This window comes from Paenibacillus sp. FSL K6-2862 (genome assembly GCF_038005125.1).
In the GTDB taxonomy this organism is placed as follows: domain Bacteria; phylum Bacillota; class Bacilli; order Paenibacillales; family Paenibacillaceae; genus Paenibacillus; species Paenibacillus illinoisensis_A.
On record NZ_JBBOSN010000002.1, the window covers coordinates 230,685 to 461,370 of the forward strand.

Genomic DNA, 230,686 nt, shown 5'->3' on the forward strand with positions numbered 1-230,686 from the left:
GACAAGAGCAATAAATTTCGAACGCCATACTCTTTACTGCCCCTCACTCAAGGGTTTGCTATTCTTCCACTAGAACTAAAAAAGAAGTGGCGGAATAGCAAACCCTATTTTTATTTTTATATAATTGGAATAGTAATTACAACCCAAGCATCGAGATTTAGAAAGTATATCTTCTGATTAAAATTAGTGATACCTCGGATAAGAACTACGACGAGACAAGCGTTTGAGTAACCTGTTCCGAATTTGAGACGTACAAGTATTCTCTTATGTGAATAGATAGAACAGTAGTATCGGTCACTATATCTTTATTACAAACTAATTATAAATCAAGTTAACTTCGTGAAAAAAGCATAAAAAACGTGATTTAATTATACGTGTTTGCACGTATTCAAGCCCCTCTACCTGCTCCTTTGCCCCGTTCACACCCACCTACCTGCTACTTCCCACTCACAAACCATAACTTTCACTCTCGATCGATACTCCACCCAGTTCATCCATCCCCATGAAGCAAATATATCCTTTATTTAGTTTCTATCCCTTTAATTTATTTCCACATATCTAGTCACGGATAACTCAAACCATATAAATTACACGCACTAAGTTACATTATTTACCAAACTATTCCCTTACCATTGTGACCGGTTTTCGCGAGCCGGTCACGCCCCCATTCAATCAAAACTGCTACTTGATCCGTATATAGAAGTAGAATTGCACGCCTGTTATAAATCCGTACCTAGCCAAAGAATAAACACGGATCTAGTAACTAATGATGCGTCTAAGTCACTAAATGCGGTTTTCTAGATCCAGACAACGTATGGGGTTGAAAAGGTGAGGGGAGGTAAGAAAGAAGAGGGGCATGATGCAGAGCACGGAAGATATAAGCGTGTAAACACGTAAGTTGGGGTCACGTCGTTTGTGGTATAATAAGGGTAGAGATTGGTGGCTGTTTGCGGGGCTGGTGGGCTTGTTTTGGGTTTAACATCCCCTCCCCTATCGAAGTTGCTTATTTTTAGCAGTAATAAATATACCTAATGGCACGAAAAAAATGACTTCAATCACTCTGGAGGTAATTACTTATGCGAGAAGCTGTTCCTAAAGTAGATAAGCTGTCTTCCCTTGGTTATGTTGTTAAGGTTCAACATGTTATCGATTTTTTAGTGCTCGCTGAACTGCAGTCTGGCCGACGGTTTGGCAAAGAACTGGATCAGGTGATCACCAAGACGTTAAAGGGTGTCGGCGTGAATGACTCTTATCTTTCTCAAAGGCTTAAAAAGCTTGCTGAAAAAGGTCACGCTCATAGTTACTGGGATAGTGATAACCGTTATTACCGCTATTATGAGATTACGGAATCCGGGATTGAATACTTTAAACAATTGCAGCGAGACTTACCAGAGCGCGTCGCCCTAGCACAGCGGGTATATAAGGCTTTCGACTCTACGTTGAAAAAATTCGAGTAAAAGGTATCGGCTGTATCTAAACAATAGTAGTTAGTATTACCTGACCAAAAACAACGAAATCAAATAAGTCTGCCTTGTTGAGGCAGACTTATTTGTGTGATTCGTTATTTATAGGGAAAATTAGATTACCAATAAATTAAAAGTTACAATTAAATGCATCAATTTGTTTTGCATCTATTCCAAAATAAGATGGGAGAGGTGATCCTGGTGGCCAAACGTATCCTGCAACGGATGTTGGTCCAATAAAGGTAGGAAAGAACCACATTTGATTCCCATTACTCAGCCAAACATATGTCCACTTGTAGATACAACCAAACATACTCGGTGCATCAATGGCATACGCTTGCGGTGGCTTTTGAGGAATGTATGATGGAGGCTGTGTCGTTGGTGCAGCTCCTTGGCCGGCTGATTGCTGAGGCATTTGTCCTGGATTAGAGCCAGGGTACATTGGGGTCACAGGCGTTGGATAATAACCGGGAAACTGACCAGGAGGAACCATCGGTGGCTGACCAGTAGGGAACAATCCTGGAATAGGAAGCTGTCTGTGCATCGTTTGAAAAGCTAAACTATTCAAATAGCAGTTATAACAATAAGGATAATAATGCATATTAATACCTCTCTTCAGATGTTTTAGTCGAAAATCAACATTGTACTGAATCAATACCTTTATTGGTCGTTCAGCAATTTATCTCCTTATCCAACGATTCCCTTCAACAGTTACTCCCAATTCTTAGTTAGATTATGGTCAGCAGCCCAAATGTGTGAATGCCGAATCATAAATGTGGTCGATTATGTATTCTACACGTTTCATTGCAATTTAATATCAATACTCTACGGATCCATTGTGAGACCTAACATATGATATTATTATCGAAGTAATAACATACGTTCCAGGAAATACTAGACTGGTTCAAGTAAATCATTATTTACCTGGTGAGAATGATCCACTTAATCCTATATTGAAATTGTACGAGGAAAGGAAAGATGCTAATGGAACGGGATTATAAGGATATTGTAGCTGAACTGAAGAAGACCTTTCCTAAAGATACGGTGAAATTCCGAAGTGATAACCATAGACCGTATATTCCTAATCAGGTGTATACGGACCGGGTGGAGTCTGCTACAGAGAGTCGTTGGAACCTGGAGATTAAAGAGCTTGAGATTAATGTTCCTCATCGATACGTGAAATCAATCGTACAAGTGCAGATTGATGCTCATTTCCGAGATGGATATGGATTTGCAGTCATTCCAGGGGATCCTTCCAAAGATCCGAGTAATATCAACACAGCCGTAGATAAAGCGGTGAATGAGGCCTTTCTGACCGCCTTAGATAGTTATCAGATGGGGTGGAGGGACCTTGCACCATATAAGATGAATGACTGGGCGGGAAACCCGGCTCTAAATCATTTATTAGAGCAGGCTAGTCCTGGCGAACAAGCGGTAGTGTCTCAGCCTCATATGAGGACTCACCGGCAGTGTTTGGTCTGCGGAAGAGCCCTAACCGAGGATGAATGGGATCTGCTGGGACAGGTGCCTAACTTGAACCGTGATAAGATGACATATTGCTTTGATCATTTACCCAATCACCTGAAACGTAAGATCGATAAAGCAACACTTCAACAATTTGAAAAGAAAAGTACAGACGAATAAGACTGCAGGCGAATCTATCGTGAACGGAATAACGTGAAGTACGTATAGGAGGGTATGACTTTTGCTGAAGAAGTTCCGCTTCTGGCTTTTCTCTCTCAGTTTGTTGATATGTGTTTATAATGCAACTGGATTTGACGATAAAAACTTACTATTATTTCTCACTAGTCCACATCTCTTGTTGTTAGTAGATTACTCCCGTTATATTCGAGCCATCGGCAACGAGGAGATTCAGATGTTGATTTGGTATGTGATTAATGTCATTGGTTGGTTTTTGCTCGGCTGGCTTATCGATGGTTTCATCGCCAGACTAAAACGAAAATGATCCTACGCCAGTAGGTATATAATTAAATTTATAGGCGTATCCGTACTATAGAGAATTCTCTATATGATCTTGGCTAAAACATTCTTATTTAGCCAGAAAACAATAGCAGATACGATCACCTTTAGATAGGAGGGGGATTATGACAAACCAGATCAACCTTTATGTAGATGATCTCAGAGACTGTCCAGAAGGTTTCGTTGTGGCTCGTAGCTATGATGAAGCCATACATATTCTTCAAACAAGTGAGGTTAACATTCTCACGCTAGATCACGACTTAGGTGAGGATGTAAATGGAAATGAGTTGCGTAACGGGTATGACCTAGTGAAGTACTTTTGTGAACATGGTTTGAAGGCTAAGAAGATCTACATGCATACCGATAACCCGGTTGGACGTAAAAATATGTATGAAACTTTACTAGCTGCTCAACGAAGAGGGTTTATCAACAAAGATATAGAAATTTATCATTATCCGATTACATTGAATAAGTACTCCGGATAACTTCAGGACAAGTGATAATCTATTTCGTACGAATCATACTGGGTGGACAGAAGAAATTAAAACTTCAATTAACTTGACCTTTTATCCACTCCAACAATGAGGAGATAATAAATGATTGATATTGAGAAACTATACAAGAAATACCTGACCCTAGAGATTCCAAATCCTTTCACATTAGAACAAATTCATAACAGGCTAACTGAAGCCTATTATGCTGAACAAGTAGATCTCGATGTCTTTTCAAGTTTAAGGTTTGATCCTGAAGCAGGCTTTGATCAAGCTCTTGCTGCGTATGTTTTCAAAGATGAGAGAGGCATCCAAAAAATTTTAAAGCTTAACAACAACGAGGAGATACATGAACCTTACGAATTTGCTTGGATCATTAATTCAACGCTGCAAGGTTTTTCTCACATGTTGGTTCTTGAAATCGATGTGCTTCGAGGAAAAATAGAGGAAGAGGAAATGTATTTAGGAAATCTTCCGTTCGAAGAGTACTTAATTACACTCTATTTGACGGGACACATTCAATTTGAAGATGACTTGTGCATTGACAAGTTGATGGCTCGTTTCCGGGAGGGTTACCGCCTACGTTACTTCGGTATGCAAAATGGTGATGAAAAGTATTTATATAAATAACTTTAGTTCTTGTTATTAGAAGCTCTTTCTTAAGAAAGGGCTTTTTTATGTTTGTATAAACTTGAACGTTGAGAGTAAAAAGAACAAGACTATTCGCTTCTAATTCTCAACGTGTACATATAGGAATTCACAAGGTTTATTTGTTACGACTTATGACTATTGCGTTAGGACACACGACCAGTTGATATTAGAAGACCTTAATTGGACTAAACACAGTGGACCTGCAGAAAGTAACCCACCGGAAAACTCGATAGATTAATTTATCTCTAGGAATATCTTCGTATGAATTGGGATATAAATAGAATTAACAATATATCAAATTGAGGGAGTGTTCTTAATGGAGACACGTAAAGATAGTTGGGACATTGAAGCAGATCTACTTTTATCTCAAACTGTACTAAAACATATTGAAACGGGAAGCACCCAGTTAAAAGCTTTCGAAGAAGCTAGCGAAAAGTTAAATAGATCGAAGGCAGCGTGTGGATTCCGTTGGAATAGCGCCTTGCGTAAACAGTACGAAAAAGATATTAAGGAAGCAAAAAGAACCCGAAGCCAAAATAAAACTGATGGCAATATCGTATCCATTACTAACACGCATACGGATCCTGCAGTTACATCTCAAAAGAAAGTTGCAAAGGGCAAAGAGAAGGTATCCGTAGAAGAGAATATCGTTCGTTCCATTGAAGCACCAACTCAATTGAATCACGATTTTTTAATTACCTTTAATGAGGTTATGGATCAACTGGGTAACAATATAACCGTGTTAAAGCAGATGACTATCGAATTGGCCGAACGTCTTGAAGAGGCAAATGATCAGAATAAGAAGTTAAAAAGTGACTATGCCAGTCTACAAAACGAAATCATTAATGCTGTTGACATGAATGTTCTAATTAGACTGGCCGATAAGGTATCTAATAAGAATATAGGACAAATCACGGGTTGATGCCTTAAACTTTGGTTGTAATTAGAGAGAAGCCCGATACAAGATAACTTGTATCGGGCTTTTTTCAATATGTTCAATACCTTTGATACAAACCAAAACTGCAAGGTTAACCGTCTGTCTTAATCTTATTAATATGTTCCGCTCGTTTACTTGCATCTGTTATATTTGCAAATCGAAGAGATTCATATATTTGTTGAACCTCCACATTATTCCGAAGGGCTTTTTGAGTTGTCATTTTAACTCGAACAATCTTACGGCTTATGAACTCAGAAAGTTCAGTATCGTAAACGATCAGTTCATTTGATTCTATTTTACGGAGCTCTGGATCAATGCTAAAACGGCAACGCATTGTAAAAGAAACCATTGAAATGTACAAGAGGTCTGAGTATTCAACTAAAACATGTTCTAGAGCTTTGATATGACCATAGTTTTGCTTCAGTGGGTTATACATATTAAATCTATTGTTCACACGCCAATACTTATCTTTGCGTGAACCTTTGATTTCACCGTTGTAGTTCTTGGTTTCAATAACGAATAGACCAAAAGGGGAAATAACAACATGATCTATCTGAGAGTACCCTGTTCTAGATTTGGGGTTATTGATCATAATATCGCTTATGTATTTTATATCCTTGGGCAATTGGTCCAGCTGAATGTTTATTTTATGCTCCCCTAGATCACCAATTCTAGAGGGATCAATTCTAGATTTATTAGCAGCAGTTTGCGCAGTAGAACTGCTCTTAGATATTGAATTCGTTTTAGTGGTCTTATCATTTTGAAGCATAAACCAGCTTTTTATTGTTTTAAACATGGAAGCAACTCCTCCACTTTTTTTATTATATCGGTTGTTTGGTTTCAACATCTTAGAATTGATTTCAATTCTAAGACAAGACCCAGTACTATCCATTAGCGAGCCAGAAAGTTTCTTCTCAAATTTTTTTCGATTAATTCTCGAAACTATTTTAATTAAAATTTTTGAAAGAATACCTTCTCTGCCTAAGAAATGAACAAGGAGATTAAAGCACATAATATTACATAAAGAAGATTTAGATACAAATAAAAAAACCTACAGAGAGCTATGAGCCATATTTAGAGAGGATCACATACGTCTCCCAATTTGTCGAAATTTCAGAAGGATAATGTTGCACATAAGTCGAAATGATTATTAGGTGTGTAATGCTAAAGACCTAATAAAGAAAGATTTTGAGGCACGCGACCTCTAGATCAGTGTCAGGAGAGATAGTCATGGGGATAGCAACAACAAAGACTTTTGAGGAATGGTTAAGTGCAGATGCCAAAGAATTCATTGAGGATATTAAACATCATAAAGCCCTTTACGAGAGTAACGAGGAAAATGAATATATTGCGAGTCTTGGTACACTGATCCAGCGCTTAAAAAACGAACTGTTCGGTGAAACGATCGTATTTGAAGTGGACTCATATGGAACAACCAAAAATAACATGCTCGCTGTAGATGCGTTCGTAATGGAGCCTACCGCCGAGGGAGGATATAAGCGTTGTTCGAATCCGTTGGAGCCAGAAAAAAAGTGGAAGATGTCCTCCGTTATTTCACCAAAACAGTTTCAAGAGCCCCTCGTAAAAGGAGCTTTGTTTGAAGCATGTTATGAAATCCAGTTGCACCAAAAGCATCTTGATGAATTGCTAAAAATTAAACTTTCAACATATAGAAATGTACAAGAATCATTTCTTGATCATTTAAGCCGCTTGGGAAACACGTTGCTAGCACATGCTACAGAAGAGATTTTTGGTACTGATGTGGAAAAAACGATCTCAACAAAATTTTATGATCGTCAAGATATTCTAGAACAGGAGTACATATCTAAATACACCCAACTAGAGGGTCAGATCCAACAACTTCAAGAAAAAGAGGAAACCTACAATCAGAGACTGAAAGAATTAAGCGAAAAGCAGATCCAGTGGATGCGACTATTGGATAGAATCGATCGTCATATGCAGCTTGAAAACGATAATGAAGAGGAACAAGAACACCAGTTGTATCCATGGGAACCGGAAAAAGTGGTCGAGATGCTGCAATCGTTACTGTATCATAATTCTGAAGATGATCTCGTTTACGATGAGGTAACCATCGAGATGTTTTTGCGAGCATTACAGACAAACACCCTGGTCATTTTGAGTGGTCCTTCGGGAACAGGAAAGTCTAGTCTTGTTATGGAAACGGCAAATGCCATCAAAAATGCGAAAGCTAAAATTATTCCGATCCAGTCGGGGTGGACAGATACGCAAGACCTGATTGGGTATTTTAACCCAATCGACAAATCGTTTGTCGCTACCCCTTTTATGGAGGCATTGGCCGATGCCGCGAGGGAGGAGGAGCAGGACCATCTTCACTTAATTTGTCTAGATGAGATGAATCTTGCTCACGTTGAGCATTATTTTTCAGAGTTTCTCAGTATCCGAGAACAAAAGAAGCAATATATCCAGCTCTATAACAAGCGCTTTTATCTGCAGGCTAAAGAAATTATTGAGCATGGGAATGATAGTCTGAACCGTGATCAGTTGTTTGCTGCCCAAGAACTAATCGAACGTTTCCCTTACCGGTTTGAGATTCCTAAAAATGTCCGTTTTGTCGGAACAATCAATATGGATCACACTGTTAAGTCACTCAGCCCAAAGGTAATTGATCGAAGCTTTGTTATTGAGGTTGATCATATTGATGCTAAAGAAAAAGTGAAAATCGAGAAAAAACTGAATGAAAATATAAAGTCTGGATACATCGACGTCAGTTTAGAGCAGTTCGATTCTTTCTATCACATCAAACATGCGTTTGAAAAAGAAGCACAAGTTTTAGTGGATATCTCACACCAGCTAGAGTCAATCACCAATGCGTCGTTAAACAGCCGCGGGAAGAAACAGATTGGGCTGTACTTAGATCACGTACCAAAACAAAAGCTAACCAAGTCACTCCTTGAGAAATATTATGATCAGTTGATCATGACGAAAATTCTGCCGAGAATTGAAGTTTCTAAACGGGACGATCAATCGATGAGTATCTTGTCAAACTTCCACCAGTCACTGTTGAATTATCCGCGTTCTGCGAAAAAGTTGGGTAAAATGCTTGAAAATGAACGAATCGTCCGTTTTTGGTGATTACATATGAAATTGTATAAAGTAGCAATTCAAGAAAATAAGCGATTGTTGCCAACTGGCGAGATTCAGTATGATGAGGCTACCGTCCAAATTTACGAGCAATTGGATCGTGAACAGAAGACGTATGTAATGAAAGAATATAGTCGGGAACAAAAAAGTTTGCTGCGAATCGGAGTTAAGATCGCTGAGGCTGATTATGTCATAGCTAAAGACGCGTGGGGGAATGAATTCAATCTGTTCAAATCTATCCATGAGAAAGATCTATGGTACGACGTGCGCAAAGGATGGATGGAAAACGGCTATGAGACAACAAAAGAAGCAATTTTTGGTTCAAATGCCTGCGGAGAGTGGAAGATACTCGCGTACCGGAAAGATAGAAGTCTTCTCGCTTCGGAAGAGGTCAGAGTTATTCCGAGCCTATTGTCAGCGGAGCAATACCGAATTATGCAACTGGGGATAAAGAAACTATTTGAAGAGCTAGTTTACCAGCCGGGCCAGAATGACGATCGTAATATTATCCGCGAACTCCAGGTCCCTTTGTTTCCAATCGAGAATCTGCAGATCTTAATGAGTGAGTGGGCACGGTGGTTAGAACAAATAGAAGAAAGCCCTTCCGAAATTCTATATTCGACGCGTGACAAGAGGGCTGTTCGTCAGTTGAAAAGGTGGGATGCGAAAGCTATCCTTGAACAAGCGCTGTTTCCGTTTCGGGATAAAATTTCTGCCAGAGTGTCAATGAAGGATGTTCATGTTCCCGAGCACCGCATGATTAAGTGGATGCTTGAACGTGTAAATGACCGAATTGAGCAGGAAAAAACAACAGAAGCCTCCATGTTGCACCAACTGAAGGAGATTAGACACGGGATTGTGGGATTGAAATCTAGCCACGAGAAGGATAACAAAGTTCTTGAAACCCTGGAAAAACGTAAGCAGCAAATTAAGAAGGATATAGATCTGTTGGAAGATAGATATGTAATTTGGACACAGTTCGAAGCAGTCATTAATCATTATTTAACAAACGAGTTATTTAATGTCGGAGAATTGGAGCCTGAATGGACACATCTATTTGCAAGCCATCCACAATACCGTGCTGTATATGAAGTTTATGAAAGGATTGGAATGTTGGCACCAATATTGACTTCAAAAGAACTTGAGTTTGAAAAATCGCTCACCAATTCACCTCATCTGTATGAAGTATGGGTGCTCCTTCAATTGATCCGTGAGTTGAATAGAGTGAAATTCGTCTGCAAGGATGTGGCTGAATCACTCATTTCTCATTTTGAAAAGAAACGTACATTGAGCGGCTGGCGCGATATGTTTACTTACGAGGATAAAGTCGTCTGGCTATATTATGAGTGTGATCTACCGCATGAAAGCGGCAAGCTGGTAAAGCCTGATTATCTTTTGCTTTTCAAGACTCAAGAGTCAGACTTATGGCATGCGCACACATTGGATGCAAAGTATAAGCCTTACGTGGATATGGGTAAAAAAGTACTTGAGCATGATCTAGAGCGTTCTGGTCGGAGATATTTAGGAATTTCTAAAAACAAAATCGTCATGAAAAGCGCATCAGTTGTTCATATGGATAAACGGACTAACAATTGGAATGTGGACACAAGAAAGCTTTATTCGCTATGCCATTTTCATGCCATTCCCGGTAATTTGGAGGGCCTTCAAATCTATATGAAAAGATTTTTCCACTATTTTGAGAACTTGAAACATCTATGCCCCAGCTGTGGGGAAATTGCAACATGTAGGGATCAAAATTTCAAACAAACATATATTTGCGATTTTTGTAATGAAGTATGGGTGAATAATACTTGTCGAGACTTAAACAGGCAACACGTTAAGACAAAAGTTAGACTGTTAAAATACGCTTCTGGCAATTATTACTTACAGGTCGGGGATGATTGGAATGTCTACTGCCCAATATGTTCAAGCGATGTAAACGGCCACATTGTTAAAACAGATCTCTTTGGAGAAAAGATTACTCATTAAGCGTGATCTCCATTTAAACGCTTCTTATCTATTCTAACCCCCTATTAGAGGGTCTGTTTCTAAATTAGAAATCAAAAAAAGAGCGATGAGTTACCGCACTAAAACTTGCCCTTTCTTCAGCTGAAGACGGGGCGTTTTTTTTCATTTTCAAGTCTTCATTTTGAGATGATTGATTGGTTTAATCCAATTAATGGAACGGGAAGGAAGCTGGGTGTTTATAACTGGTAAAAGCGTTGTTTGTTTGAAAATTCTAAGTCGAAATGGGACAATAGCTCAAATAGGCCGTGAATATCTCAACTTTATCAAACAATCGTAACTCTGTCTCAATTATTTGTGGGGCCTAGAAGTATTGAGAGAAGAAACAGATATGTATTTAAGAGATGAGGAATCTAGTCATCCTTATTTACAAATACAAAGCCGGAACGTAGTGCACCAGTTCATATTTACAATGGTCGCCTGTATCCATCTGTACTCATGTCCATATCGTAATCGGAGATTCCTTTGTGGGCAGCATGAAACAGGATCTTCAGAACTCGGTGTCGAAGAAACACACAAGCTTAAAACCTAAGGGAGAATTACACGATTGGACCGCTTGGTCTGGACTCATCGGAAGGACGTACAGAACGTTACAAATGGTTCAGCAACAACATCATCGGAGGATTTGAAGACTACGGTGCACAAAGGAGTGGAATCTTTTTGATAATCGATGGTCCAATCTGACGCAACTAGTGCACATGCTAAATTTCACGACGTTTAGAACATATGCATGCTTCAATGAGTCAAACATGTAAAAAGATAGACGGTATTCCTTGATTTTAATAATCAGGAAACCGTCTATTTTTTAGAAAAGGTAAGTAGCAAGCTTACTTAAAACATGCCTGACTGGGTCGAAGCCCAAGCAACTACCTCAGAGATGAATAAGATGTGGCACCTATATAAAAATGTGCTCATGGTTAGGAGACAAAAATGATAATATATCGCATCTTGTTTCTGGAGACACATCCCATGTGGATTTATGGATTGCCCAAAGGATTCGAGAAATTAGGACATAAGGTGAAAATTTGTGCTACAGATCAACATGCTGCCCGAACCATACGTCGTTTTAAACCTGATCTGATCTTTATAATGGGTTGGACACCTTCCAATAGTACACCTGAGAAACAGCAACTTATTGCCCAATTGGTCCAAAAGTCTAAGGCTCCTCTCATATATTGGTCAACAGAAGATCCGGGTTACACAGACGTATTCTCACTACCTCTCATCCGTAGAACGCGTCCCGCTTTTGTATTTTCCATTCATCGTCCAACCGTCCAACGATTCAAAAAACAAGCCATTCCTGCTGCTCATTTGGATTTTGGATGTGATCCGGATACACATCGTAGATTGAAATGGACGAAAAAATATAGAGGGAACGCGGCTCTAGTAGCGAACGGATACTCAAAATTGTATCGAGAGAAGCCCAAACATTACCGGTTCAAATCTGTACGGCGGCTCGTCAATCCGTTTTTGGCAAAAGGGTTAAAGGTGGATATCTACGGACGGGATTGGAGCAAGATGAAGAAGTTCTTCAAAACGAGTGTTCCCGTTAAACAGATTCATGGATATCTACCGTATAAGGAAGCAGTAAAAGTATACAATTCTGTTGATTTCGTGATTGGTCCGCAGAATGCGGAAGACCGTCTCACCCAAAGAACATATGAAATTCTGGCTTCCGGAGGATTGCTTATAACAGATGACACGCCAGAGGTGCGCAGATGGTTCCGTCCAGGCAAGGACCTGCTCGTTTCTTCATCTGAACGTGAGACGAGGAATCTGATTGCAAAATACTTGCGTTCTCCCCAGAAACGGGAGCAGATCAAGGGCAATGCAGTAAAGGCAGCAGCTCAATATTCCTACAAGAAGAGAGCAGCTTACATTCTCGGGATCTTGACGAGAAAAGGTATTATTTAGTACGCATACGCAGTATTTCAGACACGGTGACGAACACATATCCCTGACGCCGAAGCTTGCGAATGATGGAAGGCAATGCACGAGCAGTCTGACGAGCCGAATCGCTTGCGTGTAGAAGCAGAATATCACCGGGTTTTACTCCGGTAGTTGAATTACGAATAATGGTACGTACTCCCGGATTTGTCCAATCCATAGAATCTTTGCTCCAGTGAATGGTTGAATATCCAAGGGAGCTGAGTAATTGAATTACACGCTCGTTCATATCGCCGTTGGGTGTACGGATGAGCTTACATTTAACCCCCGTGGCTTTTCGGATGGTGTTTTCTGCAGCTTTGACTTCCCGGGTGATCCAACGGTTACTATGTTCAGTGTAATTTTCATGAAGACGTCCATGCGAGCCAATTTCATAGCCTTGATTTTTAATTTTGCGTGCTAACAGCGGGCGTTCCAATACCCAGGTACTGGACAGAAAAAAGGTTGCTTTTTTTACTCGACTGGCTGATAGAGCATCGAGGACAGGGGTCGGCACTTTACCCCCCCAGCCGATATCAAAAGTCAAAGCTATACATTTTTTGTGCGTACTCACGCGGTATACCGCTTCGAATCGTGGATTCATCGTATACCCCCTTCTCAAACATATATATGTCAATCGGCTTGAATTGATTATGCACTTGTCATTGTTATTACAGGACGGTGATATCGAAATGAGATTTTTATTTTTAGAAAGAGGCACGTTGTGGACATATGGACTACCTGACGGGTTACGAGATCTTGGACACCAAGTTCGAGCATCGGGACCGGTCCGAGAGCAATCACTCCGTCAACAATTACGCTCTTATAAGCCCGATATGTTGGTGTCCGTCGGATGGGGACCTGATCACACCCGAAAGCAACAACGGTTAGTGAGAAAGCTGGCAACAGAGTATCGTATACCACTCATTTATTGGTCAACGGAAGATCCGAATTTCACCGATGTGTTCACGCTCCCTCTTCTTAAACGTATGAAGCCTGACTATACATTCACCATTTCCGAGAAAACGGCTAATCGATTTAGACGGTTGGGTTATCCTGCAGCCTATCTCGATTACGCCTATCATCCCCGGGTGCATTATCGAACCCGTGTGAAAAAAAAATATAAGACAGATATTGCGTTAGTAGCCAATGCCTACCCTGATGTTCTCAAGAAATATCCAAAACTTTATCGGAATCAATCCCTACGTATTCTTGTGCGTCCATTGCTGAAGAACGGTTATCGCATTCATTTTTACGGACGCAACTGGTCGCGGATGAAGTCCATACTAGGATTCTCTATTCCTCCAGAGTGGATCAAAGGGCACATTTCCTATAAAAATGCCAATCAGGTATTCAGTTCAGCGAAAATCATGATTGGGTTACAAAACTACACCGACATGCTAACCCAGCGAACGTATGAAACCTTGGGCTCATCCGGCTTTTTCCTGACTTGTGATACACCTGCGGTCAGGGGCACTTTAAAGCCGGGAAGAGATGTCGCTGTAAGTTCAACTCCAGAGGAGACGTTGAGAAAAGTTCGGTATTATTTGAAACATGAGAGTGAAAGAGAAAAAATCAGACGGAATGGACGGTCAGCGATTGCCCGTCATAATTATACTGCTCGTGCCAGGTTCATGTTGTCGACTCTGAGCAAGAAGGGAGTAATAAGGTGAAGATCACCACCTGTCCAACAAATAGAAGACACGGTAAAGTTGCATATCTTACATTTGATGATGGTCCATCCAAGTACACGAATCAAATATTAGACATTTTGAAGAAGCACAACATCAAAGCCACGTTTTTTGTAGTGGGTAACTCAAGCCCTTATGGATTGAGAATGTACAGAAAAATGAAGAGATTAGGTCACGGCATAGGAAATCATACGTACTCACATCATTTTGAACGCATCTACCGCAGCTCATCAGATTTTTTTAATGATTTTTACAGAATGGAACGATTTATTCAACGTGTTATTGGGGTACGGACACGCTTGTTTCGTTTTCCGGGTGGTTCGAATACCCAACGTGGGTACAACATTGGTGGACGCAGAACTATGGAATCCATTAAAAAGAAACTTAGTGCTAGAGGCTACCGATACTGTGATTGGACAATTGATTCTCAAGATTCATTATTTCCTTGGCCTACTCCCAGAGAAATTACTGCCAAAGTGCTGCGTGAGAGTAAATATCAGCAATGTTGCATCATTTTGTGCCACGATTTTTCTGATCGCAGTTTGTTGGCATTACCCGCAATTATTCTCGGACTAAAGAAGCAAGGGTATCGATTCGAAAAGCTATCTACACGTTCTTATAACTATCAAATAAAGGAGGGATAGTTATGAAAGTATTGTTCCTTGAAAACCATCCCATGTGGATTCACGGTCTACCCAATGGATTTCGGGATGCGGGTCATACAGTTAAAATCTCCGGTTCTCTTACCAGAAACAAGCTCTCACAATTGCTTAAGGATTTTAAGCCTGATTTAGTCATAAGCATGGGCTGGACACCTGAGCATGCTGTTTATAAACAGAAATGGATGAGACGTTTTATTGGGGATACCCATATTCCTCACGTGTACTGGGCAACAGAGGACCCCACTCATCATGAATCATTCTCTCTTCCCTATGTTCGTGCAGTCAAACCCGATTTTGTCTTTACCATCTGCCGATCCATGGTAAAAACATATAAACGTATGGGAATACAAGCAGCGCATATGGACTTTGGATATCATCGTAAAGTGCATCGCAGAGGAAGAGTCGTTCCTCATTTGAAAAGTAACATTGCAGTGGTAGCCAATGGTTATTCCAGGATTCTCAAGCTGTATCCAAAGCATTATCGCATTAAATCAATACATCATTTAATTCGTCCTTTGATAAAGGACGGTACTAGAATCGATTTTTGGGGACGTCAGTGGGAAGAGATGAAGCCTGTTTTGGGTGCAAGTATTCCGCGTAGTTGGATACACGGTTATTTGGATTATCCCGATGCACGTAAGGTATACAGTTCGGCCAAGATTGTCATCGGACCACAGAATCAACTTACTCAGGTGACTCAGCGAACTTATGAAATTTTGGGTTCAGGAGGGTTCCTCATCACCAGCGATACACCTGAGGTTCGTCGTCTGTTCACACCTGGCCGTGATCTTGTGGTTTCCACTTCTGCTGAGCAGACACGAAAACTTGTCCGGTACTATCTCAAGCACCCTAAGGCAAGAGAAGCAATACGCAGACAAGGTCAACGTACCGTTCGGAAACATAATTATAAGTCACGTGCCCAATACATGATCCGGCAATTGAAGAAACATAAAATCCTTTAAATTTGTTCACTTGGAAAGAGAGGATGCCTACGTGACGAAGACGATACAGGTTCTAAGCCGGATTCCAACAAATCAAAAGATAGTTGCTTTAACCTTTGATATTGCTAACGGTCACGATGTACCCCAGCGAATGTTGCCCCTTTTGCGGAAGCTTGGGGTGAACAAGGCGACTTTTTTTATAACAGGAATCTGGGCCAAGGAACATCCCCGTATCGCTAAACGTCTTAGGCAAAGGGGATACGAGATCGCATCGCATGGATATCGGCATCAGGACTACAGGAAACATAATAATACATGGATAGAGAATGAAGTGAAATTGGCCCAGAAGGCGATAATGCGATCGACAGGGGTATGGCCCCGTCTGTTCCGTACGCCTGGCGGTGATATGAATCAACGCGTCATCCATAAACTTCATTCGATGAATCAGACCATTGTACACTGGGACGTAGACTCGCTGGATTGGAAGCTAACCCGGATCAATACTATTGTGAATCGGGTTGTTCCCTATACTCGTCCAGGTTCCATCATTTTGTTGCATGCGAATGATCCTTGGGATCAAAGTCTGAAGGCTGTATCCATCATCGTTGGCAAACTAAGACGTAAAGGATACCGATTTGCATCGGTGTCTGAACTGTTGCGTCAATGGCAAACTTTGTGAAATTCAGGAGCAGATTTCAATGAAGATAACCCGAAAGGAAAAGCATGCAAGGCAATTTCAATCGGAACACGTGACTGTTATTGCCTGCACAAACCGTCCGGAGCATTTTGACCGATTGCTTGCGAACTTCAAACGGCAGAAATATCCAGCCAAAGAAATGATCATTATACTGAACAACGACTCAATGGAGTTAAAACAATACATGGAAAAATGCAAAAAAAAAGGTGACATCCGGCTGTATCAAATCCCCGAAAAAAAATCATTGGGTCATTGTCTCAACTATGCGGTGACCCGGGCGAAACATAAAGTGATAGCCAGATTTGATGACGACGATTATTACTCGCCCTATTATCTGAACACCATGATGCATGCGCTGAACCAATCCAAAGCAGACATTGTGGGGAAAAGAGCTTGTCTTGTATACCTTGAATCCAGTTCTAAACTATTATTGCGTCATCCTAAGGATCAGAATTGTCATGTGGATCAAGTAGCCGGAGCAACATTGATGTGCCGAAAAAAGGTGTTTAGTAAAGTTCGGTTCCAACCGGTGTCGCTTGGAGAGAGTGTGGGGTTCCTGATCCGCTGCAGGCGGAAAGGTTACAAGATATACGCCACGGATTGTTTCCATTATGTGATCAGACGTCGTGCCAACAAATCAAGTCATACATGGAAAATCAGTGACCGCAAGTTACTTGCCCAGAGTATTGAGTTTAAGGAAAGTGGTGCGAATTATAGAAACTACGCCTTAGGTCAATATTATGCAAACACATGACGTCCGATTCGCAATTTGAGCCGGAGTCTCTTCACCCAAATCGAGGTGGATTTATCGGGATTAAAGAAAAAAAGAGATCCAGCTGTGGGATCGTTTCCCTTCAGTGCTTCCCTTGCAGCTCGGTAGGCCCGTCGATTGGGTTTTAGCCAGAACTGCCCATTGCTGACTACCGTAAATGCAAGAGGTTCGGTAATGACTTTCACAAGGGTGTTAGGGAATTGAGGGGATTTTAACCGGTTCAACACGACAGCACCTACAGCTACCATACCTCGGTACGGCTCTCCTCTGGTTTCACTGTAAATCGTTCTAGCTAATAGATTTAGCGAAGTATTTCCTGATGTTAGTTCTTTCAAACGAGGTATAGTCAGATGATGCAACTTTATTTCTGCACTTATTTTGAAATCATTCTGAAATGCAATCAAATTTGCATGTAATGATTTCTTCTTGTATCCCAACAACAGCAATCGTTCTTTAAGCGACATCACATTCCCTCCCCAAGATTTCAGACATGTACGTATAGTAATATTGGAATCTCGTATGATTAATCTATGAAATTGAGAAAGAGTGTGAACCTCTATATACCCAGTCTTAGTCAAAAGGAGGGAAGAACATGCGCAAGCCTATTGTTGCGATTACAGGCAGTTCGGGCAAAACCTCGACGAAAGAGATGATCGCTTCCATTTTGCAAACACGCTGGAAAACATTTAAGTCCATAGAAAACGGGAACGATACCTGGTTTACTTCTCAATATAAAAAGCAAATTAAATCTTTCCATAAAGCTGTTGTTCTAGAGTATGGGATGAGAAAGAAGGGCGATATCAAGCGCCATTGCGAGCTGATTCAACCGAAAATTGGAGTAATAACTAATGTGGGTCGCGCTCATATCGGCCATTTTAAAAATGGATTGGTTGGGATTGCCGCGGCTAAATCGGAGCTTATTGCTGGAATGAACAGCAAGGGAGTATTATTTCTCAACAAAGATGACCCTCATTCGAAACGGCTGAACCTCACACCATTCCAAGGCAAAATTAAAACAGTAAGTATACGAAATAAGGCGGATTATAGTGCGCAACACATTCGATATGGCTCTACAGGTATGACCTTTAATGTTCGGTTGGACAATGAAGTGCATACTTTCCATATTCCCTGTTTTGGAAGATGTAATGTATATAATGCTTTGTTTGCCATAGGCGTTTCACATTATCTTGGTTGTACGTTAGCAGATATAAGAAGTGGTTTCCGTAAAATGGAAAAGCCATATGGTCGACTGAGCGTTACAAAGAATCACCGTAAAATGGTCGTAATCAATGATAGTTTTAATACAAAGCCCGAGCTTGATTCTGCGCTTGATGTTTTAAATCATGTTGGCTTAGCCAGAGGAAGAAAGATCGCGGTTCTGGGGGATATACAGGATCTGGGTAAACATGCTAAGACGATTCATTTGGCTCAAGGCCGCAAGTTGGGGAAAAAGAAGTTAGACTTATTATATACGTATGGTTACCACTCCAAATATCTAGGTATCGGAGCACGGCAATCTGGGATGTCTTCCTACCAGGTGAAGCATTTTACCAAAATTGCTGAATTAAAAAAAACGCTGGCCATGCAAAGAAAAACCGGAGATACATTTTTGCTGAAAGGTTCAACTAATGGTCATCCCGTCAAATTGATGCATCTAGCTGAGTGGCTTATCTCTTGTCAGAGAGTCTCGAATCGATCCCCAAAAAAGAGCGACGACCATTAGGTTCGTCGCTTTTGTTTTATTCCGCCTCTACTTATATCAACTTTAAAATTATGTTACACTGACCAGGGAATTCAAGATGATTACATTTTTGTAGACAAGGCTAACGATAAAAACTTTGATCGAACAAAATATGAGTTATTGAAGCGATTCATGCGTGAAGGAGATACGCTCTTTGTAAAATCAATTAATCGTTTTGGTCGTAATAAACAAGAGATATTGAAAGAGTGGCAATGGCTGATCGATGTAAAAATTTATGTTGTGGTTATAGACATCCCAATTCTCGATACGCGGAAGTACCAGGAGTTGGAGGGGATTGGGGAGCTTATTATGGATCTTGTACTTCAGATACTTAGTTGACTTGCTGAAGAGGAACGTAATGAACGATGGGGATGTCGTAATTGCTTGCACGAATTGGGGCCTTTGCTGATAAATGTTGTGTTATGTGCTCACAGCAAGTAGAGACTTTCCGCTATATTAATAAGCGTGCCATACGGATGAGAAGGCTGTCCGTTGCGCTCGCAATCCTTAACTTTCTTTCCCCTACGTGGGAATCTGGAAAAGTAGATAGCGGTGTAAAAGAAGAGGAGGGAAGTTAATTTGAACATTAAAGATTTTCTAGTCATAAAAAAAGCCACTGAGAATTTGGGAGAAGGAGAATTAAAGCCCTATCTTCATTTTATTCTGGCCAAAATCAAGTTGTTGAAGGATAACGAAGGAGCGAGTGCGACGGTAGCCCAAGAACTTATTGAGTCGTATGACGAGTTGATGGGGCTTCAGGAGAAAGCAACCTTTTGGTCTCCTGTACCGACCTGTACTCATGTCCATATAGTAATCGGAGATTCCTTTGCGGGCAGCATGAAACAGGCTCTTAGAGAGCTCGGTGTCGAAGAAACGCACAAGCTTATATCGCTAGGGGAGAATTACGCGATTGGACCGCTTGGTCTGGACTCATCGGAAGGACGTAAGGAACGTAGCAACTGGTTCAGTAACAACATCATTGGAGGATTTGAAGAATACGATGGATTCGAAAATGAGTATAATCAACTTTTAGGCAAAATTGATCTCATTCCGGAAGGTGCTGAAATCATTATCTGGACGAGTAGCAACGCATGCGAGCAGGTAGGGATGCGACATGCGGTTCACTTGCTTCGTGGTAAACCTAATGCTATTTCAGTTTGCGATGCTTGTGCAATCTGTGAAGAACTATATAACCGGCCTGATGCTTTCATTACCTATAGGCACTCAGGAGAGATTACTACTCAAAAACTTCGGGAAGCAGTTACCCGTTTGAATAATAAGAGAACATTGGACTCTGCCGAAATTCAACAGTTGGAACAAGAATGGAAGGATATCACGAAACAGTCAGGAAGCTTACGTATCTGGAGTGACAAGGCTGTGCTTGAAGTTCCAGCAGCATATTACGATCAATACATACTTGAAAAGCTGGACGATCTTAAGCCACCCACCGGTGATGACGGCTTCTTAAAATCAGCCCGCCTAATTGGAGAGGCGCTGGGTTACTGTGAACAATATATCGGAGATTCTTATTTTGAATACCGGCTAAGAGAGCTCATTTATAATGGAGTACTTGAAATAAAAGGTGTACCTGCAGGAATGCGATACTACAGTATAAGACGCAAACGTAACAAATAGGTCCATTGTGCTCGGTATGTACTTTAACTTCGCTGATGGACTTCCGAGTAGATGAGTATTAAAAAGAGGATTGAGATATACTCAACCCTCTTTTTATATTGTATTATTTACACGTTCTGCAAATTAAATCTCCTATTCCACATTGATTTCGATAGATAATTTACAAGACCCTCATCCTTTTTGCTAATAATGTGATAATATATCTAGAAAAGGGTTACAGAAAAAAATTGGGGGTTCTGATGATGGTAGAAACAGACATCAACGTTTTAGACTACAAGTCTGCCTTTAATGCATTAGAGCAATCACTTGCGATGATTTGTTTTAATTCGGATGGTAAGGTTATATGGGTAAATGAAAAATTTGCCACGACAATGGAGTATCAAGCTACTCAAATGGTTGGTATATCACATAGACAACTATGTACTCCTGAATTTGCAAATAGTAGAGATTATGATTCACTTTGGGAACATTTACGTGAAGGCAAGATTTTTCAAGAGAAAATCCAACGGGTTACAAAACATGGCCGAATTCTATGGCTAGAAGCAACCTATACGCCGATCACTAACGAGGTGGGATCGGTCGAGAAAATCATAAAAGTGGCAACGGATATTACTGATCGTGTTGAAAGAAATGGAGCTAAATTAACAAAAGATCTTCAAAGTACAGCGAATAACCTGATGTATCGTGCTAATGAAGGAATTGCTCGTGCTAGTGAAATAACTCAAGCGATGAAAGACAATGTACGAATGTCAGATGAACATGTTCAAATTCTTGCTTCCTTCGAAAACGAAGTGACGAATATTCATGATATTGTGATAAACATACATAGCTTAGCTAAGACGACAAACATGTTAGCACTCAATGCTGCAATTGAAGCAGCGCATGCTGGTGAACATGGTCTTGGGTTTAATGTCGTTGCGCAAGAAGTAGGAAAACTGTCTAAACAAGTCCATCATGCCACTAACCAAGTGAACACGATAGTGGAAGGAATAACTGAACAGGTGGTAAATATCTCTGCCAAAACCAAACGATCTAAACAGGCGATATGTCATACTCAATCACTTGTCGAGGGAGCCTTGCAAGAGTTTACTTCCATTAATGATTCAGCAAATCAACTACATGAACAGACGAAAGAGTTGGTGAATCTAATTTAATAATGAGTTTATGATTGATATTTAGGTTTGTAGCACACTAGCACTACGTACAATCACAATTAACTTCATAATTTTCGAGCTAACGGAAACGTTAGAGCAATAAGCATATCAGCAGCCGGCCAAAAAGAGCGGCTGCTTTTGTTTTGATTAACAGAAAGTTTATCCCATTCATCATCTCAAACGTGAATTAAGTACTTTGTTTTACCCGCTGCAGAGAATTGCAAAAAAATCAAATAATTTACTGAACCTTTTTCAGCATGGGAGCGAATTAAGAGTTGTAACACGTTCAGGAGGGGCCCCTATGAATGATAAAGAGTTAATTCCATGGCTTAAAAAGGCAACGTATGGCGATGAGTCTGCCTTTCAGCTCGTCTATCAGGCGACTCATCAAGAGGTCTATCGGACGGTTGCTTTTCTCGTCGTTAACAAACAAGACATTGAGGATATTGTGAATGAAGTGTACATGCGTATGTGGCGGTCGTTTCACACGTATGATCCGAACCGGCCATTCCGGTTTTGGCTACATGGGATCATTGTTCGACTTGTCCAGGATTGGAAGAGAAAGACTTGGCGGCGAATTCGACTATTTGAACGAAACCGCCAGCTGAACTGTCAACAACAATTCGACTGGACAGACAAAGCTGTCCTGCAATCTGAAACTCAGTATGAACTGCTTAGCCTTATTCGCCAGTTGTCATACAAACTACGTGTGGTCGTCATCTTACGCTATTTTCACGACTACACTCTGGAAGAAATCGCAGACATGCTGCAGATCCCGGTTGGTACAGTGAAATCCAGGCAACATCTAGCATTGAAACAACTTCGGAAGCGATGCGAAAGGACAGGAGGAGATGTATATGTCCTTTGAAAAGGAATTACGCGAAGAGCTTCGCCAGGCGGCAGATTCAATGAATTGCCCACCTCATTTGTATAGACGTGTTAGCGAGTCTTATCAACACTATTTGAATGAAAAGAGAGGTAGATCCCCGATGAAAAAACGTATTCTAGCAGGCATTGTAGCCGTAGCAATTTTAATTCCGACTGCCGCAGTTGCTGCTTCCTATCTGGCTGATGATATTTTCGGCTCATCTGCAGTCATTGAGCAGCATGGCGGTACACAAGAAGATTATCAAGAGATTGAGGAGATGCTTCAAGTAGCAAAAAGTAAACTCACGGAGGAAGAGTTTCCTGAATATATGGAGCTGACCAAACAGGTAGCGCAATTAAAGCTGAAAATTACCGACGAAAACGGAGTCAAACATGAGGAGAATTTGACCAAAGAGGAGCAACAGCAGTTGGAACAGCTTGGGTCTCAACTGGCCCCGTACTTTGAAAAGATTAACGGGAATGCTAAACCATAAGAAAAACAGGGACCCATCCTAAAGGATTGGGTCCCTTTGTCATTATAACAATAGATCTAAACTAATTAGTGATTAGTTGTACACAAATGAAAGTAAGATGATGTGGTTCTGGATTAAATTACGGCAAGTTACTAGCCTTATGTCGTGGATGTAATCCTCCTCTAGAATGATGGGAAATAAAGGATATATCATTATAATATACATTTGAAAACAACAATTACTAAAGAAATGAGGTTACACTATGAAAAAACGAAAAAGTTTAAGAGTTCCAAGGGAACTCAAGGTAATTACGGCAAGTTTTTTAGTCGTTTCCCTACTATTGTCTCCAACAGCGTCTGGACACTCGGCCGTTGAGAGTAAAAACAATTCCAAATTAGAACAATCCAAAAACTTTGAGGGGCTCTTAACTTCGAAAGAAGTTGAGCATTTCGCAGACAAGTTTTTTGCTCGGCCAGAAGTAAAACAGAAACTTGTAGGCGCTGCCTTCGTTGTCGTTTCGGATAACAAGGTGTTGTTAAACAAAGGATACGGATTCTCTGACTTGGAAAAGAGAGATTTGGTAGACCCTGAGAAGACCGTTTTTCGCTTGGCTTCCATCTCAAAAGTAATGACTGCTACCGCAGTAATGCAGCTTGTCGAGCAGGGAAAGATTGATCTGGATAAGAACATAGAAGACTATCTTGATGGATTACCCGTTCCTAATCAAACGGATAACCCGTTGACCTTGAGGCATTTATTGACTCACACCAGTGGATTTGATTTTACAGATTACATTTCTCCTGCCAGTATAAAGGATGAACAGTCATTGGAACAATTCGTTAAAGAAAACATGCCGACTGTTGTTCGTACGCCAGGTGAAAGCTACAGATACGATAATTTTGCTTTTAATCTACAGGGATACATTCTTCAGAACATTGTAGGTATCCCGTTTGAGGAATATATGCAGGAGCATGTGTTTAAACCGCTTCACATGAATAACAGTGATTTCCGTATGACTGAACAAGTCAAAAAGAATCTGGCTACAGGTTACGGAAGAGATGGTCAGCCTAAACTGCAGTACCCGAACGACCCCGTTATTGTTCCAGACGGAGGGATGTTTGGTACAAGTAGCGATATAGCCCAATTTATGCTGGCCCACTTAAATGAAGGTAGGCTAGGCGACTCTGTGATACTCTCCAAATCGACGATTGAAGAAATGCACCGAACGCAGGTGGCCATTCAGGAACAGGTGCCAACAATGGCATTAGGTTTCGAGAAGTTTTACCGCCATGCCTATCATGGCCAAGTGGTTATCGGAAAAGCTGGAGACTTACCAGGGTATCACTCCTGGATGTGGCTAATACCAGACAAGAAGATCGGCGGTTTTGTCATAACTAACAGTGATGCGAGTCAAGAAATAGGAGAGGAATTGTTTACCGCATTTATGGATCAATATTTTCCCCAACAAAAGCAAGACATCGATGAGTGGCCACTCCGTGCAAACGAGCTAGGTGCATATACTGGAACATATCGTTATCTAAGACAACCTTATATGTTTTTTGACATCAAGAATGAGTTGGGCAAACTTTCGATTTCGGGTCCAAATGGAACTCATACCTTAAAGCCGATCGGAGAATTATTATTCGTTGATGAAGCAGGTAACCAAGCAGCCTTTAAGAAGGATAAAGACGGAAACATTACCTACTTAGATTACCTGTTACCTGACTCTTGGTTCGGTAAAATACCTGATTTGCCCCAATATACTGACGTAGCTAATAACGCATACGCAGGGGCTATCTATAACTCCACTAAATTATTTATAAAAAACGATAATGACTCATATGATACCCATTTTTTTCCCGAGAAGGCTGTTACAAGAGGCGAGTTTGCATCTCAATTGATTCAGTTTGCGAATCTAAAGCCTTCTGAAAAGTCGCCGATCTTTAAAGATACGGAAGGACACAGATATCGCCATTCCATTCAGACACTTTCTGAAATCGGAGTATTGGTAGGTACTCCAGATAGAATGTTTTATCCGGATCGAATCATTACCCGCCAAGAAGCAGCGACGATCTTATGGAGACTTTCTATGAGTGTTAACATACCTCTGATTTCAGCGCAAATCGCGGACCATCCAGCCCCATGGGCAGAAGAAGCCGTGAAATTTGTCGTCGGAGCAAGGATTTACGGACCTGATGTAACCACTGACGACAAAGGAGTTATAAACTACCGCTCTCATGATGCCCTACTACATAAAGAAATGGCTGTCATTTGGGATCGATTTATTAAAGTTCTGACTTCAGGAACATAAATGTATATTCAGAAGAATACAACAGGTTCAAATGAAATACGAATACGAAACGGAATAGTGCACAAATAGTTGCGATATGAGTCCATAGCACAATTACACTTCTGATAAGAGGAGGGATCCGATGGATTGGCTGATGAGAATGAATCGAGCTTTAGATTACATCGAAATGAATTTAATCGGAGAAATTGAACTGAAGGAAGTGGCACGATGTGCCTGCTGTTCTTCACATCAATTTCAGAGAATGTTCTCATTCATTACCAATGTACCGCTTGCTGAATATATCAGACGAAGACGACTTACATTAGCGGCAATTGAATTGCAAAACAGCGATATGAAAGTGGTTGATGTTGCCATAAAGTATGGTTATGAATCACCGGTTTCATTCGCAAGGGCTTTTCAAGCGTTACATGGCATTAATCCTGGAATGGCCCGTCAAGAAGGGAGTGCTCTCAAAGCCTATCCTCGGCTTTCCTTCCTTATTTCAATTAAAGGAGAAAAGGCAATGAATTATCGTATCGAAACCAAAGAATCCTTCCACGTATTCGGAATCGAAAGGGTATTTTCAGTAAACGGAGGCGAGACACCCGGCGAATTTTGGAAGCAAAGCCATGCAAATGGCGAGGTCAAAAGGCTTTCAGAACATGCAGGCCATCTACCAACCTCTATAAATCAGGATTATCATAAAGTTCATGCTGTATGTAGCTACAAAAAAACAGAAGAGGATACTTTTCCATACATGTTGTGTGCATTTCAAAGTGACTCGAGTAAAGCCGATGGGTATACAAGAATAACCATACCCGCTCACACATGGGCTATTTTTTCATCTGATCCTTTCAACTGGGATCAATTTGATGAAACCATTGATTCCTTATATAAAAGGTTTTTCTCTGAATGGCTTCCTACCGCAGGTTATGAACAAGTCGATGGTATGGAATTTGAAATCACTGGAGGTAAGGAAGAGCTTTATTTCGTTGAGTTGTGGTTTGCAGTTAGGAAAATCTCCTCATGATCTGAGTTGGAATTGGTCTTCTTTGTTCATTATTCTCTTACTGACAGGACGTTTATAAAAAATCATTGTTTAATGCAAAGTCGCTAAAATAGCGACTTTTTTTGTTAGATCCCATTTATTGAAGACAGGATAAGAAAATTCAACATTCTAGGTGTCCTTTGTTTTGGTAATCACAATCGTTAAATCCAGTCTAGAGCCAATAGAAGCAAGTATGGACTTATGTAGAGGTTCCCAGCCTTGAAGAGTAAGTGTATCTCTGCTCAAGAACAATGGTAAACAAAGGGGTTACCAGTATGATAACTAAGTTAATAATACTTCAAGGAGCTGAGGTTGTTTATGAAAGGTAGATCGGGTCGACCATATTTAATGGTGGCCAGATAAGTGCAAATTGAAAGGGAAACAGACAAAATATCGAACAGTTATGACTTTCATCCCAATACCAATATTTAACATATAATGACGTACGCCAGATATGTTAACATCATTTATAGAATAAACAATCAGAAGGGTAAATTTGATGAAAACTAAAAAGGCTATTTTTAACATCTCACTAGTACTCTGGCTAATATCGACTGTTTACTTTCTATACAAATATTCCATGGGTATGGGGTACTGGAAAAATCCTCTACTCGTTTCAATTTCACTCTACATATTCGCTGTTGTTATTAATAAGGGTTTTAACAAGATAATTACTTCTATTTCCGTGATTTATATTGGTTTTGGAGTATGGTTCATAATAGACTTTTTATTATCAATGGGTAACGTTCTGTCGGTAGATTAGAGAAATGTTATGGAATCACTTTATGTAGATGTAGATAAGAATTAGTCCCTGTACGAGAAAAGAAACTATCGTTAAGGCCCGCGAAACGTAAATTTATACATTATGGAGCACATTGCAATTCGCAGTTAGTCCTTTTTGTTAAGCTAACGGGAATCAACAACTAAAAAGTTACAAGAAGCAGCTGATCAAATTGGTCGGCTGCTTTTTATTCAACTAACGGGCAGGTTAGTTGAATTTACGGTCAGTATAATATGAGATTAGTTTTCTGATTACACGTTTGAAATTCGAACAGAGATCTCAATTAAATACTCCTCATAACCTTTAACTGAAAGTTCATCTAGCAAAACATCTTCATAAAAAAATCCCTTTATTTCTATTTTCCTATCATTAACATATTTAATTATTCGATCATAAGTGTCACTTACGCTCGTGTACCCTTCTGTATGATACGCGGTTAAATATATTCCTTTTTCTCGCTTGAAATTTGAATGATTGGATTGTTCACTGACCCTTGTATAGAGATAATCATAATTGAACGTTTCATTTGCTAAAACTCTTTTTGTATGTCTCATCCAGCCTACCGTGTGAGAGGCATCAATGCTATAAAACTTCAAGTGTTTTTCGTGTCTTATCATAGAATCGTAAATGCTTTTATCATTTGTATAAGTATTGGCCTCAGTTATTACCAAAAACTCCTCGATTTTTTCCTCCATATTAATTTCACTCGGATTAACCTCAGTTGCTGCTTTCGTAATTCGTCTTTTCTCTGATAGTATACTTTTCATTTTTTGAAGACGTTTAATTTTTGCATTCAGCACTGCCTCTTCTTTATCAAGTAGGACAATGAGCTCACGAGGAGATCTTTTATTTAAATATTCTTTTATCTCTTTTAACGGCATTTCTAGTTCTTTAAGTATTGAAATCACTTTATAAACATCCATTTGATTAATTGAATAATATCTATACCCATTTTCAGCTTTAACTTCAGGAGAAAGAATTCCAAGTCGATCATAGTGAAATAAAGTATCCTTGCTTATACCCATCAATTTCGCAAATTGTCCTGAAGTTAATTGAGTTTGAAAATTATGCTCCATAAATTCTCTCCTTGACTATAGTGTTACACCACACTTTATTATAACCAAGTAAACTTCAAATAGCAGTAGAACATGAGTAGTATCTAATCGTATTTTAGTGGATATTACGAAGAAGGTTACTTGGCAATTAAAAAATGCTTAAATAATTTCATTTCGGGAGGATATAAGCAATGAAAGTGCTAGTTACAGGGGCAACAGGAACAGTAGGCGGACATATTGTAGAACAACTTATTTCAAAAGGCGTTGAGGTAAGGGGCTTGTCTCGTAACCTCAAAAACACAAGTTTTCCACCTGAAGCTCAAATTGTTGTAGGAGACTTAAATAATCCCGATACCCTGCAAGTGCATCTCCAAACTGTCGATCGTCTATTTTTAATTACACAGAGCGAACAAACAGAGACTAGATTTTTGGCAAATCAAAGAATTATTCGAATGGCAAAAGAGGCAAACGTTAAAAAGATTGTAGCGTTGATGGATTATGAAGGAAACCCAATCGAGAGCATCATTCAAGAGAGCGGAATGGACTGGACAATCTTAAGGCCGGCAGAATTTATGAAGAACGCACTGTATTTTTGGGCAGAAACCATTCAAAAAGAAGGGATTGTAAGAACGGGATTCCCTGATGCAATGAGCGTAAGAATTCACGAAGCAGACATTGCCGCTGTTGCAGTTGAAGCACTCACCGAAGAAGGTCATCATGAAAAGATATATACTTTAACTGGCCCACAATCGCTAACTAACAAGAGTATGATTACACAGATTTCTGAAATTATTGGCAAGCCGATTGAACTTGTAGAACTGACTGAGGAACAAGTAAGACAAAATTCCAAAAATCAAGGTTATGATGATGAATTCATAGAATACTTTCTGATAGGAATGGCAAAGAATCCACCTGAAAACGCATATACCGTTTTGCCGACAGTAGAACAAGTAACAGGAAAACCTGCAAGAACATTCGTCCAATGGGTTACTGAAAATAAACACTACTTTAATTAAATTTTAAGCTGTAGTTTTGAATGGAAGGTAGTTTAGTTTCTAAGATATCCTTGGCATAAATATGGTATTACACGTTCAACTAACCGAAACGTCAGTTCAAAAAAAGTAAGGAGCAGTTGGCCGATTGGCAGCTGCTCCTTTTTCTTTAAGCTAACGGGAAACGTTAGCTGTATAACAACAAGAAAGCAGCTGATCCATATGATCGTCTGCTTTTATTCAACTAAAAGAGGAGGTTAGTGTAGCAATGGATTATTTATCCAAATAACGTTAGAATGGTTATATGCCACTATTAGAGGAGGAAATCCATGCTTGATGTTAACCATATTAAAGAGCTTATTCCCCATAGATATCCCTTACTCTTGGTCGATCGAATCTTAGAAATTGTTGAGGGGAAGAAAGTGGTTGGAATCAAAAATGTGACTTTTAACGAACCTTATTTCCTTGGTCACTTTTCCGCTCATCCTGTCATGCCGGGAGTCTTAATTGTAGAAGCACTGGCACAGGTGGGTGGCATCGCTATGTCCAATGTAGAAAGCAATAAACATAAGATAGGGTTACTGACTGGTATTGATCACTGTCGGTTCAAAAAGCAAGTAACACCAGGGGATCAACTCCATCTTGAATTCGAAGTGACCCGAATCAAGGGACAGATTGTCAAAGGAGCAGGCATTGCAATGGTAAACAATGAATTGGTTTGTGAAGCAGAAATAATGTTTGCATTTAGTTAGGAAACTGAAAGAGAATGAGGAGACATTTTGTATGGGACAAGGATACGTCTTATTGAATAAAAGCAAAGGAGAAATAATAAGCTTTGCCCATCTCCCAGCAAGTAAAGCAAGGGAATTGACCGGAAATCCCGTAACAGCAGCCATGACGACCTGGTACCTTTTGTGTAATATAGGCGATCAAATTAGTTTTATTGAAGAAGAAAATGTGGTGAACGACTATCTCGATGTAACTGATCAGCTTATTGACGATTTGATTAAAAGACAGCTTATTACAGATGACGGGATAGAGGTATTTGATCCGAATGAACCTGAGGTATTCATTCGGCGGCTGAGAAACACGTGGATGGATTATTAAACTAACGGGAATCGATAGTCCAACAAAGACGCAGCATCAATACAATTGGCTGCTTATGTTCAACTTAGGACAGCTTAGTTGAAGGAGAAGTATTTTTTAACTAGAGTTTACAAAGAAGGAGGTAACGGGAGGGATATGATACAAAATGATGATCAGTTCGAGAGTTTATTAGCATAGAGGAATTCAGGTGAAGTTACATATGGTATAAAATTAAAAAGTAATATTGAGAAAGGAAGTATATTGGAGGCACTCCTGAAGCAAATGGGCCATAATGCAGATAAGATTGAGGGAAACTGGAGAATGGTTGATAAAGAATATGCTAAAAAAGTTTTAATATATATTCTTTCGAAAAACATGACTCATGATATTGATTTGAAGACGAAACCGATGGCAAATGAATTAAGTGAATATTTCCTAAATCAATTTCATAAAGAAGCTTCTTTCTATACAAACGCAAATTTCGATTCAGCTTATGGTTACTTTAAGCTCTACTCTTGGACAACGATAAATAACTCACATTGGCATACGTTTGATACGGGAATAGTTGCAATGGACAATATACATATAGGAATCCTGTGGGCAACAGATCCATTATAACTTGAGTTAATACTGGTTAATGATGAGCCGTATCTAGATCCATGTTCAATAACGGGACACGACGACGCTACTTCTTAACTAATGTAGACGCAATGTCGAAAAAGTAGAGGGCCGAGGATGAGGTGATTGTAACGAAAAAGTTATTTAGAGTTTCAATCATTTTTTTGATGATGACAATAATAGCTTATGGTTCATACCAATATCAAAAACCTATTCTCACAGAACAGCAAGCCATATCCAATGCAAAAATCTATCTTGATACAGTGAACCTTGAGATGCATTTGTCATATGACACAAAAAAAGATACAGAAAATAGTTGGTTAAATAAAGATACGTTTTGGAACAAAATCGCTGGTAATAGAACTTGGTATGTCCATATAGATGGGGTGCTGGTTACTCTTGACGCCAATGATGGTCAATTATTAGAAATGATATTCCCCATGGACGGTGTTATTACCAAAGAAGACCATCCTGCCTGGTTTTAACTATTAAGTCTGCGAACTAACGCGCCAGGAGTGATTAAGATTTTAGCCCAAAATTGGAATAATCATAATGGTAGTTAGTGAGAGACTCAATAAATCAAGAAAATAAGAAGGAGGACTCGGAAACGTCCTCCTACTCATCAGTGTAGCTCCAGTTAGTTTATAGCGTTCCAGGGAATTTTTTTAACTTCTTAAGTTTTACTGTCTTATCATTCGAACAACATGGCATATTTACGATTCCAAAGGAAAGCTCATGTTAATCATTGTACCTTGATTGATACTGGACTCCACCGTAATTGAGCCATTGTGCGCGGCCACCACTGCGTAAGCGATGCTCATGCCGAGCCCAACTCCATCCACTCCCGCGTCGGTATTGGTTCCTCTGTAATAACGATTGAAGAGGCGGGATTGTGTCTCAGTATCCATACCTACACCATTATCACGGACCGTAATGACGGCAAGGTTCCCTTCGCGCATAATGCTCAGTGTGATTTCTGTTCCTGGCGGATTATGCTTCACAGCGTTGGAAATCAGGTTGTCGAGCAATCGTTGAAACCACTTTGGATTCGCAAGAATTCGAAGAGAAGTTGGACTTTCTTCGAAATCAAAAATTACGTTTTGTATCGTCACATCATTAACATAGCGAAGAACGGCACGGCGGACGAATTCATTGAGTTCCAGCGGCTCCAGCTTCTCGCCAGGTGTATGATTTTTCAGTTCGAACGTAAGTGAAAAGTCCTGTAATAGTTCCAACATATATGTACTCTTTTCGCGGATTGTGCCTCCGACCTTTCTCAGTTCATCCTCACTCCAGCTGAACTGTCCACTCTCTAAAAGATGACCGTAACCCTGCACGGTTGTGAGTGGTGTACGCAGATCGTGGGAAATGCCGGTCATCCATTCTTCACGAGATTGTTCGAGGCGCAGGCGCTCATTACGGGCAAGAGCTAATTTATCTGCCATATCGGAGAAACCCGCAATCACCTCATGATACAACTTATATCGGGCACGAAAGCGGCCTTTTTTGTCGTAAATTTTCATACGTTCTTTCTCGATAAAGACCTGTTCATACTCGCCCCGACCCATTCGCTCGAACCCCCTCATGAACAGAAGTAGGGGACCACCGTACCGGTAGCCGTGCCAAATGGCAAGACCAAGAGACAACAGAAAGATGGATAAGCCGATGATAATCATAACAATCAGCATCGTACGTAAAATCGGCTGATTTGTTGATTCGGCATCCTCTCGGGGTCGTTCAATCAGCCATGTATATTGGGAAGAAGGATCGTAATGATAGGAAACCTGAATCTTCGATTTAGCTGGTTGCTGGCTCACTTCAATCAGAGCGAGTGCCCCGTATGCCTCGTGGTCTGAAGGAAGTCCGAAACTCTGTACAATACGGCCGTTCTCGTTCAGAACAACAAGTGAAACACCGATTGATTTCGCTTTATTATCTAATGTGCTAGCGGCAGATCTAGGTACCCGTCCATTTTCAGAATACAGTTTGTACCACTCTTCAAGCCTTGTACCGTCCACATCTTTCCACCCAAGCAGATAGAGATTTCGGTCACCCAGAATCTCTTCGTATAGTGTTGAGACCTGGTATTCATTCAGCTTTCTTGTATCACTAATACGTAGCAGATCAGTAGCAGAATACTGATTCGGCACGTCCTCAGGAACATTTAGACTATACACTTCCCGGCCGCTTTCGTTGATGATCTGGAGCCAATACCCCTTTTGCTCCAGTTGGCCCGGCCAGAAAGAAGGAATCTCCACGCTTTCGTCTTCGATTATGGTCTCAATCGACAACGAATCCAGCACTTCTGATGGTATATCAGTCTTCAGCTGTTCGTTACCAATGTAATACATAATGGTAAATATAGAAATCAATACAATGGCTAGCACCAACAGCCAAATGGTGAAGAACTGAACCGTAAAATGTAATCCCAATCGCCTCGCAATGCGGCTACGTTTCCTTATTGCCTGCTTTTTCATGCGTTTTCGCCCTTTACAAGCTTGTACCCAAGACCCCGAATGGTCAGCAGATAACGTGGCGAGCTCGGATCTGGCTCAATGCGTTCACGTATTTTGCGGACATGGACCATAACCGTATTATCGTCACCGAGTCCGTCAAAACCCCAGACGGATTCGTATAGTTGAGCTTTGGAGAAAACGATGTTTGGATTGCGGCACAGGAACAGCAGCAGTTGGTATGCTTGAGCAGGGCAGGGCATGTTTCGATCGCCAACAAGCAGCTCACCAGCCCGTTCATCAAGAACGAAACCTCCAAAATCATACCGCTGACGAGGATCCACGTTGGGCGTGACTACGGATTGGACGGTTGTTTCGGCAATCCCTCGTCTCAATCGCGCTTTAATTCGGGCAGCGATTTCCAGGGGATTAAACGGCTTGGTAACATAATCGTCCCCGCCTACAGCAAAACCCGTCAATCTATCCAGATCTGACGCTCGAGCCGTCAAATAGATCAGATGTGCGTCGGATTGTGCCCGAATCTCGGTCCAAGCTCAAACCCAGTGCGGTCAGGAAGCATGACGTCGAGCAGGATAATGTCAGCGCCATATTCCAGTAGAAGCCGCATTCCTTCTTCCGCATTGTCTGCTGTATAGATATACTCGAAGCCTTCCTTGCGCAGTACGAACTCAATCATCTGCACAATGGCTTTTTCGTCGTCCACAATTAGAATTTTTGCAGAGTTCATTGGGAATTTCCTCCTTGTCTTCATATTGCATTAGTCATTGTACCAGAGAAACCTTAACGATGCTTAAAGGAAGTAGCTTGTTTTCATTACTGCGTTAAGGAAACGTTAAGAAAGGCTTTAGCGCTCATTTAGGATGGACCGCTATGCTATAAACAGAGGTGATTGAATTGAGTATACATAAAAAGCGCGTTCAATTAATCGATGGACTGCGTGGATTCAGCTTGGTGGGGATTGTACTAGCGAATATATTGATTTTCCAATACGGTCTGTTCGGCGAGAGCGAACCGTACCTATTTGGAATTAAGGGGGCTGACCTGGCTGTTCATTCATTCCTGCATATCACGGTGGTGGGTAGCTTCATGCCAATCTTCGCATTTATGTTCGGATTTGGGATGATTAAGCTAGCGGATAGCTTGAAAACACGGGAACTACGGCCGAAGTGCCATCTGGCCCGCCGGTTTCTGCTCCTATTCATTATCGGGTTGTTGCATTCGACTTTTCTGTGGGAAGGGGACATCTTGACCTTTTATGGCATAACTGGTTTCTTCCTGTTACTGTTCCTAAACCGGAAGCCCAAAACACTATTGATATGGGCAATCATATTACTTACTGGTGCGGGGCTACTTGGTCTCCCGGCAGCAGACCCGTCAGACCTGCTGTCTGCCACGTCTCCAGAGATGATCAACTACATTGTGCAAAGCCAGGACGTATATGGCAATGGCAGCTATACGGAGATCAAGGATTTTCGCAACAATGCCGATCCGTTTGGTGAATTGGATACGAACTTTATCTTGCTTGCCATCGTGTTAGCCCCGCTGATCACGTTGCCGATGTTTCTGCTCGGTATGCGTTCCGCCAGAATCGGAACGTTTGACGATCCTCAAGCAATGAGACGTACATATTATCGCCGCACTGCGTTCCTGATTCCGGTGGGAATGTTACTTAAAGCATACGGCGTATTAGCCCCGGAAATGGGTGCAGAAAGTTGGGCCGGAACCGGTATTGGATCAACACTCGGAGGTATGGTGCTTGCCCTGGGCTACATTTACGCATTTGCACTCCTCTATGCGGGAAGCCGGCGTGCTAATTTACTGGCAAGATTTGAGGCGGTTGGCCGTCTTTCGCTGACGAATTACCTAATGCAAAGTGTAATGTGTACGTCAATTTTCTACGGATACGGCCTCGGTCTGTTTGGCCATGCCGGTGTGTTCATCGGTGCGCTTATTGCAATTGCTGTATATTGCATTCAGTTATGGCTTAGTCCAATTTATTTGAAAAGGTTTCGGTTTGGACCCGTTGAATACATACTGCGTATCTGGACTTACTTGTCCTGGAGAGGACAACAGAAAAAACGAAATTCTCGGACTTCGATGGTAAGTAAGACAAGCTCAGTCTAGCCTAGTTCTTGTTCGCCGGACGATAGAGAAGAGAGGCTATACTGCGCGAATTATCATTATGAGTAAGGGTATCTAGTATGGCTCATACGATCGTTTCATCGTCGATAAGCTCTGTGATTTACAATTTCAAAAAAGTAAAAAGGAGCCTCCCATCTAGGAGAGCTCCTTTTCTTACGTTTACACATCAATTGAAGCATGTGCCTTTTTACATTGATCCACAGATCAATAGTTCTAATTTTGTATTACACTAATACGACGGTCTTACATATTGCATATTGGAGCACGTCCTCCGCGTGGTTATCAACACGTATCCATGTTAATCTGTTTAGAAAGCATTAGGATGTAAAGTATATAAATGAGGTGAAGTAACTTGAATATACTCTTTTGATATATTTGGAATCTTTTTATATATATTGGTTTTTGGTCCGTTGCATTTTGGGAAAGGCGGGCAAAAGGTAAAAAAATGACCTTAATCACGTAAAATAATACCGCTGTTTGTAAGCGCCATCTTGTTATGCTTAGAAGCAGGAAAATACTTAAGAGTCGAAAGGAAGAGACAGATGGGTGCTGATAAGGAGTACGCAAAAATTGCCCAGGATGTAATTAAAGGGCTTGGTGGGAAAGAAAATATCATTTCAATGGCACATTGTGCCACGCGTCTCAGACTGATCGTCAAAGATCGGGACATCATTGATGATGAGTTTATTGAAAACGTAGACAAGGCTAAAGGTGTATTCTTCACTTCAGGGCAATATCAAATCATATTTGGAACCGGTACCGTTAACAGGGTGTACGAAGCCATGATTGGCCAGGATGTTTCATCAACTTCCAAAGCGGATCTGAAAGAAAAAGCCTCTGAACAAGATGATAATTTCTTCAAACGCATGATTCGGATTTTCGGAGATGTTTTTGTACCGATTATCCCAGCGTTGGTAGCAACGGGATTGTTCATGGGTGTCCGTGGCTTAATCACCCAGCCAGCTATCCTCGAATGGTTTGGACTTACGCCAGAGAGCATTTCGGACAATTTCTTAATGTTCACGCAAATTTTGACAGACACTGCTTTTGCTTTCTTGCCTGTACTGGTTTGCTGGTCGACGTTCCGGGTATTCGGGGGATCACCGTTACTCGGAATTTTGCTTGGTTTGATGCTTGTTCACCCTTCTCTACCAACTTCCTGGGATGTCGCCCAAGGGGTTCAGGATCCACTAATGTTCCTTGGATTTATTAAAGTAGCTGGTTATCAGGGATCCGTGCTACCAGCGTTTATCATCGGAATAGTCGGAGCACTATTGGAGAAGAGAATTCGTAAAATCGTTCCTGAAGCGCTGGATTTGATCTTAACTCCGTTCTTAACTTTACTCGTTTCTCTATTGCTGGGCTTGTTCGTAATTGGTCCTGTGTTCCATGAAGTTGAAGTGTTGATTTTGTCAGCAGTTACGTGGATTCTGCAGCTACCGTTTGGAATCGGTGGATTTATCTACGGCGGTATAAATCAATTTATCGTAGTAACCGGTTTGCATCATGCTTTGAACCTAATTGAGATTCAAATGTTGAGTGACAGTGGCTGGAATATGGTCAATGCGATTAGTTCCGGGTCAATTGCCGCACAAGCTGGAGCGGCACTAGCTGTCGGTCTGAAAGCTAAAAGCAACAAGATTAAGTCCGTTGCCTATCCTTCTTCCCTGTCCGCACTACTGGGGATTACGGAACCTGCTATTTTCGGTGTGAATATACGTTACGGCAAGCCATTCTTAATGGGATTAATCGGTGGTGCATTCGCCGGATTCTTTGCACGGATCCTTGATGTTCAGGCAACAGGCATGTCGATCACCGTTATTCCGGGAATGCTGTTGTACTTGAACTCACAGATTATTCCGTACATTGCAACTTGCGTTATTGGATTCGGAGTCGCATTCGCCCTTACTTGGATGTTTGGTTTTAAAGAGGCAGCTAAACTTAAATAAAGAAACAGGTGGAGAGAACCATGCATAACAAACTGCTAGAAAAGTTGAACCGTCTTACCATTGAAGAAAAAATTGGCCAACTTGTTCAACTAACGGGTGATTTCTTTGAAGGAGATCTAGAAACCGTTGTAACAGGACCACTAAAAAAATTGGGACTACATCCTAATTATAATGTGTACAATACAGGTTCCATTCTCAACGTGACAGATGCAGATAAAATTATCCGGCTGCAAACAGATTATTTAGAAAAATCCAATCATAAAATTCCGCTGTTGTTTATGGCAGATATCATCTACGGATTCCGCACCATCTTTCCGATTCCGCTTGCTCAAACATGCAGCTGGAACTTTGAGGCGATTGAGCAAGCAGCTTCAATCTCAGCTCGAGAGTGCTATGACGAAGGTATTCACGTAACCTTTTCTCCTATGGTGGATGTTGTCAGAGATCCCCGCTGGGGACGGGTGATGGAATCACCGGGTGAGGATACGTTACTAGCCAAAAAATATGCTGAAAGCATGGTCTACGGAATTCAGGGACAAGAAGCTGAAAGCATTCCTTCCGATAAAATTGCTGCTTGTGTTAAGCATTTTGCTGCGTACGGTGCACCTATAGCCGGAAGAGAATATAACGCCGTAGACATGTCCGAACATATGCTGCGCGAATATTATCTACCAGGATATCAAGCTGCAATTGATGCAGGAGCCAAGCTTGTCATGACTGCGTTTAATACACTAAATGGTATTCCCGCCACAGGAAACGAATGGCTGAACCGTGATCTACTCAGAGAGGAAATGAAATTTGATGGGGTCTTGATCTCCGATTACGCGGCGGTCGAAGAGTTAATCATGCACGGTTACGCGGAAAACGCAACTGAAGCCGCCAAACTAGCTCTGGCGGCAGGGGTTGATATCGATATGAAGACAGCCGTATATGCCAACCAGCTGGAGAACGTAATCTCAGGTAACGAACATTTAGAGCAGCTTCTAAACGACGCTGTCTACCGTGTGTTGAAGCTGAAAAGTGATCTTGGACTGTTTGAGGACCCGTTCCGTGGATTGAAGACTCGTCAGGAGCAAGCAACCCGTATTCTTTCAGATGCACATAAAAAGGCTGCACAATCGTTGGCAGAAGAATCCATCGTTTTGTTGAAAAACGAAAAGAATCTGCTGCCATTATCAGAACAGACTAAAATCGCTTTAATAGGGCCTTACTCAGAAGAAAACTCTACCTTGGGTATGTGGGCAATCAAGGGAGACGAAGCCGATACCGTTAATTTAAAAACGGGACTGTTAAAACATATGGATGCAGAACAACTGTCTGTATGCCGGGGCTCATACCTCATACCTGACCATGCACGAGAAGCCCTTGGTAAGTATGTAGACAAACTACCTGTTGAAGCAGGTAGTGAGGAAGCTTTACTGCAGGAAGCAATCCAAAACGCTAAGGAAGCAGATGTTGTTATTCTCGCTTTGGGAGAAAGTATTTATCAGAGCGGGGAGGGCGGTTCACGCACGAACCCGACATTACCCGAGCCTCAGCTGAAGCTACTCCGTGAATTAAAGCAGTTGGGTAAACGGCTTGTGGTCATCGTGTACAGCGGACGTCCATTGATTTTGACTGAAGTTACCGAACAATCCGATGCTCTCATTCAAGCTTGGTATCCAGGAACGATGGGCGGGGATGCATTGGCGAATATCCTATACGGGGTAGTCAATCCATCCGGGAAGCTCGCAATGACCTTCCCTCGCAGTGTCGGACAAATTCCGGTTTACTACAATGAGCTCAATACAGGACGTCCAGATTTACCGGAGAACGGCTCTTACCGTTTTGCAACGAGGTATATCGATGAAGTAAACAAACCGCTCTATCCATTTGGGTATGGAAAATCCTATTCTACATTTGACTGTAGCTTGGTTTCCGTCAGCCGAGAAGAAATGGGCACTGAGGAGTCTGTCGATATTGAGGTGTCTGTGTCCAATACAGGAAAGTTCGACGGAAAAGAGACGATACAACTGTACATGCGCGATCGATTTGCTAGTGTAACGAGACCGGTGAAAATGCTGACCGACTTCCGGCAAATTTTCTTACAGAGCGGTGAAACGGGAACGGTCCAGTTCTCCATTCGTGAAGAGATGCTCAGATTTGTTGGAAGCCATATGAAGTATCAAAGTGAGCCAGGAGATTTTGATGTGTACATCGGTACAAGTTCACAAGATACTCCGCTGACCTTCAGCTTTTCTTTCCACCGTGAAGAGCAATTATGATCATGACCAAAAGTGAAACTTATACGCTGAAATATCATATTACGCCGCCACATGGCTTGCTAAATGATCCAAACGGGCTTGTTTATTTCCAAGGGCACTATCATGTTTTTTATCAATGGAATCCTTATGGCACAGAACACAAAAACAAAAGCTGGGGACATGTGGTGTCTACGGACCTAGTAAACTGGAGCAGAAAAAATGTGGCATTAGTACCTTCGGAACCGTATGACAAAGACGGCATTTATTCTGGCGGAAGTATTGTTCATGACGGAAAACTATACTTGTTCTATACAGGTAATGTGATCCGGGACGATGGAAGTAGAGCGAGTTATCAATGTATTGCGGTTTCTGAAGATGGGGAGGAGTTCCGAAAGCTAGGTCCATTGTTTGAGCACCCTGCTGGCTATACGAGACATGTTCGAGATCCAAAAGTTTGGCAAGATAGTCATGGGACATGGTGGCTCATCGTAGGCGCGCAGCGGGAAGATCTTACAGGAGATGCGCTTATCTATACATCCGGAGATCTGATCCACTGGTCGAGTCAGGGATCCTTCTTTGAACAGGAACGAGCTTTCGGATATATGTGGGAATGTCCAGATGTGATGCAGTTTCCGGAACAAGATGTTTTTGTTTTCTCTCCTCAAGGGTTGGAGGCGGAAGGGGACAAGTATAGAAACCCCAATCAATCTGGTTATATTGTCGGCCTTATATCAGAGACAGGGAAGTTTCTCGGTAATCTGTCTGAATTTAAAGAACTTGATCATGGATTTGATTTTTATGCTCCTCAGTCGTTTAAGACGAATAATCGAATCATCATGTTTGGTTGGATGAGCGCGATGACTGGAGAAATAGAGCAAGCTGTTCCAACGATAAAGGAAGGATGGGTTCATACATTAACGATTCCAAGAGAGCTGACTCTGGAGGATGGCGTGCTATACCAGAAGCCCATGCACGAGTTGCAACTGTTGAGACAACATGAAGAACATGGCGAAATTCGCAACAGCGGTCAATGGAACCTACCTTCTCTTGCAGCAGAAGTGCTCATGCAGTTTACCAAGCTACAAGAAAGCTTCCGGATTGTGATCAGAAATGATGTTCAAATCGAATTCGATCACGAACATAATCATCTAACGGTATGGCGAACGAACTGGTTGACGAACGAGAAAGAGCACCGGAGAACTGTGCTCCGTCATCCACTCGCAGAATTGCACATGTTCATCGAAAGCTCCAGTATAGAGATCTTTGTGAATCAAGGGGAAGAAGTATTCTCTTTACGCTACTTCTTGGAGGATATCCAAGAGCGGAGTGTTCGGCTTGAATCGGCGGGTATTGAAGGAGCCTTTAGCATATATTCATTGCAAAAAAGTATAGATTAGGAGGGAATTCACATGTTTCAATGGGGGAAAAACAAAAAGACACTGAATTCGCTGGATATTATAGCTCCAATTCCCGGCGAAGTTATAGCGTTAAGCCAAGTTCCTGATCCCGCTTTTGCGGGAGGCCACATGGGCGAAGGGGTGGCAATTAACCCCGATGAGGGAAGTGTCTACGCTCCCTTTGACGGTAAAATTGCTCATATCATGGACAAGAGCAAGCATGCTGTCATCATCGAGCACAAAAGCGGTATTCAGGTTCTCATCCACGTGGGTATTGAAACTGTTTCGCTCAAAGGAAATGGATTTACACTTCATGTAAAGAATGGCACAAAGGTGAGCAAGGGTCAGCTGCTCCTCGAATTCGATATTGCCTCGATTCAAGCAGCAGGCCTTTCCGTAATCAGTCCAGTCATTGTTCCAGATGGGCTGGATCCTGTGGACCGAGTAGAAATACATGACCTTCAACAGCCAAAAGGCTCTGATGATCCGGTCATGACAGTGCATTTGAAATGATAATGAGACACGCCCTGTACTTTGACGAATTTCTGTAAGGGTACACGTACTCTAGAGAAGGCAGTGATCCCTCCGTGGATGATCTGCCTTCTTTTTTTAGTATCTTAATTCGAAAATCACTTGTTTGCGTGATTTACTGTCGGTATAGTATAGGTAAAAGAAGCGGGTTATCGACTTAATAAAACACGTGAGTTAATGGTTTATGGCCTTGTTAACGGAGTGACATCATGAAAAAAATGTATGAACATATTGAAATAGATCGCAAAAAGTTAATTAACCTTTTTATTTTCCAAGCTAATGATACGGAAAGAGTTATTCCGATGCATTTTCACAGCAATATGGAACTCATTTATTGTATTAGCGGAAGCTTGCGGGTATGGCATGACGGGAAGGTAATCACACTGATGGACCAAGATTTGCTGTTTATCAATACTAATATTCCTCACTCGACTCAAAGCCTGACAGAGAATCGTGTTCTTGTACTACACTTTACGGAATCCTTTTTTGCTAATGAACAGGTCGTCATCCAGTTGAACACATCGGAGGAACGTATGGATGAGGAGATCCTGTCTAATCTCAGAAACTTACTGATGGAAATATACAATCTGCACGTATCTACAGGTACCTACGACTATATTCTTGCACAGAGCAGGGTCATCGAATTGAAATATAGACTGGTGCACCATTTTGGCCAAGTTGCTCAGAGCCCATCTGCGACTAACAGTGCGAGACAGCAAAGAATTCAGACCATTTTGGATTATATAAAAGAGCACTATACGGAAAATATCAGTTTGGCTGAAACAGCCCGAGTATGCGGTTATTCTGAAGCTTATCTGTCCCGGATGTTTCATGAGTACACAGGACAAACATTTACAGAGTACAAGCAGATCCTTTGCCTGGAAATGGCAATCGAATTGCTGGATTCAACGAATAAATCGCTTACGGAGATTTCGTATGAAACTGGGTTCCCTAACGTGAAGTCCTTTAGAAAAGCATTTAAGGAAGTAATGGGGAAAACACCTTATGAGTACAAAAAATCAAGTGAAGTACAAATGTGAGGGACTGCGAGGATGTAAATATCCTTTTCAGTCTTTTTTTGTTCATTATTAAAAATGAACTTAGTTGAGATAGTAGATGCACTCTAATTCTGTAATCAAATTAAAATGAGGAATATCTTTGCGATCCTAATCTGAATTACAATCCCATTCAATGATGGGCATGATGAATCAAGTTAATGCTCCTAATTGAGCAGGATAGTGAAGTAGCATAGGAGAATGTTTATGTAAAGCAGATACAAAATCATCTTTCTGGAGGGACTTAAAGATGAGCCAAGAGTGGGAGTTCATCAGCTAATTAAGTACGTCTACAAGATATGGAGAGGTGGGAAATGTGAAAATTCCAAAGTATGAAAATGACAGAGAGCGATTTGTAAAAGAATTAATTCATTTGATGGTGTCCATAAAGGGAGGAACTATTGAATTACGTGATTATATCAATATGGACAAATGGCTTAGTTCTGATTACACTTTATCGAACCCTGGAAGTGTTAAGAAGGCGATTACATGGACTGAAATGATCGAACCTTTCCATGTAATGAAGTATCCGGTAACACAGCAGTTGTATCATTCAGTCATGCATGAAGAAGTAAAGATGAGTGTAGATCACTTGCCTATGACGGAAGTTTCATGGATAGATTCAATTATTTTTTGTAATAAATTATCTAGAATGCTTGGTAGGACTGAATGCTATACAATCACGAATGAAAGTGAGAAGACAACATATAACAAAACAGCGAATGGCTTTCGATTACTAACTGACGCTGAGTGGCAATATACGTGCAAAGCAGGAACCATGGGATATCGTTATGCAAAAATTGATCAAATTGCATGGTATCAAAAGAACTCTAATGGATCAGTTCATGAAGTAGGACAACTACTACCTAATCCATGGGGGATATTCGATATGATCGGAAACGTTTGGGAATGGTGCTGGGACCTATATGATCCGGAGCGATATGGGAATTATAGAGTTTTCCGAGGAGGGAGCTGGGCAGAAATGAAGAACAACTGTGGTTCTACGAGTAGACGGAAAAGCATGCCCGATTTCAAAATAGATGATCTTGGTTTTAGAATAGCACTTACAAAACTTTGAGAACTTAATTGACTAAAATTGCTGTGAAGTCCATCTATTTATTTTATACGTTCTAAATAGTTTATATGAAATTTATACATTAGAACCATATGCTAATAGACAGGGTAGTGAAATTAAGTCGCTAATATATATTAGACATGACAAACCGAGTACATGTACAAGTGATAGAAAAAAGAGAAGACATATTAGAATCGGTGCAAAAGGTTGGGCAAATAATATAGAATGCTCATGTTGTTGTATTCGTGCTTATTGAAGGAGCGTACGTCACAAGTTCGTCGTCCCCGAGGCAAGAACAAGAACTTCTACCGTCTTGCGGTATGCATCTATCATTATCGTCCGTGAATTTTTCAACATTAGTTCACACCATAATCTTTTCTGAATGTAACAAGTGATTTAAAATATTTTAAACCAATGGTTGTTTAAGTAGGAGGTATACATATGGCTAGTCTTCATCTAATCGAGATCAAAATTGAGCAAAATGGTCAACAACAGGTCTTTACCCCAGTTATTCTTCAAGATGAGATTGATATGATTCTCATCGACTGTGGTTATCCTGATTTTATACATCTCCTTGACAAAGAGGTAAGCCAGCACAACCTTACTCTCAGTTCAATAACTAAACTGATTGTTACGCATCACGATATGGACCACATTGGTTCGCTTGCTGCTCTGAAGCGCACATATCCACACATCAAGATTGTTGCCCACGAGCTCGAAGTGCCGTACATTGAAGGAAATAAAAAGTCATTGCGACTTGAACAGGCAGAATCAACGTTTAGTGCATTACCGGAGGAAGAAAAGCCCTTTGCAGAACAATTTATTGACTTCTTACAGTCATTTGAGCCAATTGCCGTTGATCAGTCAGTATCTCATAAGGAATGGCTACCTTGGTGTGGTGGGATAGAGGTTATCCATACACCTGGTCATATGCCAGGTCATATTTCATTGTATATTTCCGCAAGCAAAACATTAATCGCAGCAGATGCTGTGGTTATTGAGAATAGCGAGCTCGCGATAGCCAATCCCCAATACACACTGGATCTTGAAGAAGCAGTCCGTTCCATACAGCGAGTGTCCGAATATGACATTGAACAGCTGATTTGCTATCATGGTGGGTTGTTTCATGGTGATGCAAAGCAAGCGCTCTGTCAACTAATCCATAAGTATACTTCATAATCTGAACCCCGTTAGGTTACTGAAAAATACTAATTCATTAATAATAAGACTGAAAGTCTACCAGACCTTTAACTTTTCTTTGTTAACTAACAGGCAGGATAGCCCAATAACGTTGAAATTTCATTCATATCGAATCTCAACTAAATAAAAAAGGTAGGTACATTATTTGAATAGTACTAACCCAGGATTACAACAACTAGGACGATTTATCTTGGTATTTACCGCAGCAATAGGAGCTATCTTGTACACCATCCTGATTATCGCTGAACCGTAAACTGAGGGTGGGATTGACAGTATTTTGACAACCGGATTGTTCTATGTATGTATGATTAGCTTACCGTTTTTTGGTCTATCGTGAGCGAGAAGGTCGCGCACGACGCCGAAACGTGTGATTCCGCATACCGGTGAATCGTGCTCGTCACATCGCCGAGCCGATTGCCGGGCTGCGCCTGAACGATCCCGAGGTCAAGACATTCCTTCGTGACTCGCATCAACTTCTCTGCCGTTGGTGAGATCTGACCGACCGCATAGTCCCAGGTAGAATCACCAAGCCAACCATCGAGCTCAGCGACTGTGTCGATCGTTAGGATATCACCCTCCTCAAGTGGCTTGTTGCTAGGTTAAGGTCTATATAGTGATTAAACAAACAGAGATCTGGCCTAAATCAGGCAGATCTCTGTTTTTATTTTAATGGCATTTCTCGATAAGTCTGTGTGTACTTTATGTAATCAGGCTTCACTCGCTCAAAACGGCTGGCTTTCGAAGTGAAAATGATAATTACGAAATCCTTTGGAGTATCCAAGAATGTGTATAGTTCTCCAATTTTCAGCTTGGTAACTTCCGAATAGTTTTCCAGCTGAAACCCTTTAAAACCATTGATCTCTACAGAGGCAGGAGCAGGAAGAGGTTTTAAGCTGTAAGGCTCTATACTGCTCTTAACCATAGAAGAATAAAATTTAGTTAATGTTGTTCCAAAAGATTTGGGATAGCGAGCAATCATTACAGATTCGTTATCGAAGGTATTGAGAAAACCGGAAAATTTGAATTCCTGCTCTTTCGAATATTGTGGATCAACTGTCCAACTGGATGGGAGACTGATTTGGGAAGCAGATTCATTCAGTGAATGATCTATCAGTTCCAATGTAGATTCAACTGTAAGAGTATCTGTTGGTTCATCATGATATATACGAACATGCTTTGCAGTTTCTTCAAAGAGAATCCGATCCTCTTCCGTCAGCCCACCATTCGATTCTAATGAAATAGTGTAAAAGTGGTGTTTGCTTTCGAAGTAAGCAGTGATGTATCCGATTTGACTTGAATCGTAATCCATTTCTGTTTCTTTTACATAAGAAGTGTATCCATCAATGGTTACTTCACTTGTCCGGAGCAATCGTTCCTTTTTCTTAGGTGAATCGGTACTAGTATTTTTAATTTCTTGTTGTATTCCAATATAATCTGTAAGGTTTATTTTTGAAGCTAGATCACTGCGTTTATATCGACTCATATTTAAGGTTTTACTCCCATCTGATGAAACTGCATGAACGAGTGAGATTGAATTAGGTTCATCCCCTGTTTTCCATTCACTAGGAAGCGTGACTTGAACTTCCTTTTGTTTGGAGTAGATGGTTTGACGATTCGGATTGGTTTCTTGCATTGGAATTTCAAGCTCTTTGTTTTCAATAAATGAGTTCTCCACATTGGTGTTGCTGGTGGTACAACCTGCAATTGCCACAATGATGCCAGTGACTAAGGTAACTTGTATGATTTTATTGGTGGATATCAAACTACAACGCTCCTCAGACAACGTATGTATTTTCACAATAATTGTTTGGTATTTTAGCTTATATGCTAGTTCAGGTAAATTAATCAGACATTTAAGGGTTCTCGTGATAACTTTTGATATGATTTCGGTAAGCCTCTTTGGTTTGTTCAAAAGTGCTGGCGGGAGCAATAAATTCAATAATTGTAAAGTTTTCAGGGTAATCGAAAACGGAAACCAGAAAACCTAGATTGCTTTTCCCAACTGTGGCCACAAATTCGTACTGAATCACGTTTCTACCGTCTATTTCTTCCTCATTTGAATTCAATTGCTTAACATCTTTGAAATTTTTCGATATATATTCGATATGGGCATCTGCCATAAAATCAAGAGGGGGAGATGAGTCACCGAAATCTGATTTTCTATATCTGGTTAGTGTTACAAGTTCATTACCTGTCGGATCTGCCGCTTTAATGTTTGTTTCTTTATTTTGTTTGAATTTTGTAATCCAACTGGAGGGAATCTGTAATTCAACTTCTTTATCAATATCTTTTACCACTTGGGTCGATGAATGAGAAGCGATACGATCTGATTTCAATTGATTATCGACGACATGGAGGGAAGAGGCTAATTGTTGGAACAGAACCCGATCCTCTTCGGTTAACTCATGTTGGATGATTAAAAGGGCACGATAATAATGATCTTCTTTTTTGAATGAAGCACTTATGTAATTGGTAGCCATACCATCGTAATTCATTGATCCTTCGCTCATATAGGATTCTTCTGAGTCTATGGTAGTTGTCGTATTTGAATCTTTAGCGTCTAGCATAACCTCATTACCAAAAGAGATGCCGTTTGGGGCAACTAACGCATACTCTTTCAAAGTGATCTCAGAAACCATATCAACTTGGCTGTTGCGTTGTACGACAAAATTATAATCCCCTTGCTTATTTACGACGCTCAAGAGAGCAGGGATTTTGTCACTGGAAAAAGTCGTCCAATCTGCCGGTACAGTGACACTAACTTTACGGTCATCAGAAAACAAATGGATATCATCCGCCTGCTCACTCGTTATATTGTTTGTTTCCGATACATTTGTGGCTGGAGGAGCATCACATCCTCCCAAAAGAGCCAGCAGCATTACGGTCACAGGTGCGATGTAACGAATTCCTTTTTCTAAAGAAGTTTTGTTTGAATTCAATAGTTTCAATTGTTTCTCTCCCAATATGGATAGTATAATACCAACAACACAAAGGATTATTTTACCATTATAGTATTATTATTAATATACAACTTTAGCATTAAATATCAGCAATACATGTGCAAATCTTCGATTCGCAAACATGAATTTACAAATCGGTTATAATAAAACATTTATTCTGATCACAGAATTTTTTAACGTTCAAGGGATGTAAAGAATATTAATGAACAAAACAAACTAGTCCTTGGCCCGAGTCTCCAATAAAATTTTCATAAAGTTGAGAAATGAGAAAATGCTGATGGGAAACATAGTGAATCATTTCAATAAAAACCTTTTAAGAGGAGATTGGATTAAATGAATATTAAAGATATTAAGAAATTACCTGATAGATTAACTACAGAAGTATTATTATCTTTATTTAGAAATGTGCTATTAGATTTTAAAAGTAAGCGTATGGATAAAGAGGAATTTTTGTTGATCCTCACCGAATTGACAGATCGACAATTGATGACTTATGAGTTGATAGAGGACAAAACAAGAAACGATGTAGATTTCACACTGAGCAGGTTATGGAATACGAAGTCTTATGAAGATGTAGACATTATACTCTCTATAGTTGTTAATCTTGGTTTAAAGGATTGTTATATAAGAATTAAGAGTCTGTAAAAGAAGATGATATTGACGACATAGCAATTCTGAATGAAATTCTAGAGACAATTATTGAGGTTGGAGATAATATTTCGAATCCTTACACTAATTTAGAACGATTTAAATTGCCCAAAAGCGAATTGTAATCCATACATAAAGACAGCTTAAGGGTACGACCTTTATCTTAAAGGGAAACGGCATTTTAGTTTCATTCTCGAATAATTCATTAATTTTTCTATAAAATAATCCGATTTTTAATATAGAAAGGAGTTGAATATCATTTTTCGGATTGTTTTACTTATTGGTGCTGCTATATTGGGTATTTGCGGTGGATTAGTGTTTTTTAATTTTTTCATTACTCTTCTGTTAACTACTGGAGAGGGATTCATTGTTTTTGAGGGACCGCCAAAGCTACATACCATCATGTATCTTTTATTAACACTTCTACCGTTTATAGTCGCTTTGTATGTTCTAAATAGGAGGGAACAATACGTAGCAATGTATACAATCTTTTTTTCTTTTATCTCCGCGTTCTTTATAAGGTTTATTTGGGTTACTGTATAACTTTATTCGATATTTTAAAACATATTATAAAAACGATAAAATCAAACCCGAAAACATTCCGAGTTACAAAACTAAGCTGGACTACACGTTTTTGCGGGCTCGCTGGTATGATCCGAGTGTTGGACGCTTTATCAGCGAGATTCGTTCGAGGGAGAATTTACAAATCCACTAAGTCTGAACCATTATACGTATGTGGAGAATAATCCGCTAAAATACGTAAACTTCACAGGTGAATCTAAACGTCCGACCAAAAATACGATGGAAGGGTTAGGACAAGGTAGTGGCAGTGCGAGGCAGGAAGAAGCTCCTCTAGCGGAAACATGGTGGCGGCCGAGGTGAAAACTCGAGAGGAGTCTGGTCAAAGCTTCCTTCTTCAGAATGTCCTTTCATTTAAAGGAGAACATAGATTCTCAGGTGCCGGGATCTTTCACGCGAAGACAAAACGTCTTATTGGACTTTAAGCCAAACAGATCTTGAAGAACTATCCTGGCTTCAGAAAAAGCCAAGAGGGGGTGTATTAAAAACAGATAGAAAGCAATTGGGAAGAACTATTACGTATGAGATTAAACATACCAATACCAAAGGTAAAATTATCCCTACCATCCGAGGAGACGATATCTCGTTTCATGTCAAAGTGGATTCAAAAGGCTGGTTGATGGAAGATTGGACCGTACCCGAAGTAAAAGGTACTGAGGAGTACCTTTCTGAATTAGAGGACGAATTTAAAAAAATCGCAGAACAGCAGGTGAAACAGTTTCTAGATAAAATACAACATAAATACAAAGTTGATGTTGGCGATTTTGGCGAACAACTGCGTATTAAACACCCAAAAGTATGGAGAAAATTCAAACCTGATTGGGATAAGAGATTTAGTGAAGTCCCGATAACTTATGATGTTAAGATCAAACTCGAGATACGTTTGTCGTAGCACAAAATAACTCCGAGAGTTTCTATGGTTCAATCAGCCAACCTATATAATTGAAATCCACCACAACGCATAAAGGTATCTTTGCAATTGGGTAACATGAAATCATTCATCGCGTATAGCTGAAGAGAATTCTATTGCAGCCATTTATTCCTCGTAACGAGATAATTATAATCCACCCTATAGCCCTAGTTAACTTTTGAGAGCTCTAATTACTACAGTATTATAATTGAATTATAATTAGAAAATTAAATGAAATTCTATCCATTCCTTATAGACAGCTTTTAATTGTAACTCAAAAGGCTACTCGAACTACTTCCCTCAACAAAATTGTGAAATAACCAAAGCAGATAAGCCAAATTATCTATGCAGAGATGGGTAGGATAATATAAATATCGGCATAAAAGCTCGAATTAGATTCAAATAAACGTGAAAGAGAAGAATAAGACTAATGGGTCAGCATCTTTCCTTATTGTTATACTGATAGGCCATGTCAGTTGGAATATAAGGCTTTCACCAATTAAAATGGCAACCCTCCTACTGGATAATTTCATAATACAAACATAAACGAAGACAAATTTTTCTAAAATACTATATAGTTTTTTTACTAATTCAGCCATGCTAGCGGGGGATTAATTGAAAAGTATAAAGGAGTTTTTGCGCGAGCTGCCCATTGTGGCTTTTAGATCAATCATAATTTACAATCCAGATGCCACTTTATTGCTTCCAACGGAGGAACGATCGGGGAAGTAAATGAAGGGGTAACGGACTGTTTAGGGTTTCAAAAAGAAGAAATCCACTAAATCATAAACACTGATAGTAGAGTTCGAAATAACTTCTAATAAATGGAACTTTTTGGCGTATAAAAACGTATTAACTTAGGAAAGGAGAGGACAAAATGACCATGATTATATTGGGTGCCTTACTCATTGCTCTCACATTGTACGATTACAAAAAACCAAATTCTCCATTGTCACGTTTATTAAAACGTCTTCCAGGTTTCAAAAGCGATATAGAGAATACACAATCTAACACTGCTATCGCTATAAGTACAGGTGTTGTATTTATGATGATTGGTGTCATTGCAAAGTTGTTGCCTTTTGTGTAATCAAATAATGACGTTGTGAAATTTTACCTTTATAATGATAACAATGGATAACTTATAGACTTAAATTCATCGGAGTGAGTGCATGATTTATATTACGGGAGATATTCATGGAACAACGAGCGTTAATAAACGGCTAAATAGAAGAAACTTTCCAGAACAAAAACACCTGACCAAAGAAGATTACGTCATCATTGCTGGAGACTTTGGATTGATATGGGATGGTAGTAATGAGGATCGATATTGGCTTAAGTGGCTGGACAAAACCAAGTCGTTCACCACTCTATTTGTAGATGGAAATCATGAGAACTTCGATTTGATTGAACAGTACCCCGTTGAGATTTGGAATGGTGGAAAGATACATAGGATAAACAATAGCGTTATCCATTTGATGCGAGGACAAGTATATAACATTGATGGCCAATCGTTTTTTACATTTGGTGGCGCAGCTTCTCATGATAAGGAATACCGAAAAGAAGGGAAGTCCTGGTGGCGTCGTGAAATGCCTTCACCAGAGGAATACATAGAAGGTTTGAGCAATCTAGAGAAGGCTGATTGGAAAGTAGATTACATGATCACCCATACCTGTTCGACCAAAGCATTAGAGTATATTAAAGCTCAACGTAACATCCACATGGAGGCGGATGAAATGCATTCATACTTCGAGGAAATGGAGCAGAAATTAGATTACAAAAAGTGGTACTTTGGGCATTTTCATCATGACTTTGAATTGCCGAATAAACAGCGATTGTTGTATACAGATATGATAAGGATCAACTAAATGAACAAAATTAGATGAAATAGATCGAGAAATCGCTCTATATAGGAAATAGTACAAACAGCGCATGTAATTTAAGGAGGAAACAATGAAATATTCCCCAATGACAGATATCGTGAAAAAGTTCAGTAATAATCAGAGGTTTTCGTATCATGTTGTGGTAAACATATATACTCGCCAGGATAATCACGATGATTATATCAATAGAAATGTTCGTATTGGTTCAAATGAAATATTAAGTAAGGATGAACTCACAGAAAGAGCAGTTCATGTCGTCTCAGGCCTTATTGACTCACAAGCGGAATTTAAGGATTGTGAACAAGTACAAATTGTAGGAGTTACTTTGGCTGGGGCCTATGACCGTGACTTAAATGACAACTAAGATCTAATGAAATTACATAATCCTGTTTTTATTAAAATTTTGTATTCACTATCATAACAATTGTTTGTACAGGGTTTAAAGGAGGAAGCGTTACTATGGATAGGCATTTTATGGTGTCTTTCTCTGTAGGGGTGGGATCACTTGTAATGCTCGTTCTTAATCTTATTTTTTATGGAGACAGTGTTGCCACTTTGCTATTAGGAGCATCTATAGCTTTTAACTTTGCAACGATGATAAAGTACTACCCCAAAGATTTCAAGATAGCCATGAAGAAGGTTTTTTGGAGAGAATAGTCGATAGTAAGACTGCTTTCAAAATCTTTATTCTCCAATAGTACTAGTTGGACGATATAGTGGAAAAAAGTTACGTTTATTACATAGTTGTTATTTAGATTGATTTGTACCCACCAAATTAAACTGAAAGGGGTGTATCTTAATCAAAAAGATTTGGCGAGATCATCCAAAATGGTTTTTAGTTATCTGGTTTTTGGTAATGGTTGCTCTTGTTATCAATCTCTTTAAAATGAATATGGGTGTTTCCATGCTTTCGATTTCAATTTTGAATATCGCCCAAGCGATACGGAGTTGGCGCAATGAGCGTCTCTTAGCAATAGCTTTCTTAATATTGGCTGTACTATGTATTTCACTATCAATCAATTTTTTCTTTTCTTAGTCAATCTTCATGGATCATTATCATTAGTAAGATGAAAAGTGTCCAAGTTGGAAGTATTTACTTCAGAGATAAAGAGCCTGTTCAATGGATTAAGAACTGTTAAGCGGCGTTAGTGTAGTCTTGACACACCAAGCATGGAACCATTGCTGTAGATATTAATAAACATGTAAATATTTCCAAAACAAAAAGGATTAACGGGGTTCGATACATAAGAGAAGCGGTAAGAATTGTTTACTTTATCCAATAATCCATGGCCAACTCTGATTAATTAATTTTAGAATAAAGGTGAATGATGTGCAAAATGACTATGTTTGGGGGATTTTCGTTGTTGATGAAACAATTAAGTTCCCTAATTTCTTTCCCATAGGTATCTACACTGCTCGTGATGTAGCTGTGAATGAAATCAATGCTTTACCAAGAGATCACAATTATCAATTGCTTCAACTGCCACTTAATCATAACTTCGGATATATCCATGAAAAGAGCGGTACATTAGTTGGCATGGATGCGATTTTTCATGAACATTTTCATTTTAAAGATGAAAGTTAATATGCATACACTGCATTCATTTTTTTGTTATACGCATTTAAATGGGGTTGTTAATTTGGATAAGGAGAGAGTGTAACTAGTGAAGATAGGTAACAAAGGATTAGCAATTGTAGCAGTTATTGCGTTTATTATATATTTTTCTTTAATGATTTTTAGAAGAACTCAGATAGGATGATAAAATGCAGTCTGTAAAAAGAATATGGGGAACACGGTGATAAAAGTCCTTCTACATTCTGAAGGATCTCTTCACAGTTGATATAGGTTCAGTAACCTGATTGGTTAACGTCCGCACACTTTAGCCGTTCCTCGCCACATGTCGACGGAATTTTTCCCACTACTTTCCTCGTCTTCTTTCTCTCAGCGAAAATATAATAGGGGGAAATTGCAACACCATTACATATAAAAAGAGGGATATAAGCATGGATTCAAAACGTTTCAAGTTTATCATCGCCGCGCTAACGCTTTGTAACACAGGTGCTTGCTCCAGATCGCTCGGCAGCAGCAAGCAAAACCATCGAACAACTACCAGAGCCGGAATGGAGCTATACGCTACCAGAAGGTTATACTTTTTGGAACACGCTCGATAGCTTGCAAAACAAGGAACGGATGTTTATTCAACTGAGCAAGAAAGTGAAGCTTTCGGCCTCCCAGACCAAAAACAGCGATAAGGTTTACGCGTCGATCGATCGCAACAATGGTTCTACGAGTTGGGTGTACGATTTCTCTGACATTGCCAACGACAAATCTTTTACTCCCTCGAAGTTTTATTCTGCTAGTAATGGCTATAGTTATTTTTACAAAATGAAAGGCGCTATCGCCTATGATTTCTCCGTTGTCGATCCGAAGGGGAAATTGAAATGGACAAAACATATAACCGATTCGTATACGCCGTTGGTGTTCGACAGCGGTAACATTGTCATTCGTTCCTACGTCCCCCACAAACCAACTTCCATTACCTTCACCGAATACAACCAGGGCGGGAAACAGATACGAAAGCTAAACTTAACCAACAAATGGACTTCAGGAATATTAGAGGTACTTCCAAACGGCTATGTGACGCATGAATTGCCTGAGCAAGGCAGCATAAGTGTTTACCGGAGCCTGAGTGCACTGAAAACACCGTTAGTCACCTATACAGCTCCCAAATCGATGAAAAATCCATATTTCGAGGTGAAGTCATTCAAAGGTGGATCCTTTATCGTTTATTTAAGCAGTAAAAATGGTAAGCTGGTCATTAGCTACGATAATAAAGGCAAGAAGAAGTGGGTGCGTACTCTAAATGTGAATGATCAGATTGATATTACGGGCAACAACTATTTGGTTCGGAACGACAACGTATATAGGCTGTATAGCAAGGACAATCAGCTCCTCGGTAAGCAGCAGATTGGCGAGATTGGCGATAAGAACTGGATTTACCATATGACGCCTTCAGGCGAGATTACCGTAGAGAAGCAGTATCAGTGGCAGGAGCGTCCACCTATAATTGATGAGAACCTGTTTGAGGGAGATTGGGCCAGGGAAGATTTCTACGTGCTTGACCCGGGAAATTTGCAGATCAAATACCATCTCTCTACGCTGTGGCTCGATCAAAAGGCCGGGCACATGTATATTTATGCCGGAAACGGTGAGCTTTATCTCACGAACGAGTTCTTCGATAACACCTTGACCAAATATATACTGAAATAGCTCAGCGAGATAAATTCCCTGAATCGTTCTTCCAAACATGCGTAATTCCTCCAGTACATCGCCAAGTGACGTATAGCACTGGCGGTGGCTCTTGAATTATAAAATCAGTTTTTTTTTTCATTCACTTTCAACTCCCAACAATGAAGCCCATACATAAGCAAAGCCGCTGCTCTCATTCGGAGTATGCGGCTTATTATGTATGAACAGAATGAATGAGCCTAAGGACATCCAGAAATTTTATGGTAATACTAGATCGGCCTGATTTGGGAAGGGCTGAACTGGAGTGAATACTTTTGTTTTTAAGATCGTATAAAGCTTATTTTATGATCCCTCTCCAAGGTTTCTAATGGAATTAAGTTTATCGTAGAATAATAAGACTTGATCAAAAGCATGAATCCCACACCCCTTTAAACAACGATAAGTTCTTGTATTTCTTTCCTCCATAAGCAGTGATTCGATTGTTTAGTTTAAAATATAAATAGGGAGTAGAGCATATGGTCGATAATAATACCTGGAGCGCGGAGTATTCTCCTGTTGATATGCGTGTAGTAAGGTTAGTAGTAAAAAAATGGTGTATACAGTTTCCTTCGGAGTACATTAATTTTATTCAAAAATATCACGGTGCAGAGCCTGTACAACGGACGTTGAATGTCAATAAAAAGAAAGTTATGTTTTCTTCCTTCTTAACTTTCATCGCATTTGATGATTTTGATATATTGGATGTATATAATGAGCAAAAGAACTGTCTTCCTCTTAATCATTTTCCTCTTGCCATAGATGAGGAGGGTAACCTGTTTTGCTTTAATTTCAGCAACTTGCCTCATCCTAGTATTATTTATGTAGAAACAATACGTTCTGCCGATCCTCAGGGTATTTATATCGCATCAGACTTTACAGAGTTCATCCAACAATTTAATTAGTTGATCTAACTTCAGTATGGCTAATTCTATACTTGATTCCTGTGCTAAATGAATACAGAAATTATTATAAATGGAGTAGATCAGCGAAACACTACCTTCACATTGAGTTACGTGATTTGCTGGACTCTAAAACTAGTGAGGATACGAGAGACCAAAAGATCGAATTGACTATATGTGAAACTAGAGATGAACTCTCCAAGGCTACTAGGGATACCTACACTAGTGTCTTCCTTGCAGATAAATAAATCATTATAAAATAGAATGTCTTAAACTCGGAATTCTCGGCTGCACATCCTGTGCAGAAACTCGTTATGCCAAGAGTTACTTCAGGGCAAGGGGCTGACAGGAAGCCAACCCAGAATGGAAACAATTCGTACCAATTCATACTAGATATAAATAGAACATTTTAAATGTTATAATGATTAAGTCTTATTCGAAAGGCGATACTGGGAGGGAAAACAAAGTGACTCACGTACCTGAAAAGTGGTCCAGCCTTGAAGAAATTGCCGAACATTTGGGCGTTAGCAAGGACAGCATCCGGAATTGGATTAAGAAAGACGCCATTCCGTACCGACGAATTGGTAAACAGTTCAAGTTCAAGGTTTCAGTAGTTGACGCTTGGGTAGACAGCGGCAAGAGCGCTGAGATTGAGTAAGCTGCCGACGAAAACAAGTCAAAGATTTAAAACCAAAAGATCCCTTCAATGAAGAGATCTTTTTTGTTTAATCGGTAACCAGAATACTGTCCTTATGATGCACTTCCCTTAGTTTATTTGATTATTAACCCTTTGTTATACGAATCGGGCTGCAACTTAGTTCGCAGATTAGATAAGTCTCCATCTAAATTCTTCAGGTTTGGGAGGAATGCTGCAGCTGCAGAACATAGAATTGGCAAAAGTCCCAATGACAAGAATAGAAAAGGCAAACCATACACTTCTGCAATCGCTGCACCTGCAAAAGCACCGATAGGCTGTAAACCACCACCAATGAGGAATCGGATGGAGTTGACTCTGCCTTGTATGGAGCTAGGCACAAGTGTACCGTGCAAGGATGAACTAAGAGAACCAAAGAAAGGTCCGGCTGCTCCAGCAGCACATAAGGCGAAAAGCGCAAAAGGGTAGCTCGGAAATAGACCCAGTAAGGCATTAAACAGACCGGTAGCAGCCAGGCTGCACAACATGAAAGTTCGTCGTTTTTTTATCTCACCTATCCATGAAATGACTGCTAGTCCGGCGAGTGTGCCAAATGCAGAAGCCGTGGTCAGTGTGCCCATCGCCGCGGCATCTCGATGTAATACCTCACGGACAAAAGGAATCATCATGGTCCAGATAGCGACAGAGGACATATTACTAATGGATACCATACCCATAATCAAAAGCATCGCTGGAAACTTCCGATAAAAAGAAAAACCCTGTCGAATATCTTTAATATAAACTTGGAGTGAGAAGGACTCTTCTGGTGATACAGGCTTCTGCATTGCTGGCAGATAGAGCAGTGTAATGATTGCCGCAGTGTAACACACGGCGTTGATTCCAAGCGTCGGTAACGCTCCAGTGGCAGAGGTCAGAGCCCCAGCTAAAGCTGGCCCTAAAAGCGCAGCAGCATTACGGCTGCCATCTATTACAGCAAATGCACGCATCAGTTTTTGTTCATTTGCTACCTCAGGTACAACAGCCATCGCTGTCGGCAAAAACAAAGCAGAACATGCACCGCTGAGTACTGCAGCTATAAATAGATGCCACAGTTGTAGCTGACCTGCGAGCCCCAGACTCAGTGGCAACAAGAGAGCAAGTAATCGCACAGCAGCAAGCATAGCCATAAACCGGCCCCGATGCAGCCGGTCAGATAGTGGGGAACCAAGCAACCTAAGACTAACTTCAGGAATGGTATAACACAGCGCCATCGCCCCCATGGCTAGCTTTGAAGCTGTTATTTCATAGACGAGCCATTCCATAGCTAGGAGGCCGAATACATCACCGAAAGAACTAAGGGAAACCGTAGCTAGTAAACCGTAATAACTTCGCTTAAACATGAGAGTTCCTCCGTATGTATGAGTTAAAGCGATACTCCTCTGTTTCAGTCTTCGATATACGTAGCAATCTCACCTGAAAGTTTATTCAGAGCCTCACGACGCAGGCTGTAAGAAGTACTTTTATGATCCACATGCACGATCACTAAACCAGCTGCCCGTAAGGCAATGAGGTGGTAATGTATCGTGCTTTTGGACAGGTTAACCTCACGGACAATCTCGGTAAAGGTTAAATGTCTATCTGCCAGCAAGCGAAGGATATAGAGCCTAGTTTCATCCGATAATGCTCTTGTTAGGCGCATCAAGCCATGCGCTGGGCGACCCGGGGCAGGCGGAAGAATGTCGCAAGAGTAGTGAGTAAAAATCACTTCGTCAAAAATGACGGAGGTGACAAAGGGCCGAGCGTGATACTGAGGGATGAGTATCACTTTTTTCAGATGTGAATTGGGATATAAACGCATGCCCTCTGTAACCTGCTCATAGATCTCTTGGTTATTGGTTCCGTTTAAATGTGAGCGTCTGGTTTCCGCTTCCTGTGCAAGACCCTTTAATATTGATGGATCAATGTGCTGGAAGTACGCGGAATCCCATTCCCTCAGCGCTTCGGCTGTCCGATTGCGAAGCTCCGGAAGGTTAGAGGGTACAGATAACTTCAAACCTGCAGCAATATCATATAACTGGCCAGTGGACAGATCTTCAAGCCAATTCAAGAATCCGGCCACCGATCGCTCTCCCGGGCAAGTCCAGATATACGGAGCAAGGTTGAAACCGTCAGTAGCCTTCATGGTGTCACGCATCTGCAGAATCTTAGCCGGTGCAAAGCGATCCTGCACTTCACGAACCCATAGCTTTCCAGCTTCTAGTGCGTTGTGATTTTGCTTATTCATGAAAGCAGTCAAGCTACTCACACATTCATAGATTGGAGCAAAATCAACTTCTATGCTGTATTCCATAATAATTCAACTCCATTTTGTTCTATATTTATAGAACTTAATTTTGTTTTATTATATACGAACATTTTTGGTCTTACAACATAAATCTTCCACATGTATTACCGACCTACATGTTTATGAGAAAAATGTTCTCCTTCTAAGTATTAGATCTGGAAAGCCACACGTCCCAGTTATTATTGTGGCTTTTGTTAGATCAATGAAAATATATTCTAAATTATTTAATTATGTTGTTAAGATACGGATAGGGAAACTTTACAGTTAAATGTAACTTATTGGATTTATTTGCGTCTATTGTAATGAAGATTAATTTAGTAGGAGGAGTAAGGGATGTATGTAAAAAAGTTTTTGCTGGCAAGTACGCTTATCTTAAGTGTTGCTTTAATAGCGGGTTGTGGATCTGACGAAGCCAAGGCACCCGATTCAGATCTCTCCACGGATCAAGAGACTAATAAAACAGAAGCAAATGAACAAGTCAAAGAAAACCAACAAGTGTATATTGATGAGAGTGGTCATGAGGGTGACGAATTAGAATTAATTAAGATTGTAAATTTATCAACGAAATATAGAAATGAAGGCAACGAAGAAGAGTACTTGAAACTGTTTAACCCCAATAATATGAAAACATTAACTCCGATGAAAATTGAAAGCATCCAGCTTGAATCGGTAAACTTTAGGTCTGAGAATGTTGGGACAGTTAGAACAACTATAAAATACGATACAAAGGAAGAACCTGGCGAAGCGCTATTCATATTCGAAAAAACGGATAACAAGTGGATTATTTCCGGTACAGATTAAAGTAAACTAAAATGCAGTACCCAATAAGGGTACTGCATTTTGTATAAACAAATCTTAAACCCAATCGGTTGCTTCTACAGCGACCATTGTATACACAGGACGTTGCTTATTACCTGGGTCGTAGGAGACCGGTGAAGGATTACCGTTGCGAACTACGGAATATTTCATTTGAGAAGAGTCGCCACCATCCAGCATAATAGCTAGATTACATCCACGGTTGATCATGAATTGACGTACTTCATAAGCATTTTCTGACTCGAACACTGCCAACCAGATTTTAGAGCCGTCCCATCCAATTGCAGTCCGCGGGCGCTTAATACTAGGACTGAACCGGTAAGCGTTTTGAGTGTTTGCTTTAGCTGGGGTGCAAGAGTCTGCATCGCCAGTTCCATTGATGGCAGTATAAAAGGCAGAAGCACTGGCATAAGACACATTAGGGAACAGACTGTATCCACCGATTGCCCATTTAATATTGCTCAAGCTAGTTTCCGTATAAGCATTAACTACCCCTGTTGAAATAGCATTCCCACCATTGTAACAATACATCGTTCCTCGTTTTGTCGCAGTACCACATGGTCCTTGATTGAGATGTCCATTGGTGTGAACTCTTGAACCGTTTTGCATGGCAATACCGGTTAATTGTCCATTCGAAAGATTGAAGAAGGTACCGTTGACTCCAAATTTGGGTTGGTTGACCACAGCGGTAGCTCCGATATTACGAAGTACAATGGCACCCAAATCTGCTTTGATAGCGTGAACTAATTTTCCGTTGTGTGCATACTGAATATGTTGAGCGACTGTCATAGAAAAACCTCCATAATAGGTATATTGTAAGTTCGAATTTAGCGGCCGCTTATTCGCTCTTCATATATAAAGGTGATTTGGACAGAAATTTACAACCAATCTTTGAATTTAAATAGGCGCGGTTTCTAAAGGTGGGTTTTCAGTTAGAGGGTTGAATTGAGATACATATAATCTGAAGTAGCTTTTAGATCTAATGAATCTTCCAAATATACTGCTAAAACAAAATATCATTCTTTAAGAAAGCATTTGTGAGTCACTTTTGATTGGGAAGAGGGAGTTACTTCTTGATCACAAACCTCAAAGGTATACCTGAACCGAGATTACTTTACAAAATGCTAAGTGATCTCTCTCTAATATTTAGATACCTTTTATGTATAATTTATGTTATTTTGTATTTGTTGGATATATAATACATATTATATAGGAGGTGATTTTATGGCAGGATGTCCAACGGGATGGACCTACAGTAGTCAATGTAACGATCAATATTCATGTAACCTTAATCAAGTATGTAGTACTATACCAGTTGTGGAATATACTTGGTACAGACATGAATATCACAGATGTAGAAACAATAGTACTGGAGCAACTGACTGCTTTTGGGCAGATAGTCACTATTCTCAATGTTGCTAACGTAAAAAAACTAGTAGGGTATTCACATCCTACTAGTTTTTTTTATATGGAAATACGATTAAATCACTGTTGGCTATAATTGTGACTTTTTAGATTCCATTAATTAATCCATATTTTTGGGATGAAGAAGATTTCCATCATTGGAATTGCTACTAAGCCAGCTAGTAATAAGATCTTGAGCATACTCTAGATCTTCAGGATCAATATCATAATACCACGTAGTACCTCTCATTTTGCCATTACCTTGTAACATGTAATTTTCAATTTCAGGTGCTGAATCCTTCAAATAAACCGTTTCTGCTAAATTCAGAATAAATTCAGAATCCATATTCGTAGTGAAATTAGAACCAGCAATATCAATTAATTCTGGAATCTTAGAAATATTTTTCATTTCTAAAGCTTTATCCATCAAGGAACTAATAAAAATTCGTTGGCGTTCGGTACGCTTAAAATCAGAATCTTCACGATATCGGACATAACTTAATGCGTCTGCACCATAATAGATGGGCTTATTGGGCTCTACTCTTAATTTTTCATGAATTGGGTTTTTATTTTCAATCACTTCAGTTATCGGAAGTTTCACTCCACCTATTGCATCAACAATATCTTTCAGTCCGTTAAAATTTACTGCAGCGTAGTAATTCACTTTGTTTTTCAAAAGATTTTCGACCGTATCAATACTCATTTTTGCTCCACCATGAGCATATGCAGAGTTTATCTTTGATGTAACGTCCCTCCCTATGATATCGGTATAGGAATCCCTTGGAATAGAGAGCAATAATATTTTATCATCTTTAGGTCGAATTACAGAATAAATAATGGTATCTGATCTACTAGGTTCTCCTTCACGTTGGTCGATACCAAGAAGTAATAAGGAGAAGGGTTCACTTAACTCTATTTTTGGGCTCTGAGATTCATATCCGACTGGTTTATATGATTTGTTTAATGTCGTCTTAACATCTTTTTTCAACACTGCATTAAATGCAAAAACAGATAGTTCTTTTCTAAACAGATAACCTATACCACAAAGAAGAATAAGTGTTGAAAGTGATATTATAGCCACTTTTTTTTTGTTAAACTTTTTACGTTTGCTTTGTTTTCTTGATACCATGAAAAGTGCCACTCCTTTTAAATGATAAATAAAAATGGAAAACGGGTTCCAAGAGGGCAAAAATGATGTCCTCTTAGAAATCCCCGCTAAGTAAGGTAGAAATGGTTACATATAATCAGCAAATAATGTCTTCATAAATGAATTTAAATCGTCAAACTCCGTCGAACTGATGACTTGATTGTTGTTATCTCTCTTATAACAATATGGTGTACTAGGAACTCTATATTTTTGAACGAGCTCCTTTTTAGAAATCGCATGAATAATAAATCTAGAATCATAGTAAGTATCAAGCTCCTTGACTTCCTCTTCCGAAGCTACGATGTAAAGAGCCAAATTGTGATGCCCATTCAGCTTCTCAATACTAGCCTGTTGGATGGCTGTGATGACCTCTATACAATCTTGGCAAGTTAATGATAGGAAAATCGCAATGCTATTCTCGGTATAGTCCTGGTTAGGGAAAACATCCCCGGGTTGGAATGGTTCAATTGATATTTCGCTACCGTGTTGAGCATCCTTAAATAGTTGTTTGAACAAGCCCATTGTTTTCTTCCTCCATTTTTTGACTCTGATATAAACTAAAATATTTACCTCTTAAATTCATAAGCTGATGATGTGTCCCATGTTCTACTATTCTCCCATTATCCATAACAATTATTCGGTCAAAAAGTTTGCATAAATTTAATCGATGTGTGATAAAAATCAGATTTTTATTTCTTTCTTCCCGAATGAACGTATGAATAAATTTGAATTCTGATTCTGGGTCCAATGCGGATGTAGCTTCATCCAAAATCAAATATTCGCAATCTTTATATAATGCTCGAGCTAATGCTACTTTTTGCCACTGACCACCAGAAAGTTGTTTTGACCCCTCGTATTCATATCCTAGTACAGTATTTAAATCAATATCAGGAATAAGATTAGAATAAGTTTTTTGTATAGCGGTGATCTTTCCGATATTTGGTTTATCAGAGAGAGATATATTCTCTCCTAATGTAAAAGGGTATTTCATAAAATCTTGAGTCACCATAGAAAACTTAGAGAAATATGACGTTGAATTCAAAGATCTTATATCTTTCCCATCCAGAAATACTTTTTGCTCTTCGATATCATGTAATCCAGCAATTATTTTTGATAGTGTTGATTTTCCAGATCCATTACTGCCCACAATTGCGAGTTTCTCTCCAGTTTTAATTTTTAGATTGATTCCTTCCAGAGTATTAACGTTTTGGTTAGGATATTGAAAGTTAAGGTTCCTGATGTGGAGGTCTTTTGAGTTATTAAAGATATTATTCTCCTTCTCTATACTCATATTAGAATAATTTCCAAAAAAATCAACTAATTTCTTAGTTGTTATACTATATTGTCTAATTTGTCTGTAATAACTTGCAATTCCATAAAAGGAAGCTTCAATCATCGTAATTGCTGCTAAAAGGGAAATATAATCACCAAATGATATGGTCTTGTTTATTAATGTGAAGATTAAAATCGACTGATTTAAAAGCAATCCTAAGTTAGACTGTATTCCCAGCAAAAGTTTTTTAATGGACTCATGTTTTTTATATTTTAGAGTTTGAATATTTTCTTCTCGATAGGATTTATCCCAATGACTCAGTATAAAAGGCTTAGCAGCAAATATGAGTATCTCTTTAATAGCCAACGGAGTTAAGAGAAGACCTTGAAGTATTGAACGTTTTCTTGAGACTTCTGTTGTTTGCTCGACAAATTGGTATTCTTTTACCGCCAATTTAGATTCATTAAGCAGTTTAGGTAAATTGAGAAGCAACACAACAAACGGAAGAAACCAAATCTTTTGAAATAAAACGACAAAATAAAACGTTATGGAGAATAACAGACTTATGAACTGTAAAAAGGACAGCGTTAAACCGGAAATAGAGTCAAAACCATATTTAGCAATATTAAGTTCATTTTGATATTTCGGTGTTTCAATTTTAGTGATCGTTTGTGGATTAATTTTGTTTAGAAAAATAGTGTCCAGATTAAAGCTCATTTGGATACGTACTTTGTCCTGCATGTACGTATTTATAACTTTCACTAAATTTGTTCCAATGTATACAGAAAAAAGAAGACCCATCCACAATGTAACTTGATGTGTGCTGATTTGATCACTTACTAATGTGTCAGTTAAGTGTTTTGTAGCTTGTATCTGACTCGTAGATAATATCGCAGTGAACAATCCTAATATGAGAATTGTTAAATATAATCGCCAAGAATTACGATGAATTTCTTTGTTAAGTATATTGAACTTCATAATGTTACCTCGATAATTGTTTTCGCAAAGGTTCTATTAAATCCTGGAATGAATTCATATCCTGAACAGAATGCGTCGTTATGATCTTCATATTGCTATCTACTGCGAAACCCACTGGTAAAAACCTCATTTTCAAATATTTATTCATGATATGAGGGGGTACCAAGTAAAATTGGACCCGGTGTTTAAAATGATTAATCAAAACTTCAATACCTGCTGGATCAGAGTCTAGAAGAACTACAATATTCAGTTCCTGATTACCTTTTGTATATTCTTCAATAATTTCTAATGTTTTTTCACATAAATCACAATGAGTACTGGCCAAAAAAAGGATTAAATGATCTTCCATAAGGTCATGTAAATTTGTGTGTTCCGAAAGTGGCATGTCCGGCAAAGAATCATCAATTTTGAGAATATCTAAATCATATTTTTTTAAAAATTCAGGCTTTTCCATCTTACATCGCTCCTATGTTTTTAATATTAACTATAAAGAGAATGTAATTATATTTACATAAATAAACTCTAAATATTTCAATAAAATGTACAATATTGTCATAAATATAGACTTTTTGAGGAATTATGTGGTAATTATTATATACTGATGGATTTTACATATGAAAGCTATGTCGCGATCTGAAGGGCACTTATTTACTCTCCAACATAGTAGAAGGAAAGCTGATAAATAGGATAAAGATGAGAGATATTTAATCCTGAATTTGGGCTTGGGGTTTGTAACAATTAGTCAACTAATTGATAAGCATTAGCCCTACAGATTTTTATCTATTCTTAAACATGTTCAGCTGGAGTACTTTAATTCCTTCAAGCTACATGAAACAACGAAGTTCCGTGTAAATCTATCCTCTAAGAGGATTTGTCGCTTCAGAACAAATCCGTCTAATACAACCAAAGGAGGAATCTCTTTGTCAACACTGATATGGAAAGACTATTCGGTTATGTATACACCAGAAATCAACACAGCACTTTTGGAATCCGGAGAATTCATTATTGTTTCAGATATTCATTCGTTTCTTAGTGTTGATCAGAGTTACATCAGATGCATCGTTCTAGATTCTCCCAGTTTTACAACAACTGATTTTTTATATGTTAGAACAAAAGTAAAACTCGGGATAAACATAATTGTTGTTGATCATGAGTGGGACAAGGAACTACATAATCTATTCAGAAAACAGTGCTATCAATTGAAAAAAAGGAACGCTGTTTTTAATGAATTTACTTCTACTACGTTCTGCTGTGAGGAGATGATAAAAATAAATACCATAAACAGATCAATTACTATCAAAGGAAACACCGAAATTGAAATGACTAAAAAAGAATTCAACCTTTTTTATCTACTTTTTCAGAATAAAGGGCAGCCTGTTAATACAGAAGAAATTATTAAAAGAGTTTGGGCGGGAATGACTTCCGAGGCGAATGTATATATGACTATTCAAAAAATTAGGAATAAGGTCGAGATCAACCCTAAATCCCCCAAATTACTAATCACTAAAAGAGGAGGAGGGTACATGTTCAAAATACCAAAAACAAATTTAGGATAAATTTATAGATTTATACAATTGAATCTTATACATTTAGGATGTCAACAACAGATTAAATGAGAGGAGGTTATCTCATGGCATGTCCTACTGGTTGGACTCGTGTTGGAACATGTACTGACTACTCTTGTAGTACATCTTCATGTGACAATCCTGCTTATGCTGGATTTGTAATCCAATACAAGCATACTTATGATCGTTGCTCTCAAAGCGGAACAACGAAATGCTACTACGTTACTAGTACTTTTGAAGATTGCGAGTGCAGATAATAAAAAATCAAAAAAGAACGCCTGCAAAATACCGCAGGTGTTCTTTAATTACAATTGGAATGAAAAAAGTAAACGATGGATTACTTACAACCGAGAAATGGAGCTTATATGAAAATTCTATTATGGACGGATAATCTAAGTTTCCTAACATATGTACATTCCCTATTCAATGAAGCTTCTATTATTACTATATGTAATAAACATGAGTTAAAAAAAATAAATTTAGATGAAATTGAGAAAATAATTGTTCATTGGTCGGTCGTCAGGAAAGAACATGAACTACAATATCTGATTAACCTATATTTAAAGACTATGGCGGATATTTATCTATACTATGATTCGACTAATTGTACAGAGAAGTCATTTAGTATTCTAGGAAAACTAGGAGTACTTGTGCAAAAAAATGTGTTATCGACTAACGGAGATAGTTATGACACGAAACTGCACCTAGATTTTGAGCGAAAAGCTGTATTAAAAAATGATGAATGTATTTACTTAAGTTCTAGAGAGTATCAGGTTCTTCAATTTCTCATTAATCAATGTAACAGCGTTGTTTATACAACGGAACTCTTAAAATCGGTATGGAATGGTTTCGGTTCTGAAGCTAATGTTTATATGACCATACAAAAAATAAGAAAAAAAATTGAAGAGAATCCTAAAAAACCAGAATATTTATTAACAAGAAGTGGTGGGGGCTACATCTTAAAGATATGAAAAGAAAATGAGACGTGGGAAGGGAAAGTCATGAATTCACCATATAAAAAAATAGAGTATAGACCTTCAGTACTTCAAGCCGGAGAACGACTCCCGAATATTTTTATTCGTGAGAACGGGACCTATCTATATGACTACATTAAAGATGAATATCTAATGATCATACTATTAAGTGTATCCTGCAGATCTTGTGAGAGCGCATTAGAGTCACTCCTTGAATTTAGTAATGAAAATAAAGACCCTAATGTTCTTATTTTAATTGACGCTCCAGAAAAAGATGTTCACCATTTACGAAGCATTTTTAAAGGTTTTCATGTCTATCCGTTTAACTCAGAAGAAATGAAAACTCATCTTCGGACTGGTACGATCCCTTGGTTATACAGCATTGACAAAGAAGGCAGTATCATAAAAAGCTACGTTTGTGGGTCAGATTATTATAATTTAGCTATTCCTCCATACGCTGATTACTCATAATACGTTAATTCTCTTTGTTAACAACGATTATGTACAATTCCCTAGCAAGTCTTCAATAACTTGAAGGCAGGCTAGCTATATATACTTATTGCCATGCTATAAGTTATGACTGATTTGATGTTCCAGTCGAAATGTATAGATGTGTTCACCTTTAATCTGTTTACGGGAGGTCCCATTATGGGAGTAACATCTACTGTTATAGACTACTTCTTTTCTTTTATTTTTCTCATCTCTTTTTATTTCAAAGCAAGAAATATGTTTAACTTTTCTTACGAAATAAGGAGTTATAATGTTGTTCCGCCTTCTATGGCTAAGTTGAGTGCTGCTGCTGTAGTCACGTTAGAATTTCTATTAGCCATATTTTATGCATTCCATGTTCTACATGTGTATAAAGAGGGTATTACAATTGGTTTATTCTTGTTTTTTACAATCGTAACTTACAGAAAAAAACGCGAAAAAGGAGAAGAATCATGTAACTGTTTTGGAAAAGTGCGTTTTTTAAATAAGAACCCTATTGTACGGAACATATCTTTTATCGTTCTCTCAATAATTCAACTATGGTTATCAAATCCGCAAAGAGACACTAGCCAATCTATATATTTGTTATTGGCATTCAGTATTTGTATTGTAATTTTTGATATTTGGGATAATCTAAACAAATTAAAGAAACTGAGGCCAGTCATATGAATATCCTGATAATCGTTATTGTTCTTATGATATTAATACTGTCTTTAGCCTTGATAAATTCCAAATTAAAAGTCGTTGAAAAAACACTATTGCTAAAATGCCTTTCTCAGCTTGGCTTAAGTAAGAATACTTCCTATAGTTTCATTTTTTTAAATTACAAAGCTCAAGACTTTCAAAGTATCGAAGAAAAGTTGATACAAGGAACTTTTCAAAACACCATCGTTATATTTATTGGACCCCCGTGGCTTTATAAAATGAAACAAAAAAGGTTAAATCACATTACTTTAATTAATGCTTCTGAAGTTATCGCGGATCCTTCAATTTATAAAACGAATGTCGCATACATTCTAAATGGTAAACAATTGAAAGTCATTGAAAATGCAAACACTTACGTCTAAAAGTTTTAGATCTTATTTATTTTCTAAATCTATATTTAAATTACAATAGAAATATCCCGAAAACATTACTTTAAATTACAATAATGTATCGTAATTCAATTAATGATGGGATAGTGATTATCTTATTCTAAAGGAGGAAATTAAATGGCTGGATGTCCAAGTGGTTGGACTTACGTAGGGAAATGTAATCAAAACAGGACTTGTGAGGACGGGTGTGATATTTGGGGAATCGGTTACGTACATAATTATGACCGATGCAAGAATTCATCCGGAACCACTAATTGTTTTTATGTTAGTTCCGATTATGAAGGCTGTGACTGTAAACATCCTTAAGTTAGTTAACAACCTCATTGCGACGATTGTTATCTAAGTTGGGAGGGAATTCTTTCCATCAACTGCTTTAATTAAATTTCGCTTTTTACTAGTCAAGTTCTTTTCCTAAATAAAGAAAAGAACTTGTCTTTCCATCTAGGTTACCGTATATGGAACTCGTCTTGATAAATCATTAGTTTTCAAAATTTAGCTTATATCAGAAAGGATAAAAAAATGAAAAGAAAAAAAATAGCTGTTGCTCTTACTGTTCTAAGTTCTGTCATTGTTTTTTCAAGTTTTGCATCCGCAGATACATTTAAAAAGTCACGTAATGAGGCAAGATATTCTGCATGGTATGATTCTTCTGTGAGTACATATGGATATACCAGTTCTATTGATGCGGGTAGACAGAGTTGGAACGGTATATCATCCAAGGTTAATATAGGTAAAACCACCGATAAAACCGCTAACAGCACTGATGAAGTTTATGTTGGCACCTCTAAAACTGCAGATCTTCTTGGACAGGCAATGCCATATACAGTTTCTTGGCCCAAAAATTTTCTAACTCCACCTGATTTATATGATTGGGATTATTCAGTGGTATCGTTTTATCATAATAATATATCGACTCGCAATATGAATACACCTAATCTTCGTAAACATATTGCTGCACACGAATTTGGCCACGCGTTAGGTTTGGCTCATACAACAGGTAGTAATGCATCTAAATCTATTATGAAAGACTATAGCAATGAGTCGGAGACTATGTTTGAACCACAGACTTATGATAAGAGTGAATTAAAACGAAAGTATGGTAATTAATTCAATTAAAATTGGGAGGTTTTATAGGTGTTAACATTAAATAAAAAAAGATGGATTACAGCTATAGCTATAGTACTAGGATTGCTTACAGCTTATTATTTTTTTGTATTTAATAGCTACAAGGCCGGGATCATTGATGTCAGTGCAAGTTATGTTTCATATGACAATGCAAATAGTCTAGTAGATTCTGCTGAATTGGTTATCGTTGCTAGTCCTATTGCTGATTTTGATGATCGAGAGCATGATATTACCACCTACTTATCAGGTGCCGTTGAAGACTTCTCAACCAAGACAGAGTTAAAAGTGCAAAATGTACTTAAGGGAGACCTTAATGAAGAATTTTTATCTGTCATTGAACCAATATCATATGTTCAAAATTTAGATGGAAAGCAAAAGATCACTCGTGAAGGTTATGTGGAGATGCAAAAGGATCATGAGTACCTTATTGCTTTAAAGAAAAATAGTTTCGGTGAATATAGTGTTATCAATATGACCAATGGTGTATTTGATTTGAATACTCCTGAAACGAACTCCAGTTCTTTCACAAGTCATAATGCAGCATCTGATTCGTTTTCGATTGAAGAGGGACACGAGCATAACTTAAAACATGAGGAAATGAGAAGCGATCTACTTAATATGTTTAACTTGTAATCATAAGCATGTAATTAGTTAAATTTGAAGGATGTCATCTCATTTAATTTTCAAAGTTATTACTGAAATCCGCTATAGAACAAAGTATAACAACTGGCATTCGTGTAGGATAAGTTGTTATATTTTGTTTTTTTCTATAAAAACATCTTCAATTCATTCCCTTCAACTATGTGATATTTCGAGAGGAGAATTCGATAAGTATGGATAATGTCCTTGAATGTATACAAAAATACTTTAACCAAATCAACAACTTTGAATTTCCACCAAGCTGGAATTCTCATCAAAACGAATTAAAAAAGATAATAGGAGTATCAGAATTTTTTGATGAAAATTTTAATAGAAGCTTAATTTTTGGTGCAGGAAACCTGTATGATCTTCCAATTCACGATATTTTAGAAAACTATAAGACAACCGATTTATTGGATATTGATGTCTCGACTATAGAAAAAGCACTAAAGAAAATTAATGAGGACCCTAGTAGGAGAATTAATATTATCACGAAAGATATCGTCAACTATCCAGAGGAAATTTCGCAATTAGAATCGCCAGCATTCGTTGAGAATGTTAAAGAAGTCAAAGAACTACTAGATCGGCTTTTAACTGCAGACTTGTGTTCCGTTAGAGACTTTCAATTCAGCTATTCATTAGTAATCTCCTCGACAGTTTCAAGTCAGTTAATACTTCCTATTTCTAGTATTATAGATCATTCTATAAACGATGAACTGATTGTTCTAACCAAAAAGCTAGGCGATACACTTGCTGAGAAGCATGTTACGCAAGTATGGGACTTACTCGAGAAAGGAGGCATAGGAATAATTACTTCAGAGCAATATGCATGGGGTTCGATAAATAATAGCCCATTGCCACTTACTAAAGCGATAAATGCCCCAACACAAATGCTAGATGCAGGTATTCAAAATCAAATCGAATTAATTCAAGGTGGGTTAGTCATTAATGGACGGGTGACACCTAAAATTATCTCAGATTACATACCTCATAATAATATTCTTAATGAATCCCAATGGATTTGGCAATTTGATAATGAATTATTTTATTTAGTAAAATCATGGGTATTCATAAAAGAATAACGCGTATTAAATGAATTAATAAAGATAAAAACTATTACTATCAACCTCAAACGAGACTTCGAAATCTTAACTTGAGAATACTCCAGTGTACTTAAATAGCATGGGGAGAGGGGAATATCTCCTTAACCATGTTCTTTGGGTTGAGCCACCAATGACTAAAGAATGATTTGGAAAGAATTATAAGATAATACTATGCAAGACGAGGCGCTTGGAGAATTGGAAGATGTCATACTTCCCCTTCTTGAGAAATTAAATTGATGACCTAAATCATTTCTAGGACAAGTATTCTGAAGATATAAAATCGACTTGGGAGGTTTTAATGGCTAAGTATTTAATATTAGATGATGAGAATGAGATGATAGTGGGAACATGCGAAGGTATCATTGGACTCTCAGGAGAATGCCAAATAAGTGATGAACATTTGTCTCTGTACAAATTAAAATTAGAAGGATTCATAATAGATCCATCATTTAAAGCGCAATGTATTAAAACTAGATGTAGTATCACCAACATCCATTTAGGTATTTTAGATGGAGAAAGAGATGTAATGGGTTACTACTATTTCTCCATGAATATCCCCTTATACTTCCATAAAAGCGGGAAAATTAATCAGCAAAGTGAGCTAGAACTCACCGGCACATTTTTGACAAAAGCCTCTAAAGAAGCCTTAGCAATCTGGGAGATGTGGAGAGAGGTGCGTCCGGCAGCCAGGAACCTTTGGTCAACTCTCACAGAAATACAAAAAGAAGGATGGTTAGAAGTCACACGTCTATCATTTAAATTGAATCAAGAAGATAAAAGATATGAGGTCTACTCTTTTGATGCTACTTACGTAGTGGATGTAACTTCGTTCTTTTGTGCTTTAGGAGAAGCGATCAACGGTCCCGGGGGATACTTCGGTTTCGATTTATTGAGTTTGGAGGATTGTCTTTATGGGGGCTTCGGACCAATACCACCATTTACAATCAATTTGAAAAATGTAACTGATTTCTTTAGAAAGGATACGTCTTTTCTTAGACACTTAAATGAAGTAATCGCAAATAGCAAGATAAGATTAGTGATTGACTAATGTAAAGACCTTGAGAGTTTTGCCCCTCAAGGTCTTTCTTTTATCATCAGTTATCGTTCTCTATATGTGAGCAAGATCTCATTATACATGAATATAAAATATTAACCCAGCACATAAAGAACATTCGTTCGGATTACAATATGTACAAACTTACGTTCTTAAAAGTACAGAAGTGATTTCAGTGTGGACTAAGCAGCGAACCATTATGCCTCATTGATAGATGAACTTTCATTCTTAAGTCGAAAAGGAAAAATGCCCCAATACAAACATAGACCTCTCGCCATCGCAGGCGATCCAGCAAGACGTTCTGGATTTATTCTTGCCGCTGGTCCATTAGCCAAAGCGAAGAGTGTATCTACTCAGGACCACTCTGGCAGTCGCTTCAGAAGTGCCCAGAACTAATCCTTGTCACCTTACTTAACGCTTTTCACATTGGATTCAGGATCCGGAACAATTGATTAAACAAATGCAACGGAGATAATAATTTCGGCTGCTTTCAGTTTAAAATGCTAAGGATTTAAGTATTGCATCTAGCTGATCATTTATGTGCGACACACTTAACTTTACTCGGTTTTCAAATTGAGCTTGGGTCAGTATGCCTTTACCATTGTACTGGTCGCGAATCGTCTTTACTATATCTGCTTTCTCTTTGGCAATGTCCTTCAATTGCATGTTAGTGCCTTGCTTGATTTCCTTGATGTTTAAGCTACAAGTCTTCTTAGCGGATGCAAGTTGTTTCTTGAATTCATTAAGTTGAGCTTTGGCTCCCGCTAGGGTTTGTTTAGATGCCTTGTTCTTTACTAACGTGCTGTACTTAGTCGAAGATGATTTAACTACCTGGGTTAGAGTTGCCACATCAGGGCACAAATTAGTGTTAGTGATTTTCACTTTGGTCAGTTCTTTTTTGATAGCGGCTACTTGGGACTTGTAATCCTCAAAGTAAATTTGATCGACATCTGCTGCTGACATACTTGCTGCAAAAGCTTGGGCAGGCAAGGCGATTACAAAAAGAAGAATTAGTACTAAAGACCTTTTCATGATCATTCCCTCGTTTCAAATATAGTGCTTTAATCATAAGGTTAATTATTCCAAATTTCAATGGTTTTGAACATGAATTAATAAAGACATAGTTGATGAATATATGCCTCAATTCCCAAGTAATCATTGGATTTTGATCGTATCTGAGCTGATACTGCAGAGCTTTACAGAATTTTAGCAATGATATTCAGGACGTGCCCGAAAGTTGTGAGACAATCGATCTGGGGGCCGTTTGCACTAGAGAGAGTTACCTGAATCGTCTTACGTGATGGGTGGCATCATCGGAATAAGCAGAACAATCCAATGGAGTTGTGGTTAATGAGGTGGAGACATTGAATGTCCTTGTCAAATGCAAAAAAGAGAGGATTTTTCTGAATGCTATTAATTCTTTAGCTGATAAACCAGAATCTTTTTCAACGTCAGAAATGTAATTGGGTGTGTTTAGGTGGTCTGGAGGTAGATAAACACAAAATATACGCTTCAAACTTTAAGATGAAATCTGTCCTATGTTGACTACTTGGACAGGCACCCAGAAGAAAATTGCATTAGAGATGTACAAATTGAAACAAAGGCTAAAGGAACATCATTTAAAATCATAGATGAAAAAAGGTCTGAGCTGAGTTTAACGGTAGATTAATCGGTAAAGTGAGAGTAGATGTAACCTTAATGCTTACTGAACATATGATCGTTAATATTACTGAATTGCGCATTTGATGAACTGGAGGGCTGCTCTAGTCATTATCTCTCTAAATGAATTGGAAGAGTCAGCCGATTTTTTACAGAATGTTTTACTTTTAGTGGACAGTACAAGCGCTTATATGAGTTCGAAAAGTGTTTAACCCTATAAAGGACAGATTCATGATGAGTTCAGCTTGAAAATCTAGAGATTACTTCAATTGATAAAAAATCAGACATCAAATTGATAATTAATACTTGAAAATGGTATCTATATATTTAATTATCAGATATTGTATGTTATGATTCTTAGGAAAAAAGTACCAATGTTAACGTTTGGATAGTGAACAATAAACATGTTTGTTAGTTCTTTGGTATTGCTTTTCCGTATAATAAGTAATATAAAAAGTGCGGCGTTGAACCAACTGCAATAATAGAGGAGGTTAAAAATTTATTATAAAAACGAATTAGATTTTATGAAAAAACAACTAATGTATTAGAAAGTATTTTGGTCTCACTAGATGTAATTCAAAAGATTCTAAGTGCTTAATGTACATACAATTTTGAGCGTGGAATGCTTGACCAAAGCAAGATTAAGAGGAAGGTAACATTTAATCACAACTGTTAGCAATAATCTATGATAAAGAGGTTTAATATTCGTCTACTGCTAAGAGTCGATAAACAGATTACGTGCATTTCATTAATATCATTTATAGAGTTTGCTGTAGCCTTGAAATTGAAAACACACATTAAGTATAAAGAAATCAAACTCATTTTGTGGGGGAAATCGCTCTTCATTTTCTTTATGTTGTATTAGAAGTGTATGTCAGCGAATGGACAAACTTGGTAGTTAGATACCGAAATTTGAAAACTTATAGTTTGGAAGTAAATAATTAAATCTAATCATGAAACTTAGAAAGGTTGTATTAATAATGATCTATTTGTTTAGGAAACTAGTTAGCAAGACCTTTATGGGATTACTCTGCTTGGGAATTGCAAGTTTATTCCTTTTTTCTTCTAATCCTATATCTGCCACAGAAGGAACATATACTCGATTAACTGCAGGAACTCAAGAAATTACTATTGGACTCAATACCGAATATAGCACTTATCTTTCAGCACTCGGGGATTTTGGAGTCGACAAGTCAATTAATTCTCTTGCCAGTTGTACAATTAAAGACAGTAGTGTAGCTGTTGTAGTCAACGACTGCCAAGTTTATTCCGTTTCACTTGGAAGCACTTCACTACATATAGAATATCAAGGGCTGACTCTAAACATCCCAGTGAATGTCATAGAAAAGTATAGAATTATAACAGATACACCAAATGTAGAGCAGTCCAATCTAGATGTTTATGCAGGCTTAGATCTATCGAGTATCTCAAAACAAAGAGAAGAAGTGCTGAAGGAACTCAATCAATACCGTTCCTTTGCAAAGTTGCAGCCTCTTACTATCAATGAAAATCTGAATAAAGGTGCACAAGCTCATGCAAATTATCTAAAAGCAACAGGAACAACCGGCCATATTGAGAATCCGGCACATCCTTTGTTCTCAGGTACTTTTCCTTCTATGAGAGTACAGTCTTTTGGTTATCCCAACATCAATGTAAGTGAGGTAGTCAGTCCGATGAAATCTGATCCGATTGAATCTCTGAATAGTTTAATTGCAGCTCCGTTACACCGAATTATTTTACTAGGTCCAGGATCTGACGAAACGGGTATAGGATTGAGCACAAATCATTTGGTTATTACACCAGGAACAAAGAGGACAGGTGAGAAACTAATCGATCGTAGTGTCGTTTTGTTTCCAGCTGAAGGTCAGCAAAATGTTCCTTTATCATGGGTAGCCATAGAATCCCCCAATCCTCTGGATTACTATCAAAAAGAAGGCGAGCAAGTTGGTTATCCAATTTCCATTAGTACGAGTTATTCAAATAAAATGAAATACAACTCAGCAACACTTACAGATTCCAAAGGTCAATCAGTTGACTTTTACCTTGTAGATAGTGAGCATGGTGGAGTAGAAGAGGCTATACTGCTTATTCCTAAACAGCCATTGAAACCAAATGAAAAATATACTGTCCAGATTGATTTCGGCCAAACCAAGCAGTCTAGCGAAGTTTATGGTATACCTCCTCACGAGGTCACTAAAACGTGGAGTTTTACTACTCGTAATGAAACAGCGCACAGCTTGACATTAAATAAATCGAACTTATCTCTTAATGAGGGTCAATCGATCAATCTACCTAAGGTCTTCTTAACAACAGAACAAGGAACTATTAGGGACGTAAGTTCAGAATCTCAATATAAGTCTGATTCAAGTCATGTTATCATTCAAAACGGTAATTTGGTAGGTGACTCTGCCGGAACTGCAAAAGTTGTAGTTAGTTATGAGGGTAAAATAGTAAGCTTCACCGTTGATGTATTACCAACAGTTAAAAATACATTTAGCGACATGACGTCACATTGGGCTAATGATGCTGTGAATTGGGGTAAAAAGCTCGAGATTATGGGTGGCTATGCAGACAATACCTTCAAACCCAATAGGCTAGTTAGTGAAGAGGAATTTCTGAAGATGTTATTTAAGCTGTATGAGAAAGAAATTCCCATGGAAATTCGCAATCGTGCTATAACTAAAACAAAATGGTCCATAGGGTCATGGAGTGATCCATACTATAACTATGCTCTTTCATATAATCTTGATTTAGATAAAAGCGCATTAAAGAAAGCAGTTCGTCAAAAGCCATTAACAAGATATGAAGTTGCATCACTTATTGCAGGTCTGAATGGTAAGAATTATAGCAATGCTCAGGATGCCGTACGTTTTCTCTTAGATATGGGGTACTCGACAGGGAAAACAGCTTCAACCATAAATGGGTATCAAGGTAATGACTCTTTGACTCGAGCGGAAGCAGTCCAGTTTCTTCGCAATTTGGTCCAAGAAGGTATGAATAGTATTCAAGGTAGACCAGAAAAAGTTAGCCCATTTATTAAGCAAGACCGTTTTATCAAAGCCAAATACAATGAAGATACAACACTTAACGTTAGCGGCAGATTTCAAGAATACGCTAATCAGACAACAAAAGTTACTATAGGTGCTCTCTTACCAAAATCAAAAGTAATCCAAGAATATTTGGTGACGTTTGATCATGAAGGTTACTTTACAATCCCAACTTCAAAGGTAATTGATCAAGATGGCTTACCAATTGATGAGTTAATTATTGATTTGCCGATTCGAGAGGATTTGAGCTACCAAACCAAAGTAAACTATGTATCTACATTTTATAATGTATATCGATAGTTTTTTCAAAATCAATCTTTTAGTAATGCTAAATATATGTCTATATAGAAGAAGCATGGGCGTCATTAGAGAGTAGGGTGTCCTTTCAGCATGAAGCTGCTGCATGATATTTAGAATGATGATGTTCGTTGGAACTAATAATTAGGGGAATATCCTATCCTTACATGCGTTTTAAATGCTTTTTGGATTAACACTGTTCGGTTTGAGTAGAGGATGGAAATTGTCTATCCTCTTTTTTATTGATTGTAAGAAGAAATATTTATTGTTTTTTGGCTTTGTTCTAAGTTTTGTAGTTATGTTATGGCTTAATAAATGGACACAGAACTCTGGAAATAGGTGTTTTAGGAGGGGAACTTATGCAGGCGTGAAACAGAAGTTAAGTGCGCTCACTTTTGAGATAAAACGAATAAAAATACTGCAATACAAATGCATGCTTAGCAATTTATGCGATTAAATCACATTCTTCTCAGATTAAGGTGTTAGTATCCCGATATATTAATTAATAAGTTTTTCATTAAGAAAGGGCGGAAAATGCTTGAAAGAAATTTGGTTTGTGACAAGCAGTGCAGATAAATTTAATGAACTTAACGAGATTGTTCAGAGCTACCCTAGTAAAGAAAAGCCAGTTTTTAGATTTCATTCAGTTGAAACTAGCGAAATTCAAACAGAGGATATGGAAAAATTAATTAAGTTTAAAGCGTTAGAGGCTTTTAAAAAGATCAAGCGTCCTTTATTGGTAGAACATACAAGCTTACATTTAAGAGACTGGGGAGATTTGCCTGGAGGCTTGACACAAATTATCTGGAGTAAATTAGATGAAGAAAAATTTATCAAACTAGTAGGTACTGATCGAAAAATAACCGCTCGGACTTATCTTGGCTACATCGATGGAAAGAAGATACATACCTATGTGGGAGAGATAAAAGGAAATCTAGCAAAAGAAGCACGTGGAGATAATGGTTTTGGCTGGGATAGGGTGTTCATTCCGAAGAAACGCAGAGAAACTCTTGCCGAACTGTCTTCTGAGGAAAAAAATAATATTTCTATGCGAAAAAAAGCTGTAAAGAGATTCATGAGGGACTTGCAGTCTAAAGGAGAGATTTGAGTATGAGTGACGGTTTTATCTATAAGCTTGCACGAAGTATCCAAAAGGGAGATACGATTTTATTCGCAGGAGCGGGAGTGTCTCGTAATCTTTCACTTCCGTCTTATGGAGAATTAATTGATCAATTAGGTATGGAGCTAGGCTTTGATCCAGAAATTTTTTGGAATCTAGGCAATGATGATTACTTGTCTTTAGCAGAATATTATGTTCTAGAAAAGGGCTCATTGGCTCCGCTTCTAGAAAAATTCCAAAGTAAATGGATAGTCAGTACGGATATGATTAAATCCTCTGAGGTTCATAAACTGTTGGTACAGCTGAATTTCCCAATCATTTATACGACGAATTATGATAACGGATTAGAAATGGCCTTTGAAGAATACGCCCCTAATATTCATTATCACAAAATTGCGGATGTACAGGATATCGCGAATAGCAGCGGATGTGACACACAAATCATTAAGTTTCATGGCGATATGGAAACTAAAGATGAATCGAGCATCGTTCTTACCGAATCAAGTTTCTTTGAGCGGTTAGATTTCGAATCTCCTTTGGATATTAAGTTTCGTTCAGACATACTAGGGAAATCTATACTTTTCCTCGGCTACAGTCTGAGCGACATTAATCTCCGGGTGCTACTTTATAAGCTGAACCAAATTTGGAAAACTTTCAATTCCTCTAGTGTTCGTCCTCCTGTATATATGTTTTTGACATGCCCTAATCCAATTCAGGAGCGTATTTTGCATGCTCGAGGCATCACTCCGATTATATCGAGTGAACCGGACCCGCGAAAGGGTACTGTTGCATTCTTAAAGACTCTTGTTGAACGGACTGGGAAGCTGAATTCGCCGTGCTGAACATAAATAAATTGAATATGGAAGGGGAAATAAAAATGAGTTCACAAGCAAATACATCAGAGAACCAAGACAAAGTAATTATCGGAGCTAGAGCACTCGGTGATCAGATCTATAAGATTATGCCGACTTACGATCTTTTACTAGAGCAATTGAACGAAATTAGCTTATCTGCTGTCAAGCAGTTAGATAGTCAGATATTTTTTTCATCGGAAAAAATTGGGGGAAATTGCAGCAAGCAACAAGAGCAAATGTCTCGGGACAAGAACATTGTTCCATTCAATGTCGCTAATATAGCGGCTTTTTTGTTTTAAGGAACCAAGTTCTTGTCCCAAGCTAAGGACAAGAACTTGGTTCCTTTGCCGAAAAGGACAAGAACATTGTGTCATTTCGGATTAGATTGTTATCTAAATCTTATCATGACAGAACTAATGTGACGAGCTAAACTCAGTTCCATTGCTGAAAAAAATGGGAACATGGTATCAATATCGATTAGAATATTTTATTTGTTTAATTAAGCTAACGGGCAGGATAACGTGGGTGGTGAAAAAGAAGGAGGAACGTTGTAGCCATGTGAATATCTGCCTACGATGCAACAGATAATTATAATATCACGATGATGGCATCAGATCCCTTGTTGAATTAAGGTAATTGCCCCCTGTTGACACAAAGATATCACCGTGATATATTTAGCGGGCTAACTATTGCTGCTTGACTGGCTGAGGAGATGTATTAATGACAGATACAGTGGACTGTGATATTCGTCAGTCGTTAGATAGAGTTTCTTCCCAAATGCGTCGAGATTATAGCGAATCATTGAGGGAACTTAACCTTTATGTAGGTCAAGATAATTTGCTTTCTCGTTTGTGGTTAGGCGATGGGGTAACACAAATGCAACTCTGTGAACATTTAAAATGCGAACCACCTACGGTAACCAATATGGTTAAATCATTGGAGCAAAACGGATTTATTTATCGTAAACGTGATGAACATGATGCAAGGGTTATGCGGATTTTTCTAACAGACAAAGGCAGAGAATTAGAGAAACCGGTTGAATCCAAATGGAGAGAGCAGCAAGAAAAATTACTGCAGTCAATTTCACCGGAAGATCGCTTAATTTTAAGGGAACTTATGAAGCGAATGGAGAGAAACCTGTTCTAAGTTTTCTCTATGTTATATTTAGCATGCTAAATAATTATTTAGTAACCTAAATATTAAGAGATTTATTCAGAAACTGAAAGAAAAAGTAAAAGCAGCAGGACGTTCACCTACTAATTTACTTATAGCACGAACTATACATCCAATTTTAGGGAGAACAGATTTGATGCCATTAGAAAATTCAATGAATTAGAAAGTTTATGCCCCGTTACTATAGATTGCCTAAGTCTCAATTTTTCGGCTCAGCTGGACAAGTAGCAGAGATGATTGAAGAGTGGTATAACCTAGGAGCAATGGATCTAATGTTGTTCAGACAAGAACATCTTGAAGGCCTCCATGACTTTATTGAATATGTTGTTCCTATCCTACAAGAAAAGGGGATTTTCCGTAAAGAATATGAATCAATTACTTTACGTGGCAATTTGGGTTTAACTTATCGAGATAATAGATATTCTATCTGATTAAGGAGAGCCTGGAACTGAAGTGGAATAAATTATACTTTGATTGAACAGAGGAGTGGTGTTACCAATGAAAATTGAGGATATTATCCTTACTTGTATAAAGGAACACCAAGGAATAAGCGCAAAGAAGATTGTTTCATGTTTGGATTCAAAAACAAACAATTTAAAAGTAACAGAAGAAACGAATTCGCAAGCTTCTATTTTTAAACAATTAAGGACTTTGAAGAAAAAAGGGAACCTTCATAATAGAGGTGATCGCTGGTACTTAATGAATGGCAATATAGGATAATTGCCATTTCGAAGGGAGGTAGCAAATTGGTTCAAGTGGAAATTAATAGGAGTATTTCTGAGGGTAAAATCATGTCTTACCGTTCTGAGGGTCATGCGAATTATGACGTACATGGCAAGGACATTGTTTGTGCTGGTGTATCGGCTGTAACAATTGGAACGGTTAACTCAATAGAAGCATTGTTGAAAATTGTGCCAGAACACACAATATATGAAGGCTTTTTGAAAGTAGACATACCTGAACGAATTGAGCCAAAAACTTTTGAGCAGGTACAGCTTTTGTTGGAATCAATGGTCGTAATGTTAAAATCTATCCAAGAATCTTACGGTGAATTTTTAACTATTAAAGAAACTATAAAATAATTTTATTGATTTTACAGGAGGAAGACATGTTGTTTTTCAATTCTCTAACATATCGTTATTTAACGATATGTTAGAGAATTAATATGATTGCGATATTTGAAGGGAGATTATTATGAAAAAAAAACACATGACTATCGGAGTTGCTATGTCAGATTTCTATGGATATCATCCAAATACATGGCGTTCTGAGGAAACAGACCCATTAGCTTACATTAATATTGATGAACAAATTAAATATGCAAAAATTGCTGAAAATGGTGGGCTTGACTATATTTTTATGCCGGACAGAGTTTTTTTACATCTTGGTTTTACCGGTATTGTTAATTTTCCGATCGATCCTATTGTCCAATTATCGGCAATTGCCGCTCACACAAAACATATCGGATTGATTCCAACATTATCTACTTCCTTTAATGAACCTTACACGATAGCTCGACAGCTTCGTGCATTAGATCTAATCAGCAAAGGGAGAGTGGGATGGCAAGTCGTTCCTAGTTTTGAACCTGATGCATTTGCCAATTATGGCCAAAGTGTACCTAATAGTAAAGATAAATATGAACGTCTTCATGAGGTGGTTCAGATTACACAAGCATTATGGGGAAGTTGGAAGAAAGAAGCAGGTGAGCCTAATCAGGAGACTGGCGTGTTCTTAAAATATGAGTATATCCAGCCAATTAATTTACAAGGGAAATATGTAGGGGCTCGTGGTCCTTTGCAGGCACCTCCTTCACCACAAGGGCAACCGATTTTGGTAATGCCAGCAGCTAGTAATTCAGGAATTCAGCCAGCTGGTATGTATGCCGATGCAATCATTGGAATGCCAAATACGATTGAAGAGTCTGTTCGTTTACGAGAAATTTTTCGTTCAGCAGCGCAAGATGCGGGGAGAAATGCGGATGAAATTAAATTTATGTCCTTTTTCACATTTGGACTAGGAAAGACGCGCCGGGAGGCACTAGACCGGAGACGCGCAATGGAAAATCCAGAAGATTTGCCAGAACGATTGAGACATCTCTCAATGCTCTTAGGTGTCCCACTTTCTGAATCAGCTGTAGACGAACCATTAAAGTCTATTCAACTCCGCGCGCTACAACAGAATCCCCACGTTAATAAATCAACTCAAGCGATTCGACTCGCTAAAGAGGGTTATTCACCGCTAGATATTATTGCTCACGGTGTTCTAGATAATACGCCTGGTGTGGTGGGGACTGCTGAAGATGTAGCAGATTATTTACAAGAATGGTTTGAAGCAGGCGCAGCCGATAGTTTTGTTATAGTTGCCGATCGACTTAGTGACGCTTTATCCGACTTTGTAAATCAAGTTATTCCTGTTTTACAAGAACGTGGCTTGCGTCCAGAAAACTACATGGGTAACACACTCCGAGAAAATATGAATCTAGATTATCAGCTAGGCGTTGACCCACGTATTTTAAATGAATCAGATCAGATCAAATGATTAGGAAATATAAGATTAAAGATTGTAGATAGTTATAGAACGTTTGACTCGTTATTGTCTATTTATTTTTGAGTCATATTAGCAAGGAGATACCATATAAAAATAAATTAGGGGGATTTATTTATGTCTGAAAAAAAACAAATGTTGCTTGGTTTAGGATTTACAGGGGCATACGGTGCAAATGCTAAAGCTTGGAGAAGTGAGGGTGTCAATGTGACTACTTATCCAGATATTAATGCAGATATTCGCTATGCTCAACTTGCTGAAAAAGGTAAATTTCAATTTATATTTGTAGGTGATTTCCCTGGAGCAATACCCAATGATAACAGGGAGGTGCCATCGATGACGCTTGAACCTATCATTACTGCCACTGCAATATTACAACAAACAAAACACATTGGTGTGGCGTCAACTGTACATACTCAGTGGAATAATCCTTTTACTTTAGCACGTCAATTTAAAGGGATAGATTTAATGAGTGGTGGACGTATTGCTTGGAATGCTGTTACGGGATCAAGTCCAAAGGTAGCAGAAAACTTTGGTGTAAAACTAATGGATAGTAGATCACGTTATGAACGTCATTATGAGTTCGTAGAAACTGTACAGCACTTATGGGCAACATGGGGAGTAGATGCTCTAAAAGCTGATAAAGAAACCGGTGTATTTGCGGATTATAGCCAAGTAAAACCTGTTTATATATCTGGTAAACATATACAGGCAAATGGAGCCTTGCCAATTCCACCTTCACCACAAGGACAACCGGTCATCTTTCACTCTGGTGGATCTCCAAATAGTATTGCGTTTGCAGGACGCTATGCGAGTGCAATGATTGGTGAAGTGTGGACGATAGAACAAGGTATTGCTACAAGGAATGCACTACGCCAGGCTGCGATAGACGCGGGTCGAAATCCAGATGAGATTAAATTTATCGCAGGACTCATGCCGGTTGTTGCTAATTCTAAACGTGAAGCAATAGATCGTCACGCAAGTTTTATGGATGAAAATATAGTACAACAACGTGCATTTCATATCGGAATGATATTAGGAATCAGCTTCACTCCTGAAGATTTAGAACGCCCGATCGCACCAGAACTTTTAGACAAGGTAAAAATCGAACGTTACTCTGATCCTCGTGCTGAGAATGTTTTAAAGGTGGCGCGTGAAGGTTGGACATTACGCGATATCATTTATCATTCTGTGATTGATTACCATCCTGCAACATTAGGTGATGCAAAAGAAACTGCGGATCACCTAACTGAATGGTTTGAAAGTGGCGCAGCAGATGGCTTTTGGATACTACCAGATGCTTATGAAACCGACTTAAAACGTTTTGTAGAAGAAGTGGTCCCTATCTTACAGGAACGTGGTGTATTCCATGAAGATTATGATGGAGAGACATTAAGAGAAAATCTTGGTGTGCCCTATCAATATGGTGTAGATAAACGATTATCTTAATAGAAGTAATATAGAGCACAGGCTGATAATGGCCTGTGCTTCTTTATGAGCGTAAAAAACCAGGTCTTAAGAAAGCACGTAAATCAAATATTGTCGAGGGACAAGAACATATTCCCATTGAAGTCGCTAATTTAGTGTCTTTTTTATTTTATCGGTACAAGTTCTTGTCCCAAGCCAAGGACAAGAACTTGTACCGATTGCCGGAATTGACAAGAACTTAGTCCGATTACCGATTAGATGAATATCTAAATATTGAGCAAATAAGCATTAAACCGCTTTATGTACCATAATAAATGAAAATGCTCACCTTTAATTTCAAAATGTAAAAAGAATTTGACACAAAAGCTCAGGTGTTTTACCATTGGAAATGTAAAAAGTTTTTTACATTTTACGAAAGGTGATAACTTATTGAAGAATAAAATTAGGGATATTAGAAAAAAGTTGAAGTTATCTCAAGAGGACCTTGCTATAAGATGTGGCGTTACAAGGCAAACCATTAATGCTATTGAGAATGACAAATACGACCCCACATTAGCCTTGGCCTTTAAATTATCCATGCACCTAAATATTACAGTTGACCAATTATTTATTTTCGGGGAGGACCAAAAATGAAATTACAAAGAGCTGATGAAATGGAGAAATTCCAAAATGATAAATCTGCTAAAAATACTTACATATTCTTCACTTTAGCGTTGTTGGTTTGGTCATTAATAAACTTATTCTCAAAAGGTAAGACGGGCTGGGAGTTTACCATTTTGCTGATAGGGAATGCAATATTCTTTTGGTCAAGAGTCTTCTACAAAAGAAAAATGAGATAAGTTGGCTGATCATCAATTGAACTAATGTCGAGGGACAAGAACATGTTCCTATTGCCAGGTTAGTTTAAGATTAGTCACAGAGAATTGAACCCTTAAAAGAGAGAAACTCTTATAGAGCTCCTTACAGTGGATGAGAAAGGTACTTGTTTGGGGAAGTAGTAAAAGTCTCATCCACCTTATCGAAGGACCTGGAAAGGGTTTGATCGTCTATTCATAAGCAGCTTCCGTGCCCCATGATTGATAACAATTCGGATGCCGCTTTTGGGTTCTGATCAAGCCATATATGGACTAGTCTGCCGGATGTTAATGAAATGACAATTGAAGAATAATGCCGAATATATCTTCTTGAGACAAGTTAACCGTATAAAGGAAAAGAGATACTTGTGTCAAGAGATTGTGAATATATTCCTGTTGTGATCGTGTACTACTTTTTCATAATTTAAATTACTAATGGCATATATTTATCTAAATATTCACTTAATTTATCCATGAATTGAGTCATTTTCTCTGGTTGCCATCCTAGGTTGTGCCCTGATTTCTCAAATTCGATAAAATCATATAAAACATTATTTTTTTGCAATGCTTCTAGTAAATGTTCTGCTTCTGCAAATGGTACAATACGATCAACTTTCCCGTGTGCAAATAATATGGGTACGGAGTCCTTATTAACTAATAGTGCTGGCGAAACAGGAGTTATCTTATTTTTAATGTCATCTTCATCTTTTAACTTGTCTTTAGATACTCCTACACCAACAAAGTTATTAAAAAAATCAATTGCTGCTTCTGAACCTTCTTTGGATTCAAACTCTGTAGTAACGCCAAATCCTCTTGGATCTGCTAAAGTGGGTCCTGCAGCTTGAAAAGTAAACACTACTGGTACGGGGGATTCTTTTGCATCTCTAAAAGCATAAATCATGGATAACATTGAACCTGCTGATCCACCACCAATTGTCATTTTGTTTATATGATAACCAAGTCCTTCTGCTTTTTCTACTGCTGCTTTTACTCCTCTCTTAATTTCCGTGGACATATTATAAACTGTTGAATTAGGATCATCCTTACTATTTACAGTATAATTAATTCCTGCAGCTACATATCCTTTAGAAGTTGCCCACTTAAGTATTGGAGCATCCCCTTCTTTATCTCCACCTGTAAATCCTCCACCATGAATATAAACAACTAATCCATAAGCATTTTTGGAGCTATCAGCAGGTAAATATAGATCAAACTTTTGTGATGCTCCATCTCCATAGTTATAATCTTTTTGAATAGTACCAACTGTATCGTCCCACTTGATTTTTGAAACCCCACCATCTCCAGTTGTAAATTTTGTAATTACCGGGGCAAAAATTATAGCAGATGTTATAAAAACAGTCACATAAACTAATCCCCAAATTAATTTTCCTTTCTTCATTAGAAAAACTTCCCTCCTACAATTAGATTAATTACTGAACTATAAATAAACCATCCTGTGAAAGCACCAAGTACTATCAAAATCAGTAATATTATTATTCTCTTTTTCATTATTCTCACATTACTCCTTTTCTTTAAATTACATTTGATAGACGTAATAGAACTAGGCGGCAAGTGTGTTTCTCTTGCCGCCTGGATATACACGGAATGATACGTTAAAATTTTTAAAATAAAGTGCAGAGTATTCGACTCTTCGAGGATAAATTAAATAGACGAACAATAGCATTTATAAATCAGTTATTTGAATCTATAGGCATGTATTTTGTAAGGTATTCTTCGATTTTTTCATGATAGATCACAGCCTGTTTATTGTCGTTTTGCAAACCATGACCGGAATGAGGGAACACGATAAATTCATGTGGAATATTGTATTGCTCTAATTTACTCACCAAACGCTCTGCTGACTTAAATGGTGCAATTTTATCATGTGCTCCATAAGCCATCACAACCGGAGGAGAATTTTCGCCGACCCACATATCAGCTGAAATGGGCTTGACGGCGTCATAATAAGTGTGGTTTTCGATCATATCAACCGTAATTTTTTGCCCTGACATGACACTAAACAAATTGGCTGCGTTATCTTCATTTTGATCCAATCCGTAATTTGTCCAGTCTTTGTGATAGAAGCTTGCCGGTCCGACTCCTTCAAAGATGAGATTTACGGGCACAGGAGATGTATCTGCATCCCGAAGTCCATAAATTAAGGCAAGAGTTCCTCCGGCAGAACCGCCGGACACTGCCATTTTATCAATGTGATATCCGAGTTTCATTGCTTCCGCCACAACATCCGGAATTGCTTCTTTGATCTCCATTGACTGCGAATATACACTTGAATCAGGATTCTCGTCTGTGAAAAGCGTATAATTGATCCCGGCAGCGACATAGCCTTTAGAGCTCAACCATTTCAGCATTCCTTCATCATATTGTTTATCTCCGCTAGTAAAACCACCGGGATGAAGATAAACAACAAGACCATAGTTCTCTTTGGCGGTGTCTGCCGGTACGTACAGGTCAAATTTATTTGCTTCCTTATCACCATAGGAAATATCCGTATATATCGTTCCTACCGAGTCGTTCCACTCCACTTTCGTGGCACCATGTAAAGGATCGTAACTAGTCTTAATAAAAACGGAGAGAGCAGCTGAAACAATAAAGGCACCGATACACAACAAAACGAATTTCCAAGTGCCTTTCTTTTTGTTTATTTTTTGGATCATAGAATGTTACCTCCAAACATTGTTCCTCCAAGCAAAAGATTCAGCGCAAATCGAAACATCAATCTTCCGAAAACTGCAGCTATAATAATCACCAGCACTAATATGATTATTCTTTTTGTTGTGAAAAACTTTTGTTTTTCAATGATTTGGTCTGACATAATTATTCCTCCTACCTTGACATTCAGAATTAACAAATGTATTATCCGATGGAACAAATGTATCACCGGCGTATCGGATAATCAATAGATATGAAATAATGGCACAAAAACAGGGGGAATGTACCATCATGGGAAATGAAGAACGTAACACTTATGTAAAAATCCAAATAACCAATGCGTTAATTGAACTGCTTAAAGAGAGAGAGCTTTCGAACATTTCAATTAGTGACATTACAACCACAGCTCAAGTAAGTCGAAATTCTTTTTACAGAAACTATTCCGAACAGGAAGACATTCTCTTAGATCATATTCATTCTATACTTCAAGGATGGCGGCTTGATTACGAAAATGATGGACACCAGACAAACGAGGAAATGTACGGTAGTCTTTTTGCACACCTGAAAGAAAACAGTGATCTCTATCTTCTTCTAAAGAAAAGAGGGCTATTTCATTTATTTCTCGATGTATTTCTTAGTATTTTTGGTTCAAAACCAGATCAGGATAATCTATCCGCATACATTGTTTCATTTATAGCTTATGGTACCTACGGTTGGATTGAAGAGTGGATAGGAAGAGGGATGCAGGAGTCGGCAGAGAGTATGACAGCACTGCTATCCTCTCAGGGGAAACGTTAGTTTAATAATTTAAGATCAGCGTGATTAACTGGGGTCAACAACTAGCGAACGTTAAAATGGATTGTTGCAGAAAATGCAAACGATCCTTTCTTTTATATCTTCAGCACGGCAGCGGAAGACTGATGAACCTCATCAAGCTAACGGATGTGATTATAGAGTTTAAAATGTTAAATATAAAAAAAGCATTGCCACGCGTATGGGACTGACCCCTGTTTGCGAGACAGGGATCAAAACACCTTTTAAGCTCTAAGCAACCAGTTGCCGGAAATGAACCGGTGATTGGTTATTTAGTTTTGTTTGAATGCGAATTGAGTTATAGTAAGTTATGTAATCTCGAACCACCTGTACGACGATTGCCGTCGTTGTACTGGTTAACGACTCGAGATAGAACGTTTCAGACTTTAGCGTGGAATGAAACGATTCAATGGGGGCATTATCAGCGGGCGTAACCTTGCGGGACATGCTCATGGTAATGCCTTTTCCTTTTACAGCTGCTTGATATGCCTGAGAGGTATAAACGCTACCCTGATCGCTATGGAGCAATGTACCTGGTAAATGGGGTAACTGGTTCAAGGTGTCCAGCACCAATGCAGTGTCTTGCTTATCAGCTATACTGTAAGCCACGATTTCGCCGTTAAACAAGTCTAAAATACTCGACAGGTATAACATTCTTCCACCGAACGGCAGATACGTTATGTCTGTTACAAGTTTTTGCATGGGTGCATGGGCGTTGAAATGACGCTTCAACACGTGTTCTGCGATGTAGGCTGGTTGCCCCGTAGGTTTGCGTTTCTTCATTTTGACACGGCACTGCAGCCTCTCCTCCTGCATAATCCGCTGCACCCGTTTGTGATTTATCTGATGCTCTTTTCGAAGTAATGCCGTGATCTTTCGGTAGCCATAGCGAAATTTATGCTGGTTGCAGAGTTCTCGGATTTTCTCCACGACGATGTGATCTTTGTAATGACTTCCATAAGCAGATTTCCAGCGATAGTAGGTGGCACGAGGAAGTTCAATCCATGCACAAGCATGGCTCACACTGACTTCCCCACGAATAGATTCCATCCATTCCACGATGATTTTGGGAGACACCTCCTTTCCAACGCTTTGTACTTTTTTAGCACATCAATTTGTTGTTTTAAAAAACGATTCTCCGCCTTAACTTTCTCTAGTTCTGAAGCATATTCAGGTCCTTTACCGTAGCTGTATTGTTTACCCACGGGCTGCTCCAATCGGTTCAATTGACCATTACGATGCCATCTCATCCAGGTTTCCACTTGTGTCTTATTTCGTATATTCAATTGCTCCATGACTTCTTTCACAGGAACACCAGCCAATCTCATTTCAATGGCATTCATCTTTACTTCTACTGGATAGCTTACTCTTGTTGCCAACGCAAAAACACCTCCAAGGTTGTCTCCATATCTTACGACATGGCCGCATTCTCTTGAAGGTGTTTTAATTTGTCTCACTCTATGGGGTCAGTCCCGTCCCTATATGGCAATGCTTTTTTTATAGAAATAGGGTTGGGAGTCGATACAGGAGCCGGGGAGAGCTCCTGGTTGTTTTCTGATCATTTATTTTATGGATCTATTCAAGTTTTTCCTGTACATATATTTTCTATACATAATGAAAAGCACTACATGTATCTAACTTTTGAACTGTTCTAAACCATTGAACTAACGGGCAGATTTGCTTAATGACATCAGCATCGTATATGTATTACTCGAAATAATGTTTCTTGCACTTTGAAGGGGAGTTAGAGCTGTGTATAACGACACAAATGTACAGACATAAACGACATAAATGTCGGGACATCCTTCTCCTTAATAATAAAGCCACCCCATATTGGTCATAACCCTGTCAAGTAAACAGTTCTAAAAAGACAAAATTTAAGCTGCGGCCGTTTCCCGGTATTCTACCGGGGAACGGTCGTTTAGTTTTTTCTGAAATCGGTTTTGGTTGTAAAACAGTATGTATTCACTCACTTGCTGCTCAACCTCTGCTTTGTTTGCCTCCTTATTCAAGTATATTTTCTCGGTCTTTAAATGAGAGAAAAAAGACTCGGGTACAAGCATTATCTAAGCAATTTCCACGCCTGGAATGACTGCCTAGCATGCCGAGCTGGTTCAGTTTACGGTTAAAGGGCTTCGAAGTATATTGAAATCCTTGATCCGAGTGTAGGATTACAAAACTCAGATCCACGTGCTGACGGAGTCTATCCAGCGTTTCATGAACCAAAGCAAGGTCATTTCGTTCAGAAAGATGCCACGCTACAATCTCGTTATTGTATAAATCCTGAATAACAGAGAGATACACAAAGTGTTCTCCAGCACGAATATAGGTAATGTCCGTAACCAGCTTCGTTCGTGGTGTATCCGCCCGAAACTGACGCTCCAGCCGATTCGGGTTCACCACAGAGGCTTGTTTTCCAAAGAATCGACGCTTTTTTCGAATGACAGAACAGATGCCTAATTGTTTCATTAATCGGTACACCTTTTTGTGGTTGACTCGAAGGCCTTCCCTTCGTAAAGCTACGGTCATTCGAAGATAGCCAAAGTAAGGATGCACGCGATGGATAGCAAGCAAATGGGATTCTAGTTCATGTTCCTTGTGTCTACGCTCTTTTGCTACTGTTATGCTTTTTCTCCACTTGTAATAACCCGAGCGGGAAACCGCAGCTAACTTCAAGAGCCAAGCCAGACCATGGCGTGCTCTCAGGTCCTCAATGATTTGAAATCTGGCTGCTTTACTCGTCGCTCCTTGTGTAGATTTGGATTCTGCTTTTTTAAGTATTCAATTTCCGCCCGCAAATACGCCATCTCTTCTTCCATACTGGAAAACTTGGTTCTAGGGCGTCCCCGTTTGGGTGTAACAGGTTCTAGACTCATTCCCTGTTTCACTTTGGCTGCCCACACTTGTACCTGAGATTTATTTTGAATATCTAAACGTGTCGCTACTTCACGTATACTCATATGTTCTTCGTTGACCAGCCGAACTGCCTCCAATTTCAAATCCAAAGAGTACCGCCGGAATGTTTGACCTTTTTTAGCCATGAAAAAATCCCCTTCGTTTACATGATTAAGTTAATCTTAACAGATGTCTTTTTTCTCATGTCTACTAAAAGGGGATAATACCAATTTAGCGGCTTTTTTATTTTATCGGTACAAGTTCGTGTCCCTAGTCAAGGACAAGAACTTGTACCGATGCCGAAATTGACAAGAACATGTTCCGATTATCGATTAGATAAATACCTAACTGAAGTCTACAGCTATTTCATTAAGCTGACGAGCAGGTTAGTTCAATAAAGATTTAAAAATGCCCAGAACTTCTACTTTATACAAACGGGCTTGCTTCTGGAACACTACTTTTACTTGGTTAATCTATTCCCATATAAACTAGTCTAAATTGTATGCGAATAAAAAGTAGTTCACCAGCCGGCTGCTTACCTGTCTATAAGACAAAAATTATGTTGTTAGTTTGTTAAACAATCTTTTCTCCGATTCTTATTTTAAATTGGACTCTCCCCATTCAGACATATTTTGGAGGATTGGTAAAAACTTCTGGCCAAGATCTGTTAAGGTATATTCTACTCTTGGTGGAACCTCTATATAAATTTCACGATGTAATAGTCCATCACTTTCTAATTCTCTGAGTTGCTCATAATGGCGTGTAAAACCTCATTAGTATGAAATTTAATAGTATGTTCTAAAAAAAATCGTACTTGTTAGAAAAAAGATACTCTAATAAGCTTGCAATAGCAAGTCTGGCGGGGAAAATTACATTTAATTTCAGCTGAAGAAGGCTGCAGGAGGATTCAATAATGAAAAATAGAATATGTGAAATATTAAACATAGAAAAACCGATTATACAGGGCCCAATGGCTTGGCTTACTAATGCCGACTTTGTTGCAGCGGTAAGTAATGCTGGTGGATTAGGATTTCTGTCAGCAACTGCCGGTCAGATTGTTGATAAAACCCTTACCCGTTCACCAGAAATACATGCAGAAAGATTAAGAACTGAAATACAAAAAACAAAATCATTAACGAATAAGCCATTTGGAACAGTTGTGATCGCAGGTAGTGATTTAAATTACACATGGCGGATTATAGACACAGTTATTGAAGAGAAAGTCCCTGTTGTTCTTGTGAACGGTTTACCGGGTCTGCCGTATGAAAAAATCTTTAAACCATTAAAAGAAAACAATATTAAAATTGTATATAGACCTAATACTCCTACTATTGAAGATGCAAAAGCTGCAGAAAAACTTGGAATAAATGTTTATGTAGCGACTGGATTTGATGAAGGTGGTACGGTTCCAGAACGAGTTATTGGAACATTTTCGATTGTTCCCATGATTGTAGATGCTATTAATACCCCTGTAATGGCAGCTGGTGGTATTGGAGACGTTAGAGGCGTGCGTGCCGCATTTGCTTTAGGTGCTGAAGGTGTGTTTGCTGGTAGTGCCTTTATTCCAACAAAAGAAAATCCTGCAGCAGAAAATGTGAAACAAATGATTGTAGATGCTACAGCAGAAGATTTACTAATGTTCCGTACTTTACCAACATACTATCGTTCTTTACCTACTAAATTAGTGAATAAACTCGTCGAAATAGATAAACAAGGTGCTAGTCGTGAAGAAATAGCAAAATTGATGGTTGATGGACTGCGTATCGGTATGCTAGAAGGCAATACAGACGAGGGCTATATTTCTATAGGTACTGGGATTACGCCAATCAAAGAAATCAGAACTGTAAAAGAAGTGATCGATACGTTGATGCAAGACTTTAACTAAATTTTAGACAATGTGTTAGTTAATAGGTTAAATACCAATGATGTATTGGTATCTCTCAAGTTAGACGATCTTAAGTCCATAGCTAACTACCTAAATGAGGTGTAGCCATTGAAAATCGAGGATATAATCCTTACTTGTATAAAAGAAAAACCAGGGATAAGCGCGAAGAAAATTATTTCATGTTTGAATTCACTCATGGAAGAATAACATTCCTCATTCCCTTACTTTAGGAAACTGCGAACTTTAAGGAGAAAAGGAAATGATCACAATAGAGGCGAACGCTGGTACGTAATGAATCGCAATAGGTAGAAGAAAAAACTGGCCTTTTACAGCGGAAGCAGTAAATCTCACAAGTAGGAACGAATCTGGGCAACAAGGCGAAAGAGTATCCAGAGAAATAAGTATTTACTTAATATTTTCTACACTATTATTTAATAGGCTAAATATCAGTTGTCTTTTCTACCCTGTTCAAGCAAGACAACTAAAGAGAGAATGTCAGTTATTGGCTAGCGCAATTGGAATAGCGGTTGCAATTATGCAACAAATTTTGTCTAAAATAAACCTGTTGAATAGAAAGAAGGCTTAACTATGAATAATAAAAAAGTATTCAAATCTGATTTTCAAAATGTCGATAACACAGATGCAAGTACACAAAAAACACAAAAGAAACAAATGGTTCTGGGTCTAGCCTTAGGGAACAACTTTGGTACTCATCAGGGCGCATGGCGTATGCCGCACGCGGATCCTAATGATTACACGAACATCGATGCCGCTGTAAAACAGATCCAGACAGCTGAACGCGGTGGACTACAGTTCATCTTCTTGGCTGACTATTTCTTCATGAAGGAGGACTTGAGCGTAACACCACCAGAAAAAAGTTTAGATGTACTCATTACTCTTGCTGCATTATCACAGGCTACAGAACGCATCGGATTAATCGGCACAGCTTCTACTTCTTTCACTGAACCTTATTTACTGGCACGACAACTCAAGGCACTTGACGTCATCAGCCGTGGCCGTCTTGGATGGAATGCTGTCCCCAGCTTCGACGCTGAATCATTCGCGAATTTCGGAAAGACTCTACCGTCACGTGAGAAAAAGTACGAGCGTCTCCATGAAGTGGTACAAATCGTTCAAGCACTTTGGGGTAGCTGGGAATATGAGGCAGGTCAGCCTGACCAAGCTGGCATGTTTGCTGATCCGACTCATGTCCGACCAGTCAACCTTCAAGGTCAACACGTCGGAACACGTGGCCCACTTCCAATCCCACCGTCTGAGCAAGGCCAGCCTGTCGTCGTTATGCCTGCTGGCAGTAGCTACGGCCTACAAGCAGCTGCTATGTATGCCAATGTCATTATTGGAAGACCATCAAGCATCGAGGAAAGTAGAACATTACGTAACTCTGTACGAAATGCCGCAGAACAAGCAGGTCGTAACCCTGATGAAGTTAAGCTGATCACATTTGCTGGGTTTACTATCGGGGATACAAAACGCGAAGCTCTTGATAAACGTGCTGCACTCGATGATAAGATTGACATCCACGGTCAGCTAAGACTCTTGAGTGCTTACCTTGGTCTGAATGAGGAACTCACTCGGCCTAACGAACCACTTACAGAAGCACAGCTTGCTGCAGTTCATACACATCCATTTGATACTACATCTCAACATATAGTTGAGCTAGCCAAAGCAGGATGGTCCCCTCGCGATATTCTTGCTCATGCCGTGTTAGATTCATGCCCAACGGTAGTTGGCACTGGCGAGCAGGCCGCTGACTTTCTGCAAGAGTGGTATGAAGCAGATGCAACAGATGGATTCCTGCTTATTCTCGATGATTTTAACACTGGAATAGATGACTTTGTAAATCACGTTATGCCGGTCTTACAAGAACGTGGCATCTTCCATAATGACTATGAAGGGAGAACCTTCCGTGATCACTTCGGACTACCATTACAATATGGACTCGATCCACGTATCATAACTAAATAGGTGGAAGAAGACATCTGTGATGTATAATCAGACTCTATGAAATAATTAAAATCACCCCTCAATATAATTTGAGAGGTGATTTTGATTATTTCAAGTTTCCGAAGTGAAAGTGATTTTTTAATCAGTATTTATTGAATGAGAAATTCTTATGGAAGTAGTCGGAAAAATTAATTAACTCAAAAAGCACTTACAATTCTAAAAAATTCATGCCCAACAGTGTTGAATATGAAATATATAATGGTATTGAAAAACTCCCGCATTTTAATCGTGAATTAGATAATGATAAACCATCAGCAGAGGTGCAAGTATATAGAGAATTGCTTTCAAGAGCAGATGGAGTCAAGTCATTATCTATACACCCGAATATATTAAGGGTGTACTGGTGTTTTAAACAATGCTTTAGAATGGTTGGTATCGTCTGCTGAGCTTTACACAAAACCAGTAGAGGTTATTACAGGTTCATGTGATGGGGAAATGCTCATCAAGCATTACAACTCAATTTAAGTATGTTAAATGCGAATCTATTCGATGGTGGAGCATTATTAATTTCAGGAGCAAATAATAAATTGAACGAAGACGGGGAATTCGTAAAAAATGAGGTTAATTCCTCACTAAAGTTATTAATATCCAAATTGCTTGAAAAAATCAATAAGGAAATTTCGTCTACCATTCCTCACTATTGTGTAGAAGTTCTTGCATTTTGTTTATTTGCAGCAGCTTTGTTTGAGTTAAATCGAGTCATTAGAAAAAAAGTTAGAAGTGTATTCAAGAAAGGTAAAGATCAGGTTCCTCTTGTTAAGGAGATTTTAGGCACAATAAAAATTTATGGAGTATTAATATTACCGATGATTATGGCAGCTGCATTTTTGGAGACTTACATAGCTGATATTATATTTAACCTATTTTAGTAACAGATTCGACAATCGAGAGCGTTTGTAGAGATTGAGAAGGACAGTAAAAGCTGTTCTTCTTATACCGCGGGTATCGAAGGTTAATTGGTCTGCCACCATTACAGGATATTAAAGTTTTGCGAAAATTACCTGATACCACTAAATTTGAGGAGTTCTAAGGGAACAAAATAGGGAATTCCATCTAATGTTTTATAAATTTAAAGCGTTACTCCAATAAAACAAAAGAAGCAGTTGACCAGAATGCTCGGCTACTTTTGTTCAACTAACGGGCAGGTTAGTTGAAGTAAAGGCACCAAACTCTTGTGCCTGTTTGGGTCAAGAGTTTGGTGCCTTTACTGATTAGATTGCGTTTCATGTTCAAATTTAAAAGATTAATTCGGATGCAATAAGCTCCAAAACAATCGTCTCTCTTTCAATAGAAAGTCCCATGGAAGCCTCTTTGTTTTTTATTACCTGTCGATTATGCATAATGGCCTGATGAATATCGATCCAGACAGCAGACATACCATTGTTCATTTCGTAATCTTCAAGTCGTGCCTCTCCAAGCTGTTCATGTATGCTGCAGACATAGTAGTAAGATAACATATGAATCAGATCGTATTCGGGATTGTAATGGGGACGATACTCTTCGATATAGCCAAAATCGCTTGTAACTTCTACCTGGATAGCACCGGTTTCTTCGGCTATTTCTCTTATTAGCCCACTAAGCAGGTCCTCATTAGCTTCCACACCGCCTCCGGGAAAACTGTAGTCATTATATCTACGGGTATAGAGCAGAAGAATCTCAGAACCACGCATAATAATACCACGTGCTGCTTTTCGTTCATAAATTCGGCCGTCTAGGCCAGGCGTATCTGGATGGATTAACTTTTGGATCATTCTCATTATTGTTGACTTCCTTTACTGTATGGTTGCAGAGATCTCTGTGATCCATCCCATCGTTTATTTCACAATCATGAATGGACAATGGGCTCTTTTGACAACTTTATGACTTAAGCTTCCAAGTACGAATTCCTGTAAGGTGTTCAGTCCCCGGCTACCGATAATAAGCAGATCAACACTATTCTTGTTCGCATAATCTACAATCCTGGGGCCAGGATCACCATTTATAAAAGTAACTCGATATTTTACATTTTTCTCTGTAAGTTCTTGCTGAACAGGAATAAGTTTCTGTTTACGTTTCAGTTCAATCTCCTCATGATTCTGAGAATGGAGAACTTCGTCTTTGACTTTGGATAAGTCTACAACAAACAGAATTTCAACCTCGGCATCCGGGATTAATGATGCAATATAAGCCGCTTCCTTCGCTGCACGAATGGCATTATTAGAGCCATCTGCAGCAAGGAAGATATGTTGATACATGTTCATCTCTCCAATCAGTGTGATTTTAACTGTGCGTTTGGATCCTGATACACCGCTAACTTATTTATGAGTTTTTCGCTTGACGTATTCAGTCCCTTAATCGTAACTCGGTTATGATTCTCCCGATATTTGATGACCACTTTATCAACAGCGCCTACACCCGAATCATCCCAGATGTGTGCGTTTGAAAAATCAATGATAATATCCGAGTCAGCAATGTTGAAGTCAAAAGCCTCAACAAAACCTTCTACCGATACAAAGAATAATTGACCCGTCACATCGAACCTCACGTTTCTCTCCGTGGAAAGTTGCTTCACACTCACTTTAGAAATTTTTGCGGCAAAGAATACGGCACTGAGAATGACGCCTACAATGACACCCATAGCAAGGTTATCGGTTGCTACAACGACAAAAACGGTAACCAGCATAACGAGTGCATCACTTTTAGGTGCCTTACGGAGATAAGAGTAGGAGTGCCAGTCAAATGTTCCAATGGCGACCATAATCATAATCCCGGCAAGTACAGGCATAGGTATCTGAACAACGACACCCCCAAGTACAAGAATAAGGAACATGAGGAATACACCAGCTACGAGGGTGGATAATCTCCCCCGCCCTCCAGATTTAACATTGATCACAGACTGTCCAATCATGGCGCAACCTGCCATTCCGCCGAAGAAACCCGTAATAATGTTGGCAACACCTTGTCCGCGAGCTTCTTTGTTTTTGTTACTATCCGTACCGGTCATATCGTCCACGATAGAAGACGTCAGCAGAGACTCAACCAATCCGACAATGGCCAGTGAAATGGAGTAAGGGAATATAATTTGCAATGTTTCCAGATTAAAAGGAATATCAGGAATGAAGAATGAGGGAAGAGATTGCGTGATAATCCCTAGCTCTCCAACCGTTCCTAAATCCAGGTTACCCCAAATTGCAGCTGCGGTTAAAACCACAATGGCAATAAGAGGTGCTGGAATGGCTTTGAAGAATCGGGGTAAAACATATACTATAATTAAAGTAACTGCAACGAAGATGTAGGTCAGCGTGGATATGCCCACAAAATGGGGAACTTGTGCCATGAATATCAGAATAGCGAGAGCATTCACAAAGCCGATCATGACAGCCCTCGGGATAAATTTCATGAGTTTACCGATTTTTAATACGCCAAAAAGCAATTGGATAACGCCAGTGAGAATGGTGGCAGCCAGTAAATACTGAACGCCATGTTCTTTGACCAAAGGAACCATTAGTAAGGCCATGGCACCGGTAGCAGCAGAAATCATCCCGGGCCGGCCACCAATAAATGAGATGATGACAGCAATACAAAACGATGCATACAGACCCACCATGGGATCAACACCAGCAATAATAGAAAATGCAATGGCTTCGGGGATGAGTGCCAATGCCACTACAATCCCGGCTAATATGTCCCCTCGAATATTAGAGAACCAATCTGTCTTAATCCGTTCAATCACGTGTACTTCCACTCCTTATCTTTTTTTATGACTCTTACTCGACTAAAAGTCATAGAAGTACATTGATCTTATCACGAACAGTTCCAAAATGGAACCTTTTTGGTTCTTTGTTTATGTTATAGTTTATTAATGTCATTCGCAGTTAGGAGTTTTAACATGATTATTGGTTACATGAGACCATCTCAGGATGACCCGAAATGTCAAAATCAACACGAAATATTAAAGCGTAAAACCTGTGATCGAATATTTAAGGAAGAACATTCATCTGCAAAGCAAAGAACGCAACTAAATGCCATGATGAACGAGCTCCAGGCAGGAGATGCCGTCATTGTTACTCGGTTATTCTCCTTAGCTGACTCTACAAAACATCTTGTCGATCTGCTGAAGGAATTTCATAAGCGAGAGGCCCATCTGTATTCTCTGAATGAAAATTTGAATACTCTGGACAGTTCTGGTCGATTTTTTCTGGAGCATGTGGAGGCTTTACTTGATTTCCAAGGAGATTTAAGCAGTGAAAGCACGAAAAAAGGAATGGATGAAGCGAAGGAAAAGGGGACTAAGTTAGGTCGCCCTCGTAAATTGGATGGGAACGTAATGAAGGCGATACAAATGTATGAAAGTAAAGAGTACAGTCTTGCTGAGATTCGTGAAGAAACTGGCATCAGTAAAACAACGCTGTATCGTTATTTAGGTTCGTAAGTTAGACTAAATTATATGTAGATGAACAAAAGCAGCTGATATACAGATCGGTTGCTTTTGTTCATCTAACGGTACACTCAATTTAGCGGGCAGAACAGCGAACAGTTACGTTTTTCATTTTATTACCATGAATTAACTTACAATGATAAACATGAGATGTGTTAATATCGCTCTATAGAACAAAATTGGAAGGAACTATTCAATGAAAACTAAAATAATCATTTTTAATATCTCACTAATACTTTGGCTAATATCGACTGTTTACTTTCTATACAGATATTCCTTCGGAATGGGGTACTGGAAAAACCCTCTACTAGTTTCTGTTTTATTTTACTTATTCGCTATTATTATTAATAAGGGTTTTAACAAGATAATTACTTTTATTACTGTGATTTATATTGGTTTTGGAGTATGGTTCATAATAGACTTATTATTATCTATGGGTAACGTTCTGTCGGTAGAATAGAGAAAGGATCTGGTATCACTTTATGTTAGTCTCTTTTTGAGAAGCCTCATTAAAGTTACTTGAATCGTAAATTCAAACATAAAGGAGCAACTAGCAATTGGCAGTTGCTCCTTTTCTAACGGGCAGGTTAGTCTAATCAAGATTTAGAAATGCCCATAACCCATAACTTCTACGCAAAAGGGCTAATAAGTAAATATTGTTTCTGTAACACTTCTTTTTACTTGCTTAATCTGTTCCCATTTAAACTGTTATTGAGTCATGAAATGAAAAACAGCCGATCACCAGCCGGCTGTTTGAACAATCTTTTCTTCTCATAATAAAAGATTAACTCTTATTTTAAATTGAAATCTCCCCATTCAGACATACTACGAAGGATTGGTGAAAACTGCTGGCCAAGATTTGTTAAAGAATATTCTACTCTTGGTGGAACCTCTTTATAAATTTCACGATGTAAGAGACCATCACTTTCTAATTCTCTGAGTTGCCTCGTTAGCATCGATTGTGTAATATCCGGAAAAACTCGTTTTATCTCCCCAAATCTTCTTGTTTCTTCAGAAATATAGCATAATAGCGATAATTTCCATTTGCCAGCAACCATTTTTTGTACTCTATTTAGTCCACAGTCAGGCGAATAGTAATTCCTGTAGTTCATTATTTTCTCCTCCAAAATTTATATTATGCTCTTAAAGAGTGTGAAAAAGTACATTAGTATTGTTTTTGATAGTATGTTCTATAAAAGATCGTACTTGTTTAAAACACTATATTTCAATAAGATAACAAATGCAAGTCCAGTAAAAATTATTTATAGATAATGGAGGAATAAAGATTGCAATCTTCAGAGATAAAAAAATACAATACGGGTGCCATTATGACATCCCTGCTTATCTGCGGTTTTTTCGGCTTCCTTAGCGAAACTGCTCTCAATGTTGCGCTGACTAATTTAATGGAGTTATTCCAAATTTCAGCCCCTACTGCACAGTGGTTAACAACTGGGTACTTATTGACTCTAGGTATTTTAATGCCACTAAGTGGCCTTCTGATGCAGAAGTTTACTACAAGACAGTTATTCACAGGTTCGCTCATCAGCTTAATCGTCGCTACATTGATCGCGGCTCTGGCGTTTAATTTTGAAATGTTACTGTTCGGGCGAGTTTTACAGGCAGCAGGTATGAGTATGTTGATCCCACTCTTATTCAATACAGTTCTGGTCATATATCCGCATGAAAAGCGGGGAGCGGCAATGGGATTAGTCGGACTTGTTACCATGTTTGCGCCAGCACTCGGACCGACCTTTGGCGGTCTAGTAATCGGATATTTATCTTGGCCTTACATCTTTTGGTTATCACTACCCTTTTTGGTTATAGGGTTGTTGGTAGGTTTGAAGTATTTGGAAAACCTTACGGATGTCACAAATCCTCGGATTGATCTACTGTCTGTGATATTGTCAACGATTGGATTTGGAGGAGTTGTCTTTGGCTTTAGTAGGGCGGGCGAAGGTGTTGAAGGTTGGAGCAGTGTGGCCGTCATCACATCGATTACTGTTGGGCTTGTTGCTATGTTATTGTTTGTCGTACGGCAGAACTCAATGAATGATCCGATTATGAATTTGCGAGTTTTTAAGTATCCGATGTATGTCGTTGGACTAATTTTAGTAGTGTTATGCCCAATGATTTTTATGGCGAGCATGGTTATATTGCCGATGTTTCTGCAGACGGGTGCAGGATTGTCTGCGTTCACTGCGGGGCTCATGCTTTTACCGGGCAGTGCGCTCATGGGTCTCCTCTCCCCGACTATGGGGCGATTGTTCGATAAATATGGACCCAAATGGCTCGTTATTCCTGGATTCCTGATCGTTACAGCCATGTTATGGTTCTTTACTACCCTATCTCCTGCTTCTTCAGTGGGCTTTATCGTAGCTTTGCATATAGGGCTGATGATTGGGATATGCATGATATGGATGCCAGTTCAAACGAACGGACTAAATCAATTACCGCCAGAATTATATTCGCACGGGACAGCAATATTAAACACACTACAGCAGGTTACAGGTGCGATTGGAATAGCTGTTGCAGTCAGTATCCTTTCGGGGGGGATGGAGAAGTACTTGAGCAACTCCTCCGCACCGACCAAACAGGCCGAAGTGGCAAACGCGATGACGGCGGGTTCACATAACGTGTTCTTGTACATGATTTTAATAGGGATGATTGGCTTTGTTATAGCGATCTTCGTTCGCCGTGTCGTAAACAACCGCGAAGAGGTGCATTCACCACATTGATTTTTTGTCAACGAGTCCCTTACCGATATATGTGGAGAATGTTCACATTAAATGGAAGGGGAAATTGAGTGTCAGTTGGAATTTTATGATCTGGTATCATCCTGACACACTCATTGTGAAGAACTTCCTTAAACAAAAGGGCCGCTGCTGCGGCTCTTTTTCTGTGTGACAAACAGCAAATCTCTAAGGAACTTAACCTTTATGTAGGCAAAGATATTTTACTTTATGGTTAGTGGTTAAGCGATGGGTTAATACAAATGAACCTATGTGAATATATAAAATGCGAACCACGGTAACAAATATGGTTAAATGGCTAGACGTAAATGGATTTATATACCTTAAACGTGATGAACATGACGCAAGGTTAATGCGATTTTTTTACAGACAAAGGCAAAGCTATATCATGTAACCAAGGTAATACAGAGCCATTGGGTACTTTGTCTACTAACTAGTGGAAGTTGCTTGGAAGGAATGGGATTAGATTATTTTAGTTCCTTGGAGCCTATTAAGAATAATAAGAGCCAATTAGCTGACAGATTAGGTATAAGAGATTCTGGTTTACGGAGCATCATAATAATCCCATCCAAATGAGTAAGTCTCCCGATTTGTTAAGTCTGCACGTGATTGCACATACCCAGAATATACGGTGACGGTTCAGGCGAAATTATGTTGCCAAACCATAGCCCTCTGAAAGTGGTGGGAAACTTTACATTGCTTGAAGCGCTATATTCGGGCAGCGTTGACCTTGGAATAGGAAGAGCATCGGGGACAGATGGATTTAACTGCATTAGCCTTACAACGTACACAAGAGTCCTATGAATTCCCTTAATACCTAAACCAGGTTCTTTCGTTTTTGCGAAATTTTTCAGCCAACCACCGTTATAGTAAGATGAAATATCAGGGAATGAATCCCTGATACTGGATTTATACATGATGGGTTCGAGCCGACACAGTGTGCTTCGCTATAGAAAAGGGTTTGGATTGGTGTTTGCAGGCCACTTAGCCCCCCTTGATAGTACCTCTTAAAAGTGTATAAAATCTCATTAGTATTGTTTTTAGTAGTATGTTCTATAAATAGTAGTACTTGATAAAAGTAAAATACTTTAATAAGATTCTCAATAGCAACTCTTGTAAGAAAAATCATTACAAAATTACAGTAACAAGTAAAATTACTACATTCAAATTCAGTTGAGAGGATTCAATGATGAATAATAGAATATGTGAAATATTAAATATAGAAAAACCCATTATACAGGGCCCGATGTCTTGGGTTACTAATGCCGAATTTGTTGCAGCGGTAAGCAATGCTGGTGGATTAGGATTTCTAGGTCCAAATGCCGGTCACGTTGATATCACTCGTTCACCCGAAATTAGTGCGGAAAGAATGAGAACTGAAATACAAAAAACAAAATCATTAACGAATAAGCCATTTGGAGTATCTGTGGTCGTAAATCGTGATTTAGCTTTCACGTGGCCAATTTTAGAGGCAGTTATTGACGAGAAAGTTCCTGTTGTTCATGTAGGCGGTATGCTGGATGAAAGAATCTTTAAACCATTAAAAGAAAACAATATTAAAATTGTTTATAGACCTCTTACTCCTACTATTGAAGATGCAAAAGCTTCAGAAAAATTTGGAATAGATGTTTATGTAGCAACAGGATTTGATGAAGGGGGTACGGTTCCGGAACGAGTTATTGGAACATTTTCGATTGTTCCCATGATTGTAGATGCTATAGATACTCCTGTACTGGCAGCGGGTGGTATTGGGGATGTCAGAGGCGTGCGTGCCGCATTCGCTTTAGGCGCTGAAGGTGTGTTTGCTGGTAGTGTCTTTATTCCAACAAAAGAAAATCCAGCAGCAGAAAACGTGAAACAAATGATTGTAGATGCTACAGCAGAAGATTTACTAATGTTCCGTACTTTACCAGCTTATTATCGCTCTTTACCTACTAAATTAGCGAATAAACTCGTCGAAATGGATAAACAAGGTGCCAGTCGTGAAGAAACAGCAAAATTGATGCGTGGATCAATTGGAATGCGTATCGGCATGCTAGAAGGAAATACAAACGATGGTTATATTTCTGTAGGCACTGGAATCACTCCAATCAAAGAAATAAGAACTGTAAAAGAAGTGGTTGATAATTTAATGCAAGACTTTAATTAAAACATACCACAAAGGGGTATTCTGTTACCGGAGAACTCCACACAGTTTGCTCAAAAAAAAGAGCGTGCGGATTCTATTGCGGTTTTTAATAACTTGCTAAAGAAGGGGAAATATCTCCCCACCCCACCTTTGTCTGATTTTGATTGTAGAGTTGTCAATGCTCTGGAACCGTAGTTATTGTAAGAGGAACCCAATCCTCAACACAAGTCAATTCAAATGGAATAGGAGAATGAATATGAAATTCGGAATTATAGGTGCAGGACCAATTGGATCTAATATTGCTAAAAAATTGGTTGAGAACGGACATGATGTCAGGATTGCAGATGCCCGTGGGATTGAACGCTTGGAAGGCAAAAAACTTGCAGGAACACCTGTGACCGTAGAAGATGTAGTAAAAAATATTGATGTTCTTATAACATCTATCCCTATCGATGCACTGCCAAGCATTCGCAACATTGTAGATAAAGTTGAAGAGGACGTTGTTGTTGTCGACACTTCAAATTATTATCCTCAAAGGAATGGTAAAATTGAGGAGGTTGAAAAAGGAATGGTTGAAAGTGTTTGGGTATCCAATCATCTAGGTAGACCTATCATTAAAGCTTTCAACAATTTCTTAGCCTATACTTTAGAACATCGTGGAGCATCCGAAGGGACTCATGGACGCATTGCCATAGCGATTGCTGGTGATAACCTATGCCATAAAAAAATAATCATGGGTGTCGCAAATGAACTAGGCTTCGATGCCGTTGATGGTGGTTCTTTAAGCGATTCGTGGAGACAACAGCCAGGAACCCCTGCGTACTGTACTGAACTAACAAAAGAGGAGCTAACCGAAGCATTAACGAAGGCGAAAAAAGAAAAAGCCCCGTTATTAAGAGATCAGGCCATAGAGAAGCTTTCAGCGTCTATCGGTGGATACACACATGAAGATGTGATTAATGTAAATAGGGAAATATTTAAATCTTAAGTTTTGACGTTAAGCTAACGGGCAGGTTGGTTAACGAAGTTTTAAAAGTGCCTATAACTTCTACTACTTAAAACGGGCTGATAAGTGATTTTTGCTTCTGAAACACTACTCTTTACTTGTTTAATCTGTTTTCATTTGAACTGTTCTTTAAGTGCATGTAAGAACAAACAGCCGGTCACCAGCCGGCTGTTTATTAAACAATCTTTTTTCTCATAATAAAAGATCAATTCTTATTCTAAATTGCAATCTCCCCATTCAGACATACTTTGAAGGATTGGCAAAAACCGCTGACCAAGATTTGTTAAAGTATATTCCACTCTGGGCGGAACCTCTTTATAAACTTCGCGATGTAATAGTCCATCATTCTCTAATTCTCTGAGTTGCTTTGTTAGCATCGATTGCGTAATATCTGGAAAAGCTCGTTTAATGTCCCCAAATCTTCTTGTTTCTTCGGAAATATACCATAATAGCGATAATTTCCACTTCCCACCAACTATTCTTTGTACTTTGTTTATTCCACAATCAAACGAATACTTCTTGCTGTGGTTCATATGTTTTCCTCCAAAAATATTATATTTTGCTCTTAAAAATGTTTGAAAAACCTTATTAGTATCATTTTTAGTAGTATGTACTAAAAAAAATCGTACTTGTATTAAATAAGGTACTCTAATAAGATTTCAATAGCAAGTCTAGTCTAGCATAGTGAAATTACTACGTTCAATTAGCGGAGAGGATTCATTTTGTAACAAGAACTGAAGCAAACTAATTGAGAAGAGAAAGATATGTTATCATGGGCCTCAATTAGGAAAAGCTGTAGAAGTTGTGAAAAAATAGCTCAGCTATCGCACTAATAATCTCTAACTGAAAGGATGAAGCATCATGAAAATAGGAATTCTTGGAACAGGCTTTATGGGCAGGCTTCTGGCTCGTAAGCTCGCCGCAGCAGGTCACCACGTGAAGGTGGCAAACTCACGGGGGCCCGAAAGCATTGCAGCCGATGTACTGGAAACCGGTGCGTACGCAGCAACAGCGGAAGATGCGCTGAATGGTGTGGATGTTGCGATCCTAACCGTGCCTCATACAGGCTTTGAAAAAATCAGGCACCTCGTGGCGGCATTGCCCGAGCAGATGGTGGTAATCGACATCTCTAACTATCACCCTGGCCGGGACGGCGTGATCCCTGAGCTTGAAGCAGGGAAAGTCGAGAGCGAGTGGGCTCGCGACTATTTCGGACGTCCGATTACCAAGGCATGGAACTCAATTGGAATGGCATCCTTCGAGACACAAGGACGGTCCAAGGGGGAGGCGGGCCGCATCGCGGTTCCCGTCGCCGGTGACAGGAAGCGTGACCGCGAAGTCGCCATCGCATTGGTAGATGATACTGGGTTTGATGGTTTCGACGCGGGCATGCTTGCAGATTCTTGGCGGCAGCAGCCCGGCTCGCCAGCCTACATTACCGATCTGACCTATGACGAGATGGGGCCGGCGCTCGCATCGGCAGAGCGCGACCGTCTTCCGCGACGCCGTGATATAGCCGCTCAAGTGTTTGAGGAGCGGGTCGGCGAACGGTCATCTCCTGACGTCGAAACGGTCGTGAGGATCGCCCGAGCATTGTTCATGTGAATGACAGGCACCGTATCTTATGCGCTGTGACGGCATGGTTAGGCCTATCTGCTGTGGTGTACTGGACCGAGAAAATGAGTTGAGAATGGAGTCGATTGAAAAATGAAAACGAAAATGAAAGCTTGGCGCGCAGAAAGATTTGGCAAACCCAGCGATGTCCTGAAGCTGGTAGATATTGACGTTCCTGTACCAGGACCGGGTGAGGCGCTGCTTAGGGTATTGGCAACCAACATAGGTCTGCCTGACCGCATGATGCTTGAAGGTCGATATTTCCTAACGCCGACCCCGCCGGTAACGCCCGGTCAAGAGGTAGTCGGTATTGTCGAGGTAGCGGGACCGGGCTATCCGTTTCCTGTCGGCACACGAGTAATCGGCGGTGCCAACTCTGGCGGATTGGCGGAATATTGTCTATCGTCAGGCGACGGAGCGGTGCCTGCAGCCGATGACATGTCCGACGAGCAGGCCGCAGCTTTTCTGGGAACGTTTCACGTTGCTTATGTCGGCTTAGTCAATCGCGCTCGCGCAAAGACGGGCGAGACGGTATTGGTGCTCGGTGGAACGGGTGGAACGGGTTCCACCGCGATCCAGCTCGCCAAGGCTCTGGGTCTGAACGTAATTGCTACCGTGCGTGACGCAAAGAAGGCCACGTTCTGCCGTGAGCAAGGTGCGGACCATGTCATCGATCTGGGGACGGGGTCGATGAGCGAGCAGGTGCTCACTCTGACCGGAGGCAAGGGTGCCGACATCGTATATGACACGGTCGGATCACCCTTAGTCGATCAGGCACTCGATGCGATTGCCATCGGCGGACGGTATGTTCTGATCGGTTTCGCTGGTGGCTCAGATTTTCCGAAGATTGAGCCGTTCAAGATCCAGATAAAAGGCTTCTCTGTCACCGGCGCCTTGCACAGTGTACGTACTCCCGACGAGCGCGATGAGGCAATTACTGTACTTGGGCGACTGTTCTCCGAGGGGAAGATCGCTATGCCGATCGACCAGGTTGTATCCTTCACTGACGTGCCAGAGGCACTTGAACGTCTTGGTGGGGGTGTCATCGGTAAGCTTATCGCCCGCGTAAGCCACGACACCTCTGGCACATAGAGAAAACGGAACTGCTGTGACATTAGGTAGAATCGGAGACATACCCTGTTTGAAGCGTAGCCTACATGGTTGAAAAAGGTTCGAAAAGCAAAACTTAAAGGAATAAAACTCATGCAACCGGCGTCTTCGGTGGCAACAGATACCAAAATGCCAAAGAGCTGGTACGCACCGCTGATCCCTTTCTCCTCATGAGTCAAAGCCCTTCGCTTTACGTAGTCCTTTGACTCATAAGGAGAAATATTAATGGCAGATACAGTGGATTGTGATACTCGTCAGGTGTTAGATAGAATTTCCTCTCAAATGCGTCGAGATTATAGCGAATATCAAGTGAAATTAACTTTTATGTAAACCAAGATAATTTACGTTCTCGTTTGTGGTTAGATAAAGGAGTAACGCAGATGCAGCTGTGTAAAGATTTAAATAGCGAGCCAGCTACGATAACAAATATCTTTGGAGTAAACAGTTTTATATACCGCAAAAGTGGTGATCAAGATGCAAGAGCTATTCAAATCTTTCTAACAGATAAAGCAAAGCATTAGAGAACCCCGTTAGATTCAAATGGAACCAGCAACAAGAATTGCTGGACCAATTTCACCTGAAGACCGTTTGTTTTAAGGCGGCTGAATCCAATGAAGAATAACTTATTGTAAGTTTACTCACTCTTAAATTTTTATTTAGCGTACTAACCAGCTTCAGGTATTAGTACACTAAATAAAAATTTTATAGACATACCATAACCACTTTCGATAAGGGGTATATTTCTTTTTTTAGATAAAGGAAAAAGCTTGTATCCTTAGAATCCAATGTTCTCCATGAGTCTATGTTAGCACTCATGGCTGTAGCGGAGAAACAAAGATATCGAGCTTGTTACTACACTATCAACGACATACATTTATACATTTATATAACTTACCGCGTCAGTTCACAGCATTTATGCTAAAAGTCATGGATGTGGAATATGAGAGTTACTTACAAATATGGAGTACAGAAATACTAAAAACACAAGCAGAGGAGTTTCAAATGAATAATACACTTGAATTGCTTCACAATCACACATCCATTCGATCTTTTACAGATCAACCACTAACAGAGGAACAACGAGAGGCAATCTTTAAGGCAGCTAGTCAAACTTCGTCTTTTAGCCTTCTACAGGCTGTTTCCATTATTAGAATTACAGATCGAGATCTTCGAAAAAAGGTGATGCAACTTTCTGCCAACCAACCTTATATTGAAGAAGCGGCAGAGTTTTGGATTTTTTGTGCAGATTTTAACCGAAATCATCAAATCGCTCCGGATGTTGACCTTGAGCATATTGAATTTCTTTTAATTGGTTCATTCGATGCTGCGCTAATGGCTCAAAATGCTTTAACTGCTGCTGAATCAATGGGACTCGGTGGTGTATATATTGGTGCAATAAGACTTAATATTACAGAATTAACTGAGGCATTAAATTTACCAGAGTATGTAATTCCTTTAGTAGGGTTATGTTTAGGCCATCCTAATGGAAAGAAACCTGGACTAAAACCACGTTTGCCTCAATCGATGGTAATGTTTGATAATCAGTACCGACCATTAGATGAAGAAAAATTAGCAGTTTATGACCAGCAAATGCGTGAGTATTATCAAGACCGTCCTGTTAGCGCGCCATTCACAGTGAAGAGAGTAAGGGGATGGAAAGATCATATTGAAGAACATCTTGAAAGAAGTAAACAGCCCTTCATGCTTGAGTATTTAAATAAACAAGGATATGCAAAAAAGTAATTCGTTAAATTGAATTACAAGTAGATATAGAAATGGAAGTGCGGTCTGCGGTACAATAAGCTTTCCATCATGGTATCGCTAGTAACTAAAAGGAAACGTTAATTAAAAACAGCAAAAGAGCAGTTGCCCATTGGCAGCTGCTCTTTTGCTTAAACTAACGGGCAGGTTAGTTTAATAAAGATTTAGAAATGCCCATAACTTCTACTACTTACAAACGAGCTAATAAGTAAATATTGTTCTGGAACACTCTTTTAAACTTTTCTTTAAGGATGAAATGAAAAACAGCCAGCCGGCTGTTTGAACAATCTTTTCATTTCATATAAAAGATTGACTCATATTATAGATTGGAATCTCCCCATTCAGACATACTTTTAAGGATTGGCAAAAACCGCTGACCAAGATTTGTTAAGGTATATTCCACTCTGGGTGGAACCTCTTTATAAACTTCGCGATGTATTAGTCCATCATTTTCTAATTCTCTGAGTTGCTTCGTTAGCATCGATTGTGTAATATCCGGTAAAGCTCGTTTAATGTCCCCAAATCTTCTTGTTTCTTCGGAAATATACCATAATAGCGATAATTTCCACTTCCCACCAACTATTCTTTGTACTTTGTTTATTCCACAATCATACGAATACTTCTTGCTGTGGTTCATATGTTTTCCTCCAAAAATATTATATTTTGCTCCTAAAAGTGTGTGAAAAACCTCATTAGTATCATTTTTAGTAGTATGTTCTAAAAAAAAACGTACTTGTTCTAAATAAGCTACTCTAATAAGATTTCAATAGCAAGTCTAGTCTAGCAAGAGAAATTACTACGTTCAATTAGCGGAGAGAATTTATTGCTTGTGTTCTTAGACTCCAATGTTCTCTAGTGCATGTAATTAAATTACTCAAACCGGGAATAAGTATTATTTAGAACATTGATTATTTAGGAGGAATGAAAATGAAATTTGGAATTATAGGTGCAGGACAAATCGGGTCAACTATTTCAAATAAATTAGTTAAGAATGGACATGAAGTCAAAATTGCAGATGCTCGGGGGATTGAACGTTTGGAAGGAAAAGAACTTACAGGAACACCTGTGAGTGTAGAAGATGTAATTGAAAATATTGATGTTCTCATCATTTCAATACCTTTACCTGCATTGCCTAGCATTCGTAATGTTATAGAAAAAGTTGGAGACGAAGTGATCGTTGTAGACACTTCAAATTATGCTCCTTTTATTAGAGACAATAAAATCGAAGAAATAGAGGACGGAATGGTTGAAAGTGTTTGGGTTTCAAATCAGTTAGGTAGACCAATAATTAAGGCATTTAACAACTTATTAACCGAAACTTTAGAAAAGAAAGGAAAAACAGAAGGCAGTCAAGGTCGTATAGCTATGGCAATTGCTGGGGATAGTCAATCGCAGAAGCAAACAATCAAGAAGATCGTAAATGAAATGGGATTTGATACAGTAGATAGTGGTTCTTTAATTGATTCGTGGAGACACCAGCCAGGAACTCCTGCATATTGCACAGAACTAACAAAAGAGGAACTAACCAATGCATTAAAATATGCAAACAAAGAAAAAGCCCCATTCCTACGGAATAAGGTATTAGAGAAGTTATCAGCTCTTGCAGGATATTCAGATAAAGATGTTGTTAATATAAGTAGAGAAATTTATAATTCATAAGTTATATGAACCGCTCTTGAACTAATGTGATGGATGTTCAACTAACGGGGAAGAGGTTCACTGAGTAAGAGCAATCAATGTAGTGACGTTGACAACTGAAAATATACTTAGATATTTAGTTTGCTAAGTGTTCTTTGGCTAGAGGAGTTTTAACTATGAGAGTTAGTGTTGATTTTGATATTTGTATGTCCTTGGATAAATTCCTCCCAAATACGTCAGGATTATAGTGAGAGTCTTAAGAATCTGCCAGCTAACGGAAGCTGGGATGCAAGACCTTCGCTTCACGCTCGAAGCGCTGGCCAATCCCTTGATTGAATGATCTTCAATTGAAAATTGAAAGGAGCAAACAACAATGATGAAAATAGGTATTCTTGGAGCAGGTACTATCGGCACCACGCTTGCCCGCAAGCTCGCTGCTGCTGGTCACGACGTGAAAGTGGCAAATTCACGCGGCCCCGAAACAATTGCAACCGAGGTGTTGGAAACTGGCGCGAGAGCCGCTACGGCGGAGGATGCGGTAAGCAATGTGGACGTGGTGATCCTTTCCATGCCTCATACCGGCTTCGAGAAGGTGAGACACCTGGTGGCTGCTTTGCCCGATCAGACGCTGGTAATCGACACCTCCAACTATTTCCCGCAACGTGCCCTGAACCCGGCGATTGAGGCGGGTCAGGTTGAGAGTGAGTGGGTCCAGGATTACTTCGGACGACCAGTCGTTAAGGCATGGAATGCAATCGGAGCGGCTCCCTTCGCCGAGAATGGGCAGGTCAAGGGGCACCCAAACCGGGTTGCTATTCCTATTGCAGGCGATCGTGCCAGTGACCGTAAAGTCGCAATTGCTTTGATGGATGACACCGGCTTCGATGGTTATGACGCGGGAATGCTTGCGGAGTCCTGGCGTCAGCAACCCGGCTCACCTGTCTATTGCACTAACCTAAGTTATGACGAGATCGGTCCTGCGCTGGCTGCAGCTGAGCGGGAACGGCTTCCCAAGCGTCGCGACTTGTCAGTCGCCATCTTTGCGGAGCGGTTCGGTCCAGGAAAAAATGCCGACGCGGAGACGATCATCAGGATCAGCCGCGCCCTGCAAATGTAAAGGCTGGTTCCCTGCATCATGCAATTAGGATTCTTGGAGGAACGGGATTTTATGGGTGGTTTCTTGCTCGTAAGCTCGCCGCAGCAGGCTTTTGTTTAAGGAAACAAGTTTTTTCCGAGTTTACGACAAGAACATTGTATAGATAGGGAGACAATTTGATGGATTTTGCAATCGTCATCCCGGTCCTTCTGTTAACTGAGATTTGACACCCTCATTCAATTTTTTGATTTTACAGGGAGACATGTTGTTTTCACTTCAGTGACAGGGCGAAGTATAAAATGGCTACTAAGCAATACTACAACTATGTCTGTTTTACTAAGATGATATTCTAGTCAGAAAGAAGGCTTATCAATGAATAATAGAAAAAAATTAAAACTGGGTGCTCTTATTGAAGGGGTTGGCTTCAACTATATGGGGATGCCCTCGACACAGACGCAGGTACGCCGGAAATGAAAAACAAGCACATGATTCTGGGCGTGGGCCTAGGGAACAACTTTGGTAATCACCCCGCCACATGGCGGATGCCGCACGTGGACCCCGGGTCCTACACGAACATCGATGTCACGGTGGAGCAGGCAAAGGCTGCGGAACGAGGTGGACTGCATTTCGTCTTCGTGGCCGACCGTCTCTTCATGATTGGAGACCTGGCCACGTCACCGCCCCTGATGAACATGGACCCGATCATCACCCTCTCGGCGTTGGCCCAGGCGACCGAACGAATCGGACTGATCGGCACGGCGTCCACCTCCTTCACCGAGCCATATCTGCTGGCCCGTCAGCTCAAGGCTCTCGACGTCATCAGCCACGGCCGGGCCGGGTGGAACGCCGTACCGAGCTACGAACCCGACGCCTTCGCGAACTTCGGCAAGGTTCTACCGCCCCGGGAGAACAAGTACGAGCGTCTCCACGAAGTGATGCAGGTCGTCCACGCGCTCTGGGGAAGCTGGGGGTACGAGGCGGGCCAGCCTGACCAAGCCGGCATGTTCGCCGACCCGTCCTATATCCGACCGGTCAACCTGCAAGGTAGGCACGTCGGAGCACGTGGCCCCCTTCCTGTCCCACCGTCCGAGCAGGGCCAGCCGGTCATCATCATGCCCGCCAGCAGCGGCTACGGCCTGCAAGCGGCCGGAATGTACGCAAACGTCGTCATCGGAATGCCGTTCAGCATCGAGGAAAGCCGAGTCCAGCGCCACACCGTGCGACAGGCCGCAGCACAGGCAGGCAGGGATCCCGAGGAAATCAAGTTCATCGCATTCGCCGGCTTCACCATCGGTGACACCGAACGCCAAGCTCTAAACGCACGTCGTGCGCTCGATGACCGGATAGACATCCGCGGGCCGATGTCACGCCTAAGCGCCTACCTCGGCCTGCAACAGGAACTTACTCTGCCCGACGAGCCCCTCACCACGGCGCAGCTCGCCTCCGTCCGGGAGCATCCGCAGGATGATCGGTCCGCACGCGCAGTCGAGTTGGCCAAAGCAGGCTGGTCGCCCCGCGACATCCTCGCCCACGCCGTGTTCGATCCCATCCCTTCCGTGGTCGGCACCGCCGAGCAGGCCGCCGACCACCTCCAGGAATGGTTCGAAGCCGGAGCAGCGGACGGCTTCTTGGTCAACTTCGACGACTTCCACACCGGAATCGACGATTTCGTTGATCGCGTTGTGCCAATCCTGCGCGAACGTGGCATCTTCAATGATGGATACGAGGGTAAGACCCTCCGCGATCACCTGGGACTGCCACCGCAGTACGGACTCGACCCACGCATTGCAACCGGCTCGACAGGAGAAATCCGTTAACTGACAAGGAGACCATCCTCGGTATGGCGCTCATCGACGGGTATGGGGTGTTGAAAAACGCCTAGCGCGGTAGATTCGCCTTCCGGGGAAGCATTGCAGCCGATGTTCTTGACACCGGTGCGTGCGCGGCAACAGCGACGGTAAGAACCCTGAGCTTAAGGCAGGGGAAGTCGAGAGCGAGTGGGTTCGCGACTATTTCTGACGCCCAATTACCAAAGCATGGAACTCAATTGGAATGGCATCCTTCGAGACACAAGGACGGTCCAAGGGGGAGGCGGGCCGCATCGCGGTTCCCGTCGCCGGTGACAGGAAGCGTGACCGCGAAGTCGCCATCGCATTGGTAGATGATACTGGGTTTGATGGTTTCGACGCGGGCATGCTTGCAGATTATGCGCTGTGACGGCACGGTTAAGCCTATCGGCTGCGGTGCACTGGACCGAGAAAATGTGTTGAGAATGGAGTCGATTGAAAATGAAAACGAAAATGAAAGCTTGGCGCGCAGAAACATTTGGCAAACCCAGCGATGTCCTGAAGCTGGTAGATATCGCCGTTCCTGTACCAGGACCGGGTGAGGCGCTGCTTAGGGTATTGGCAACCAACATAGGTCTGCCTGACCGCATGATGCTTGAAGGTCGATATTTCCTAACGCCGACCCCGCCGGTAACGCCCGGTCAAGAGGTAGTCGGTATTGTCGAGGTAGCGGGACCGGGCTATCCGTTTCCTGTCGGCACACGAGTAATCGGCGGTGCCAACTCTGGCGGATTGGCGGAATATTGTCTATCGTCAGGCGACGGAGCGGTGCCTGCAGCCGATGACATGTCCGACGGGCAGGCCGCAGCTTTTCTGGGAACGTTTCACGTTGCTTATGTCGGCTTAGTCAATCGCGCTCGCGCAAAGACGGGCGAGACGGTATTGGTGCTCGGTGGAACGGGTGGAACGGGTTCCACCGCGATCCAGCTCGCCAAGGCTCTGGGTCTGAACGTAATTGCTACCGTGCGTGACGCAAAGAAGGCCGCGTTCTGCCGTGAGCAAGGTGCGGACCATGTCATCGATCTGGGGACGGGGTCGATGAGCGAGCAGGTGCTCACTCTGACCGGAGGCAAGGGTGCCGACATCGTATATGACACGGTCGGATCACCCTTAGTCGATCAGGCACTCGATGCGATTGCCATCGGCGGACGGTATGTTCTGATCGGTTTCGCTGGTGGCTCAGATTTTCCGAAGGTTGAGCCGTTCAAGATCCTGATAAAAGGCATCTCGGTCACCGGCGCCTTGCACAGTGTGCGTACTCCCGACGAGCGCGATGAGGCAATTACTGTACTTGGGCGACTGTTCTCCGAGGGAATGATCGCTATGCCGATCGATCGGGTCGTATCCTTTACTGACGTGCCAGAGGCGCTTGAACATCTTGGTGGCGGGGTCAACGGTAAGCTGATTGCCCGCGTAAGCCACCACACCTCTAGCACATAGAGAAAACGGAACTGATGGAAAGAAACCCGGACTAAAACCACGTTTGCCTCAATCGATGGTAATGTTTAATAATCAGTACCAACCATTAAATGAAGAAAAATTAGCAGTTTATGACCAACAAATGCGTGAGTTTTATCAAGACCGTCCAGTTAGCGCCATTCACAGTGAAGAGAGTAAAGGGATGGAAAGATCATATTGAAGATCATCTTGAAAGAAGTAAACAGCCCTTCATGCTTGAGTATTTAAATAAACAAGGATATGCAAAAAAATAAATCGTTAAATTGAATCATAAGGTGATATAGAAGTGGAAGTGCGGTACAATAAGCTTGCCATCCCTGGTATCGTTAATAAACTAAAAGGAAACGTTAGTTCAAACAGCAAAGTAGCAGTTTGCCGATTGGCAGCTGCTCTTTTTTCTTTAAGCAACGGGCAGATTAGCTTAACAAAAGCAATCATGAAGTAACATTGACAACTAAAAACGACCGCGATATATTTAGTCCGCTAAATATTTTGTGGGTTAGAGGAGGTTCATAGATGAAGGTTAGTGTTGAGTGTGATATTCGTATGTCCTTGGATAAAGTTTCTTCCCAAACGCGTCGGAATCATAGTGAGAGTCTTAGAGAACTTAATCTATATGTAGGCCAAGATAACTTACTTGCACGATTGTGGTTGGGTGATGGAATAACACAAATAAAGCTATGTGAACATTTAAAATGCGAACCGCCTACGGTAACAAATATGGTTAAAACGCTAGAGCAGAATGGTTTCATATACCGTAAACGTGATACAGAGGACGCTAGGGTTATGAGAATTTATCTAACGGACAAAGGTAAAGAATTAGAAGAACCTGTTAAATCTAAATGGAAACAGCAGCAAGAAAAATTATTACAGTCCATTTCAGCTGAAGAACGTTTAATACTAAGGGATTTGCTAGAGCGTATGAAGAAAAACTTATACTAAGCTTTTCTCAAATAAATATTTAGTATACTAAAGTTTAGTGGCCTAATTATATTTACGGATGCCTCGAAGATACTCTGGCCCAATATTGCAGTAGTAAGTTAGCCAAACTGAAAAATATTTAGCAAGCAAGGTATATTCACTTATTGACCAAGGTTTTTAAAAGTCGCGAGCAGGAGGATTCAATTATGAATAATAGAATATGCGAATTATTAAATATAGAAAAACAAGAGGGTATCTCCGCATTGCACAGCAGTTATGGACACCCTTTGCAGGTCAGTTGCGCAATTGGAACAGCGACTACAATACCATACAACAAACGTTGCCTAAAATAAACCTGTTAAATAGAAAGAAGGCTTAACTATGAATAATAAAAAAGAATTCATGTCTGGTTTTCAAGATTTCGATAACACAGATGCAAGTACACAAAAAATACAAAAAAAACAAATGGTTCTTGGTGTAGGCTTAGGGAACAACTTTGGTATCCATCAAGGCGCATGGCGTATGCCGCACGCCGATCCTAATGATTACACGAACATCAATGCCGCTGTAAAACAGGTACAGGCAGCTGAACGCGGTGGACTTCAGTTCATCTTCTTGTCTGACTTTTTCTTTATAAAGGAGGATTTGAGGGAAACACCCCCAATAATTAGTTTAGATGTACTGATTACTCTTGCTGCAGTATCACAGGCTACTGAGCGCATCGGATTAATCGGCACAGTATCTACTTCTTTCACTGAACCTTACTTGCTGGCACGACAACTCAAGGCACTCGATGTCATCAGCCGTGGCCGTATTGGATGGAATGCTGTCCCGAGCTACGACGCTGAATCATTCGCGAACTTCGGCAAGCCTCTACCGCCCCGTGAGAAAAAGTACGAGCGTCTCCATGAAGTGGTACAAATCGTCCAAGCACTTTGGGGTAGCTGGGAATATGAGGCGGGTCAGCCTGACCAAACTGGCATGTTCGCTGATCCTACTCATGTTCGACCAGTCAACCTTAAAGGTCAACACGTCGGAACACGTGGTCCGCTTCCAATCCCGCCGTCTGATCAAGGTCAGCCTGTCGTTGTTATGCCTGCTGGCAGTAGCTACGGCCTACAAGCAGCTGCTATGTATGCCAATGTCATTATTGGAAGACCATCAAGTATCGAAGAGAGTAGAGCTTTACGTAACACTGTACGAAATGCCGCAGAAAAAGCAGGTCGTAACCCTGATGAAGTTAAGCTAATCACATTCGCTGGTTTTACTATCGGTGATACAAAACGCGAAGCACTTGATAAACGTGCTGCACTCGATGATAAGATAGACATCCGCGGTCAGCTAAGACTCCTGAGTGCTTACCTTGGTCTGAATGAGGAACTCACTCAGCCTGACGAACCACTTACAGAAGCACAGCTTGCTGCAGTTCATGCACACCCATTAGATGCTACATCTCAACATGTAGTAGAGCTAGCTAAAGCAGGATGGTCTCCACGCGATATTCTTGCTCATGCCGTGTTAGAGCCATACCCAACGGTAGTTGGCACTGGCGAGCAGGCAGCTGACCTTCTACAAGAGTGGTATGAAGCAGATGCAACAGACGGCTTCCTACTTATTATCGATGATTTTAACACTGGAATAGATGACTTTGTAGATCACGTCGTACCAGTCTTGCAAGAACGTGGCATCTTCCATAAAGACTATGAAGGAAGAACCTTCCGTGATCACTTCGGACTACCATCACAATATGGACTCGATCCACGTATCATAACTAAATAGGTGGAAGAAGACAACTGTGAAGTATAATCAGACTCTAAGAAATAATCAAAAAAACGAATCGATGTTTAATTATAATGAAAGTAGATATTCAATTCACTTCATCGTTGAATACATTCAAGAAGTAGTTTGTCGGAGGGCAGCTACTTCTTTTTTATTAAACTAACGGGCAGGTTAGTTGAATAAATTGAGGAGAGTAGGTAGGTTGATGTGTCGGATATACAAAAATTATTTGCACAGCAGTTTTTTTATCAATCCAAAATCATCATTTAAAACAACTACCTGAGTTTTCATTCAAGTAGGCGCCCGTATTAAAAAAATGATAAGTGAATAACTGCTGATGATTATGAAACGCATTATATATACAACTACACACCGCTAAATTATTTAGATAACGAGACAGCTGGCTACATTCGGCTGCTTTTCATTGAGATAATGGGAATCATCTATGACGGTAAAAAAACTCGGACTGTAGACTGAGCTATTAATCAGACTCAAGGTTGTTTTTAGGCACTCCATTCTCCTAGTAACATAAAGATACAACTTAATGGAAGGGAATGATTATTATGCTCAACAAGAGGATTCCGCCTGAGGTAAAATTTTAACGATCCTTTTGGTTGGAATTGGAACAGTTACCTTAATGATTGATCCAATCATTTGGCTGTTTGAAGGAAATTCTCTTGATAAAGTCTATACTGAAATGACGATATATTCCGGCTTATTTGGGATAAGTCGAATCGTTCATTTGGTATCAGCACTTACAGCATTGGTTTTGATGTATCTTCTATCTGCCAACAAATATTTTCGAGCAACTGACACTTTATAATTATTAGAATTTAAACTAACGGGAAACATTACCTTAATTACGATAGGAAGACAGCAGGTCATCATGAGTGGTTGTCTTTTTTAGTGAGAATGCTCATATTCTTCACTCATAACATCTGAACAATCTCATGTGAAAACATGAGATTGTGTACTAACATAGGCACAAGTTTTTTCTTATACTGAATGCACCGCATAAGTAAGATTGGCAAAGGGGGCTATTATGAGAAAAGAATATTCAAAGAAAGATGAGTTTGTTACAGGCCTAATTCTGCTCGGGTTATCCTTATCCCTAACAGGCTGTCTTATTTATTGGTACTTCGGCAACCCTGAAGAATTCATTGAAAGAAGATTAGGTATTAACCCGGAATCTTTTAATAATCCTTATGTATGGATACTCGCTCTAATTATAGCTGCCGGGTATATTGTATATACAGCCAAGGTTATCCCTTTTGTCCGGGCACATTTAACAACATTTTCGTGGTTAAAAGTAATTGGCATTTGGGCTGCATTAGTATCTAGTACAGTGGAAGAAATTTTATTTAGACATGTGTTAATGGATTGGTTCAACGAATTAGAACTCTCGATTGTTATTCAAGTGCTTGCTTCGGGGATCATTTTTGGTATTGCGCATGGTGCATGGATAATGCTTAGAGGAGAGTTTAGAATTGCTTTGCCGGTAATTTTGTCTACGGCTGTACTTGGTTGTTTATTAGCTGTTCTCTACGTTATTGCTGATCGAAATGTACTTGCTCCCATAATAGCTCATATACTAATAAACGTTATGATTGAGCCTTGGCTAATGCTATCAGCAGTTACAGGTAAGTGGGATAGTGAGGAAGCAACAAGTCGATCGATTTAGACCTTGAATATAAAAACGCGTTCATTACTAGCAGCTGGCTAATTGTGTAAGTCGCCTTTGTTAAACTAACGGGAAACGTTAGCTTAATAATACAAAGATAGGAGCTGATCAATGTGATCGGCTGCTTTTGTTAACTAACGGGCAAATTAGTTTAAGGACAAGGGAATAACATACCTCAAATAGAATACTTTATTTCTAAAAGGGAAGGGAACACATTGAGTAATATGATTGATGAATAAGAGACAATTTATAGAGATGACAGTTAAAGAACGTTCTGTAGTAGTTGTCGAGGGACAAGAACATGTACCGATTACCGTATTGGACAAGAAAATGTTCCTATTGCCGATTAGGCGGCATTCATATGTAAATAATAACAATGGAAACAATTTATGATATTATGATTATTAAATCAGGCGGGTGATTATGGATATTAATGTCGAGGGACAAGAACATAGTCCCATTGAAGTCGCTAATTTAGCGGCTTTTTTATTTTATCGGTACAAGTTCTTGTCCCAAGCCAAGGACAAGAACTTGTACCGATTGCCGGAATGGACAAGAACATAGTCCGTTTACCGATTAGATGGATATCTAAATATTAAGCAGATACACTTAGAACATCTTAAGTACCATAATAAATGAAAATATCCCCATGTTATGGAACAACATCTGCACTTGCCGATTGAGATTGAGGACAGTACTAGGTCAGTAATGAGTTCAAAATATCATTTTCAGCGCATGTTCATGCAGTGACCGCAACTCAGTACAGAGGAATAGGCGTCTTATGCTTGCGGCGCAGGAGTTAGCGGGAACGGATTAACAATGAATAAAATGGGGTAAATCATCTGTTTTGGTATTAATTTCGTTTTACTTGTAATTAGTTAATATGTTAAGTTCTTAATCACGTCTTTTTTAAAGATTCTGGATAAAAAGGAGTGAATACATATTCTATCTCAACACTTTAAATGGCGTTAATTTTTTTCTAGGAGGATTTTTGTTGAAGAAGAAGGGGTTTCTTGGCGCTTTAATATTTTTAACTTTTATGATTAGTTTTGCGGTGATAATAGGGACGGGATTCAGTGATGAAACTGGAACGAAAGTTCAAAGTAATGGCGAAATTACCATGAATGCAACTGAGGAGTACGTAGATGCTCTCCCTGATGATCTCAAAAACGATCTAAACCAACAATTGAATAGAGAGACAATTGATAATCAGAGAACATTTCTGAGAACAACGGTCACTAATAATAATGATATTAACCTTCAGCTCACAATGACACCAGAAGGCGAATTCTTCTCTGTCAAAGGATCTGGCAGTATCACTTTATTAGGAGAAACAAGTAAGTTAACTTTAAATGAGTCTATAATTTCTAAGGCTAAACTGGGATCAGGAGAAACTTTTGTATATGGACCTTTAGATGCTAAGATGACACTTGGAACTGGGGAAACAAAAGATATTATTATAGGGATAGGAGCTATTGTTGAAACTGGTCAGAGGTACTTTAGTTTGACAATGGGCAATCTGGGAGACAAAGAACTAACTTATCTAACATTTGGAGATACGAGCTTCCTAAATGAAGAGATACAAAAAATACAACTTGAGAACGCAGGTGGTTAAGTATGAATAATTGTAGAAAGTTGATTTTTTTGGGACTCAGTGTAGCTCTTGTCAGTGCTTTATTTCTTCCTTTTAGTAATATTTCTCATGCTGCTTCTTCTTCTGACGGAGAATATTGGTATAAGGGTGAATCATATGCAAATTTACTCCACTGGGATAATAGCAATGTGAATTCTAACGATACTTCATTGAGCACAGCAGTAGTTACTGCAAAGGCTAATTACAATCCTAAAATTGATCGTGGCAAGGAAAGTATAACAGCCTGGTCACGTCTAGATACAATAAATAGACTTTATCCAAGTCCATTATACTATCCAGCACAAGTAAATGAAATTGAAGTGAAATTTCGGGTTATGGATTTATCAACCGATTTTGATATCTACAGTACAGTACCAAAGCATAACATAACAGAATACACAGTAAACCCTTACCTCTCTGGAGGCGTGGGTATGATGTTTACTATTTTGAATTATGCTATCCCTGGATCTGACATTATTGCAGCTCCATTTGATATGGTTATGAATAATATTAAAGTTCAAAAAGGTACAGACACTTCAGGAGGAACAGGAACTATACAATCTGTTAAGTTTAAGTTGCCTGATTCGAATAAGTCTTCGCTACCAAATAGCATTAGCTATAAAGAAGCAGACTATAAAACTAAGGGAGTTGGGAAAGAAAAGGGTGTGACAGCTTCTTTCTCATATGATATGTTTAGCAGCAGTAAGAAAGTTATTGTGACCCCTCAAACAAAAATAAAATACTCCATACATCCTATTCCTTTTGGCGGTTCATACTTTCCAACAATTTATGCTTCAAGTAATACAGCTTACTTTAATCACACTATAAATTAAATATATTTGATTGGACTGTAGAAATGAGAAAAAACTCCTATAAACTCGTTCTGATTGCATCCATTTTTCTGAATGTATTGCTCGTTATTCTCTCGTATAACAATCATTTAAACAAACAACGTGATTATGCATCTGGAGATCCTTCAGCCTATAGAACCTTTATACATGGATTGACTTATTTTAGTGAATCGATAGGTACTTTAAAAGCTGAAAATTCTAAATCTGAAAATACGAATATTCTTATTAATGCAAAAGAGCGGTTAAACCTTGCAATGAATTCTTATATTAAATTTGAGAATTCTATGGCTTCAACGAATCTCGAATCCTCAATCCTTGATGACAAAGTGGCGATGGTTAATGAATCCATGTTTAAGGTACTTTCTTCCTATGTACGAGGAGAATATGATTTACAACAAATCAATCAATTCAAAAAGCAGGTGGATGAATTGCTGAATAACCTGCCTAAATCTTATGATACAAAGATGAAAGAAGATTTTATAAAAACCATTAATAATCTTTCTTATTAAGTCAGAACACGAGAGCTTAAGTAAAGACCGTTTTTCAAGATATTCTTGGGAAACGGTCTTTACAGCTTTTTTAAGAGCAAATTTTAATAATACAAACTCATGTCCTTAGCCGATGATGATCAAGAAGGTGGGGCATAATTTAAGGAACAATGTTTTTGTTTGTCAAAATTGTCGAGGGACAAGAACTTGTACCGATTGCCGGAATGGACAAGAACGTAGTCCGATTCCCGATTAGATGTATATCTAAACATTGAGCGCATGCACTTAAACCCTCATTAAATAACATAATACATGAAAGTGTCCACATTCTTATGGGACAACTGACACGATGTAAAGGTAAACAGGGGTAATTAGGTATTAAAAAAAGCGTAATATCATACTGAAAATAGCTGTTGAGGACAAGAACATAGTCCTATTGCAAGGCGTATATCTAATCGTTATTTTTAATTCATTAAGCTAACGGGCAGGTTAGTCTAATAACTTTATTTTAAACCAATGGTATCTCGTTCCAGAATGTAAGAGAAGTGTACGAATCCATTCATGAACAATCGACGCTGCATAGAAGATACAGTCTGTGGTCTTATATTTGGATCAACCTTCGAGGATTGAGTGTTATGTGAAACAGGTTCATATCCTAAATTTTGATTTAATAGGTCTCCACGCTTGATCGGATGTTTTTGTCCGAATAGATTACAAATTTTCCACAAAGAACTTTCTTAATTTAGAGAAAGGTATTTTCTCCATCTGATCATATAGAGTACAATGTCCAGCTTCTTTCACAATATACAGTTCCTTAGGTTCTTTAGCTTGTTCATACGCCCTAACACTCTCTGGTTTTGTCTCTGCCTTATCGCCTGCAATTATTAGTAATGGTCTAGGCGAAATTTCATCGATATATTGCAGCATTTTTGTTGTCATAAAAGATAATGGCATTGTAGCATTCCATGCACCATTTGAAAGAATTGAATTTTCATGGAATCCTCGTTCTGTGCGATAGAAATTATATACGTCTTTGGCTTCATCGGATTCATTCTCCGGATATCCATCAGGGAATCTATCAGGGCCTAAAGCATTAGTTTGAGTTTCAGCATCAATCCAACGTTGTTGCGCTTGAAAATTTAAAATAGCAGTTCTTTGATCTGTTGGTAATTCTGCCATTCCTGAAGATAATTCATACATGGAAACAGTAGCCACAGCTTTAACTCGCTTATCAACCGAAGCTGCATTCAATGCAAATCCACCCCAGCCACAAATCCCGATCATGCCAATACGTTCACGGTCGATATTAGGCCGAATTCCTATTGCATCAACAGCTGCCATAAAATCTTCAGTGTTGATATCCGGTGCTGCAGTGTTACGTGGCGTTCCGCCGCTTTCCCCCGTGTATGATCCATCAAAAGCAAGTGCAGCAAACCCAAGGGAGGCCATTTCATTTGCATAGCGGCCAGATGCTTGTTCTTTGACAGCACCGAATGGTCCACCGATTACAAGTCCAGGGAGTGCACTGTTATCTGCATCTTTAGGTAAATACAAATCTCCAGCTAATTGTATGCCAAAGCGGTTCATAAAACGGATCTCTGTTCTTGTAACTTTTTCATGAAGTCCGAAAGTAAATTTCCTCATTTTTATTTCCTCCTATAATAACTTCCTATTTTTTATTTTTCTTTAGATGGTGATAGTAAAGTAGCATAGTTTTCGATCTTATAGTTGGCAAGTTCAAGGGCTTGATCCAATTCTTTGGATTTTTCAATTAATTGAGCTCTTTGCTCTTCCAAAATTTTTTTTCTTTTTTCTAACGTACAGTCACCTTCTAAAGAAAGTGCCGTATATTCTTGAATGCGTTCGATAGGTACTCCTATTTCTCTCAGACATTTCACATAACGAATCCAATCAATATCTTGTTGTGTATATTCGCGGTATCCGGAATCATTTCGCTGTATAGACGATAAGATCTTCATACTTTCCCAATATCGAATGGTTTCTGGTGGTAACTTGAAGTACTCGGACACTTCTTTGATCTTAATGTGTAGCCCTCCTTCTCTTGTGGAATAATTTCATGTTACAACATTGAAGTAACTTTAAGGCAACACCTTTTTGCAACCTGTTTTTTTCGTTCCAGTTTATTATTTCATTTAAATAGTCTTACCGTAGTCTGTACAATATTAATGTTCCCACAGTGCGCTTTCTGTATGAGAAAAGGGCTTGGTAAACTGTAAATTATGCGATTTCTCTCTGCTGTTTAAACGAACGAGGAATGTTACTGGGTTCAATATGGTTTGGAGAAGCTAGCAGAGAGTAAAGAGAAGGGCAAATTCGACGTAGGATAGCCTATTGAACTAACGGGAGATGATAGCATAAAAAAACTAAAGGAGGGCAGCGGATCAAATGATCGGCTGCTTTTTTTTCAACTAACGGGCAGATTTCGTTAGGTATAGGAATCTTGTATACTTGATAGGGAAATTGTCTTTGGAAGGAGTTTTCAGGTGGACTCAATCATCATAACGCCGAATGTCGGCATCGGTCCTTTTCGACTGGGAATGTGCAAGGAAGAGGTGGAGCAGATTTTTCGGAATCTGGACCATTGGAGAGCTAATGATGGTATACCTGGTAATCCTAGCTATATCGAGATGCTGTTTATACGTGAACATCTCGAATACGATGCCAATGAGCGGGTGAGGTTCATTCAGCTAATAAATCCGCATTACTCGGGCCACTTCTGCATTCCTTGCCTGTTTCAAGGCGTGGACGTCTTCAAGACCAAAGCAGAAGATTTGATCCACACGTTTAAAAAAAGTATCCAATGGTCGGAGATGTTGATCCGAGGACGGGTTTTTCCTTTGCCATTCAAGAACTTGAGCTGTGTTTCTGGAGAGAAGGCATTATGAATGATGAAATCATGAAAGACCCGGAATTTCTAGAGATGAGCGAGGAGAATCAGGAGCTCGAGAAGCGGTATTTCTATTTTACGACCGTCTCGATTGGAGCGGGTGGATATTTCGACTTCATGGGTGACTCCCCCAGTTAATAAGCAATCTTACTCTTGGGACCAGTGAAAACGTGGGCTAGGTTCGAAGAGCATAAACATAATTCGTTAGACTTACGGGAAACATGGAGTAGTTTGCCGGTTGTGGAGCCCTGCTCCATGTTCTTTAAGCTAACGGGCAGGTTAGTTGAATGAGTGATAGTATAAAGGATACCCAGATACTAGGAGGATTCACATGTTGTCTTTTCCAGCTGAAACTAGTCGTAAAGAAAAATTAGATTTTATAAATGAGATAAAGAACAAGTTATTAGAAAAATACGATAAGGACATCGAGGCTATTGGTATTTATGGTTCAGTTGCTCAAGCAAAAGAGGGGCCTTATTCAGATATAGAATTGCACATCATTAGTAGAGATGGAGCGAATATACCTAACCGTGAATTAATTTATCATCCCTATAAACTAGAGATTTCTACAAAACAGAAATCCGAATGGTTTCATCAGGCTAGCGTGGTGGAGGACGGATGGGCGATTAGAACAGGGAGCTTAGTACATATTACCTCCCTATACGATCCAAATGGCATATTTTATAAGGCTAGGAGATTGCACTCTCAGTACCTGATGAAAAGTTTAGAGAAGTAATTGCAGAATTTATGATTTGGGAGCCATATGAAACGATGGGCAAGATCCGAAATGCCAAGGTTTCGAATAACCTCTCTTATCTTCCCCGTGCTGTGTTTGATTTCACATGGCAAATTGCTAAATTGATTGGATTGTTGAACAAACAATATTATACTAGTAGATCCGTAACCCTGGAAGAATCTATAGAACAGCCTATCAAGCCAGAAGGATATGTTGAATTAGCATCAAAAGTAATATGTGGTGAGCTGGCTGACAAGGATGAACTGTATCTATTTTGTGAGAACTTATGGTTTGGTTTAAATAAATTGCTTGAGGACTTAAGAATAGAATATCGTAGTGATATTCTAGAATTGTGAAAGTCTAATACAAAAGAATTACTTAAAGCGTAGAAATACCGCGAGTTGACAGAGTATTGAATGCTCCCCCACTTAGCTAACGCTTGAAGTGGGGATTCTTGCGAACAGAAAAGGTTCCTCTTCTTTTTTTGCAAGCGATCCCTTCGTTCCCGCAGCTCTAGCGTTCGGTTAGGTGGCGGTTAAACCGCTGCTTGTGCAATAATATTATGAGCGGCGTTTTCATCACGGTCATGAGCGTACCGCAAGCGATATACGTCCATTGCCGAACCGCAAGATTCTTTACTTCAGGGTGGATCCTGCCACACACGCACGTTGTGCAAAAAGTCCTTTCGCTGATTTGCTGTGGCAGGTAAGAAATCCTTTTATTTCATTATTGGAATTAATGTAGGTCTTTCAAAAGACGTTTCAGTAGGCTGAACGATTGATAGTAAAGAATTAAATTCGGTTATGTCGCTCCCCGCCTGTTATTTGGGATGCTCTTAACCTTTTCTTCTTCTGTAGTAGCATAAATGCCAGTAGTAGAAGTGGAATAAGGATTTGAAACAAAGGGGAGACCCACCTAACTGTAACGTTTAGACCTAGCCATATGTACTCTGTGTACCTAGGCGACAGAAAGGAAAGGAAGTAAATCGTTATGCCTGTAGGTAAGATTAATAATTTGTACTTAATCTTTGTAATCCGGCTTAAACCTGTTACAGCCCCAATAAAGAAAGCTGCCATCTTGATACCCAAACCTAAAAAAAGGACTAGTGCAAATAGGGCATCCATCCTTTCTAGAACTCCTGCAAATTGAATAAGTTGGACCGTTTCGAGTAATGGAGTTGAAGCATTGGTAGCTATGGATGGTCCAAGAACAAAAATGTTGATTTGATTTATTAAAGTTAAAATTATTGAGACTACACCATATGCACTTAAAAGAGCTTTATTAAACTTGGAATCATGCTCAGAGAGTTTAAAAAAAACTAAGAACAAGACCGTCTGTCCAAACGGGAAGGAGACGATATCCGGAAAGGCTGCACTCCATACAGGAGGCAGGCCTTTTTCGAGAATGGGTTGCATATTTTCAACGTGTAATAGGCCTGCTGCGGTGATTAAAACGATCAACACAGTGTAACTTAGAATAAAAATGGGGAAGAGGATGGTACAGGTTTTCATAAGCACTTCAGGACCATATCTAACCGTGTTTCCAACGACTAAGATGGCCACAAGCATAATAACGGCGATAGGCGTCCTATTTAGTAATGTGAGAACCGTCACTTCTCCCATGTCGCGTAAATTGCGGGAAGTTTCGTACATGAAATAGATAGCAAAAAAGAAGCTGAGTACACTGCCAGGTATTTTGCCTATATAATACTGTAAGAGCTCGTATAGGTCCCTGCCCTTGTCCAAATGATGTATCCAAAGGTACATTAAGAGAAGGAAAAAACCTATAGCTGCCCCAATGAGCATAGCCATCCATGCATCCTGTTTAGCACTTCCTCCCAATAGAAATAACGTGGTACTCCCTACTTCGAACAAGGAGAAAGTGATAACCAGATCAGATAATTTCGGTGTCAATTTGCTCAAGACGGATCACCTCACTATATGTCTTTCGTTTAGTCTAAATTGCGAAACGAATTTTGTAACATTCCCGGGCGCTTAATGATTACTTTAACGTGGATATTGAGTTCCATTTTTTTGAATTCATTTTTCCAATCATCTTTTATCTCCTGCCAATGTTTCGGGTATTTCTGATGAACTGTATCGGCAAATCCCCCTAAATCGGTTCCAAGACGTTGCATGATTTTCCAACTGGCAGTTATCTCTTCTTTAATATCCTTCCCAGCTTGATCTTCAATCTGTTTGACCATGGTATCTTTTGATAAGTTTAGTTTCGACTCGGATTCGCTGATATTTGCTTTAGCTTTAACATGAATGTTCATCACATAGTGATCACCACTTTTAACTAGATGTTGCTTGGTTTTTGAGGTTAAGATGGTAAGAGCGATGGGTTCTTCACGTTTTTGCTCTGATGTAGATATTGAAATGACAGTTCCTTTTACTTTATTTATAATCCAGCTAAGGCCTCGACTCTCATGTTGATTCATACGTCCGACCATTCGATCATTTTGAATAATAGCGAGCCCCGAGAGTCTTAATTTGTTAGCTTGCGAAACCTCTTTATACGTGTCCATGGTTTCTAACGTCTTTTCTTTCTCGGTGTTTCCTTTTCCAGAGACCGTTATAATCGGGATACCTATGGCCTTGGCATCCGACTTCATTGTACGGGCATAGTCGAATATTGTAGCAGGTGGGAATATAGAAGAATTATCTGCTTCTTTACGAAGAATTTGATCTATACTCGTACCAGGTATTTTCTCGGGAGGAATCAGTTTACGAAGAATACTGCCAGCTTTTTGATCCGACACGATTAACCAGACGGTTTCGCGGGACTCTGCTGTACGTAAATAGGTATCGATTAGTTGATTGATTCCCTGATCCATAGCCTCTTTTCCAATCACAACAACATTGTTATGTGCAAAATAGAGTCTTCGGGGATTTTCTAAATTGCTTAAATTGGCCGCTTCAGATATAGTTCTACCGACTGAAGAGAATACATTTACTGCAGGTTGAGAAGACCCGGATCCACCCCCAGTATTGGAAGTGATTGAAGACGGTACAATGACTTGATACGTGGCTACCCAATCATTACCTGTACGATCAAACCCTGTTGCAGATGTAATACCAATTTCATTGAGCTCGGTTCGATTCCAGCATCCCGAGAGAAGCAATGTAAAACAACCCAACATACATATTTTCTTGATTATCATTGGTCTTCATCCCCTTGATCACGTGTTAATTGAGGATTAGGTTTTTGATTAGATCCTTGTCTTACAGGGTTCATTTGACTAATCAAGGCAGGCCTTGTTCGCATGCTCCACCAAGGAAAACGTAATACAAAATCCTTCATATTTTGAAGTTTGAACGGCGCTGCTGGAAGAAGGTAGGGAACCCCAAATGTTTGTAGGGAAACTAAGTGAACTAAGATGGGAACCAGCCCAGCTAAAATTCCAAATAGACCAAGAGACCCTGCCAGTAACATTAAGCTAAAACGCAACAAGCGTACTGCAGCAGCCATGTTGATGGCTGGCATCACGAAGTTTGATATAGCTGTAAAGGAAACGACAATGACCATAGCTGCAGATACAAGTCCTGCTTGAACAGCTGCCTGTCCTAGTACTAACGCTCCAACAATAGAAATGGCTGGACCGATGGCCCGAGGCATACGCACCCCGGCTTCTCGAATCACTTCGAATGTCAACTCCATTAAAAATGCCTCAATGAGGGCAGGGAGAGGTGTATTTTCCCTCTGGGCAGCTAGACTAATTAACAAAGTAGTTGGCAACATCTCCTGCTGGAACGTAGTGACTGCAATAAAAATGGAGGGTAACAGTAGAGCAACTAAAAAAGAGGAGAAGCGAATTATCCGTAAAAATGAGGCGATATCATACCTTTGGTAATAATCCTCACTTGAGATAAAGAACCTAAAAAAAGTTACAGGAGCTAGTAGAACAAAGGGAGTCCCATCAACGATTATCGCAACTAATCCTTCTAATAATCCTCCAGCAACTGCATCCGGACGCTCGGTGTTCATAAGTGTTGGGAATGGTGTATACACACCATCTTGAATAAATTCTTCAATATATCCACTTTCGAGAATGCTATCTGTTTCAATGGATAGTAATCTTTTTTTCACTTCACGGACCACTTCTGGTTCAGCGATCCCTTGAATAAATGCGACAGACACCTTTGTTTTTGTATATTCTCCGATCGTTTGGGGGTCAAAACGCAAATCTGGAGTACGTAAAATTCTTCGTAGTAAAGCCATGTTTGTGGATATGTCTTCTGTAAAACCTTCTTTGGGTCCGCGTAGAACAGTCTGGGATGTAGGTTCCTCAACAGATCTTCGTGCCCCACCTCCAATAGAAACAGTAAACACTGTGTTTCCTTCACCGACTAAGATGACTGCTTGGCCTTCAAGAACAGATACCAGAAGTTGATTTTTATCAATTGCCTTTAAACTTCCCATAGGAAGGTGGTTCTTAATCCATGTGATCGGTTCGTCTTCAGAGCTAATGGCACTATTCGCTAATACATCTAACATCGCAGTGAGTAACTGTTGATCTATAAGGCCATCGATGTAAATGATGGTCACATCGATATTGGTATACTCTTTAAAACCAGCAAGGGAACGGATGATCACGTCAGGGCTTTCGCCTAGCTTTTGTTGTATCCAATCGAGTGTATTCAATTCCTGAAAATCTTGTTGATCTTGGGGACATCCTTCACTGGAATGGCTACTCAGGTATCTCCTGTTTCCATTAGATGATTTAAAGTTTTTTAATTTTTGAAAGAAGCTCATAAAAAACCTACTTTACAATTTTTTTTAATATTTGTTATTTCAGTAACTTTTATTCAGTTACCACGCTGTACAAAGGTTTTAAAGCTTCGAATAATGAGCAAACAACCCAAACCATATAATTTGGGTGTAGTTAAACCGTAGGTATGTTAGATTCTAGACTCTTCAGTGACTTGGGTGAGTAATGGGGAGTCCCAACCCTTTCTTGACAGTATAATTGAATATTTTTAGGACCTCCTTGCATACTACATCAAGTAATCCAAACCACATTTAGGAGGCTACTCACCTTGAATCAATTTTCGCAGTCCCAACACATTACCCAACTGGCTCAGCAGCTCACGCAGCAAACTCAACAGGCTTCCATACAGTATCAGCAGCTTCTGAGGCAGGAACAAAGCAATGCACAACAGCTAGAACAACTCGCTCAACGCGAGCAGCAAGCGGTTAATCTTATTCAAACAGCTCTTCAAGGGCACCAAACAGCTATCCAACAATTGCAGCAAATTGCTAATATTGCCCAACAATTAGCTAACACAACTCAACATACACCTTTTGTGGAGCAACCACAGAACAATCCTGTAATTGGTTCCCCAGTACAGACTTTCGGGCAATTTTCAAACCAGCATCGTTAACAATAACTATACAAAAAAGGTACCTAAATCAATGGTTCCTTTTTTTGTAAACAGTCACTACCTCTAAAAAAGAAATAATCTTAAGTGTTTAGATCGTGATCAGGGAGCGGTTTGACGAGTTGGAGAAATTCTTTTACGAGCTGCTACGCAAGGGTCATGAGACGGGAGAAATCACGCCTGAGAGAGATATTAAGACTTTATCGAAATCTGCTCTCAAAGCTGAATCATAGTATAAATATCATGGCGAAGGTGCAAGGGGACCGCAGCAAGATGCAGCAGGTTACATAACCGGGGTTTGTCTTCATTGTGAGGTGCAGATACCACAGTCTCATGCCGAGGGACAAGAACAAAGTCAGAGTGCCGATTAGACATATATCTAATTATTAACTTAGCCGTTAATTTAGCATGAACAAACCACAAAGACAAATATTCTATTTGGGGAAAAGATTGAAAAACTCCCCAGTCCCAGGCTCTCATGGACAAGAACATGTTCCCACTTAGATAAAAATCTAAGTGGAGCAAAGAACCAGAAGCAGTTACCTCAGGCAGGCAATACTGCTCCTTCTAATATAGGATATCCTTTCAAACACCGTGCTTTATTAAACTCCAAATGCGTTCAAACCGCTCTTGGTAGTCTGGTGAATTCCAGGATTCTTTAAAAGAGGGAAGACTAAATACTGCAAAAGCAGATAGGATTGCCTCTGCCCGCTCATAGTGAGGGTCGTTATAACCCATAAACCCATCAATAATTAGATATGAATCCCAGAGGACATCTCGTAATACCCGTGGATTACTATCCACATATTGTGTATTCAAAGAGAACATTTTGGGATTCTCATTATAAGCGCGTTTTTTGGCATTCACAAATGCCCAAAGCCAGTCGTGGAGCACTTCCTGAGGTGAAGCCAAATAAACCATATTTATATTGATTTGTTCTGAAATCATCCGATTGAACCAGTTTTTAGCTACAGCTGCCCAGAGTTCTTGTTTATTTTTAAAATGCTTATAGAGTGCTGCATGAGTAATATTCAATTCATCCGCTATTTGTGAGAGCGTCACTTCGGATTTCTCCGTGCGCTCAATTAATGCCTCGGCTGTTTCAATAATAAGCTGCTGCGTGATTTTAGCCATTTGTTATGGCAGGTGAATATAGGGCTTTTTGAAGCGACCAATTACTGCTGTACCCCAGTCTCACACCGTTTTGCCGAACCCTTCTTTCGTTAGTTAGTCTTTACCAACCGGTAATCATACCTTTAATTTATTTTAGCATATAAAATATGTAGTAACAAACGTTGACTTTTGTAACTAATAATATTATGCTTGCTGTATAAGTTACAAAATTAAATAAATGTTACTTGGTGATGCGTATAGGAGGATATTTTTATGAAAGCAGCACAGATTACCCAATATTCAAAACAGCTTAAAGTTGAAGTGCGCGATATCCCAGTCCCGGAAATAACGGATCACGAAGTTTTGGTTAAGGTGAAAGCTGCGGCGGTCAACCACTTGGAACTGCTTATCGCTACTGGAAGCGTGAAGTTAATCCAGGACTATGCGTTCCCACTGACACTCGGTAATGAGCTCTCAGGTATTGTAGAGAAGATTGGCAAGAACGTCACTGGTTTCAAAGTTGGTGATGCGATTTATACACGGCTCCCGCTGCAAAAAATCGGTGCGTTTGCCGAATACGCTGCGATTCATGCGGATGCCATCGCTCATTTACCGGGTAATCTGGATTTTGTAACCGGTGCAGCTGCACCTTTAACGGGATTGACAGCCTATCAAAGTTTGCATGAAGAGCTGGCTGCAAAAGCTGGAGAAAGCTTGTTCATTCCCGGAGGCTCTGGTTCATTTGGCCAAATGGCTATTCCTATCGCTAAAAGCATGGGGCTTAAGGTTATTGTTAGTGGAAGTCCAACAGCGCGCGAACGTACAATGGCCGCTGGAGCGAGTCAATACATTGACTACAAGACTGAGAACTATTGGGAACGACTTCGAGATCTTGATTATGTGATCGATACCTTGGGACCCGGTGAATTTGATCATGAACTCTCTGTCATTAAACCAGGCGGTCATCTACTTTCGTTAAGGACAGGCCCTAATAAACGTTTTGCTCAAGCTATGGGCTTACCGTGGTGGAAACAAAAGCTATTCAGTATTGCCGGAGCCAATTATGATCACAAAGCAAAGAAAAAGAAAATCGAATATCATTTCGTCTTTGTACGCAGCGATGGAGAGCAATTACGGAAAATTACAAAGATTATTGAAAAGAACGGAATTGTTCCAGCGGTGGACCCCACAGAGTTTCGCATTGAAGATATCAACGAAGCTCTAACCCTTGTTGCAACAGGTCATCCTAAAGGTAAAGTTCTTATCCGATTTTAAAGAAAGTGGGTGATGATCATAAAAGGCTTCTTGAATAAGATAATTTCTCTGCCATTAGAGAAGCTTGTAAACGTTGGTATTAAAGGGACGGAGAAAAATAAACTGCTAGTAAATACGGAATTTTCGAAAATCATGCGCTTTCCCATGAAGTCTGCTTCGGATTTCGACTTGGGGGGGGGAATGCTCCTTAAATGAAAGTAATAATCATAAATAAGAAGCACACGCTGTTGCATCATTTTCTATGTATATTCTAGTATGATCATTCTTAAATGAGATATCTAATCTTCATTAAAATAGTCTTCATACAATGGTGCTTTATTCAACCATTATTAGAATGATCGTTCTCGAAAATGTAGCCTTTGGGCCTTGATTTTATAATTAATAATTACAATCCAAAACAAAAAAAAGGAGCTAATACAATGAATATTTCTAAACAAGTCGCATTTGTTACTGGAGCAAACAGAGGGCTTGGCCGCCAGCTTACACTTGAACTTCTATCTAGAGGGGCAAAGGTTTACGCTGGGGCAAGAAATCCAGAGACTATCGATATCCCAGGCGTTACACCTATAAAGCTTGATGTAACCAATCCTCAAGAGGTAGCAGCAACTGCCAGCCTTGCTAAGGACGTTACCCTTCTCATCAACAATGCAGGATCATCTACAGGTGCTTCTCTCCTAGAAGGCGATTTGGCAAAAATCCAGCTGGAAATAGACACGCATTTCTTCGGTACGTTATCCATGGTTCGCGCTTTTGCCCCGGTCATCGAAAACAACGGTGGAGGTACGGTTCTGAATATTCTTTCCGTATTATCTTGGTTCAGCGGCGGAAATGCGGGTGCTTATACTGCTGCGAAGGCGGCAGCCTGGGCATTGACGAACGATCTTCGTTTGAATTTGTACCCTCGTCAGATTAGAGTTGCAGGCTTACATGTAGGATTTATGGAAACAGACATGACTGCTGGTCTTGATGCTCCCAAATCGAACCCTTCAGATGTAGCGAGAATGGCTATTGATGGTATCGAAAGCGGTAGCTTTGAGATTCTTGCTGATGATAACAGTCGAATGATTCAAGCTGGACTTTCAGGTGGCGTTGCTACTCTATACCCGCATCTTTCTTAATTACAATTACGGTTTGGACTAAAATTAAAGAGGAGTGTACAAAATGAACAAATTGTGGAGTAAAACCAAAGTTGGTAACCTGGAATTGCCGCATCGTTTAGCTATGGCACCGATGACACGTAGCAGAGCAGAAGAAGACGGTACCCCGGGTGAATTAACCTCCCTGTATTATGCACAAAGAGCATCGATGGGGCTTCTAATCACGGAAGGTGCGCAACCATCCGATGATGGTCAAGGATACCTGTGGTCGCCGGGAATCTATACGGAAAATCATATTGCAGGATGGAAAAAAGTTACAGATGCCGTTCATGCAGCAGGCGGGTTTATGTTCATCCAGTTAATGCATGCTGGGCGTATATCTCATCCCGATAATACACCTCATCATCGTCAGCCTGTCGCGCCGTCAGCGATTGCTCCAGGTGTTCAGATGTTTACCGCTACAGGCATGCAGGACATCCCTGTTCCGCGCGAGTTAAGCCAAGAGGAAATTCAGACAACCATTGCCGATTTCCGGAAGGCAGCAGCAGCAGCTATTGAAGCCGGTGCAGATGGCGTTGAAATTCACGGAGCTAATGGGTATCTCATTAATCAATTCATTGGTGAAAATTCGAATACACGGACGGATGAATATGGGGGATCGATCGAAAACCGGGCCCGTTTCGCAATTGAAGTAACGAAAGCCGTTGTAGAAGAGATTGGCGCAGAAAGAACAGGCTTCCGCATTTCACCGGGAACACCCCTTGGAGGAATTCAAGATGGTGAGCAAGGACCTGAGCTGTATCTCTACCTGGTGCAAGAATTAGCGAAGCTGGATTTGGCTTACCTTCATGTGATGCATCTTGGAAATGAAAAGCTACTCCAGGGCGTCCGCTCCATTTGGACCAATCCACTATTAGTCAACCGGGCAGGACGTGCTCTGGAAGATCTGAGTATCGATCTTGACAACGACATAGCTGACATCATTCCAGTTGGTGCATGGTCATTAGCTAACCCGGATTTAGTAGAACGCCTTAAAACAGAGGCACCATTAAATGAGGCAGATCCTAAAACCTTCTTCGCGACGGGAAGCAAAGGTTACACGGATTATCCTACCTTAAAAGAATTAGAAGCACAAAAGAGCTAAGAAGTAGGTAAAGGACTAATTAACTCGTCGTTAAGCTAACGGGGAACGATATTTCAATAAAACTAAGAAAGCAGCTGATCGCATTGATCAGCTGCTTTAATTTAACTAACGGCAGCTAGTATATAATTAGTAAATCCATAGTTATCTGAAGGATTAAGATGAAGGAAGAAAGAAAATCTATTTTGAATAAGGAACGGTGGGAATTACAAGAAATAAACATATGAGCTTAGAAGCCTGAAAAGGCTTATGATGACTGTGATCCGGAATATCAAATCTTTAAAATCCTTTATCCTTCTATAGTATGTTTAATCATTGGCTGGAATACCCGCGACTATCGTGTTTGTTGGCTTTCATTACTATTGAACCAGCAGCAACAATCAATATCTTTCCTAGTGAAACACTCGATCATTATCGTTACCGAGGTATTTCGGTCATTTGGGAACAACAAAACATTATGACCTGCTGTGTGACCGATATTAAGTGGGATCATGCAATCATCACCAATATAAACCTTCGCCAACTCACGGGCAGATTACATCAATATCTGATATACTGAAACATTAAATTATTTAGAGGGGTTTTTACAATGAAAAAGTATACGATGAAAGAAATATTACAGCAGTGTGGTACTACAGAAGATACCCTACGTTATTATGAAAAGATCGGCTTACTTTCTAATGTTGAACGTAAGCAAAATAAGCACCGAATTTACAGGGAGCATGATAAGGAGACTATTTTATTTATCAAATGTCTCAAAAATACAGGTATGTCTCTAGATGAAATACGGCCTTTAATAACTTTGCAGGTAGATGGTGTTATGGACAATATGCTGGTGGATCAGTTGCGTAGTTATCAAGATAAGATCAAGCAACAACAATCTGAATTACAACAAGTGTGGGAATTTATCGAACATAAGCTTACGCATGGTATTCCATTTGGAACACCTCAAATAATGGATAGTGAAACAGAAAAAAAGAGTTGACCTGGTGTTAACACCAGCTTGTATGATGGTCCTTGTCTAATAAATTTAACACTAATTATTAGAGTGAAAATCATACGACAAGGGAGCTGGAAAAATGGATAAACGATTTACTATAGGCAGGACAGGAATTGAAGTGTCTCGAATCGGACTAGGTGCAGGTGTGGTCGGAAATACAATGATGTATCCAAAAGTAACGGAAGATATGGGTAGAGAACTTGTTCAAGCAGCTATAGAGGAAGGGATCGATTTTATCGATACTGCCTTTTTATATGGCTTTGGGCGCTCGGAAGAGCTGATTGGTGAAGCAATTCGAAATAGTGGAAGACGGGATAAGGTGAAATTATCTACGAAAGCGGCCGCAAATTTCAAGCTTACGGATCAAGGAGCGATGCAAGTCGATAACAGCCCGAGTGCATTACGAGAATCGGTGGAACATAGCTTAACAAGGCTGCAAACGGACTATATTGATGTATTTTTTGTTCATTACCCTTATTCCGACACGCCTCTTGAAGAAGCCGCTGGAGCCCTTGCAGATCTGAAACAAGAGGGGAAAATAAAGTCGATTGGGGCTTCGAACTTATCTTACGAACAACTGCAGCAGTTTAACATGGACGGGTATATGGATGTTTTTCAAACGGAATACTCCTTGCTTGCCCGTCAGGCGGAGACAGACCTAATTCCGTACTGTCTGGAGCATCAAATTTCTGTTATTCCCACATTTCCACTAGCTTCAGGTTTATTGGCTGGTCAATATAAGAAAGAGGACACCTTCACCGATCTATCACGTATGAACAACCCTATGTTTCAAGGTGAGGACTACATCACCAACTTGGAACGGGTGGAACGTATGAAGGATTACGCAGCGAAGAAAGATATGACGCTTCCTCAAATGGCATTAGCTTGGCTATTAAATCGTCCAGGAGTAGACTTGATTATTCCTGGAGCTACACGTCCAGATCAGTTACGAACAAATATGCGAACAACTGAAGTTGTGCTTACGGATGCGGATATGGAGCATTTGGATATTTTAAGCTCCACATCAAACCCCGGCAGTGAATAAGTAAAGTGGAACGTTGATTCAAAACAACATGGAGCAGATTTGCCAATTGGCAGCTGCTCCTTTTTCATTAAGATAACGAGCAGGATTAACCGACTTAATATTTCATTGAGTTAAAAGCGATATTCCGAACCATGATCATCTCTCAATACCCGACACTATAGAAATAATAGGTAGATAACAAAAATGCTGCTAAAGAAGATCGCATGAGTTTCCGCCCTTTTTGCATTCAGTCTAATAATCTAGATCATTTGCGATGTTTAACAACTCCATAACATCTTTTAGTTATCCTCAAATTTGGAGTGTGATCAAATGGCAAAAATATTAATTGTAGATGATGAAAAGGCGATAAATGATTTGATTGCCGTGAATCTAAAAATGGTAGGTCATGAATACATTCAACTATATCGAGGAGATGACATAGAGGGCGTTCTAGGTGGGAACACGATCGATTTGGTTATTCTGGATGTGATGCTCCCTGGTAAAAACGGGTTTGAAATCATAGAGGACCTCCTAAAGCAGAATATACCCGTCATCTTTTTGACCGCAAGAAATACATTAACAGACAGGGTGTATGGGCTTGATATCGGCGCAGAGGATTACATCGTAAAACCATTTGAAGCAGTTGAATTAATTGCTCGAATTCATGTTGTATTACGAAGGCATCAGAGGAGTGCAAGTGAATTTGTATTAGGTGATACTTGTGTGGATCTAAATCAACATATCGTTAGGGTCAATGGTACAACTGTAGACCTAACCCATAGAGAATTTCAATTATTGGAGTTTTTGATCCAAAATAAAAATATAGCATTGTCGCGCGAAAAAATAATAGAGCTCACTTGGGGATATGACTTCTATGGCGATACAAGGACGGTAGATGTACACTTCCAAAAATTAAGAAAAAAGCTTCATTGGGAAAATCGAATAAAAACCGTTTACAAATTCGGTTATCGTCTTGAGGTGTAGGATGAAATTTTGGCAGAAAACGTATTTGAGTGTCCTCTTCGTATTTTTGATTGTTTTTGATATCGGAGCCTACGCCATTCTACAAAAAAGCTATGCTTTAAACGAAACGATGGATATTTCACGAGGTGTTAATGAATACACCACCATTGAAAAGTCTCTAAGTTATCTTCTTCAGGTTTATTCAAAAACAAGTGATCGTCCAGACTATCCAAACCTCATAGCTGACTTCGCAGGGAATTATCACAAGGAAAATATCTATATCGAAGTTTATCGTGGCAATTCTTTAATCTTCTCAAACGGGTATCAATTTGAGGGTGAGCGAAAGGAACTAAATGGAAATCAGGATACTACGGTATATCGGAAGCTTAATGATAAGTTGTGGCTGTTTATAGGGGGACATATGGATTTTGAAGGGTTTCAACTCGTTATGTCCAGAAACTCAGATTACTTGCAAGATTATCATGAGGCTATGTTAGACTATTTGATCGTATTAAGCATAATCATTTCGATCATTTTATCGACTTTACTTATCCTATTGCTATTGCAGCTGACCTCACCTATTAGAGGCTTAATCAAAGGGGTCAAAGCGATTACTGCAGGAGCTTACTCCAACAGGGTAAGGGAAAAAGGAAATGATGAAGTAGCAGACCTGGCTCGTAACTTCAATGTAATGGTCGATGCAGTGTCCACCAATATTGAGACGATAAAGAGAGCAAGCCGTGAAAAGGAAAATTTTATTAATAATTTGACCCATGAGATTAAGACACCGATAACAGCTATAAAAGGCTACAGTGATTTTCTAAACCGTGCAAATTGTACGGCTGAAGATCGCCAAATGGCTTTATCCTATATTTACGAGCATGTAGCCCGGCTAGATCTTCTATCAAGTAAATTAATGGAGCTACTGTACTTGAAAAACGAAGGAATCACTCCTCAGCGAGTTGATATCAGACAACTGTTTGCCTACGTTCAAAGGATGATGCAGCCACAGTTAAAGGCTAAGCAAATTACATTAGTAGACGAATACGGTGCTTATTTCCTACTAGGAGATGAAGTACTATTACAAACCTTACTGATGAATTTAGTTGAAAATAGCATTAAAGCCTCTCGACCTGGAGGACGCATCAGCTTAAAAAGTTACTTTCGTGATCAGGACACGGTCATCGAAGTAAAGGATGATGGGAAAGGCATTCCCGTTAAAGACATCGACAAAATTACAGAAGCATTTTACATGGTTGATAAATCTCGTGCAAAGGAATCGGGAGGTATCGGGCTTGGGTTGGCTATTTGCAATCAAATTGCTGATCTTCATCAGGCTCATCTTCAGATCTCATCTATAGAGAATGAATTTACTAAGATTTCAATCATTTTTACAACTCCACAATAACAAGGAAATTGGTTGATGATAAGGTCGGTGCATAATGGACTTGTAACAACAACCAATATATGGAGGTATAATCAAATGAAGAAAAAAGTGTACGGTACTGTTTTGTCTATCGGAGCGGCAGCAGTATTGATTGCAAGTAACGGAATCATATCGGCAAATGCGTTCAAGAATGACGAGATACCAAATGTGAAGGTTATTGGGAAACATGAACAACCCGCTACTACTAGTACAGAACTTTCGCTCTCAAACATACAAATCTCAAATATGGAAGATTCCAAAGAGATGGCTGCTCTGAGAACAAAGCAAGATGTGAATAAGGAGAAAGCCGTTGAGCTCGCTAAAACAGCACTTGAAAACAAATTTGATGTTTCCTTAAATGGAACATACGCAACACCTATCTTTGCAACTAGAGAAGATATAGAAGGAACGTATTACTTTGTTTCTTTTGTGCCAATGTATGCTTTACATGAAGATGGTCATCCGGAGCCCGAATTTGATGTCTATATCGCATCTCTAGACTCTAAAACAGGAAAAATGGTGTCGTTAGAGAAAAATCCGAAAGCACCAGAAGGGATTAATGGTTAGTGTCTGGTTTGGATAGTAAGAGGGATACCTTTATACGGAATGAAAAGCGGCTGACTAGTATTACGTCTGCTGCTTTTCATTCAAAATGTAGAGAAGAGGCGAATCAGTTGTTCGAAATAAGTCTAGAGGAAAAAATAAGGTGTATCTAATTGACCTGGTGTTAGGTCCAGGTTGTATACTAACAATCATCCGGTTATGGCACCGGTGTGAGAGCCGTGAGAAGGAGGTAACATTTGAAGCTGTCGCATACACAAATGAGTTCAATAGAGAGGGGAAGTGAGTCTGAAACAGATATCCATTTCATCACTATGGTCTATTAGCGGAGGAGATAAGAAATGATGGTTTGAGAGTTGGTTTTATGGATAAAATCAAACGTGGTATAATCTCCCTTCATTAATTAATCAATAAATATCGATTGGAGGTATTAATGAGATGCTTCAAGTTAGTTTGGTCATCATCGTCGTATTGCTAGTCGTTTATATTATCTACCTACAGACTAAAGTAAGAAACTTAAAGGTAGAGTTGTCTAAATTTTTGGTAACTAACGTTGATTTTAAGCTTGATCAAGAGATTTACGAGATGCTACGTGATGGGAAAACCATGGTAGAGATCGTTAAGTTGGTGAGACAGCGTACCAATCTTGATCTTCTCCAAGCCAAGTTATACGTAGACCGAGTTCTCCAAAACAACGGATCTTAGGTTAGAAAGAATACTGTAGTGACTTCTGCTTTGACAGGAGCTGAAAGTACTAGAAGTGACAGAAATGTCTGAAGAAAGGACGAAATCATGTTGAAAATGAATAAGATGAGAAATAAACTGGTTGCCATAGCCATGGTGGGCGCATTGGCTTTACCTTTAGCAAACTTTGTGTCCGAAGACTACACAGCAGCTGCGGCTTCTGTTTCCAAATATAAGGTGAGCGCACAGCCCTTCAGTATCGGAGGGAAGAAATCCAGTATAGGCACCATAAATAAAAACGGATCTGTCTATATAGCCCTTCGCAACCTGAATACAGCCTTGGGGTTGACGACTAATTTCAATAAGGCTTCTCAAATCGTAAACGTTTCAGGGAATGGGCGTACATTAGAAATTAATCTAACGAATAATGCCATCACTTTGAATGGGCAACCAATTAGTGGACCTCCTGTCATTCTTCAGAATAATACGACGTATTTGCCACTTCGTTTCCTGCTTGAGCGGATGGGCTATGTGATTTCATATCAGAATAGTACGAAGCAGATCAGTATTCAAGGTATAAAAGAGAACGAATTGCAAATTCAAGCGGCAGAGATTGGTGCGGACGGAGATGGAAAATCATTACTTGTTTATTATCCAGTTATCAAGGGCTATGCCAATGAGAAAGTGCAAAACAAGATAAATGCCTTTTTGAAGCAGGAGAGTAACTTGCACATTGCGGAAGGTTCAAAGCAAATGGAGAAGGCCGTAAAGGAAAATAATCAAATCCTAGCCACGAATCCAAAGGCAGAAGTTCGTCTCCCTAGCTTCGACGGTAGATTTACGATTACGTATAACGAAAACGGTAAGCTGAGCTTATTTGTTGATTATTATCTTTATATGGGCGGAGCTCATGGCATTACAACGCGGGTCCCTTACAGCTTTGATCTGGCGACCGGCGACCTGATTTCGTTGAAGGATGCAGCAGGAAATGCGAAGTATATCTCCATTATTAACAGCCAAATAAAAGAACAAATTAAAAGCCGCAACTTGGAACTGAACGCTCCGTTCAACTTGGTCGGGGCAAATCAGGAATACTACTTGAACCATGATGGGATCGTTATCTATTTCAAACAAAACGAATATACATCTTCTGCAGAAGGAATACCGGAATTTATGATTTCTTACTCTGCATTTAAATAGGCTATCTGGGGAACGCAATCTAGAAATAGATTGCGTTTTCTTTTACTGATTACGCTGGGGAACTATAATAAGCAAACTTTACCATAAAAGTGTCGGAGAAAGTCCTGATGCTTTTAGATAACTGCGGTACGGAGAGATTGGTATTGGCTGTTGTAGCGAGGACTTAACGCTTAAAAAGTAAAAAAAATAACGCCCAAACCATTGTGAATATGTGGAGGCTGGGGCGTTATTTATTATGTCTCTGCGTGTATAATGGTCGAATTTGTTATAGGGAGGCTTAGTTCGTCATCCGATACTACTAACAGTTGAATTCGATTTCCCGAAGGATCCGTAGTAGAAACAGCTCCATTTTCGAGTTTAACGGAAAAACCTATGGCATCCAATTGTGCAGCTGCTTGATTTATGGCTTCTATATTCGGATACATGAGTGTAAATGATTTAAGTCCAACACAATTTTCGGATGGAGAAGGAGCACCTACGCCATTCCATGTGTTTAAGGCGATATGGTGATGATACCTTCCAGTAGAAATGAATAGAGCATGACTTCGCATCACAACTTCGAAGCCCAGTCCCTTAATATAAAACTCCTCACTCATTCGTAGATCGGATACATGCAAGTGAACATGTCCCATAACCGTGCCTTCGGGTAATCCGTTCCAAAGCGGCTGAACTCGACGGGAGAGTAGATCTTGAAAGTCTAGATGATCAACCCCCATTTCTACTTCTCCATTTCTCCACACCCATTCTGAAGGTTTTCGGTCTGCATAAATCTCGATACCATTCCCGTCTGGATCAGACAGATACAATGCTTCGCTCACTACATGATCTGACGCACCAATCCGCAAATCAATTTCAGCGAAATGCAGTACAATTCGAGCTAAATCGGCTCGTGAAGGTAAGAGAAGCGCATAGTGATAGAGCCCGGTAGTTTTACCGGTTGAAGGTACCACGTCATCGGGAACTTCAATTGACAAAAGGGTATTCTTTCCGTCCGCTGTTAGTAAAGCTTTTTTGTCCGTTTGGGCCAATATCTTGAATCCAATCACCTCTTGATAAAATTTTAAAGACCGTTTTAAGTTTTGTACCTTTAGGTCTACTTGGCCAACATAAGTCAAAGGTTTGCTGTGAAAGTTCATATTTTCTTTCCCTTCTGTAACTTTTTCTTGAAGCATTGCATATTGAAGCATTGAATCTCCCGACGTTTAAGTAATCCGCTATATGGAAGCCTTAGTTCACATCCTATAACGTGGTGTAAACACCAAGTCAAGCAGAAATTAAAAAATTTAGAGAACTTTCTAGCTTGGCGAAAACGTAAATCCCGATGCAATTATACCTAGACGAAAATAAATAACATTTGAGATGAGAGAGAGATTGAATTTCAAAGAATTAAACTGACGAGAAATGATAGTTTAACAAGAAGTTGTCAGAATTCCCCCACTTCTAAAGTGGCGGGATGAATGACAACGAGTTTGCTTCTGTTGTTCACTTTCTTCAGTCCGTGATGTGGAAGGAATATGTTATATAATCGTCGAATCTACCTTAAAAACGAATCTTATCCGGGGTGAGAATAACATATGAACAAAATAGGCCAGCTTATACAGTTCGCCCACCAAGACTTTAGCGAAATTCTCTCGGAACAACAAGGAATGACTTTTAAATTCAAACTAACACAAGGTCGATTTATACATACGTTCTGTGCAGGGCAGCTACTTTATAAAATTGGCTTGTCTCCTGAAATGATTATTGGAAAGGAACTAAAAGATTTTCTTCCCTCCGAAATAGCTGAGTATAAAGAAACTTTCTATAATGAAGCATGGCAGGGAACAGAGGGGATCTCCTACGAAGGGGAAAAAGCAGGGATATTTTACCTTGCATCATTACGACCCATCAGACAATCGGGTATGGTGATTGAGGTCATTGCTTCTTGTGTAGATATCACAGAACGAAAGAAAGCTGAGGAAGAACTAAGAGCAACCAAAGAGTTGATGGAATCTTTATTTGGGAACTCTGTTGATGGCATATTTATCGCAGATATGGAGGGTAAAGTCATCCGAGCCAATCAATCTTTTAAGGAAATATTTGGTTGGGGAGAAGAGGAGCTTGTTGGGAAGGAGGTTTTTTCTTTCCCCATAGTTAAGAAGTCAGAATTTATAGAATTCAGGAAACGTTTACAAAACGGAACCGAAGTAATCAGTTTCGAAACTGCTACCTCCACGAAGGATGGAGAAATGGTATCTATCCATTTAACATTGTCCCCTCTAAAGGATGCTCAAGGTAATGTTATTGCTCTTAACGGGATCACGAAAGATATTTCTGAACGTAAAAGGTCAGAAGAATTCCTTCGAAAAGCAGATAAATTAAATGTGGTCGGCCAATTAGCGGCCGGTTTTGCACACGAGGTTCGTAATCCTCTAACCACTTTACGTGGGTTCTTACAATTAATGCAATTAAGGAAAAACTGGGATTCAGATTATGGCGAAATTATGGTTGCCGAAATCGACCGTATCAATAGCATAATTAGTGAGTTTTTAACCCTAGCAAAGCCACACTCGATGAGCTTTAAAAAATACGATGTGGGGATCATCCTGCAGAATGTCATCACTCTATTAGAAGCCCAGGCCACTTTAAATAATATCCAATTTCATATGCAAGTGGAGAGCTGTCTTCCATTAGTGAATTGTTCTGAAATTGAAATCAAGCAAGTATTTATTAATATTATTAAAAATGCAATTGAATCTATGCCCCGAGGCGGAATAATAACCATCTCCTCTTTTGTTCAAGCGAACAATATCTACATTCGTTTTAAAGATCAAGGTGTCGGTATTCCTGAGACATTAATTCACCGTTTAGGTGAACCCTTTTTTACGACAAAGGAAAAAGGGACAGGTCTAGGTTTAATGATGTGTTATAAAATAATAGATGATCACATGGGGAAACTAGCTGTTAAGAGTATCGTTGGAGAAGGAACTACGTTTGAAATCAAGATCCCTTTTTATTAGCTGAATGAAAGATAAATGTATAGGTTTGCCTTGGAGAGACCTCCAAGGCTTTTTGTATGTCATGAAAGTAATATTAGATAATCCCCGATGGAAAATAATCCATGAAAGCGGACAAAAACGTTTATGGACGTGCTGGTATAAAATCAATATTATTGATAATGAAATCAATATTAATTGGAAAGGGGAGATTATTTTTCATGGCGAAGGAGCAACTTGCATTGCCGACAGAATTGGAAGTCATTGCATCTTCGCAATTTAAGCAAGCCAAGCGGCGCGTGATCCGACAATTGACGGAAGCGCTTTTGTATGAGGGCATTGTCATTTTCCAGGAGCAACAATGGGATGGAAGGCGTGCCGCTGAATATAGGATCATTGGTCAAAACGATCAGGGAAACCTGGTAAGTTATGTCTTCGAAGGAGAAAGAAAGCTAAGTTTTAGAAGAATCCGACTGGCCGGAACAAACATCTACCGGATTGATGGAGAGATAAGGAGCGAGGTAGAGGACATTGCACTTTTCATGCGAGAAACGATGGCCATCCTAACGGAGCCACCCTGCGATCTGGAACCGTTTGTGTATGAGATTGAGCAAACGCTGCTTAAAGAAGCCTGGTCTCTCTATGATCGTTATTTGAATAGAAAAGTGTATATGCGTCCTGGGGGAACCACCTATGCAGATCTGGAGGGAGAAGTACTAGAAGGACATCCCTACCACCCTTGCTTTAAATCTAGAATCGGATTCATGTCAGGTTAACGTGGAGACATATTTCTCATGAATTCCAGTTTATAGTAATATAGAGTTATATTTATGAAAAAATGTTTTAGCGTTAAGATTGGAAGAATTTAAATAGTACATATGGAGGTAACTAAGTTTGAATACTCACTACTACTTCAGTTGGTTTAACCATTTTTTTCCAGAGAAGCTGGTCCAATGTTTGCATGAGGATATTAAAGACAGAAAATCACTGGTACTGATTAGCGCTAATCCGTCTATTGATCAAGATGAGCAAGTTAACGTGGATGATACTTCTGAATGGACATGGTTGAATCAGGCTAAAATTGTTTTCGATGAATATCATTTCATTGATTACCGCATGCAGAAGGAAGATGCACAGCAATTCATTCAAAACGCTTCAGTCATTTTTCTATGCGGCGGCTACCCGGTTTTGCAGAAAGACTTTTTAATGGATTATGAATTATCGGATGTGATTAAGAACAGCAATGCCGTTATACTGGGTGCTAGCGCTGGCTCTTTAAACATGGCTGCCCAATGGTTAAGCTTGAACGATACTGGCAATGAAGTTGAAACAACTACAATTTATGATGGTATTGGCATTGATCAATTCGCCTATGAATCTCACTCTCAACGTGACTACGCTACGTTTGTTCAAGGTTACATGTTCCTTTTGTCTGAAAAGATTGATGTATATGCGGCAGAACAGGAAAGCGCTATACGTGTAAAGGACGGCAAAATAGAAATATTGGGCCCTGTATATTTAATTTCCCACTCAAAGATTCAGAAATTGGTTGAGACGCTCTAATTAGGGTGATCAGCTACTTTGTTCAACTAACGGGCAGGTTAGTTTAAGGTCATGCGAGGTGAGCCGTATCATTAGTAGGGCAAATTTTTTTATAGCTTATGTAACAAGAGAACTTCCTCGAAGAAGTCAATCAACCGATCGTGTCTTCACCGCGAACCCCTCACTTTGCTTATGAATAGTTTATCGGATATCCCGTCGATCTGTTCTGTCTCGAGCCGACTGTTCTATTCGCTTGCGATTATAATACAGCATATGGGAGGAGGAAAACGATGATCAACGTGAATTATTTGCTGATTTGTTTGTTTTTTCGGCACGACTTTCCTGGCGTTCCGAGAAATGGCGTCGATGCGTCTGTGCCGCCTTTCTTCTCTGCGGGGCTCCGGTTTTTTGTTGGATCTCACGAGCATGCGGCAAGATTTGTTCACCCGCCTTCGTCAGCTTTACACCGTTGCGAAAAAATATTCCATTAGCAACACACACATATTTACGTTCGACCCAAAGCTAGGGTTTGACCTCTATACACGGGATTTTGCACCGACGGAGTCGGATATCGCCATCCGAGTTGGAAGATTCGCGCATGTAACGTTTGAAGCTAATCTGCGACTACCTAAAAGTTGGAGGGATTCCTTTGATTGAACTGACCAAATACATCATGGAAGATATGAACAAGCAGCTTGACCGAATCGAGAAGAGCTTGAATCAGCTAAGTGATGAACTCATTTGGACAAGAATGAAGGATTCCATGAACAGCATCGGGAATCTCATCTTGCATTTGGCAGGCAACGAATATCAGAATTTTGTGAGCGCTATCGGAAACAAGCCGTTCATCCGGGAGCGTACTCGCGAATTTATGATGGACGAGGGAACATCAAAAGAAGAGCTGATTACTCTAATACGGAAAACCCGTTCTGAATCGGAAGAAGTGTTATCTGCTTTATCGAACGATGATTTATTTCGGGAGGTCATCATTCGCTATGACCGCGATGATTGGAACCGAATGCACCGAGTGGATGCCCCTGCCGATAAAACCTATGATACAAGAGTAATCGGCCGTCTGCTTATACAGGTGTCGGCACACTATGGATATCATGCGGGGCAGATCGTGGTGCTTGCCAAGTTGCTGCAAGATACGAATGAACATGTTACGGGTCAATACCATTGAGGAAGGTAGATTGTTGTGATCAAACTTGAACGCTTCGGACATATCGACTTTAAGCAACTAATCGATTGGATTGATTCGCCGAAATTTATGCTTCAATGGGGAGGAAGAACGTTTAGCTACCCTTTAACAGAACAACAATTAGAGAATTATATCATTAACGATACACTAATTTATAGGGTGGTACTTGAAGAAAATGAAGAGGTTATTGGGCATATCAATTTAACGATTGATCGAATAAACAACTCGGGGAGATTAGGTAAGGTCTTAGTTGGGGAAAGAAACCTGAAAGGACAAGGCATTGGGCAACTCATGGTACAGAAGATTTTATATATCGCTTTCGAACAATTGAAATTACACAGAGTCAGCCTCGGAGTATTTGATTTTAATCTTCCCGCGATTTCTTGTTACGAGAAGGCTGGGTTTGTAAAAGAAGGACTACTTCGAGAAGCACGAAAAGTTGACAACGAATTTTGGAACTTATGGGAAATGAGCATTTTAGAAAAAGAATGGTTGTATAAAAGGAATTAATTTATAGTGTAGTATGGGCACCTCTCAAGGTGCCTTTCATTTTCGCCGTTACTTATGATATGGTAAACCTTATCACAAGTAGAGGGAATTTTTAGGCTGAGGTTCTTTCTCGGGTCGTCAAGTTTTGGAGCAGGTAAAAAAAAGCCCTGACAAACCCTTAATGTGACAATAAATAAACGATCATTTATTATTGATTCATGAGAAATAGAGATGATAACAAAGTCGAAGCAATATTTGACGCGACCATACAGCTAATTAATGAGATCGGTTTCTCTGAAACGTCGATATCAAAAATTGCCAAAAGAGCGAGTGTATCGGCAGCCACGATTTATATTTACCATGAGAACAAAGAGGATCCGCTCTACAAGACCTACCTAAAGATTAAAGGGAAGATGAGCGAGAAAATGTTTCAGGAAGTGGATCATACCCGAACATTTACGAACGATTTGAGGCTATCATCCGCAACTATGTTGATTTTATTCAATCCTTCAAAGAATTTTTTTTGTTTCTGGAGCAAATAATGAATTCGCCTTTGCCCCAGAAATGGTGCTTAGATGATACGGCAAGTCAGTTTCAACCGATCTACGAGATGTTTGAAGCCGGCATCCGGCAGGGAATCTTGAAAAAGGAGGATATTAACATGCTAGTTGTTTACTCCATCTTGCCAATAGCCGAATTGATGAAAGCACATTTGAAGAGCGGGACCATATTGTAATAGTCAACAATTAGATTCTGCCATCAAGATGAGTTGGGACGCTATAAAGGCATAGTAAAGTATTTTAAGCGATGCTACGCATCGCTATTCTTTCCATTAATAATAAATGATTGTTCACTTATTACTTATTATAAAAAAGAGAGGGAAACAACAATGAATGTTACCATCTTTGGAGCTAGCGGGGGCACGGGCTTACAGCTAATTGACCAAGTGATCAACAAGGGACATACCGTAATAGCCTTTTGTACGTGCCGCAGATCGAATCCCGTTTACCCGGCAGGGATTATTAACAGTAGTAGAAGGCAATGTATTTAATGAAGAAGATGTAGGATCAGCTGTTGAGGGACAAGACGCGGTGTTTGTAGCTTTAGGAGCCACAGAAGGAAGTCCTTCAGATCTATGCTTACGTGGGATTCATTCCATTGTAAACTCGATGAGAAGGCATAAAGTAAAAAGACTGGTCGTTCTTACCGGCTTTGGTACCAGCAGAGAAAGCAGGAATCAGCTCAGATTTGGGATGAGAATGATTGTAAAACTGGTTTCTTTAATAACGTTCCGAGAGTTTTACGATAAGGAAAGGCAGGACGATACTGTGCGGAAAAGTGGATTGGACTGGACTATCGTTCAGCCTTCAAGGCTCACCAATGAGCCGGGCAAATGAAGTTATAAGCACGGTGCTTTTACTCCTTCCATGCTAGCTACAATTTCTCGTGGAGACGTGGCTAGATTCATGATCAATTCAGTCGAACATGCTCGTTATATCAAACAATCTACGTTTATTCATGACTGACGGATACAACTTTGCATGTAATAATGACCCAATTACATTTTAAAGGAGGAATAAATCATGAGACCAAACTGGACGCCTGACGATCTCCTAAACTTAAACGGAAAAACCGCTATCGTGACGGGAGGCAATGACGGGGAGGCTATTATACGGCATTAGAGCTAGCGAAGCACGGTGCTAAAGTGATCATTGGAAGCCGTGATCCGAGGAACGGAGAAGAAGCAATCATAAAGATGAAACAAACGTCACCGAATATAGATGTAACAGTGGAGCCATTAAACTTGGCTGATCTGAAGTCAGTTCGAAGCTTTGCCGTCACGATCCACGGGGAAGTGAAAGGAATAGACGGCCTTATAAACAACGCTGGGGTAATGGCAGTTCCCACTCGTGAACTGACGGCCGATATTGAGTATACACAGCAGAACAGCTGTTAAAGATGTATTTTCAATATTAGGTGACGCCTTCGATGGAAAAATTGTTTTGCATTGGTTTTCTGGTACCTTAAATGAATTGGATATTGCAGTAAACAGAGGCTACTACTTTTCAGTTAATCCCTTTCATGTTTAATAGCAAGAATGGAAAAGAGTTAATTAAAAACATGCCATTGGATAAAATATTACTGGAAAGTGATGCTCCCTTCACTCAGAATACCAAGAAATCCTACAGCCTTGAATTCATATCAAGTGTTGAAACAGGACTCTCAAATATAAAAGGATTCAAAGAAAACTCTGTTAATTTAATTCTGAAGAACAACTTTAAATCCTTGCTACAAGTCTAAAATGTTCTACACAAAAGAGTGAGATACCGTTAAATATGTAATAAGAAGTTCCTTTATTTGTAAAGTGGAATATGGAAGACCAAAGACATTGATGCCTAATTAGAGCTTTAGTACAATCAACAGATTTAAACAATGATGTTTTAGCCGTTCCATAAAAAATATGGAAGAGTTAAAAATACAAAAAGAGGCTATTAAAAGAGTATCTAAAGAAACGTTAAGATTAAATTCTTCTTAGAAAGCTGCCATTGGGCAGCTTATTTGTTTTTATTGCACATACTGAATAATTTTGAATAGAATCGTTAATACCACTCACTATTCTTGCGTTTAAGGAGTGAGAACTGTGAGTATTAAGAATATCACCAGTTTTGTTCAATCTTCTCTCTATGAAGAGATGTACTGCTCTAGGGCTAAAGCAAATATCATAAGACAACTGATCAGTGAATATCAGGCTGCACTTGGACTACAACGGATTGAGTGGACTGAACAAAATGTAGTCGGCAAGTTTGTTGCAACTAAACAGTACGACTTAAAAAACCTGCAGTTGTATGAACTGCTAGATAGCCATGGTGTGCTACCTAAAGCTGTCCGAATTAAATGGAGTAGATTAAATGAGTCGGAACAATTCTCACTTCAGGAATGTCGTTTAGCTAGCAAGCCATACTTAAGAATTACACCAAAAGGGACCGATCTATGGCAAAGGGAAGAGGATATCAGTAGCTATAATAATGCCTTGGCGAATTATGACATATTCGGACTATTAGATCAATGGAAGCACCAAAAGTGGATCTATTCTAGATTGTTTGATCGATGGAGTGCTTTACGTAATTCTGCTCTAAAGGAGATGCTTGATACTAAACAATTCACGATATCCCTGTCTGCAGGCAAGTTAAGTGTGGTTAGCCCTGATCCGTGCGTCGATACTAACGCTGCATTTCAAAGTGGAGGAACAGAACTACTACAGCGGTGTGGAAAGATTGATTTGGAGCAAGTGAAGTTATTCGCAGCGAAAGGCTACTTTTCAATGACTCAGATCCAAGAACACCTAAAGGTACTGAATGTGAGAACAAAGTATATTCTTCTAACATTAACAAGTGAACGTAATATGATGGTGGGAATGATTCAACAATCTAACCGTTATTCATGGATGAATCTACGGAGCCAAAAGGGATGGGAAGCTTAAATCTAATATACAATAAAAAGCCGACGTCCAAAGACACCGGCTTTTTGGTTTAGTTATCGAAAAGTTCAGATAAGAGCAGGTTAACCTTTTTGAGATCAGAAGACTTCATTGACCAGAGCTTCTCATTAATCTCGTTTAAAAGCTTTTCCTTGTCATTATTTCCAGCTCTAACATACTTACTGTAATAAAAAAGTTCGTGAACATTAACTTGGAGCGCATCTGCAATCTTTTGAAGGTTTAACAAGGTTATGTTTTTCTCGGCACGCTCAACTCCCCCAATATAGGAGAAGTGGAAGCCGGCCATTTCGCCTAATTCTTCCTGCGAATATCCTTGTTTTTTCCGTAATTCACGGACACGTTGTCCCACTAATCTTAATACAGGTTCGTTCATTGCTACACCTCTAATTTAGTCTAAACAATGCGAAACCCTCGATACATTAATGTATATAGATTATTTTAAAAAAATGATAAGTTTATATATCAATTTAAATGGACATAAATAATAGAGGAGGTGGAGAGGATGAATGAAAAACTCAAAGCAGGTGTTGAAATTGCTACGGTAACGGCAGAAGGAATTTTGTTTGACGGAAGAATGTATACCAATCGAGAAGTGATCAAAAAGAAGTGGTTTGACGCAGCTAGAGATCAAGGGGAGTGGAAAATTCCTATCGTTCATATCAAAGACTATCATGAAGCTATCCTAATCATTTCGTTAAAATATCAGGAGGTAAGTGTCGCTACATGGGTGAGCATAGAAATGAGAAACGTTAAGGATGTGGGTGATTACCACGAACGTTTGACCCAACTAAAGCAGCTTAAGAAGAACATCAGGAAACATATTAACTAAATATAAAAAAGCCTTGCATTGAAGCTAACAAGGCTCGATTTATTATTCATTCATGTAGACTTGACAAAATAAAGTACTTCTCCAGAGATTCAATATTCCTCTCGGCTAGCTGTTGTTTCAAATTGCTGATGCTATTTGTTCCTGCATACTGAAATCCAAAAGAATGTGTAAGCTGGCGAACAGTAACTTCTGAAGCTCCAAATTTTGAAGCGTATTTTTTAACCATAACTTGAATAGTACGCTTTGAAATTCGTTGACCATGTAATTCGCCGTTAGGTTTTGCTAAAAATAAGGCTGGCTCATCAGGATTAGGAGCATATGTGCCAATTCTAACTTTCATGTACTCATACAAATAAGTTTTGGCACTTTCTCCAAACATGATTCGATGTTTCTTTCTTACTTGTGACTGTTGCCTGGTCACCACAACGTAGCCATCTTGGATGCAAATATCATCGAGATCCAGATTGACAATATCACTTACTAAGATTCCAGATTCCAATAGCAAGGTGATGATACTAACATCCCGGTTTCGATTTTGGTTATGAAACCATTGTGCTTGAGGATTATTTAGTTTTGACACGTCTTGTTGAACAAACTTAACGAAATCAGGGATTTCGTTGACACGTAGAATTTTGTCCTGCAATTGATGTGCGACTTCACTATGGTTTTTAGGTCTTTTCATGGTAAAACCAGCAAAAACATTACGTCTTAAAATAGGGTAGCCGTCGTTATCAAATTCTTGATGAAGAAACCCAAACATGGATCGTAAAGATAGAATTTTCCGTGACATAGAGGCATGTTTTAATTTCCTGGAATACGTTAAGTGATTCATATATTGTTTTACATGATCTGCATCTAAATCATTAAATAAAGCTAAAGACAGCTTACTTACTTCAACATGTGGCCATAGTTTTGGTGATGCCCAGCTAAAGAATATACCATAATCTCTTACGTACTCTAAAGCAGAAGAGGGAGAAAGGTTATTGTCTAACTTATTTTTTATAAAAACTTGTACCGGATGAGGCATCTCATCCAATCTGATTAAGACTTGTTCTAAATCTTTGCGTTCTTGTACTTTCATATTACCACGCACCCTTTGGTCCTTTTTCTGGTTGTTTTCCCACTGTGCTTATGTTTTATACATTCACGAGGTAATTTCTTAGGTTGGGTTATCATTTTGAAATTGTATTTTTAAACAGTGTTTCAAGAGGCAAATCCAACGCTTCTAGAAGTAAATAGAGATTATAAGCACTAATTACACGCCCACCTCTTTCAATATTAGCAAGTGAAGATCGAGCAAGGTGAAATTCCTCACACAGCTCCGCTTGTGATTGATTCTTCAGCTTTCGAAGATCACGTAAACAACCTCCAAGCCATTTATAGAACTCTTTTTCAGACATTTTAGACTCCTCCCTATCATTCTATTACTATTTAGTATGTTCATAGAGAGACAACATTTATACATAGATGTGTATAAGAATTTAAATTTTTGTTCATACATTAGAACAAGTAAGAAGGGATGATCATGATGGACAGAGACGGATTCATAAAATATCAGCCAATTAAGATCCCGAGAGGAACAAAATATGGAAATAATTATTGGGTTCCAAGGGGAAATAAGGTAGGAAAACGAACTCTTGAACTCTATAGTGATTTAGAATTCGAGCATTGGCTTACTGTAGAAACAAATCCTGAAGTAATTGGATACTGTGAGCAGCCTTTAGAGATATCATATCTCCGAAATGGGAGGCTGCGTAAATCGATCTTTGATATGTGGATTCTATATCGAGATCATTCTGAATCGTTTGTCGAAGTGAAATATGAAAAGGAATTAACTTCAACAGAGCCGAGGTATGATCGAACTAAACGTCAGATTGAGGCTCAACGAGAGTGGTGTAGAAAAAACAATATAGCTTATGAAGTTCGTACAGAAAAAACAATCAGAAAGGGGAGACACTCCATTGAAAATAGGATCGCAATTACGACCGCAGTACTAAACAGTAGTAAGCCAGTATGTACTTTAGATGTACTACATAGCATTTCTTTGCACAAGAAAACAATCTCAAATATTTTTTGTGAATTACCTCAGTATCCAGAAGATCAGGTGAACCTAGCACTTAAATGGTTGTATTATGAAGGGCAGGTTTGTGCGAACATTGAAGATCAAATCTTTGGAAAGAGTTTGGAGGTTTATAGGTATGAGTAGAGAACGAGTGTATGAACAAAGCGGCTTAGCAATGGAACAAACGAATTTAGAATATTGGCCTACAGTTGATGAAAGCAGTTTAGATGAATCAGAACGTTTTATATACATTAACCGTAAAAAGGCTGTGACAATGTATTTTCAAAGAGTCAGCTTAGAAGAAATCAAACAGGAAACCGGAATAGTGCGTCAAAACGTTAGGAGATTCACTAAACGTTGTATGCAATATGATCAAACAGGTATTGTTTGGGGATTTAGAGCATTGATTCCTCAAAAGAATGTAAAAGAATATCAATTGGATTTATTCACTAAGAAGCAGAACAACGTGCGAAGGACAGGAGAGTTCAATCGTTTCCTGGACAGATATCCTGATATTAGAGAGCTTGTAGAGGACCTTTTTCGCGGAAGAAAGGGACGCTCTATAGAACCAGTCATGAAAGTAAAGTACATTCATAAACGTTTCGTTGATGAATGCCGTAAGAAAGGAATTACACAAGCTGAATATCCCTTTAATACAGAATGGATGGGATACAAAGCCGTACAGCGATATGTAAAACGGATTTCATATGAATATTTTTCTAGATCTGCCGAACGATCTGGGGACGATGCATTACAAAAAGCGAGACACGTTGGAGAAGGGCAACAAAATCAACTTTCAAACTTGTTCCCCTTCCAGAAAGTCCAATTTGACGCCCATAGAATTGATGGTTACTTTGTAGTCGAAATCCCCACTCCTGATGGCGATATTGTAACTAAGGTATTAGAACGCTTCTGGGTCCTAACAATTATTGATGTAGCCACTAGAAATATTTTGGGATACCATATTAGTTTAAATCATGAATATAGTGCAAGTGACTTCATGCAATGCGTACGTAACGCAGTAATGCCACAAAAAAAGATAGAACTCACAATTCCAGGATTGTCCTATCATCCAGTAGGAGGTTTTCCATCAGAGAAGTTTCCGGAAATCGAATGGGCTGTTTGGGATGTTATTTGCTTAGATAATGCTAAAGCTCATTATGCTCGAATGGTAAAAAATCGCCTGGAAAACTTAGTCGGTTGTTTCATGAATTTTGGACCTGTAGCTCTCCCCATGAGAAGAGGGATTATCGAACGTTTTTTTCAGACTTTAGAGGAAAATGGGTTTCATCGTTTACCTAATACTACAGGAAGTGGACCAAAGGATCCAAGAAGAAAAAATCCGGAAGAACAAGCTACTCAACTGAATATCACTTATGATCATTTAAAACAAATTATTGATGTATTAATCTCAAACTACAATGGGACACCTCACGGTGGAATCTACCATCAAACTCCATTAGAACTCCTCGAGAAAAGAATGAAAACCTCGGGGCTAACGCCACGAATTTTAGAGGAAGATAAAAGATCGGAGCTACTCTTTATGCAAACGCTACAAAAACGAACAGTACGTGGATCATTAAAATCAGGTAAGAAACCGTATATTGAATACGAAGGAGTTCCTTATCGAAGTGACAGACTTGCAAATTCAGCTTACTTGATAAATACGGAGCTTACTCTTCATGTGAACGTTGATGATCTTCGGACACTGAAAGCATTTCTACCCGATGGAAGCGAACTTGGATATTTGACAGCAAGTGGACGATGGTCTTTAACTCCACACTCTCTACAAACAAGAAAAGCTATCAACGCCTTAGTAAAGAAAAAATTGATACATCTAACAACTTGGGATGACCCTATCTTTGTTTATACAAACTATATTATGAATCAAAAAAAATCAAAAAAAATGGTTAATAAACAGATCAAGATCATGGAGGAGAGTACGTATAAGCCTGACAACTCACCCAGTGAACAAAAAAAAGCATTGGAAGAAGCTAGTTTACATCATGAAATGCTCGATAAAGTACGCGAAGAGCAAATTTATAAAGAACAACGAAGTGAATTGGAAAATTACGATCGCCTGGCAAAACAATTTAAAACCAAAATGTATTAACAAAGGAGAAGAGCTGCATGAATAAACAATTTGTACCTATTGGGACACACCCTATTGAAGTGGGTCACTATAAACTCCCAACTAAAGAAGTCCTTCGATTAATGGAAAACATAAAAAAAATTGTTATGAACCGATTACCTGGGATGATTGTATATGGGCGCCCACGTTTAGGAAAAACAACAGCACTGAAGTTTGCATTAGAGAATTTACCGAATTATCTGCAGTCCCCAATCCCCATTTTTATAGCCAACAGTAACTCATACAGGTTCCCTAGTGAGGAAAAGTTTTACTCTGACCTTCTGTATGATTTTGAATTTCCGTTTATTGCACGTAGAAAACCTGGTGAGATGAGAAATCAAATTGTTAATTTGCTAAAGGAGAAAGCAGAAACTTCTGGCACAAGAAGAGTCATCGTAATTATGGATGAAGGACAAAATTTAACTGAAGCTCATTATCAATGGTTAATAGACATTTATAATCAACTAGATCGTTCAAGGATCAGTATGTCAGTAATCTGTGTTGGCCAAGAAGAGTTATTGACTAGAAGGACTTTTTTTCTTGGTCAAAGGAAATCACAAATTATCGGACGGTTTATGACACATGAACACCGTTTTTTTGGTATCACATCACTAGGAGATATTAAAAGTGTACTTCGCTGCTACGATTCAGCTGAAATTTCGGAGTACCCCGAAAACAGCAACTGTAGCTTTACGCAATACTTTTTTCCGGAAGGTTATGATAAAGGAAAGCGTCTCGAAAAAGATGCTGATATTATTTACAGACAATTCACTGACCTCCGTAAACAACATGGTGTAACATCAAAGCTTGAAATTCCAATGGAGTACTTTACCTACGCCGTAGAAAACGCTCTAAAAATATACGGGACACACGGGGAAAAACTTGAATGGATTACTTCACAGCAATGGTTGGAGGCCATTAAAATTACTGGTTATATTGAATCTGAGATCTATATGACACTGGCACATAAGGAAGTTAAGGAATGAACATCGTCTGGAGGAAAAGTTGGATCCATGAATACGAATCACCTTGGTCAGTATTTGAAAAATTAGCTTTAGTTAACCTAATAAATCGAAACGAGATTTTACATGTTTACGGAAACCAGCAAGTCAAAAAAATCAAACAACACATTGGTGATACTCATCGTGATCTTTTGCGATTAAAAGGATTTGAACTTGAGAAACTTCATGAAACACTGGATTATAATTTAAAAGAACATAGTGATAACATCATAATGCAGTTGATTGCACCTTTTTACGATTTTTATGGCGTTTGGGATCCTTGGTTTCACGATGATTTACAGTGGTGTTCGAAGTGCATGGAGGGGGGGTTCCATTCTTGGTTACATCAGTTTAAACTCTTCGATACATGTGCATTTCATGAAAATAAGCTTATTGATACCTGTCCAAATTGTATGCAGACAATACCTTTCTTATTGTCTAACAAACAGCTGGAAAGTGCTTTTCAATGTAAGTGTGGACATATACTTGCTACTCTTGGTTTTTCAAATTGGAACGATTGGAAGGAGTCCCCTCAAATAAATCAGTCTATTCTTAGCTGGCTTGAATTTAACATGAATTCAGTAAACGAGCAGCAAACGAAATGGATTGTTCATGAACAACATTGTAATTTAAAATTGTTACTTCAAAATGAGCCTGAAGAAATTAAGTATTTTGATCGAATAGAACCTATTCAACAAGATTATCTTTATTCAAACATGTTTCGAAAAGAACAGCAAAAAATTTGCTCAAATGCCTTTCAAATTGTAGAAGAAAGATTATTACAAGAATTCCTTGGGAACCATCAGGACTGCATCACTCAATTAATAGACTTAAGAAAAGAGGATGACATGTCTGATTTCCCAGCAATTTGCCCCTATGCATATGCTTATGTTTTTTGGAGAAAATCAATATTGATGGAGGAGCGTTTTTATGGATTTAATCCTTTCAAAAATGAATTGATTTCTACTAAAGCTCCTTTATTAATTGAAGAGTATTTAGAGCACTTTACAACACAACTAATAAATTATCAAATAAAGATGCACAATATTATTGATAAAAGAATTATATTCTGGGTTCTTGAGAAATTAGTCACCCAATTCAGTGAAAATTTCTTCGGTGCGTGGTTTGATATAGCAGGAAAGGGATGTGAAGAGATCAGTGTTCCTTCTTGGAAAGAAGTCATTAATATGAGAGATCGAGCGTTTCCGAAAATTGCTCTCAAATGTAGAACTGATGAGCCAGGAACTTACGTTGAGTACCATCATGTTGAAAATACTGAGACGACACTGCTTAACAAATACGAATGCATATATCAAAATGAAAATATTCGACTCAACATTAAAGAAATGAGTTCTTATACACCACAAGCAGTTGCGCTAATGCTCAGAGGCAGCACACCTGATGAGGATAAAAAGATACTCCAAAAATCAATTGAAGCATATGTGAAGAAATTAAATTTTTAAAACCGTTAAATCTTGTGGTATGATGATTTAACGGTTTTTTTGTTGTAAGAGAGGGCAATATAACAACAAAGGAACAATGTTCTTGTCCTTTAAGGAACAATGTTTCTGTCCTCAGACAGCAAAGAAAGAAAGAAATGGAAATGATGATGCTGAACGTCCGTACATTTACACAAAGTTAGGATTTTGTACATATGTCTATAAACTGCGTCAAACTTGATTAGGTTCAATCCCGTATTTATGTTTATGGCACTCGTCAAAGAGATCGTCGTAAAATTGGAGACCTTTTTCGTTTGGCTCAAGTTCATCCCCTTTCGGGAAGATTCTGGACCAAGCTATAGACGTACGAAAAACTTTGAAACCCATTTCGGCAAGGAGTTTAATATCTTCTTTATATCGGTGATAGAAGTCAATCGCAAATAACTTCATATTATCCTCTGTTGGTTCAATCGTCGGAGGTGTCTGAATGCCGTTTGGCATGATATCCTGAATGGAAAGTCCCTTTCCATCTTCTTGATATGCACCTTCTATTTGGTTTGCAGAGACGGAACCTCCCCACAAAAAACCATTAGGAAATTGAAATGTTTGACTCATTTAGTAAGCCTACCTTTCTATAAAACCTTCAGCGGATCTGGATATAAAACGAATCTCGCTTTATCGGTTTTTTATCGTGTATTTGTTTACACAACTTATGTTACATAGATTTTTTCATAAAATACATGTTATTTCGTTTTTAGTACTAGGTATCACAGATTCACATTTGTAACATAAAAGTAACGCAGTGTTTCTATAGATTATTGCGTGCAAGCTCAAGGGTAACTGTAATTCAATTTCGCCATCATAATAAGTAACAACATAAAAAAGCCGCCAAAACTGGTATTATCCCTTTTTAGTAGACATGAGAAAAAAGACATCTGTTAAGATGAACTTAATCATGTAAAACGAAGGGGATTTTTTCATGGCTAAAAAAGGACAAACATTCCGGCGGTACTCTTTGTATTTGAAATTGGAGGCAGTCCGGCTGGTCAACGAAGAACATATGAGTATACGTGAAGTAGCGACACGTTTAGATATTCAAAATAAATCTCAGGTACAAGTGTGGGCAGCAAAAGCAAAACAAGGAATGAGTCTGGAACCTGTTACGTCCAAACGGGGACGCCCTAGAACCAAGTTTTCCAGTATGGAAGAAGAGATGGCGTACTTGCGGGCGGAGATTGAATACTTAAAAAAGCAGTATCCAAATCTACACAAGGAGTGACGAGTAAAGCGGCCAGATTTCAAATCATTGAGGACCTACGAGCACGCCATGGTCTGGCTTGGCTCTTGAAGTTAGCTGCGGTTTCCCGCTCGGGTTATTACAAGTGGAGAAAAAGCTTAGCAGCGGCAAACGAGCGTAGACACAAGGAACATGAACTAGAATCCCATTTGCCTGCCATCCATCGCGTGCATCCCTACTTTGGTTATCTTCGAATGACCGTAGCTTTACGCCGGGAAGGCCTCCGAGTCAACCACAAAAAGGTGTACCGATTAATGAAACAATTAGGCATCTGTTCGGTCATTCGAAAAAAACGTCGATTCTTTGGAAAACAAGCCTCTGTGGTGAACCCGAATCGGCTGGAGCGCCAATTTCGTGCGGATACGCCACGAACGAAGCTGGTTACCGACATTACCTACATTCGTGCTGGAGAACACTTTGTGTATCTTTCTGTTATTTAGGATTTATACAATAACGAAATTGTTGCATGGCATCTTTCTGAACGAAATGACCTTGCTTTGGTTCATGAAACGCTGGATAGACTCCGTCAGCACGTGGATCTGAGTGGCGTAATCCTACACTCGGATCAAGGATTTCAATATACGTCGAAGCCTTTTAACCGAAAACTGAACCAGCTCGGCATGCTAGGTAGTCATTCCAGGCGTGGAAATTGCTTAGATAATGCTTGTATTGAGTCTTTTTTCTCTCATTTAAAGACCGAGAAAATATACTTGAATAAGGCGGCAAACAAAGCAGAGGTTGAGCAGCAAGTGAGTGATTACATACTGTTTTACAACCAAAACCGGTTTCAGAAAAAACTAAACGACCGTTCCCCGGTAGAATATCGGGAAACGGCCGCAGCTTAAATCTTGTCTTTTTTGTACTGTCTACTTGACAGGGTTATGACCATAATAGCGACTTTTAATGGAACAATGTTTTTGTCCCGCGCATGAGATCGACGCTTGCATAACTCGTTATTCCAGAACTATCACTCATACTCTTGCGAAGACCATCAAGTGTATAGGTGAATTGTATCGTTTCTGATCCATCCTGACGGATTTCAACCGATTCAACGTATCATAATCGTATTTCAGTACAACACCTGTCAATGTTGTTTTGAAGTTTGTTGATATTTGATTGGACCTAGCTCTTTGAAGTTACATGTAGATTGCAGTACCATCCACGTCCAGCATCGCTTCACCAATAACTTCAGACAGGGATGGATGCGGATGGATAAGCTGTCCAACCTCCCATGGAGTCGCATCCAGCAATATGGCCAGCGCAGCTTCGCTGATCATATCCGTTACATGCGTACCAATGAGATGAATTCCTAGAATATCATTTGTGGCCTCATCTGCAATGATCTTCGCAAAACCGTCTCGGTTACCGTAAACAAGCGATTTGCCAATGGCTTGAAAAGGAAATTTGCCTGTCTTGACCGAGAAACCGAGCTCCCTTGCCTGCTGTTCTGTGTAACCCACACTCGCCGCCGCTGGTCTTGAGTAGATGGCACGCGAAATATGGTGGTCAGGTGAGACATGCATGGACACATTGGCAATGTGATTGACGGCACGAATGCCTTCATGGCTTGCCGCATGAGCAAGCTGTAGTCCTCCTATGCAATCACCGATTGCATAAATATGCGGTTCACCGGTCTGCAGATTTCCATTCACTTGAATGAAACCATTCTTTGTCTTGATATCCGTATTCTCTATACCGATTCCTTCCACATTGGCAGTACGCCCCACTGAAACGAATATTTGAGAAGCAGCAAGCGTCTCTGTACCCGTCTTGGTATTTACTTCAATTGTAGCTTGTCCATCCTGTATCCCATATGTAGATGGCTCGACGGCTGCACCAGTAATAACTTTCACTCCGCGCTTGGTCAGAAGACGCTGCATCTCAGCAGCGATGTCCCGATCCTCCTGAGGCAGGATTTGATCCGCAGCCTCGACCACTGTTACCTTCACATCAAAATCATTCAGCATAGAAGCCCATTCAATCCCTATAACGCCTCCACCTACAATGATTATCGATTCCGGAAGCTCTTCGAGATTCAGCGCCTCGTCACTGCTAAGGATATACCGGCCGTCCGGCTCGAGTCCCGGTAAAATTCTTGGACTCGAGCCTGTCGCAATAATAAGATGGCTTGGAACCACATTCTCCATCTCTCCATTGTCCAGCTCCACGGCAACAGCACCGCTCTTTGGAGAGAAGATGGATGGGCCGACGACTCTACCTTTCCCCCGCAGCACGGTTATTTTATTTTTGCGCATGAGATACTGAACTCCTTGGTGAAGCTGTTCCACCACAGCCTCCTTGCGTTCCTGCACTTTCGGAAAAACAAGAGTCGCTTCTGCCGTCTCAATACCGTAGCTTGCGCTATCTTTGATCTCTGCATAAACTTCAGCACTCCGCAAGAGTGATTTACTCGGAATGCAGCCCTTATGAAGGCATGTTCCACCTAACTTGTCCTTCTCGATAAGGACCACCTCTTTACCGAGCTGTGCAGCGCGTATCGCGGCTACATATCCGCCCGTTCCCCCACCTAATATAGCGACATCGCAATGAATTGCCATGATTATTAAATCCTCCAATCCTAACGTAAACTAAGTATTATTGTACTCTTCTACTTATTGAATAACAAAAAATCCGCTTCCGATAGACAGTAAATAGAAAAAAAGGAACAATATAGAATATACATGCGTATGAAATGGGATATCTTCTTATGCGTCTAATTCTTTCCCGGTTTATCGCCATTATCATTCTTGTCATTCCTGGTCTTGGGGCCAATGAAAGGCTTCCGATGATGAAAAACCCATTTGCACATTTCTTCAAGAATCGGCATAAGAGTTTTCCCCTTGGAGTTAGAGAATATTCGTCTTTTAGTGTTGTATGTGAGTACTCCACCCGTTTAATAATTCAACTTTCCTCCAACTCTTTCAATTTGAGAACTGAGCACCTTATAAGTGATTCCTAAAATACTCCCACCGACATTGCTACTCTCTATTGGACCCGGTGTTGGAGAGAGGGCAGGTACTACAATCAAGGATACACTTACTAATATTCGTGAGGTTGGTGAGTTTGTCATTAATATGGTATCTGAATTTTTGGGAGAAGCAACGCATCGTTCATCAGCCAATCTCGAACCACATAGGAATGAGTTCGAGAATGCGGGTGCCACACCTAAAGCCTGCAAAAAAGTTGATGTCTGCCTGCAGTGCTTGAAGCACCAATCGCGTTTGAACTAAAGCTAGATCGAATTATTCCTGTCGGTGAAGATCATCTGATTCTTGGAATAGTAGAACACGTACCGTTGGATCCTGCGATATATGTAGGAGATTTTAGAATAGACATTAAAAAATGGAATCCTTTAGCGAGCATATCTGGTGACTTTTCTGGGCTTACACCTACATTTTCAATCGACTCAGAGAATAGTAAAATCAAAGATCTGATATCGACATGAACTTAAAATAAATAACATATTCTTTGGATGATTTCGATGAAAGTAAGTAACATTCCCTTTTTTATAAAAGTAGATAATGAGTTTCTACTGTTTTTGCTCAAAAATAGTTAGATTTGAATCGAATTTAAACGGCTCCCTTTCAGCTCACCGTTAAGATATCCTGCCCGTTGCTTAAAGAACAAGCTGTAAACTTCAATTAGATATTTATCTAATCGGTAATAGGAACATGTTCTTGTCTCTCGACACCTCTTAAATCACACCACCATAAGCAAGCAGACACATTGAGACGACTTGATTAAAAAAGAACGGTAAAAAAAGCAGCAGTCTAGATCCTAATCAAGTTCTAGTCTGCCGCTCTGCTATTTGAAACGATTAAAGTTTTAAATCAAGAATTAACTATTTCTCTATTTAGATTAACAATTTCTTAGTGTGAACATTCGTAATTAGCCACGAACAACTTCTCCATCATTTTATCACGTAGGAACGCCGCCTTTAATTATTTACATATTTTTTAATGCTTCAGTTAGTTCGCTTTTTGTTAGTTCTGTGCAGTATGCAAGAGTTCCCGGCTGTTGTCTCCACGAATCAAGCATCTCATTTGTAACTCAGTAAAGATGGAAGGTAAAATCCATCTTACTCTTATTGGGAACTCGGATTCTGCAACTTAACCGGTACGTTGAAATCATCGACGTTAATGTGTCTAAAACCACCTGTGGATTGATCAACTACCTTAATATATAATTCTTCACCGATGTATTCCGAAGCATCCCAGATTTTCCTTTGATACTCTTCATAAGAAGTGATATCCACCTGGGATTCTTTGCGATGGTTGAAATAAATCGTGTCCCAAAAAAACTTGGTATCCGTTACATGGACATCTTGGAAAGCATCTCCCTCCGTGATCCAGCCCGTTAAAGCATCCAGGAGAAGCTGTAACTGCTTAAATGTCCTGGATTCCAGTTGTTCAGACACGCTCACTTCCAAAACCCCGTGATACATTCTATGGTTCAGATGAACCCCTAACAACGCTTATTGAGTTATACGTTCCAATCGTTACAGCTGATACTCTAGCACAAACAATATCCTTGCAAATTCCCCGTAACGTATTTGATTCATATTCTGTATGGAAAATGCTTCTTTCCTGTAAAATCGGAACAACTATATCTACGAAATCTTTTAAACCTGATGGATATTCCTGTTGTTTCAATAACATATCCATCGAACCTGCTTCATACCATTCCTGAACTTGATCGGCTATTTTCTCGGCTGAACCAAAAATAACGGCGCACTAATTAAATCTGCTGCGGATCGTCCTTCTAAAGCAACCCGTGCGTAGCGAATGTTCGCCTCAATATTCGCGTAGTTGCCCGGGTCGAGTTGCGGGGCGCACCAGGCGTAATTCAGCACTCCATACCGAGGATGATCTTCTTGTCTGTCAACGGGTTGCTCCTGTCGAGCCGGTTGCGATGCGGGGGTCGAGTCCGTACTGCGCCGGCAGTCCCAAATGATTGCGGAGGGTCTTTCCCTCGTAACCGTCGTGAAAGAGTCCGCGTTCGCGCAAAATGGGAACGACGTGATCGACGAAGTTACCGAGTTCGGTGTGAAAATCGTCGAAATTGAGCATAAAACCGTCCGCCGCCTCGGCTTGGAACCACTCTTGAAGGTGGTCGGCGACCTGCTCGGCGGTGCCGACCACGGACGGATAAGGATCGAAAACGGCGTGAGCGAGGATGTCACGGGGCGACCATCCCGCTCTCGCCAACTCAACTGCGCGTACGGATCGTGCGTCTTGAGGGTGCGCCCGGACAGAGACGAGCTGCGCCGCGGTGAGAGGCTTATCAGGCAAGATCATTTCATGGCCCAGGCCGAGATAGGCGCTCAGGCGCGATAGCTGCCCGTGGATGCCTATTTGGTCATCGAGCACGCGACGTGCGTTCAGGGCTTCGCGTTCAGTGTCGCCGACGGTGAAGCCGGCGAACACAATGAATCTGATTTCATCGGGGTTCCGGCCAGCCTCTGCTGCGGCCTGTAGCACGATGTTGCGTTGGGCCCGGCCCTCCGCAATGCTGGACGGCATTGCGATGACGACGTCGGCGTACATGGCGGCCGCTTGCAAGCCGTAGCCGCTACTGGCCGGCATGATGATGACCGGTTGACCCTGCTCGGACGGCGGAACGGGAAGGGGGCCGCGTGCTCCGACGTGATTGCCTTGCAGGTTAACCGGACGGACGTGGGCTGGGTCAGCGAACATGCCGGCTTGATCGGGCTGGCCCGCCTCGTATTCCCAGCTTCCCCAGAGCGCTTGGACAATCTGTATCACTTCGTGGAGACGATCGTACTTATTCTCCCGGGGCGGTGGTAATTTGCCAAAGTTCGCGAAAGCATCAGGTTCGAAACTTGGCACCGCGTTCCAGGCGACCCGGCCGCGGCTGATGACGTCGAGTGCCTTGAGCTGGCGGGCCATCAGGTACGGCTCGGTGAAGGAAGTGGAGGCCGTGGCGGCCAGTCCGATCCGTTCGGTCGCCTGGGACACCGCCGCCAGGGTTACGATCGGGTCCATATTGAATAGGGGGTTTGATACGGCCAGGTCCCCGTGCAGGAACAGGCGGTCAGCGATAAAGACGAACTGCAGTCCCCCTCGTTCCGCTGTCCGTGCATGTTCCACCGCGACATCGATGTTCGTATAGGACCCCGGGTCCACGTGCGGCATCCGCCATGCGGCGGGGTGCGCACCAAAGTTGTTCGTTAGGGCTACTCCCAGGATCATGTGCTTGTTTTTCATTTCCGGCGTACCTGCGCCTGTTTCTGATTTTTTTCCATTATTCATGGATAAACCTTCTTTCTAGCTAGAATTATGAAGAGCATGCTGCAGTTTCAGTAAAACAGTCATTCTATATAATGAAATGAATAAGGTTCCTATCGCATATTGCCATTCAATACGTACCAGCGATCACCTCTGTTATAAAGGTTCCCCTTTTTTCTCAGAGTCCTTAATTGCTTAAAAATAGAAGCTTGCCAATTCATTTCTTCCGTCACGGTCAAATCTTTCGTTTTGGAGCGCAAACATGAAACTACCCTTTTTGCACTCATTCCCGGTTGTTCTTTTATACAAGCGAGGATAATGTCCTCCACTTCCATGGTCACATCGCTCCTCCGTTTAATCCAAGTATCATTGAGTCACTTTTGTTTCTCACTCAGATCGAATATCTGTTTTGAGGATAAGGTAAACCTAAATTTCCGCGCAGCGTATTGGATTCGTATTCTTTGCGGAAAATCCCTTTGTCCTGCAAAATCGGAACTACTAAATCGATAAAGTCATCGAATCCGGAAGGATGCTCCTGAGCAATCAGCAGCAGGTCCAATGCTCCCGCCTTATACCATTGCTCAATTTGATCGGCTACTTTTTCGGCAGATCCAAAAAAATTCGGTTTTGGAATGCGATAGATTGGCATTAGCCACTGCAATTCCCGAAACTTCTCTTCCGCTTCTTTTTCTGTTCTTCCCACGATCGGACTTTGTGCAATTGTGATCAGGAAGTCATCAAACGAACGGCCTTCCATTTCCACATGTCTTTTAAGCTCCTGACTCCAGGCTTTGGCATCTTCGATATGATCCGCTCGAAGAAAAGCCCCATCGGCATGCTTTGAGACAAGTTTTATAAAATCCGACGAACTTCCGGCTTCTAAAATGACCGGTCTTCCTTGCTGAGAACGGCTGATATTTAACGGCCCATCGACGGAAAAATACTTACCTCTGTAGTTTAACGGATGCATTTTTTCAGGATTTAAAAAGATGCCTTTTTGTTTGTCCCGTATAAAAGCATCATCCTCGTAGGAATCCCAAAGCCCTTTGACAACCTCTAAAAATTCTTTTTTCATCGGATACAAGTCCGCTTTCGAAAGATGGGTACGGCTATAATTCGCCAAGCCTCCCGGATTTGAAGTGATGGCATTCCATCCCGCTCGGCCACTGCTGATTTTATCCAAAGAAGCCAACTGGCGGGCAACCGTGAACGGATCCGCGTAGGAAGTGGCAATGGTGGCAATTAGTCCGATTGAATGAGTCACCATGCTTAAGGCGGACAGAATGCTGATCCCTTCGAACATACTGAGGTAATGCGGGATCATCCCCGGTCCAATATGGCTGACGTCTGCTAAAAAGATGGTGTCAAATTTCCCTTCTTCCAGTCTTTTTGCTTTTTGTACATAATACTCAATACTCTCACTCGCGTTAGCTGGCATTTTAGGATGACGCCACCCCATGTAGTTAAAGCCTACCCCATCTATATTTCCGCCAATTTTAAGTTGTTTTCTCTCTTTCATTCATTTACCCTTCTTTCATTCTAGTCAGGTTAGCTATTTAGAAATAAGATCAAATTCTTTCTTTCGCCAGTAACTGATATCCCTTTAGCCGGTTTGCTTGGTCAGGATAAAATCCGCGATCATAATTTCATCTACCAAAGCCTCATTTGGGATTAGCCATAATTTTTACAGTAACATTGCTGCACTTCCAACGTCGGGCTGCATCTTCCTGTGGATTATAAACATACTTACCGGCTTCTTGCAGTAATCTATAGTTAGCAGAACAATTATGATCGCTCACTCGTTCAATATATTTACATATTGCAAATAAACAATATGTTGTTGTGAAAATCAGGTGAATGATACTGAAAGATTGTTAATTCAGTATCATTCACCTTTTCGGAGATACAGACCAACTTGATTAATTGCTTCTTCGTTTCTCTTATAATATGTCCATTTACCAATACGGGTGGCATTAATTAAACCCACTCGATGTAGTATTGAGAGATATTGAGACGTAGTTGATTGATCCATATTCATTTTAGCAGTTACTTGACTCACACATACCCCTACTTCACCAATATCAATCCCTTCTTGGGGTGAAAAATGAGCTTCTGGGTTTTTTAACCATTCTAGTATTTGAATACGCGACTCATTAGCTAGTGCCTTAAAAATATCTACTTGATTGATCATGGACACTATTATACATTGTATATTTGCAATATGTCAAAATACTACTTAGTTATAAGTACGTTTTAACTAAATCCACGTAGTGTATTTAATTTTCTGTTTTCGGCTTTCGCGGCGGGTTCTTCATCGTCCTATCGTAAAGGTAAGTATACTCATAATACTTCCAGTTGTTCTTCTGCTTATCTCTTTTGGATATGGTCACTGTTTTCCAGGTTTGGCACCTCTTTTTTAAACTTCGAAGTGTAAATCTTGCACCAGCATAGGCCGCTTCCCTTACTTAAGCAATATGAGTCCTGAGCAAGAACCCGTGATTTTTAGCGATATCAAGTCCGAAGGTTCAAGGCCGTTCCTGTTCCCGACCCAGGAGAGCTACACGCAAGCAGAATCTATATTTAATTAAACAAGTAAATTTTCAGCTTATATCCTTTATTATAACGATCCTGACATTAGGTTTGTTGCGCTAACCTGCCCGTTAGCTTAATGAAATAGCTGTAGAATTTAGTTAGATATTTATCTAATCGGTAATCGGAACATGTTCTTGTCAATTTCGGCAATCGGTACAAGTTCTTGTCCTTGCCTCGGGACACGAACTTGAACCGATAAAATAAAAAAGCCGCTAAGATGGTCATAACCCTGTCAAGTAGACAGTACTAAAAAAGACAATATTTAAGCTGCGGCCCTTTCCCGGTATTCTACCGGGGAACGGTCGTTTAGTTTTTTCTGAAATCGGTTTTGGTTGTAAAACAATATGTATTCGCTTACTTGCTGTTCAACCTCCGCTTTGTTTGCTGCCTTATTCAAATAAATTTTCTCCGTCTTCAAATGAGAGAAAAAAGATTCAATACAGGCATTATCTAAGCAATTTCCACGCCTGGAATGACTACCTAGCATGCCGAGCTGGTTCAGTTTTCGGTTAAAAGGCTTCGACGTATATTGAAATCCTTGATCCGAGTGTAGGATTACGCCACTCAGATCCACGTGCTGACGGAGTCTATCCAGCGTTTCATGAACCAAAGCAAGGTCATTTCGTTCAGAAAGATGCCATGCAACAATTTCGTTATTGTATAAATCCTAAATAACAGAAAGATACACAAAGTGTTCTCCAGCACGAATGTAGGTAATGTCGGTAACCAGCTTCGTTCGTGGCGTATCCGCACGAAATTGGCGCTCCAGCCGATTCGGGTTCACCACAGAGGCTTGTTTTCCAAAGAATCGACGTTTTTTTCGAATGACCGAACAGATGCCTAATTGTTTCATTAATCGGTACACCTTTTTGTGGTTGACTCGGAGGCCTTCCCGGCGTAAAGCTACGGTCATTCGAAGATAACCAAAGTAGGGATGCACGCGATGGATGGCAGGCAAATGGGATTCTAGTTCATGTTCCTTGTGTCTACGCTCGTTTGCCGCTGCTAAGCTTTTTCTCCACTTGTAATAACCCGAGCGGGAAACCGCAGCTAACTTCAAGAGCCAAGCCAGACCATGGCGTGCTCGTAGGTCCTCAATGATTTGAAATCTGGCCGCTTTACTCGTCACTCCTTGTGTAGATTTGGATACTGCTTTTTTAAGTATTCAATCTCCGCCCGCAAGTACGCCATCTCTTCTTCCATACTGGAAAACTTGGTTCTAGGGCGTCCCCGTTTGGACGTAACAGGTTCCAGACTCATTCCTTGTTTTGCTTTTGCTGCCCACACTTGTACCTGAGATTTATTTTGAATATCTAAACGTGTCGCTACTTCACGTATACTCATATGTTCTTCGTTGACCAGCCGGACTGCCTCCAATTTCAAATCCAAAGAGTACCGCCGGAATGTTTGTCCTTTTTTAGCCATGAAAAAATCCCCTTCGTTTTACATGATTAAGTTCATCTTAACAGATGTCTTTTTTCTCATGTCTACTAAATGGGGATAATACCAAATCAGCGGCTTCTAATGTTACTATGTTTTTGTCACCCGACAACGGGCATAAAACGGTCAGGTTAATTGAACGTTATCAGCTGTTTCTAAAAGCCTCCTCAAGCATATTTAAATAACCACTCTCAATAGTCTTCTTATCTTTTAGCTTTAACAACAAATGAAAAAAACCTGTTTTATAATCGGAGTAGTGGGAGATGTTCGCTTTTTCCATCATTGTTGCAAATCGTTTTTCAAACTGTGGCGCATCACGCATCATATACTTGAAATTCATGACCCAGAGCTTCATCAAATGAATCCATTGGTCATTTTCAAACTGTGTTTTGTCATAGACCAAATTCTTATCATTGTTCAGGATACCGACATCATAGAATGTGAAAGGATTGTCTCCTCCTATAAAGGTGGATACTAAAAATTTTTCAGGCATCAGACTGTTTGCAAAATCATACCACGCCGGTTGGAACCTCGCTTTTACACTTTCGGTCACTTCGAACAATGCGATATTTGGAGTAACATCTTTAATTGTTAGCAATAAGTCTACATCCGAGTAAGCATCTGAGGTTTGTTCAACACGACTTCCAACAACATCTATTCGGGTAATAAAATCCAACCCATTTAAATGTTCTATCAACTGTTGGGTCAAACCTTCACTAGTCGACGTTCCCACTATATCCCCTCCGCTAAACTCCTGATTATCTTGTCTGCGTTACTTAATAATGCTAATATAATATACCAATCTGTGCTGGGGGTAGGGTTTAGTGATTGTATGCGATCAGATGAGGAGACCATATGCAGTTAGCTTTCGCATAAGAGTTCCACAAGATTAAACTCCCTTGAAAAAAACGTAAAAAGCGAATAAGAAAGAACTTCAATGCCGTACAGTTTGCAGATGAGCTTGAATCTCTCGTGTGTTGACACCTTTGGCGTATAGGGAACCGGCTCGAACTCACCCATCCGATCGCGTGGAACCGATATTTCCTGCTCTCCGTATTCGCTGACTACTGTCTTCCCCCAATTTTCGCAGTGCTACCTTCCTCGAACTCTAACTTCTTTGCCTCCTACGCTGACGTATGTGATGTAGTACGAAATAACGTACACTTAGGAGTTTTAAGAAGAATTAGATCTTTACTTCCATGTTTGATTATACCATGCTTAGTCACATCACTCGCTGGGGAATCTTTAGTTGCGATAACTCTCGTGCTCAGGTAGACTCCTTCTGCATCTGAGCTAAATGCTGCATTAACCGTTCGCTTATCTACAATACCTCCTGTTGCCTTATAATTCATACCAATATCCTTTATGACCTGCTGTCAGTCTCGCAAGCGCCTCCATGTAAAAATAATCGCCCCAGATCATATAGTCATCCGGCGAAGCGTTGCCACGGACGCTATAGGCCCCCCTTTCCAGTAGCCCTTCAGCATCTGGCTTGCCGATTGTCGCGTATTTCTCGATCAATCCTTCCAACTGACGACGAATACCTTCCTCGAGAACGCAACGGTCCGGATGTCCGTTTGAAAGTCCTTTCAACAACTCGTGAATTCCGCAAATTGTTATGGAAGAAGCGGAGCTGTCCCGTTTCGTGTCTGATGTAAACGGAACGCTGAAATCCCAATACACAACCCCGTCCTCCGGCAATCGCTCCAAAAAATGCTTCGCCATACGAATTGAGGTCTCTTGGTATCGCTTATCCCTGGTAAAATGATAGAGTAGTGCAAAGCCATAAATGCCCCATGCCTGCCCCCTCGACCATGTCGATCCATCGGAGTAACCCTGCTCTGTGCCGCCGCACAGCGGTTCTCCACTTTCTTGGTCGAAATAAAATGTATGATAGGAAGAGTCGTCTCCCCGTACGAGAAAACGTCTGCTTTTTTCGGCTTGATGTACGGCGATTTCTGCGTATCGTACATCCCCTGTATGTTTTGTTGCCCAGAATAAGAGAGGTAGGTTCATTAAGCAATCAATTATGATCCGGCCTCCGTTTTCCTCATGGCCTTCCGGTCCCCACGCTTGAATGAGCATAGATCTCGGTCTCCATCTTTTCATCAACACGTCCGCAGCGGATAAAGCAAGCGACTTTGCCGATTCATCCCCCTCAATGATCCATTGCGCTTTGGCGGAAAGGGAATATAGGAAGCCAATATCATGATGATCCAGCACCGTTTGGGATTCGAGCCGTTCACGGAAGCTTTCTACTGTCCGAACAGCCGCTTCGCGAAAGCTGGTATCCCTCGTTAACTCATAGCTGAGCCACAGCATACCCGACCAAAAGCCGTTCGTCCAATCCGTATTGTCATTTAATTGGTAGACTTCGTTTTCGCTGACATGCGGAAACTTTCCGTTAAACCTTGCGATATTCTTCCTCGTTTTGTCTATGGCATCTTTCAGCGCAGCCTCTAACTTCTTTTCATTAATCATATAAGTTGTTCCTCCATGTCCTGCCTATTCTCGCCTACGACGTTTAGCACAGCCTCTTTACCAGCATCAATACTCCCTAGCTCCCCAGATCCGGTATATTGAACAAAGCAACGCACCGATCCTTCGAAGTCTTCCTCAACTCAATCAGCACTATCTCGTACTGTCTTCTCCGGGGCAGAAGGCATGGTACTTACGGCGCGCTCAGAACATCATGTTTGGGAGGTAGCCGTTACACTCGCCCCTTGGCAACCCTCTCTCCATTCCAGCCCAAAGTTGTGCGCGAAGACTTCACCTGCCAATTCCACCAGGCAGCCCAAATCCTCCTTATGATAAACGGCCATTTGTAGCCGAGCATCCGGCAGAGTGCCGGATGTCGCGGACGGTTGATAGCAGAACGCATTCACAAATAGGACTTCCCCTGCGCACTGTGTACGCTGAATCAGCGTCTGTCTGCATTCACTAGGGGGATTGTCGGGCGTTTTAGCAGTAAGAAGCACGGCCGGATGTGAGCACCAGCTTGCCTGCTTTAATGTACCGCCGTTCCCTTTGATCATCCAGTCGAAATATTCGATATTTCCCTGAGAACTGCTTCTCGCATCATGAAACAAATGGCCTCCAAGCTCACACAATTCGCCCTGATATTCCCGCCAATTCCCGCTTGCGGGAAGCTCTCCACTAACGTGATACACCAGATCAATACTTCTCTCTGCCTGTACTTTAACTTTGACCACATCAAGCATCCAATTCTCGCCCAACGCGTTTATTCGGCGAATTTCCGCATGAGCGTAGGTGGTATCATCCCAGGGACACATTTCCGCCGGCAAGTCAATGAGATTCCGCATCCTATAATCTCCGGTATGCCAATCAACTGCGCTTTCTGTCCAGCATCCCCAGCTCTCAAGATGAAACTTTACCCTTCTCCCATCCGCAGGTGGCTGATCCTTACCGTTCAGACCAATTGTATTATGAGAATACGTATGTTTGAACCAGTCGTAATGAGCCGGTACCGAATACGCTATCGTACCTGGATCAATCACAAGCGGCTTGTGGCCGCAACCAAAGGATATACCGAGGCGATCCATATGATCATGCTCTCCTCCGAACGGACTATGTTTGACAAGCAGATACCATCCCTTCGAATTAACTAACTTTGTCAATCCGTCCGTCCCCGAAGAAAAAGATTTTGTTATCTGATTGCGAATAGCCTTTTCGCTGCCCTCATCGGATGTATGCCCCGCCTTTTGATTTCCGGCTGTATTCGAACTTTCGCTACTCTGCAATGGAAGTCCGCACCATAATGCATCGATCGAGCTTCGCTCTGCCGGAACGAATGTCTCTCCATCCCCTAGGTTCCCCGGCCACGACGCTAGCCCGTAAGCAAGTTGAAGCAACTCCCGAAATTGTTTGTCTCCATACCAATTTAGAGCGATTTCGTAATATCTGGCACAGGTTTGAATGCTTACCACAGAGCTGGTATCGTTAATAGAAGGAAACGTACCGTCCGGCAAAATAAATTGAAGCGGAAAGTCGAACATTCGCCTCAATTTCGGATGGTATCGAATGTCCCAAGGCGTTCCTTCAGCCGCAAGCGCAAACTGCAGGATCGGATATAAACCATAGAAGTGATATGCGAATGCTCCTTCGTACCAGAAACCTTCCGGTAGCGTGCCCCGCTCCAGCTGATCTAACAAGCCGTAGTCACCTTCAAGACCGGCGTACAAGATCTTTTCGTCTCGCAGGATAAGCCCGATCAACGAAATAGCCGACGTGATAAGTACCGCGTGGTTATGCAGCTGATTTTCTTTATGGTCGATGAGAAAGCGGGCAGCTGGACGGAATAAACCTTCTTCTATATAACGCCGATCAGAAGCGGTCATGGTCTCCTCCAGCATTCGGAAGCCCAGACATAGATCAATTAGCCAGTGGGCTTCATCTAACGTTTGCTCAAACAGTTTTCCCGGCCCATTGTAGGGAATATTGCCATGAATCCGGTACCCTGGATAATATTTTGCATAAGCAGTCAACGCATCAGTGGCAAATAGAGAATACCGTCGCTCAGCCAGGCCTGCACCCAGCAATCCGCACAGCATGATTCCTTCGCCCATTCGCTGGTTTGCAAGCGAAACCCAGGCTCCGTCATAGGGTTCGCCCGTGTAGGTGCCGCCACATGAGGGGCAGCGATGCAGGTTCGGACTGTCCCAATCAAACTGCAGCCTGGCTCCGTCATGTGCACAGTAGTAATAATGTCCCCAATTGCCTATCTCGTTGCCGTTGATCGCATATTTCCCTTGCACAAGCGGCTCTACCCGAAGCTGTAGCGTCTCCGTCGCCGAATGAAATTCGGAATTCGCCATATTGCTTTTCAGTAACGATACGCGCTCTTCATTCACCGGTTGACCTCTTAAGCCCCTTGCTTTTCCGATTGGCTCTAGCTTCTAGGTCATCGGCTCCAAGCAGATCCTCGCGAACCGGCGTGAACGTATCCAACAGTCCGCCCGATTCCAACGCGCGAACACCATGCACGGCTCCCCTTGGAATATACAAAGCTTCTCCTGCGTTCAGCAACTGTTGCTCGCCATCAATATGAAATTCAAACTTGCCATCCAGACAATACGTCATCTGCTCATGCGGATGACTGTGAGCATACCCCTCCGCTCCTGCTTCGAATCGCACTTCCATCATCATCAATCCCTCTCCAGCCTGCAGAATCTTCCGCATTACGCCCTGCTCGGCCCGTTGCCATACACCTATTAGGCTCACAAAAATTCCTCCTACACCATTCTTGATATTTGCTTAGATAAGTTCCGCGCAAAACCGAACCGAGCTTCCCGTTCAATTCAACTCATATTGAATCCGTTACGTAAGAGACTCCTTTCGTCTATCCGTCAAGGACAAGAATCGTATTGCTTGGGCTCCCTCGATATCGACACTTTCTCTTTAGAAAACCGGATCCGACTTGGCATTGCCGGCTGGATGTGGTTGTGCGGCCGCTTCCCGGCCATAGTAGGCCGGATAGATCATCAGGCGACAGCGCTCATCGTCCCAGAGGGATTCTTCATTGATCTGAATCCCCTCATTACGACTTCTCCGAAGATTGTTCCTCCCCATTTTCGTTTGCAACAAGCAGAGCCTTTACCCCTTGCTTGGCAGGCCTGTGTATACGAAAGTCAATATCCCTAGATGCTCCTGCCCCCACTATTGCAATATCTACACTGAGTGTAAGCGAATCTTGTCCCTTTTGTTAACTGGTTAAGCCCCGAACAGTCGTTTTTCCTCCCCTTGATGATTGTTTATCCGCCTCTCCTAGCGCACGATCTATGCTACCTTTATGATGCAATCAAACTTAATTTGGAAAGGATGATGAATGATGAAACGAACGTTAAGGTTGTGCCGGGGGCTCGTCGCCTTATCACTGACGCTGTTATGCATGCTCTCGATTGTCTCCGCCGCCAATGCCGCCAGCATCAGCACAATTGCGAGCAACACCACCTACCACGCGCTGCGATCATTCGGTTCAGCCATTTATGACAGCGCTACGAACCGAACCTTTGTGACGTACAGTGGTCCCGAAATGGATGTTTATGCAAGGGCTTACAATCACAGCAGCAACAGTTGGGAGATGGCGGTCAAAATTTACGACTGGAACGACTCGTCAACCTATGCTTATCACGACTACCCAACGATGGTGCTGCTGCCTGACGGTAAGCTCGGTATCTTTATCGTCGACCATACAACAGCCGCTTATCTGATCAAATCACCAAATACCCATTCGCTCGTAGGTACGTGGACCCGCACAAAAATCAGCGATGACAAGAACGCCTACCCCATGCCAATTGTCTCCGGCAGCACCGTCTACCTGTTCTACTCCAAAAATGACGATGTCTCCTACCCGTACCGCACCTATCGTTATATTAAATCGACCAATAGCGGAGCCACCTGGTCCTCCCCGGTGACTGTCATCGACAGCGGCAAAACAGCGGACAGGTTTAATGAGGTATATGCGTTTGGTGTTGTGGAAAAGGAGGGGAAAATCTATATAACGTGGAGAATGTCGGGAGGGACCGGCGGACATAATCATGCGTCCCGTAATTTATATCTCGCTTACCTTAATACGGCGGACGGCGTTATGTATAACGCTGGCGGCACCAGTATGGGCAATGTGGTGGATTCGCCGGATCTGTCATCTTGTCTGGTAGTCAACGCTGCGCCGGACACCACCAGCACCAATCCTCACGCTCGTCATCCGATATCTAACCCGGTTCCCGCTTTGACCTCGGACAATAAAGTCGTTGTCGGCTTTGGCCAATATATGAATGGGAACCGCACGATCAGGCTTGCTTCCTACAATGCTGGCGCATGGACCGTACAAACCGCGGACAGCTCCGCCTCCAGCTTTATGGATTTGGCCAAAAGTGGCACGGGAACCAACGAGTTCGAAATCATGTATCTGGCCCAAGGCGGCAATTCAGTTATCAGCAAGCGAACAACCAACCTAGGTTCGAGCTGGACGACCCTATCCAACCTAAGTGTGCCGTATGCAAGCAATGCCGATACGACAATATATGTCAACTATGTCGAGAATCTAAGTACGATTCATGCCATTGGGGCAACCATCAACAACGCGGAACGGCAGACGGACTACACTGGAAAATGGAATGTGTTCGCGATTCGGCAGTAGCAATGATGTTAACCGCCCGGAGGCTTCTCCGGGCGTGTTATAATGACCGTTCAATTATTCTTGTATCCTCATGCTTCTCCCCTACCGCTTGCACCTTAAGCGGCAGCATTAGTTCTATGCGCGTACAGACTTCCGGCTCGCTCTTAATTCGCACATCGGCTTCCTCGCCATAATGAAGACGTAGACGCCGATATACATTCCCAAGGGCGTACCCTTTAAGCGACGAACCATCATCGACTGCATGCATCTGCATGTGTGTCTGGACAATTTCAGACGACATCCCGGCTCCATTATCCTCGACGCTTAAAATCAAATGCCGATCATCCTTTCGGACCGCGATTCGAATGCGACCGCCCTCGTTCTGATCCTTGAAACCGTGCATAATGGCATTCTCCGCGAGCGGCTGCAGTATAATTTTAAGAATGGACTGTTGAAGATCGATCCCGTCCTGCACGTCAATCTCATAATTGAACAGATCTTCATAGCATTGCTGCTGTAATTTCAAATATTGCTCGACGTGCACCAGCTCATTCTGTAGCGTTATCATGTCCCTGCCCTTATTAAGCCCCAATTGAAACAGATTCGATAAAGCAAGCACCATTTCTTCAACAGCTTGTAAATGGCCCAGTTGGCACTTCCAATAGATTGTATTGAGCGTATTGTAGAGAAAATGCGGATCGATCTGCGCCTGCAACGCTTTCATTTCCGCTTTGCGCTTCTCCTGCTCCGCTCCCTGAGCTTCCTTGAACAGTCGCTCGATCTCCTTAAGCATGCGATTGAAGCGATAACCGATCATGGCAATATCGTCCCGGTTTTCTCCCTCGAATCGGGCGTCCAGTCCGACCATCTCGACCTTTTTCATTACACTCTTCAAACGATTCAAAGGTTTCAGAACCATGCGAGTTAGCACTTTAGAAAAGACCGACGACACAAGCAGACAACCCAGTACTATCCAGAGCGTGGTCCATTTAATATTGTTCATCTGCTGCAGTAGTTCGGATTTGGGTATAACACTGAACAAGCTCCAATCCGCAACACCCGAAAGCCTCTTGAAATTAATAAGATAGTCACGCCCCCCCAGATCCGCTTCGAATGTACCGTTGTTCAATGCCAGCGCTTCACGATATTCATCGTTTGCTTGCAATGTGGTGAATATTTCTGAATCTGTGCGCAGCACGGCATCACCGGTACTGTTTACGAGAAAGAAGCGCTCCCGGTTGCCGCTGACATCGGCATGGATCAAATCCTGCATTTCCGTTTCCAATACATTTGCTATAATAAAGACTTGCCCCTTATAGGCCGTGTTGCCTGCAGGCCCTTCCATTAAAAACGATATCACCCGGTCCTTGCTGGTGAAATACGCGTCGTCATGACCTTCAACCCATATCTGCCGGTTGCTCTCTTGCATCCGATGGTGAATCTCAGAATTATAGAATGGGATGTCGAAGGCACGAGCAAAAAATAACTGATAATAGTCGCCATCCGGCGTTACAAGCAGAATCGTACGGATAAGAGACTCATACAGCTTGGCCTGAACAAACGATGATTGAAGCTTCGACAGATGTGTATAATACGTTTGTGTTTCGCTGTATACCGGATCTAGCCCTACCAACTTACGGTAGGGATCGCTAACCACCATGGAATAGACCGCCAACTGAATCCGATTGAGCTTCTCATCCAACATCTGCGAAGTTTTAGCGAGCGTTTCCCTGCCGGTCCGGTTGGCATTCTCTTCCACCACGCCAGCTGCGATCCGGTAAGACAACATTCCCGTAACTGTAACAGCCACGATGGCAATGCAAATAAATGCTAGCCAGATGCGATACCGAAAAGATAACTTCTCCCACAGTTTCATAAGCCACTTCCTGTTCAACATCGAAATCTAGCCTTTATTCTAGCATAACTGCAAATTCTGCTACTAGCTCCGACAGGAACCAACGATCACGACTAGCGCACAACCGTTCCTGCAAGCATCCGTACGACCATCTAGTTAGGTGAACTTTAATCGGTAAACTGACCCATTGTTCGTTTCGAATTCAATAATGCCGGATGAAAACTTGCGGAAAGCAATTTCGTGTCCTTCCTTCGTTTCGACCAACATGGCTCCCGGAGCACAAACCCTGCATATGTTGCCAAGCCTAGAACAGATCTGGGCTTCTACGATTGCTCCCCTTTGCCATCGGACGCTGACATCAAAGCCTCCTCTAGCACGGAGCCCCCGATAGGAGCCGGTGTCCCATTGTAGTGGAATAGAAGGCAATAAATGGATTACCCCTTCATGGCTTTGCAGCAGCATCTCAGCAATTCCAGCAGTGCCACCGAAATTTCCGTCAATTTGAAAAGGTGGATGATTGTCAAATAAATTAGGCAATGTCGAAGAACGGAGCAGTTGGACTACATTGTCGTATGCAAGCTGGCCGTCTTTCAATCGGCTCCACATATTGATAATCCATGCGCGACTCCAGCCTGTATGCCCCCCACCGTTTGCCAGACGTCTCTCCAATGTAATTCTTGCCGCTTTTGCCAACTCCGGTGTCTCATTCAATGTAATCTGATTCCCGGGATGCAGCGCGAACAAATGTGAAATGTGCCGATGCCCTGGTTCCGTCTCTTCATAATCATGAATCCATTCCTGCAGTTGACCGTATTTTCCGATCTTCGGCTTAGGCAGACGAGCCCGGACTCTTAGCACCTGACTGCGGAAATCTGAATCAACCCCGAGAATTTCACCTGCTTGTACCACTCTTTCGAATAACGCCGACAAAATCTGATTGTCCATGGACGGGCCGTAACACAATGTCCCCTTTTCTCCGGTTGGAGCAATATACGTATTTTCCGGTGAAACAGAAGGACAAGTTACCAAATCTCCTTCTGGACTTTCTATCAGAAAATCAAGGAAAAATTCGACAGCTTCCTTCATAATAGGGTAACTTCGGGTCAAATGCTCCAGGTCGCCGCCGAACTCGTAATGGTCCCATAAATGAAGACATAACCAGGCAGCTCCCATCGGCCATTGGGTAGCGTGCAAGGAAATGTCCTGCGGCGCCGTATCCGCCCAGATATCGGTATTGTGATGCGTAACAAAACCGCGACAACCGTACATTTTCTGTGCTGTAACTCTGCCTGGTTCTCGGAGCCGTTCAATCAAGTCAAATAAAGGAAGATGGCATTCAGGCAGATTACATGTTTCCGCCAACCAATAATTCATTTCCGTATTGATGTTGATTGTATATTTGCTGTCCCAGCGCGGAGTCATCTCTTCATTCCATATACCTTGTAAATTGGCAGGAAGGGAGCCCGGACGACTACATGCAAGCAGCAGATAACGACCGAAATGAAAATAGAGCGTTATAAGTCCAAGATCTTGCTTACCTTGCTTAACCCTTTCCAGACGTGCGTCTGTCGGGATATTATGAATTTCTGATTGTGTCGAGTCCTGAATGTCTAAATCGACCCTGTCGAAAAGTGCTGTATAGTCGCTAATATGACGTTCTCTTAAGATATCGAAAGTAAGACTACCTGCCGCTTGAATCGTACTGCTATTCATGGCCAACGGATTTTCGTAACGATAGGTTGTCCCCGCCGCCAACAACAGTGTAACACTATCCGCCCGATCCACCACAAGGAATTCGCCAATCGTTCTCATTTGTCCGCCAGACGGTATAGCCGTGAGTTTGACTGCGAAATCGGATCCCCCTTTTCCTCCGCAATTTCCTGTAATAGCAATAGAATCCCCGTCCATATCGAAGCTTTCTTCCAGATAACGCTGTCTGCCTCGCATCAGCCGAGCCGAAAACGAAACGCTGCCAGGCTTACTCGCGGTTAGTCGAATGGCCATAATCTGATCAGGAAAGCTAGCCCAATATTCTCGTGTATAAACTACTCCCTCAGCTTCGTAATGTACGGTAGCCACTGCATGATCCAGATCAAGCTCCCTGCGGTAACCGGAGATGTCCCTATGGCCAAAATCCAGGTACAAATCACCGAGCGGAGCATAGTGGCGTTGAGTATCGGGCGTCCCGGACAGCGCCATGGCGGTCAGTTTATGTGCTTCCCCAAGCTTTCCTTCCATTATGAGATTTCTGATCTGTGCTATATATTTCGACGCATCGGGATTATTGCGATCCCGTGGCCCTCCGTACCAGACAGAATCTTCATTCAGTTGTATGCGTTCTCTGTCGGAATCGCCGAAAACCATACCACCCAATCGGCCGTTCCCAATCGGAATCGCTTCATTCCAATTAGCTGCAGGCTTGTCAAACCAAATTTTCTTCATCGCGTGCGCCTCCCCATTCGTTAGTTGTGGAATCTCCGCCTTTGTTCTTTCCCGACAAATATGTTACCCTTTTAGAGCCCCTGCCGACATTTGCATGAATGATTTATTAGCTACCACATACATAAGGAGAAGCGGAAGCATAGACAGCACAGCACCCGTCAGCATAAGATGGCTTTGTACAGCGCCGCCGTAGCCATAACGAAGGTTGGCCAGACCAACCGTAAGCGGCATCAGTTTAGGTTGGCTCATGGTGAAGACCAACGGAAGAATATATTCATTCCACGCCCCACGAAAAGCGAAAAGTGCTGATACGCCAAGAGCTGGCCCTAGCAGAGGCAATATGATGCGGGCATAGATATACGAGAATCCGGCTCCGTCAATCATGGCTGCCTCGTCCAGTTCGCGATGGATACCTTTTACGAATCCGAGCAATATAAAGAAAATAAAGCCATGTCCTGCAACCATTAAAATAATTACACCCCATAACGACTTATGCAGGCCCAATTGAACCATGATGTCAAATTGAGGCCTGAGAACGATGATTCCGAGCGAAATAAACATCATAAACGAATGCAGCAGCAAAAAGAGGCGCTTTCCAGGAAATTCACGGCGATCGACTGCATATGCTGCCATGGAAGCCACAATTAGTGTGCCGATCGTTGAAGTTATACTTAGAAAGAAACTGTTCCAGGTATACATAGAGAAATTAGCTTCTTTCCACGTCTTCACATAATTCTCGATTTGCCAGGCATTCGGCCAAAGTCCTGATCCACTCGTCAACTCAGCGTTGGTCATAAATGAGCCTAGCAACGCCATAATGACCGGAAATAGGGTCGCTACAACCATTAACAACAGGAACACCCACAGCCCGACTGAGGCGGCGATACGACCCGGCGATCGTTTCCGCCACCGGGTTCTTTCAACCGGGCTCGGTTTTTTTAACGTTTGCATGTTATCGTCTCCTTCGATATACCAGGTTAGAACACACGGTTCAACTTGCGGGTCAAATAAAAGTACAATCCGGTTATCAGACCGACAATCACTGCCGTGAAGAAGCCGACCGCGCTGCCGTAGCCGATATCCTGCGGAACCGCTTCACCTGTGGATACTGGGAACAGCAGTTTGTACAAATACAGATACATCACTTCGGTCGTGCCTGCCGGACCTCCGCCTGTTAACACCATAATGCTCTCATAGCCTTTCAGGGCGGCAATAATTGCCAGCATGATAATAATCTGCAGCATCGGCCCTAGCATCGGTACCGTAATATACCAGAAACGCTGGATGCTGTTGGCTCCATCAATCATCGCACTTTCCTGCACATCATTCGGTATCCCTTGAAGACCGGCCAGGAATAGAAGCATGTTGTTGCCGATGGCTCCCCACGCCGCAATAATAATCGCAGTCAGCATCGCGTATCGAGTGCCAAGCCATTCGACCGGATCCGAAATGATGCCGATGTTCATCAACAGTTGATTCAACATACCATTGTAAGAATTGAATATAATATAGAACACGACAGACATTACAGCTGCACTCATAATCGTTGGCAGAAAGTAAATGCCTCTCAGGAATTGTCGTCCTTTCAGCTTGCCGTTAAGAATAACGGCCAGAATCAAAGCAATCGGTATGGTCAATGCCACCTTGCCACCCGCATAAACAAAGGTATTCCATACCGATTTCCATAACAACTCGTCCTTAATTAATCTTGAGAAATTGTCCAGTCCAGTAAATGTCGCCGTCCCGTAACCTCTGTAATCATAGAACATGTAACGCAATGCCCATATGATCGGGTACACCCCAAAAATAACCTTTAATGCAAAACTTGGCAGAATGAATGCATACGACTCTGCAAGCTCTCTCCCTTTTCTCATGTCGTCCCTCCCTGCAATTGTCCGGATTTCGAAAGGTAAGAGATCTGCCGGCTGATATAAACCGTGTCGACAGACCCGCTTACTTTTCCGCTATCAGTTGATGTGTGTTAGTATTATTTGAACAAACTGCCTTGCAGCTTGGCAGGGTCGAAATCCGGTATGGCTTCAGGCATCTTTTTACCTGTCGCTTTCTCTTTCTCGAGCGCAGCATTGTAACGTTCATTCAGACTTTTCACTATGCCATCGAGATCGCCTCCGACCAGAATATACTTGACAAACTCCTCCTGATACGATTTACCTTCAGGTTTGATGCCTTGCGGATGGATCGGCCAGCGACCATCATACTTTCCAGGCAGAAAATTATCGATGCCTTCGATATCCGGTTTCTCGGCAAAAGCGGCAACCGACGGTACGGTAGACAATCCCAGACCCTGTTCCTGATAACCTTTAAGCACCTCGTCCGAATAGAGAAAACTCATAAACTCCCACGCAGCTTCCTTGTTCTTGGATTGGCTGCTCATTGCCAGCCAGCGCGATGCGCCAGTACCGAGGTTGTTGACACCACTGTACGTTCCGTCAATGGATGGGGGTAACGCCGCATCCCACTTGATTTTTGCAGGAAACTGATTCTTGTAAACTCCCGGTTCAACGGAATAAGACAAGTACATGCCGATATTCCCCTCGGCGAATTGCGCGCGCAGCGGGTCGATATCCAGGGATTCAGAGCCAGGGAGCGTACTGCCGTCATCCTTCATTTGCTTGAAGGCTTCAATAATCGGTTTGTAACCTGTGAAATCATATTGGCCTGTCTTGAAATCAAAACCAGTTCCATGCGTGCCGTTGATTTCTGCGATAGCCGCCGAAGAGCGATCCAGTGCGCTTGTCGGACTCTTATAATTCAGCGCGAATCCATAAATACCGTCTTTTTTCCCGACTTCGGTTATTTTTTGGGCAGTCTCCACCATCTCGTCCAATGTTTTCGGCGGTTCGGCAATTCCAGCCTTTTCGAATATATCGACGTTATAAATCAAACGAATGGTCGACCCGTTGGCCGGTAGTGTATAAATTTGTCCATCTAGCATGTTAGCGCCTTCAAAAAATGCGTTCTCCCCGAACCGCTCCTTAAATTCTGGTGTAAGAAATTGATCCAACGGTTCTACATAACCCTTATTGTGAAGATCGACCAGATCTCCCAGCGCCATCACATCGGGGGCCTGTTCGCTCACAAACGCCAAGTCCAGTGATTGTGCATAGTTTTCAGCCATGATCGTCATTTCGACTTCAATATTTTTGGTGTTCGTCTCGTTAAACTTGTCGATCATGCTTTTAATATAGTCCGCGTCATGTCGTCCTCCCGTCCAATATTGCAACTTGGTTGTTTCGGTTGCCTGACTTTGATTGTTTCCGCCTGCATCGTTGTCGCGCTCGTTCGCACCGGATGAGCATGCGGCCAGCCCAGCTATCAGCATGGACAAGCCTAACACAGCGATGAGCACTTTCTTCATATTTTTCATCAATGTTTCCTCCCGTAGATCTGATATGGTTGATGATTCACGAACGAAATCTTCTATTTCGTTACATACTGATCATAACCGACGTTAGTCTCATTGACAGGACGGTAAAACCATTGGCAAGGGGATAAAATGCGATTGCAATTTTCAGCCCCGCCCTTATGAAAAACACATGCTCGTTTTATTACGGAACCGTTACTTCCCCCTCAGCTCAAGGGCGCGGAGTAGCACAACAACTGCTTCGGCTCGCGACGTATGGTCAGCCGGAGCCAAACGCGCGCCGTTCCGACCTCGTATCACTCCCGAAGATACAGCAGCCGATACGGCGTTTGCTCCCCATTCGGGCACCTGGTCTCCGTCCACAAATTCAGTTAGGCGTTCTTGGTCCGGCAAGCCTAACGAGATAGCACGTGACAACAGGACGAGCATCTCGGCCCGAGTAATCCATCGTTCGGGGCCAAATGTTCCATCTTCATATCCATTCAGCACGCCTGCATTAGCAAGGTTTGCAACGGAGTCTTTTGCCCAATCGGCTATGGATGCCTGATCGACAAAAACGGTATCACTGCCTGAAGCCTGCCGATCCAGACCTAGCGCACGCGCCAGCATAACGATAAACTGGGCTCTCGTTACCTTTTTATTAGGCCGGAAGGTGCCATCTTCGTATCCTTTAACCAGATTGCTTTGAGCCGCAGTGAGTATTGCATCAGCCGCCCAATGCCCATTAATATCTCTCCATGTTTGCGCCGAAGGATTCGGCGTCGGTGTTGGTTTCGGTATAGGATTTGGATTTGGTTTTTCCGAAGCGATCCGCACTTTCAATGTATGGCTTGCTCCCGACGTTCCGGCGGTCGCCACCTTAATAATTAATTTCGGTGATGTCTGCTCAATAGTTACTGTTCCGTTTGCTTGCAGCACCTCATCGGTATCTACATCCAGCTCCAGGCGGATTTCTGCCTGCTTCTGCGTCGGATCTGATACAGCAAGCGATATGAGGCCGTCGACGTTCCGCATTAATACTGATGCAGGCTGGTGAACTGTTATTTTCCCAATAGTATCTGCTTCCCAAAAATTCGCAGCGGTCAGCCCTAGCTTCATATCGGACACAGCCTGAACCTCCGTGTTGTTGGCCAAGACTTGTATATCGGGTGCTGACGCATATTCTGCTGTGTCATTCGCCGATTTTCCTGGCAACAGAACATAAGCATAACCGGCACTTTTCGGCTGCCGGCCATGATCGATCGCTAGACTGAGATATTGGCGGGTTTCCTGATTTGTCGAGCCGGTTCGCGGATTGATGTCATAATAACTGCCGGTACGCGCTTCGCGCAGACCTTCCAGATCTACTGATTCCGGGAAGTAGTATCCGACGTCCGCCCCAGCAACGTTTCCTTCCAGATGAGCCCAGTCGACTTCGCCCAGCTTAGCTGACCAGCCAACCTCTCCCGGATGCTGTACGCCGTCTACGACCAGTTTGTTATCGCCGGCGGAGTTCAACTTACGGTTCTCCACAATCGTTTCCACCTTGTTATCATTCAAGCCCGTAATCCCTGCTCCCAACGCCACAACTTCATCATCGAATGAAAACCATGACTTTTTTCCGCTCAACGCGCTGCCGGTCACCTGTTCCAGCGAAAAATCCATTCCAGCTGCCCCATACAATCCATCGATGGACGAACCACCGACCCAATCCTTTGTATTGCGATATGATTTCCATTCGACCGGCGCCATGTCCTTGCCCGATCCGTCAGTCGTTGTGCCCGGTAACCGATAGGCGTCGACTGTCGGCCAATAATAATCCCAATATTGCGAGTAATCTTTGTTGTATAGATAAGTCATGCCAGTCCCCGTATACCAGCCACGTGGATTTTCGGTGTTACCGAACTCAAATGCAGAGATTCGATCTGAAAACATGCTAAGACCAAATCCGAAGGCTTCCCTTAAATGCACAACCCGGTCCATACCGGAGAACACTTGATGTCGAATGAGCTTGCCGCGAGGCGAAATGGCTTCATCTCGCAACAGATCCTGAAGCAAACGCAACTCATACAGCGACAGCCCTTCCCGGTAACCAATGCCGATGTCGATTTGAATCCATTCCTTGACCATGCTACGCATTTGCATTGCCTTATCAGGAGGAGCTGCATCAGCCAGGCGAAGTATGGTCATAATTACATTTTTGGCGCTGCCATTTCCGGCTGCGACTTGCCTGCCTCGTACCATATCCATCATAATACCGTCATAAATAAACGGCTCAAACGATTGGGTCACCCAATCATATACATTCATGGCAAGGGGATCAGTTATTGGCCATGGAGTGCCTTCCAGAAGATAGATCAAATCAGCCGCTCGACTAAGCCATGAAACTCCATAGTTTCCGTTATACGCAACATCTGTATGCTGGACAATCGATCCGTCGCGATAGACGCCTTCGCCGCTATCCACATAAGCGAATTCGGCCCCGATGTGTTCTATACCCTGCTCGATTTTCTCGCCTGACTGACCCACTATTCCGCGCAGAGTCACAGCGAACGCTTTATCTAGCAAATTGGCCCCTTTCTCTCTGAAGGTTGGATTCGATATCAGAGACACACGTCTCGTTGGGTCCGGAATATAGGCGTCGATTGCCCTGATGCTGTTGTTCCGAATATCTGCGGGAAGATCGTCGTACATCAAAATAAGCAAATCTCCCAGTGTCTGCGGAATTGCGATTTCAGATACGAACCAGTTGCCGCCCAATAAAGAATTCTCATTATAGCGATTCTTATACATCCAATCGATGCCGTCAACGATGTCGTCTCTCAAGGATTCACTGCCGTACAGTTCGGAACCTTTGATTGAATAGGCGAGTGCAAGATCTTTCAGTCGACTATACGAATACAGGGAATGGTACGGATCAGTCGAGCTGGCGCGATCGCTCCATAGATACGTTCGACTATCCTCCCGGCTCAGCGTATCCCGATATCCCTTAACCGTGGTTACCAGCGTCTCTAATGCTTCCTTTACTACCGCATCGTTAAAATCGACGTCGTCACCGCCTGTCAATCTATCTCGCCATTTCTGGCGCGCTTCTGCGAAAGCCTGCATGGTGCCGGGGGCCTCTACACGAATGTGGGATTCCGCTGTATATTCATCTCCCGACGTCGAAACGCGGATTATCGCCGTGCCAATTCCTACGCCTTTGACTAGACCATCAGCAACAGAAACCACACTTTCGTCGCTTGTTGTCCACTCCACCGTCCGATCCGTTACTGTATCCGGCAATATAATAGGTTGGAGTTGTACGGAATCCCCTTCTTCCAGGGAGATGTACTGACGATCAATCGACAGATCAGTTATTCCGCTCCAAGAGACCAGCCGGATATCATCGATCCACGCCGTTCCGGTGCCCGTCTCGAAGAACGGCTCAATAACCACCTGCGCTGAGTTCGCTGGCGGATTAAGATAGATCTCTCGATAGGACCAATCGGCCGTTGCCATCACCTTGTTCGTCCGTGGGCCGTTCACGAGCTTGATGTTGTTCTCATCCACATAAGTTGTCCGGATGAATACCCCGTTCGTCGAAACAACATTGTCTGTCTTGATCCAGCCACTCAGCTTATAGGGCTGACCGGCTGTGACAGGTACCCGAATGGTGAGTGCTACTCGTCCCTCCGTGCCTGATGCAATTTAACCGATTGACCGCCATCCTTGTAGACGTCATTGACCACAGATGCCTGCGGTTTACCTGCTGCATACCACTCTGCCCAACCGGCCGGCTCTAGATTGTCCGTCCATTTGTTGCGGGTGGTAGTCGTCGTTTCCTCGAAACTGCCATTAGGCACCAGATTCTCAACAGTCTGCAACGATGATGCGACAGCGGCATGGACCTTCGCCTCTGGCGATATAGCCCATACCCCTGAGAACATCGTTACAATTAGCAACCAACTGATAATTCTGTACATTATATCCCTCACCTCATGCATGATTTGGACTGGCTGGCGCCGAATCTTAAACAAGATATATAATGAAACCGCTTTCAATATAGAGCGGAAAAACAATTTCAAAAGACAAACATCCAACTTTTCTCACTGCTGCCATAGCCCAAATGAATGCCGTAATGTGAGCCGATGAAATCGTTTATATGGTCATGACCGCAAAAAGCACCAATGACATCGCCTTGTTCCAGCATCGCGGCGAAGAAGCCGGACTGAATGAAGGGAGCGCATACCTTTTCATTCTTCTCACCGTAGCAAACCGAATGATTCCATATCCAATCGTATTCTGGAAGTGGAATATGAAAAAATGCAAGCGCCGGTAACGGCAGCCCCTGATTGCTTTTGCGCCATGCATCCGATTGCTCCCGGTACCAGGCAATTTGATCCGAGCGAATCCAGTCATATCCTCCCACGGCGGGATGCTCCGAATAAGCTCCTGAATCCAACGCATAGAGTAGCGCGGCTACGCGGTTACTTGCAGAGCCGAATATCGGTTGCACGTAGTTCCCGGTTCCATGAATATGTGGAAGACCTGATCGAGCAAGGCTATACGTATGCGCTGCAACCTCCTTCATCAATTGTTCTCTCGAGATGCCATATTCCGTATCGTGATTGCCGAACACAAGCCCCCAAGGAACACTTCGTTTCTCTACCGCGCTTACAGCCTCGCGCAACGAACGGCGGGGATCGCGGCAATAAGCGGTTCCGTCCTGATGGATCGTGTCGCCTGTAAACATGACAAAATCGGGTTTCTCGATATCCATGACCCGCTCCATAAGAGCCCTCGATTGTGAGTCAAGTTCGTCCCCGTTCTGCCAGTGAATATCCGAAAATTGTACCAAGGTAAACGTTCCATTCGAACGAAAGTACAGCTTTGGCTCGTATTTCAACCGCGACGTCCCCTTCTTTTTGAAATGATATCAACGCTTACGCGAATAGATATTTGACAAAGTCAGCAATTCGAAGAATAGATGCAAAATGCCGAGGACGTAAAATGGCCCGCAGGTACGCTGATTTTTCATTAATTTACTTGGAGAACAGATTCTATCCGCTGCAAGCGCAAGCCCTGAGAGCAATACCAGAAATTCAAAAATGCCACACCAGATGTATCTTCTTTCAATTGGCGCATTAACTCGTCGGCCTTCAGCTGACCGAGAAAGCGGCTCTCCCGGCGCCTCCGCTTTGGCCTAGTGGCTTACATAGGTCTGGCGGAACTCCGAAGGAGTCATGCCTACCTGCTTTTTGAACACCTCGGTGAAATATCTTCGCTCCCCATAACCAAGGGCTTCGGCTATTTCTTGTACTTGCATGTCAGCAAGAAGCATCTGTTTGGCTCGCTCCATCCGTTCCTGCGTCACGAAATGATGGAACGTCGTGCCTGTCATCTTCTTAAACAAGTTGGCGAAATAACTGCGACTCAAATGCACATGCCGGGCGCAGGAGCTTACGCTTAAATCCGCATGGAGATGATTCCGAATATACTGAATCGCCTTTTCAACGATGAGTGCGGAGTCCAAATTGTATTTGCGCTCGATGCAGTCACATCCAATTTCGCATATGCTCGCCAGTTCTTCCCGGATCTCTGCTAGAGATATCGATGCGGTTAACCAATGTTCGCGCACTCTCGTGAGCAAGGGAGCCAATTCATCCTCGTCGACCTTCTCCCGGAACACACGCAGCATCCGGTACGCTAACTCATGAAGGACACCAGTCAGTAGCCGTGGGTCGGGCTGACGCTCGGCTCTTGTCAGTTCCCCCAAAAGATCGTCCAGCAGTTTCAACGCCATTGATCGATTGCCGGAGCGCAGAGAATGTAGCATTTCCTGCTCCAAATCCGGCGAGTAGCGTGGCAGCATCGGATCTGTTCGCTCGATGTCAGCATAAACGACAACACTGTTGCCTTCAGTGTAAAAGTGATAGGAAAGCGCCGACATTGCCTGTTCAAAGGAATCGGGCAAATCGCTGATTCGTTCCACTACGCCGCCAACACCGACCGATACCGTATTACGAGTATATTGTTCAATATTAAGGCGGCAGCTCTCTGCCATCTCGGTGCCTATCCTTTCTTCCGTTTCATTATAGACAACTGCAAATCTTGATTCGCTCTCACGGAATACTAACCCTTTCGTATATGCTCGCACCGTCTCTTCCACGATGTTTTGCAACGAAAATAGGAGCAACTCCATCTCCTGCACAACTAGCATGCCTCTGCGTTCGGAGAACCGATCTATATGAAGCACCATAATCGCAAGCTTTTCTGGGGCTAAATCGATTTGTAGAAACTTCCAACGATCGCGGGCCCTATCTTCAGCCATTCGATGGCGAATGAACAGGTTAAGATATTGCTGAAGTAATGTTGGCATGCTTTCATCCAGCTTGCGCTGCAATTGCTCCCGCTCAAGCCACTTTGCCTGCTGCTGTACAACGGCCTGTTTCGCCTTGAGAATCGCCTGTTCAATCTGGGTGTGGGAGAAGGGTTTGGCTATAAAATCAAAAGCGCCGAGACGCACGGCTTGCTGTGCATACTCAAAGTCGGTATATCCTGTAAACAGCAGCACCTTACTGTGCGGGCAAATCTCTTTGACTCTTCTGGTCAGTTCCAACCCGTCCAACTTGGGCATGCGTATATCCGTCAAGATGATATCGGGACGGCAGCGTTCGATGAGCTCCAGACCCTTCTCGCCGTTTAAAGCGGTGCCGCATACTGTTATACCATGCGCCTTCCAATCGATCCGGGTTGCGACTCCATCCACAACACTTTTAATGTCATCAATGATGCAGAGTGATATGTCTGTCATTGAACTCGCCTCTTTATTTATGATTTGTGCATGTTCGTTCTATTTATTTTATATTATCAGTTATTCCATCCAAAGATAGAACAGAAATCCGCTTCTGCAAGGGGGTGAAAACAACTGCAAGCCGTCACTCCTCGGGTTATGTTCGAATGCACCAAAATTACAATAAGCGCATCGACGCTGTGCTATTGCCTCCTAATCACATGGTCGTTCAGCTTGCACTACAATAAATCAAGGGTGGGACTATGTTCTTGTCTCCTTTTCGAATAGTTCCGGAAACCTGCATCTGTTCACCATAATGCATGTTGCCACAGCACAGTACTGGTGAGGAACATATGTGCGTTAAGTCTTGTGAATTTGGAAATTATGTGGAAGTTTATCCTCCAGGATTTTTATATTTCAACTATACTTTTCTCACTGTTTACTGTTCATTACGGATGGTGACTTCAATTTTGCTTGTAATATGGAACTTACGGATATGCAGTTCAAGGCCATTGCGGCAAACAAATATCCTCCCCATACGATGTCTCCAGTTCCTGAATGGGGGATAAGTAGACCACCTATAGCCGTACCGATTGTAACCCCGAGATTGGAAAAGGAAACATACAGACTGTTTGCAAATTCTGGCACCTCTGGAATTCCCGTTGTTAGCGAGAGCTGGCCGACGATAAGTCCACTTGTGTGTACGCTTGAGTTTTACTTTTCAACCTTTCTTTCCTTATTTCGTCTTTGGCTCCAGCGACAAAAGGATTTATCGTCAGAAGAGTTTTTCAAGTTAGTGGACAACCTCTATTCAAAGGGGGTTACGTCCTATTCTAAAGAATGAGTCTGCCATTCAAACCTAATCTGTGTGTAGTAAATAAAAAACTTACCCTTCCTTGTGGTACGGTTCAGCGCTTAAACTATCCTGCCCGTTAGTTTAATGAATTGGATATTTCGCCTTTTTAATACCTAGCAACCGTGTTTAACCTCTCATCTTGTCAGTTGTCACATAACATTGTGAACATTTTCATGTATTATGGTACTTAATAAAGCTTTAAGTGGATGTGATCAATGTTTAGATGTACATCTAATCGGTAATCGGACTATGTTCTTGTCCATTCCGGCAATCGGTACAAGTTCTTGTCCTTGGCTTGGGACAAGAACTTGTACCGATAAGATAAAAAAGCCGCTAAAATAGCGACTTCAATGGGACCATTATCTTGTCCTTCGACATTTACTATGGCAGGTTGATAGTATCAGTGAAGATTAAAGGTACATATGAATTAATATGGGTTTAGAGCATGACGGATTGTCAAACCAAGTGCGACAAACCGTTATAAAAAAACTATTTCTATGTAGATAAGAATTTATAAAATGGCTCTGTTGACCGCCCTTAATTTCCAGGCTACAAGTTCCTTGAATTTTTCTTTTAAATTTGTATTGTTATCGATATTCAATATCCTGGAAACCTCTTCGGAGCTTATTAATACCTTTTTTCCGTAGGCTGTTACTTCCCATTCATAATCTGCCCCTGTCTCTTTACGTACCGAGAACAACCCCTTGCAAACCATATTCGCCTCGTCGCTAATGGCCTGTATTGCTTGCGAGAAACCCTCAAACCTCTCCGTATCCTTATATTGCTGCATAGACCTCATTCACATAACCCCCTGTATTGTATGTGTGCTTTAACATTTTACCACTAAATGGTTAGAATTGGAACGGGTGTAAAATGTCGTAAATAGATGGCAAATAACCTCATAAATTAGCACTACTTATCGATAAAATAATATCCAACCACGAAGAAAACCCCATTGAATTACTAGTCATCGTACCTATTCGTCGACGTTATGTTCTACTTCATAGATAAGCTCAGAAGCAATTTAATTCGTTTGTTTGGCGGATAATCCCTGTATCGTGTTGTATACACTATCAAGGAAACAAAACCCGTTATTACAAAAAAACCTCCGTTTAATCTCAAATGAAGAAACTAACGGTGGTTTAAAAATTTTTCTTTACAGAACGTATTCTTCATCATTTTCTTGCAACATTCTTGATCTCTAAAGCTGGTGTTATTTTGTTTCGCGTGCTTCATACATTCATTGTAGCAGCTTCTCCCCTCCCATTTTATATGCAGCAATAATATTTATTTGTCTATTCCATCAAATCTGTTACTGCACCTCTTGAAGCAGAGGAAACTAATTTAGCATATTTGCCGAGTACGCCGGAACTTACTTTCAGTGGAGGTTGTATCCACTCTTGCGCTCGAGCAGCCAACTCTTCTTCTGGCACTTGAACCTTTATTTCCTGAATATCGCTGTCAATGGTGATAATGTCCCCATTTTTCAACAAAGAGATCGGTCCACCTTCTTGGGCCTCAGGTGATACATGGCCGACTACAAATCCATGCGAGCCACCCGAGAACCTACCATCAGTTATGAGAGCCACTTTCCCCCCGAGCCCTTTTCCTACAATTAGGGCTGTAACGGAAAGCATTTCAGGCATGCCTGGTCCACCCTTGGGACCACAATAACGTATGACCAATACATCCCCTTGCTGAATTTCATCATTCATAATCGCTTCCGTCGCGTCTTCTTCGCTATCGTACACCTTTGTCGGACCGGAAAACTGCTGTATCTTCATGCCTGACATTTTGGCAACAGCGCCTTCAGGAGCGAGGTTTCCTCGAAGCACCACCAGTGGTCCATCTGGCTTAAGAGGATTATCTAGTGGACGTATAATCTCTTGATTATTCTGAAGTGGAGCAGCTTCAGCTAAATTTTCCGCCAAAGTTTTACCAGTTACGGTGAGGCAATCACCATGAAGTAATCCCTCAGAGAGCAATAGCTTCATTACCCCTGAAACACCACCAATATCATTCAAATCCTGCATGACATATTGGCCACTTGGCTTCAAATCCGCCAAATGAGGAACACGCAAGCGAATACGCTCAAAATCATCCAAGGTTAAATCTACTTCTACCGAGTGCGCAATAGCTAGCAGATGGAGAAATGCGTTGGTTGACCCCCCTAGAGCCATGACAACAGTGATCGCATTCTCAAATGCTTTCTTCGTCATAATGTCTCTTGGGTAGATTTCCTGTTCAAGAAGTGATATGACCTGTTTACCGGCTGCTGCACATTCCAATGCTTTATCCGTTGAAATGGCTGATGTAGAAGAAGAACCAGGTAAACACATTCCCATTGCTTCTGCAGCTGCGGCCATCGTATTAGCAGTATACATCCCCCCGCAAGATCCTGGGCCTGGGCAAACACTGCATTCTACCTTATGCAGCTGTTCATCTGTCATTTTTCCATCTTGATATTGACCAACTGCTTCAAAAGCTGAAACGATATCCACTTTTTTACCGTCGAGATTACCAGGTTGAATGGTTCCTCCATATACATAAACGGAAGGAATGTTCATCCGTCCAATAGCCATCAAACATGCAGGCGTATTCTTGTCACAGCCACCGATTGCAACAATGCCGTCAAAACGCTCGGCTCCGGTCACAATTTCAATCGAGTCAGCTATAGCTTCCCTACTTGGTAGCGAGAACAACATCCCTCCATGCCCCATCGAGATCCCATCAGAAACTGTAATCGTATTAAAAATTAATGGAGCACCGCCATGATTACGTGCTCCCGTCTTGGCTTGAATTGCTAAATCATTGATGTGCATATTGCACGGTGTAACCTCACTCCAAGTACTCGCTATTCCAATCATTGGCTTTTTAAAATCATCATCCTGGAAACCAACTGCACGTAGCATTGCTCTGTTCGGTACCCGGTTAACACCTTCACTGATTACCTTGCTTCGAATACGAAGATCTTTTTTATTTCCCATGTCCCTTTACCCCTCACTTCAAAGTATTTCGTTCAGCTCCTGCATCGGACGAATAAAATTTTGTTTCATTAGCACCTGAGCATCGTCGCTATTCTTGCTTTCAAAAGCTTTAATGATCAAATCATGTTCTTCGACTGAAGCAAGTGTAGCTGTAATAGGTTGTTTTAAAAACACATATTTAAATCGCCTAATATGAATCTGAAGAGATGTATTAAATGTGGTCACATAAGGATTATCTGAAAGCTCTACAATATAATTATGAAATAGCTCATCCACCTCCATGGCCTGATAAACTTGGCCATTCTTAATGGAACTTGCAAATTCCAAATTTATGGATCTTAGTTTCTCGATCTGTTCTGGAACAATAATTTTGGCGGTAATTTCAGCAGCCAAGGCCTGAAGAGCAGCCATGGTTGAATACATCTTAAAAATATCGTTTTTCTCAATAGTCGTTACTTTTGTTTCTTTTCCTGGATGCATAGACACGAGGCCTTGAACTTCGAGTAACTGAAATGCCTCCCGAATCGGTGTCCGGCTGACTCCAAGCGATTCAGCCATTTCCGCATCAATAAGCTTTTCACCTGGTTGCAGTGTTCCATCAATAATCCACCGCTGAATCTGAGAAAACGCTCTTTCTTTTGCGGACATACGGACTGGTAAGGCAAAATCTTTAGGAATTGGCATTGTTTTTCATCCTCATCACAATTATTCTTATATGCAATATATCGCATACAAAATAGAGAAGCAAATATTTTTTCATTTTTTTACTCGCTCAATTAAGTTTATCCAAATAACTACCTGTTTTTATTGCGAGTTTGAGATAAAAAGAAAGACTATAATTTATGAGTCTTTCTTTGAGAAATGTTACATAGTGAAGGCTTATGTACTTTTACTTAAGTATACATCTGGCAATTGGAAGATTGTTCTTGTCCTTGGCTTGGGACAAGAACTTGTACCGATAAAATAAAAAAGCAGCTAAAATAGCGACTTCAAGGAGACCATGTTCTTGCCGCTCAACAGTAATCGTCGCCGCTAACTATAACTGGGCTCGTACCTCTGTCAATAGCCGGGCTCGGATTGGAAGTTCCACCGCCGCGGATTACTTCAATTGCATACTTATGTGTCTGGACTCAGTCATCGAGTGATTGTACGTTTACTACTGTCTTCTCTTCATTTACAGCCGTTACGGTAATTCCAAAACACCGGTATCATTATTGTAAGTAACATCGCTTACATTAGCGATACTCTTATCAGCAGAAATCGCCAGCAGCTTTTTGAAGAATGCGTTGTTTGGTGTGACGGAATCTCCTTTACTCTAGTTGTATTGTCGACCGCGATATCCATCTGAATACGCCCGGAGAACGTCTTGTTTTTAACATTGTTCGAGAGAGCGGTCAAATATATCAGCGGCGAATTATAGTTCAGCGATTCGCTTCTCCAAAATTAGATAACAAAAGCCCCAGCTGTAGCTTGGGCTTTTGCAATTTTATGTGAGAGTCAAACTTTATTACAATATCTAGGTTTGTTTATTCTGATTTGCATTACCGTTCGGAATTGATCTAACGCTTCCTAATACTTCAGGAGCTGCTTATACAGCATTCATGATTAGTGTCATTTCTTGCTCGTTAACAGGCTGATCCGTATAACTACGGTTAGATCAATGATTCATTAAAGCTTCGTATAGTTCATTTATCTAGTACCTTCAACAGCACTTTGTAAAAAATGTTCTATTTCTTCGCGTGATTTACGAAGCTTATTAACATATCGAGTAAGCTCTCTGCCATCGACATAGGCTACAAAACTTGGAATACCCATAATATTTTGTTCTTCACTTACAGCATCTACTTGATCTACATCAACTTCGATAAGATTCAGATCATTCGCAAATTTTTCTTCAACTTCAGGCATGAATGGATCAATAAATTTGCAGTCCGGGCACCAATCTGCTTTAAAGACAGCAACAGTGATTTTTGGGGAACGGATAGCTGTATTAAATTCTAACTTCGAGGTAATTTTTTTCATTTATATAGTCTCCTTTTATAATGAATGGTTTATCATTCCTTTTGATGTTGTTCAATATAGTTACTTGTAAAATCTTCTCCAGCATCAATTCATACTAAACCCTCGGTACCTACCTACAGGTACACTTGCTTTAACAAGCAGTTGACCAATGTGCCTTTTTCTTCTGCTTGTAAGAATAGTGCTTCGACTAAAGCAATATCTTCCTAAAGGCATCTGAGGATAAAACAACATGCGGACGATGTGTAATGCTCAGTTAGTTTCCTTGTGCTGTGTTTCCTTCTGTATTCATAAAGAATCCAGCAACGGGTACTTTCTTGCGATCTAACAGAAAAGCTAGAGTTAGAGCGTAACAAGCAATGTCGATGGACATCACAAGTTGTTGTGGGTTAGCACCTTCTCCGCTTCCTCCTTAAGGAATAGGGACTTTAATTATTTTCTAAAGAGTCGATAAACTTTTCACTATCCATGGCTGCCATAGCTCCAAATCCTGCGGCAGTAATAGCTTGACGATACCGAGTATCCTGTACATCTCCACAAGCAAACACACCTGGAATATTTGTCATAGATGTACCGGGAACTGTGACAATGTAGCCATTCTCATCCGTCTCAATTTGACCATTTAAAAATTCTGTATTCGGATGATGACCAATAGCTACAAATACACCGTGTGCATCTAAAATTTCTTCTTCCTCTGAGACATTGTCCTTGACTTTCAATCCGGTCACTCCGCTTTCCCCAGCCACTACTTCAAGTGGGGTTTTACTTAAAGCCCACGCAATTTTAGGGTTTGAACGAGCGCGATCTTGCATAATTTTGGAGGCTCGTAGTTCTTCGCGACGATGCACCAAAGTCACTTTGGAAGCGAATCGTGTTAGAAAGCTTGCCTCTTCCAAGGCAGTATCACCCCCACCAACTACGATGAGTTCTTGATTTCTAAAGAAGAACCCATCACAAGTGGCACAAGTGCTCACTCCACGACCTACATTTTCTGATTCACCTGGTATTCCTAAATATTTCGCACTGGCACCGGTTGAAATAATCAAAGTTTCAGTAATAATTTCACCTTTGCCCTCCACGTCTAGTTTAAACGGTCGGTTATTCAAATCTACGCCCTTTACCCAACCGTTAACAAACGTAGCCCCGAAGCGCTCAGCTTGTTTACGCATATTATCCATTAACTCTGGTCCCATAATTCCTTCTGGAAACCCAGGATAATTCTCAATTTCGGTTGTGGTTGTAAGCTGCCCTCCTGGTTCGAGTCCTTCAATGACGAGTGGATCCATATTTGCACGAGCCAAGTATATTGCTGCAGTTAATCCCGCTGGCCCTGTTCCGACAATTACAGATTTGTACATTTGCTATCCCTCCAAATTTGAGTGTGTATGACAATTTCAAAAACGAATTATTTTTAGTATTCAATTGATTGATTGAATTGTAGCATTGTAAGATCTATTCGTCAACTGTTCCGCATCAATTGACTGCAGGCAAGATATCCATTCATTGAAATGAATGTTTGAAGTTAATGTTTTACTTAGATGCATTTTAGCCTTATAACTTGACTTCACTCTGGTTGTTCATGTTAAAATTTTAATAATCAATTGAATTTCAAAAGGGTTTATCGTTTGACTTGAATTGGGGAAGTCCCGTTGAACATTAAATTAGAATAGAGGTTGACGATAATGGAAGAATTATTGAATTCAGCGAAACTTTTTAAGGAAGACCTATATAAACAACTGGCTAGAATAGGAAAATGTCTATCCAGCGACAAGCGTCTGGAGATTTTAAACCTGTTGTCCAATGGCTCTAAAACAGTAGAAAAAATAGCTGCATCTACAGATATGAATATTGCGAATGTATCCAGGCACCTTCAAATTCTACTCGATGCCAAGCTGGTTAAATTCACGAAAAAGGGAACTTTTGTGATCTACTCTTTAGCTGATCCGGAGATCATCAATTTTCTGTCTTCTTTATGGCGAATTAGTGAGAAACAGATTCCTGACATCAGCAGAATGAAAGATGACTTTATTAACAACCTTGACGACATTCAAACACTTACCATGGACGAGGTCAGGGAGAGAATTAAAAATGATTCAATTATTCTGGTGGATTTGCGTCCTAACGAAGAATATGAAATGGATCATATCGCGGGAGCAGTCTCGATGCCGATGGAAGAGTTAGAAGTATTCATAAGAGAAATTCCAAAAAACACAGAGATTATCGCATATTGTAGGGGCCCACTGTGTGTCTACTCTGCATTAGCAGCACAGAAATTACAATCTGAAGGCTTTAAAGCTTATCGTATGGAAGAAGGCTTGAATGAGTGGCAGGAACATTTCCATTTGCATTAGGCTGATTTCGGAGCACAAGAAGTACAATAATTTTCAAAACTAAAAAAGACTTCAAGGCCCATTTACTAGGCTTTGAAGTCTTTTTTAACTTAAAGAAAATCTAATTATTCAATTTACTATTGAACCGCATATACATGAAGGGTTTCTTCCCGGTAAAACTGCAGCAAGTATTCTTTATGAGCCTCGAGTAATTCATCCATCAAAGCCTTAGCGGAATCACCACTTTGGACAAGTGAATTGGACGTAAATGCTTGGAGGGACGCTGCATAGCTTCCTGTAACCGCAGCTTCAATCGTTAATTCCTCCATGAACTCCATTAGCTGTGATGATCCTCGTTGTACGGGAGGAAAAGAACCGAAATGAATTGACTCAGCACCTCATACCTATTTGAGTAGCTAAACCATCAACAGATTTGGGTCCGTTTGACAAGATATCCTCTCAAATCTTTTGTCACTCGTTAAACATTTCACAATTCGAGCAAATTGTTGATATAAACGTTCTTAATATCCGATTTCGAATATGTAACTTTAAACACTCCTTTCTTCGGTTTCGACTTATCGTCTATCAATTCTTATATTAAAAAGAACGACAGTTCAGATGAATCCTGATCCGTCGTTCTCTTCACATAGGTTTAAAAACAATATAAAACTACTTACTTATTTTGAATTGAGCAATCCTTGAATTTTTTCTTCAAGAGCTTGTTTTTGATTCACACCAATCATGGTCTCAGCTAATTTGCCATCTTTAAATAAGAGAAGCGTTGGAATACTTCTAACTCCGAATTGCTGTGCCAATTCGAGTTCCTCATCAATATTGACTTTGGCAATGGTCGCTTGCCCAGCCAAATCATCAGCTAGATCATTTACGATTGGAAGTTGCACTTGACAAGGCGGACACCACGGTGCCCAAAAATCGACTAAAGTCACTCCCGTTTTAACGTTCGATTCAAAATTTTGTTTTGTTAATGATATTGCTCCCATAATATTATCCCCCTCATTTAATTATAAAATATTCAATTGATTAATTGAATTATATATTTGAAGTTGAATTGTGTCAACCCTCTCGAAGAGGTATAAAAGGAATCTCTCAACTCTGGACAAGGAAAATCGTTAACCTAAATGCAAAAAAAGCCGCTACATTAGCGACTTTACATTTGAAATTCCGCAGTATGGCGTGCAAGCGCTCTTGGATATCTAACGCGACTTGAGGGTCGGTTAAGGCGATGCCGCAGTGGTTCTTTTGAACCTGCTAAAGCATCCAACTGAATTGCTGGGTAACACATAGCTAAGCCTATAAGTATCCCAATGAATGGTTGAACTTTAAATTTAATCGCAGAGGTATAGCCCAAGAATACGGGAAGAAACATAAACAATGCATCCCCCATGGCATTGATGACCATATACGTTCCACTATCCGTTGCATACAAATCTAAAGTGCTAAATAAAGTGTTAAAGCCTTTTAGCATGCCTGCTGCACACAATATGCCAAGAATCGGTTGAAACAAACCAGATATAACATCAATGAATGCATCCAAAGGTTTTTTCTTTTTGAAATCCTTAGTTTCAGAATCATTCTGATTTTGAGTAAGATTGGTCATTGATGTAACTTCGGAATACACTTCAGAAACATGATTCCCAATCACAACTTGATACTGTCCACCCGAACGGACAACAGTCACCACACCATCCATTTTTTTCATGACTTCATCATTGGGTTACTAGAATGTCTTATACAAATCTAACCTGCAATTAGTTTAGAAGAGGGAGTGTTCATGTTGGTCGGTTGCCTCCTTCGTTTAGCTATCGTTTCCCCTTAGCTTTAACGTCCACTAAAAACAATCACAAATTTCTAGTCTTCATTTGTAGCTCTCTATTGACACTTTATATAATAAATTTAAGATTCAAACTTTAGATGAACCGATGTCCATAAAATTTACGCAAGTTAAAAGATTCAGATCGAATTCAATGTGAATTCAGCCACGTTTTCCGTCTTTTTTGTAGGAGAGCTTGATAGATCTTTAAATTTCTCTCACAAAAATTAGATAAAGTCTAATCAAGCACGTTAATTAGACCTAATAATAAGTAAATCAACGACCCTCTTATCCAAGAAATCTGGTTTAAGGGTCGTTGTATTGGTTCCATGCATATTGTATAGGCTTACATAGAAAAAGCATCAAATCCTTTAGATAAGCTAAAGTAGGCGGCCTATATTCACTTTTTGGAACCTTTTAACATAGTGTCAAAACGAGTTCTCTCAACTCAATTTTCAAATTTACGGAGAGCTTCATAATGAGACGGAGATCCAACTTCTACGAATTATTAAGTTGCTTTACATTCCTCAATGTATTTCTTTTATCACCTGGCGTGTACAACTCATATATAATTTATTGATTCTGCCGAATTAATTCAGCTAGTTTTTCGGCGGCTACCTGCTCCTTAGGTCCTTGAGCAGTAATGGTAAGTGTCGTACCGGTTATTACTTCAAGCGCCATCACCCCGAGAATACTTTTGGCATCTGAAATGATATTTTTAGTCGGCCAAATGACACGGATTTCCTCTTCAATGAAAGCAGCTGCCGTTTCAGTGAATTGTTTAGCAAACAGTAATGGGAACCCACTTTGCTGTACCGTTACTTCGATTGAAGTCATAACCTTCTCCTCTCAGTTGTTTAGACGGCTTCTTAGTTTGTCCGAACAGCTTCCAGCTCCTTAATCATTTGCGGGTAACTCTTATCGAGCTTGTAAAACCACAAGATGATAATTTGCAAAATAGCCATAATAGCTGGTAGATAGATAAAGAGGAACTGGATCGCCGTGTGGGCCGTGCTGCTGATTGTATCCTGACCGCCGACGTAGCCTCCAAGAGCAAGACCCCATCCTATGAAGGCAGCACCAAGACCGCTCCCTGCTTTTGTCCCTAAGCTCCCCGCACTATAGACCAATCCTTCCGTCCTCATGCCGGTTTTCCATTCACCGTAATCAACGGTATCAGCTAGCATGGCAAAGATAGAAGCGTGGATCGGCATTGTTCCAATAGACCTGATAATGATGCCCGTCAACACAACCGAAAGGTTATCTGGATTTATTGCAATGATTAGTGATCCTACAATTGTAATAATACTGCCCACCATAGCAGTATTTCGCTTCCCATATCTTTTGATGAAAGGCGCGATTATGAACAATCCGCCGAGTATCGGAACCAGGGTTGCCATGCCTATTAATCCTACAAGTCCGCTGTCTTTCAGGATATATTGGGTAAAATATACGTTCATTCCGGTGATAATGCCGAATCCTATAAAGAAAGTTACAACAAAACCAAGCATCAATCCCCAATACTTATTGCGAAACAAGCCACGAACTGCTCGCTTGAAAGGTATTTCCTTTTGTACAACCGATGGTTTGACCCGTTCCTTGGTAGTAGCAAAGGTAGTCAAAAATGATGCGACAGCAAGTATCGCAAACAGAACGAATGTAAAAATCCAGCCTGATTTACCTCCTCCGAACAGATTTATAAGTGGCATAGTCAGAAAGGTAACAAGTATTGCACCCGAATACGCCATTACCATCCGGTAAATATTAAGCAGAGAGCGCTCATAAGAGTCTTGGGTCAGCAATGAATTTAAAACTCCATAAGGTACATTGATGGCAGAATATACAATATTCATAATTAAATAAGTGATATAAGCATATATTAAAGCTCCGGTCGCCCCAATATTAGGGACTGAAAATAAAAGCACCCCCGCTACACCAAAAGGAATCGCCCCCCATAGCAACCAAGGTCGGGCTTTGCCGTACCGTGACTTTGTCTTGTCGACAAGTGCTCCGACTCCAAGGTCGACAATCCCGTCAAACACACGAGCGATTAGAAGAAGCGTTCCTATTGCTCCTGCAGACAATCCGATTACATCCGTGTAGTAGAAACTTAAAAAGGTCCCTGCCGCTGTCCAGATCAGATTACTTGCTAAGTCTCCTACGCCGTACCCTATTCTTTCCTTGAATCCAATCTTTGCAAGATTATGATTTTCAGCGATTGCTTTACCGTCCGGCCCACTGAAATTCCCCGAGAGATCTACTGAGTCTTTTGTACTCATCTCATTTTAAGCTCCTTTCAAAGGTAGTTCTCTCCTTCAAACGCGAGTTAGCACTGCGCTGACCCTTCACGAAAAGTTTAAGGCAGCGAAGTGCCAATCACGCATGATTATAAGGACTAACTATTTATAATTTCGCCCATTCCATTCCGCAGAAAGCATCAACAGGGGATGCGCCTAGGAACGGTTGTTTACCGATCAGCGCGTTTACGATTTCCTCCTGCACCGTCTCCGTCGCGTTATAGGCATTAATAAGTGTTGATACAGAAGGCATCTCGTACAGGATATACGGGTTTCCGAGTGAGATGACAATTGTCGGAATACGGGTCGGGTACCAATCCATAAGTCCTCCCATCTCTTGCAGACCAAGCCGAATAGTGGATTCAAGGAATCCCGGCGACTTCTTGATCAAGTGAATTACGACATCTACATCGTTATCTGTTTCTTTAAGCTCATATTCCCGAATAACCTCGAACCCTTCTCGCACAAGTTTTTCTTCAAATTCTGCACCGTTGAAACCTTCGGTACTAAAAAAGGAGTTCTCTTCTGATGCAACTTGAAGTAAGATTTTCTTCTGAACAGCAGGGGAGAGTGGGAGGATCTGTTGCGTATCCTTCACGAGTGTGACTGATTTTTTCGCAAGTTCAATTGCCAGTTGCTGGTACTCAGCGCTCCCAACGACGGACAGGTTATTGTCGCCAGTTGTGATACCCGGTTGATGAAGTCCCAATGAAGCTTTCAACGCCAGAATGCGAGTTACTGCTTCATTCAATCGCTCTTCTGATATGACGCCATTTCTTACTCCCTGAATCATCGCCTCAAAATCATATTCTGTTTCTCGAGTAAACAAGAACATATCGACACCGGATGCTATGCATTGAGGTACGATTTCACTACGTTTTCCCCAGATCTGCATGCCATGCATCACTGTTGCATCAGAAACGATCAGACCGTTAAAGCCAAGCTCCTCGCGAAGCAGCTTCACATTCAGTTCATAAGACAACGAACCTGGTGTGTATTTGGTTCTTAAATCCGTAACACCAAGCTCCTCATAGTATGCCGGTAGTGCAATGTGAGCGCTCATGACAGTCTTGACCCCATTTTCAAACGACTGTTTGTACACCTCGCCGAATGTAGACCTCCACTCTTCCATGCTCATGGAATTTACAGTCAAAGCTTTATGCTGACACCGATCATCCATACCGTCTCCCGGCCAATGTTTCACACAAGCGGCCATGTTACCGCTATGTTGAATGCCTTGAATAACAGGAATCGCATTTCGTAGAACAACGTCCGGGGAATCGCCGAAAGCACGGGTATTTACGATTGGATTTTGAAAGTTATAATTTATATCTACAACAGGCCCGAAAGCCCAGTTAAAGCCCATCGCCGATCCTTCGGCATCAATGGCTTCGCCGAACGCACGAGAAAGCTGAGGGTCATTCGCGGCTGCTATCTGCATATTAGTTCCCAAATTGGTGCCATCCACCGTGCCGCCTTTTCCACCGATTTCCAAGTCACCCGAGATAAGTAGTGGAACTTCACTTTCACTCTGAAAACGTTGGATTAGACCATGCTGGCTTTCCTTCGTATCTTCCGGTTCAAATCCAAATACACAAAAACCTCCCGGCTTTATGCGTTGAACCATCTCCGAATCCAATTGATATTCTTTCCCGTAAGGAAGTACAAACAGTTGCCCTACCTTTTCTTCCATAGATAATTTCGCAAGTGTTTGTTCGACCCAATGAACTTGCTGTTGATTCAAATTAAAAGGCCTACTGCTTAATATATTCATTATGTCTATTCCTCCTAAGATTTGAAAACGTTTACGATGACTATTATAAAGCTGTGGTCCTTTACGATCTTCCCTTCATTTGTTGAAAACAATGTTACTTTTTGACCTAACGAGGGATTAAAATGTTAGCTTGACTAAAATCCAGACAAAAAAAGGACCTTGAAAGGTTGCTCCTTTTCAAGATCCATTATTAGTGGGCCTAATTTCGAACATTTGAACTTCGTGAGGGTTCAATATACTACCCAGCTTTAAAATATCTGAAACCCTTTCTCTTTTTATAGTTAATTGAGGTTGACTACACATGTTTAAGTACTGAACATCCTGTGGTGTCAGTATTGATGGGTGTCCCATCTCGAGCCATAAATCATACGCGCTCCCGTGTTCCCGGTTAATTGTAGTTTTTCTGATCTCATAAATCCCCGCTGTCAAACCTTCGATGCTGAACGTAAGCTGCAGTTGCCCGGAGTCAGTAAAAACGTGATATCGATTAAGCGAATGAATGTCCAGTGTATCGTTCATTTGATACAGATTGTCATAATGGCAATAATGATACAGTATCAATTGTAATGAGCCATCAAGGGTCTTCGTGATGCAATATCCTTCCCCTCGCTCTAACAACCTATTCCCAAGCCTGGCCAACAATTCGTACGCGTAAAAACTGGACTTCTTGATCCCATTAATCGTTACAAGTCCAAGTCCGCCGTGAAACGTCTCATCTGGAGGAGGTAACTCCTCCAACAGATCGGTGATAGTCCAGTACCCCATGCTATCTGTATCGTCCAATGTTTCCACGATGTTTTTTACAATGTAAGCTGATTTAAAACAGGTGTCGTTTGTCAATTCTCGATGATGAACGGTGGAGTTCCACTCCGTCACATATAGCTCTAGTCCCTGTGCACCCATGTCTTTAAGCAGTGTTTTTATTTTCAATATTGTTCTCGTCATATAATTTTCGTCAGCAAATTGAATATCAGAGAACGGCGATTGTGACTCTGTCCAAGCATTGAAGGTCACCGGATATATGTGTAATGAGATAAAGTCCGGTCTGCAATTGTGCTCACTGCAAAATGTCCAATATCGTTTCATCCAGTCGCCCGAAGTTAGGGAATCACTCAAAATGGCAGGTCCCCCAAACTGCAAATCCGAACAAATACTTTTTACCGCATCAAAGCTTGTTTTGTAAAAGTGGACGTAAGACTCAAAAGAATCTGACCAGAAAATTTTCAAATCAGGTTCGTTCCAAAATTCGAATTTCCAGTCCTTAACCTCCTCGAGGCCGTATCGGTCAATCAAATGTTGGACAAACGCTTTTATCATTAAGACCCAATGCTCCATATTTTGAGGCATGCTAACATAGCTCGTTTTATAGAAGAAAGTTTTCATTTTATCGGCCATTTCCCCAGGTATAAATCCGAGTTGGATAAACGGTCGCAAACCGATCGAGAGTAGAAAATCAAATACCTGGTCGACATAGGTGAAATTGAAAATCGGATTTCCTTCCGTATCTCTCCGATACACCATCATCTCATCATCAAATATGCCATGAAATCGGATATAACGGAAACCAACGGTCTCCTGCACCATTTTCAAATGCTGTTGAACAGGGCCATACAGTGCCTCCTTCGCTTTCCCTATCGTACATAACGTTTTCCACGTATGATTGAGTGACTTTCCCGGGCTTGTCAGACGAATGTTGTAGTGCTTCACTACGACGCTTTGCCAGGTGGCCGTGAGACTCTTTCCATCACTCTGGTCAGGTAAATATTTAAATAGGCTAAGTAATGCATTTTCACGATCATAAGCTATATAAGACTTCTTGACTTGTCGTGGGTCAGGGGTCGTTCCTACTTGCTTACGGTATTCGGCTGGCGTCGTTTGATAAACATCTTTAAATGCTTTATGAAACGATTTCAAATTTGGAAAACCGTTATCTAATGCAATCTTAATGATGGGATAGTCAGTTGTTAGCATATCTTTCATCGCATACTCCAACCGGATGCGTGTTAGATATGCTCGGAACGTAATCCCCATACTTGTCTGAAAAAATCTAGATAGATACGAAACTGAAAAGTTTTCACGCTCCGCAAGCTCGTTTAACGATAACGGCTGGTTGTAATTGGCCTGGATATATTCGTTTAACTTAAGCAACCGTTCCATATTCTTCTTGCTAGTTCGAACATATTTCGTCTGTCCGCTTCTGAAGTTCCTGAGCAACAAATATATCAATTCAAGGAGAAGTGACCGAATTTTGACTTCATAACTGTAGCCCGCCTTGTTATAGACCCACATAATGGACGCAAGCAGTGCACGGATTTCATCAAACTTACTTTGCTCTGCTGGTCCGCTCCGGAACGAACAACAGTTAAACGTTATCTGCTCCTGATCCACTCCCTGCTCCTTAAGAAAGGAAGAGGGAATTTGCAGTGCCAATAGCAGGTTGTCTTTATCGGATTGGATCGTATGGATTTCATTACTATTGATAAGGATAAGATCATCCTTGTTTAGATCAAAAGATTCGTTCTGCACATATACATCCGCATTGCCCTTCAAGACGAATAAAATTTCAATGCTGTCATGCCAGTGGGTGGGGACGTATCGGACACTGTGGAAAAATATGTTTAAGGGAAGTTTTTCATCTGTTCGGATCAGTTCATATGTATAGTCCATTTTATACCACCTAGCTTTTTAATCGGAGAAATGACGAGCCAATTATTATTTTCTTGTTATACTTCATCTTGTTAAATCACACCCTTCTCGCACAAACTTTATGCTGTCGCTCAACTGTAACCGATTTCTCCTCCAAGGCGCAATCCTTATTAACTACGAGCCCCTTCCATAATTATCTTCGTGTTCGTAATCGATTCCGACATCCAATCATCAATAGTTATAATTACCTTATGTATTAATTGTTATTAGTCAAGGTAGTTTTTCTTTTTCCCATGAACCTCTAGGGTATAAGGTTAGTAATAAAACATATTTCAATAATGCGTGAGGAAGCTTAGCTAACCCTTTTAGTAAATTTTTTGCCTAATCATTATAACATATACTTGTGAGAAGCTACTGGAAGGCCCGGACAGGAGTAGTTACCAATACTGATGCAAAAGTCCGTTGCTGGTGCGTACACTTTTATTTCGCTGGTCTTTTATAATGGTTACTGACGTCTGCATAGTAACAAAAGACCCTGATTGCTTATCCGAGGGTCCTCATCATTATGGGCCTAAAACTAGGGCTCACCGATTATATTATTTCTCCTGTAAGGCTCCAGGTTCGCTTTCTTTAACGCCACTTTGCCTTCACTCTTGACCGACTCGTAAGCTGCCAAGGCAATGGAAGTAGCCAGCAAACCATCTTCCCCGGTAACGGACACACCTCTTTCAGTTACAAGCGCGTCCACGAAATCCTTCAGCATATAATAATTCATACGCTCGCCCCAGTAGCTCCATCTTGCTTTATCCTCTAGATCGCTGTAAACCTCATTCGTCTGTGCAAAAGCATCCAAGTGTATAACGCCTTCCGTACCGATGATATCCAATTTCACATCTCCCCAGAACGGATACTTCCGGTTTCTCGACCAGCTTGTATCAATTAATGCAATCAGTCCCTGGTCGAATTCAATATGCACCATGCCCGAGTCTTCCACTTCCAGATCTTGAAACAGGTGCCCTAGTTCGGCGTATACCGCTATCGGTTCAATCTTAAACAGCCACCGAAGCAAATCAGCAATATGGACTGTATGATCCAAAATTGCTCCACCCCCGGATAAAGAAGACTCCAAAAACCATCCCTCTGGTACTGTCCCTCGATTGTATCCTTTAACGGCAACCACTTGCCCTATGTCTCCTCGTTCCAGCGCCCTCTTTGTCTCCAATACGGCAGGCAAATATCTACAGGGAAATGCAGTCATCAGTTGAACCCCATATTGGGAACAGATTTCGACCATAATCTTCATTTCATCCATACCTACACCAAGTGGTTTTTCACATAAAATATGCTTGCCCGCGCGGGCACTCTCCATCACCATGCTTGCATGATTCACATTCTCTGAACATATAATCACGGCATCAATCTCTGGAATCTTTAGCATGTTGCGATAATCATCGTAATAAGAGATATACCCATGTTCAATAAGGCTCTGGATCCGCTCTCTATTTTCATCAGCGATGGCAACTACCTCCGCGTTGTCAATCGCTGCAAGCTCCCGAAAGTAGCTGAAAGCATGAGAATGAGCGAAGCTAATCATGCCAATACGCAGTCTTTTCATCCGAAGAATCCCCCCTTCCCCTCCTCAAAACCCAACATTTTCACAGGCAACCCGCTGTGAGCAGATTCGAGTGCTGCCCGCGCAATCTTGGAAGCCATACAAGCATCCTGGAATGTGACCTTGGGCTTTGATCCGTGCCGAATACAATGGAAGAAATGAGACATTTCACGATACGTTGACTGAATGCGATTCTCCCTTCTAACTCTCCGTATGTAAAAGAACTACTACCATCCGGAAACCGAATTGCGACTACACTCTTAAAACGTGCTATACAAAATGCTGGATTGGTCACATGTTTTAGTTTCGCAAGTAATTTAACACTTCGATCATCATCCGTACCCGGAGCCCACCGTGCAGTACGAACGCCTGGATTTCCGTCTAAAACATTTACACTTCCGCAACGATTATTCTATTGGATTTCATCGGAACTGCGTTGGCTTTCAGAAGTGCGTTTTCCTCAAAGGTATTACCAACCTCATCAACTTCGTCCACTTCACCTGCAAATAGCACCCTTATTGGGATCGGTAATATGAGTAATCCTTTCTTTATCCACTGGGCTTTCTCTGAATTCCAAGTGGCAAAAACAATCTCCATCATCTGCTCCTCCTATTCAGCTACGCTCATGGTTCTTATGCTATAATTGTACTTGGAAAAAGGGATATAAAAAGAGTATACTCTTCGATTTAAAACTTCCCCTTTTATTTGGAGGTGAATATTCTGCAGTTATCAGAACATTTCTTCAATCTAAAGAAATTATTTGGTAAGCTGGAATCGCAGATTTAAACAGAAGACGACTTTACAAGAACTTGGCACCATCTGGAACTGTACGCCACGCAATGTGAAGTGGATCATACGGCGTTTGTGTACGGCCGGGTGGATTGCTTGGTTGCCAGGACGTGGACGAGGTAATCGTTCTACACTAACGATATTAATTTCCGAAGCGGAGGTCGTGCTTACACTCGCCAAGGAAGCAACGAGTAAAGGAAGGTTTCATGATGGAGTACGGTTACTTGAAGAGCATGACGTGGATGTTATGACACGTGGTCGGTTTGTACATTGGCTTGAGGGACAGTATGGTTACCGAGTCGATAATAATGAGAATTCTCAACTAGATACACTACGCTTGCCTTTTTACCGAAGTATGCCTAATTTAGATCCTTTATTTACCCTGCGGCGCACGGAGTGGCATATAGCTCGCCAACTCTTTGACACTCTCGTTACTAAAAGTGATGAGGACGACGAAATCATTCCTTATGTGGCTTATTATTGGGAAACGGATAACACGGAAACCACTTAGACTTTTTACATACGAAAAGGGGTACTCTTTCACGATAATACCGAATTGCATGCTAAGGATGTTGTCTATACTCTTAAGCGTTTAACGTCGACAGTTGGACGAACGGAATGGACTGAGATTCCATTGGATAGTACCTCCAATTGTTAGATGGTGTCCAACAATTGGGGTGCAGTTCACTTTTATTTTTATTGAGCTAACGTTTTTTGTTAACTTAATGAAATGTTTTTCTTTTAATTTAAATTACTCCTGTGTTCTTCAAACTACAAATGGAATCAATGACATTGGTGTGATCAGCTAATATGGTCTTTTTTACCTTAGCCACTATCCCTTCGCTAACTTGCCCGCTAGCCGAATAAAAGCAACCGATCATGTTGACCGGCTGTCCTGGTAACTATTTATAATTAAGTCTAACTTGCGAACTTAAATATCGGTACAATGTTGTTTTACTTATACCTGTTTCTTCATGTATCTCAGCAAGACTGTACTCTTTGCTCTCATACATTTGTATCGCCCTCATGACATTTCCATCTAATTTACGTGGACGTTCGTCCCCTTTTCCTTTGCTACATCCTCGAAAGAATAATAGCGACTCTGAGTGGAATCATACTCTTGATCTACGATATCTGCTTCGCAAAATTGACGCGCTATGCAAAACATGTGCGTATATATGGTATTTTTCCTCGATACTATGGATTATTCATTATTGTTTACGTATTCAACTCAGCTTCCATTTTCTTTACGTTATACTTAGATACCACTCGTCTTGCAGTTACATATCTATCCTTATAATACCGCTCACTAAGTTTACTTATGGTGACTCCTTTACTCGTTGAAGAATGTGCAAAAGCATTATCTCCAAGATAAATTCCTGCATGTGATATTCCTTTCCCACTCGTGTTAAAGAATACCAGATCTCCAGTTCGAAGTTCATCAACTTTAACTTCGACGCCTTGCTTAGCTTGAGATTGCGAAGTACGTGCCAGTTCAACTCCATACTGACTCATTATATAAAGAATAAATCCTGAACAATCAAATCCCGAAGTTGTTGTCCCGCCCAAAAGGTAAGGTGTTCCCATTACTTCATTTACTTGATTCTCTATGCGCACTTCAGCGAAACTTGTTTCCGAAAATACCGAAAGTAAGAGTGCAGCACCCAGAGCAACTGTCATCACTTTCTTCAATATGTGATCGCTCCTTAACAGTAATTTATCTTGTACTAGCTGTAATCTATGAATAACTATTTCAATTTAAGCATCTTTAATTGTAACTCTGCCTTTAACGCTTACTGAAAGACCAGCTTTAATTAACAATTGACCAATATGGCACTGCTCTTCTGCCTGTAGAATTAAAGTATCTGTTTTATCAATATCCTCCTGTGAAGCATCCGGTTGCAATACGATTTGAGGAAGATGAATGATGCTTAAATTGTTGACACCATTGGGAGTACTACTATCGGTTTCGACATTAAGTTCAACAACGGGGATCCCACTTCGATCAAGCAGGTACGCTAACGTTGTCGTGAAACATGCTACAGCTGCCGCAATCAGCAGTTGTTTCGGCTCAGCTCCTTCCCCACTTCCACCTTTAGAAGTAGGGATTGCAATTCGTACATTCAAATTCTTGCTTTGAATATTTCCATTACCTTTTGCATTCTGGTTCCAGACCGTGTACATTTTGTTAGACTGTTCTGACATAACTTCACTCCTCATAGTAATGTTAGGCAAGTACATTGATATGATATGAATCTATTATTTTTTGACCGTAAAAATCATATAATCTGATTTTTAAGATTTTATAAAGTTGAAAAAATTATAGCTGACCGGATACATGAGTGTCTCTTTGAAACTATCCAATTGTACTTACCATTCTGTTATTCTTTTTAGACTTGTCCTGTATAAGAATTTCATATCTTATTCAATTTGGGAAACATATCTTTCCATAATTTCGTAACTAAAAGCTCCCATAAATTTCTCCTGAATCACGCCTTCCGAATCCAACAAGTAGGTCGTAGGATAAGCAATAACTTGATAGGTTTGCAAAACTTCTCCGTCTTCATCCAATACGATCGGAAACGTAAGATGTTCATCATCAACAAAAGTTTGAATATCATCCTTATTTTTCTCGGTTTGAGTCATATTAACGCCTAAAATGACCACATTTTCTGATTGATTATCGTCGAAAAACTTTTGCATATGAGGCATTTCAACACGACATGGTGGACACCAGGTCGCCCAGAAATTGAGCAGCACTCTTTTTCCCTTAAAATCAGACAGTTTAACCTGATTCCCTTGTAAATCCTTAACCGTAAAATCAGGTGCCAACTGTCCTTTCTGAATACCTGTTTCGAAGTTTTCCAAAACTGGCTCCGTCATTTGTGTAGTATCGCCAGGCAACTTTTTAAAATAATCATAAGCACTGTAGACAATGAGCCCCACCAAAACAAGTAAAGCAATAATGCTCTTTTTCATCCGGTTCCACTCCTTACACTAGAAGAAGTTAACATCCCAAAATGTATATTGGGCCAACCAAGCACTGATTTTCTGCAACTGTCCAGTAAACAACAAAAGACCCAGTCCGATGAGAATCCAGCCATTCAGTTTCGAAAGAAGGGGAATCCATCTATTCAATTTTTTCATCATTCTAAGTGAGTAAGTTAACAACCAAGAAATCAGCAAAAACGGCAATCCCATTCCTAACGAATACACGGTAAGTAAACCAACTCCATTCCACAGCGTTTCAGAAGAACCCGCTAGAAGTAAAATAGACGATAGTGCTAAACCGATACAAGGACTCCAACCAGCACCAAAAGCAACACCAGTTAGTAGCGAACGAAGTGTACCGTAACCCTTTCTCGATTCAATGCCCCAATTTTTACTAGAAGATAACAATTTAATATTTAAAATCCCGACCATCTGTAAGCCAAAAACAATGATTAATATTCCGCTTATTCTTTGGATTAACTCACGTTCTTCGGCAAAAAAACGGCCAATAAAGCTTGCCGATGCCCCCATCGTAACAAAGACGAAACTAAAGCCAAGAATGAAAAACAGAGATAGAATCATGAGCTTCCCACGGTGTACAATTAACTTCCCATCTTGAACGGATGATCCCGTCAAGTGAGTAATGTAAGCAGGGATAAGCGGAAAAACACACGGCGACAGAAAAGATAGTATTCCCGCAGCTAAAGCTGCAATAATCGATATATTATCCATCCTCATCTCCTCTTTGCTTCATTTCTTTCAACCAACTCCATCCGGCAAAAACCATAGCGACAACAAGAAAAAACAATTGATGTTTGCTGAAAGATAAAAGCCAGATGGATCGATCAGGATCCCAAAACTCGAGTATGACTTGTCCTATAGAAAACCAGACAGCAAAAGTTGACCCTTTTGGAGAGCTCGCACTTTTCGTAGAATACAAATGAAAGCTGAGAAGAACTGCAGTAAATACGGCGCTCGCCCCGTGTAACCAAGCAGTTCTTCCTACGATGATAAAGTACAAAGTTTGATAAATCATCCAACCTGCCAATAGATATAAAACCAAAATATTATCCCATGATATTGAACAAGTCCTGAACTTTGCAGCTTTCATATAGATATAGACAGCTGCAACCATGCTTGCTATCCACTCTCCACGTTCCCCACCATCAAAGTAAAGGAGAGTAGCTGGACTCTGAATGACTTCAATTGGATGGAAGATCAGAAAACTCATCTTCCAAATTATGATCCATAACCAAAATGCATTGGAAACAGCAGTTAAAACTATTCGGTCTGTTGCCAATTCTCGGAGGCGAAAACGTAGTACTAGCCAGCCAGCCGCTCCAAAACTTAAATACATAATTAATGAACCATTTAAGATAAAAGATCCAATTTGTATACTGTGCAACGGATTTCATCACCCCTTTATAGCAGACAATAACTTAGCATTTTAAAGAAATGATTAAGAACGAAAAAATACATAAACCAATAGATAAAATTCTCATGCTGTTATGGAGAAGGAAATCTGAGGTGAGAATGATTAATATAGAATAATAACACTAAAATCGATGTGAAAGAGAAGCTTAGGAAACCAAGCCATTTGAAGTATGGCTTCCAAAACCTCTGATGTATTGTTACGCACTTTAAGAAATGTGAATTAAGAGAATCAAATCGATGAGAATGTTAGGTGTACTACTAAACTAAAGGAGGTAGTTATCTAGGAGAAAGTGGGGTATAAAAAAATGTTAAAAATAAGATTCTAAGGACTACAGTAGTTTAATACTAACCTTCTTTCAGGGATTTACTTAGATAGATCTATCACAGCTTTGTTTTCTAGTAAGATATCTACAGACAGGCGGCCTTTGGAGATATTAAATGAAGTGCCTCTAGAATACACAAATGTATACAAAAACGAAACCAACTAAACTTCTTCGTTTAGTCGCCGTTTATCCAATTTTATAAATTTAAGCTAAGATCAACTCGAATTTTCGCCCATAATCATAACTTACGGATGCTTGTTTACGGGAAATTTGACCCAAAAATGATGCATCTCCCCGTCAGAATCAAGCCCCACTTGTCCGTCGAAGCCTTCTACAATCTCCTTTACAATAGAGAGACCCAATCCGGTCCCATATAGGTGTTGTTCCCGATGCCTTGATGAATCCACACGGTAGAAACGTTCAAATACCAATTCCCGGACATCCTCCGGGATAAGTTCACCCTGATTGGAAACTGTAATCCAATAAACGGACTGTTCACACTTTCCATTGACCTTGATCTCCTTACCAGTGTTATAGATGAACGCATTTTGAAGTAAATTGTTCAAAACTTGCTTGATTCCGTCCTCTTCACCGACAATATACCCGTCCTGTACTGAGGCATTTAATAGGATTCCAGTTTTTTCACTTTCAAGTTGAAAAGATTGAATCGATTGGTGTATCAAATCATGAACGTTGACATGTTCCAGAACCAAATTATTATTTTTTTTCCCTTCCCAGATCGTCAATTCATGCATCTGTTCCACCATCCGAGTGAGATATTGAGACTCTTCAAGCAATGATTGAAATAGCTCCCGTTTGCCTTCCAATACACCACAAGAAAGTGCTTCCAAATAGCCGTTTAGATTACTCAAAGGCGTTCGCAGTTCATGAGATAAATTACTAAGTAGACGTTTTCGTTTTTTTTCGTTTTGTTGCAATGTTTTGGCAAGTTCATTAAAGTTTCGGGTGAGCCGGCCGATTTCATCATCAGATACAGGCGGAACGAAATCAGGATACTGCCCTTCCATCAGCCTTTGTGTAGACTTTGTGAGCTGCTTTAAAGGTGATATTACATTTCGAATAAAGATATAATGAATGATGGCAGCCAATAGTGTTGCCATCGTGATTGCTTTCCATAAATAAGCATTCATTGTTTCGTTAAAGGAGACGCTACTACCCTCTCCTACCAAATCATTTTGAGCAACAACTAAACAAGCGAAATCCTTAACAGATATGCCTACAAGCCATATGACAACCCCAATGACCAGTCCGTTGACTATAATAAGCTTGGAGGTCAATCCTTCTCGCCAAAACATCCACCGTTTAATTTGCATTAAATCTGTACCCCATCCCTCTAATCGTTTCAATAAAGCGTGTAGCATCCTTTAGAACATCAATTTTCTCCCGGAGTTTACTGATATGCACGTCGACAGTTCGATCAATGACAGTACGTTCTTCATTAGGATACAGTTCCTGCAATATTTGTTCTCTTGTCAAAATTTGATTGGGATGTTGCATAAGAAAATATAAGAGCTTAAATTCATGGAGCGTTAAAGAAACAAGTTCACCATTAAATTTAACTTCCCCTCGGAGCGGTTTTATCGTCAAACCTTTATAACTGATCTTGTTACAACGATTGACCGCCCTGCGCAAAACGGTCTCTACCCTAGCCACTACTTCTCGCGGGCTAAACGGCTTAGTGACATAATCATCCGCTCCCAGACGCAATCCCCGAATACGCTCTTCCTCCGATACTTTTGCCGTGAGCATCATGATTGGTGTATCACTATTCATGTCGGAACGAATCCACTGACAGAGCTCTTCCCCGCTTTTATAGGGAAGCATGAGATCCATAATAACAAAACAGGGATCGAGTCTTTCAAAGACATCCATGCCTTCTAGTCCGTCTCCTGCTAGCATGATTTCGTATCCTTCTTTTTCAAGGTATATTTGAAGCAGATGTCGTATTTTGGGATCATCCTCAACAATCAGAATTGTTTTGCCTTTCATTGTAAAACGTCCTCCTGTTTAGTAACCATTTGATTGAGAATAGCAGTAATTTGTTAAGATACGTTAAAGAAGTTGATTTAAATTGGATAAGGCCTGAAAAAGAAGCCATCCAACTGTAGTTACATATAATCGTACGAAATTTTACTACTTTCGTCTATGAGTTCTTCCTTCCCTTTATCTGTAAGTACATTCATCACATCAATACTCGGAAGTATACTATCTTTGACTTACTTATCTCCAATCACACCTAAAGCTATTTCGATAATTCACACATTAGCTACAAGCATCGTAATGAGGCTTAGTTCTATATGTTCTCACTCAGGTTATAATCTCGATTCTTGTTCAGCCATGAGTGTAACTTAAAACGGAATTGTTCCATTAAGAGCCTTAACGATATCTGCATGATGCCTGCCGAGTCCCTTTATGTAAGTCGCTCGTACCGCTTTACTAACTAAGACTAAATTTTAATTTTAGAATGCTATAGGCTAGTACATTATATTCTAAGAAACCTGAAAACTGAGGCTGTCTAAGCAAAATTTAGCGTAGTAAGTCTCTAAATTAAAGGGCATGAGCTCAATACAATATTGGCCTCATGCCCTACAAGGTGCGTTTAAACTATGTGTCTCACTTTAAGGGGTTCATTCATTTGGGGAGCTACTGATTTAGTATTCAACGAACGTCTCCCGTTAGCTTAACAATTATGATTCAATCTTAATTCAATAATAAATGAGCTCCTTGGTCAATTTGCACTGCTCTCTTTCTTGTTTGAATAACAGAACGAATGTATTTAACGAACGTAGAACCTGCGCGGTAGTATCTCTCAGTATCTTAAGCTCCAGTATCCCCTCATCAAACCCCTTAGTTTTAAACTTTAGTTGGCCTCACCATCTAGCAAATCCGTTATACGATTAAGTATATTATGCTAATGGAAGATCTTTAGAGTTCCCCATTTCAATAAATTTGCTTTTAATCACATTTAAACCATCATTAATAATTTGAGCATGGTCAAATGCTATATCCATTTTAAAGACTTCGTTGATGGAAAATAACTGAGCATCACTGGCATCATCGTTTGCTCGCCGTTTGGTTAGTTTGTTTTCTGGAACAAGAGCGAGGTGCGCGTTGGAGATAATCCAGCCTCTCGGATCCCGTCCAGGTTGATCATAAACTCCGAAATGTTCCAGGTGACTGATCTCAACACTGGTCTCCTCAGTCAATTCACGTTTTGCACACTCAAATGCTGTTTCGTCAGGATTAACAAATCCACCAGGTAAAGCCCATTTTCCTGCTTCTATGTTAGGTCGTCCTTCACTATCAGTTACGCTACGTTGAATTAATAATATTTTTATATCCAACATATGCGTCTTGATTTTTTCATTACTAGGAATCGTAAAAATAGCGATGTCTGAGGTATAACCGTCTGGTGTTCTATATTTTTTCACATTGTACAGTTTTAAAGCTTTTTCATTCGACACAAGATCGCTCCTTTTTTAAAAATTCTCGGCCCCCAAACGAATTGAGATGTAAAGCCAGATCACTCAATACATGTGCAATATTTGCGTCAAATGTGATTGCTTTATCCCTTAATTCAATTGAAGTTGGGCTCTCGCCAATATTGATACGGATCAAGAAAGCTTGAGGCCATTTAAACGTCATTTTAGAAAATGGATACTTAATAATATTTGGAGTCATGGGTCCAACACCCAACTCGATAAACACAATCTTTTTGTTCCAATTTTCATTCAAAAAGGCTTTATATTTATTAAGCATATTTCCCCAGAAGCTTCCTTCCAAAAAGTCATAGGAACGGATCCAAGGCTCCATCTCACCCCCACATTCAGGGCACTTTGGAATAAGTTCGATAGGAACTCTGGTATCCTCAATTAGAGAAGCCATATTCCGAACTACCTCTTCAGCAGGATAGACTTGATCATGGCATGGCATGCTACATTGGAGCCAGTGTGCATCACCTTGAGGAAAATACATCTTTTCATCCGAAAAGAGTTTCGAAAACTGCATATTCTGGTTCGTACTAATAATAAAATAGTTCTTGTCTTTAATGATCTGATGAAGATCTCGATAAGTCTGCCCGGGCGGCGTATCGAACATAAGTGTAGCGTGTTTAGATAGATAAGCCCATCGTTCTTCGCTAGTGGGATACTTATAATAAAGTGCATCGAAATTATTCCGAATACCATACTTTCTTTCGAAATCACTGAAATGATCAATCCAATATTTGCTCCGTTCATAAAAGTTATGACCATTTGCAGTGGACATTCCCGATGCACCACCAACTACAACTGCCTCAGCTTCTCTTATTTTCGTTAATACTGTGGCTATGTTATCTTGATATTGTTGTGATGACATACTAATTTGGGGGTCCTCCTAATTGTTGCTGTAGTTAAAAAGGTAATCCTTTATGTGGTAGTTTAGAGAACTTTAATTCTAAATAATATTAGACAGACAATTCGTAACTCGAAGCTATGACTGTATTATATAGTCGATATAAAAGCACAAACAAGTATGCACTTTTTCGCCACATACTATCTTATAGGATAGTGTGAATATAAACATAGGTACCGCTGGTAATTAACCATGAAACATGGAGGAGTACACTCTCAATTTTGACTACCAAAGGAAAGTGACGATGTGAGGAAGTACGTGAGGTAATCGAAATCCAAACTCAAGTATCTTTGTTATAACTGCCTAGAATATTCAAATTGAAGATAACCCGTCAATTCTGATAAGTATCTATGGTGGTGAAAGTTGCCAATCAATTAACATTATCAATAAGAGAATCAACGAGGTTTCTATTTCAGGAAGTAATATTAGTGCTAGATTAGTCGAAGAATCTTTATCGGATAAATCAGTAGAACAACACACTGCTTCAGAATTGAATTCGATTCGGTATGTTGAAAGAAAAGAGTCAGATTCTTGTTCCACAAGGATCTAACTCTTTATACTTTATTTCAAGTCGCTGGTTGGGGTAAAAAATCCTAATCTTTATATCCGTATATAAGCAATTTAAATGCTTATATAGCCCAAACCTCAATGGAGATTATCTTTATACACTTTGAACACGAAACTAACATTTTTAGCTAATCTTTTTTACAAGATGCCGTCAATCACTCGGAACAAACCTCCAGTATTCTTCTGGCCGTCGACTCATCTGTAATGAGCATATTAATGTACTTGCCACGTAAGGAAGCGAGAATGCATTCTATTTTGTGCAGACCAAAGGCCATCCCGACAACCGTCTTTGCCTTTTTCAAATGCTCGAGTCCAAGTCCAATGACTTTGCGGTTAATAGAATGTTTGGCGATAGATCCGTCTCGTGCAATAAATACGGAGTTAATATCTGCGACCGCATTCATCGCTTTAAGTTCAGATAACGCTTGTTCATTGAGGTATCCTGAACGTTCCATGGTAGACATCGAAAATGGATTGCCGATGCCAACCAGTGCTAGATCGATTTGTTCTGCCTCTTGCAAAACCGCTGCAACGTTAGCCATGCCCACAATCTGTTCACGCAGTTCTTCGGTCTCTACCACAGCAGGGGCATATAAGCTCTCGCATGAGACTCCCATTTTCTTGGATAGCTCATATGCAATCTGATTGGAGTGCATTTCATTACGATAATTCCCCGTTCCGCCAACAAGCGGAATAATTTTGACGTTTTCCTTTTTCTCTAACGGAAATTCTCTAACCATTTGATACAACGTGTTACCCCAGGAAACGCCTACACGATCCCCGTTTTTGATCAGGCGCTGCACAAATTGGGCAGCCGCTCTTCCAACTGCACTTGACACCAATTCCTTGTTTAAATCTTTGGTTGGAACCACCAGAACTTGCTTTAGTTGAAAAGCTTGCTCAAGCTCTTTTTCCAGATTAGAAATTTCACGATCGTCATCATGAATCACAATTTCAATGATGCCTTCATCCTTAGCCCGCTGCAGCATTTTGGAGATGACCGGCCTGGATACGCCCAGTTTCTCCGCAATCTTTTCTTGAGTCCACGATTCGTAATAATACATCTTACATACCCTGACTAAATTTTTGCGCTCTTCTATATTCACATACAAGTCCGCCTTTTGCTTTATAGTGCGTACACATGACCCAATATAAAATGGCTTCACGCCCGAGTCAAGCGAGGAACATCTTTCCAAATCGTTTTTACACAAGTTTGACATTCGTTTGACATCCGAGTAATAAAGCGTCCTTACAATGAGAACTGTTCAGAACATTTGTAACAACGCAGAACATTTGTAATTGACTGCAGATCAAGACAGACCGAGGTGCAAACGATGAATGTAAAGATTCTGGGTTATTGGGGAGGCTACCCTGCAGCAGGCGGGGCAACAGCCGGATATCTGGTAACCACCGACGAAGGACAAATTTTATTGGATTGTGGCAGCGGCGTAATGAGTAAGCTCCCTTCCGAAACCAGAGTAGAAGCCTTATCCGGCGTGATTCTGTCTCACTTGCATTATGATCACATGGCAGACCTTGGTGTTCTTCAATATGCGGCAGCAGGTGCCATTCGCAACGGTCGTATGAAAGAGAAGCTGAAGCTCTACGCCCCGGATGATCCTGCCGACATGTTGCACGGCTTATACAGCGAACATACCAAAGTGATTCCGATCGACCCTTCCACTAAAGTGCGGCTTGCAGGAGCGGACATCGAATTCGTGCATGTGGAACATACAATTACTTGTTATGCAATCAAGATTTCTTACAAAGGTAAAGTGCTGGTGTACTCGGGTGATACCTCCTATTGTGACGCCTTGATCGAGCTCGCCCGTGACGCAGATATTTTCCTGTGCGAAGCTACGATCTGCGAGGGAAGCGTGCACACCACTGGCAAAGGACACATGAATGCAATGCAAGCAGGCATGATTGCTGGACAAGCCAATGTGAAGCAGCTCGTACTCGTGCATCTACCCGGGGACGGTAATCTGGAGTTCATGCGTGATGAAGCAAGTCGGACCTTCCACGGACCGGTAGACATCCCTGAGCCACTGCGCATGTATACCCTATGATCTATCGTACAGGAAGGAATGGTCGAGTTGCATAGATTGCTTGCTCTTGATTTGGATGGAACCATGTTAAATCCGAATAAAGTCATAACATCAGAAACGCGAAGCTCCATCCAGCAATTAATGGCGGATGAAGTTGCTGTCACCATCGCATCCGGGCGGTTCCCCGCTTCGGTATGGCTACATGCGAAGGAAATCCCATTGAATTTTACCTTGGTGGCACTGAATGGTGCGGTGACCGTTGATGCAATGACCGGACAAATGATTGAAGGATTTCCGCTGGAAACCGCATCCCTGTTATACATGCTGGATGTGATTGAGGAAGAAGGCGCATACGTTCATTTCTATGGCTACAATGTCCTATATGTACGGCAAATCAATGATACGAATCGGAACTGGGCATTGAATAATGTTGTTGTACGACCAGAACTGCCATGGACGGAATATCATTATAAAGATCAAACCGAGCTAATCCGGTTGGTTGAAGTCGGTTCCGATTTCAGAACGTTTGTACACAGCATGTCTGGCATGATCTACAAAGCAGCCGTCATCTGCACAGACCTTGCCGCCCGCGACCGGACATATAAGCGGCTTGAAGCATCGGGGATGTTCCAATGCACAAAGACAGGCAGCTTGCGATTTGATGTAAACGCGGTCGGAATCAGCAAGCGCGATGCACTTGAGCGTCTGTGCCGTGAGCAAGGTATTGATCGACAAGAGGTAGCTGTAGCAGGAGATTATGACAATGATCTGGACATGCTGCAGTGGGCTGGATTGGGTATTGCAATGGGCAATGCTGAGCCCCATGTCAAAGCGATCGCAAACGTCATTACAGGTACGAACGAACAGGATGGCGTCGCTATGGCAATTCGCAATTACCTGCTTAAATAGTCATTTCAATCACATTAGTTGCACTTCATAAATCGACTTAAATATAAGAGGCCACAAGTGGCATATAAAGGAGAGATCTTTCGTGATTCCATTCAAAAAGTCATTACTTCTACCCGTTTTGGCAGGCATGATCGTATTTAGCGGTTGCTCTACACAAGGACAAGGCGCTTCAGAAACGAACAATGTCAACGCCGGTTCAAGCACGGTATCAGGGAAGTTGTCCTTCTATACCTCTCAGCCTGAAGAGGACGCTACGAAGCTAATCTCCGCTTTTAACGATCAATATCCCGACGTGGATGTCAGCGTCTTCCGCTCCGGGACAGAAGAAGTCACCGCTAAAATTCAAGCCGAACGTCAGGCTGGCAAAACACAAGCTGACGTCTTACTGCTCGCCGATGCAGTAACCTTTGAAAACCTGAAGCAAGAAGACCTTCTGCTCTCATATAAATCTCCAGAATTAAGCAAAATCCCTGCCGATCTAGTTGATCCTGACGGCATGTATGCGGGAACCAAGGTCATGGCTACTGTACTCGCGACCAACACGCAAAAAGTGGCCACTCCACCGACGTCGTGGAATGTACTGACAGCAGCGGACAGCAAAGACGCATCGATTATGCCAAGCCCACTCTATTCCGGTGCAGCGGCGTACAACATTGGGATATTCAGCCGCACAGATGGATTTGGTTGGGATTTTCTGCAGCAAACCAAGGATAATGGCATATCCGTTATCAAAGGAAACGGCGCTGTTATGAAAGCTGTAGCCAGCGGCGAAAAATCATACGGTGTTGTTGTGGACTACCTCGTCGCACGTGAAAAGGCCAAAGGCTCCCCGGTTGAGTTAACTTATCCAGAAGAAGGCGTGCCGATCATCACTGAGCCAGTTGGAATCATGAAAGATGCTGCCAATGTACCCGCTGCCGAAGCCTTTGTGGACTTCCTCTTATCGGAAGAAGGACAACAATTGTCAGCAGAGATCGGTTATTCCCCTATCCGGGAAGGTATTGCTCCTCCTGAAGGACTCAAGAGCGTCTCGGAAATGAAAATTTTGTCTGGTGACACGGTTAAACTTGCCGCTGATCGTGAAGCAGACAAGCAACAATTCATTCAAGTATTCGGCGAGTAATGATTGGAGCTGTTAGATATGGAAAAATCGAAGACGAACACGATCTCGTGGCAAGCAGCACGAAAAGGGCGTAAGCCCTTTTCCGCCTGGTTTGGACAGCTTCGCTGGAGTCGCTTAGGTGCTCTGCTTGGCGGAGCTGCTGTACTTATCTTTTTTGTCTACCCCCTCTTGAAATTGATTTTGCTTAGTTTTCAGAGTGAACACGGTTGGACCCTGGCTCATTACGGCGAGATGCTGCAGCAAGAGCGCTTTTGGTCGACTATCCGCAATACCTTTTATATTGTTGCAGGATCTACCCTGTTCGCACTTGTGCTTGGCATTGCACTGGCTTGGGTCGTTGCCTATACGGATATTCGAAATAAATCGGCGTTACATATGGGCATCATGCTTTGCTTCATTTTACCTTCTTATGTACTGACTTTATCCTGGTCTTCTTTTACTGGATCCCAAGGCTGGCTTGCCGGTTTACTTCAATGGATCCACCCAGACCTGGCCCCGTGGAGCATGTACAGCTTAGGCGGCATCATTTTCGTCATGGGCATTCATCATTTCCCACTCGTTTACATGTTCACGCTGGATGTACTTCGCAAGATCCCGCGTGACTTGGAGTGGGCCGCCAGAGCGGGTGGAGCTAGCAGATTTGAAGTGTTTCGTAAAATTACGCTGCCGCTTGCTCTTCCGGGTTTGACCGCTGGGGGATTACTGGTATTTCTGGCCTCGCTCGATAACTTCGGTATTCCGGCGTTTCTAGGCACGCCAGTCAATATTTCGGTGCTCAGCACGCTGATCTATGAGGAAATTATCGGATTCGGACCATCCGCCTTTGCCCGTGGTGCCTCCCTCTCCGTTCTGCTTGGAGCGGTTGCCGTAGTAGGCAGTTTGCTGCAATGGATTCTTTTGCGGAAAAGCCACGCTACGGATACGATGCAACCCGACCTTACACCGAGATACGCGTTGGGACGCATGCGCAAACCGCTGACGTGGGTCATTTGGACAGGTTTGCTGTTAATCACTGTCGTTCCTCTTTCATCGATGATTTCAATGTCTTTGAAAAGAGCTTATGGATTAGGTCTAACCCGTGCCAATATGACGTCGGACAATTATCGGTACATCCTTTTTGAAAACGAGCGTGTATGGCAATCCGTCCAAAACAGCTTGGTGCTGTCCCTGGTTACGATGCTGGTCTGCTTGGTCATCGGCTCAGGATTCGCTTATGTGAGGGTTCGCAAGCCAAGTTCATTCAACAAAATGGCTGAAATTGCTACTGCGGTTCCCTATACGTTGCCAGGCATCGTCTTCGCACTCTCCATCATCTTAGTTTGGATGGAACCGATCCCCGGTTGGAATCCAGGTATCTACGGCTCCATGTCGATCTTGTTTATTGCGTACATTTGCCGGTTCTTGATTTTGCAGATTCGCTCTAGTGTTACGTCGTTCATGCAGCTCGATTCCTCCATGGAAGAGGCTGCTCGGATTTCTGGTGCCAGGTTTTGGCGCAAATGGAGCGCTGTTTTACTGCCATTGCTGTTGCCGAGTATGTTAACCGGAGGCATGCTAGTCTTTTTGACCGCGCTGACCGAACTTACCGTGTCCGCCCTACTGTATTCCTCCGGCTCTCAAACCATTGGCGTAACGATCTTCAGTTTTGAACAGGCAGGGGACACCCTGTATTCTACCGCATTGTCCAGTCTGATCGTTGCACTCATGGCAGTAGGAGGCATCCTTCTGTTGCTCGTTCAGCGCTGGGCCTCACGCAAGGGAGTGAAGAAATCATGAGCATTCACATTAAACAGGTAAGCAAATCCTTCGGCAGCTTTCAAGCGCTGCATACCATTGATTTGACGATTGAGGATGGAGAATTCGTGGCGATCCTTGGACCATCAGGCTGCGGAAAGACGACTCTGCTACGTATCCTGGCAGGATTCGAGCAGCCTACCAGCGGCGAAGTATCGATGGACGGAAGTGTTGTAGCCGGGGCAGGCACACTGCTTCCTCCAGAAAAACGTCGGATTGGCATGATCTTTCAATCTTTCGCACTCTGGCCCCACATGAATGTAGCTGAACATGTGCGCTTCCCGATCCGAACACATAGGTCCACCCCGCCACATATCAAAAAAAATGAGCAATCCCGTATTCAGGAAGTCCTGAACATGTCCGGCTTGTCTCATTTGGCGGAGCGGATGCCCCATGAACTATCTGGGGGTCAAAAACAAAGGGTCGCGATTGCTCGGGCTATCGCACCTGAGCCGTCATTACTTCTAATGGATGAACCGCTTAGTAGCTTGGATGCCATGCTGCGTATGGACATGCGACGGGAAATTCAGCAAGTCCATCGCAATACAAGATCCGCTATCGTTTATGTTACACATGATCAAGGCGAGGCCCTTGCTATGGCTGACCGCATCATCGTCATGAAAGATGGTCGGATTGAGCAAGCAGGTACGCCACAAGATATCTATTTAAGGCCTCAGACCGAGTTTGTAGCGAAATTTGTA

At 40.9% G+C, this 230,686-nt stretch carries 213 protein-coding genes and 11 pseudogenes (1 of these 224 running past the window's edge); 132 read left to right on the forward strand and 92 right to left on the reverse strand.

What is annotated here, in order from left to right:
• Positions 1-1,076: 1,076 nt before the first annotated feature.
• Positions 1,077-1,457 carry a helix-turn-helix transcriptional regulator gene (locus tag MHB82_RS30880; protein WP_183524202.1) on the forward strand — a complete coding sequence of 127 codons (381 nt, stop codon included), beginning with the start codon at positions 1,077-1,079 and terminating at the stop codon, positions 1,455-1,457.
• A gap of 136 nt (positions 1,458-1,593) precedes the next feature.
• On the opposite strand, the gene MHB82_RS30885 is transcribed toward MHB82_RS30880, so the two are convergent.
• On the reverse strand, positions 1,594-2,118 hold the full coding sequence (locus tag MHB82_RS30885; RefSeq protein ID WP_341176917.1) for a hypothetical protein: 525 nt from the start codon (positions 2,116-2,118) through the stop codon (positions 1,594-1,596).
• Positions 2,119-2,447: 329 nt separating this feature from the next.
• On the opposite strand from MHB82_RS30885, the gene MHB82_RS30890 reads away from it, so the two are divergent.
• The 5 genes from MHB82_RS30890 (at position 2,448) to MHB82_RS30910 (ending at position 5,507) form a co-directional block, all read left to right on the forward strand.
• The gene (locus tag MHB82_RS30890) at positions 2,448-3,107 is read left to right on the forward strand and encodes a hypothetical protein (RefSeq protein ID WP_341176918.1); all 660 of its coding nucleotides are present in this window, start codon (positions 2,448-2,450) and stop codon (positions 3,105-3,107) included.
• A gap of 61 nt (positions 3,108-3,168) precedes the next feature.
• Positions 3,169-3,429, forward strand: coding sequence for a hypothetical protein (locus tag MHB82_RS30895; RefSeq protein WP_341176919.1), 261 nt, complete (start codon positions 3,169-3,171; stop codon positions 3,427-3,429).
• 139 nt (positions 3,430-3,568) lie between these two features.
• Positions 3,569-3,928 (forward strand): cyclic-phosphate processing receiver domain-containing protein, encoded by a 360-nt coding sequence (locus tag MHB82_RS30900; RefSeq protein WP_341176920.1) that lies wholly within the window; start codon positions 3,569-3,571, stop codon positions 3,926-3,928.
• 111 nt (positions 3,929-4,039) lie between these two features.
• The gene (locus MHB82_RS30905) at positions 4,040-4,564 is read left to right on the forward strand and encodes a pyruvate kinase (protein WP_341176921.1); all 525 of its coding nucleotides are present in this window, start codon (positions 4,040-4,042) and stop codon (positions 4,562-4,564) included.
• 337 nt (positions 4,565-4,901) lie between these two features.
• Entirely contained in the window at positions 4,902-5,507 is a 606-nt protein-coding gene (locus MHB82_RS30910) for a hypothetical protein (protein ID WP_341176922.1), read from the forward strand.
• Between the two features lie 106 nt (positions 5,508-5,613).
• On the opposite strand, the gene MHB82_RS30915 is transcribed toward MHB82_RS30910, so the two are convergent.
• The gene (locus MHB82_RS30915; RefSeq protein ID WP_341176923.1) at positions 5,614-6,318 is read right to left on the reverse strand and encodes a nuclease-related domain-containing protein; all 705 of its coding nucleotides are present in this window, start codon (positions 6,316-6,318) and stop codon (positions 5,614-5,616) included.
• Positions 6,319-6,752: 434 nt separating this feature from the next.
• Here MHB82_RS30915 and MHB82_RS30920 point away from each other — a divergent pair, with 434 nt between their 5' ends.
• The 3 genes from MHB82_RS30920 to MHB82_RS30930 all read left to right on the forward strand — a co-directional run bounded on the left by MHB82_RS30920 (position 6,753) and on the right by MHB82_RS30930 (position 12,584).
• Positions 6,753-8,636, forward strand: coding sequence for an McrB family protein (locus tag MHB82_RS30920; protein WP_341176924.1), 1,884 nt, complete (start codon positions 6,753-6,755; stop codon positions 8,634-8,636).
• Between the two features lie 6 nt (positions 8,637-8,642).
• A complete protein-coding gene (locus tag MHB82_RS30925; protein WP_341176925.1) occupies positions 8,643-10,634 on the forward strand; it encodes a hypothetical protein in 1,992 nt (663 codons plus the stop codon).
• Between the two features lie 966 nt (positions 10,635-11,600).
• Positions 11,601-12,584, forward strand: coding sequence for a CgeB family protein (locus MHB82_RS30930; RefSeq protein ID WP_341176926.1), 984 nt, complete (start codon positions 11,601-11,603; stop codon positions 12,582-12,584).
• Here MHB82_RS30930 and MHB82_RS30935 read toward each other — a convergent pair.
• Positions 12,577-13,200, reverse strand: a complete 624-nt coding sequence (locus MHB82_RS30935) for a polysaccharide deacetylase family protein (protein ID WP_341176927.1) — start codon at positions 13,198-13,200, stop codon at positions 12,577-12,579. The two genes, MHB82_RS30930 and MHB82_RS30935, sit on opposite strands and share 8 nt — an antisense overlap.
• Before the next feature lie 88 nt (positions 13,201-13,288).
• On the opposite strand from MHB82_RS30935, the gene MHB82_RS30940 reads away from it, so the two are divergent.
• Genes MHB82_RS30940 through MHB82_RS30960 form a run of 5 tightly spaced genes read left to right on the forward strand, consistent with a single transcriptional unit; the run spans position 13,289 to position 17,341 of the window.
• Positions 13,289-14,269 carry a CgeB family protein gene (locus MHB82_RS30940; RefSeq protein ID WP_445671282.1) on the forward strand — a complete coding sequence of 327 codons (981 nt, stop codon included), beginning with the start codon at positions 13,289-13,291 and terminating at the stop codon, positions 14,267-14,269.
• Positions 14,266-14,931 (forward strand): polysaccharide deacetylase family protein, encoded by a 666-nt coding sequence (locus MHB82_RS30945; protein WP_341176929.1) that lies wholly within the window; start codon positions 14,266-14,268, stop codon positions 14,929-14,931. Before MHB82_RS30940 ends, MHB82_RS30945 begins: the two co-directional genes overlap by 4 nt.
• A 2-nt stretch (positions 14,932-14,933) precedes the next feature.
• Complete coding sequence (locus tag MHB82_RS30950) at positions 14,934-15,911, forward strand: CgeB family protein (protein ID WP_341176930.1); 978 nt, start codon at positions 14,934-14,936, stop codon at positions 15,909-15,911.
• Positions 15,912-15,942: 31 nt separating this feature from the next.
• The gene (locus MHB82_RS30955) at positions 15,943-16,569 is read left to right on the forward strand and encodes a polysaccharide deacetylase family protein (protein WP_341176931.1); all 627 of its coding nucleotides are present in this window, start codon (positions 15,943-15,945) and stop codon (positions 16,567-16,569) included.
• 19 nt (positions 16,570-16,588) lie between these two features.
• Entirely contained in the window at positions 16,589-17,341 is a 753-nt protein-coding gene (locus tag MHB82_RS30960; protein ID WP_341176932.1) for a glycosyltransferase, read from the forward strand.
• On the opposite strand, the gene MHB82_RS30965 is transcribed toward MHB82_RS30960, so the two are convergent.
• Entirely contained in the window at positions 17,326-17,823 is a 498-nt protein-coding gene (locus MHB82_RS30965) for a cell wall hydrolase (RefSeq protein WP_341176933.1), read from the reverse strand. The genes MHB82_RS30960 and MHB82_RS30965 overlap by 16 nt on opposite strands.
• A 128-nt stretch (positions 17,824-17,951) precedes the next feature.
• On the opposite strand from MHB82_RS30965, the gene MHB82_RS30970 reads away from it, so the two are divergent.
• From MHB82_RS30970 to MHB82_RS31005, 8 genes are all read left to right on the forward strand, one after another.
• Positions 17,952-19,082 carry a UDP-N-acetylmuramoyl-tripeptide--D-alanyl-D-alanine ligase gene (locus MHB82_RS30970; protein WP_341176934.1) on the forward strand — a complete coding sequence of 377 codons (1,131 nt, stop codon included), beginning with the start codon at positions 17,952-17,954 and terminating at the stop codon, positions 19,080-19,082.
• Positions 19,083-19,151: 69 nt separating this feature from the next.
• Positions 19,152-19,439: a recombinase family protein gene (locus MHB82_RS30975; RefSeq protein WP_341177132.1), complete on the forward strand. Its 288-nt coding sequence runs from the start codon at positions 19,152-19,154 to the stop codon at positions 19,437-19,439.
• A 240-nt stretch (positions 19,440-19,679) separates the two neighbouring features.
• Positions 19,680-20,735, forward strand: a complete 1,056-nt coding sequence (locus tag MHB82_RS30980; protein ID WP_341176935.1) for a DUF1835 domain-containing protein — start codon at positions 19,680-19,682, stop codon at positions 20,733-20,735.
• Between the two features lie 242 nt (positions 20,736-20,977).
• A complete protein-coding gene (locus MHB82_RS30985) occupies positions 20,978-21,889 on the forward strand; it encodes a methyl-accepting chemotaxis protein (protein ID WP_341176936.1) in 912 nt (303 codons plus the stop codon).
• Between the two features lie 301 nt (positions 21,890-22,190).
• Positions 22,191-22,757 carry a sigma-70 family RNA polymerase sigma factor gene (locus MHB82_RS30990; RefSeq protein ID WP_341176937.1) on the forward strand — a complete coding sequence of 189 codons (567 nt, stop codon included), beginning with the start codon at positions 22,191-22,193 and terminating at the stop codon, positions 22,755-22,757.
• The gene (locus MHB82_RS30995; RefSeq protein WP_341176938.1) at positions 22,747-23,250 is read left to right on the forward strand and encodes a DUF3600 domain-containing protein; all 504 of its coding nucleotides are present in this window, start codon (positions 22,747-22,749) and stop codon (positions 23,248-23,250) included. The genes MHB82_RS30990 and MHB82_RS30995 overlap by 11 nt, the downstream gene beginning before the upstream one ends.
• 241 nt (positions 23,251-23,491) lie before the next feature.
• The gene (locus MHB82_RS31000; protein ID WP_341176939.1) at positions 23,492-25,540 is read left to right on the forward strand and encodes a serine hydrolase; all 2,049 of its coding nucleotides are present in this window, start codon (positions 23,492-23,494) and stop codon (positions 25,538-25,540) included.
• 121 nt (positions 25,541-25,661) lie between these two features.
• Entirely contained in the window at positions 25,662-26,549 is an 888-nt protein-coding gene (locus MHB82_RS31005; protein WP_341176940.1) for an AraC family transcriptional regulator, read from the forward strand.
• Positions 26,550-27,599: 1,050 nt separating this feature from the next.
• On the opposite strand, the gene MHB82_RS31010 is transcribed toward MHB82_RS31005, so the two are convergent.
• A complete protein-coding gene (locus tag MHB82_RS31010; protein WP_341176941.1) occupies positions 27,600-28,424 on the reverse strand; it encodes a MerR family transcriptional regulator in 825 nt (274 codons plus the stop codon).
• Positions 28,425-28,594: 170 nt separating this feature from the next.
• Here MHB82_RS31010 and MHB82_RS31015 point away from each other — a divergent pair, with 170 nt between their 5' ends.
• The 5 genes from MHB82_RS31015 (at position 28,595) to MHB82_RS31035 (ending at position 31,584) form a co-directional block, all read left to right on the forward strand.
• Positions 28,595-29,419: an NAD(P)H-binding protein gene (locus MHB82_RS31015; protein WP_341176942.1), complete on the forward strand. Its 825-nt coding sequence runs from the start codon at positions 28,595-28,597 to the stop codon at positions 29,417-29,419.
• Between the two features lie 305 nt (positions 29,420-29,724).
• Positions 29,725-30,147: a 3-hydroxyacyl-ACP dehydratase FabZ gene (fabZ, locus tag MHB82_RS31020; protein WP_341176943.1), complete on the forward strand. Its 423-nt coding sequence runs from the start codon at positions 29,725-29,727 to the stop codon at positions 30,145-30,147.
• A 31-nt stretch (positions 30,148-30,178) separates the two neighbouring features.
• Entirely contained in the window at positions 30,179-30,502 is a 324-nt protein-coding gene (locus MHB82_RS31025) for a hypothetical protein (RefSeq protein ID WP_341176944.1), read from the forward strand.
• A 261-nt stretch (positions 30,503-30,763) separates the two neighbouring features.
• Positions 30,764-31,099, forward strand: a complete 336-nt coding sequence (locus tag MHB82_RS31030; RefSeq protein WP_341176945.1) for a hypothetical protein — start codon at positions 30,764-30,766, stop codon at positions 31,097-31,099.
• Positions 31,100-31,221: 122 nt separating this feature from the next.
• On the forward strand, positions 31,222-31,584 hold the full coding sequence (locus MHB82_RS31035) for a hypothetical protein (RefSeq protein WP_341176946.1): 363 nt from the start codon (positions 31,222-31,224) through the stop codon (positions 31,582-31,584).
• 228 nt (positions 31,585-31,812) lie between these two features.
• On the opposite strand, the gene MHB82_RS31040 is transcribed toward MHB82_RS31035, so the two are convergent.
• Positions 31,813-33,576 (reverse strand): sensor histidine kinase, encoded by a 1,764-nt coding sequence (locus tag MHB82_RS31040; RefSeq protein ID WP_341176947.1) that lies wholly within the window; start codon positions 33,574-33,576, stop codon positions 31,813-31,815.
• Positions 33,573-34,300, reverse strand: a pseudogene (locus MHB82_RS31045) (response regulator transcription factor). The gene MHB82_RS31040 and the pseudogene MHB82_RS31045 overlap by 4 nt, the downstream one beginning before the upstream one ends.
• Before the next feature lie 158 nt (positions 34,301-34,458).
• Between MHB82_RS31045 and MHB82_RS31050 the strand changes: the two are divergent.
• From MHB82_RS31050 to MHB82_RS31085, 8 genes are all read left to right on the forward strand, one after another.
• Positions 34,459-35,697 (forward strand): DUF418 domain-containing protein, encoded by a 1,239-nt coding sequence (locus MHB82_RS31050; RefSeq protein WP_445671283.1) that lies wholly within the window; start codon positions 34,459-34,461, stop codon positions 35,695-35,697.
• Between the two features lie 560 nt (positions 35,698-36,257).
• Positions 36,258-37,664: a sucrose-specific PTS transporter subunit IIBC gene (locus tag MHB82_RS31055; protein ID WP_341176949.1), complete on the forward strand. Its 1,407-nt coding sequence runs from the start codon at positions 36,258-36,260 to the stop codon at positions 37,662-37,664.
• 20 nt (positions 37,665-37,684) lie between these two features.
• On the forward strand, positions 37,685-39,928 hold the full coding sequence (gene bglX / locus MHB82_RS31060) for a beta-glucosidase BglX (RefSeq protein WP_341176950.1): 2,244 nt from the start codon (positions 37,685-37,687) through the stop codon (positions 39,926-39,928).
• 2 nt (positions 39,929-39,930) lie between these two features.
• Positions 39,931-41,304 (forward strand): glycoside hydrolase family 32 protein, encoded by a 1,374-nt coding sequence (locus MHB82_RS31065; protein WP_341176951.1) that lies wholly within the window; start codon positions 39,931-39,933, stop codon positions 41,302-41,304.
• A 12-nt stretch (positions 41,305-41,316) separates the two neighbouring features.
• Positions 41,317-41,817: a PTS sugar transporter subunit IIA gene (locus MHB82_RS31070; protein WP_341176952.1), complete on the forward strand. Its 501-nt coding sequence runs from the start codon at positions 41,317-41,319 to the stop codon at positions 41,815-41,817.
• Between the two features lie 227 nt (positions 41,818-42,044).
• Positions 42,045-42,875, forward strand: a complete 831-nt coding sequence (locus MHB82_RS31075) for an AraC family transcriptional regulator (RefSeq protein ID WP_341176953.1) — start codon at positions 42,045-42,047, stop codon at positions 42,873-42,875.
• A 391-nt stretch (positions 42,876-43,266) separates the two neighbouring features.
• Positions 43,267-43,968, forward strand: a complete 702-nt coding sequence (locus tag MHB82_RS31080; RefSeq protein ID WP_445671293.1) for a formylglycine-generating enzyme family protein — start codon at positions 43,267-43,269, stop codon at positions 43,966-43,968.
• Positions 43,969-44,406: 438 nt separating this feature from the next.
• Entirely contained in the window at positions 44,407-45,144 is a 738-nt protein-coding gene (locus MHB82_RS31085) for an MBL fold metallo-hydrolase (protein ID WP_341176955.1), read from the forward strand.
• Between the two features lie 354 nt (positions 45,145-45,498).
• Here MHB82_RS31085 and MHB82_RS31090 read toward each other — a convergent pair.
• The 3 genes and pseudogenes from MHB82_RS31090 to MHB82_RS31100 all read right to left on the reverse strand — a co-directional run.
• A pseudogene (locus MHB82_RS31090) lies at positions 45,499-45,764 on the reverse strand (M24 family metallopeptidase); the annotation flags it as partial.
• Positions 45,765-45,826: 62 nt separating this feature from the next.
• Positions 45,827-46,927, reverse strand: coding sequence for a hypothetical protein (locus tag MHB82_RS31095; protein ID WP_341176956.1), 1,101 nt, complete (start codon positions 46,925-46,927; stop codon positions 45,827-45,829).
• Positions 46,928-47,018: 91 nt separating this feature from the next.
• Complete coding sequence (locus MHB82_RS31100; protein WP_341176957.1) at positions 47,019-48,113, reverse strand: hypothetical protein; 1,095 nt, start codon at positions 48,111-48,113, stop codon at positions 47,019-47,021.
• 345 nt (positions 48,114-48,458) lie between these two features.
• Here MHB82_RS31100 and MHB82_RS31105 point away from each other — a divergent pair, with 345 nt between their 5' ends.
• From MHB82_RS31105 to MHB82_RS31150, 10 genes are all read left to right on the forward strand, one after another.
• The gene (locus MHB82_RS31105; protein ID WP_341176958.1) at positions 48,459-48,770 is read left to right on the forward strand and encodes a hypothetical protein; all 312 of its coding nucleotides are present in this window, start codon (positions 48,459-48,461) and stop codon (positions 48,768-48,770) included.
• 952 nt (positions 48,771-49,722) lie between these two features.
• Positions 49,723-50,244 (forward strand): Ger(x)C family spore germination C-terminal domain-containing protein, encoded by a 522-nt coding sequence (locus tag MHB82_RS31110; protein ID WP_341177133.1) that lies wholly within the window; start codon positions 49,723-49,725, stop codon positions 50,242-50,244.
• 895 nt (positions 50,245-51,139) lie between these two features.
• The gene (locus MHB82_RS31115) at positions 51,140-51,349 is read left to right on the forward strand and encodes a hypothetical protein (protein WP_341176959.1); all 210 of its coding nucleotides are present in this window, start codon (positions 51,140-51,142) and stop codon (positions 51,347-51,349) included.
• A gap of 82 nt (positions 51,350-51,431) precedes the next feature.
• Positions 51,432-52,127, forward strand: a complete 696-nt coding sequence (locus MHB82_RS31120) for a metallophosphoesterase family protein (RefSeq protein ID WP_341176960.1) — start codon at positions 51,432-51,434, stop codon at positions 52,125-52,127.
• 85 nt (positions 52,128-52,212) lie between these two features.
• Entirely contained in the window at positions 52,213-52,506 is a 294-nt protein-coding gene (locus MHB82_RS31125) for a hypothetical protein (RefSeq protein WP_341176961.1), read from the forward strand.
• A 95-nt stretch (positions 52,507-52,601) separates the two neighbouring features.
• A complete protein-coding gene (locus MHB82_RS31130) occupies positions 52,602-52,799 on the forward strand; it encodes a hypothetical protein (protein WP_341176962.1) in 198 nt (65 codons plus the stop codon).
• Between the two features lie 664 nt (positions 52,800-53,463).
• Positions 53,464-53,727, forward strand: a complete 264-nt coding sequence (locus MHB82_RS31135) for a hypothetical protein (protein WP_341176963.1) — start codon at positions 53,464-53,466, stop codon at positions 53,725-53,727.
• Positions 53,728-54,201: 474 nt separating this feature from the next.
• Positions 54,202-55,413 (forward strand): hypothetical protein, encoded by a 1,212-nt coding sequence (locus MHB82_RS31140; RefSeq protein ID WP_341176964.1) that lies wholly within the window; start codon positions 54,202-54,204, stop codon positions 55,411-55,413.
• Between the two features lie 494 nt (positions 55,414-55,907).
• A complete protein-coding gene (locus tag MHB82_RS31145) occupies positions 55,908-56,333 on the forward strand; it encodes an SMI1/KNR4 family protein (RefSeq protein ID WP_341176965.1) in 426 nt (141 codons plus the stop codon).
• A 463-nt stretch (positions 56,334-56,796) separates the two neighbouring features.
• Positions 56,797-56,988 carry a helix-turn-helix transcriptional regulator gene (locus tag MHB82_RS31150; RefSeq protein WP_341176966.1) on the forward strand — a complete coding sequence of 64 codons (192 nt, stop codon included), beginning with the start codon at positions 56,797-56,799 and terminating at the stop codon, positions 56,986-56,988.
• 113 nt (positions 56,989-57,101) lie between these two features.
• Here the strand turns inward: MHB82_RS31150 and MHB82_RS31155 are convergent, their stop codons facing one another.
• Together MHB82_RS31155 and MHB82_RS31160 are read right to left on the reverse strand one after the other, a co-directional pair.
• Positions 57,102-58,364, reverse strand: coding sequence for an MFS transporter (locus MHB82_RS31155; protein ID WP_341176967.1), 1,263 nt, complete (start codon positions 58,362-58,364; stop codon positions 57,102-57,104).
• 44 nt (positions 58,365-58,408) lie between these two features.
• Positions 58,409-59,314, reverse strand: coding sequence for an ArsR/SmtB family transcription factor (locus MHB82_RS31160; RefSeq protein WP_341176968.1), 906 nt, complete (start codon positions 59,312-59,314; stop codon positions 58,409-58,411).
• Between the two features lie 327 nt (positions 59,315-59,641).
• Here MHB82_RS31160 and MHB82_RS31165 point away from each other — a divergent pair, with 327 nt between their 5' ends.
• The gene (locus MHB82_RS31165) at positions 59,642-60,109 is read left to right on the forward strand and encodes a hypothetical protein (protein ID WP_341176969.1); all 468 of its coding nucleotides are present in this window, start codon (positions 59,642-59,644) and stop codon (positions 60,107-60,109) included.
• 54 nt (positions 60,110-60,163) lie between these two features.
• On the opposite strand, the gene MHB82_RS31170 is transcribed toward MHB82_RS31165, so the two are convergent.
• The 5 genes from MHB82_RS31170 to MHB82_RS31190 all read right to left on the reverse strand — a co-directional run bounded on the left by MHB82_RS31170 (position 60,164) and on the right by MHB82_RS31190 (position 65,380).
• Positions 60,164-60,913 (reverse strand): phosphodiester glycosidase family protein, encoded by a 750-nt coding sequence (locus MHB82_RS31170; RefSeq protein WP_341176970.1) that lies wholly within the window; start codon positions 60,911-60,913, stop codon positions 60,164-60,166.
• Positions 60,914-61,649: 736 nt separating this feature from the next.
• Positions 61,650-62,657: an LCP family protein gene (locus MHB82_RS31175; protein ID WP_341176971.1), complete on the reverse strand. Its 1,008-nt coding sequence runs from the start codon at positions 62,655-62,657 to the stop codon at positions 61,650-61,652.
• Positions 62,658-62,762: 105 nt separating this feature from the next.
• Entirely contained in the window at positions 62,763-63,197 is a 435-nt protein-coding gene (locus MHB82_RS31180) for a hypothetical protein (protein WP_341176972.1), read from the reverse strand.
• Positions 63,172-64,926, reverse strand: coding sequence for an ABC transporter ATP-binding protein (locus MHB82_RS31185; protein ID WP_341176973.1), 1,755 nt, complete (start codon positions 64,924-64,926; stop codon positions 63,172-63,174). Before MHB82_RS31185 ends, MHB82_RS31180 begins: the two co-directional genes overlap by 26 nt.
• Before the next feature lie 4 nt (positions 64,927-64,930).
• Positions 64,931-65,380: a hypothetical protein gene (locus MHB82_RS31190; protein WP_341176974.1), complete on the reverse strand. Its 450-nt coding sequence runs from the start codon at positions 65,378-65,380 to the stop codon at positions 64,931-64,933.
• Between the two features lie 466 nt (positions 65,381-65,846).
• On the opposite strand from MHB82_RS31190, the gene MHB82_RS31195 reads away from it, so the two are divergent.
• The 9 genes from MHB82_RS31195 (at position 65,847) to MHB82_RS31235 (ending at position 72,963) form a co-directional block, all read left to right on the forward strand.
• Positions 65,847-66,482: a winged helix-turn-helix domain-containing protein gene (locus MHB82_RS31195; protein WP_341176975.1), complete on the forward strand. Its 636-nt coding sequence runs from the start codon at positions 65,847-65,849 to the stop codon at positions 66,480-66,482.
• Between the two features lie 341 nt (positions 66,483-66,823).
• Positions 66,824-67,462: a winged helix-turn-helix domain-containing protein gene (locus MHB82_RS31200; protein ID WP_341176976.1), complete on the forward strand. Its 639-nt coding sequence runs from the start codon at positions 66,824-66,826 to the stop codon at positions 67,460-67,462.
• 30 nt (positions 67,463-67,492) lie between these two features.
• Positions 67,493-67,936, forward strand: coding sequence for a hypothetical protein (locus tag MHB82_RS31205; protein WP_341176977.1), 444 nt, complete (start codon positions 67,493-67,495; stop codon positions 67,934-67,936).
• A 177-nt stretch (positions 67,937-68,113) separates the two neighbouring features.
• Positions 68,114-68,623, forward strand: coding sequence for a MauE/DoxX family redox-associated membrane protein (locus MHB82_RS31210; RefSeq protein WP_341176978.1), 510 nt, complete (start codon positions 68,114-68,116; stop codon positions 68,621-68,623).
• 26 nt (positions 68,624-68,649) lie between these two features.
• Positions 68,650-69,021 carry a hypothetical protein gene (locus tag MHB82_RS31215; protein WP_341176979.1) on the forward strand — a complete coding sequence of 124 codons (372 nt, stop codon included), beginning with the start codon at positions 68,650-68,652 and terminating at the stop codon, positions 69,019-69,021.
• A gap of 546 nt (positions 69,022-69,567) precedes the next feature.
• On the forward strand, positions 69,568-70,155 hold the full coding sequence (locus MHB82_RS31220; protein ID WP_341176980.1) for a matrixin family metalloprotease: 588 nt from the start codon (positions 69,568-69,570) through the stop codon (positions 70,153-70,155).
• A gap of 27 nt (positions 70,156-70,182) precedes the next feature.
• Positions 70,183-70,806, forward strand: a complete 624-nt coding sequence (locus MHB82_RS31225; protein ID WP_341176981.1) for a hypothetical protein — start codon at positions 70,183-70,185, stop codon at positions 70,804-70,806.
• A gap of 200 nt (positions 70,807-71,006) precedes the next feature.
• Positions 71,007-71,894: a hypothetical protein gene (locus MHB82_RS31230; RefSeq protein ID WP_341176982.1), complete on the forward strand. Its 888-nt coding sequence runs from the start codon at positions 71,007-71,009 to the stop codon at positions 71,892-71,894.
• Positions 71,895-72,213: 319 nt separating this feature from the next.
• On the forward strand, positions 72,214-72,963 hold the full coding sequence (locus MHB82_RS31235; RefSeq protein ID WP_341176983.1) for a ribonuclease inhibitor: 750 nt from the start codon (positions 72,214-72,216) through the stop codon (positions 72,961-72,963).
• Positions 72,964-73,464: 501 nt separating this feature from the next.
• On the opposite strand, the gene MHB82_RS31240 is transcribed toward MHB82_RS31235, so the two are convergent.
• Entirely contained in the window at positions 73,465-74,001 is a 537-nt protein-coding gene (locus MHB82_RS31240) for a hypothetical protein (protein ID WP_341176984.1), read from the reverse strand.
• 1,580 nt (positions 74,002-75,581) lie between these two features.
• On the opposite strand from MHB82_RS31240, the gene MHB82_RS31245 reads away from it, so the two are divergent.
• The 13 genes from MHB82_RS31245 (at position 75,582) to MHB82_RS31300 (ending at position 85,930) form a co-directional block, all read left to right on the forward strand.
• On the forward strand, positions 75,582-77,975 hold the full coding sequence (locus MHB82_RS31245) for an S-layer homology domain-containing protein (RefSeq protein WP_341176985.1): 2,394 nt from the start codon (positions 75,582-75,584) through the stop codon (positions 77,973-77,975).
• Positions 77,976-78,510: 535 nt separating this feature from the next.
• Positions 78,511-79,080 (forward strand): non-canonical purine NTP pyrophosphatase, encoded by a 570-nt coding sequence (locus MHB82_RS31250; RefSeq protein ID WP_341176986.1) that lies wholly within the window; start codon positions 78,511-78,513, stop codon positions 79,078-79,080.
• A 2-nt stretch (positions 79,081-79,082) separates the two neighbouring features.
• Positions 79,083-79,934 (forward strand): SIR2 family protein, encoded by an 852-nt coding sequence (locus tag MHB82_RS31255; RefSeq protein ID WP_341176987.1) that lies wholly within the window; start codon positions 79,083-79,085, stop codon positions 79,932-79,934.
• 35 nt (positions 79,935-79,969) lie between these two features.
• Positions 79,970-80,245 carry a hypothetical protein gene (locus tag MHB82_RS31260; RefSeq protein ID WP_341176988.1) on the forward strand — a complete coding sequence of 92 codons (276 nt, stop codon included), beginning with the start codon at positions 79,970-79,972 and terminating at the stop codon, positions 80,243-80,245.
• A 421-nt stretch (positions 80,246-80,666) separates the two neighbouring features.
• Complete coding sequence (locus tag MHB82_RS31265; RefSeq protein ID WP_341176989.1) at positions 80,667-81,092, forward strand: MarR family winged helix-turn-helix transcriptional regulator; 426 nt, start codon at positions 80,667-80,669, stop codon at positions 81,090-81,092.
• Between the two features lie 215 nt (positions 81,093-81,307).
• Positions 81,308-81,550 (forward strand): hypothetical protein, encoded by a 243-nt coding sequence (locus tag MHB82_RS31270; protein ID WP_341176990.1) that lies wholly within the window; start codon positions 81,308-81,310, stop codon positions 81,548-81,550.
• 67 nt (positions 81,551-81,617) lie between these two features.
• Entirely contained in the window at positions 81,618-81,839 is a 222-nt protein-coding gene (locus tag MHB82_RS31275) for a hypothetical protein (protein ID WP_341176991.1), read from the forward strand.
• A 35-nt stretch (positions 81,840-81,874) separates the two neighbouring features.
• On the forward strand, positions 81,875-82,201 hold the full coding sequence (locus tag MHB82_RS31280; protein ID WP_341177134.1) for a ribosomal-processing cysteine protease Prp: 327 nt from the start codon (positions 81,875-81,877) through the stop codon (positions 82,199-82,201).
• Positions 82,202-82,205: 4 nt separating this feature from the next.
• A complete protein-coding gene (locus tag MHB82_RS32150) occupies positions 82,206-82,283 on the forward strand; it encodes a hypothetical protein (protein WP_445671294.1) in 78 nt (25 codons plus the stop codon).
• 30 nt (positions 82,284-82,313) lie between these two features.
• Complete coding sequence (locus tag MHB82_RS31285) at positions 82,314-83,657, forward strand: NtaA/DmoA family FMN-dependent monooxygenase (RefSeq protein WP_341176992.1); 1,344 nt, start codon at positions 82,314-82,316, stop codon at positions 83,655-83,657.
• 123 nt (positions 83,658-83,780) lie between these two features.
• Complete coding sequence (locus tag MHB82_RS31290; RefSeq protein WP_341176993.1) at positions 83,781-85,112, forward strand: NtaA/DmoA family FMN-dependent monooxygenase; 1,332 nt, start codon at positions 83,781-83,783, stop codon at positions 85,110-85,112.
• Positions 85,113-85,520: 408 nt separating this feature from the next.
• A complete protein-coding gene (locus tag MHB82_RS31295) occupies positions 85,521-85,724 on the forward strand; it encodes a helix-turn-helix transcriptional regulator (RefSeq protein ID WP_341176994.1) in 204 nt (67 codons plus the stop codon).
• Complete coding sequence (locus tag MHB82_RS31300; RefSeq protein WP_341176995.1) at positions 85,721-85,930, forward strand: hypothetical protein; 210 nt, start codon at positions 85,721-85,723, stop codon at positions 85,928-85,930. Before MHB82_RS31295 ends, MHB82_RS31300 begins: the two co-directional genes overlap by 4 nt.
• Before the next feature lie 439 nt (positions 85,931-86,369).
• Here MHB82_RS31300 and MHB82_RS31305 read toward each other — a convergent pair whose 3' ends face one another.
• The 3 genes from MHB82_RS31305 to MHB82_RS31315 all read right to left on the reverse strand — a co-directional run bounded on the left by MHB82_RS31305 (position 86,370) and on the right by MHB82_RS31315 (position 88,778).
• The gene (locus tag MHB82_RS31305) at positions 86,370-87,344 is read right to left on the reverse strand and encodes an alpha/beta hydrolase family protein (RefSeq protein ID WP_341176996.1); all 975 of its coding nucleotides are present in this window, start codon (positions 87,342-87,344) and stop codon (positions 86,370-86,372) included.
• Between the two features lie 292 nt (positions 87,345-87,636).
• Positions 87,637-88,620 (reverse strand): alpha/beta hydrolase, encoded by a 984-nt coding sequence (locus tag MHB82_RS31310; RefSeq protein WP_341176997.1) that lies wholly within the window; start codon positions 88,618-88,620, stop codon positions 87,637-87,639.
• Positions 88,617-88,778 (reverse strand): hypothetical protein, encoded by a 162-nt coding sequence (locus MHB82_RS31315; RefSeq protein WP_336783223.1) that lies wholly within the window; start codon positions 88,776-88,778, stop codon positions 88,617-88,619. Before MHB82_RS31315 ends, MHB82_RS31310 begins: the two co-directional genes overlap by 4 nt.
• A gap of 128 nt (positions 88,779-88,906) precedes the next feature.
• Here MHB82_RS31315 and MHB82_RS31320 point away from each other — a divergent pair, with 128 nt between their 5' ends.
• On the forward strand, positions 88,907-89,413 hold the full coding sequence (locus MHB82_RS31320) for a TetR/AcrR family transcriptional regulator (RefSeq protein WP_341176998.1): 507 nt from the start codon (positions 88,907-88,909) through the stop codon (positions 89,411-89,413).
• A gap of 246 nt (positions 89,414-89,659) precedes the next feature.
• Here the strand turns inward: MHB82_RS31320 and MHB82_RS31325 are convergent.
• The 3 genes and pseudogenes from MHB82_RS31325 to MHB82_RS31340 form a co-directional block, all read right to left on the reverse strand.
• A protein-coding gene (locus tag MHB82_RS31325; protein WP_341176999.1) for an IS3 family transposase occupies positions 89,660-90,807 on the reverse strand; the annotation gives its coding sequence in 2 pieces (ribosomal slippage) (positions 89,660-90,534 and positions 90,534-90,807; 1,149 coding nt in all).
• Positions 90,808-91,305: 498 nt separating this feature from the next.
• Positions 91,306-92,469: pseudogene (locus tag MHB82_RS31335) on the reverse strand (IS3 family transposase).
• Between the two features lie 450 nt (positions 92,470-92,919).
• Entirely contained in the window at positions 92,920-93,030 is a 111-nt protein-coding gene (locus tag MHB82_RS31340) for a winged helix-turn-helix transcriptional regulator (RefSeq protein WP_445671295.1), read from the reverse strand.
• A gap of 206 nt (positions 93,031-93,236) precedes the next feature.
• Here MHB82_RS31340 and MHB82_RS31345 point away from each other — a divergent pair, with 206 nt between their 5' ends.
• From MHB82_RS31345 to MHB82_RS31355, 3 genes are all read left to right on the forward strand, one after another.
• On the forward strand, positions 93,237-94,208 hold the full coding sequence (locus tag MHB82_RS31345) for an NAD(P)H-dependent flavin oxidoreductase (protein ID WP_341177002.1): 972 nt from the start codon (positions 93,237-93,239) through the stop codon (positions 94,206-94,208).
• Between the two features lie 588 nt (positions 94,209-94,796).
• Positions 94,797-96,194: an NtaA/DmoA family FMN-dependent monooxygenase gene (locus MHB82_RS31350; protein WP_341177003.1), complete on the forward strand. Its 1,398-nt coding sequence runs from the start codon at positions 94,797-94,799 to the stop codon at positions 96,192-96,194.
• Between the two features lie 506 nt (positions 96,195-96,700).
• Positions 96,701-97,102 carry a stage II sporulation protein M gene (locus MHB82_RS31355; RefSeq protein WP_341177004.1) on the forward strand — a complete coding sequence of 134 codons (402 nt, stop codon included), beginning with the start codon at positions 96,701-96,703 and terminating at the stop codon, positions 97,100-97,102.
• Positions 97,103-97,468: 366 nt separating this feature from the next.
• Here MHB82_RS31355 and MHB82_RS31360 read toward each other — a convergent pair whose 3' ends face one another.
• From MHB82_RS31360 to MHB82_RS31370, 3 genes are read right to left on the reverse strand one after another with little or no spacing between them, the layout of a single operon-like run.
• Positions 97,469-97,990 carry an NUDIX hydrolase gene (locus MHB82_RS31360; RefSeq protein ID WP_341177005.1) on the reverse strand — a complete coding sequence of 174 codons (522 nt, stop codon included), beginning with the start codon at positions 97,988-97,990 and terminating at the stop codon, positions 97,469-97,471.
• Between the two features lie 57 nt (positions 97,991-98,047).
• Entirely contained in the window at positions 98,048-98,467 is a 420-nt protein-coding gene (locus MHB82_RS31365; protein ID WP_341177006.1) for a universal stress protein, read from the reverse strand.
• 14 nt (positions 98,468-98,481) lie between these two features.
• Entirely contained in the window at positions 98,482-99,945 is a 1,464-nt protein-coding gene (locus tag MHB82_RS31370; protein ID WP_341177007.1) for a SulP family inorganic anion transporter, read from the reverse strand.
• A 156-nt stretch (positions 99,946-100,101) separates the two neighbouring features.
• On the opposite strand from MHB82_RS31370, the gene MHB82_RS31375 reads away from it, so the two are divergent.
• Positions 100,102-100,644, forward strand: a complete 543-nt coding sequence (locus MHB82_RS31375; protein ID WP_341177008.1) for a recombinase family protein — start codon at positions 100,102-100,104, stop codon at positions 100,642-100,644.
• 797 nt (positions 100,645-101,441) lie between these two features.
• Here MHB82_RS31375 and MHB82_RS31380 read toward each other — a convergent pair.
• Positions 101,442-101,762, reverse strand: a complete 321-nt coding sequence (locus MHB82_RS31380) for a winged helix-turn-helix transcriptional regulator (RefSeq protein WP_341177009.1) — start codon at positions 101,760-101,762, stop codon at positions 101,442-101,444.
• A 216-nt stretch (positions 101,763-101,978) separates the two neighbouring features.
• Here MHB82_RS31380 and MHB82_RS31385 point away from each other — a divergent pair, with 216 nt between their 5' ends.
• The 3 genes from MHB82_RS31385 to MHB82_RS31395 all read left to right on the forward strand — a co-directional run bounded on the left by MHB82_RS31385 (position 101,979) and on the right by MHB82_RS31395 (position 106,516).
• Positions 101,979-103,385: a DHA2 family efflux MFS transporter permease subunit gene (locus MHB82_RS31385; protein ID WP_341177135.1), complete on the forward strand. Its 1,407-nt coding sequence runs from the start codon at positions 101,979-101,981 to the stop codon at positions 103,383-103,385.
• Between the two features lie 1,204 nt (positions 103,386-104,589).
• The gene (locus MHB82_RS31390) at positions 104,590-105,549 is read left to right on the forward strand and encodes an NAD(P)H-dependent flavin oxidoreductase (RefSeq protein ID WP_341177010.1); all 960 of its coding nucleotides are present in this window, start codon (positions 104,590-104,592) and stop codon (positions 105,547-105,549) included.
• Between the two features lie 157 nt (positions 105,550-105,706).
• Positions 105,707-106,516 carry an NADPH-dependent F420 reductase gene (locus MHB82_RS31395; protein WP_341177136.1) on the forward strand — a complete coding sequence of 270 codons (810 nt, stop codon included), beginning with the start codon at positions 105,707-105,709 and terminating at the stop codon, positions 106,514-106,516.
• 230 nt (positions 106,517-106,746) lie between these two features.
• Here the strand turns inward: MHB82_RS31395 and MHB82_RS31400 are convergent, their stop codons facing one another.
• Positions 106,747-107,067 carry a winged helix-turn-helix transcriptional regulator gene (locus MHB82_RS31400; RefSeq protein ID WP_127541275.1) on the reverse strand — a complete coding sequence of 107 codons (321 nt, stop codon included), beginning with the start codon at positions 107,065-107,067 and terminating at the stop codon, positions 106,747-106,749.
• A gap of 328 nt (positions 107,068-107,395) precedes the next feature.
• Here MHB82_RS31400 and MHB82_RS31405 point away from each other — a divergent pair, with 328 nt between their 5' ends.
• From MHB82_RS31405 to nfsA, 3 genes are all read left to right on the forward strand, one after another.
• Positions 107,396-108,139, forward strand: a complete 744-nt coding sequence (locus MHB82_RS31405; RefSeq protein ID WP_341177011.1) for an NADPH-dependent F420 reductase — start codon at positions 107,396-107,398, stop codon at positions 108,137-108,139.
• 102 nt (positions 108,140-108,241) lie between these two features.
• On the forward strand, positions 108,242-109,240 hold the full coding sequence (locus tag MHB82_RS31410) for a zinc-binding dehydrogenase (protein WP_341177012.1): 999 nt from the start codon (positions 108,242-108,244) through the stop codon (positions 109,238-109,240).
• A 1,020-nt stretch (positions 109,241-110,260) separates the two neighbouring features.
• On the forward strand, positions 110,261-111,001 hold the full coding sequence (nfsA, locus tag MHB82_RS31415) for an oxygen-insensitive NADPH nitroreductase (RefSeq protein ID WP_341177137.1): 741 nt from the start codon (positions 110,261-110,263) through the stop codon (positions 110,999-111,001).
• Positions 111,002-111,338: 337 nt separating this feature from the next.
• Here nfsA and MHB82_RS31420 read toward each other — a convergent pair whose 3' ends face one another.
• Entirely contained in the window at positions 111,339-111,656 is a 318-nt protein-coding gene (locus MHB82_RS31420) for a winged helix-turn-helix transcriptional regulator (protein ID WP_341177013.1), read from the reverse strand.
• Between the two features lie 290 nt (positions 111,657-111,946).
• On the opposite strand from MHB82_RS31420, the gene MHB82_RS31425 reads away from it, so the two are divergent.
• The 11 genes from MHB82_RS31425 (at position 111,947) to MHB82_RS31475 (ending at position 124,432) form a co-directional block, all read left to right on the forward strand.
• On the forward strand, positions 111,947-112,678 hold the full coding sequence (locus MHB82_RS31425) for an NADPH-dependent F420 reductase (protein ID WP_341177014.1): 732 nt from the start codon (positions 111,947-111,949) through the stop codon (positions 112,676-112,678).
• Positions 112,679-113,030: 352 nt separating this feature from the next.
• Positions 113,031-113,774 carry an NADPH-dependent F420 reductase gene (locus tag MHB82_RS31430; protein WP_341177015.1) on the forward strand — a complete coding sequence of 248 codons (744 nt, stop codon included), beginning with the start codon at positions 113,031-113,033 and terminating at the stop codon, positions 113,772-113,774.
• Between the two features lie 449 nt (positions 113,775-114,223).
• The gene (locus MHB82_RS31435; RefSeq protein WP_341177016.1) at positions 114,224-115,570 is read left to right on the forward strand and encodes an NtaA/DmoA family FMN-dependent monooxygenase; all 1,347 of its coding nucleotides are present in this window, start codon (positions 114,224-114,226) and stop codon (positions 115,568-115,570) included.
• A 471-nt stretch (positions 115,571-116,041) separates the two neighbouring features.
• On the forward strand, positions 116,042-117,040 hold the full coding sequence (locus tag MHB82_RS31440; RefSeq protein WP_341177017.1) for a zinc-binding dehydrogenase: 999 nt from the start codon (positions 116,042-116,044) through the stop codon (positions 117,038-117,040).
• Between the two features lie 534 nt (positions 117,041-117,574).
• Complete coding sequence (locus MHB82_RS31445) at positions 117,575-118,000, forward strand: MarR family winged helix-turn-helix transcriptional regulator (RefSeq protein ID WP_341177018.1); 426 nt, start codon at positions 117,575-117,577, stop codon at positions 117,998-118,000.
• Between the two features lie 185 nt (positions 118,001-118,185).
• Positions 118,186-118,332 carry a hypothetical protein gene (locus tag MHB82_RS31450; RefSeq protein WP_341177019.1) on the forward strand — a complete coding sequence of 49 codons (147 nt, stop codon included), beginning with the start codon at positions 118,186-118,188 and terminating at the stop codon, positions 118,330-118,332.
• 28 nt (positions 118,333-118,360) lie between these two features.
• Positions 118,361-119,758 (forward strand): NtaA/DmoA family FMN-dependent monooxygenase, encoded by a 1,398-nt coding sequence (locus tag MHB82_RS31455; RefSeq protein ID WP_341177020.1) that lies wholly within the window; start codon positions 118,361-118,363, stop codon positions 119,756-119,758.
• A 1,042-nt stretch (positions 119,759-120,800) separates the two neighbouring features.
• A complete protein-coding gene (locus tag MHB82_RS31460) occupies positions 120,801-121,439 on the forward strand; it encodes a CPBP family intramembrane glutamic endopeptidase (RefSeq protein ID WP_341177021.1) in 639 nt (212 codons plus the stop codon).
• A 994-nt stretch (positions 121,440-122,433) separates the two neighbouring features.
• Positions 122,434-123,054 (forward strand): hypothetical protein, encoded by a 621-nt coding sequence (locus tag MHB82_RS31465; RefSeq protein ID WP_341177022.1) that lies wholly within the window; start codon positions 122,434-122,436, stop codon positions 123,052-123,054.
• Between the two features lie 2 nt (positions 123,055-123,056).
• Positions 123,057-123,905 (forward strand): hypothetical protein, encoded by an 849-nt coding sequence (locus MHB82_RS31470; RefSeq protein WP_341177023.1) that lies wholly within the window; start codon positions 123,057-123,059, stop codon positions 123,903-123,905.
• 23 nt (positions 123,906-123,928) lie between these two features.
• Positions 123,929-124,432, forward strand: a complete 504-nt coding sequence (locus MHB82_RS31475) for a hypothetical protein (RefSeq protein WP_341177024.1) — start codon at positions 123,929-123,931, stop codon at positions 124,430-124,432.
• A 690-nt stretch (positions 124,433-125,122) separates the two neighbouring features.
• On the opposite strand, the gene MHB82_RS31480 is transcribed toward MHB82_RS31475, so the two are convergent.
• On the reverse strand, positions 125,123-126,055 hold the full coding sequence (locus tag MHB82_RS31480; RefSeq protein WP_341177025.1) for an alpha/beta hydrolase: 933 nt from the start codon (positions 126,053-126,055) through the stop codon (positions 125,123-125,125).
• Positions 126,056-126,087: 32 nt separating this feature from the next.
• Entirely contained in the window at positions 126,088-126,441 is a 354-nt protein-coding gene (locus MHB82_RS31485; protein WP_341177026.1) for a MerR family transcriptional regulator, read from the reverse strand.
• Positions 126,442-126,915: 474 nt separating this feature from the next.
• On the opposite strand from MHB82_RS31485, the gene MHB82_RS31490 reads away from it, so the two are divergent.
• The 4 genes from MHB82_RS31490 to MHB82_RS31505 all read left to right on the forward strand — a co-directional run bounded on the left by MHB82_RS31490 (position 126,916) and on the right by MHB82_RS31505 (position 128,411).
• On the forward strand, positions 126,916-127,317 hold the full coding sequence (locus MHB82_RS31490) for a hypothetical protein (protein WP_341177027.1): 402 nt from the start codon (positions 126,916-126,918) through the stop codon (positions 127,315-127,317).
• Complete coding sequence (locus MHB82_RS31495) at positions 127,314-127,457, forward strand: hypothetical protein (protein WP_341177028.1); 144 nt, start codon at positions 127,314-127,316, stop codon at positions 127,455-127,457. The genes MHB82_RS31490 and MHB82_RS31495 overlap by 4 nt, the downstream gene beginning before the upstream one ends.
• Before the next feature lie 193 nt (positions 127,458-127,650).
• Positions 127,651-128,055, forward strand: a complete 405-nt coding sequence (locus MHB82_RS31500) for a nucleotidyltransferase domain-containing protein (RefSeq protein ID WP_341177029.1) — start codon at positions 127,651-127,653, stop codon at positions 128,053-128,055.
• An 11-nt stretch (positions 128,056-128,066) separates the two neighbouring features.
• Positions 128,067-128,411, forward strand: a complete 345-nt coding sequence (locus MHB82_RS31505; RefSeq protein WP_341177030.1) for a kanamycin nucleotidyltransferase C-terminal domain-containing protein — start codon at positions 128,067-128,069, stop codon at positions 128,409-128,411.
• Positions 128,412-128,846: 435 nt separating this feature from the next.
• Here the strand turns inward: MHB82_RS31505 and MHB82_RS31510 are convergent, their stop codons facing one another.
• The 3 genes from MHB82_RS31510 to MHB82_RS31520 are packed head-to-tail and all read right to left on the reverse strand — an operon-like array spanning position 128,847 to position 132,813.
• On the reverse strand, positions 128,847-129,977 hold the full coding sequence (locus MHB82_RS31510; RefSeq protein ID WP_341177031.1) for a GerAB/ArcD/ProY family transporter: 1,131 nt from the start codon (positions 129,975-129,977) through the stop codon (positions 128,847-128,849).
• A gap of 29 nt (positions 129,978-130,006) precedes the next feature.
• Positions 130,007-131,221: a Ger(x)C family spore germination protein gene (locus tag MHB82_RS31515; RefSeq protein ID WP_341177032.1), complete on the reverse strand. Its 1,215-nt coding sequence runs from the start codon at positions 131,219-131,221 to the stop codon at positions 130,007-130,009.
• Positions 131,218-132,813 carry a spore germination protein gene (locus MHB82_RS31520; protein WP_341177033.1) on the reverse strand — a complete coding sequence of 532 codons (1,596 nt, stop codon included), beginning with the start codon at positions 132,811-132,813 and terminating at the stop codon, positions 131,218-131,220. The genes MHB82_RS31515 and MHB82_RS31520 overlap by 4 nt, the downstream gene beginning before the upstream one ends.
• Before the next feature lie 284 nt (positions 132,814-133,097).
• Here MHB82_RS31520 and MHB82_RS31525 point away from each other — a divergent pair, with 284 nt between their 5' ends.
• Positions 133,098-133,442, forward strand: coding sequence for a hypothetical protein (locus MHB82_RS31525; protein WP_341177034.1), 345 nt, complete (start codon positions 133,098-133,100; stop codon positions 133,440-133,442).
• Positions 133,443-134,024: 582 nt separating this feature from the next.
• Here MHB82_RS31525 and MHB82_RS31530 read toward each other — a convergent pair.
• On the reverse strand, positions 134,025-134,573 hold the full coding sequence (locus MHB82_RS31530; protein ID WP_341177035.1) for a TetR/AcrR family transcriptional regulator: 549 nt from the start codon (positions 134,571-134,573) through the stop codon (positions 134,025-134,027).
• A 252-nt stretch (positions 134,574-134,825) separates the two neighbouring features.
• On the opposite strand from MHB82_RS31530, the gene MHB82_RS31535 reads away from it, so the two are divergent.
• The 9 genes from MHB82_RS31535 to MHB82_RS31575 all read left to right on the forward strand — a co-directional run bounded on the left by MHB82_RS31535 (position 134,826) and on the right by MHB82_RS31575 (position 144,923).
• The gene (locus MHB82_RS31535; RefSeq protein WP_341177036.1) at positions 134,826-135,827 is read left to right on the forward strand and encodes an NADP-dependent oxidoreductase; all 1,002 of its coding nucleotides are present in this window, start codon (positions 134,826-134,828) and stop codon (positions 135,825-135,827) included.
• Between the two features lie 419 nt (positions 135,828-136,246).
• Entirely contained in the window at positions 136,247-136,945 is a 699-nt protein-coding gene (locus tag MHB82_RS31540; RefSeq protein ID WP_341177037.1) for an SDR family oxidoreductase, read from the forward strand.
• 43 nt (positions 136,946-136,988) lie between these two features.
• Positions 136,989-138,068: an alkene reductase gene (locus tag MHB82_RS31545; protein ID WP_341177038.1), complete on the forward strand. Its 1,080-nt coding sequence runs from the start codon at positions 136,989-136,991 to the stop codon at positions 138,066-138,068.
• Positions 138,069-138,654: 586 nt separating this feature from the next.
• Positions 138,655-139,050, forward strand: a complete 396-nt coding sequence (locus tag MHB82_RS31550) for a MerR family transcriptional regulator (protein ID WP_341177039.1) — start codon at positions 138,655-138,657, stop codon at positions 139,048-139,050.
• Between the two features lie 94 nt (positions 139,051-139,144).
• Positions 139,145-140,110, forward strand: coding sequence for an aldo/keto reductase (locus MHB82_RS31555; protein WP_341177040.1), 966 nt, complete (start codon positions 139,145-139,147; stop codon positions 140,108-140,110).
• 309 nt (positions 140,111-140,419) lie between these two features.
• The gene (locus tag MHB82_RS31560) at positions 140,420-141,073 is read left to right on the forward strand and encodes a response regulator transcription factor (protein ID WP_341177041.1); all 654 of its coding nucleotides are present in this window, start codon (positions 140,420-140,422) and stop codon (positions 141,071-141,073) included.
• Between the two features lies 1 nt (position 141,074).
• Positions 141,075-142,460 carry a sensor histidine kinase gene (locus MHB82_RS31565; RefSeq protein WP_341177042.1) on the forward strand — a complete coding sequence of 462 codons (1,386 nt, stop codon included), beginning with the start codon at positions 141,075-141,077 and terminating at the stop codon, positions 142,458-142,460.
• A gap of 75 nt (positions 142,461-142,535) precedes the next feature.
• Entirely contained in the window at positions 142,536-143,045 is a 510-nt protein-coding gene (locus tag MHB82_RS31570; protein ID WP_341177043.1) for a hypothetical protein, read from the forward strand.
• Between the two features lie 786 nt (positions 143,046-143,831).
• Positions 143,832-144,923: a stalk domain-containing protein gene (locus tag MHB82_RS31575; RefSeq protein WP_341177044.1), complete on the forward strand. Its 1,092-nt coding sequence runs from the start codon at positions 143,832-143,834 to the stop codon at positions 144,921-144,923.
• 233 nt (positions 144,924-145,156) lie between these two features.
• Here MHB82_RS31575 and MHB82_RS31580 read toward each other — a convergent pair whose 3' ends face one another.
• Positions 145,157-146,059 (reverse strand): VOC family protein, encoded by a 903-nt coding sequence (locus tag MHB82_RS31580; RefSeq protein ID WP_341177138.1) that lies wholly within the window; start codon positions 146,057-146,059, stop codon positions 145,157-145,159.
• Positions 146,060-146,497: 438 nt separating this feature from the next.
• Here MHB82_RS31580 and MHB82_RS31585 point away from each other — a divergent pair, with 438 nt between their 5' ends.
• The 12 genes and pseudogenes from MHB82_RS31585 (at position 146,498) to MHB82_RS31620 (ending at position 154,611) form a co-directional block, all read left to right on the forward strand.
• Positions 146,498-147,922, forward strand: a complete 1,425-nt coding sequence (locus tag MHB82_RS31585) for a PAS domain S-box protein (protein WP_341177045.1) — start codon at positions 146,498-146,500, stop codon at positions 147,920-147,922.
• A gap of 197 nt (positions 147,923-148,119) precedes the next feature.
• Positions 148,120-148,674 carry an IucA/IucC family protein gene (locus tag MHB82_RS31590; RefSeq protein WP_341177046.1) on the forward strand — a complete coding sequence of 185 codons (555 nt, stop codon included), beginning with the start codon at positions 148,120-148,122 and terminating at the stop codon, positions 148,672-148,674.
• A 118-nt stretch (positions 148,675-148,792) separates the two neighbouring features.
• Positions 148,793-149,461 carry a Type 1 glutamine amidotransferase-like domain-containing protein gene (locus MHB82_RS31595; protein ID WP_341177047.1) on the forward strand — a complete coding sequence of 223 codons (669 nt, stop codon included), beginning with the start codon at positions 148,793-148,795 and terminating at the stop codon, positions 149,459-149,461.
• A gap of 628 nt (positions 149,462-150,089) precedes the next feature.
• Positions 150,090-150,623 (forward strand): DUF1572 family protein, encoded by a 534-nt coding sequence (locus MHB82_RS31600; RefSeq protein WP_341177048.1) that lies wholly within the window; start codon positions 150,090-150,092, stop codon positions 150,621-150,623.
• Between the two features lie 15 nt (positions 150,624-150,638).
• Positions 150,639-151,151 carry a GNAT family N-acetyltransferase gene (locus tag MHB82_RS31605; RefSeq protein WP_341177049.1) on the forward strand — a complete coding sequence of 171 codons (513 nt, stop codon included), beginning with the start codon at positions 150,639-150,641 and terminating at the stop codon, positions 151,149-151,151.
• A gap of 197 nt (positions 151,152-151,348) precedes the next feature.
• The gene (locus MHB82_RS32155; RefSeq protein ID WP_445671284.1) at positions 151,349-151,672 is read left to right on the forward strand and encodes a TetR/AcrR family transcriptional regulator; all 324 of its coding nucleotides are present in this window, start codon (positions 151,349-151,351) and stop codon (positions 151,670-151,672) included.
• Complete coding sequence (locus tag MHB82_RS31610) at positions 151,630-151,866, forward strand: hypothetical protein (RefSeq protein ID WP_445671296.1); 237 nt, start codon at positions 151,630-151,632, stop codon at positions 151,864-151,866. The genes MHB82_RS32155 and MHB82_RS31610 overlap by 43 nt, the downstream gene beginning before the upstream one ends.
• 253 nt (positions 151,867-152,119) lie before the next feature.
• Positions 152,120-152,527: pseudogene (locus MHB82_RS32160) on the forward strand (NAD(P)-dependent oxidoreductase); the annotation flags it as partial.
• A 308-nt stretch (positions 152,528-152,835) separates the two neighbouring features.
• Positions 152,836-153,087: a hypothetical protein gene (locus MHB82_RS31615; RefSeq protein ID WP_341177051.1), complete on the forward strand. Its 252-nt coding sequence runs from the start codon at positions 152,836-152,838 to the stop codon at positions 153,085-153,087.
• Complete coding sequence (locus MHB82_RS32165; protein ID WP_445671285.1) at positions 153,059-153,220, forward strand: TatD family hydrolase; 162 nt, start codon at positions 153,059-153,061, stop codon at positions 153,218-153,220. Before MHB82_RS31615 ends, MHB82_RS32165 begins: the two co-directional genes overlap by 29 nt.
• On the forward strand, positions 153,213-153,431 hold the full coding sequence (locus MHB82_RS32170) for a TatD family hydrolase (protein WP_445671286.1): 219 nt from the start codon (positions 153,213-153,215) through the stop codon (positions 153,429-153,431). Before MHB82_RS32165 ends, MHB82_RS32170 begins: the two co-directional genes overlap by 8 nt.
• Before the next feature lie 340 nt (positions 153,432-153,771).
• Positions 153,772-154,611, forward strand: coding sequence for a hypothetical protein (locus MHB82_RS31620; RefSeq protein WP_341177052.1), 840 nt, complete (start codon positions 153,772-153,774; stop codon positions 154,609-154,611).
• A 49-nt stretch (positions 154,612-154,660) separates the two neighbouring features.
• Here MHB82_RS31620 and MHB82_RS31625 read toward each other — a convergent pair whose 3' ends face one another.
• Positions 154,661-155,002: a helix-turn-helix domain-containing protein gene (locus MHB82_RS31625; protein ID WP_341177053.1), complete on the reverse strand. Its 342-nt coding sequence runs from the start codon at positions 155,000-155,002 to the stop codon at positions 154,661-154,663.
• A gap of 129 nt (positions 155,003-155,131) precedes the next feature.
• Between MHB82_RS31625 and MHB82_RS31630 the strand changes: the two genes are divergently transcribed.
• Complete coding sequence (locus MHB82_RS31630) at positions 155,132-155,458, forward strand: hypothetical protein (RefSeq protein WP_341177054.1); 327 nt, start codon at positions 155,132-155,134, stop codon at positions 155,456-155,458.
• 46 nt (positions 155,459-155,504) lie between these two features.
• Here MHB82_RS31630 and MHB82_RS31635 read toward each other — a convergent pair whose 3' ends face one another.
• Together MHB82_RS31635 and MHB82_RS31640 are read right to left on the reverse strand one after the other, a co-directional pair.
• The gene (locus MHB82_RS31635; protein WP_341177055.1) at positions 155,505-156,539 is read right to left on the reverse strand and encodes a tyrosine-type recombinase/integrase; all 1,035 of its coding nucleotides are present in this window, start codon (positions 156,537-156,539) and stop codon (positions 155,505-155,507) included.
• 91 nt (positions 156,540-156,630) lie between these two features.
• The gene (locus tag MHB82_RS31640) at positions 156,631-156,858 is read right to left on the reverse strand and encodes a helix-turn-helix domain-containing protein (protein ID WP_341177056.1); all 228 of its coding nucleotides are present in this window, start codon (positions 156,856-156,858) and stop codon (positions 156,631-156,633) included.
• 125 nt (positions 156,859-156,983) lie between these two features.
• Here MHB82_RS31640 and MHB82_RS31645 point away from each other — a divergent pair, with 125 nt between their 5' ends.
• From MHB82_RS31645 to MHB82_RS31660, 4 genes are read left to right on the forward strand one after another with little or no spacing between them, the layout of a single operon-like run.
• Entirely contained in the window at positions 156,984-157,664 is a 681-nt protein-coding gene (locus MHB82_RS31645) for a Tn7 transposase TnsA N-terminal domain-containing protein (RefSeq protein ID WP_341177057.1), read from the forward strand.
• A complete protein-coding gene (locus MHB82_RS31650) occupies positions 157,657-159,633 on the forward strand; it encodes a hypothetical protein (protein ID WP_341177058.1) in 1,977 nt (658 codons plus the stop codon). The genes MHB82_RS31645 and MHB82_RS31650 overlap by 8 nt, the downstream gene beginning before the upstream one ends.
• 17 nt (positions 159,634-159,650) lie before the next feature.
• A complete protein-coding gene (locus MHB82_RS31655; RefSeq protein WP_341177059.1) occupies positions 159,651-160,637 on the forward strand; it encodes an ATP-binding protein in 987 nt (328 codons plus the stop codon).
• Positions 160,634-162,115 (forward strand): hypothetical protein, encoded by a 1,482-nt coding sequence (locus tag MHB82_RS31660; RefSeq protein WP_341177060.1) that lies wholly within the window; start codon positions 160,634-160,636, stop codon positions 162,113-162,115. The genes MHB82_RS31655 and MHB82_RS31660 overlap by 4 nt, the downstream gene beginning before the upstream one ends.
• Before the next feature lie 219 nt (positions 162,116-162,334).
• Here MHB82_RS31660 and MHB82_RS31665 read toward each other — a convergent pair.
• A pseudogene (locus tag MHB82_RS31665) lies at positions 162,335-162,706 on the reverse strand (family 1 glycosylhydrolase); the annotation flags it as partial.
• A 364-nt stretch (positions 162,707-163,070) separates the two neighbouring features.
• Here MHB82_RS31665 and MHB82_RS31670 point away from each other — a divergent pair.
• Positions 163,071-164,233 (forward strand): annotated as a pseudogene (locus MHB82_RS31670) (IS3 family transposase).
• A 291-nt stretch (positions 164,234-164,524) separates the two neighbouring features.
• Here the strand turns inward: MHB82_RS31670 and lpdA are convergent.
• Positions 164,525-165,946 (reverse strand): dihydrolipoyl dehydrogenase, encoded by a 1,422-nt coding sequence (lpdA, locus tag MHB82_RS31680; protein WP_341177061.1) that lies wholly within the window; start codon positions 165,944-165,946, stop codon positions 164,525-164,527.
• 641 nt (positions 165,947-166,587) lie between these two features.
• Here lpdA and MHB82_RS31685 point away from each other — a divergent pair.
• A complete protein-coding gene (locus MHB82_RS31685; protein WP_341177062.1) occupies positions 166,588-166,833 on the forward strand; it encodes a hypothetical protein in 246 nt (81 codons plus the stop codon).
• 639 nt (positions 166,834-167,472) lie between these two features.
• Here MHB82_RS31685 and MHB82_RS31690 read toward each other — a convergent pair.
• The 14 genes and pseudogenes from MHB82_RS31690 to MHB82_RS31760 all read right to left on the reverse strand — a co-directional run bounded on the left by MHB82_RS31690 (position 167,473) and on the right by MHB82_RS31760 (position 179,272).
• Positions 167,473-167,805 carry a hypothetical protein gene (locus MHB82_RS31690; protein WP_341177063.1) on the reverse strand — a complete coding sequence of 111 codons (333 nt, stop codon included), beginning with the start codon at positions 167,803-167,805 and terminating at the stop codon, positions 167,473-167,475.
• A gap of 28 nt (positions 167,806-167,833) precedes the next feature.
• Positions 167,834-168,052, reverse strand: a complete 219-nt coding sequence (locus MHB82_RS31695; RefSeq protein WP_341177064.1) for a hypothetical protein — start codon at positions 168,050-168,052, stop codon at positions 167,834-167,836.
• Positions 168,053-168,268: 216 nt separating this feature from the next.
• Positions 168,269-169,660 carry an NtaA/DmoA family FMN-dependent monooxygenase gene (locus tag MHB82_RS31700; protein WP_341177065.1) on the reverse strand — a complete coding sequence of 464 codons (1,392 nt, stop codon included), beginning with the start codon at positions 169,658-169,660 and terminating at the stop codon, positions 168,269-168,271.
• A gap of 89 nt (positions 169,661-169,749) precedes the next feature.
• On the reverse strand, positions 169,750-169,971 hold the full coding sequence (locus MHB82_RS31705; protein WP_341177066.1) for a hypothetical protein: 222 nt from the start codon (positions 169,969-169,971) through the stop codon (positions 169,750-169,752).
• A gap of 56 nt (positions 169,972-170,027) precedes the next feature.
• Positions 170,028-171,155, reverse strand: a complete 1,128-nt coding sequence (locus MHB82_RS31710) for an NtaA/DmoA family FMN-dependent monooxygenase (protein ID WP_341177067.1) — start codon at positions 171,153-171,155, stop codon at positions 170,028-170,030.
• A 366-nt stretch (positions 171,156-171,521) separates the two neighbouring features.
• On the reverse strand, positions 171,522-171,827 hold the full coding sequence (locus MHB82_RS31715; protein ID WP_445671287.1) for an ArsR/SmtB family transcription factor: 306 nt from the start codon (positions 171,825-171,827) through the stop codon (positions 171,522-171,524).
• A 663-nt stretch (positions 171,828-172,490) separates the two neighbouring features.
• Positions 172,491-173,653 (reverse strand): annotated as a pseudogene (locus MHB82_RS31725) (IS3 family transposase).
• Between the two features lie 160 nt (positions 173,654-173,813).
• A complete protein-coding gene (locus MHB82_RS31730; protein ID WP_341177068.1) occupies positions 173,814-174,401 on the reverse strand; it encodes a hypothetical protein in 588 nt (195 codons plus the stop codon).
• Between the two features lie 210 nt (positions 174,402-174,611).
• Positions 174,612-174,742 (reverse strand): annotated as a pseudogene (locus MHB82_RS31735) (IS256 family transposase); the annotation flags it as partial.
• 50 nt (positions 174,743-174,792) lie between these two features.
• Positions 174,793-175,020 carry a nitronate monooxygenase gene (locus tag MHB82_RS31740; protein WP_341177069.1) on the reverse strand — a complete coding sequence of 76 codons (228 nt, stop codon included), beginning with the start codon at positions 175,018-175,020 and terminating at the stop codon, positions 174,793-174,795.
• Positions 175,010-176,149, reverse strand: coding sequence for a glycoside hydrolase family 88 protein (locus MHB82_RS31745; protein ID WP_341177070.1), 1,140 nt, complete (start codon positions 176,147-176,149; stop codon positions 175,010-175,012). Before MHB82_RS31745 ends, MHB82_RS31740 begins: the two co-directional genes overlap by 11 nt.
• 209 nt (positions 176,150-176,358) lie before the next feature.
• A complete protein-coding gene (locus MHB82_RS31750; protein WP_341177071.1) occupies positions 176,359-178,539 on the reverse strand; it encodes a heparinase II/III domain-containing protein in 2,181 nt (726 codons plus the stop codon).
• Entirely contained in the window at positions 178,532-178,909 is a 378-nt protein-coding gene (locus tag MHB82_RS31755) for a cupin domain-containing protein (RefSeq protein ID WP_341177072.1), read from the reverse strand. Before MHB82_RS31755 ends, MHB82_RS31750 begins: the two co-directional genes overlap by 8 nt.
• Positions 178,910-179,086: 177 nt before the next feature.
• Complete coding sequence (locus MHB82_RS31760; RefSeq protein WP_341177073.1) at positions 179,087-179,272, reverse strand: hypothetical protein; 186 nt, start codon at positions 179,270-179,272, stop codon at positions 179,087-179,089.
• A gap of 304 nt (positions 179,273-179,576) precedes the next feature.
• Between MHB82_RS31760 and MHB82_RS31765 the strand changes: the two genes are divergently transcribed.
• Positions 179,577-180,827 carry a BNR-4 repeat-containing protein gene (locus MHB82_RS31765; RefSeq protein ID WP_341177142.1) on the forward strand — a complete coding sequence of 417 codons (1,251 nt, stop codon included), beginning with the start codon at positions 179,577-179,579 and terminating at the stop codon, positions 180,825-180,827.
• A 37-nt stretch (positions 180,828-180,864) separates the two neighbouring features.
• Here the strand turns inward: MHB82_RS31765 and MHB82_RS31770 are convergent, their stop codons facing one another.
• From MHB82_RS31770 to trxB, 15 genes are all read right to left on the reverse strand, one after another.
• The gene (locus tag MHB82_RS31770; RefSeq protein WP_341177074.1) at positions 180,865-182,682 is read right to left on the reverse strand and encodes a sensor histidine kinase; all 1,818 of its coding nucleotides are present in this window, start codon (positions 182,680-182,682) and stop codon (positions 180,865-180,867) included.
• Positions 182,683-182,817: 135 nt separating this feature from the next.
• The gene (locus tag MHB82_RS31775; RefSeq protein ID WP_341177075.1) at positions 182,818-185,103 is read right to left on the reverse strand and encodes a glycoside hydrolase family 95 protein; all 2,286 of its coding nucleotides are present in this window, start codon (positions 185,101-185,103) and stop codon (positions 182,818-182,820) included.
• Positions 185,104-185,166: 63 nt separating this feature from the next.
• The gene (locus MHB82_RS31780) at positions 185,167-186,054 is read right to left on the reverse strand and encodes a carbohydrate ABC transporter permease (protein ID WP_445671288.1); all 888 of its coding nucleotides are present in this window, start codon (positions 186,052-186,054) and stop codon (positions 185,167-185,169) included.
• 26 nt (positions 186,055-186,080) lie between these two features.
• Positions 186,081-186,977 carry a carbohydrate ABC transporter permease gene (locus MHB82_RS31785; protein WP_341177076.1) on the reverse strand — a complete coding sequence of 299 codons (897 nt, stop codon included), beginning with the start codon at positions 186,975-186,977 and terminating at the stop codon, positions 186,081-186,083.
• Positions 186,978-187,090: 113 nt separating this feature from the next.
• On the reverse strand, positions 187,091-188,491 hold the full coding sequence (locus tag MHB82_RS31790; protein ID WP_341177077.1) for an ABC transporter substrate-binding protein: 1,401 nt from the start codon (positions 188,489-188,491) through the stop codon (positions 187,091-187,093).
• A 192-nt stretch (positions 188,492-188,683) separates the two neighbouring features.
• A complete protein-coding gene (locus MHB82_RS31795) occupies positions 188,684-192,019 on the reverse strand; it encodes a polysaccharide lyase family 8 super-sandwich domain-containing protein (RefSeq protein WP_341177078.1) in 3,336 nt (1,111 codons plus the stop codon).
• A gap of 110 nt (positions 192,020-192,129) precedes the next feature.
• Complete coding sequence (locus tag MHB82_RS31800; RefSeq protein ID WP_341177079.1) at positions 192,130-192,432, reverse strand: hypothetical protein; 303 nt, start codon at positions 192,430-192,432, stop codon at positions 192,130-192,132.
• A gap of 98 nt (positions 192,433-192,530) precedes the next feature.
• Positions 192,531-193,355, reverse strand: a complete 825-nt coding sequence (locus MHB82_RS31805) for a metallophosphoesterase family protein (RefSeq protein WP_341177080.1) — start codon at positions 193,353-193,355, stop codon at positions 192,531-192,533.
• A 297-nt stretch (positions 193,356-193,652) separates the two neighbouring features.
• Positions 193,653-195,263 (reverse strand): response regulator, encoded by a 1,611-nt coding sequence (locus MHB82_RS31810; RefSeq protein ID WP_341177081.1) that lies wholly within the window; start codon positions 195,261-195,263, stop codon positions 193,653-193,655.
• A gap of 411 nt (positions 195,264-195,674) precedes the next feature.
• A complete protein-coding gene (locus MHB82_RS31815) occupies positions 195,675-195,890 on the reverse strand; it encodes a hypothetical protein (RefSeq protein ID WP_341177082.1) in 216 nt (71 codons plus the stop codon).
• Positions 195,891-196,609: 719 nt separating this feature from the next.
• Positions 196,610-196,897 (reverse strand): hypothetical protein, encoded by a 288-nt coding sequence (locus MHB82_RS31820; RefSeq protein WP_341177083.1) that lies wholly within the window; start codon positions 196,895-196,897, stop codon positions 196,610-196,612.
• Positions 196,898-197,393: 496 nt separating this feature from the next.
• On the reverse strand, positions 197,394-199,085 hold the full coding sequence (ilvD, locus tag MHB82_RS31825; protein WP_341177084.1) for a dihydroxy-acid dehydratase: 1,692 nt from the start codon (positions 199,083-199,085) through the stop codon (positions 197,394-197,396).
• Positions 199,086-199,103: 18 nt separating this feature from the next.
• Positions 199,104-199,769: a GntR family transcriptional regulator gene (locus MHB82_RS31830; RefSeq protein WP_341177085.1), complete on the reverse strand. Its 666-nt coding sequence runs from the start codon at positions 199,767-199,769 to the stop codon at positions 199,104-199,106.
• A 1,005-nt stretch (positions 199,770-200,774) separates the two neighbouring features.
• Entirely contained in the window at positions 200,775-201,107 is a 333-nt protein-coding gene (locus MHB82_RS31835; RefSeq protein WP_341177086.1) for a thioredoxin family protein, read from the reverse strand.
• A gap of 425 nt (positions 201,108-201,532) precedes the next feature.
• Positions 201,533-202,462, reverse strand: a complete 930-nt coding sequence (gene trxB, locus MHB82_RS31840; protein ID WP_341177087.1) for a thioredoxin-disulfide reductase — start codon at positions 202,460-202,462, stop codon at positions 201,533-201,535.
• 324 nt (positions 202,463-202,786) lie between these two features.
• Here trxB and MHB82_RS31845 point away from each other — a divergent pair, with 324 nt between their 5' ends.
• The gene (locus tag MHB82_RS31845; protein WP_341177088.1) at positions 202,787-203,455 is read left to right on the forward strand and encodes an ArsR/SmtB family transcription factor; all 669 of its coding nucleotides are present in this window, start codon (positions 202,787-202,789) and stop codon (positions 203,453-203,455) included.
• A gap of 116 nt (positions 203,456-203,571) precedes the next feature.
• Here MHB82_RS31845 and MHB82_RS31850 read toward each other — a convergent pair.
• From MHB82_RS31850 to MHB82_RS31890, 10 genes and pseudogenes are all read right to left on the reverse strand, one after another.
• Positions 203,572-203,832, reverse strand: a pseudogene (locus tag MHB82_RS31850) (family 4 glycosyl hydrolase); the annotation flags it as partial.
• Positions 203,833-204,111: 279 nt separating this feature from the next.
• Positions 204,112-204,435, reverse strand: coding sequence for a thioredoxin (gene trxA, locus MHB82_RS31855; RefSeq protein ID WP_341177089.1), 324 nt, complete (start codon positions 204,433-204,435; stop codon positions 204,112-204,114).
• Positions 204,436-204,602: 167 nt separating this feature from the next.
• On the reverse strand, positions 204,603-205,154 hold the full coding sequence (locus tag MHB82_RS31860) for a PTS transporter subunit EIIC (protein ID WP_341177090.1): 552 nt from the start codon (positions 205,152-205,154) through the stop codon (positions 204,603-204,605).
• Between the two features lie 684 nt (positions 205,155-205,838).
• Positions 205,839-206,102 carry an HPr family phosphocarrier protein gene (locus MHB82_RS31865; protein WP_341177091.1) on the reverse strand — a complete coding sequence of 88 codons (264 nt, stop codon included), beginning with the start codon at positions 206,100-206,102 and terminating at the stop codon, positions 205,839-205,841.
• A 32-nt stretch (positions 206,103-206,134) separates the two neighbouring features.
• Positions 206,135-207,544: an MFS transporter gene (locus tag MHB82_RS31870; RefSeq protein WP_341177092.1), complete on the reverse strand. Its 1,410-nt coding sequence runs from the start codon at positions 207,542-207,544 to the stop codon at positions 206,135-206,137.
• 124 nt (positions 207,545-207,668) lie between these two features.
• Positions 207,669-209,336, reverse strand: coding sequence for a glycoside hydrolase family 3 protein (locus tag MHB82_RS31875; protein WP_341177093.1), 1,668 nt, complete (start codon positions 209,334-209,336; stop codon positions 207,669-207,671).
• A 177-nt stretch (positions 209,337-209,513) separates the two neighbouring features.
• On the reverse strand, positions 209,514-212,003 hold the full coding sequence (locus tag MHB82_RS31880) for a GH39 family glycosyl hydrolase (protein WP_341177094.1): 2,490 nt from the start codon (positions 212,001-212,003) through the stop codon (positions 209,514-209,516).
• A gap of 556 nt (positions 212,004-212,559) precedes the next feature.
• Positions 212,560-213,597 carry a Gfo/Idh/MocA family protein gene (locus MHB82_RS31885; protein WP_341177095.1) on the reverse strand — a complete coding sequence of 346 codons (1,038 nt, stop codon included), beginning with the start codon at positions 213,595-213,597 and terminating at the stop codon, positions 212,560-212,562.
• Between the two features lie 40 nt (positions 213,598-213,637).
• Positions 213,638-213,928: pseudogene (locus MHB82_RS32175) on the reverse strand (hypothetical protein); the annotation flags it as partial.
• Between the two features lie 56 nt (positions 213,929-213,984).
• Entirely contained in the window at positions 213,985-214,191 is a 207-nt protein-coding gene (locus MHB82_RS31890; RefSeq protein ID WP_341177096.1) for a non-canonical purine NTP pyrophosphatase, read from the reverse strand.
• Positions 214,192-214,354: 163 nt separating this feature from the next.
• Here MHB82_RS31890 and MHB82_RS31895 point away from each other — a divergent pair, with 163 nt between their 5' ends.
• Positions 214,355-214,894 carry an SgrR family transcriptional regulator gene (locus MHB82_RS31895; protein WP_341177097.1) on the forward strand — a complete coding sequence of 180 codons (540 nt, stop codon included), beginning with the start codon at positions 214,355-214,357 and terminating at the stop codon, positions 214,892-214,894.
• 9 nt (positions 214,895-214,903) lie between these two features.
• Positions 214,904-215,041 (forward strand): hypothetical protein, encoded by a 138-nt coding sequence (locus tag MHB82_RS32180; RefSeq protein WP_445671297.1) that lies wholly within the window; start codon positions 214,904-214,906, stop codon positions 215,039-215,041.
• Between the two features lie 244 nt (positions 215,042-215,285).
• Here MHB82_RS32180 and MHB82_RS31900 read toward each other — a convergent pair.
• From MHB82_RS31900 to MHB82_RS31950, 11 genes and pseudogenes are all read right to left on the reverse strand, one after another.
• Positions 215,286-215,456: pseudogene (locus MHB82_RS31900) on the reverse strand (helix-turn-helix domain-containing protein); the annotation flags it as partial.
• Positions 215,457-215,601: 145 nt separating this feature from the next.
• The gene (locus tag MHB82_RS31905; protein ID WP_341177098.1) at positions 215,602-216,075 is read right to left on the reverse strand and encodes a C40 family peptidase; all 474 of its coding nucleotides are present in this window, start codon (positions 216,073-216,075) and stop codon (positions 215,602-215,604) included.
• A 66-nt stretch (positions 216,076-216,141) separates the two neighbouring features.
• Entirely contained in the window at positions 216,142-216,588 is a 447-nt protein-coding gene (locus tag MHB82_RS31910) for an OsmC family protein (RefSeq protein ID WP_341177099.1), read from the reverse strand.
• A 216-nt stretch (positions 216,589-216,804) separates the two neighbouring features.
• Positions 216,805-217,362, reverse strand: a complete 558-nt coding sequence (locus MHB82_RS31915; RefSeq protein ID WP_341177100.1) for a peroxiredoxin family protein — start codon at positions 217,360-217,362, stop codon at positions 216,805-216,807.
• 18 nt (positions 217,363-217,380) lie between these two features.
• Positions 217,381-218,106, reverse strand: coding sequence for a cytochrome c biogenesis CcdA family protein (locus tag MHB82_RS31920; RefSeq protein ID WP_341177101.1), 726 nt, complete (start codon positions 218,104-218,106; stop codon positions 217,381-217,383).
• Complete coding sequence (locus MHB82_RS31925; RefSeq protein WP_341177102.1) at positions 218,099-218,674, reverse strand: hypothetical protein; 576 nt, start codon at positions 218,672-218,674, stop codon at positions 218,099-218,101. The genes MHB82_RS31920 and MHB82_RS31925 overlap by 8 nt, the downstream gene beginning before the upstream one ends.
• A gap of 702 nt (positions 218,675-219,376) precedes the next feature.
• Positions 219,377-220,498 (reverse strand): HAMP domain-containing sensor histidine kinase, encoded by a 1,122-nt coding sequence (locus MHB82_RS31930; RefSeq protein WP_341177103.1) that lies wholly within the window; start codon positions 220,496-220,498, stop codon positions 219,377-219,379.
• Positions 220,455-221,141: a response regulator transcription factor gene (locus MHB82_RS31935; protein WP_341177104.1), complete on the reverse strand. Its 687-nt coding sequence runs from the start codon at positions 221,139-221,141 to the stop codon at positions 220,455-220,457. The genes MHB82_RS31930 and MHB82_RS31935 overlap by 44 nt, the downstream gene beginning before the upstream one ends.
• A gap of 917 nt (positions 221,142-222,058) precedes the next feature.
• Entirely contained in the window at positions 222,059-222,616 is a 558-nt protein-coding gene (locus tag MHB82_RS31940; RefSeq protein ID WP_341177105.1) for an NUDIX hydrolase, read from the reverse strand.
• Positions 222,606-223,508: a hypothetical protein gene (locus MHB82_RS31945; RefSeq protein ID WP_341177106.1), complete on the reverse strand. Its 903-nt coding sequence runs from the start codon at positions 223,506-223,508 to the stop codon at positions 222,606-222,608. The genes MHB82_RS31940 and MHB82_RS31945 overlap by 11 nt, the downstream gene beginning before the upstream one ends.
• Positions 223,509-224,266: 758 nt before the next feature.
• Positions 224,267-225,217 carry a sugar-binding transcriptional regulator gene (locus tag MHB82_RS31950; RefSeq protein WP_341177107.1) on the reverse strand — a complete coding sequence of 317 codons (951 nt, stop codon included), beginning with the start codon at positions 225,215-225,217 and terminating at the stop codon, positions 224,267-224,269.
• A 228-nt stretch (positions 225,218-225,445) separates the two neighbouring features.
• Between MHB82_RS31950 and MHB82_RS31955 the strand changes: the two genes are divergently transcribed.
• From MHB82_RS31955 to MHB82_RS31975, 5 genes are all read left to right on the forward strand, one after another.
• On the forward strand, positions 225,446-226,180 hold the full coding sequence (locus tag MHB82_RS31955; RefSeq protein WP_341177108.1) for an MBL fold metallo-hydrolase: 735 nt from the start codon (positions 225,446-225,448) through the stop codon (positions 226,178-226,180).
• 18 nt (positions 226,181-226,198) lie between these two features.
• Positions 226,199-227,068 (forward strand): Cof-type HAD-IIB family hydrolase, encoded by an 870-nt coding sequence (locus MHB82_RS31960; protein WP_341177109.1) that lies wholly within the window; start codon positions 226,199-226,201, stop codon positions 227,066-227,068.
• 127 nt (positions 227,069-227,195) lie between these two features.
• On the forward strand, positions 227,196-228,191 hold the full coding sequence (locus tag MHB82_RS31965) for an ABC transporter substrate-binding protein (protein ID WP_445671298.1): 996 nt from the start codon (positions 227,196-227,198) through the stop codon (positions 228,189-228,191).
• An 18-nt stretch (positions 228,192-228,209) separates the two neighbouring features.
• Positions 228,210-229,967: an ABC transporter permease gene (locus tag MHB82_RS31970; RefSeq protein WP_341177111.1), complete on the forward strand. Its 1,758-nt coding sequence runs from the start codon at positions 228,210-228,212 to the stop codon at positions 229,965-229,967.
• Positions 229,964-230,686, forward strand: the 5' portion of a protein-coding gene (locus MHB82_RS31975; RefSeq protein WP_341177112.1) for an ABC transporter ATP-binding protein. The gene runs 363 nt beyond the window's last position; only the first 723 of its 1,086 coding nucleotides appear in the window; its start codon is at positions 229,964-229,966; its stop codon lies beyond the right edge, outside the window. Before MHB82_RS31970 ends, MHB82_RS31975 begins: the two co-directional genes overlap by 4 nt.

What these genes read in the sequence shown, in the direction of transcription:
- MHB82_RS31360 (WP_341177005.1), bottom strand. Translation starts at nt 97,990, where the DNA reads ATGAGAATGATCCAAAAGTTAATCCATCCAGATACGCCTGGCCTAGAC.
- MHB82_RS31320 (WP_341176998.1), top strand. Translation starts at nt 88,907, where the DNA reads ATGGGAAATGAAGAACGTAACACTTATGTAAAAATCCAAATAACCAAT.
- MHB82_RS31700 (WP_341177065.1), bottom strand. Translation starts at nt 169,660, where the DNA reads ATGAATAATGGAAAAAAATCAGAAACAGGCGCAGGTACGCCGGAAATG.
- MHB82_RS31945 (WP_341177106.1), bottom strand. Translation starts at nt 223,508, where the DNA reads ATGTCATCACAACAATATCAAGATAACATAGCCACAGTATTAACGAAA.
- MHB82_RS32170 (WP_445671286.1), top strand. Translation starts at nt 153,213, where the DNA reads ATGTTTAATAGCAAGAATGGAAAAGAGTTAATTAAAAACATGCCATTG.
- MHB82_RS31190 (WP_341176974.1), bottom strand. Translation starts at nt 65,380, where the DNA reads ATGGAAAAGCCTGAATTTTTAAAAAAATATGATTTAGATATTCTCAAA.
- MHB82_RS31555 (WP_341177040.1), top strand. Translation starts at nt 139,145, where the DNA reads ATGGATAAACGATTTACTATAGGCAGGACAGGAATTGAAGTGTCTCGA.
- MHB82_RS31565 (WP_341177042.1), top strand. Translation starts at nt 141,075, where the DNA reads ATGAAATTTTGGCAGAAAACGTATTTGAGTGTCCTCTTCGTATTTTTG.
- MHB82_RS31560 (WP_341177041.1), top strand. Translation starts at nt 140,420, where the DNA reads ATGGCAAAAATATTAATTGTAGATGATGAAAAGGCGATAAATGATTTG.
- MHB82_RS31450 (WP_341177019.1), top strand. Translation starts at nt 118,186, where the DNA reads ATGAATAATAGAATATGCGAATTATTAAATATAGAAAAACAAGAGGGT.
- MHB82_RS31170 (WP_341176970.1), bottom strand. Translation starts at nt 60,913, where the DNA reads ATGACAGTCGCTCAACATATTCAGTATGCACACAACGGAAAATTAGTT.
- MHB82_RS31515 (WP_341177032.1), bottom strand. Translation starts at nt 131,221, where the DNA reads ATGATAATCAAGAAAATATGTATGTTGGGTTGTTTTACATTGCTTCTC.
- MHB82_RS31165 (WP_341176969.1), top strand. Translation starts at nt 59,642, where the DNA reads ATGTATGTAAAAAAGTTTTTGCTGGCAAGTACGCTTATCTTAAGTGTT.
- MHB82_RS31480 (WP_341177025.1), bottom strand. Translation starts at nt 126,055, where the DNA reads ATGAGGAAATTTACTTTCGGACTTCATGAAAAAGTTACAAGAACAGAG.
- MHB82_RS31460 (WP_341177021.1), top strand. Translation starts at nt 120,801, where the DNA reads ATGAGAAAAGAATATTCAAAGAAAGATGAGTTTGTTACAGGCCTAATT.
- MHB82_RS31830 (WP_341177085.1), bottom strand. Translation starts at nt 199,769, where the DNA reads ATGCCAATTCCTAAAGATTTTGCCTTACCAGTCCGTATGTCCGCAAAA.
- MHB82_RS31765 (WP_341177142.1), top strand. Translation starts at nt 179,577, where the DNA reads ATGCTCTCGATTGTCTCCGCCGCCAATGCCGCCAGCATCAGCACAATT.
- MHB82_RS31215 (WP_341176979.1), top strand. Translation starts at nt 68,650, where the DNA reads ATGATATTAATACTGTCTTTAGCCTTGATAAATTCCAAATTAAAAGTC.
- bglX (WP_341176950.1), top strand. Translation starts at nt 37,685, where the DNA reads ATGCATAACAAACTGCTAGAAAAGTTGAACCGTCTTACCATTGAAGAA.
- MHB82_RS31235 (WP_341176983.1), top strand. Translation starts at nt 72,214, where the DNA reads ATGGCTAAGTATTTAATATTAGATGATGAGAATGAGATGATAGTGGGA.
- MHB82_RS31780 (WP_445671288.1), bottom strand. Translation starts at nt 186,054, where the DNA reads ATGCAAACGTTAAAAAAACCGAGCCCGGTTGAAAGAACCCGGTGGCGG.
- MHB82_RS31660 (WP_341177060.1), top strand. Translation starts at nt 160,634, where the DNA reads ATGAACATCGTCTGGAGGAAAAGTTGGATCCATGAATACGAATCACCT.
- MHB82_RS31875 (WP_341177093.1), bottom strand. Translation starts at nt 209,336, where the DNA reads ATGAATATATTAAGCAGTAGGCCTTTTAATTTGAATCAACAGCAAGTT.
- MHB82_RS30910 (WP_341176922.1), top strand. Translation starts at nt 4,902, where the DNA reads ATGGAGACACGTAAAGATAGTTGGGACATTGAAGCAGATCTACTTTTA.
- MHB82_RS31745 (WP_341177070.1), bottom strand. Translation starts at nt 176,149, where the DNA reads ATGATTAATGAAAAGAAGTTAGAGGCTGCGCTGAAAGATGCCATAGAC.
- MHB82_RS31865 (WP_341177091.1), bottom strand. Translation starts at nt 206,102, where the DNA reads ATGACTTCAATCGAAGTAACGGTACAGCAAAGTGGGTTCCCATTACTG.
- MHB82_RS31915 (WP_341177100.1), bottom strand. Translation starts at nt 217,362, where the DNA reads ATGAAAAAGAGCATTATTGCTTTACTTGTTTTGGTGGGGCTCATTGTC.
- ilvD (WP_341177084.1), bottom strand. Translation starts at nt 199,085, where the DNA reads ATGGGAAATAAAAAAGATCTTCGTATTCGAAGCAAGGTAATCAGTGAA.
- MHB82_RS31405 (WP_341177011.1), top strand. Translation starts at nt 107,396, where the DNA reads ATGAAAATAGGAATTCTTGGAACAGGCTTTATGGGCAGGCTTCTGGCT.
- MHB82_RS31835 (WP_341177086.1), bottom strand. Translation starts at nt 201,107, where the DNA reads ATGAAAAAAATTACCTCGAAGTTAGAATTTAATACAGCTATCCGTTCC.
- MHB82_RS31545 (WP_341177038.1), top strand. Translation starts at nt 136,989, where the DNA reads ATGAACAAATTGTGGAGTAAAACCAAAGTTGGTAACCTGGAATTGCCG.
- MHB82_RS31475 (WP_341177024.1), top strand. Translation starts at nt 123,929, where the DNA reads ATGAGAAAAAACTCCTATAAACTCGTTCTGATTGCATCCATTTTTCTG.
- MHB82_RS31040 (WP_341176947.1), bottom strand. Translation starts at nt 33,576, where the DNA reads ATGAAAAAGCAGGCAATAAGGAAACGTAGCCGCATTGCGAGGCGATTG.
- MHB82_RS31740 (WP_341177069.1), bottom strand. Translation starts at nt 175,020, where the DNA reads ATGAATTATAAGGCAACAGGAGGTATTGTAGATAAGCGAACGGTTAAT.
- MHB82_RS31265 (WP_341176989.1), top strand. Translation starts at nt 80,667, where the DNA reads ATGACAGATACAGTGGACTGTGATATTCGTCAGTCGTTAGATAGAGTT.
- MHB82_RS31965 (WP_445671298.1), top strand. Translation starts at nt 227,196, where the DNA reads ATGATCGTATTTAGCGGTTGCTCTACACAAGGACAAGGCGCTTCAGAA.
- MHB82_RS31075 (WP_341176953.1), top strand. Translation starts at nt 42,045, where the DNA reads ATGAAAAAAATGTATGAACATATTGAAATAGATCGCAAAAAGTTAATT.
- trxB (WP_341177087.1), bottom strand. Translation starts at nt 202,462, where the DNA reads ATGTACAAATCTGTAATTGTCGGAACAGGGCCAGCGGGATTAACTGCA.
- MHB82_RS31810 (WP_341177081.1), bottom strand. Translation starts at nt 195,263, where the DNA reads ATGACAGACATATCACTCTGCATCATTGATGACATTAAAAGTGTTGTG.
- MHB82_RS31080 (WP_445671293.1), top strand. Translation starts at nt 43,267, where the DNA reads ATGGTGTCCATAAAGGGAGGAACTATTGAATTACGTGATTATATCAAT.
- MHB82_RS30935 (WP_341176927.1), bottom strand. Translation starts at nt 13,200, where the DNA reads ATGAATCCACGATTCGAAGCGGTATACCGCGTGAGTACGCACAAAAAA.
- MHB82_RS31645 (WP_341177057.1), top strand. Translation starts at nt 156,984, where the DNA reads ATGATGGACAGAGACGGATTCATAAAATATCAGCCAATTAAGATCCCG.
- MHB82_RS31435 (WP_341177016.1), top strand. Translation starts at nt 114,224, where the DNA reads ATGAAAAACAAGCACATGATTCTGGGCGTGGGCCTAGGGAACAACTTT.
- MHB82_RS31570 (WP_341177043.1), top strand. Translation starts at nt 142,536, where the DNA reads ATGAAGAAAAAAGTGTACGGTACTGTTTTGTCTATCGGAGCGGCAGCA.
- trxA (WP_341177089.1), bottom strand. Translation starts at nt 204,435, where the DNA reads ATGGGAGCAATATCATTAACAAAACAAAATTTTGAATCGAACGTTAAA.
- MHB82_RS31455 (WP_341177020.1), top strand. Translation starts at nt 118,361, where the DNA reads ATGAATAATAAAAAAGAATTCATGTCTGGTTTTCAAGATTTCGATAAC.
- MHB82_RS31255 (WP_341176987.1), top strand. Translation starts at nt 79,083, where the DNA reads ATGAGTGACGGTTTTATCTATAAGCTTGCACGAAGTATCCAAAAGGGA.
- MHB82_RS31390 (WP_341177010.1), top strand. Translation starts at nt 104,590, where the DNA reads ATGAATAATAGAATATGTGAAATATTAAATATAGAAAAACCCATTATA.
- MHB82_RS31025 (WP_341176944.1), top strand. Translation starts at nt 30,179, where the DNA reads ATGGGACAAGGATACGTCTTATTGAATAAAAGCAAAGGAGAAATAATA.
- MHB82_RS31070 (WP_341176952.1), top strand. Translation starts at nt 41,317, where the DNA reads ATGTTTCAATGGGGGAAAAACAAAAAGACACTGAATTCGCTGGATATT.
- MHB82_RS30900 (WP_341176920.1), top strand. Translation starts at nt 3,569, where the DNA reads ATGACAAACCAGATCAACCTTTATGTAGATGATCTCAGAGACTGTCCA.
- MHB82_RS31200 (WP_341176976.1), top strand. Translation starts at nt 66,824, where the DNA reads ATGGATTACTTACAACCGAGAAATGGAGCTTATATGAAAATTCTATTA.
- MHB82_RS31715 (WP_445671287.1), bottom strand. Translation starts at nt 171,827, where the DNA reads ATGATCAATCAAGTAGATATTTTTAAGGCACTAGCTAATGAGTCGCGT.
- MHB82_RS31890 (WP_341177096.1), bottom strand. Translation starts at nt 214,191, where the DNA reads ATGGAGATTGTTTTTGCCACTTGGAATTCAGAGAAAGCCCAGTGGATA.
- MHB82_RS30990 (WP_341176937.1), top strand. Translation starts at nt 22,191, where the DNA reads ATGAATGATAAAGAGTTAATTCCATGGCTTAAAAAGGCAACGTATGGC.
- MHB82_RS31065 (WP_341176951.1), top strand. Translation starts at nt 39,931, where the DNA reads ATGACCAAAAGTGAAACTTATACGCTGAAATATCATATTACGCCGCCA.
- MHB82_RS31885 (WP_341177095.1), bottom strand. Translation starts at nt 213,597, where the DNA reads ATGAAAAGACTGCGTATTGGCATGATTAGCTTCGCTCATTCTCATGCT.
- MHB82_RS31310 (WP_341176997.1), bottom strand. Translation starts at nt 88,620, where the DNA reads ATGATCCAAAAAATAAACAAAAAGAAAGGCACTTGGAAATTCGTTTTG.
- MHB82_RS31650 (WP_341177058.1), top strand. Translation starts at nt 157,657, where the DNA reads ATGAGTAGAGAACGAGTGTATGAACAAAGCGGCTTAGCAATGGAACAA.
- MHB82_RS31535 (WP_341177036.1), top strand. Translation starts at nt 134,826, where the DNA reads ATGAAAGCAGCACAGATTACCCAATATTCAAAACAGCTTAAAGTTGAA.
- MHB82_RS31635 (WP_341177055.1), bottom strand. Translation starts at nt 156,539, where the DNA reads ATGAAAGTACAAGAACGCAAAGATTTAGAACAAGTCTTAATCAGATTG.
- MHB82_RS31160 (WP_341176968.1), bottom strand. Translation starts at nt 59,314, where the DNA reads ATGGAATACAGCATAGAAGTTGATTTTGCTCCAATCTATGAATGTGTG.
- MHB82_RS31820 (WP_341177083.1), bottom strand. Translation starts at nt 196,897, where the DNA reads ATGAGGTCTATGCAGCAATATAAGGATACGGAGAGGTTTGAGGGTTTC.
- MHB82_RS31205 (WP_341176977.1), top strand. Translation starts at nt 67,493, where the DNA reads ATGAATTCACCATATAAAAAAATAGAGTATAGACCTTCAGTACTTCAA.
- MHB82_RS31000 (WP_341176939.1), top strand. Translation starts at nt 23,492, where the DNA reads ATGAAAAAACGAAAAAGTTTAAGAGTTCCAAGGGAACTCAAGGTAATT.
- MHB82_RS30915 (WP_341176923.1), bottom strand. Translation starts at nt 6,318, where the DNA reads ATGTTTAAAACAATAAAAAGCTGGTTTATGCTTCAAAATGATAAGACC.
- MHB82_RS30920 (WP_341176924.1), top strand. Translation starts at nt 6,753, where the DNA reads ATGGGGATAGCAACAACAAAGACTTTTGAGGAATGGTTAAGTGCAGAT.
- MHB82_RS30925 (WP_341176925.1), top strand. Translation starts at nt 8,643, where the DNA reads ATGAAATTGTATAAAGTAGCAATTCAAGAAAATAAGCGATTGTTGCCA.
- MHB82_RS31315 (WP_336783223.1), bottom strand. Translation starts at nt 88,778, where the DNA reads ATGTCAGACCAAATCATTGAAAAACAAAAGTTTTTCACAACAAAAAGA.
- MHB82_RS31575 (WP_341177044.1), top strand. Translation starts at nt 143,832, where the DNA reads ATGTTGAAAATGAATAAGATGAGAAATAAACTGGTTGCCATAGCCATG.
- MHB82_RS30880 (WP_183524202.1), top strand. Translation starts at nt 1,077, where the DNA reads ATGCGAGAAGCTGTTCCTAAAGTAGATAAGCTGTCTTCCCTTGGTTAT.
- MHB82_RS30995 (WP_341176938.1), top strand. Translation starts at nt 22,747, where the DNA reads ATGTCCTTTGAAAAGGAATTACGCGAAGAGCTTCGCCAGGCGGCAGAT.
- MHB82_RS31290 (WP_341176993.1), top strand. Translation starts at nt 83,781, where the DNA reads ATGTCTGAAAAAAAACAAATGTTGCTTGGTTTAGGATTTACAGGGGCA.
- MHB82_RS31585 (WP_341177045.1), top strand. Translation starts at nt 146,498, where the DNA reads ATGAACAAAATAGGCCAGCTTATACAGTTCGCCCACCAAGACTTTAGC.
- MHB82_RS31520 (WP_341177033.1), bottom strand. Translation starts at nt 132,813, where the DNA reads ATGAGCTTCTTTCAAAAATTAAAAAACTTTAAATCATCTAATGGAAAC.
- MHB82_RS31495 (WP_341177028.1), top strand. Translation starts at nt 127,314, where the DNA reads ATGAATGATGAAATCATGAAAGACCCGGAATTTCTAGAGATGAGCGAG.
- MHB82_RS31505 (WP_341177030.1), top strand. Translation starts at nt 128,067, where the DNA reads ATGATTTGGGAGCCATATGAAACGATGGGCAAGATCCGAAATGCCAAG.
- MHB82_RS31155 (WP_341176967.1), bottom strand. Translation starts at nt 58,364, where the DNA reads ATGTTTAAGCGAAGTTATTACGGTTTACTAGCTACGGTTTCCCTTAGT.
- MHB82_RS31130 (WP_341176962.1), top strand. Translation starts at nt 52,602, where the DNA reads ATGGATAGGCATTTTATGGTGTCTTTCTCTGTAGGGGTGGGATCACTT.
- MHB82_RS31870 (WP_341177092.1), bottom strand. Translation starts at nt 207,544, where the DNA reads ATGAGTACAAAAGACTCAGTAGATCTCTCGGGGAATTTCAGTGGGCCG.
- MHB82_RS31030 (WP_341176945.1), top strand. Translation starts at nt 30,764, where the DNA reads ATGGGCCATAATGCAGATAAGATTGAGGGAAACTGGAGAATGGTTGAT.
- MHB82_RS31785 (WP_341177076.1), bottom strand. Translation starts at nt 186,977, where the DNA reads ATGAGAAAAGGGAGAGAGCTTGCAGAGTCGTATGCATTCATTCTGCCA.
- MHB82_RS31640 (WP_341177056.1), bottom strand. Translation starts at nt 156,858, where the DNA reads ATGTCTGAAAAAGAGTTCTATAAATGGCTTGGAGGTTGTTTACGTGAT.
- MHB82_RS31880 (WP_341177094.1), bottom strand. Translation starts at nt 212,003, where the DNA reads ATGGACTATACATATGAACTGATCCGAACAGATGAAAAACTTCCCTTA.
- MHB82_RS31355 (WP_341177004.1), top strand. Translation starts at nt 96,701, where the DNA reads ATGTTAAATGCGAATCTATTCGATGGTGGAGCATTATTAATTTCAGGA.
- nfsA (WP_341177137.1), top strand. Translation starts at nt 110,261, where the DNA reads ATGAATAATACACTTGAATTGCTTCACAATCACACATCCATTCGATCT.
- MHB82_RS31770 (WP_341177074.1), bottom strand. Translation starts at nt 182,682, where the DNA reads ATGAAACTGTGGGAGAAGTTATCTTTTCGGTATCGCATCTGGCTAGCA.
- MHB82_RS31180 (WP_341176972.1), bottom strand. Translation starts at nt 63,197, where the DNA reads ATGGGCTTGTTCAAACAACTATTTAAGGATGCTCAACACGGTAGCGAA.
- MHB82_RS31860 (WP_341177090.1), bottom strand. Translation starts at nt 205,154, where the DNA reads ATGAAAAAAATGGATGGTGTGGTGACTGTTGTCCGTTCGGGTGGACAG.
- MHB82_RS31145 (WP_341176965.1), top strand. Translation starts at nt 55,908, where the DNA reads ATGGTCGATAATAATACCTGGAGCGCGGAGTATTCTCCTGTTGATATG.
- MHB82_RS31775 (WP_341177075.1), bottom strand. Translation starts at nt 185,103, where the DNA reads ATGAAGAAAATTTGGTTTGACAAGCCTGCAGCTAATTGGAATGAAGCG.
- MHB82_RS30965 (WP_341176933.1), bottom strand. Translation starts at nt 17,823, where the DNA reads ATGTCGCTTAAAGAACGATTGCTGTTGTTGGGATACAAGAAGAAATCA.
- MHB82_RS31530 (WP_341177035.1), bottom strand. Translation starts at nt 134,573, where the DNA reads ATGGCTAAAATCACGCAGCAGCTTATTATTGAAACAGCCGAGGCATTA.
- fabZ (WP_341176943.1), top strand. Translation starts at nt 29,725, where the DNA reads ATGCTTGATGTTAACCATATTAAAGAGCTTATTCCCCATAGATATCCC.
- MHB82_RS31085 (WP_341176955.1), top strand. Translation starts at nt 44,407, where the DNA reads ATGGCTAGTCTTCATCTAATCGAGATCAAAATTGAGCAAAATGGTCAA.
- MHB82_RS30960 (WP_341176932.1), top strand. Translation starts at nt 16,589, where the DNA reads ATGAAGATAACCCGAAAGGAAAAGCATGCAAGGCAATTTCAATCGGAA.
- MHB82_RS31630 (WP_341177054.1), top strand. Translation starts at nt 155,132, where the DNA reads ATGAATGAAAAACTCAAAGCAGGTGTTGAAATTGCTACGGTAACGGCA.
- MHB82_RS31275 (WP_341176991.1), top strand. Translation starts at nt 81,618, where the DNA reads ATGAAAATTGAGGATATTATCCTTACTTGTATAAAGGAACACCAAGGA.
- MHB82_RS31175 (WP_341176971.1), bottom strand. Translation starts at nt 62,657, where the DNA reads ATGGTATCAAGAAAACAAAGCAAACGTAAAAAGTTTAACAAAAAAAAA.
- MHB82_RS31625 (WP_341177053.1), bottom strand. Translation starts at nt 155,002, where the DNA reads ATGAACGAACCTGTATTAAGATTAGTGGGACAACGTGTCCGTGAATTA.
- MHB82_RS31120 (WP_341176960.1), top strand. Translation starts at nt 51,432, where the DNA reads ATGATTTATATTACGGGAGATATTCATGGAACAACGAGCGTTAATAAA.
- MHB82_RS30950 (WP_341176930.1), top strand. Translation starts at nt 14,934, where the DNA reads ATGAAAGTATTGTTCCTTGAAAACCATCCCATGTGGATTCACGGTCTA.
- MHB82_RS30940 (WP_445671282.1), top strand. Translation starts at nt 13,289, where the DNA reads ATGAGATTTTTATTTTTAGAAAGAGGCACGTTGTGGACATATGGACTA.
- MHB82_RS31115 (WP_341176959.1), top strand. Translation starts at nt 51,140, where the DNA reads ATGACCATGATTATATTGGGTGCCTTACTCATTGCTCTCACATTGTAC.
- MHB82_RS31910 (WP_341177099.1), bottom strand. Translation starts at nt 216,588, where the DNA reads ATGTCAGAACAGTCTAACAAAATGTACACGGTCTGGAACCAGAATGCA.
- MHB82_RS31440 (WP_341177017.1), top strand. Translation starts at nt 116,042, where the DNA reads ATGAAAACGAAAATGAAAGCTTGGCGCGCAGAAACATTTGGCAAACCC.
- MHB82_RS31015 (WP_341176942.1), top strand. Translation starts at nt 28,595, where the DNA reads ATGAAAGTGCTAGTTACAGGGGCAACAGGAACAGTAGGCGGACATATT.
- MHB82_RS30905 (WP_341176921.1), top strand. Translation starts at nt 4,040, where the DNA reads ATGATTGATATTGAGAAACTATACAAGAAATACCTGACCCTAGAGATT.
- lpdA (WP_341177061.1), bottom strand. Translation starts at nt 165,946, where the DNA reads ATGGCAATTCATTGCGATGTCGCTATATTAGGTGGGGGAACGGGCGGA.
- MHB82_RS31380 (WP_341177009.1), bottom strand. Translation starts at nt 101,762, where the DNA reads ATGAACTACAGGAATTACTATTCGCCTGACTGTGGACTAAATAGAGTA.
- MHB82_RS31695 (WP_341177064.1), bottom strand. Translation starts at nt 168,052, where the DNA reads ATGGATATGTTATTGAAACAACAGGAATATCCATCAGGTTTAAAAGAT.
- MHB82_RS31400 (WP_127541275.1), bottom strand. Translation starts at nt 107,067, where the DNA reads ATGAACCACAGCAAGAAGTATTCGTTTGATTGTGGAATAAACAAAGTA.
- MHB82_RS31970 (WP_341177111.1), top strand. Translation starts at nt 228,210, where the DNA reads ATGGAAAAATCGAAGACGAACACGATCTCGTGGCAAGCAGCACGAAAA.
- MHB82_RS31705 (WP_341177066.1), bottom strand. Translation starts at nt 169,971, where the DNA reads ATGGAAGTGGAGGACATTATCCTCGCTTGTATAAAAGAACAACCGGGA.
- MHB82_RS31010 (WP_341176941.1), bottom strand. Translation starts at nt 28,424, where the DNA reads ATGGAGCATAATTTTCAAACTCAATTAACTTCAGGACAATTTGCGAAA.
- MHB82_RS31125 (WP_341176961.1), top strand. Translation starts at nt 52,213, where the DNA reads ATGAAATATTCCCCAATGACAGATATCGTGAAAAAGTTCAGTAATAAT.
- MHB82_RS31230 (WP_341176982.1), top strand. Translation starts at nt 71,007, where the DNA reads ATGGATAATGTCCTTGAATGTATACAAAAATACTTTAACCAAATCAAC.
- MHB82_RS31005 (WP_341176940.1), top strand. Translation starts at nt 25,662, where the DNA reads ATGGATTGGCTGATGAGAATGAATCGAGCTTTAGATTACATCGAAATG.
- MHB82_RS31375 (WP_341177008.1), top strand. Translation starts at nt 100,102, where the DNA reads ATGATTATTGGTTACATGAGACCATCTCAGGATGACCCGAAATGTCAA.
- MHB82_RS31305 (WP_341176996.1), bottom strand. Translation starts at nt 87,344, where the DNA reads ATGAAGAAAGGAAAATTAATTTGGGGATTAGTTTATGTGACTGTTTTT.
- MHB82_RS31470 (WP_341177023.1), top strand. Translation starts at nt 123,057, where the DNA reads ATGAATAATTGTAGAAAGTTGATTTTTTTGGGACTCAGTGTAGCTCTT.
- MHB82_RS31365 (WP_341177006.1), bottom strand. Translation starts at nt 98,467, where the DNA reads ATGTATCAACATATCTTCCTTGCTGCAGATGGCTCTAATAATGCCATT.
- MHB82_RS30970 (WP_341176934.1), top strand. Translation starts at nt 17,952, where the DNA reads ATGCGCAAGCCTATTGTTGCGATTACAGGCAGTTCGGGCAAAACCTCG.
- MHB82_RS31350 (WP_341177003.1), top strand. Translation starts at nt 94,797, where the DNA reads ATGAATAATAAAAAAGTATTCAAATCTGATTTTCAAAATGTCGATAAC.
- MHB82_RS31395 (WP_341177136.1), top strand. Translation starts at nt 105,707, where the DNA reads ATGCTCTGGAACCGTAGTTATTGTAAGAGGAACCCAATCCTCAACACA.
- MHB82_RS31500 (WP_341177029.1), top strand. Translation starts at nt 127,651, where the DNA reads ATGTTGTCTTTTCCAGCTGAAACTAGTCGTAAAGAAAAATTAGATTTT.
- MHB82_RS31285 (WP_341176992.1), top strand. Translation starts at nt 82,314, where the DNA reads ATGAAAAAAAAACACATGACTATCGGAGTTGCTATGTCAGATTTCTAT.
- MHB82_RS30890 (WP_341176918.1), top strand. Translation starts at nt 2,448, where the DNA reads ATGGAACGGGATTATAAGGATATTGTAGCTGAACTGAAGAAGACCTTT.
- MHB82_RS31220 (WP_341176980.1), top strand. Translation starts at nt 69,568, where the DNA reads ATGAAAAGAAAAAAAATAGCTGTTGCTCTTACTGTTCTAAGTTCTGTC.
- MHB82_RS31655 (WP_341177059.1), top strand. Translation starts at nt 159,651, where the DNA reads ATGAATAAACAATTTGTACCTATTGGGACACACCCTATTGAAGTGGGT.
- MHB82_RS31540 (WP_341177037.1), top strand. Translation starts at nt 136,247, where the DNA reads ATGAATATTTCTAAACAAGTCGCATTTGTTACTGGAGCAAACAGAGGG.
- MHB82_RS31210 (WP_341176978.1), top strand. Translation starts at nt 68,114, where the DNA reads ATGGGAGTAACATCTACTGTTATAGACTACTTCTTTTCTTTTATTTTT.
- MHB82_RS31055 (WP_341176949.1), top strand. Translation starts at nt 36,258, where the DNA reads ATGGGTGCTGATAAGGAGTACGCAAAAATTGCCCAGGATGTAATTAAA.
- MHB82_RS31445 (WP_341177018.1), top strand. Translation starts at nt 117,575, where the DNA reads ATGAAGGTTAGTGTTGAGTGTGATATTCGTATGTCCTTGGATAAAGTT.
- MHB82_RS31240 (WP_341176984.1), bottom strand. Translation starts at nt 74,001, where the DNA reads ATGAAAAGGTCTTTAGTACTAATTCTTCTTTTTGTAATCGCCTTGCCT.
- MHB82_RS31955 (WP_341177108.1), top strand. Translation starts at nt 225,446, where the DNA reads ATGAATGTAAAGATTCTGGGTTATTGGGGAGGCTACCCTGCAGCAGGC.
- MHB82_RS31710 (WP_341177067.1), bottom strand. Translation starts at nt 171,155, where the DNA reads ATGAAAGAGAGAAAACAACTTAAAATTGGCGGAAATATAGATGGGGTA.
- MHB82_RS31935 (WP_341177104.1), bottom strand. Translation starts at nt 221,141, where the DNA reads ATGAAAGGCAAAACAATTCTGATTGTTGAGGATGATCCCAAAATACGA.
- MHB82_RS31300 (WP_341176995.1), top strand. Translation starts at nt 85,721, where the DNA reads ATGAAATTACAAAGAGCTGATGAAATGGAGAAATTCCAAAATGATAAA.
- MHB82_RS31580 (WP_341177138.1), bottom strand. Translation starts at nt 146,059, where the DNA reads ATGAACTTTCACAGCAAACCTTTGACTTATGTTGGCCAAGTAGACCTA.
- MHB82_RS32155 (WP_445671284.1), top strand. Translation starts at nt 151,349, where the DNA reads ATGAGAAATAGAGATGATAACAAAGTCGAAGCAATATTTGACGCGACC.
- MHB82_RS31345 (WP_341177002.1), top strand. Translation starts at nt 93,237, where the DNA reads ATGAAAAATAGAATATGTGAAATATTAAACATAGAAAAACCGATTATA.
- MHB82_RS31245 (WP_341176985.1), top strand. Translation starts at nt 75,582, where the DNA reads ATGAAACTTAGAAAGGTTGTATTAATAATGATCTATTTGTTTAGGAAA.
- MHB82_RS31385 (WP_341177135.1), top strand. Translation starts at nt 101,979, where the DNA reads ATGACATCCCTGCTTATCTGCGGTTTTTTCGGCTTCCTTAGCGAAACT.
- MHB82_RS30985 (WP_341176936.1), top strand. Translation starts at nt 20,978, where the DNA reads ATGGTAGAAACAGACATCAACGTTTTAGACTACAAGTCTGCCTTTAAT.
- MHB82_RS31790 (WP_341177077.1), bottom strand. Translation starts at nt 188,491, where the DNA reads ATGAAAAATATGAAGAAAGTGCTCATCGCTGTGTTAGGCTTGTCCATG.
- MHB82_RS31800 (WP_341177079.1), bottom strand. Translation starts at nt 192,432, where the DNA reads ATGTACAGAATTATCAGTTGGTTGCTAATTGTAACGATGTTCTCAGGG.
- MHB82_RS31410 (WP_341177012.1), top strand. Translation starts at nt 108,242, where the DNA reads ATGAAAACGAAAATGAAAGCTTGGCGCGCAGAAAGATTTGGCAAACCC.
- MHB82_RS31105 (WP_341176958.1), top strand. Translation starts at nt 48,459, where the DNA reads ATGAATATTAAAGATATTAAGAAATTACCTGATAGATTAACTACAGAA.
- MHB82_RS31550 (WP_341177039.1), top strand. Translation starts at nt 138,655, where the DNA reads ATGAAAAAGTATACGATGAAAGAAATATTACAGCAGTGTGGTACTACA.
- MHB82_RS31590 (WP_341177046.1), top strand. Translation starts at nt 148,120, where the DNA reads ATGGCGAAGGAGCAACTTGCATTGCCGACAGAATTGGAAGTCATTGCA.
- MHB82_RS31425 (WP_341177014.1), top strand. Translation starts at nt 111,947, where the DNA reads ATGAAATTTGGAATTATAGGTGCAGGACAAATCGGGTCAACTATTTCA.
- MHB82_RS31185 (WP_341176973.1), bottom strand. Translation starts at nt 64,926, where the DNA reads ATGAAGTTCAATATACTTAACAAAGAAATTCATCGTAATTCTTGGCGA.
- MHB82_RS31420 (WP_341177013.1), bottom strand. Translation starts at nt 111,656, where the DNA reads ATGAACCACAGCAAGAAGTATTCGTATGATTGTGGAATAAACAAAGTA.
- MHB82_RS31260 (WP_341176988.1), top strand. Translation starts at nt 79,970, where the DNA reads ATGAGTTCACAAGCAAATACATCAGAGAACCAAGACAAAGTAATTATC.
- MHB82_RS31430 (WP_341177015.1), top strand. Translation starts at nt 113,031, where the DNA reads ATGATGAAAATAGGTATTCTTGGAGCAGGTACTATCGGCACCACGCTT.
- MHB82_RS30930 (WP_341176926.1), top strand. Translation starts at nt 11,601, where the DNA reads ATGATAATATATCGCATCTTGTTTCTGGAGACACATCCCATGTGGATT.
- MHB82_RS31845 (WP_341177088.1), top strand. Translation starts at nt 202,787, where the DNA reads ATGGAAGAATTATTGAATTCAGCGAAACTTTTTAAGGAAGACCTATAT.
- MHB82_RS31960 (WP_341177109.1), top strand. Translation starts at nt 226,199, where the DNA reads ATGGTCGAGTTGCATAGATTGCTTGCTCTTGATTTGGATGGAACCATG.
- MHB82_RS31920 (WP_341177101.1), bottom strand. Translation starts at nt 218,106, where the DNA reads ATGGATAATATATCGATTATTGCAGCTTTAGCTGCGGGAATACTATCT.